The organism is Nonomuraea sp. bgisy101 (assembly GCF_057708945.1).
Map to the genome: position 1 here is coordinate 1 of NZ_JBYITD010000008.1, position 230686 is coordinate 230686.

General features: G+C 69.8%; 201 protein-coding genes and 3 pseudogenes (1 of these 204 cut by a window edge). 93 read left to right on the forward strand and 111 right to left on the reverse strand.

Annotated elements, in window-relative coordinates:
* Positions 1–330: 330 nt before the first annotated feature.
* Positions 331–558: pseudogene (locus tag AC3EO4_RS16535) on the reverse strand (helix-turn-helix domain-containing protein); the annotation flags it as partial.
* A 357-nt stretch (positions 559–915) separates the two neighbouring features.
* Between AC3EO4_RS16535 and AC3EO4_RS16540 the strand changes: the two are divergent.
* Positions 916–1500 (forward strand): DUF4240 domain-containing protein, encoded by a 585-nt coding sequence (locus AC3EO4_RS16540; RefSeq protein WP_379576338.1) that lies wholly within the window; start codon positions 916–918, stop codon positions 1498–1500.
* A 43-nt stretch (positions 1501–1543) separates the two neighbouring features.
* On the opposite strand, the gene AC3EO4_RS16545 is transcribed toward AC3EO4_RS16540, so the two are convergent.
* The 4 genes from AC3EO4_RS16545 to AC3EO4_RS16560 all read right to left on the reverse strand — a co-directional run bounded on the left by AC3EO4_RS16545 (position 1544) and on the right by AC3EO4_RS16560 (position 5139).
* On the reverse strand, positions 1544–2074 hold the full coding sequence (locus tag AC3EO4_RS16545; protein ID WP_379576340.1) for a CbrC family protein: 531 nt from the start codon (positions 2072–2074) through the stop codon (positions 1544–1546).
* A 437-nt stretch (positions 2075–2511) separates the two neighbouring features.
* Entirely contained in the window at positions 2512–3111 is a 600-nt protein-coding gene (locus tag AC3EO4_RS16550) for a hypothetical protein (RefSeq protein WP_379576342.1), read from the reverse strand.
* A gap of 305 nt (positions 3112–3416) precedes the next feature.
* The gene (locus AC3EO4_RS16555) at positions 3417–4379 is read right to left on the reverse strand and encodes an ankyrin repeat domain-containing protein (protein WP_379576344.1); all 963 of its coding nucleotides are present in this window, start codon (positions 4377–4379) and stop codon (positions 3417–3419) included.
* Positions 4380–4710: 331 nt separating this feature from the next.
* A complete protein-coding gene (locus AC3EO4_RS16560; protein WP_431896376.1) occupies positions 4711–5139 on the reverse strand; it encodes a hypothetical protein in 429 nt (142 codons plus the stop codon).
* Positions 5140–5759: 620 nt separating this feature from the next.
* Between AC3EO4_RS16560 and AC3EO4_RS16565 the strand changes: the two genes are divergently transcribed.
* Both AC3EO4_RS16565 and AC3EO4_RS16570 read left to right on the forward strand, forming a co-directional pair.
* A complete protein-coding gene (locus tag AC3EO4_RS16565; protein WP_431896378.1) occupies positions 5760–8765 on the forward strand; it encodes an NACHT domain-containing protein in 3006 nt (1001 codons plus the stop codon).
* Positions 8766–8829: 64 nt separating this feature from the next.
* A pseudogene (locus AC3EO4_RS16570) lies at positions 8830–9102 on the forward strand (transposase); the annotation flags it as partial.
* Between the two features lie 226 nt (positions 9103–9328).
* Here the strand turns inward: AC3EO4_RS16570 and AC3EO4_RS16575 are convergent.
* Both AC3EO4_RS16575 and AC3EO4_RS16580 read right to left on the reverse strand, forming a co-directional pair.
* Positions 9329–9946 (reverse strand): DUF4240 domain-containing protein, encoded by a 618-nt coding sequence (locus AC3EO4_RS16575; protein WP_431896379.1) that lies wholly within the window; start codon positions 9944–9946, stop codon positions 9329–9331.
* 57 nt (positions 9947–10003) lie between these two features.
* Complete coding sequence (locus AC3EO4_RS16580) at positions 10004–10678, reverse strand: GIY-YIG nuclease family protein (protein WP_431896381.1); 675 nt, start codon at positions 10676–10678, stop codon at positions 10004–10006.
* Positions 10679–11075: 397 nt separating this feature from the next.
* Here AC3EO4_RS16580 and AC3EO4_RS16585 point away from each other — a divergent pair, with 397 nt between their 5' ends.
* The gene (locus tag AC3EO4_RS16585) at positions 11076–11786 is read left to right on the forward strand and encodes a ubiquinone/menaquinone biosynthesis methyltransferase (RefSeq protein WP_379576350.1); all 711 of its coding nucleotides are present in this window, start codon (positions 11076–11078) and stop codon (positions 11784–11786) included.
* Between the two features lie 130 nt (positions 11787–11916).
* On the opposite strand, the gene AC3EO4_RS16590 is transcribed toward AC3EO4_RS16585, so the two are convergent.
* Positions 11917–13296, reverse strand: coding sequence for an aspartate aminotransferase family protein (locus AC3EO4_RS16590; protein WP_431896384.1), 1380 nt, complete (start codon positions 13294–13296; stop codon positions 11917–11919).
* Here AC3EO4_RS16590 and AC3EO4_RS16595 point away from each other — a divergent pair.
* Positions 13274–14263 (forward strand): LysR family transcriptional regulator, encoded by a 990-nt coding sequence (locus AC3EO4_RS16595; RefSeq protein ID WP_379576353.1) that lies wholly within the window; start codon positions 13274–13276, stop codon positions 14261–14263. The genes AC3EO4_RS16590 and AC3EO4_RS16595 overlap by 23 nt on opposite strands.
* Positions 14264–14410: 147 nt before the next feature.
* Here AC3EO4_RS16595 and AC3EO4_RS16600 read toward each other — a convergent pair whose 3' ends face one another.
* Positions 14411–14947: a hypothetical protein gene (locus AC3EO4_RS16600; RefSeq protein WP_431896385.1), complete on the reverse strand. Its 537-nt coding sequence runs from the start codon at positions 14945–14947 to the stop codon at positions 14411–14413.
* A gap of 244 nt (positions 14948–15191) precedes the next feature.
* On the opposite strand from AC3EO4_RS16600, the gene AC3EO4_RS16605 reads away from it, so the two are divergent.
* From AC3EO4_RS16605 to AC3EO4_RS16620, 4 genes are all read left to right on the forward strand, one after another.
* Positions 15192–16580, forward strand: a complete 1389-nt coding sequence (locus AC3EO4_RS16605; protein WP_431896387.1) for an MFS transporter — start codon at positions 15192–15194, stop codon at positions 16578–16580.
* A gap of 180 nt (positions 16581–16760) precedes the next feature.
* Positions 16761–16973: a heavy-metal-associated domain-containing protein gene (locus AC3EO4_RS16610; protein ID WP_431896389.1), complete on the forward strand. Its 213-nt coding sequence runs from the start codon at positions 16761–16763 to the stop codon at positions 16971–16973.
* Positions 16970–17968, forward strand: a complete 999-nt coding sequence (locus AC3EO4_RS16615; RefSeq protein ID WP_431896390.1) for a hypothetical protein — start codon at positions 16970–16972, stop codon at positions 17966–17968. Before AC3EO4_RS16610 ends, AC3EO4_RS16615 begins: the two co-directional genes overlap by 4 nt.
* 28 nt (positions 17969–17996) lie before the next feature.
* Complete coding sequence (locus AC3EO4_RS16620) at positions 17997–20234, forward strand: heavy metal translocating P-type ATPase (RefSeq protein ID WP_431896392.1); 2238 nt, start codon at positions 17997–17999, stop codon at positions 20232–20234.
* A 209-nt stretch (positions 20235–20443) separates the two neighbouring features.
* On the opposite strand, the gene AC3EO4_RS16625 is transcribed toward AC3EO4_RS16620, so the two are convergent.
* From AC3EO4_RS16625 to AC3EO4_RS16635, 3 genes are all read right to left on the reverse strand, one after another.
* Positions 20444–20650, reverse strand: coding sequence for a hypothetical protein (locus AC3EO4_RS16625; RefSeq protein ID WP_431896394.1), 207 nt, complete (start codon positions 20648–20650; stop codon positions 20444–20446).
* A gap of 251 nt (positions 20651–20901) precedes the next feature.
* Positions 20902–21762: a F510_1955 family glycosylhydrolase gene (locus AC3EO4_RS16630; protein ID WP_431896396.1), complete on the reverse strand. Its 861-nt coding sequence runs from the start codon at positions 21760–21762 to the stop codon at positions 20902–20904.
* 250 nt (positions 21763–22012) lie between these two features.
* Complete coding sequence (locus AC3EO4_RS16635; protein WP_379576368.1) at positions 22013–22222, reverse strand: heavy-metal-associated domain-containing protein; 210 nt, start codon at positions 22220–22222, stop codon at positions 22013–22015.
* 147 nt (positions 22223–22369) lie between these two features.
* Between AC3EO4_RS16635 and AC3EO4_RS16640 the strand changes: the two genes are divergently transcribed.
* The 3 genes from AC3EO4_RS16640 (at position 22370) to AC3EO4_RS16650 (ending at position 24722) form a co-directional block, all read left to right on the forward strand.
* Positions 22370–23551 (forward strand): NAD(P)/FAD-dependent oxidoreductase, encoded by a 1182-nt coding sequence (locus tag AC3EO4_RS16640; protein WP_431896398.1) that lies wholly within the window; start codon positions 22370–22372, stop codon positions 23549–23551.
* Between the two features lie 28 nt (positions 23552–23579).
* The gene (locus tag AC3EO4_RS16645) at positions 23580–23759 is read left to right on the forward strand and encodes a hypothetical protein (protein WP_431896400.1); all 180 of its coding nucleotides are present in this window, start codon (positions 23580–23582) and stop codon (positions 23757–23759) included.
* A 219-nt stretch (positions 23760–23978) separates the two neighbouring features.
* A complete protein-coding gene (locus AC3EO4_RS16650; protein WP_431896401.1) occupies positions 23979–24722 on the forward strand; it encodes a dienelactone hydrolase family protein in 744 nt (247 codons plus the stop codon).
* Between the two features lie 184 nt (positions 24723–24906).
* On the opposite strand, the gene AC3EO4_RS16655 is transcribed toward AC3EO4_RS16650, so the two are convergent.
* The gene (locus tag AC3EO4_RS16655; RefSeq protein WP_379576376.1) at positions 24907–25485 is read right to left on the reverse strand and encodes a TetR/AcrR family transcriptional regulator; all 579 of its coding nucleotides are present in this window, start codon (positions 25483–25485) and stop codon (positions 24907–24909) included.
* A 91-nt stretch (positions 25486–25576) separates the two neighbouring features.
* Here AC3EO4_RS16655 and AC3EO4_RS16660 point away from each other — a divergent pair, with 91 nt between their 5' ends.
* A complete protein-coding gene (locus AC3EO4_RS16660) occupies positions 25577–26983 on the forward strand; it encodes an MFS transporter (protein WP_431896403.1) in 1407 nt (468 codons plus the stop codon).
* Between the two features lie 251 nt (positions 26984–27234).
* On the opposite strand, the gene AC3EO4_RS16665 is transcribed toward AC3EO4_RS16660, so the two are convergent.
* The gene (locus tag AC3EO4_RS16665) at positions 27235–27717 is read right to left on the reverse strand and encodes a CHRD domain-containing protein (RefSeq protein WP_431896405.1); all 483 of its coding nucleotides are present in this window, start codon (positions 27715–27717) and stop codon (positions 27235–27237) included.
* A 407-nt stretch (positions 27718–28124) separates the two neighbouring features.
* On the opposite strand from AC3EO4_RS16665, the gene AC3EO4_RS16670 reads away from it, so the two are divergent.
* On the forward strand, positions 28125–29924 hold the full coding sequence (locus tag AC3EO4_RS16670) for a bifunctional metallophosphatase/5'-nucleotidase (RefSeq protein WP_431896407.1): 1800 nt from the start codon (positions 28125–28127) through the stop codon (positions 29922–29924).
* A gap of 121 nt (positions 29925–30045) precedes the next feature.
* Here the strand turns inward: AC3EO4_RS16670 and AC3EO4_RS16675 are convergent, their stop codons facing one another.
* From AC3EO4_RS16675 to AC3EO4_RS16685, 3 genes are all read right to left on the reverse strand, one after another.
* Entirely contained in the window at positions 30046–34635 is a 4590-nt protein-coding gene (locus AC3EO4_RS16675; protein WP_431896409.1) for a HEAT repeat domain-containing protein, read from the reverse strand.
* Between the two features lie 563 nt (positions 34636–35198).
* Entirely contained in the window at positions 35199–36479 is a 1281-nt protein-coding gene (locus tag AC3EO4_RS16680) for an MFS transporter (RefSeq protein WP_379576386.1), read from the reverse strand.
* Positions 36479–37480: an NAD(P)/FAD-dependent oxidoreductase gene (locus tag AC3EO4_RS16685; RefSeq protein ID WP_431896411.1), complete on the reverse strand. Its 1002-nt coding sequence runs from the start codon at positions 37478–37480 to the stop codon at positions 36479–36481. The genes AC3EO4_RS16680 and AC3EO4_RS16685 overlap by 1 nt, the downstream gene beginning before the upstream one ends.
* Before the next feature lie 91 nt (positions 37481–37571).
* Here AC3EO4_RS16685 and AC3EO4_RS16690 point away from each other — a divergent pair, with 91 nt between their 5' ends.
* The gene (locus AC3EO4_RS16690; protein ID WP_379576390.1) at positions 37572–38174 is read left to right on the forward strand and encodes a helix-turn-helix domain-containing protein; all 603 of its coding nucleotides are present in this window, start codon (positions 37572–37574) and stop codon (positions 38172–38174) included.
* A gap of 41 nt (positions 38175–38215) precedes the next feature.
* Here AC3EO4_RS16690 and AC3EO4_RS16695 read toward each other — a convergent pair whose 3' ends face one another.
* From AC3EO4_RS16695 to AC3EO4_RS16720, 6 genes are all read right to left on the reverse strand, one after another.
* Complete coding sequence (locus tag AC3EO4_RS16695; RefSeq protein WP_431896413.1) at positions 38216–38551, reverse strand: hypothetical protein; 336 nt, start codon at positions 38549–38551, stop codon at positions 38216–38218.
* A gap of 72 nt (positions 38552–38623) precedes the next feature.
* A complete protein-coding gene (locus AC3EO4_RS16700; protein ID WP_379576394.1) occupies positions 38624–40711 on the reverse strand; it encodes an iron ABC transporter permease in 2088 nt (695 codons plus the stop codon).
* Positions 40708–41694 (reverse strand): ABC transporter substrate-binding protein, encoded by a 987-nt coding sequence (locus AC3EO4_RS16705; protein ID WP_379576396.1) that lies wholly within the window; start codon positions 41692–41694, stop codon positions 40708–40710. Before AC3EO4_RS16705 ends, AC3EO4_RS16700 begins: the two co-directional genes overlap by 4 nt.
* An 11-nt stretch (positions 41695–41705) precedes the next feature.
* The gene (locus AC3EO4_RS16710; protein ID WP_431896414.1) at positions 41706–42524 is read right to left on the reverse strand and encodes an ABC transporter ATP-binding protein; all 819 of its coding nucleotides are present in this window, start codon (positions 42522–42524) and stop codon (positions 41706–41708) included.
* Positions 42525–42627: 103 nt separating this feature from the next.
* Positions 42628–43914: an NmrA family NAD(P)-binding protein gene (locus tag AC3EO4_RS16715; protein ID WP_431896416.1), complete on the reverse strand. Its 1287-nt coding sequence runs from the start codon at positions 43912–43914 to the stop codon at positions 42628–42630.
* A 57-nt stretch (positions 43915–43971) separates the two neighbouring features.
* Positions 43972–45255: an MFS transporter gene (locus tag AC3EO4_RS16720; protein WP_431896418.1), complete on the reverse strand. Its 1284-nt coding sequence runs from the start codon at positions 45253–45255 to the stop codon at positions 43972–43974.
* 79 nt (positions 45256–45334) lie between these two features.
* On the opposite strand from AC3EO4_RS16720, the gene AC3EO4_RS16725 reads away from it, so the two are divergent.
* The 3 genes from AC3EO4_RS16725 (at position 45335) to AC3EO4_RS16735 (ending at position 48253) form a co-directional block, all read left to right on the forward strand.
* Positions 45335–46210: a LysR family transcriptional regulator gene (locus tag AC3EO4_RS16725; RefSeq protein WP_431896420.1), complete on the forward strand. Its 876-nt coding sequence runs from the start codon at positions 45335–45337 to the stop codon at positions 46208–46210.
* Between the two features lie 208 nt (positions 46211–46418).
* Complete coding sequence (locus AC3EO4_RS16730; protein ID WP_431896422.1) at positions 46419–47246, forward strand: class I SAM-dependent methyltransferase; 828 nt, start codon at positions 46419–46421, stop codon at positions 47244–47246.
* A 215-nt stretch (positions 47247–47461) separates the two neighbouring features.
* Positions 47462–48253, forward strand: a complete 792-nt coding sequence (locus AC3EO4_RS16735) for an SDR family NAD(P)-dependent oxidoreductase (protein WP_431896423.1) — start codon at positions 47462–47464, stop codon at positions 48251–48253.
* A 31-nt stretch (positions 48254–48284) separates the two neighbouring features.
* Here the strand turns inward: AC3EO4_RS16735 and AC3EO4_RS16740 are convergent, their stop codons facing one another.
* A complete protein-coding gene (locus AC3EO4_RS16740) occupies positions 48285–51089 on the reverse strand; it encodes an ATP-binding protein (protein WP_431896424.1) in 2805 nt (934 codons plus the stop codon).
* 145 nt (positions 51090–51234) lie between these two features.
* Here AC3EO4_RS16740 and AC3EO4_RS16745 point away from each other — a divergent pair, with 145 nt between their 5' ends.
* Together AC3EO4_RS16745 and AC3EO4_RS16750 are read left to right on the forward strand one after the other, a co-directional pair.
* On the forward strand, positions 51235–52290 hold the full coding sequence (locus tag AC3EO4_RS16745) for a questin oxidase family protein (protein ID WP_379576412.1): 1056 nt from the start codon (positions 51235–51237) through the stop codon (positions 52288–52290).
* Between the two features lie 185 nt (positions 52291–52475).
* Complete coding sequence (locus tag AC3EO4_RS16750) at positions 52476–53084, forward strand: dihydrofolate reductase family protein (protein ID WP_379576414.1); 609 nt, start codon at positions 52476–52478, stop codon at positions 53082–53084.
* Between the two features lie 52 nt (positions 53085–53136).
* Here AC3EO4_RS16750 and AC3EO4_RS16755 read toward each other — a convergent pair whose 3' ends face one another.
* The 5 genes from AC3EO4_RS16755 to AC3EO4_RS16775 form a co-directional block, all read right to left on the reverse strand.
* Positions 53137–53865 carry a DUF2071 domain-containing protein gene (locus AC3EO4_RS16755; protein ID WP_379576416.1) on the reverse strand — a complete coding sequence of 243 codons (729 nt, stop codon included), beginning with the start codon at positions 53863–53865 and terminating at the stop codon, positions 53137–53139.
* 240 nt (positions 53866–54105) lie between these two features.
* Entirely contained in the window at positions 54106–54900 is a 795-nt protein-coding gene (locus tag AC3EO4_RS16760; protein WP_431896425.1) for an SDR family oxidoreductase, read from the reverse strand.
* A gap of 131 nt (positions 54901–55031) precedes the next feature.
* Positions 55032–55538 carry an inorganic diphosphatase gene (locus AC3EO4_RS16765; protein WP_379576420.1) on the reverse strand — a complete coding sequence of 169 codons (507 nt, stop codon included), beginning with the start codon at positions 55536–55538 and terminating at the stop codon, positions 55032–55034.
* A gap of 174 nt (positions 55539–55712) precedes the next feature.
* Positions 55713–56084 carry a hypothetical protein gene (locus AC3EO4_RS16770; RefSeq protein ID WP_431896427.1) on the reverse strand — a complete coding sequence of 124 codons (372 nt, stop codon included), beginning with the start codon at positions 56082–56084 and terminating at the stop codon, positions 55713–55715.
* A 284-nt stretch (positions 56085–56368) separates the two neighbouring features.
* Positions 56369–56854 carry a GNAT family N-acetyltransferase gene (locus tag AC3EO4_RS16775; protein WP_379576424.1) on the reverse strand — a complete coding sequence of 162 codons (486 nt, stop codon included), beginning with the start codon at positions 56852–56854 and terminating at the stop codon, positions 56369–56371.
* Positions 56855–57032: 178 nt separating this feature from the next.
* Here AC3EO4_RS16775 and AC3EO4_RS16780 point away from each other — a divergent pair, with 178 nt between their 5' ends.
* Both AC3EO4_RS16780 and AC3EO4_RS16785 read left to right on the forward strand, forming a co-directional pair.
* Positions 57033–58091, forward strand: a complete 1059-nt coding sequence (locus AC3EO4_RS16780; RefSeq protein ID WP_379576426.1) for a Glu/Leu/Phe/Val dehydrogenase dimerization domain-containing protein — start codon at positions 57033–57035, stop codon at positions 58089–58091.
* A 117-nt stretch (positions 58092–58208) separates the two neighbouring features.
* Positions 58209–58703, forward strand: coding sequence for an anthrone oxygenase family protein (locus AC3EO4_RS16785; protein ID WP_431896429.1), 495 nt, complete (start codon positions 58209–58211; stop codon positions 58701–58703).
* A gap of 22 nt (positions 58704–58725) precedes the next feature.
* Here AC3EO4_RS16785 and kstD read toward each other — a convergent pair whose 3' ends face one another.
* Both kstD and AC3EO4_RS16795 read right to left on the reverse strand, forming a co-directional pair.
* Positions 58726–60507, reverse strand: a complete 1782-nt coding sequence (kstD, locus tag AC3EO4_RS16790) for a 3-oxosteroid 1-dehydrogenase (protein WP_431896431.1) — start codon at positions 60505–60507, stop codon at positions 58726–58728.
* Between the two features lie 87 nt (positions 60508–60594).
* The gene (locus AC3EO4_RS16795; protein WP_431896433.1) at positions 60595–61827 is read right to left on the reverse strand and encodes an amidohydrolase family protein; all 1233 of its coding nucleotides are present in this window, start codon (positions 61825–61827) and stop codon (positions 60595–60597) included.
* A 53-nt stretch (positions 61828–61880) separates the two neighbouring features.
* On the opposite strand from AC3EO4_RS16795, the gene AC3EO4_RS16800 reads away from it, so the two are divergent.
* The gene (locus AC3EO4_RS16800) at positions 61881–62291 is read left to right on the forward strand and encodes a DUF4259 domain-containing protein (RefSeq protein WP_379576434.1); all 411 of its coding nucleotides are present in this window, start codon (positions 61881–61883) and stop codon (positions 62289–62291) included.
* Here AC3EO4_RS16800 and AC3EO4_RS16805 read toward each other — a convergent pair.
* Positions 62281–62940, reverse strand: a complete 660-nt coding sequence (locus AC3EO4_RS16805; RefSeq protein WP_431896435.1) for a hypothetical protein — start codon at positions 62938–62940, stop codon at positions 62281–62283. The two genes, AC3EO4_RS16800 and AC3EO4_RS16805, sit on opposite strands and share 11 nt — an antisense overlap.
* A gap of 104 nt (positions 62941–63044) precedes the next feature.
* On the opposite strand from AC3EO4_RS16805, the gene AC3EO4_RS16810 reads away from it, so the two are divergent.
* On the forward strand, positions 63045–63449 hold the full coding sequence (locus AC3EO4_RS16810) for a hypothetical protein (RefSeq protein WP_379576438.1): 405 nt from the start codon (positions 63045–63047) through the stop codon (positions 63447–63449).
* Here the strand turns inward: AC3EO4_RS16810 and AC3EO4_RS16815 are convergent.
* Positions 63446–64348 carry a hypothetical protein gene (locus tag AC3EO4_RS16815; protein ID WP_379576440.1) on the reverse strand — a complete coding sequence of 301 codons (903 nt, stop codon included), beginning with the start codon at positions 64346–64348 and terminating at the stop codon, positions 63446–63448. The two genes, AC3EO4_RS16810 and AC3EO4_RS16815, sit on opposite strands and share 4 nt — an antisense overlap.
* 72 nt (positions 64349–64420) lie before the next feature.
* Positions 64421–65278 (reverse strand): aminotransferase class III-fold pyridoxal phosphate-dependent enzyme, encoded by an 858-nt coding sequence (locus tag AC3EO4_RS16820; protein ID WP_431896437.1) that lies wholly within the window; start codon positions 65276–65278, stop codon positions 64421–64423.
* Between the two features lie 282 nt (positions 65279–65560).
* Between AC3EO4_RS16820 and AC3EO4_RS16825 the strand changes: the two genes are divergently transcribed.
* Positions 65561–65776: a tautomerase family protein gene (locus AC3EO4_RS16825; RefSeq protein WP_379576444.1), complete on the forward strand. Its 216-nt coding sequence runs from the start codon at positions 65561–65563 to the stop codon at positions 65774–65776.
* A 149-nt stretch (positions 65777–65925) separates the two neighbouring features.
* Here AC3EO4_RS16825 and araA read toward each other — a convergent pair whose 3' ends face one another.
* The 7 genes from araA to chvE form a co-directional block, all read right to left on the reverse strand.
* Complete coding sequence (gene araA, locus AC3EO4_RS16830; RefSeq protein ID WP_379576446.1) at positions 65926–67383, reverse strand: L-arabinose isomerase; 1458 nt, start codon at positions 67381–67383, stop codon at positions 65926–65928.
* Positions 67380–68027: an L-ribulose-5-phosphate 4-epimerase gene (locus AC3EO4_RS16835; protein WP_431896438.1), complete on the reverse strand. Its 648-nt coding sequence runs from the start codon at positions 68025–68027 to the stop codon at positions 67380–67382. The genes araA and AC3EO4_RS16835 overlap by 4 nt, the downstream gene beginning before the upstream one ends.
* The gene (gene araB / locus AC3EO4_RS16840; RefSeq protein WP_431896439.1) at positions 68024–69727 is read right to left on the reverse strand and encodes a ribulokinase; all 1704 of its coding nucleotides are present in this window, start codon (positions 69725–69727) and stop codon (positions 68024–68026) included. Before araB ends, AC3EO4_RS16835 begins: the two co-directional genes overlap by 4 nt.
* Positions 69728–69755: 28 nt before the next feature.
* The gene (locus AC3EO4_RS16845) at positions 69756–70742 is read right to left on the reverse strand and encodes a LacI family DNA-binding transcriptional regulator (protein ID WP_431896666.1); all 987 of its coding nucleotides are present in this window, start codon (positions 70740–70742) and stop codon (positions 69756–69758) included.
* Positions 70743–70811: 69 nt separating this feature from the next.
* Complete coding sequence (gene mmsB, locus AC3EO4_RS16850) at positions 70812–72029, reverse strand: multiple monosaccharide ABC transporter permease (protein WP_379576451.1); 1218 nt, start codon at positions 72027–72029, stop codon at positions 70812–70814.
* Entirely contained in the window at positions 72026–73519 is a 1494-nt protein-coding gene (mmsA, locus tag AC3EO4_RS16855) for a multiple monosaccharide ABC transporter ATP-binding protein (RefSeq protein ID WP_431896441.1), read from the reverse strand. Before mmsA ends, mmsB begins: the two co-directional genes overlap by 4 nt.
* A gap of 11 nt (positions 73520–73530) precedes the next feature.
* On the reverse strand, positions 73531–74652 hold the full coding sequence (chvE, locus tag AC3EO4_RS16860) for a multiple monosaccharide ABC transporter substrate-binding protein (protein ID WP_431896442.1): 1122 nt from the start codon (positions 74650–74652) through the stop codon (positions 73531–73533).
* Positions 74653–74766: 114 nt separating this feature from the next.
* Here chvE and AC3EO4_RS16865 point away from each other — a divergent pair, with 114 nt between their 5' ends.
* From AC3EO4_RS16865 to AC3EO4_RS16875, 3 genes are all read left to right on the forward strand, one after another.
* Complete coding sequence (locus AC3EO4_RS16865; protein WP_379576456.1) at positions 74767–75114, forward strand: nucleotide pyrophosphohydrolase; 348 nt, start codon at positions 74767–74769, stop codon at positions 75112–75114.
* 30 nt (positions 75115–75144) lie between these two features.
* On the forward strand, positions 75145–77265 hold the full coding sequence (gene recD2 / locus AC3EO4_RS16870; protein ID WP_431896444.1) for an SF1B family DNA helicase RecD2: 2121 nt from the start codon (positions 75145–75147) through the stop codon (positions 77263–77265).
* Positions 77266–77470: 205 nt separating this feature from the next.
* Positions 77471–78421 carry a 3-methyladenine DNA glycosylase gene (locus AC3EO4_RS16875; RefSeq protein WP_431896446.1) on the forward strand — a complete coding sequence of 317 codons (951 nt, stop codon included), beginning with the start codon at positions 77471–77473 and terminating at the stop codon, positions 78419–78421.
* Here AC3EO4_RS16875 and AC3EO4_RS16880 read toward each other — a convergent pair.
* The 10 genes from AC3EO4_RS16880 to AC3EO4_RS16925 form a co-directional block, all read right to left on the reverse strand.
* Positions 78372–80318 carry a heparinase II/III domain-containing protein gene (locus AC3EO4_RS16880; protein ID WP_431896448.1) on the reverse strand — a complete coding sequence of 649 codons (1947 nt, stop codon included), beginning with the start codon at positions 80316–80318 and terminating at the stop codon, positions 78372–78374. The two genes, AC3EO4_RS16875 and AC3EO4_RS16880, sit on opposite strands and share 50 nt — an antisense overlap.
* A 138-nt stretch (positions 80319–80456) precedes the next feature.
* Complete coding sequence (locus AC3EO4_RS16885) at positions 80457–81137, reverse strand: PepSY domain-containing protein (RefSeq protein ID WP_431896450.1); 681 nt, start codon at positions 81135–81137, stop codon at positions 80457–80459.
* Between the two features lie 57 nt (positions 81138–81194).
* The gene (locus AC3EO4_RS16890) at positions 81195–81380 is read right to left on the reverse strand and encodes a hypothetical protein (RefSeq protein WP_431896451.1); all 186 of its coding nucleotides are present in this window, start codon (positions 81378–81380) and stop codon (positions 81195–81197) included.
* 14 nt (positions 81381–81394) lie between these two features.
* Positions 81395–82153: a sugar isomerase domain-containing protein gene (locus AC3EO4_RS16895; protein WP_379576468.1), complete on the reverse strand. Its 759-nt coding sequence runs from the start codon at positions 82151–82153 to the stop codon at positions 81395–81397.
* A gap of 10 nt (positions 82154–82163) precedes the next feature.
* The gene (locus AC3EO4_RS16900; protein WP_379576907.1) at positions 82164–82892 is read right to left on the reverse strand and encodes a GntR family transcriptional regulator; all 729 of its coding nucleotides are present in this window, start codon (positions 82890–82892) and stop codon (positions 82164–82166) included.
* 2 nt (positions 82893–82894) lie between these two features.
* Complete coding sequence (locus tag AC3EO4_RS16905) at positions 82895–83746, reverse strand: ROK family protein (RefSeq protein WP_431896453.1); 852 nt, start codon at positions 83744–83746, stop codon at positions 82895–82897.
* Positions 83743–84558 (reverse strand): carbohydrate ABC transporter permease, encoded by an 816-nt coding sequence (locus tag AC3EO4_RS16910; RefSeq protein ID WP_431896455.1) that lies wholly within the window; start codon positions 84556–84558, stop codon positions 83743–83745. Before AC3EO4_RS16910 ends, AC3EO4_RS16905 begins: the two co-directional genes overlap by 4 nt.
* Positions 84555–85400 (reverse strand): carbohydrate ABC transporter permease, encoded by an 846-nt coding sequence (locus tag AC3EO4_RS16915; RefSeq protein WP_379576474.1) that lies wholly within the window; start codon positions 85398–85400, stop codon positions 84555–84557. The genes AC3EO4_RS16910 and AC3EO4_RS16915 overlap by 4 nt, the downstream gene beginning before the upstream one ends.
* Positions 85401–85417: 17 nt before the next feature.
* On the reverse strand, positions 85418–86719 hold the full coding sequence (locus AC3EO4_RS16920; protein ID WP_431896457.1) for an extracellular solute-binding protein: 1302 nt from the start codon (positions 86717–86719) through the stop codon (positions 85418–85420).
* Positions 86720–86754: 35 nt separating this feature from the next.
* On the reverse strand, positions 86755–87699 hold the full coding sequence (locus AC3EO4_RS16925) for a LysR family transcriptional regulator (RefSeq protein ID WP_379576909.1): 945 nt from the start codon (positions 87697–87699) through the stop codon (positions 86755–86757).
* 66 nt (positions 87700–87765) lie between these two features.
* Between AC3EO4_RS16925 and AC3EO4_RS16930 the strand changes: the two genes are divergently transcribed.
* Positions 87766–89019: an MFS transporter gene (locus AC3EO4_RS16930; protein WP_379576481.1), complete on the forward strand. Its 1254-nt coding sequence runs from the start codon at positions 87766–87768 to the stop codon at positions 89017–89019.
* Positions 88907–89632: a ThuA domain-containing protein gene (locus AC3EO4_RS16935; protein WP_379576483.1), complete on the forward strand. Its 726-nt coding sequence runs from the start codon at positions 88907–88909 to the stop codon at positions 89630–89632. The genes AC3EO4_RS16930 and AC3EO4_RS16935 overlap by 113 nt, the downstream gene beginning before the upstream one ends.
* A 177-nt stretch (positions 89633–89809) precedes the next feature.
* Here the strand turns inward: AC3EO4_RS16935 and AC3EO4_RS16940 are convergent, their stop codons facing one another.
* Complete coding sequence (locus AC3EO4_RS16940; RefSeq protein WP_431896459.1) at positions 89810–91006, reverse strand: RNA-guided endonuclease InsQ/TnpB family protein; 1197 nt, start codon at positions 91004–91006, stop codon at positions 89810–89812.
* A 121-nt stretch (positions 91007–91127) separates the two neighbouring features.
* On the opposite strand from AC3EO4_RS16940, the gene AC3EO4_RS16945 reads away from it, so the two are divergent.
* From AC3EO4_RS16945 to AC3EO4_RS17010, 14 genes are all read left to right on the forward strand, one after another.
* Positions 91128–91799, forward strand: coding sequence for a helix-turn-helix domain-containing protein (locus AC3EO4_RS16945; protein WP_431896460.1), 672 nt, complete (start codon positions 91128–91130; stop codon positions 91797–91799).
* Between the two features lie 205 nt (positions 91800–92004).
* Positions 92005–93756, forward strand: coding sequence for an ATP-binding protein (locus AC3EO4_RS16950; RefSeq protein WP_379576487.1), 1752 nt, complete (start codon positions 92005–92007; stop codon positions 93754–93756).
* A gap of 10 nt (positions 93757–93766) precedes the next feature.
* Positions 93767–94906, forward strand: a complete 1140-nt coding sequence (locus AC3EO4_RS16955) for an exonuclease SbcCD subunit D (RefSeq protein ID WP_379576489.1) — start codon at positions 93767–93769, stop codon at positions 94904–94906.
* Entirely contained in the window at positions 94906–97329 is a 2424-nt protein-coding gene (locus tag AC3EO4_RS16960) for an AAA family ATPase (RefSeq protein ID WP_431896461.1), read from the forward strand. Before AC3EO4_RS16955 ends, AC3EO4_RS16960 begins: the two co-directional genes overlap by 1 nt.
* A complete protein-coding gene (locus AC3EO4_RS16965; protein ID WP_431896463.1) occupies positions 97326–98282 on the forward strand; it encodes a hypothetical protein in 957 nt (318 codons plus the stop codon). Before AC3EO4_RS16960 ends, AC3EO4_RS16965 begins: the two co-directional genes overlap by 4 nt.
* 266 nt (positions 98283–98548) lie before the next feature.
* The gene (locus tag AC3EO4_RS16970) at positions 98549–99637 is read left to right on the forward strand and encodes a YcaO-like family protein (RefSeq protein ID WP_431896464.1); all 1089 of its coding nucleotides are present in this window, start codon (positions 98549–98551) and stop codon (positions 99635–99637) included.
* Between the two features lie 47 nt (positions 99638–99684).
* A complete protein-coding gene (locus AC3EO4_RS16975) occupies positions 99685–100818 on the forward strand; it encodes an MFS transporter (RefSeq protein ID WP_431896465.1) in 1134 nt (377 codons plus the stop codon).
* A 26-nt stretch (positions 100819–100844) separates the two neighbouring features.
* Complete coding sequence (locus tag AC3EO4_RS16980) at positions 100845–101633, forward strand: nucleotidyltransferase domain-containing protein (protein ID WP_431896467.1); 789 nt, start codon at positions 100845–100847, stop codon at positions 101631–101633.
* 50 nt (positions 101634–101683) lie between these two features.
* Complete coding sequence (locus AC3EO4_RS16985; RefSeq protein WP_431896469.1) at positions 101684–102439, forward strand: glutathione S-transferase C-terminal domain-containing protein; 756 nt, start codon at positions 101684–101686, stop codon at positions 102437–102439.
* Positions 102436–103746, forward strand: coding sequence for an NtaA/DmoA family FMN-dependent monooxygenase (locus AC3EO4_RS16990; protein WP_431896471.1), 1311 nt, complete (start codon positions 102436–102438; stop codon positions 103744–103746). Before AC3EO4_RS16985 ends, AC3EO4_RS16990 begins: the two co-directional genes overlap by 4 nt.
* Entirely contained in the window at positions 103743–104927 is a 1185-nt protein-coding gene (locus tag AC3EO4_RS16995; RefSeq protein WP_431896473.1) for an LLM class flavin-dependent oxidoreductase, read from the forward strand. Before AC3EO4_RS16990 ends, AC3EO4_RS16995 begins: the two co-directional genes overlap by 4 nt.
* Entirely contained in the window at positions 104924–105958 is a 1035-nt protein-coding gene (locus tag AC3EO4_RS17000) for an LLM class flavin-dependent oxidoreductase (protein ID WP_379576504.1), read from the forward strand. Before AC3EO4_RS16995 ends, AC3EO4_RS17000 begins: the two co-directional genes overlap by 4 nt.
* Positions 105955–107109, forward strand: coding sequence for an MsnO8 family LLM class oxidoreductase (locus AC3EO4_RS17005; protein ID WP_431896474.1), 1155 nt, complete (start codon positions 105955–105957; stop codon positions 107107–107109). Before AC3EO4_RS17000 ends, AC3EO4_RS17005 begins: the two co-directional genes overlap by 4 nt.
* A 98-nt stretch (positions 107110–107207) precedes the next feature.
* On the forward strand, positions 107208–108029 hold the full coding sequence (locus tag AC3EO4_RS17010) for a WXG100-like domain-containing protein (RefSeq protein ID WP_379576508.1): 822 nt from the start codon (positions 107208–107210) through the stop codon (positions 108027–108029).
* Here the strand turns inward: AC3EO4_RS17010 and AC3EO4_RS17015 are convergent.
* The 3 genes from AC3EO4_RS17015 to AC3EO4_RS17025 are packed head-to-tail and all read right to left on the reverse strand — an operon-like array spanning position 108026 to position 109684.
* On the reverse strand, positions 108026–108367 hold the full coding sequence (locus AC3EO4_RS17015; protein ID WP_379576510.1) for a YbaB/EbfC family nucleoid-associated protein: 342 nt from the start codon (positions 108365–108367) through the stop codon (positions 108026–108028). The two genes, AC3EO4_RS17010 and AC3EO4_RS17015, sit on opposite strands and share 4 nt — an antisense overlap.
* Before the next feature lie 11 nt (positions 108368–108378).
* Positions 108379–108759 (reverse strand): hypothetical protein, encoded by a 381-nt coding sequence (locus AC3EO4_RS17020; RefSeq protein WP_379576512.1) that lies wholly within the window; start codon positions 108757–108759, stop codon positions 108379–108381.
* Positions 108760–108781: 22 nt separating this feature from the next.
* The gene (locus tag AC3EO4_RS17025; RefSeq protein WP_431896477.1) at positions 108782–109684 is read right to left on the reverse strand and encodes a TauD/TfdA dioxygenase family protein; all 903 of its coding nucleotides are present in this window, start codon (positions 109682–109684) and stop codon (positions 108782–108784) included.
* Between the two features lie 91 nt (positions 109685–109775).
* Here AC3EO4_RS17025 and AC3EO4_RS17030 point away from each other — a divergent pair, with 91 nt between their 5' ends.
* Genes AC3EO4_RS17030 through AC3EO4_RS17045 form a run of 4 tightly spaced genes read left to right on the forward strand, consistent with a single transcriptional unit; the run spans position 109776 to position 114542 of the window.
* Positions 109776–111365, forward strand: a complete 1590-nt coding sequence (locus AC3EO4_RS17030) for an ABC transporter substrate-binding protein (RefSeq protein WP_431896479.1) — start codon at positions 109776–109778, stop codon at positions 111363–111365.
* Positions 111362–112267, forward strand: a complete 906-nt coding sequence (locus tag AC3EO4_RS17035) for an ABC transporter permease (protein ID WP_379576517.1) — start codon at positions 111362–111364, stop codon at positions 112265–112267. Before AC3EO4_RS17030 ends, AC3EO4_RS17035 begins: the two co-directional genes overlap by 4 nt.
* Positions 112267–113049: an ABC transporter permease gene (locus tag AC3EO4_RS17040; protein WP_431896481.1), complete on the forward strand. Its 783-nt coding sequence runs from the start codon at positions 112267–112269 to the stop codon at positions 113047–113049. Before AC3EO4_RS17035 ends, AC3EO4_RS17040 begins: the two co-directional genes overlap by 1 nt.
* The gene (locus AC3EO4_RS17045; protein ID WP_431896483.1) at positions 113046–114542 is read left to right on the forward strand and encodes a dipeptide ABC transporter ATP-binding protein; all 1497 of its coding nucleotides are present in this window, start codon (positions 113046–113048) and stop codon (positions 114540–114542) included. The genes AC3EO4_RS17040 and AC3EO4_RS17045 overlap by 4 nt, the downstream gene beginning before the upstream one ends.
* Here AC3EO4_RS17045 and AC3EO4_RS17050 read toward each other — a convergent pair.
* Both AC3EO4_RS17050 and AC3EO4_RS17055 read right to left on the reverse strand, forming a co-directional pair.
* Positions 114532–115752: an MFS transporter gene (locus AC3EO4_RS17050; RefSeq protein ID WP_431896485.1), complete on the reverse strand. Its 1221-nt coding sequence runs from the start codon at positions 115750–115752 to the stop codon at positions 114532–114534. The two genes, AC3EO4_RS17045 and AC3EO4_RS17050, sit on opposite strands and share 11 nt — an antisense overlap.
* A gap of 70 nt (positions 115753–115822) precedes the next feature.
* Positions 115823–116716 (reverse strand): sugar kinase, encoded by an 894-nt coding sequence (locus tag AC3EO4_RS17055; protein WP_379576525.1) that lies wholly within the window; start codon positions 116714–116716, stop codon positions 115823–115825.
* 197 nt (positions 116717–116913) lie between these two features.
* Here AC3EO4_RS17055 and AC3EO4_RS17060 point away from each other — a divergent pair, with 197 nt between their 5' ends.
* From AC3EO4_RS17060 to AC3EO4_RS17075, 4 genes are all read left to right on the forward strand, one after another.
* Complete coding sequence (locus AC3EO4_RS17060; protein ID WP_379576527.1) at positions 116914–117636, forward strand: hypothetical protein; 723 nt, start codon at positions 116914–116916, stop codon at positions 117634–117636.
* 133 nt (positions 117637–117769) lie between these two features.
* A complete protein-coding gene (locus AC3EO4_RS17065) occupies positions 117770–118360 on the forward strand; it encodes a DUF4344 domain-containing metallopeptidase (RefSeq protein ID WP_431896487.1) in 591 nt (196 codons plus the stop codon).
* Positions 118361–118409: 49 nt separating this feature from the next.
* A complete protein-coding gene (locus AC3EO4_RS17070) occupies positions 118410–119108 on the forward strand; it encodes a maleylpyruvate isomerase family mycothiol-dependent enzyme (RefSeq protein WP_431896489.1) in 699 nt (232 codons plus the stop codon).
* Positions 119105–119368 carry a DUF6343 family protein gene (locus AC3EO4_RS17075; RefSeq protein WP_379576533.1) on the forward strand — a complete coding sequence of 88 codons (264 nt, stop codon included), beginning with the start codon at positions 119105–119107 and terminating at the stop codon, positions 119366–119368. Before AC3EO4_RS17070 ends, AC3EO4_RS17075 begins: the two co-directional genes overlap by 4 nt.
* On the opposite strand, the gene AC3EO4_RS17080 is transcribed toward AC3EO4_RS17075, so the two are convergent.
* The 3 genes from AC3EO4_RS17080 to AC3EO4_RS17090 all read right to left on the reverse strand — a co-directional run bounded on the left by AC3EO4_RS17080 (position 119350) and on the right by AC3EO4_RS17090 (position 125442).
* Positions 119350–120891 (reverse strand): FAD-dependent monooxygenase, encoded by a 1542-nt coding sequence (locus tag AC3EO4_RS17080; RefSeq protein WP_431896491.1) that lies wholly within the window; start codon positions 120889–120891, stop codon positions 119350–119352. The genes AC3EO4_RS17075 and AC3EO4_RS17080 overlap by 19 nt on opposite strands.
* Positions 120870–121814 (reverse strand): MBL fold metallo-hydrolase, encoded by a 945-nt coding sequence (locus AC3EO4_RS17085; RefSeq protein ID WP_379576537.1) that lies wholly within the window; start codon positions 121812–121814, stop codon positions 120870–120872. Before AC3EO4_RS17085 ends, AC3EO4_RS17080 begins: the two co-directional genes overlap by 22 nt.
* A 97-nt stretch (positions 121815–121911) precedes the next feature.
* Positions 121912–125442, reverse strand: coding sequence for a discoidin domain-containing protein (locus AC3EO4_RS17090; protein WP_431896492.1), 3531 nt, complete (start codon positions 125440–125442; stop codon positions 121912–121914).
* A 228-nt stretch (positions 125443–125670) separates the two neighbouring features.
* Between AC3EO4_RS17090 and AC3EO4_RS17095 the strand changes: the two genes are divergently transcribed.
* Positions 125671–126657 carry a LacI family DNA-binding transcriptional regulator gene (locus AC3EO4_RS17095; protein WP_379576541.1) on the forward strand — a complete coding sequence of 329 codons (987 nt, stop codon included), beginning with the start codon at positions 125671–125673 and terminating at the stop codon, positions 126655–126657.
* A gap of 65 nt (positions 126658–126722) precedes the next feature.
* Here the strand turns inward: AC3EO4_RS17095 and AC3EO4_RS17100 are convergent, their stop codons facing one another.
* A complete protein-coding gene (locus tag AC3EO4_RS17100) occupies positions 126723–127334 on the reverse strand; it encodes an NADPH-dependent FMN reductase (protein ID WP_379576543.1) in 612 nt (203 codons plus the stop codon).
* A gap of 128 nt (positions 127335–127462) precedes the next feature.
* Here AC3EO4_RS17100 and AC3EO4_RS17105 point away from each other — a divergent pair, with 128 nt between their 5' ends.
* The 5 genes from AC3EO4_RS17105 (at position 127463) to AC3EO4_RS17125 (ending at position 133205) form a co-directional block, all read left to right on the forward strand.
* Entirely contained in the window at positions 127463–128104 is a 642-nt protein-coding gene (locus AC3EO4_RS17105) for a TetR/AcrR family transcriptional regulator (RefSeq protein ID WP_431896494.1), read from the forward strand.
* A gap of 261 nt (positions 128105–128365) precedes the next feature.
* Positions 128366–129739 carry an ABC transporter substrate-binding protein gene (locus AC3EO4_RS17110; RefSeq protein ID WP_431896495.1) on the forward strand — a complete coding sequence of 458 codons (1374 nt, stop codon included), beginning with the start codon at positions 128366–128368 and terminating at the stop codon, positions 129737–129739.
* Between the two features lie 160 nt (positions 129740–129899).
* A complete protein-coding gene (locus AC3EO4_RS17115; protein WP_431896497.1) occupies positions 129900–130754 on the forward strand; it encodes a carbohydrate ABC transporter permease in 855 nt (284 codons plus the stop codon).
* Positions 130751–131677: a carbohydrate ABC transporter permease gene (locus AC3EO4_RS17120; protein ID WP_431896499.1), complete on the forward strand. Its 927-nt coding sequence runs from the start codon at positions 130751–130753 to the stop codon at positions 131675–131677. The genes AC3EO4_RS17115 and AC3EO4_RS17120 overlap by 4 nt, the downstream gene beginning before the upstream one ends.
* Before the next feature lie 7 nt (positions 131678–131684).
* Positions 131685–133205 (forward strand): glycoside hydrolase family 13 protein, encoded by a 1521-nt coding sequence (locus tag AC3EO4_RS17125; RefSeq protein ID WP_431896500.1) that lies wholly within the window; start codon positions 131685–131687, stop codon positions 133203–133205.
* 67 nt (positions 133206–133272) lie between these two features.
* Here the strand turns inward: AC3EO4_RS17125 and AC3EO4_RS17130 are convergent, their stop codons facing one another.
* A complete protein-coding gene (locus tag AC3EO4_RS17130) occupies positions 133273–134832 on the reverse strand; it encodes a sigma factor-like helix-turn-helix DNA-binding protein (RefSeq protein ID WP_431896502.1) in 1560 nt (519 codons plus the stop codon).
* 24 nt (positions 134833–134856) lie between these two features.
* Positions 134857–135852 (reverse strand): LacI family DNA-binding transcriptional regulator, encoded by a 996-nt coding sequence (locus AC3EO4_RS17135; protein WP_431896504.1) that lies wholly within the window; start codon positions 135850–135852, stop codon positions 134857–134859.
* A gap of 119 nt (positions 135853–135971) precedes the next feature.
* Between AC3EO4_RS17135 and AC3EO4_RS17140 the strand changes: the two genes are divergently transcribed.
* Positions 135972–136466 carry a helix-turn-helix domain-containing protein gene (locus AC3EO4_RS17140; RefSeq protein WP_431896506.1) on the forward strand — a complete coding sequence of 165 codons (495 nt, stop codon included), beginning with the start codon at positions 135972–135974 and terminating at the stop codon, positions 136464–136466.
* Between the two features lie 122 nt (positions 136467–136588).
* Here the strand turns inward: AC3EO4_RS17140 and AC3EO4_RS17145 are convergent, their stop codons facing one another.
* From AC3EO4_RS17145 to AC3EO4_RS17185, 9 genes are all read right to left on the reverse strand, one after another.
* Positions 136589–137503, reverse strand: coding sequence for a carbohydrate ABC transporter permease (locus AC3EO4_RS17145; protein WP_379576559.1), 915 nt, complete (start codon positions 137501–137503; stop codon positions 136589–136591).
* Positions 137500–138471, reverse strand: a complete 972-nt coding sequence (locus AC3EO4_RS17150) for a carbohydrate ABC transporter permease (protein ID WP_379576911.1) — start codon at positions 138469–138471, stop codon at positions 137500–137502. The genes AC3EO4_RS17145 and AC3EO4_RS17150 overlap by 4 nt, the downstream gene beginning before the upstream one ends.
* 133 nt (positions 138472–138604) lie before the next feature.
* Entirely contained in the window at positions 138605–139942 is a 1338-nt protein-coding gene (locus tag AC3EO4_RS17155; protein WP_379576561.1) for an ABC transporter substrate-binding protein, read from the reverse strand.
* 74 nt (positions 139943–140016) lie between these two features.
* Entirely contained in the window at positions 140017–141441 is a 1425-nt protein-coding gene (locus AC3EO4_RS17160) for a GH1 family beta-glucosidase (protein WP_431896508.1), read from the reverse strand.
* A complete protein-coding gene (locus AC3EO4_RS17165; protein ID WP_431896510.1) occupies positions 141438–142247 on the reverse strand; it encodes a carbohydrate ABC transporter permease in 810 nt (269 codons plus the stop codon). Before AC3EO4_RS17165 ends, AC3EO4_RS17160 begins: the two co-directional genes overlap by 4 nt.
* Positions 142244–143200, reverse strand: a complete 957-nt coding sequence (locus tag AC3EO4_RS17170; RefSeq protein ID WP_379576567.1) for a carbohydrate ABC transporter permease — start codon at positions 143198–143200, stop codon at positions 142244–142246. The genes AC3EO4_RS17165 and AC3EO4_RS17170 overlap by 4 nt, the downstream gene beginning before the upstream one ends.
* 61 nt (positions 143201–143261) lie before the next feature.
* Positions 143262–144569, reverse strand: a complete 1308-nt coding sequence (locus tag AC3EO4_RS17175; protein WP_431896512.1) for an ABC transporter substrate-binding protein — start codon at positions 144567–144569, stop codon at positions 143262–143264.
* Positions 144570–144799: 230 nt separating this feature from the next.
* Positions 144800–145699, reverse strand: coding sequence for a serine/threonine-protein kinase (locus AC3EO4_RS17180; protein ID WP_379576572.1), 900 nt, complete (start codon positions 145697–145699; stop codon positions 144800–144802).
* Between the two features lie 334 nt (positions 145700–146033).
* Positions 146034–147248: an MFS transporter gene (locus AC3EO4_RS17185; protein WP_431896514.1), complete on the reverse strand. Its 1215-nt coding sequence runs from the start codon at positions 147246–147248 to the stop codon at positions 146034–146036.
* 65 nt (positions 147249–147313) lie between these two features.
* Here AC3EO4_RS17185 and AC3EO4_RS17190 point away from each other — a divergent pair, with 65 nt between their 5' ends.
* On the forward strand, positions 147314–147709 hold the full coding sequence (locus AC3EO4_RS17190) for a MerR family transcriptional regulator (RefSeq protein ID WP_379576576.1): 396 nt from the start codon (positions 147314–147316) through the stop codon (positions 147707–147709).
* A gap of 133 nt (positions 147710–147842) precedes the next feature.
* Here AC3EO4_RS17190 and AC3EO4_RS17195 read toward each other — a convergent pair whose 3' ends face one another.
* The 4 genes from AC3EO4_RS17195 to AC3EO4_RS17210 all read right to left on the reverse strand — a co-directional run bounded on the left by AC3EO4_RS17195 (position 147843) and on the right by AC3EO4_RS17210 (position 153943).
* A complete protein-coding gene (locus AC3EO4_RS17195; protein ID WP_379576578.1) occupies positions 147843–151181 on the reverse strand; it encodes a methylmalonyl-CoA mutase family protein in 3339 nt (1112 codons plus the stop codon).
* Positions 151182–151235: 54 nt separating this feature from the next.
* Entirely contained in the window at positions 151236–152480 is a 1245-nt protein-coding gene (locus AC3EO4_RS17200; RefSeq protein ID WP_431896669.1) for a CHAP domain-containing protein, read from the reverse strand.
* A gap of 128 nt (positions 152481–152608) precedes the next feature.
* The gene (locus AC3EO4_RS17205) at positions 152609–153100 is read right to left on the reverse strand and encodes a hypothetical protein (RefSeq protein ID WP_379576580.1); all 492 of its coding nucleotides are present in this window, start codon (positions 153098–153100) and stop codon (positions 152609–152611) included.
* A gap of 72 nt (positions 153101–153172) precedes the next feature.
* The gene (locus tag AC3EO4_RS17210) at positions 153173–153943 is read right to left on the reverse strand and encodes a PP2C family protein-serine/threonine phosphatase (protein WP_379576582.1); all 771 of its coding nucleotides are present in this window, start codon (positions 153941–153943) and stop codon (positions 153173–153175) included.
* A 76-nt stretch (positions 153944–154019) separates the two neighbouring features.
* Here AC3EO4_RS17210 and AC3EO4_RS17215 point away from each other — a divergent pair, with 76 nt between their 5' ends.
* A complete protein-coding gene (locus AC3EO4_RS17215) occupies positions 154020–155804 on the forward strand; it encodes an N-6 DNA methylase (protein ID WP_379576584.1) in 1785 nt (594 codons plus the stop codon).
* 8 nt (positions 155805–155812) lie between these two features.
* Here the strand turns inward: AC3EO4_RS17215 and AC3EO4_RS17220 are convergent, their stop codons facing one another.
* Complete coding sequence (locus tag AC3EO4_RS17220) at positions 155813–157162, reverse strand: LCP family protein (protein ID WP_379576586.1); 1350 nt, start codon at positions 157160–157162, stop codon at positions 155813–155815.
* Positions 157163–157363: 201 nt separating this feature from the next.
* On the opposite strand from AC3EO4_RS17220, the gene tpx reads away from it, so the two are divergent.
* Together tpx and AC3EO4_RS17230 are read left to right on the forward strand one after the other, a co-directional pair.
* A complete protein-coding gene (tpx, locus tag AC3EO4_RS17225; protein ID WP_431896517.1) occupies positions 157364–157864 on the forward strand; it encodes a thiol peroxidase in 501 nt (166 codons plus the stop codon).
* A gap of 59 nt (positions 157865–157923) precedes the next feature.
* Positions 157924–158667, forward strand: coding sequence for a helical backbone metal receptor (locus AC3EO4_RS17230; RefSeq protein ID WP_379576590.1), 744 nt, complete (start codon positions 157924–157926; stop codon positions 158665–158667).
* A gap of 26 nt (positions 158668–158693) precedes the next feature.
* On the opposite strand, the gene AC3EO4_RS17235 is transcribed toward AC3EO4_RS17230, so the two are convergent.
* From AC3EO4_RS17235 to AC3EO4_RS17250, 4 genes are read right to left on the reverse strand one after another with little or no spacing between them, the layout of a single operon-like run.
* Positions 158694–159830, reverse strand: a complete 1137-nt coding sequence (locus tag AC3EO4_RS17235; RefSeq protein WP_379576592.1) for an ROK family transcriptional regulator — start codon at positions 159828–159830, stop codon at positions 158694–158696.
* A 2-nt stretch (positions 159831–159832) separates the two neighbouring features.
* Complete coding sequence (locus AC3EO4_RS17240; protein ID WP_379576594.1) at positions 159833–160678, reverse strand: carbohydrate ABC transporter permease; 846 nt, start codon at positions 160676–160678, stop codon at positions 159833–159835.
* A complete protein-coding gene (locus tag AC3EO4_RS17245; RefSeq protein ID WP_379576596.1) occupies positions 160671–161564 on the reverse strand; it encodes a carbohydrate ABC transporter permease in 894 nt (297 codons plus the stop codon). The genes AC3EO4_RS17240 and AC3EO4_RS17245 overlap by 8 nt, the downstream gene beginning before the upstream one ends.
* The gene (locus AC3EO4_RS17250; protein ID WP_379576598.1) at positions 161561–162925 is read right to left on the reverse strand and encodes an ABC transporter substrate-binding protein; all 1365 of its coding nucleotides are present in this window, start codon (positions 162923–162925) and stop codon (positions 161561–161563) included. The genes AC3EO4_RS17245 and AC3EO4_RS17250 overlap by 4 nt, the downstream gene beginning before the upstream one ends.
* A 284-nt stretch (positions 162926–163209) precedes the next feature.
* Between AC3EO4_RS17250 and AC3EO4_RS17255 the strand changes: the two genes are divergently transcribed.
* The 3 genes and pseudogenes from AC3EO4_RS17255 to AC3EO4_RS17265 form a co-directional block, all read left to right on the forward strand.
* Positions 163210–164247 carry a zinc-binding dehydrogenase gene (locus AC3EO4_RS17255; RefSeq protein WP_431896520.1) on the forward strand — a complete coding sequence of 346 codons (1038 nt, stop codon included), beginning with the start codon at positions 163210–163212 and terminating at the stop codon, positions 164245–164247.
* Positions 164244–165029 (forward strand): sugar phosphate isomerase/epimerase family protein, encoded by a 786-nt coding sequence (locus AC3EO4_RS17260; RefSeq protein WP_379576602.1) that lies wholly within the window; start codon positions 164244–164246, stop codon positions 165027–165029. Before AC3EO4_RS17255 ends, AC3EO4_RS17260 begins: the two co-directional genes overlap by 4 nt.
* Positions 165026–166204: pseudogene (locus AC3EO4_RS17265) on the forward strand (MGH1-like glycoside hydrolase domain-containing protein); the annotation flags it as partial. The gene AC3EO4_RS17260 and the pseudogene AC3EO4_RS17265, both read left to right, overlap by 4 nt.
* A gap of 18 nt (positions 166205–166222) precedes the next feature.
* On the opposite strand, the gene AC3EO4_RS17270 reads toward AC3EO4_RS17265, so the two are convergent.
* A complete protein-coding gene (locus AC3EO4_RS17270; protein WP_379576604.1) occupies positions 166223–167314 on the reverse strand; it encodes a zinc-binding dehydrogenase in 1092 nt (363 codons plus the stop codon).
* The gene (locus tag AC3EO4_RS17275) at positions 167307–168257 is read right to left on the reverse strand and encodes a Gfo/Idh/MocA family protein (protein WP_431896522.1); all 951 of its coding nucleotides are present in this window, start codon (positions 168255–168257) and stop codon (positions 167307–167309) included. Before AC3EO4_RS17275 ends, AC3EO4_RS17270 begins: the two co-directional genes overlap by 8 nt.
* Before the next feature lie 105 nt (positions 168258–168362).
* Here AC3EO4_RS17275 and AC3EO4_RS17280 point away from each other — a divergent pair, with 105 nt between their 5' ends.
* Both AC3EO4_RS17280 and AC3EO4_RS17285 read left to right on the forward strand, forming a co-directional pair.
* Positions 168363–169268 (forward strand): glucosyl-3-phosphoglycerate synthase, encoded by a 906-nt coding sequence (locus tag AC3EO4_RS17280; protein ID WP_379576608.1) that lies wholly within the window; start codon positions 168363–168365, stop codon positions 169266–169268.
* Positions 169265–170410, forward strand: coding sequence for a glycosyltransferase (locus AC3EO4_RS17285; protein WP_431896524.1), 1146 nt, complete (start codon positions 169265–169267; stop codon positions 170408–170410). The genes AC3EO4_RS17280 and AC3EO4_RS17285 overlap by 4 nt, the downstream gene beginning before the upstream one ends.
* On the opposite strand, the gene AC3EO4_RS17290 is transcribed toward AC3EO4_RS17285, so the two are convergent.
* Entirely contained in the window at positions 170370–172709 is a 2340-nt protein-coding gene (locus AC3EO4_RS17290) for an ABC transporter permease (protein ID WP_431896671.1), read from the reverse strand. The genes AC3EO4_RS17285 and AC3EO4_RS17290 overlap by 41 nt on opposite strands.
* The gene (locus AC3EO4_RS17295; RefSeq protein ID WP_379576612.1) at positions 172709–173440 is read right to left on the reverse strand and encodes an ABC transporter ATP-binding protein; all 732 of its coding nucleotides are present in this window, start codon (positions 173438–173440) and stop codon (positions 172709–172711) included. The genes AC3EO4_RS17290 and AC3EO4_RS17295 overlap by 1 nt, the downstream gene beginning before the upstream one ends.
* A gap of 98 nt (positions 173441–173538) precedes the next feature.
* On the opposite strand from AC3EO4_RS17295, the gene AC3EO4_RS17300 reads away from it, so the two are divergent.
* A complete protein-coding gene (locus AC3EO4_RS17300; RefSeq protein ID WP_379576614.1) occupies positions 173539–174147 on the forward strand; it encodes a response regulator transcription factor in 609 nt (202 codons plus the stop codon).
* A 3-nt stretch (positions 174148–174150) separates the two neighbouring features.
* On the opposite strand, the gene AC3EO4_RS17305 is transcribed toward AC3EO4_RS17300, so the two are convergent.
* Together AC3EO4_RS17305 and AC3EO4_RS17310 are read right to left on the reverse strand one after the other, a co-directional pair.
* Positions 174151–176157: a sensor histidine kinase gene (locus AC3EO4_RS17305; protein WP_431896526.1), complete on the reverse strand. Its 2007-nt coding sequence runs from the start codon at positions 176155–176157 to the stop codon at positions 174151–174153.
* Positions 176158–176166: 9 nt separating this feature from the next.
* Positions 176167–176964, reverse strand: a complete 798-nt coding sequence (locus tag AC3EO4_RS17310; protein ID WP_379576617.1) for a universal stress protein — start codon at positions 176962–176964, stop codon at positions 176167–176169.
* Between the two features lie 73 nt (positions 176965–177037).
* Here AC3EO4_RS17310 and AC3EO4_RS17315 point away from each other — a divergent pair, with 73 nt between their 5' ends.
* Positions 177038–177355 carry a hypothetical protein gene (locus tag AC3EO4_RS17315; protein ID WP_379576619.1) on the forward strand — a complete coding sequence of 106 codons (318 nt, stop codon included), beginning with the start codon at positions 177038–177040 and terminating at the stop codon, positions 177353–177355.
* Between the two features lie 87 nt (positions 177356–177442).
* A complete protein-coding gene (locus AC3EO4_RS17320; protein ID WP_379576620.1) occupies positions 177443–178021 on the forward strand; it encodes a phosphatase PAP2 family protein in 579 nt (192 codons plus the stop codon).
* On the opposite strand, the gene pip is transcribed toward AC3EO4_RS17320, so the two are convergent.
* Positions 177945–178916, reverse strand: a complete 972-nt coding sequence (gene pip / locus AC3EO4_RS17325; RefSeq protein WP_431896529.1) for a prolyl aminopeptidase — start codon at positions 178914–178916, stop codon at positions 177945–177947. The two genes, AC3EO4_RS17320 and pip, sit on opposite strands and share 77 nt — an antisense overlap.
* 103 nt (positions 178917–179019) lie before the next feature.
* Between pip and AC3EO4_RS17330 the strand changes: the two genes are divergently transcribed.
* Complete coding sequence (locus AC3EO4_RS17330) at positions 179020–179916, forward strand: threonine ammonia-lyase (RefSeq protein WP_431896531.1); 897 nt, start codon at positions 179020–179022, stop codon at positions 179914–179916.
* Here the strand turns inward: AC3EO4_RS17330 and AC3EO4_RS17335 are convergent.
* The 5 genes from AC3EO4_RS17335 to AC3EO4_RS17355 form a co-directional block, all read right to left on the reverse strand.
* Positions 179913–180500 (reverse strand): hypothetical protein, encoded by a 588-nt coding sequence (locus tag AC3EO4_RS17335; protein WP_379576625.1) that lies wholly within the window; start codon positions 180498–180500, stop codon positions 179913–179915. The genes AC3EO4_RS17330 and AC3EO4_RS17335 overlap by 4 nt on opposite strands.
* A 31-nt stretch (positions 180501–180531) precedes the next feature.
* Positions 180532–180954 (reverse strand): large conductance mechanosensitive channel protein MscL, encoded by a 423-nt coding sequence (gene mscL / locus AC3EO4_RS17340; protein ID WP_379576627.1) that lies wholly within the window; start codon positions 180952–180954, stop codon positions 180532–180534.
* Positions 180955–180990: 36 nt separating this feature from the next.
* Positions 180991–181179 carry a DUF397 domain-containing protein gene (locus tag AC3EO4_RS17345; RefSeq protein ID WP_379576629.1) on the reverse strand — a complete coding sequence of 63 codons (189 nt, stop codon included), beginning with the start codon at positions 181177–181179 and terminating at the stop codon, positions 180991–180993.
* A 97-nt stretch (positions 181180–181276) separates the two neighbouring features.
* Positions 181277–181468 carry a DUF397 domain-containing protein gene (locus AC3EO4_RS17350; protein ID WP_379576631.1) on the reverse strand — a complete coding sequence of 64 codons (192 nt, stop codon included), beginning with the start codon at positions 181466–181468 and terminating at the stop codon, positions 181277–181279.
* A gap of 125 nt (positions 181469–181593) precedes the next feature.
* On the reverse strand, positions 181594–182448 hold the full coding sequence (locus tag AC3EO4_RS17355; RefSeq protein WP_379576633.1) for a helix-turn-helix domain-containing protein: 855 nt from the start codon (positions 182446–182448) through the stop codon (positions 181594–181596).
* 120 nt (positions 182449–182568) lie between these two features.
* Between AC3EO4_RS17355 and AC3EO4_RS17360 the strand changes: the two genes are divergently transcribed.
* The 8 genes from AC3EO4_RS17360 (at position 182569) to AC3EO4_RS17395 (ending at position 194429) form a co-directional block, all read left to right on the forward strand.
* Positions 182569–182847 (forward strand): hypothetical protein, encoded by a 279-nt coding sequence (locus AC3EO4_RS17360; protein WP_379576635.1) that lies wholly within the window; start codon positions 182569–182571, stop codon positions 182845–182847.
* A gap of 93 nt (positions 182848–182940) precedes the next feature.
* On the forward strand, positions 182941–184971 hold the full coding sequence (glgX, locus tag AC3EO4_RS17365) for a glycogen debranching protein GlgX (protein WP_379576637.1): 2031 nt from the start codon (positions 182941–182943) through the stop codon (positions 184969–184971).
* Positions 184964–187024: a malto-oligosyltrehalose synthase gene (gene treY / locus AC3EO4_RS17370; RefSeq protein WP_431896535.1), complete on the forward strand. Its 2061-nt coding sequence runs from the start codon at positions 184964–184966 to the stop codon at positions 187022–187024. The genes glgX and treY overlap by 8 nt, the downstream gene beginning before the upstream one ends.
* The gene (gene treZ / locus AC3EO4_RS17375) at positions 187014–188735 is read left to right on the forward strand and encodes a malto-oligosyltrehalose trehalohydrolase (protein ID WP_431896537.1); all 1722 of its coding nucleotides are present in this window, start codon (positions 187014–187016) and stop codon (positions 188733–188735) included. The genes treY and treZ overlap by 11 nt, the downstream gene beginning before the upstream one ends.
* A gap of 126 nt (positions 188736–188861) precedes the next feature.
* Positions 188862–189839 carry an ABC transporter permease gene (locus AC3EO4_RS17380; RefSeq protein ID WP_431896539.1) on the forward strand — a complete coding sequence of 326 codons (978 nt, stop codon included), beginning with the start codon at positions 188862–188864 and terminating at the stop codon, positions 189837–189839.
* 2 nt (positions 189840–189841) lie between these two features.
* Positions 189842–190684 carry an ABC transporter permease gene (locus AC3EO4_RS17385; RefSeq protein ID WP_379576645.1) on the forward strand — a complete coding sequence of 281 codons (843 nt, stop codon included), beginning with the start codon at positions 189842–189844 and terminating at the stop codon, positions 190682–190684.
* Positions 190681–192720 (forward strand): ABC transporter ATP-binding protein, encoded by a 2040-nt coding sequence (locus AC3EO4_RS17390; RefSeq protein ID WP_431896541.1) that lies wholly within the window; start codon positions 190681–190683, stop codon positions 192718–192720. The genes AC3EO4_RS17385 and AC3EO4_RS17390 overlap by 4 nt, the downstream gene beginning before the upstream one ends.
* Positions 192717–194429, forward strand: a complete 1713-nt coding sequence (locus AC3EO4_RS17395; protein ID WP_431896543.1) for an ABC transporter family substrate-binding protein — start codon at positions 192717–192719, stop codon at positions 194427–194429. Before AC3EO4_RS17390 ends, AC3EO4_RS17395 begins: the two co-directional genes overlap by 4 nt.
* Positions 194430–194596: 167 nt before the next feature.
* On the opposite strand, the gene AC3EO4_RS17400 is transcribed toward AC3EO4_RS17395, so the two are convergent.
* The 5 genes from AC3EO4_RS17400 to AC3EO4_RS17420 form a co-directional block, all read right to left on the reverse strand.
* Positions 194597–195589, reverse strand: coding sequence for an ABC transporter ATP-binding protein (locus tag AC3EO4_RS17400; RefSeq protein ID WP_379576651.1), 993 nt, complete (start codon positions 195587–195589; stop codon positions 194597–194599).
* Positions 195586–196659 (reverse strand): ABC transporter ATP-binding protein, encoded by a 1074-nt coding sequence (locus AC3EO4_RS17405; protein ID WP_379576653.1) that lies wholly within the window; start codon positions 196657–196659, stop codon positions 195586–195588. Before AC3EO4_RS17405 ends, AC3EO4_RS17400 begins: the two co-directional genes overlap by 4 nt.
* Positions 196659–197633, reverse strand: coding sequence for an ABC transporter permease (locus AC3EO4_RS17410; protein ID WP_431896546.1), 975 nt, complete (start codon positions 197631–197633; stop codon positions 196659–196661). The genes AC3EO4_RS17405 and AC3EO4_RS17410 overlap by 1 nt, the downstream gene beginning before the upstream one ends.
* Positions 197634–197647: 14 nt before the next feature.
* Positions 197648–199156 carry an ABC transporter permease gene (locus AC3EO4_RS17415; protein ID WP_379576657.1) on the reverse strand — a complete coding sequence of 503 codons (1509 nt, stop codon included), beginning with the start codon at positions 199154–199156 and terminating at the stop codon, positions 197648–197650.
* Between the two features lie 196 nt (positions 199157–199352).
* Entirely contained in the window at positions 199353–201101 is a 1749-nt protein-coding gene (locus AC3EO4_RS17420) for an ABC transporter family substrate-binding protein (protein ID WP_379576659.1), read from the reverse strand.
* A 1811-nt stretch (positions 201102–202912) separates the two neighbouring features.
* Between AC3EO4_RS17420 and AC3EO4_RS17425 the strand changes: the two genes are divergently transcribed.
* The 3 genes from AC3EO4_RS17425 to AC3EO4_RS17435 all read left to right on the forward strand — a co-directional run bounded on the left by AC3EO4_RS17425 (position 202913) and on the right by AC3EO4_RS17435 (position 205335).
* Complete coding sequence (locus AC3EO4_RS17425) at positions 202913–203101, forward strand: hypothetical protein (RefSeq protein WP_431896549.1); 189 nt, start codon at positions 202913–202915, stop codon at positions 203099–203101.
* Positions 203102–203504: 403 nt separating this feature from the next.
* Entirely contained in the window at positions 203505–204284 is a 780-nt protein-coding gene (locus tag AC3EO4_RS17430) for an enoyl-CoA hydratase/isomerase family protein (protein ID WP_431896551.1), read from the forward strand.
* Between the two features lie 106 nt (positions 204285–204390).
* The gene (locus tag AC3EO4_RS17435; RefSeq protein ID WP_431896553.1) at positions 204391–205335 is read left to right on the forward strand and encodes a hypothetical protein; all 945 of its coding nucleotides are present in this window, start codon (positions 204391–204393) and stop codon (positions 205333–205335) included.
* Between the two features lie 412 nt (positions 205336–205747).
* Here AC3EO4_RS17435 and AC3EO4_RS17440 read toward each other — a convergent pair whose 3' ends face one another.
* Positions 205748–206620 (reverse strand): winged helix-turn-helix transcriptional regulator, encoded by an 873-nt coding sequence (locus AC3EO4_RS17440; protein ID WP_431896555.1) that lies wholly within the window; start codon positions 206618–206620, stop codon positions 205748–205750.
* Between the two features lie 28 nt (positions 206621–206648).
* Positions 206649–208214, reverse strand: coding sequence for an FAD-dependent monooxygenase (locus AC3EO4_RS17445; RefSeq protein WP_431896557.1), 1566 nt, complete (start codon positions 208212–208214; stop codon positions 206649–206651).
* A gap of 118 nt (positions 208215–208332) precedes the next feature.
* Between AC3EO4_RS17445 and AC3EO4_RS17450 the strand changes: the two genes are divergently transcribed.
* Positions 208333–209229 (forward strand): zinc-binding dehydrogenase, encoded by an 897-nt coding sequence (locus AC3EO4_RS17450; protein WP_379576672.1) that lies wholly within the window; start codon positions 208333–208335, stop codon positions 209227–209229.
* 79 nt (positions 209230–209308) lie between these two features.
* Complete coding sequence (locus AC3EO4_RS17455; protein WP_379576674.1) at positions 209309–209662, forward strand: MerR family transcriptional regulator; 354 nt, start codon at positions 209309–209311, stop codon at positions 209660–209662.
* 131 nt (positions 209663–209793) lie between these two features.
* Here the strand turns inward: AC3EO4_RS17455 and AC3EO4_RS17460 are convergent, their stop codons facing one another.
* A complete protein-coding gene (locus AC3EO4_RS17460) occupies positions 209794–210087 on the reverse strand; it encodes an MTH1187 family thiamine-binding protein (RefSeq protein WP_379576676.1) in 294 nt (97 codons plus the stop codon).
* Positions 210088–210105: 18 nt separating this feature from the next.
* A complete protein-coding gene (locus tag AC3EO4_RS17465; RefSeq protein WP_379576678.1) occupies positions 210106–210531 on the reverse strand; it encodes a MarR family winged helix-turn-helix transcriptional regulator in 426 nt (141 codons plus the stop codon).
* A gap of 67 nt (positions 210532–210598) precedes the next feature.
* Here AC3EO4_RS17465 and AC3EO4_RS17470 point away from each other — a divergent pair, with 67 nt between their 5' ends.
* The gene (locus AC3EO4_RS17470) at positions 210599–211204 is read left to right on the forward strand and encodes an NmrA family NAD(P)-binding protein (protein ID WP_431896560.1); all 606 of its coding nucleotides are present in this window, start codon (positions 210599–210601) and stop codon (positions 211202–211204) included.
* A 38-nt stretch (positions 211205–211242) separates the two neighbouring features.
* On the opposite strand, the gene AC3EO4_RS17475 is transcribed toward AC3EO4_RS17470, so the two are convergent.
* The 7 genes from AC3EO4_RS17475 to AC3EO4_RS17505 form a co-directional block, all read right to left on the reverse strand.
* A complete protein-coding gene (locus AC3EO4_RS17475; protein WP_358131482.1) occupies positions 211243–211572 on the reverse strand; it encodes a hypothetical protein in 330 nt (109 codons plus the stop codon).
* Between the two features lie 11 nt (positions 211573–211583).
* On the reverse strand, positions 211584–212261 hold the full coding sequence (locus AC3EO4_RS17480) for a uracil-DNA glycosylase (protein WP_379576682.1): 678 nt from the start codon (positions 212259–212261) through the stop codon (positions 211584–211586).
* Positions 212262–212314: 53 nt separating this feature from the next.
* Positions 212315–213691, reverse strand: coding sequence for a M1 family metallopeptidase (locus tag AC3EO4_RS17485; protein WP_431896563.1), 1377 nt, complete (start codon positions 213689–213691; stop codon positions 212315–212317).
* A 70-nt stretch (positions 213692–213761) separates the two neighbouring features.
* A complete protein-coding gene (locus AC3EO4_RS17490; RefSeq protein WP_379576686.1) occupies positions 213762–214637 on the reverse strand; it encodes a carbohydrate ABC transporter permease in 876 nt (291 codons plus the stop codon).
* The gene (locus AC3EO4_RS17495) at positions 214637–216154 is read right to left on the reverse strand and encodes an ABC transporter permease (RefSeq protein WP_431896565.1); all 1518 of its coding nucleotides are present in this window, start codon (positions 216152–216154) and stop codon (positions 214637–214639) included. Before AC3EO4_RS17495 ends, AC3EO4_RS17490 begins: the two co-directional genes overlap by 1 nt.
* Before the next feature lie 12 nt (positions 216155–216166).
* Entirely contained in the window at positions 216167–217483 is a 1317-nt protein-coding gene (locus AC3EO4_RS17500; RefSeq protein WP_379576690.1) for an ABC transporter substrate-binding protein, read from the reverse strand.
* A gap of 16 nt (positions 217484–217499) precedes the next feature.
* Positions 217500–218696 carry an ABC transporter substrate-binding protein gene (locus AC3EO4_RS17505; protein ID WP_379576692.1) on the reverse strand — a complete coding sequence of 399 codons (1197 nt, stop codon included), beginning with the start codon at positions 218694–218696 and terminating at the stop codon, positions 217500–217502.
* Between the two features lie 144 nt (positions 218697–218840).
* Here AC3EO4_RS17505 and AC3EO4_RS17510 point away from each other — a divergent pair, with 144 nt between their 5' ends.
* The 3 genes from AC3EO4_RS17510 to AC3EO4_RS17520 are packed head-to-tail and all read left to right on the forward strand — an operon-like array spanning position 218841 to position 222336.
* Positions 218841–219347 (forward strand): PadR family transcriptional regulator, encoded by a 507-nt coding sequence (locus AC3EO4_RS17510; protein ID WP_379576694.1) that lies wholly within the window; start codon positions 218841–218843, stop codon positions 219345–219347.
* Positions 219344–220078 carry an ABC transporter ATP-binding protein gene (locus AC3EO4_RS17515; protein WP_431896568.1) on the forward strand — a complete coding sequence of 245 codons (735 nt, stop codon included), beginning with the start codon at positions 219344–219346 and terminating at the stop codon, positions 220076–220078. Before AC3EO4_RS17510 ends, AC3EO4_RS17515 begins: the two co-directional genes overlap by 4 nt.
* A complete protein-coding gene (locus AC3EO4_RS17520; protein WP_379576698.1) occupies positions 220075–222336 on the forward strand; it encodes an ABC transporter permease in 2262 nt (753 codons plus the stop codon). The genes AC3EO4_RS17515 and AC3EO4_RS17520 overlap by 4 nt, the downstream gene beginning before the upstream one ends.
* A gap of 55 nt (positions 222337–222391) precedes the next feature.
* On the opposite strand, the gene treS is transcribed toward AC3EO4_RS17520, so the two are convergent.
* A complete protein-coding gene (treS, locus tag AC3EO4_RS17525; RefSeq protein ID WP_379576700.1) occupies positions 222392–224068 on the reverse strand; it encodes a maltose alpha-D-glucosyltransferase in 1677 nt (558 codons plus the stop codon).
* Between the two features lie 343 nt (positions 224069–224411).
* Positions 224412–226055: an asparagine synthetase B family protein gene (locus tag AC3EO4_RS17530; protein WP_431896570.1), complete on the reverse strand. Its 1644-nt coding sequence runs from the start codon at positions 226053–226055 to the stop codon at positions 224412–224414.
* Positions 226056–226125: 70 nt separating this feature from the next.
* Between AC3EO4_RS17530 and AC3EO4_RS17535 the strand changes: the two genes are divergently transcribed.
* The 4 genes from AC3EO4_RS17535 to AC3EO4_RS17550 form a co-directional block, all read left to right on the forward strand.
* Entirely contained in the window at positions 226126–227970 is a 1845-nt protein-coding gene (locus AC3EO4_RS17535; protein ID WP_431896572.1) for a hypothetical protein, read from the forward strand.
* A gap of 47 nt (positions 227971–228017) precedes the next feature.
* The gene (locus AC3EO4_RS17540) at positions 228018–228641 is read left to right on the forward strand and encodes an anticodon-binding protein (protein WP_431896573.1); all 624 of its coding nucleotides are present in this window, start codon (positions 228018–228020) and stop codon (positions 228639–228641) included.
* A gap of 127 nt (positions 228642–228768) precedes the next feature.
* Positions 228769–230151, forward strand: a complete 1383-nt coding sequence (gene lysA, locus AC3EO4_RS17545) for a diaminopimelate decarboxylase (protein WP_431896575.1) — start codon at positions 228769–228771, stop codon at positions 230149–230151.
* Positions 230152–230213: 62 nt separating this feature from the next.
* Positions 230214–230686 carry the 5' portion of a homoserine dehydrogenase gene (locus AC3EO4_RS17550; RefSeq protein ID WP_379576710.1) on the forward strand. The gene runs 796 nt beyond the window's last position, so 473 of the gene's 1269 nt are visible here — the first part of the coding sequence; it begins with the start codon at positions 230214–230216; its stop codon lies beyond the right edge, outside the window.

Here is a 230686-nt window from a genome sequence, read left to right on the forward strand (position 1 = left end):
CCCCTCGGCACCAGCTCGCCCTGCTGCGCACGGCCTGCGATGAGGAGTCAGTGCTCCAGTTCGAGTCGAGACGTCAGCAGAGTGAACCAGCCGCTTCTGGTGTTCACCGAGAGGGCTTGGAAGTCATTAGGTTCGAATCCTGCAGGGGGCACACTCGATCTAGCTAGTGATACACGCACTGACCTGCAGAAATGCAGGTCTTTTGCGTTTCTGGGGTATGCCGCCGGACGCGGTAGATGGCAAGCATGTGCCCATGATCACGTACCAGCCGCGTACCGATCTTGGCCGCGATCTGATGGCCGTGGAGCAGCACGCCACCTCAGCGCCGTACCGACGCAACTCACACACAAGCGTCTCCACCTCCGCGCTCATCTGCGACGGAGACGACAAAGGGCGCCGCGAGCGATCCACCAACCCGGCCAGCCCTGCGACCCGATACCGAGACTCCCACCGCGACAATGTCTGCCGGGCCACCCCGACCTCGCCGGCGACCTGAGTCACCGACCCACCGGCCAGCACAGCCAGAACCGCCCGATACCGCTGCTCGACAACGGACATATCCACCAGGGCCAATCCCGGCCTCCTGACGCGCGACGCCCGCAGACGACGCACGAAAGATCGGCCGACAACGGCACCCGTCAAACATGTTCTGGGACTGACGCGTCAAGCATGTCCCGGGACAGGACACCCACCATGGATGAGAACTTTCTCCACGGTTTCAAGCCGCCGCCCGATGGGCAGCGGGCGGCCGGGCGGTCCGGGCGGGCGTGCGGCCTCTCCGGGCCGGTCCCGCCCGGCCACCCCGCCGCCTCAACGGACGCAAGCCTTGGTACGGGGTTGTCAGCCGCTCCGCTTCGCGGTGGTAGGTGACGTACGAGGTGGCTACCTCAGCCACGACATAGCTAGTCTCGCGGCGTGAATCAATACGAGTTCTGGCACTTGATCGAAACAGCCCAGATGGAATCGGAGTCATCGGAGGCATTCGCCGACCGATTGACCGAGATGATGATCGCGGTCTCCGCAGAGGAGATCCTGGACTTCTACGAGCACCTTTCCGACCTGTGCTCGTCCGCCTATCGGTGCGATCTGTGGGGCGCGGCCGCGCTCATCTATGAGGGCTACTGCGGCGACGACCCGTTCCTCTACTTCAGGTTGTGGCTGGTAGCGCAAGGAAAGGCGGTCTACGGAAGCGCCCTCGCCTCCCCGGATTCACTAGCAGAGCATCGCCCCATCCAGGTGATGGCGGCCAAACCGATGAGCGACTGGGATGAAGGCAGCGAGTGGCCCTGGTTGGAATCGCTGCTCTATGTCGCGCCCAATGCCTACGAGCATAAGACCGGCATGACCTTCGATGACGCCATCGACGCTCGGCGGCCCGATGTCCTGCGGAGTGTCTCCGAAGGCGACCCGGTCGGTGAAGCGTGGGACCTTTCGAACCGGGAGGAGATTCAACGCCGCGCTCCCCGGCTTGCTGCGCTCTTCTTGCACAAAGTGAAATGACGGCCGGGAACGGTGAGGTGTCGAACGACCTACGTAAAACGACCTACGTAAAGTCGGCGTACGCCAAGCGAGATCCGCACATGCGGCATCTGAACAGATAGGCTGTGGGATTTCCGTCCTTGTCCAGGGCCGCCAGAAACTCTTCCACCTGCTCGGGCGACGATCCGCCGGTGGAGTTCTCAAAGCGAAGCATTTCCCGCGCGTCCGGGAAAGCCGCCAACTCCGACGCCCCGACCGGCCCGAGGAATACAGCGCCGTCACCGCAGTGGAACAACCAGCGTTCCTGCTGCCATCCGGAGAAGCCAGGGGTTCTCCGACTGATGGTCTCAAGCGTGCCTTCCGGCACGTTGCCGGGAGCGTCGTAGACATCTACAAGTTCGGCATCGTAGCGAGCCGCCAGGCTCCCATCCGCGATGCACCAGGGACACGGTTCGCTCGCCAGCGTCTCCATGCAGTAGACCGGCCCGGTGTACACATAACCTCGCCGCTGATCACAACACCCGCACGCTGCATCGGAAGCTTTCACCGACCCTGTGCTGAGCGGATCCGGATGGTAGTGGAAGTCAGGCAGCATGGCGGCAGAATATGCGGTGGACCTGTCAAAAACGGATCGGGGTCGAGACGTCATCGTCTACGCCTGCGCATCCCACCCTTTCCAGGCTGAGAGGCAGGCTGATGCCGTGGCGATCGCTTGCTTCGGTAATCGCCGTAGGTGGCGGGGGCGATCGGCTGCCGCGGACCGACTTCGTCAGTCCTTGCCACCGGATGAGCGGGCTGGTCGAGTGTGCCGGGAGGCGGCGGGTGCAGGGCACGCGAGCCGACGCTCACAAGCCTCTCAGGCCGCGGAACCGTAGAGACGTGAGTGACGAACTGGGTGACAATCGAGGCGTACACGTGCGGACGTTTATGGACCTTGGCTGACTGTTCGTGCAGGTCATCTGGCCTTGTGTGCCGGATCGGGGTCACGTTCAAATGGCTTTGCATCGAAGGGGTCATGGCCTTGGCGTTCGCTTACTCCGTCATAGTGATCAGAAAGTATTGGTCGAGAGCTGAGATGAGCCTGTCGGCCAGCGCTGGGGTGGTGGCCGTCGCCCATTGCCGTGCGAGGTTGAGGAAACCAGCGAGGTGCTGTCGGGCGGTGGTGAGCAGGCTGGCGAGCTCGCCGCGGGAGATCTCGATGGATGAGTCCCCATCGTGCTGCCGGAGTTGGATGACATGACCCAGATGTGTGATGTGCGGCGTGGGGCCGTGGCCGAGCCAGGGTTCTTGCCCCCGAGTCACGTCCCACCAGTCCCGCCAGTTCTCCAAGCCGAAGCAGCAACCGGGCGCGATGCTGACGCCCGTGGTGGTGTCGCGGAAGCGCAGCCCGCCGGGAGCGATCAGGCCTTCCGCTTTGGCGAGATGCTGTTCCAGATGCGCGTCGGTCAGGTTGGCGGCGTGGGTGACAGGGATGCCGTTGTAGCTGAAGATGACGGCCATGGCCGTCCCTACCTCGGCGGGAGACAGCAGGCCGGAGAGGGCGAGAAGGCGGTCGTTCGACGGTTGCGCGATCGGCCAGGCCGTAAAGCCGTCCGCGTCGTAGGTCTCCAGGACGGCGTCGACGATGACCATAGCCGTCAGTATCCACGCATTGCTCGTGTGTGCGGTTGCTGAGGTGTGAGGGCTCGCCGGCAGGTTGGAAGGTCGAGGGAGTCAGCGAAAGTCAGCGGACTCGTTGGCACGGGAACGCAGCCGACCTCATCGGGCGTCATCCCCACAGCACTTGACGGCACCGGATGGTATCCGGTGATCAGGAGCAGTACGCCTCACCGGGGTTCGCATCGAAGGGTGTCACCGGTTCGAAAATGATCTGCTTCACATGTGGACAACGGCCCGATTTGTTGGATTCGGGTCTTGCCTCGCATCTACTTCATACATCAGGCCCAGTGGTCCCGCTCGGGCAGTCGTAGCCAGGCGCCAGGTGGGCCGGTGATCGGCTGGGCGTCGGCCACGCGCAGGTCTGCACCGGCGCAGCAAAACGCTGGAGGGTGGTTGCGGTAGAGGTAGGCGGCGAGGATCCTCTCAGCAGGGGCATCAGGGGGAGTCATGTAGGCGGTATGCGTCTCCCAAGCTAAGACCGTACCGTCTCGGGCGACGTGTCCGCTGACGCCGCCCTTGGGATTGGAGTACATGCTGTAGCAGACCGTGCCCGGCGAAACGCGCTTGCCGAGACCGGGAGTGTCGGGGGTGTATCCCCAGGGTTGGGTGATGACGCAGCCGCCGGGCACATCGGTGATACCGACGATCCGGTCGGCGTCCGGGACGTTATACCAGGCCTCGTACAGGGCGTCGATGTCCACGTCGTCAGCCGGTGTGGCTTCCAGATGCCCTGTCGCCTCGGCTGCGCTGACACTGGCCACGCAAGCCAGGCTCAGGCCGTCGTAATAGAAGTCTCCCAGCGCGGGGATCAGACGTTTGGCTTCCGCCGCGGCGGCGGCCTCAGCCTCGGAGAGACCGATCTCCGGTGAGGGGATGGGGAAGAGGTTGGGAGTAGGGCCGGCCAAGCTGAGACGGCCGGGGGACCAGCCGCCCATCATGAGGCGCCACGGGTCCGCTCCAGCGGCGACGAGGGCTCGGGCTTTGTCCGAATGGCCTTCGAAGACAGCCATCCAGAGCGCGGTGCGGCCTCGATGTTCGGCGTCGACATCGTCGACGCGTATGGCCAACTCGGCGACCACTTCAGGCGATCCCCGCTCAGCCGCCATATGCAGCGGCTTTTCAAAGATGTGTACGCCGGAGTTGGGATCAGCGCCCGCGGCGAGCCGGTCGCGGATCAGGTCGAGGCCTGTCCACTCGTCATAGCCGACGATCCACCATCCGACGTCATCGGTAGCAGCCATGGCAACTCCTTGGACAACGCAGGGACACATACGTTGCTGATCATGGTCTACAGGGCGGACATTTTGGTCGACACCTCGCGAGGCATCGGAGATCTGGCAGCTCAAACGGGCCCTGCCTCGGAAGCGTCCCGTGACCCAGACGTCGTGATCTTGCTAACGCTGATGCTAACAACGGCCGTGGACGATCGTGGACGCTCGTGGGTGGACCACCCCTTACGGTGACGCGCGAGCTGGGGTATCGGAGAGTCGTGGACGGCTGTGGATGATCTCGTTCTCACTCGTAATGAAGTGGTCTGAGATTCAAGCGGGAAGGTGTGTTGGGCTCCCCGTTCTACTTCGCGTGCACCGTCACGACTACTCGCGGCGCACGGAAGGCCAGACGCAACGTGAAGGTGTCCAACACGAACAGGTCGCTGCCGTCCCAGTCGAAGCAGCTGACCTGACCGTGAGGAGCATCCGGGTGGGTGGCCACGCAGTCATGCCCCTCCTGGTCCTCACACCACTCGACGAGGCGTACATCCTCGAACCGGAAGACCACGGCGGGCGTCCCCGACAGCTCGGGTGGAGTCCACTGCGGGTCGTAGACGAACTCCAGCTCCAGCACCGGCGGCCGGCCGGGTTGATAGGTCAGGCGTCTGAAGTCGGTGTCGTGGAGGTAGACGTGGGCGTCTTCTGCGGTCCAGAACTCGTACAGCCCTGTCCTGGGGGTGACACCACGATCTTGGTCCTCGGCCACGCCGGCGAACTCGGTCACTGACATGGGGACATGGTCCTACAGACTGGAACGTCCTCGGCAGGCTCCGGCGGGGCGGTGACAGCAGTGCTGACAGCAACGTCCCCACACGCGGGCTCACCTCGGCCGCCATCCCACCACCCTCTGACCACGGCGTCCGCCGCCCAATGAGGACGATCGCTCCGCCTGGAAAGCAGACGGTCATGCCGCTGCGGGGCTTTCGCTCCTCGAGGCCTAATAGCCCTACGTAATGACCGGTAGATCTTGGGTAGTGATGGTTCCAGGCGAGCATCGTCCCTCATGTGTCGGAGCCTCCATCCACGAGGTGCTTGCCGAACAGATCGGCGAAGAATCCCCGCAGCATCTCCACGGCGGCAGCCTCACCGTTAGTCATGTCGTATCGCCAAAGCGGTACATCTCGTACCCCTCAGCGCCCGATCTTCGGCGTCCACCTTCGAGTAGAGCCACGGGGACAAGGGACGGCGGCTCAAACCGTGAGTTGCTCAGGCGACCTGATCACATCGCACGGCCGTCTTACCAGGAGCACCAACAGCTCGGCTATTGCCAGTGGAAGGAATTCCCCTTCTGCAGCAGGATCATCATCATAGAGTTATGCGGCGCTCCAGCCCCTTCAAGAGGATGGATGCATGGATCTAGCTGTTCTTGTGACCGTGGGCGGGGCCTCTCTCCTAGTCATTGGCTGGCTCATCGACAAATTCTTCGGAGGACTCGTTGAGGAGATCGGCAAGCGTACTCTTGACCGTCTCCTGCACCGGCCGAGCAAGGGCCCGCTGAGCCGACGAGCCGTTCGAAAGTACGTCAGCGATGTGCGGCGGAACTACGCCACGCATACCGTGGGCTTCCGCCGGGACGATGCGGCCATCACCGTCGAAGAGGTCTACATCCCAGTCCAGTACGAGTCTGGCGGGCGCCGGTTGAACATCGAGCACGTGGTCGCGGGAAAGAGCCGGGTAATTATCGTGGGCGAACCCGGCGCGGGCAAGTCAATGCTGCTCAAGCACCTCATGCTGGCCTGGGCCCGTGATCCGGCGCGCGATCCGCATGTTCCAGTTCTCATCGACCTGCACCAGTACGGCTCCACCACGCTGAGGGAACTGCTGGCTAGGGCGCTCAGTCATGGCCGTCACCAATTCAGTGTTGAGCAATTGGACGACGCGCTAAATGCGGGGCGACTGCGGCTGTACTTCGACGGCTTGGACGAGGTGGCGCGGGACCACCTTCCGGCTGCCCTCAATGAGCTTCGGGAGCTGGCCAGACGAAACAGCGAATGCCCTATGGCCGTGACCTGTCGCGAGTCGGTATACAAGGGCATGCTGGCCGCCGAGTTCGGCGCGCCACTCGAGGTCGCCGAACTCGACGACGCCGCGCTGCGCCGACTGCTGCTGCACCTGATCAAGGATCGCAAGCGATGCGAGCTACTGGTTGCAGCGCTGCGCGCAAGCCGACACCTGCTGGAACTGGCCCGAAGCCCGATGCTGCTCACCATGATTTCGTATCTATACATGGATGGCCTCTTCGGCGAGCGGGCAGAGAGACTGCCCAAGTCCCGCTCAGAATTCTACGAGCAGGCCATCGCCTACCTATTACGCAGGGACGAGGCGCGTGGGCTGGACGGCCTGACCCGCCACGGGTCGGCGCTGAAGTTGGCGGTCCTGCGCAAGGTGGCGTTGTTGTTGATGAATAATCCGAACGGAAGGACAATCAGCCACCGCGACCTTCTGGCTGCGGTCCGGGCCGAGGCAGACGACTTCAACCTGGAGCCCCGCCAGGCGGCCGAGCTGATCGACGAGATCGTCGACCGCAGCCGGCTCCTGATCCGGCTCGCCGAGGCCGACCAAATCTACGCCTTCCGCCACCTCACTCTTCAGGAGTATCTGGCAGCGGTCGAGCTGTCCAAACGTGGTGACGACCTGCTCCGGCTCTACAGAGGCGACCCCGCCGCCTGGCAGGAGGTAGTGCGCATCTGGTGCGGGCAGGTCAGCGAGGACTGCACATGGCTACTGCGAGCAATATACGTAGATCCCAAAGCACGTCCGCTGGTGCTGCTCTGCCTTGCCGAGGCGACGAGAGTCGACTATGTCTTTGCAGAAGAAGTCATCGATGTCTTCATAGACAGGGTGCGTTGTGAAGAACACCTGCAGGAGCCTGTCGTCCGGGCCCTGGGCACGCTAGCGGGAGCAGGTGGGCCGCGCGGGCAGCGGGTGCTGTCCAGGCTACTGGAGATAGCCGATCCAGACGCGAACACTCCGGCACACGTTGCCTACCGAGTGCTGGCCGCCTCTGGACACCCGGAGGCCCTCCGGCGTCTCCTCGAGGCTGCGGAATCGAATCCCACGGCTCGTCAGGCCCTGCGAGCCATGGGCGACCTGGCGGTGCCCAGGCTTGCCAAAGAGTGGCGAACATGGGCCATCGACGAACTCGGCCTGCTGGGCACGCCTGCTGCCGCTGAGGCTTTGGTGGAGTTGCTTCCGGAGTTCTATAACTCTGAGCGGGTGGCCTGGTGGCTGGCGGCGCTGCTAAACAGCGACGATGTGCGGGCATCGCTCGGCGGCAACACGAGTGAGGGAAGCACCACCTGGATCACTAGGCCCTATCGCGGCGATTGGTCGCCTCGGCTCTGCTCCGTGGTCGAGGCGGTCGTTAAGACCCTGCGCGGTCCAGAGCTTTCACACTCGGTTGAGGGCCTGCGCTCCAAGGCTTCGCCTGATTCATCCTCGGTCGCGCTACCTCCCGATGGATTACCGCCGATCTTCCCGCCGGTCGCGTTGGCGTCCCTTGCCACTGATCCCAACCCCTTGGTTCGGCTCAACCGCACGCTTCCCGAACCGGCACGCGCTGCTGTGGAGGTGATCAAAAGCCGGACACGACTGTCGTCCAGCACGCTTGCACCTTCGGAGTCCGACCAGGTCTGGTCTGCCTTGTCAGCGATCTCCCCGAAACACGCGAGTGATGACAAACTCCGTGTGGCCGCTGACGAGTTGGCAGAGCTGGTCATCAGCCAAGCGGAAGTCGGCGAGGCGGTCAAAAATCTCCTGCGTGCGCTCGAATGGCCGATGCGGGCGGTTGTGGCAGGCGGACTCCGTAAGGGCTGGGGCGGCCGACAGGACTGGGCGTTGCTAGGGGAGACCAGAGCGGAACCCCGGTTTTTACGCCGGGCTTTCGCGGCTTCACTATGGCTGACAGCGCTCCTCGTTGCGGGTACCGGCGGCTATCGCTTTGTTTCCACAATCCGCGGCTCCGGGCCCTGGGGACCCACTTGGCTGGCATGGGTGACCACGGGGGGAGCATTCTTGCTGCTGGCGGCGGGCGTACTCGTTCTCCTCAAATCGCTCCTTCACATTGGCGAGACAGCCGGCATAGCTGCTGGGTGTGCGGTATCGCTGGGAGGTCTATTGAGTGCTGGGGGGCTGTCCGCATATGGCGTGGCGACGCTCACTGACTGGCGAGCCCCGCTCCTGGGTAGCTACGGGGTCTGGCTGCTGATCTCCGCCACGGGCATATGCACACTACTTGGGCTGAATTACCGCCAACGCCACCGCCGATGGGCTAATCCCTATCGCGGTCTCCTCATCCGCTACGCGCCGCAATGTCTACCCTCGGGAACAGCTCCAGCACACGACCAGGTCACCTAGTAGTGCTTTGTTAGGTCGGCGTGTCGTGGGGTTGTCGGGGCGATCCGGGTAGTTTCATGCTTCAGTGACCCCTGAGGAGCTTTCGGTTGTGCGGCAACGTCTTGAGGCGTTCGCTGCGGAGGTGTTCGCGCCCATGTCTCGCTCGGATCAGCGGGCCAAGGGCGAGACGTACCTGCGTGGGCTGCTGCTGGACGGGCGGCGCAAGTCGATGCAGCCGATGGCTGAGCGGCTCGGTGTGGATCATCAAGGACTGCAGCAGTTCGTCACCACCTCGACATGGGACACGCGGGCCGTGCGTGCGCGGCTGGCCCGCCGGGCGGTCGCCCAGCGCTATCCGGTTGGCGAGGTCGCGTCGTCCGGATGTCCCGGTGTCTCGATAGACGCCATTCGATGATCACCAAGTCTCCGTGTGACCGTCACATGTGCAGGTGAGTGCCTGGCTCTGTGGCTGTTCGGAGTGTCTCAAGCAGGTTGGTGTTCTTGACATGAAGGTCCCGTCAATACGAGCTTCGTGCGCCACGCAAGTAATGGAGGGCAAATAGGGCGTACTATTAAGCTCCCACTTAAGAAATCCCCAAACAATGCGCGGTCATCGGGAGCCGGCGCAAAAGCTCTCGACGATCATCGACATCCCATTGTTCGCCCCATACTCCTATACCGTATTGGCCAAGGTCCACCTTGGCATCGACTCTTTGTCGCAGGATATATATAACCTCTTCATAGCTAACAGACGACATCTCATCCTTTGATGCATATGCCCTATAAGCAACGGATGCCAGATCCTCAAATGAGGGATATTCGTCATCACTCCAAGTCACTTTACGTCTAGATCCGCGCCCACGGATGACAGCATCGCGAAAAACCCTCACCTGGTTCAATTCGGATAGTCGATCAGGACTTGCGACTATCATCTCAAACGATTCTCGTCCTTGGCCTATCGGCCAATATTGAAAACCAAAGAATGCGTCGCCGGATCCTTCGAAGAGGAGGTTACAGAATGCCGCATAAAGATCCCATTGCGAGGATCTCCGCTCCATTATTTCGATCCATACCTGAAAGTCGAGAATATCCTCGGCGCCAAGCTCGGATACCCGCCCTTGAAGCCAATCTATGCGCATCGCCTTGGTGCTTGTTTCGGCATGCGATTGTTCAATAAGTTGCCAGAATTGATCTATGTCCATTGCCGCCTTCGATTTTATCCGCTTCTACGGTTAGCGAATTACGCTATCCGCTAATGGCTACCTCATGCCTATTCTCCCCATTCCGGGCCCTCTGGAGAGCCCGCCAGTCTTAATCCAAGGCTCCGCGTGAATTGCTGCGTTCCCTCGCCCGTTGACAACAAGGCCGATTCCTATTCTTAGAAAGAATCGGAAGCCGATCTTCCGTGCGTCTAGTCTACGATCACGCGCGGCCTGGTCGCTCTCTGAATTTCCTTGAGGGTTCGCCATGCGCCCCTTATTCCACCGGTTACTCCTCGTGGCTCCCGACCTCTTAAGGGCATCATAAACTACATCCTCCACTCCTTTGCGAATATCGCCACTATTGCTCAGAAACAGCACCATGATTTTAGGTTGAAGCTCCTGAAGGCCTGGATACTTTTGCGGGCTATTGTAATCGCCTTGTCGTCTCTTGAAGTCGTTCGTTTCGCCGACTTTTATAACCCTTCCATTCTTGTCCATCAACAAGTACAACCCCTGGTCTCTCCTGCCCCACGGTTTTCCGTATCCGGTATCGCCGTTGGCGAGGAGCGTCATAAACCCGTGCCCTCCAATCGCAGCAAGTGCCGTCCGCAGCCCGAACTCCTGGCCGGAGCGAACTGCGTCCGCCTTCTTGCACATTGCAGGCTTTCGTGTGCATATGCCCTTCTCCAGGGCCGCCTCGGATTCATCCGCCCAAATGGCTCCGTTGGTCATGCACTCGGGCTTTATGCATACCTTGCCCTTATGAACTTGCTCCTCAAGGTACCGAACGGCTGCGTCCCACGATGGGAAAGTGATTTCCTGGTCATTCCACCAAACTTTGTGTGGGGTACCTTTTAGTGTTACGTCAGAAGGAATATCTGCTCCCCCGGACGCAACGGGTTTACCGGTAAGCGTTGCCCACGGCCCAGGCCATCGACGTCCTCAGGACCGCTCTGCACGGCGCGGATCAGCCGGAGTAGTCCCGGTGGACAGCCCCTGAGAGTCGGCGCGGGCGTCGTCGACCCCGCCCCGATCGCCGTCCACCCTGCCCGGTGATCTCCCCCATGCGAGGTGCGTGATCCCCCGTACGGGGGAGGAGGGCCGGCGATGTCCCCGGCAGGGTGGAAGGATGACTGAGGAGTCTCATGATCCGCCGCCGTCCAAGGGCCAGGACGTCCAGCGGACGTTCAACAAGATCACTGACTACTACGACCGGATGAATCGCCTCATGACGCTGGGGCGACATGCCGCCTGGTGCCGTGAGGTCGCAGTGAGTACGAAAGTCCCTCCGGGTGGAAACATGCTCGATGTCGCCACCGGAACCGGCGTCATCGCTCTTGCCGCACGGGAGAAGTATCCGAACTCAACCATCCATGCCGTCGATTTCTCGGAGCGGATGCTGGCGGAAGCGGCGAGCAAACCGGGGGCCTCCGCCATCATGTGGCAGCACGCGGATGCGAACGATCTGCCCTTCGGTGACGAGTCCTTCGACGCCGTCACGCATGGTTATCTCCTTCGCAATGTCGATGATGCCCAGCGCGTGCTCGAAGAGCAGTACCGGGTACTCAAACCCGGAGGTCGGGTCGTCATTCTGGAGACGTGCCCGCCACGAGGACCGCTCCGTTACCCAGTGGCTCTGGGCGTTCGCGTTGTGATTCCCCTTCTCGGCCGGCTGGTCGCCCGCGATCGTGAGTCATACGCATACCTGCAGGAATCCACACTCGGATTCATGACTCCAAAGGAGGTCGTCGCGATCCTTCGTCGGGTCGGCTTCGCCTCCATAGCGTGGAAGAAGAGGTTCTTCGGCACTCACATGATCATCTCGGCCCGGAAGCCGTAGCCTTGCGGAGCCGCGCTGATCTTCCGCTCGTCGCGAGGGCCGGGTGGGACCGGCGAGTCCGTCACATCTCGCGATCACTGTCGTGGTGTTCCTCGATCGGACCGAGCCAGGCGCGTCCAACGGATTCACATCACCTGGCGGCGGCGTCGAGCACGGCTTTCAGAGAGGCCTCGAGGATGTCCACGCCGGTGTGCAGTTCGTCGTCCCTGATCGTGAGAGGTGGGGCGATGCGGAAGATGCCGCCCATCTCAGGTAGCTGGACGATGTTCATGTGCAGGCCTCGTTCGAGACAGGCCGAGGTGATCGCGTTGCCCAGCGCGTCGGCGGGCGCCTTGCTCTTCTTGTCCTTGACGAGCTCGACGCCTTGGAGCAGGCCACGGCCTCGAACGTCACCGACGACTTCGTAGTTGTCGCGAAGCGCCAGCAGCCGGTCGGTGAGCTGATCGCCTAGCGTCGCGGCACGCTCTGTGAGGTTCTCGCGGTCGATGACGTCAAGGACCGTCAGCGCCACGGCAGCCGCCAAGGGGTCGGAGACGTGGGTGGTGTAGAAGAGGAACCCCCGGTCGTGGCAGACCTGCTCGATTTCGGCGGTCGTGACGACAGCCGCCACCGGCAGTCCGGCTCCCAAGGTCTTCGACAAGGTCAGGATGTCGGGTGTGACCCCGTCGCGCTCGAACGCGTACATCGTTCCGGTACGGCCGAGACCGGTCTGCGCCTCGTCCAGGATGAGCAGCATCCCGCGTTCGTCACACATCTCTTTGAGTCGACGCAGATACCCGGGCGGCAGGTCGATGATCCCGCCTGAGGACAGGATGGGCTCGATGAGGCAGGCGGCGAGACTTCCGGCGGATTGCCGGTCGACCAGGGCGAAGCCGTAGGCGAGCTCAGCCTCCCAGTCGTGTGACCCGTCGGAGGATCGGAACGGCGAACGATAGGAGTTCGGCGCGGGCAGCGCGAGGTTTCCCGGTGTCGGCGGACCGTAGCCGCGCCGCCCGGCGGAGAAGGTCGCGGCGGCGGCCCCTTGGGTCATGCCGTGCCAGGAGCGGTCGAAGGAGACGATCTCAAAGCGGCCGGTGGAGAGCTTGGCCATCTTGATCGCGGCCTCGTTCGCCTCGGCCCCTGTGGTGAGCAGCAGCATCTTGCCGAGCGTCGGGGGCAGGGTCGCGGTGAGCCTCTGGGCGAGCTCCAGCACGGGGGTGCTGAGCATGCCGCTGAAGAGGTGGTCCAGCGACGCAACGGCGGACGAAACCGTTGCCACGATATCGGGGTGTGCATGGCCGAGGATGGAACTCATCTGTCCTGAGGTGAAGTCGAGAATCGGCGTGCCCTGGCGATCGAAGACATACACACCAGAGGCACGTTCGATGACCCGCGGGGTGAAGCCGGCTCCGTAGCGGATCAGGAGGCGGTCCGCCTCGTCCCAAAACGTTGTGTCCATCGCCAACCCTTTCTGATCGCGTCCGAGCCGACGTCGAATCTTCCGCTCGATGCCATCTTCGATCGGTGACAAAACTCGTAACAAGCAAACAAATACAACGCATCATTCGGCATTGCCTTACTATCGATCCATGCTCAATCCGCAACGCCTCGCGATCCTGCGCGCCGTCCTGGCGGCCGGGTCGATCAACAAGGCGGCGCGGAACCTCAGCTACTCTCCCGCGACGATCAGCCAGCACATGACCACGCTGGCGAAGGAGACCGGGCTGGTCCTCTTCGAGAAGCAAGGACGCGGTATCAGCCCCACCGATGCCGCACGGCACCTGGCAGATCAAGCTCAGTCGCTCCTCGCCGACTTCGGGCGGCTTGAACGAGTCGTCGCGGACCTTCGGGGCGGTCAGGCGCAGCATCTGGCGATCGCCTGCTTCGCTTCCGCGGCCGAGCGGTGGATCCCAGAGGTCGTGCGGACCGTTCGCCGGCACCAACCGAACCTCACCGTCGAGATCAGCCTCAACGAGCCCGTCGACGGGCGCGGTCGCCGGCGGCCAGACCTCGACATCCGGACTGAGCCCGCGAATGGAGCCGAACTACAGCTTGACGGCTACCAGCGTCACGAACTCACCATCGAGGAACTCGTCGCCGTGCTCCCCGGTGCCCACCCCCTCGCCGATGCCCGCGAGATCGCTTTCTTGGACCTCGAAGGTGAGCCCTGGATCGACCACGACATCTACGACAGCCCGATCGGGCAGATCATCTTGACCGCTTGCAAGGCCGCCGGATTCACGCCGCGCCATGCCGCCCGCCTGGACGATCACCGGGCGGCGCTGCGACTGGTGGAGACGGGTATCGGCGTCACAGTCCTGCCGCGCCTGGCCGTCGCCGAGCTCCCTGACGGGGTCGTCGCCAGGCCCCTGGTTCGCCCCACCGTCTCGCGGCGCATCGTCGTCCACGCCCGCCAGGACCGACGCCGCGGCGACCTCATCGCCCGTGCGGTGGCCCAGCTTCGCGACAGCGCCTGCCAGGCCGTACCGGCCTGGTGAGCTGGTCCGGAGACCCTGTCGGCTCGTGCCGTGAGTCTCCTCAGCCACAGCGCCAGGCCGAGCACGAGGAACGTGAGCGCCGATTCGCCGCCGATGACGGCAGGGGGACATGCGCGGTCTGGGGCTGATCGCCAGTCGTGCCCGGGATCACTGCTCCAGCCCCTTCGGCCATACCGGACACGGCCGCTCAGCCACGGGCGCGGGCGTCGACACGCCTGCCGGCGCGTCGACCTCGGCCCGGATGGCGGCGAGCAACTGGCTGTCCTCGTCTGGAAACGGCAAGGTCGGGAAACCGGCATCGCCGGGCCTGTCGATGCCTGCCAACGATCCCTCGACCGCCCGCGCCAGCCGATGGGCTTCCTGCCGCACCCGGCAGCTGCCGAGCGCGACAACGCCTGACCAGGCCTTCAGGAAGACGGATTCAGCCTTCCGGTACTCCTTCTTCGCTTCGCTGTCGTCACCCTTGACGAAGATCAGGCGAGTCTTGGCCAGCTGAAGCTGAGACCACGCCTTGAGGAAGTCGATGTAGCTCGCCTGCCTGGCCTTCACGCGCTCGTCGTTGAGCTGAACCTGTAACCGCGCGAGCTCCGACGAGGCGCCGGCCTTGGTGGCGGCATAGGTCCCTACGCCGCCGACGACAGAACCCAACAGCGTGAGAAGTCCCGTGATGACCGCGATGCGCATCTGGCTTCCGCCCGCAGGTGCTTGATCCGTCATAAGGCTCCTTCGTCCGCCGTCCCGGCCTCGCCGTGATCGTCCCTTTCCGCCGATGACCGCGGCAGCGTCGTGTCCTGACTGTGACATCCCGCGTACACGCCTGGAGCTGGTCGAGCGCATTCCGTGGGCCAGCTTCGCAAACCCTATGGGGGTATGTTACGTTCCTCGGCGTTCACTGATACCCCCTGGGGGTATAAGGAAGGGAGTGGCCATGTCGCAGTCACGGAGGTGGTGGGCGCTCGTCGTGCTCGCCGCCGCGCAGTTCATGGTGATCATGGATACGTCGATCATCGGGGTCGCGCTGCCGGACATGCAGCAGGACCTCGGCTTCTCTCAGGGCGGCTTGCAGTGGGTGTTCAACGCCTACGTGGTCGCCTTCGGCGGTCTGCTGCTCCTTGGCGGACGCCTGTCCGATCTGTTCGGAGCTCGCAAGATCTTCTCGACGGGTTGGGCGATCCTGATCGCCGGCTCGGTCGTCGCGGCGGCGGCGAACAGCGCCTGGCTCGAGATTCTGGGCCGCGGCATCCAGGGAGTCGGCGGCGCGCTCATCGCGCCGGCGGCCATGACGCTGCTCATGATGCTTTTCAGCCACGACCCGCGTGAACTCGGCAGGGCCATGTCCCTGTACGGCGCGGCCGCTCCGGCGGGCGGTACGGCAGGCGTCTTCCTCGGTGGCGTCATCACCGAGTACCTGAGCTGGCCGTGGGTGTTCATCGTCTACATCCCGATCGGCCTGGCCACCCTGTTGGCCGTCCCCTCGCTCCTGCCCGCCACACCGGGCAGGCGTGGCTCGGTCGACGTCGTCGGTGGACTCTCCGCTACGGCCGGCATCGCCCTGGTCGTCTACGCCATCGTCGACCTCAACTGGATCGCCGCCGCCGGCGGCGCGGCGCTGCTCGCCCTCTTCCTCATCGTCCAGCGGACGGTGAAGGCGCCGCTGATGCCGCTGTCCATCTGGCGCACCCCAGGCCTTGCCGTCTCCAACCTGGCGATGACGCTGCTGGGCGCCGCCTGGATCCCGATGTGGTACTTCCTGAATCTCTACCTGCAGCAGGTGCTCGGTTATGGCGCCTTCCCCAGCGGCGCGGCCCTGCTTCCGATGACCATCGCCATCATGATCTTCATGATCGGCATCACCGCGCGACTGCTCGGCCGCTTCGGCGCCAAGCCGCTCATCGTTCTCGGCCTGCTCGTGCTGGCGGCGGGAGTCGTGGGACTGTCGTTCGCCCGGCCTGACGGGTCCTTTGTCGCTGACGTGCTCCCCGCGAGCCTGATCGCCGCAGTGGGCATGTCGCTGGCCTACATCCCGGCGATGATGTCGGCGATGTCGGGTGCGCGACCCGAGGACGCCGGTCTGGCCTCGGGCATCGTCAACACCACCTACAACGTGGGCTCGGCGCTGGGCCTGGCGGTCATGACCGCTGTCGCCACCTCGCGCGGAGCCGCTGACCTGGGGAACCTCACCAGGCTCACAGATGGATTCCAGGCGGCGTTCGTCGGGGCCGCCGTCGTGGCCGCGGCCGGCGCGGTGCTCTCCCTGGTGTTCATGCGCACGCCCGGGCGTGCCGTACAGGACCAGCCGGACCCGGCACGCGTTTGACGCGGAAATACCATAGGGGGGTATGGTGTTAGAGTGATCAGCGCCGAGTGACTCGAAGGGCACCTGGCCCCCACTGTGTCGCCGAGGCCACCGTCAAGGGCGGCCCCGAGATGCAGGCCACGATCAAAGAGGCCTCCGAGACCATCGCACGACTCGTCCGTTCCTGAAGGAGTTATCGATATGGCCACCACCACCTACACCGTCACGGGCATGACCTGCGGCCACTGCGTCAGCTCGGTCAAGGAAGAGGTCAGCGAAGTCACGGGAGTGACAGGCGTCGAGGTGGACCTGGCCACCGGGCTGCTGACGGTCCAGAGTGACAACCCCGTAGAGGCCGGCCAGATCGCCGCCGCCGTCGAGGCGGCCGGATACGAAGTGGCGAATCGGTCATGAACACTCCGGCCAAGCTCGGCGCTTACGTCCTGGGGCTCGCCGTCGTCTTCGGCGGCGCCCTGGGGGTGGGGAACGCGGTCGGCGAGGTCGGCGCGCCGCCCCAGGCGAACAGCCACAGCCAGAGCCACGCCCCGAGCAGCCAGCCGACAAGCGCACACGACAGCGGAACGCACACCACGAACGCCAAGCCCAGTGAGGCGGCGTCAGAAGATACCCCCGGGGGGCTCCAAGTGTCCGAGAACGGTTTCACGCTCAACCCGCTCACCAGCACGATCAAGCCCGGCGAGCCGACCGACTTCCAGTTCACGGTGACGGGTCCGAACGGCGGCCCCGTGACCGACTACCAGGTGCAGCACGACAAGAAGCTCCACTTCATCGTGGTGTCCAGGGATCTTGGCACCTTCCAGCACCTGCACCCGATAGAGGCCGGTGACGGCGTCTGGTCGGTGAAGCTGACGCTGCCCGAAGCGGGCGCGTACCGTGCTTTCGCCGACTTCGCCCCCACGGGCGGCAGCGCCTTGACGCTGGGCGCGGACCTGCTCGTGGCAGGCGAATACACGCCCAAGGCGCTTCCGGCCGCCAGCCGTACGGCAGACGTCGACGGCTACACCGTCACCCTTGACGGCGACCTGGTTCCCGGCCAGGCGAGCAAGCTCACCCTCACGGTGAGCAAGGACGGCAAGCCGATCACCGACCTGCAGCCCTACCTCGGCGCCTATGGCCACCTCGTCGCTCTGCGCGGCAGCGACCTGGCCTACCTCCATGTGCACCCCGACGGCGAGCCCGGCGACGGCAGGACCAAGCCCGGACCGGAGATCGTCTTCTACGCCGAGGTGCCCAGCAGAGGGGACTACCGCCTCTTCCTGGACTTCCAGCACGAAGGCAAGGTCCGCACCGCCGACTTCACACTCGACACCGGGCAGGCGGCGACCCCCGCACCGAAGCCCACGCCGAGCCCCGCGAAGTCGACCGGGCACGGCGACCACAAGCACTGACCCGCAGGACGCTGAGAAAGGAGAGGTGATGTCCCCCCTCACCGACGACAGGCCCCAAAGTGCCGTCGAACTATCGATCGGTGGCATGACCTGCGCGTCCTGCGCCAACAGGATCGAGCGGAAGCTGAACAAGCTTGAGGGCGTGACCGCGACGGTCAACTACGCGACGGAGAAGGCGAAGGTCACCTTTCCTGAAGGAGTGGACCCGCAGGAGCTGATCGCCACCGTGGAGTCGGCGGGCTACACCGCCGAGCTGCCCAAGCCGCCACAGGCGGAGGGCGAGCCGCAGGAGCCCGAGGACGAACTCAGGCCGCTGCGCAACCGGCTGATCACCTCCTTGGTGCTGGCCGTACCGGTGATCGCGATGGCGATGATCCCGCCGCTGCAGTTCACCAACTGGCAGTGGCTGTCGCTGACGCTGGCCGCGCCGGTCGTGGTCTATGCCGGCTGGCCGTTCCACAAGGCCGCGTGGACGAACCTGCGTCACGGCGCGGCGACCATGGACACGCTGGTCTCGCTGGGCACGTTGGCCGCTCTGGGTTGGTCCCTGTGGGCACTGTTCTTCGGTACGGCGGGCACCCCCGGCATGACGCACCCGTTCGAGTTCACGATCGCCAGGACCGACGGCTCGGGCAACATCTACCTCGAGGCCGCGGCGGGCGTGACCGCGTTCATCCTGGCCGGACGCTACTTCGAGGCCCGCTCCAAGCGCCGGGCGGGAGCCGCCCTGCGAGCGTTGTTGGAGCTGGGCGCCAAGGAAGTCGCGGTGCTCCGCGGTGGCACCGAGGTCCGCATCCCCACCGACCAGCTCGCCGTAGGCGACCGTTTCGTGGTACGGCCGGGCGAGAAGATCGCCACTGACGGAGTGGTGGAGGAGGGCGCCTCGGCCGTCGACGCCTCCATGTTGACCGGCGAGTCGATCCCGGTGGAGGTACGCCCGGGCGACGCCGTGACCGGCGCCACCGTGAACGCGGGCGGCCGCCTGGTCGTCCGCGCCACGCGGATCGGCTCCGACACCCAGCTCGCCCAGATGGCCAAGCTCGTGGAAGACGCCCAGACCGGCAAGGCCCAGGTGCAGCGCCTGGCCGACCGCATCTCCGGCATCTTCGTCCCCATCGTCATCGCGTTGGCTCTCGGCACCCTGGGCTTCTGGCTCGGAACCGGCGGCGGCGTGGGAGCGGCCTTCACCGCGGCGGTGGCCGTACTGATCATCGCCTGCCCGTGCGCGCTCGGCCTGGCCACCCCCACCGCCCTGTTGGTCGGCACCGGCAGGGGAGCCCAGCTGGGCATCCTGATCAAGGGGCCTGAGGTGTTGGAGTCCACTCGCAAGGTGGACACCGTGGTGCTGGACAAGACCGGCACCGTCACCGAGGGCAAGATGACGCTGGTCGAGACGCACGTGGCCGACGGCGAGGACGCCGACGAGGTGCTGCGCCTGGCAGGAGCCCTGGAGCACGCCTCCGAGCACCCCATCGCGCAGGCCATCGCCCGGGGCGCGGCCGAGCAGGTCGGCGCCCTGCCCACGCCCGAGGACTTCGCCAACGTCGAAGGGCTCGGTGTGCAGGGCATCGTCGACGGGCACGCCGTCCTCGTCGGCAGGCCCAAGCTGCTGGCCGAATGGTCCCAGCACCTGCCCGTCGATCTCGAACGTGCCTTGGCGGCGGCGCAGGCGGCCGGCCGTACGGCTGTGGCGGTCGGCCGGGACGGCAAGGCTCGCGGGGTCCTGGTGGTGGCCGACGTGGTCAAGCCCACTTCCGCCGAGGCCATCCTGCAGCTCCGTGCGCTGGGCCTGACCCCGGTGCTGCTCACCGGCGACAACGAGGCCGTCGCCAGGAGCGTGGCCGCCGAGGTCGGCATCGACGAGGTGATCGCCGAGGTGCTGCCCAAGGACAAGGTGGACGTCGTCAGGAAGCTGCAGTCCGAGGGCAGGACGGTGGCCATGGTCGGCGACGGTGTGAACGACGCGGCCGCGCTCGCCCAGGCTGACCTCGGCCTCGCCATGGGCACCGGCACCGACGCCGCGATCGAAGCCTCCGATCTCACCCTGGTCAGAGGCGACCTCCGGGTCGGCGCGGACGCGATCCGGCTGTCGCGCAGGACGCTGCGCACCATCAAGGGCAACCTGTTCTGGGCCTTCGCCTACAACGTGGCCGCCCTGCCGCTGGCCGCGATGGGGCTGCTCAACCCCATGATCGCCGGAGCAGCGATGGCGTTCTCCAGCGTTTTCGTGGTCAGCAACAGCCTCAGGCTGCGCGGCTTCAAATAGAGGAATTCCCGAGGTGGCCGGAGCCGATGGCGTCTCCGGCCACCTCGTGGTGTGTTCAGACCTTTATGGGGCGATGCGCGTGGCGACCGCGGTCTGGAATTCGGCGCAGACCGGCGATGTCCTCATGATCGCAGTTCGGCGCGCAGTCGATGAGGTGGCCAGTCCGAACCGCACGGCGACATCTCCGATGGTCATGGGCGCGCTTGACTTCATGTCGACGTTTCCTGGCCCCGGGCGGGCGCATCGTCCTCATCGGCCAGGACTGGGACACCTTCGTCATCGACTCCGACGACCCAGGGCTCACCAGGACCATCGTGCACGCGCGCGCCGACCTGACCGCCAACCCGCGCGCCGCCCGCCGCTATCACAACCTGCTGCTCGAAGCCGGATTCCGTGACGTCGAGGTCGAGGCACACGTAGGAATCTTCACCGACGGGGCGATGCTCGCGATGATCAGGGGAATCGCTGAGGCCGTCCTCGCCGCGGATCCGGCGGTGCGCCGCCGTACCGCGCGGGTCTCCGTCCTGGTGGCGGCCGGCATCGTCGCCGTCTTCGCCGTTCTCGGCAACCAGCTGCTGAGAACGCTCAAGGCCGACGCACGCCCGCCATGGGACTGCTCGCCGCCGCGATGGCCGTGGTGCGCCTGTGGTCGTCGGTACGGCCCGCGTCAGCCGTTCGCGGGCCGGAAGACCGTGGAGAAGGTCCGGCCGCCGTCCCTTGATTCCAGCACCGTCCCGTCATCGGTGGCGGCCAGCAGCCGCTGCGCGTCGACGGCGGTGAAGGCGCTGGCAGGGCCGGGGAGCTTGCCGTCGGCCTGCCAGGTCGTGCCGCCGTCACGGCTGGTGTGGATCCGGCCGTCCACTCCCGTGCCCGTCAGCGTGTCCTCGGCAGGGGATTCGACGTGGCTGAGCAGCGGCGCGTTCGCCACCCGATCGAAGTCCATGCCGCCGTTCCGGCTGACCTTCAGCCCATCTGGCGTGGTGGCGTAGACGGTGGTGAGGTCCGCCGCGAGGTCGATCATGGGTTCCTCCGCGCCTGGTGTCCAGCTCTGGCCGCCGTCGGCGCTGCGGCGCAACCGGCCGGACTGGGAGTCGAAGGCGTAGAGCGCATCGCCGGCCGGCTGTAGCGCGTGGAAGTCGGCGGTGCCCTCTTCCGACACGGTCGTCCATGTCCGGCCGGCGTCGGACGTGCGGATCAGGCCAAGGTGTGGAGAGGCCGCGGTGGACGTGTCACCGGGGTGGCCGCTGGCCAGGAACGTCCTCGGCCCGACAACGGTGAAACCCATGTGATCCTGGACGCGCCCCGCGACCCGCTCGGCGCTCTCCGCGTCCTTCACCCTGAACAGCCCGTAATGCCCCGCGATGTAGATCGCACCATCGGCTGGATCGACTCCCACGCCATGGACGTGGCCGATTCCCGGATCCTGGCCACTCGCCGTCGCCGGTGGCTGTGACTGGCCACAGGCCGCGGCAGTCAAGATCATCACCGCTGCCGCGGCTGTACGGAGCGGGACATGGCTTCCACTCATAGGGCGACCTCGCTAAAACTCGGACGGTCGCCACATTCTACTATGCACCGTCGTAGAAGGTCGCCGGGTGGCCGCCGACAGGTAACTGAAGCCGGGAACGAGGGCCGCCGGGGGCTGATGCGCGCACGCGCGTCGCAGGGGGGAGATGCCGGGTGAGACCGCGGACGCCGGATGCCTGCGGCAGGCACCCGGCGTTCGTCCGGAACGATGTGCGGGTCCACGTCGGCCTGAGGACCCGGCCTCCATGCGGCTAGACGAGGACCGCCTCGTATCCCGCCTCTTCGACCGCGTCCACAACGAGGACGTCGTCGACGTGTCCCTCGCTCGTCACCTTGACGTGACCCGTGCTGAGGTCCACGTCGACAGCGTTGACTCCCGCGACCTGGCTGATCTGAGTCTTCACCTTTCCCGCGCAACCGTTACACGTCATCCCGGTGACCTTGTATGTGCTGGTGCTCATGGTCAACACTCCTTCTATGTACCCCTGGTAGGTATTGCGACGAGGAAGTTACGCCAGGAACCGCTTCAAGGCAACCCTAACCCCCTATGGGTATATGAGACCTATGTCACGCCTCTTCTCATACCTGCTGGGGGTATGCTGCCGCTCATGAGAAAGCTGAACAGGGTCACCGTTGTCGGGGCGTCGCTCGCCGGTCTGCGCGCTGTCCAGGCGCTTCGTCGGGAGGGTTTCGAAGGAGAGCTCACGCTGATCGGCGCGGAGGCCCACACTCCTTACAATCGCCCGCCACTGTCCAAGAGCGTCCTCCAGGGTGACGACGACGTCTCGTTGCCTGGGGCCGAGGACCTCGGGGAGGACTGGCTCCGCGGCCGCCGGGCGGCGGGCCTTGATCCCATCGGCAAGGTGGTCACCATGGACGATGGCTCCACGGTGCACTACGACGGACTCGTCATCGCGACCGGTGCGCGGCCGAGGCGGCTGTCCGATCACCCCGAGGGCGTGCACACGCTGCGCACGATCGAGGACTCGCTCGCCGTGCGCGCCGAGCTGAACACAGGCCGCCGGCGCGTCGTGGTGATCGGTGGCGGTTTCATCGGCGGGGAGGTGGCCTCGACCGCGCAGGCGCTCGGTCACCACGTGACGTTGGTCGCCGGCGCGCCGTACCCCATGCTCGCCGCGTTCGGCACCGACACAGCCCGATGGCTGGCCCAGCACCACCAGAGCAACGGAGTGGAGCTCGTCTCCGGCATTCGCGTCGTCGGCTTCGAGGGTAGCCCTCGCGTGACGGAGGTACGGCTGAGCGACGGCCGGTCCATACCTGCGGATCTCGTGGTCGCGGGCATGGGAGTGACGCCCAACACGGAATGGCTCGAATCCAGCGGGCTCACGCTCGACGATGGCGTGGTTTGCGACGCGAATCTGTATGCGCGGGGAGCGTCCGACGTCGTGGCGGCGGGCGATGTGGTGCGCTGGCCGCACGGGTTGTACGGCGATTCCATGGTCCGGGTCGAGCATTGGTCCAACGCCAACGACCAGGGAGCCGCGGCCGCCCTCAACCTGCTCGCAGGACCGGAGAGCGCCAAGCCGTTCGCGGACCTTCCCTCGTTCGCCACGCACGTGCATGGTGCTCGAATCCAGAGCGCCGGTCTCCCTCACCTGGCCGACGAGGCCACGCTGGTGGCAGGTGCGTTCGAGGAAGGCCGCTTCGCCGTCGGGTTCGCCAAGAACGGTGTGCTGGTGGGCGCGGTGGCGGTCGATTCCCCCAAGGATCTGATCAGGCTCAAGCGTGGCATCGCCTCCGGCAGCTCACTCGGCGCGGTGTCGGCATGAAGTGAGCGCCGGCTATGAGGCGTAGTAGATGTTCGCGAGCGCATGTCCCGCGCCTGAGGCGCCGGCGACCAGGCGCGAACCGCTCGCGGAGGCGTCCCGCAACCTGTGGACGGACGGGGGACGGCTGCGCGGCTACCTCGACGCGCTCGACGACGCGCGCATCCCCTTCGACCCCGAGCTGGTGGTGGTCGGACGGAAGGGAGCGTGACGCAGGACGTCGCCCGCATGCTCCCCGTCGTGATCACGGGCTGCCCCTTCAGGTCCTTACTCGGAGGCCCTGCGAGGTTTCTGTGATAGGTTCAGCGCCGCTGTGCATCGCCGCGAACTGAGGAGGTGAGACCGATCAACGCTGTGACAGGTCGGGGCTCCCTCCCTCGCATGGCCTAGGGAGCGCCCGCAGAAGGCATCCCGAAAGGCTTGCAACGCTATGCGCTTCACCTCCCAGGCGTCGTTGGACGGCGTCGCCGAACAGATCTTCACCCTCCCCTTCACCTTCGGCGAGATACCGGGTGTGCTGTGGACCCCGGAAGATGCCATCGAGGCTCGCCCCCTGATCCTGATGGGCCACGGCGGCGGGCAGCACAAGAAGGCCCCAGGCATCCTGGCCCGCGCACACCGCTTCGTCGCCGAGGGCGGTTTCGCGGTCGCCGCGATCGACGCGCCCAATCACGGCAACCGGCCGAAGGACGAGGAGTTCGACCGGATCGCGGGCGAGCTGAGGGCTGGTATGGCCGCCGGCGAGGATCCGTCCGCCCTGGTCGCCGCCATGCACGGGCATCTGGCCAGGCAGACGGTCGCGGAATGGCAGGCGGTCATCACCGCGGTCCAGGAACTCGAGCACGTGGGCGTCGGCCCGGTCGGCTATTGGGGCATGTCGATGGGCTGCGGGCTCGGGCTTCCGCTGCTCGCCGCGGAACCCCGCATCCGCGCCGCGGTACTGGGGCTGCTTGGCGTACACGGGCTGGCCGAGACCGCCGCCGGAGTCACCGTCCCCGTGGAATTCCTGCTCCAGTGGGACGACAACCTCGTGCCGCGAGCCCAGGGCCTGGCGCTGTTCGACGCTCTTGCCTCAGCCGACAAGACGCTGCACGCCAACCCCGGCAAGCACGGGGAGATTCCTGAGTTCGAGACGGACAGTTCGCTGCGATTCTTCACCCGGCACCTTGGTTAGGGCCGCTGCGTGGTAGTTCGCGACGCGCCGGTCGGGCCTGGTTCCGGCCGGCGCGTTCGCGTCAGACTGTGGCCGAGCGGGTGCAGGCGATGGAGATCGACGCCGCCCTTCCGCGCGTAAAGCCCAGAGGAAACTGCGCGAAATTCGACCGATCTCAGATGTCCGTCAGACCGGATCAAGCCCACTAACCGGCCAGGACCGATTGGACGGACTTGGTCACCGCGTCGGCGGCGTCGTGTGCGGCCAGGCGTCCGGCGCGCATCTCGGCCGCCGCGCCGTGCAGGATGTAGTGGACGACGTTGACCAGCCAGACGATCGGCAAGTCGACGCGGAAGACGCCCTGCTCCTGGCCTCGGCGGATGAGTTCGGTCATGCGCCGGGCGGGCTCCTCGTGCAGCTCGCGCACACGTCCTGCAGGAAGGACACCCTCGGCGGCGGCCAGGAGGGCCGCGGACTCGGCCACGACCGTCCAACTCGACGCCAGCAGGCGGGTCATGGCCTCGCGGGCGTCTCCCGTCAGATCGACGGACGACAAGGTTTCCTCGCCGGTCCTCAGCGCGTCCATGAGCGCGGCTTCGACCAGGTCGGCCCGGGTGCGGAAGTGCCCGTACAGCGTCATCCGCCCCACGCCCGCCGCCAGGGCGATGTCGTCCGTGGTCGCGTTCGGGTCCGAACCCAGCAGCGCCCGCGCCGCGGACACGATGCGCACGATGCTGCGCTCGGCATCGGCGCGACGTCTGGGGCGGGCCGCTGGTGCATCCATGCCACCACTCTAACTCGTATGCGCGTATACGAGTTAGAGTAGGGTCAAAACTCGTATGTGAGAGTACGAGTTATTCGCATGGAGGGATCAGATGACCCGACCAGCAGTACGGCCGACATCGCCGCACGAGCCGCACCCCGCGCGGTGGCGCATCCTCGGCTTTCTCGGGGTGGCGCAGCTCATGTTGATCCTCGACGTCACCGTCGTCGCCATCGCGCTGCCCCACATCGAGACCGACCTCGCACTCGGCCGCGAAGCGCTGACCTGGACGGTCAGCGCCTACACGCTCACCTTCGGCGGGCTGATGCTGCTCGGCGGACGGATCACGGACCTGATGGGAGCCAAGCGGGTCATGCTCGCCGGGCTGCTCCTGTTCACCGCGGCGTCACTGGTCACCGGGCTGGCCGGGTCCGCGGGCATGCTGGTGGGCGGTCGTGTCGCGCAGGGGGTCGGGGCGGCGTTGCTGTCTCCCGCGGCACTGTCGCTGGTGGTGGCCCTGTTCGATGGGGAGGAGCGGAACAGGGCCCTGGGCGTCTGGTCCGCGCTCGGCGGTGGCGGCGCCGCCCTCGGCGTCCTTCTCGGCGGCCTGATCACCGCCGGTCCCGGGTGGTCGTGGGTCTTCCATGTCAACGTGCCCATCGGGCTGGTGATCGCCGCGGTGCTCGCCGTACTGCTGCCGGCGCGGCAGGCGTCGTCCGCCGGCCGGCCCCGCCTCGATGTCCTCGGCGCGATTCTGGTGACGTCCTCTTCCGCGTCGTTGATCTACGCGCTCATCGCCGCCGGTGAGCGGGGGTGGCTCACCGCGCTCACGGGGTGGCTCGTCATTGCGGCAGCCGTGGGCTACGTGGTGTTCGTGCTGTGGCAGAGGCGGGCTCGCTCACCCCTGATGGACGTCCGGTTGCTGGTTCGGCGGTCCGTGGCGACGGGCGCGTTCCTCATCCTGATGGCGACGGCGCTGATGATCGCGGTGTTCTTCCTCGGCACCTTCTATTTCCAGCAGGCTAGGGGATACGGCCCGTTGCAGACAGGGCTGCTGTTCCTGCCGGTGGCGCTGGCGACGATGCTCGGGGCCAATCTGACGGGCCGCGTGATCGGCCGGTGGGGTGGACGCGGGCCGGCCGTCGCGGGTCTGGCGGTCGCCGCGATCGGCATGGCCGTCCCGGCGGTGTCGATGCACCCGGTCAGCGTCGTGGTCGGTGTGGCCGTCGCGGCGGCGGGCACCGGCGCCATGTTCGTCATCGCCTCGGCGACCGCACTCGGCCAGGTGGCGCCCCACGAGGCGGGGATCGCCTCCGGGATCGTGAGCACCTTCCACGAGTTCGGCGCCTCCCTCGGCGCCGCGGTCGTCTCGAGCGTCGCGGCCGCGAGCCTGGTCGGGAACACCTTGAGCGGCTTCGCCGGAGGGTTCACCGTGGCCGCGGTCGCGGCAGCGGTCGGCGCTGTCGTCGCCGCCCTGCTGACACCGGGCCGCTCAAGGCGAGGGGAGGAAGCCCGTTAGCGGGTTGGTGTAGACCATCCGCGTGGGAGATGAGCGTCCACGGCGTCACGAGGGAACGGCCGGTCACCCCGCGCCGGAGTGGTCGGCGGGGGTGGGCGACCGCCCGGTTTCGACGCCGTCAGCCGCAAGGGACGCAGTACCGCGGAGCGGTGCGTCACGAGCTGAAGGGTCATCGTGCGGTCGCCCTGCGCGAGCGTATTGATCAGGATCTGGCTCCGCCGTCCGGTTCAACGGTCCAGAGGAGACGCCCTCTAGACGGCGTTGGCGAGTTGGCCGCGGATGGCGCCGTCCGGGAATTCCGCGTTGTGGACGTTGGCGTAGAACTGGCTCGGGTTGTGGACGATGGCCTGCAGCTCGTCTCGGGTCAGTGTGGTGTCGGCGTTTTCGGGCGTCTGCTCCCTCACGGCGCGGATGCAGTCGTTCGCGAAGCCTTCGCTGGGTGCCTTCAGGGTCACCACGATCGGGCCTGCGACTCCTGCCGGGCCCTGGTGGATGTGGGCCGCGGTGGCGGGGTCGATGTTGTGGGCGGTGATGATGTAGCAGAGCGACTTTCCGCTCACCCTCCAGGCGAAGATTCCCACCCCGTCCGGGTCGCCGGGGCCGGGAACCTCTTGGGCGCCGGTCATCTCGGTGAACTGGTAGGGCGAGGGGTCATGGCTTGGGGTCGCGTTGGCGACGCTGGGGAAGACGGCGATCGCCGCGGCGAGTGCCGGGAGGATCATTGACTTGATCACGGTAAGTCTCCTTGATGACTATTAGTAGTGATCCGTTACCGTGCGTAGTCTTTCCGGGGTCTGCTGGAGCGAAACCGCGCTGTCATCACCGGGATCGTCAAGGAGTCGGCACGACCGACCGGCGCCGGCCGGGCTGCCGTCCAAGCGGACGACCGGGCGCGCTCAGCGGATCGGAACGCATGAGCGCCACGTCGGCGGGTGACCGCGCCGATGATGACGCCGCGGTGGGGCGTCGTTCACCCCGTCTGCTCGCGAGGCCTGGAAGCCGGGATGCCCTGAAGGGTCACCGCACCAGGGTCGAGACGAAGCGTGGGTGATCGTTCGCCTGGGCTTTGGGGTGGCTTCACCTGGCGGCCGGAAGGGACGCGAAGGATCTAGCTCGCAATTACCGATAATAGGAGCATTGCGTGCGATTCCCCCTTCGTGGCGCGGTCGTCGCCGCGGCCATCGCCGTTCTCGGCGGCACCCAGGCGGTCGCCCAGGCCACGGTCGAGCCGACCCCCACGCCGACCACCGCACAGCCGGATGGCGCGCAGCGCGCAGACCGTCACGCCGTTGACGTGCAGCTGCTGTCCATCACCGACTTCCACGGCTACATCCGCCCCCACACCGACGCCGCCAACGGCACTATCAAGGACGCCCAGGGCAACAGCATCGTGGTGGGCGGCGCGCCGTACATCTCGACCCATCTCGAGAACCTGCGTCAGGGCAAGCGCAACACGGTCACCTTCACCACGGGAGACAGCTTCAGCGGCTGGCCGCCGGAGGTGGCCAGGCTGGCCGACGAGCCGACGATCGAGTTCCTGAACAAGATCGGCGTCGAGTTCTCCGCGGTGGGCAACCACGAGCTGGACATCTCACTGGAGTTCCTGCGCGACCACATGGGCAAGGGCCGGTGTTTCGGCGCGCGCGGCGTGGACAGCTGCTTCCCCGACTCCGACGGACGCCGTTTCAGGGGCGCGACGTTCGACTTCTCGGCGGCCAACGTCACCCGCAAGGGCAGCACCCGGCCGGTGCTCAAGCCGTATGTGATCAAGTACTTCGAGGGCGTGCCGGTCGGGTTCATCAACCTGACGACCACGACGACGGTGGAGGGCTCGACGTCGTTCCAGCCGTCGCTGGACAACCTGCCGCTGGTGGAGACGGCCGACAAGTACGTGGCCGAGCTCAAGCGCCGCGGCGTCGAGGCGATCGTGGCGAACGTCCACGAGGGCGGTACGGCAGGCGACGTCTACGACCGGTGCAACGCCAACCCCACCGGCCCGGTGATCGATTTCGCCCGGCAGGCCTCGGCCGAGATCGACGCGATCGTGACAGGGCACTGGCACGCGCCGTTCAACTGCTCGATCCCCGACCCGGAGGGCAACCCGCGCCCGGTCGTCGAGGCCGCCTTCCACGGCAAGCTGATCAACGAGCTCAACCTGAAGATCGACCGCCGTACCCGGGAGGTGATCAGGGAGGCGACGGTCTCCACGAACCACCCGGTCACCAGGGACGTGACCCCGGACCCCGCGATGGCCAAGCTGGTGGACCACTGGGTGGCGGCGGAGAAGCTCATCTCGGCCCGCCAGGTCGGCACCATCACCGGCGACCTGACCAGGACGCGTGACGCGGACGGCGAGAGCACGCTCGGCAACCTGATCGCCGACGTCGAGCGCGCGGACAGCGCCGACGCCGACCTGGCCATGGTGGCGGTGGCCCCGGTGAAGGGCTCCAACTCCCTGCGCGGCGACCTGCGCTTCGCAAAGGGCGCCGACCCTGCCAACAGCGACGGCGCGGTGCTGTTCGGCGAGGCGTGGAACGCCTGGGGCTACGCCAATCCAGTGGTCACGGTGAGCGTGAAGGGCAGCCAGATCGAGCAGGCGCTGGAGCAGCAGTGGCAGACGCAGCCGAACGGGACCGTGCGGTTCGCCCCGCTGGCCGTATCGGGAAACGTCCGCTTCTCCTATGACGCCGGCAAGTCGGTCGGCGACCGGATCGCGCCCGAGAACGTGCTCATAGACGGCAAGCCCCTCGACCCCGGCGCCACCTACCGCCTGGCAGCCCTCGCCTACACGCTGCTCGGCGCCGACGGCTACACCGCCTTCGCCGGATACACCGACGCGGTTCGCGGCAGCCGGGACTACGAGGCCTTCCGCGCCTACCTCGCCAAGGGCCCCCATTCCCCGCCCGCTCTGGACCGCGCCGTCGCCCTGACCGCCCCCTAGCCCGAAAGGCACGCCTGTACGGTCCGCCGTACCGCGGCCCCGCCGCTTCGTCGAGCCTCATCGCACCGGTCATCCGGTCGATGAGCCGGGCCTCGGGCGGTGGCGGTCGGCGTGCACTCGGTCACCCTGGTGGGCCGATGGGCTCCAGATCGGCGGTGACCGTGGACGTGATCTTCTCCAGCACGGAGGTGAAGAGGTGCCGCTTGTCCGGGCGGGCCTTGCCTGCGGCGTGCCTGAGGGCAGGGATCGTCGGCGCGCCGAGGAGGACGAGCCCGTCGGAGGCGGCCCTTCGGACGGCGGGGTGGGAGTGCGTGAGCAAGTCGACCAGTGCGGGGATGGCCGGCTTCCACGCCCCGTGGCACAAGGTCTTGACCGCCGAGCGCACGATGTCGGGTTGCCGGTCGTCCAGCAGTAGCGACGTCTGCTCCAGATAATCCCGGTGGTTCATCACCTTGCGGGAGATCCGGTGGGCGTGCAGCCGTACTCTCGCCTCGGGATGGCTGAGCGACTCGGCGAGCAGTTCCTTGAGTTCGGGATCGCGATCCGCCTGCCGGTCCGCGTCGGGTCGGCGCAGGCGGGCCGGGTCGTCGTCGTAACGCTCGGCGAGCAGGGTCAGCGCCCGGCGGATCTGCTCGGGGCCGCCGGTACGGGCCAGGTGGAGCAGTTCCGCCCGGGGCGGCCGTTGTTCCCGGGCGGCCGCACGCGGGACACGGGTTCGGCGGCGGAGTGCCGAGAGAGCGGCGGAGTCCTGCTGGGCCGCATGGGGATGGCGTAGCGGCCCTTCCACCAGCACGATCTTGTCCGCGAGGTCGTCGCGTCCTTCTTCGCGTAGCCGCCGGCACGCCCGCACCAGCGTGGGGGTAGGCAGCAACGCGACGCCGGAGACGAGATCGAGCAGGCCCCAGGCTCCGGCTTCGAGGCGGTCGGACAGGACCTCGGCCAGGACGTCGGGGGCCGCCTTGCGCAACGCCTGCTTGGCTGACACGTGAAGGGATGGCCCGCCGTGTTCCCACCATGTCAGCATCAGGGGGATGAGCCGTTCGACGTCCGGCGGGTCCAGATGGGCGGCGACGCGGGCGATCCGTTCGCGGGCCGCGTCGTCGCCGGAGTCATGCCCGCCGGCCTCGCGCAGTTCGGTCACGCTCATGAGGGTCAGGGCATGCGCGAGATCCGCGGTGACGGTGAGGCCAACCCGGCCGTCGAGGAAGGCACGCACCACCGCGAGCTGGAACCGGGGTTCGGGCCAGCTCCGCAAGGCCCGGGCCGCGGCTTCGCGGTGATCCCGCTTCGGATCGTCCAGCATTTCCAGCAGGCGGTCACACAGGACCGCTGAGCGGGGCTGGTCCCGATCAGCGGGACGAGGTGCGCGGGCGGTCGACGCGGACCGGCGGGCGTCCTCCGCGATGGTCCACGTTGGCGCGTCGAATGGCTGCAGCTCGATCATCCAGTCCAGAAGGACGTCGCGCGCCTCCGCGCCGGCCGCGGGGAAGACGCCGATCAGTGCGTTGAGCCGGTCGCGTGAATCCGCCGGCCGTCCGTCGCGGCCGGTACGGGCGCCGTGTCCGTGGGAGGCCTCGTCAGAGTCGTGGGAGTCGAGACCGCCCACGGGCCGATCGGCGGCGCGGAAACGCCGGAGGGCGTCGGGTGTGCGGGCGGCCGCGGTGAGGGCCTCCCGCCATCGGCGTACGGCGGGGCACTCGTGCGCCTCACCGTCGCCGCTCGACACGGCGGCGGTGGCCGGTCGCGGCAGCCCGAAGGCCTCCCGCAACACCTCCTCCTCGGCCGGCCACGGGTTCGCGCCCGCGCGGGCGGCGGCCAGCGCCCGCCCGAGGTCGGTGCGGGTCAGCACCGCGCCGCATCGGCTCAGCAGCACCAGCAAGGACCGGCTCCCCGCGGCCTCTGGCGGCAGCGCGCGAATCCGCGCGGCGACGTCGAACGACTCGGTGGGGGACAGCCGTACGACCGTCTCTTCGAGCAGCGCGAGGAGCCGGTCGCGGTGAGCGTCGCCGATGTCGGCCAGCCCGGCGACCAGCGTCCTTACCGACCGGGCGAAGGTCCCCGTCTCGCCGGCTGTCCACGGCGGGGGGCACAGCTGCAGCGTGAACCGCAGGACCCGGCCGCGATGTTCCGGCCCTTCGGCGGCCAGCTCCAGCCAACGTGCCAGCATCGGCCGGAGTCGGCTCAGCCGTTGGGCGGTCGGCTCGCCTGGGTCCCGGTCGTACCTTTCCGCGAGGCGCCGGGCGATCTCGGTGTTCCAGCCGCGGCTCGCCAGGGCGTCGAGATCGGCGTCCGGCCGGGCGTCCGGTGTGGCGGGCGGCGGGGTGATGCCGTGGGCCGCCATCCGGTCCGCCAGTTCCGCGGCCGTACCCGAACCAAGGGCGAGCCGGCCTGCGGCGACGAGCGCGAGCAAGGTGACCCCTGCCTGTGACCCCTGGTCGGCGAGCGCGCCGACGGCACGGGCGGACAGTGAGCCATCGAGTCCGGCCAGCAGCAGGTCACGGGTACGGTCATCGCCGGCGCGGTCGGCCGCGGCAATGACGGTGGCGGCGTAGGCGTCGCCGAGGATCGTCCGCGACGCCTCGACGAGCGCGGCACGCAGGCCCGGGTTGTCGTGCCGGCCGAGCCAGTACAGCAGCTTCGGCACAGCCACCGGGGTTCCGGCGTGGATCAGCGCGGTCGCGGCGGTCTTCTTGACGTTCATGTTGGGATGGTCGAGACAGGCCGCGACCGCCGCGGCGGCCCAGCCCGCGCGCGCGTGCCCGAGCGCGAGCAGCGCCTGCCGTACGGTCTGCACGTCGGGGGCGGTGGTGAGCGGAATCAGGCTTGCCGACAGCGCCTGTGCGTCCTCGCCGTCGGCGTCGCGGGCGAGTAGCGCGATGACGTGCTTGCGGACGTGGCGGTCACGGTGGCGTAGCAGCGGATGCACTCGTGACCGGATTGCGCGGTGGGAAGTCTGGAGGAGCAGGCTGAGCAGGATCGTTCGCTCAGCCGCCGTGAGCGCGGGGCGGTCCAGCAGATCGAGCGCGATGCTCGCCACGAGCGCGTCGCCGGCCTCCCGCGCGTCCGCCGCGTCCACAAGACAGCGCGGCCGGATCTTCCCTCTTTCGTGGAGGCGGCCACCGAGGTCACGGATGGCCGCGACGACTTCCGGCGGCACCGCAGGTTCGCCGCTGCCGCCGGACGCGCCCGGCGCCCAGGAGGCCGCGAGGTCGGACACGACCCGCAGCAGAAGGTCGGCGATGGCGGACACGGTCGTGGAGCTGCCGTTGCGTGCCAGCGTGCACAGGGCGGCCACGGGCTTGTCCGGGTCCAGACCCGCGCGGAGCAACGCCAGTTCCCGTTCGTCCGGCCCGCCGAGATCGGCGGCGATCCGACGAGGCAGATCCTGCGGGTCGAGCCGAACCAGGATCGCCCGTCGCCCGTCGGGGTCCTCGGTGAGATGCCACAGCACTTCCAGGGCCTGGCGGCGAACCGGTCGCAGGTAGGACACCACAGTGCCGACAGCGTCTCCGCCCTCTGACCCGTCAACGCCCAGCCCGTCTCGCAGCGCCGTGACCGTCCGGGCTCCGCCCACGGCTTCAAGCGCCTCCAGCGCCGCCGCCGGTGACCGCGGTAGCGCGGCGATGACGGCCTCCTCGGCGGCCGTATGGCGCAGCGCGCGGATCGCTCGCAGGAACGGTCGTGGATCGGACGCGACACGCAGCAGATCAGCGACCTTCTCACCCACCGGCAGGTCCCCGGTGCCCTGAGCGGCCAAGGCGACCAGGAGTTCCAGTCGCCGCGGCCAGTGCGGATCGTCCGCGGCCGCCGTCGCCAGCTCCTTGAGCGTCTCTCGTCGGCACGTGAACAAGACGGTGGCGACCTCGCCCGCAGGCACCGAGTGGTCGGCGATCGCCAAGCGCACGATCGCCGGCGCGTCGTCGCCTGCTGGGAAGTGTCCACGCCGGTGGAGGCCGCGCAGGCACCGGATGGCCGGCCCGGCGAGCAAGAGCGGGTCGATCGCGGCGATGCCCGCGAGGTCGCGGATGTCGTCGCGGCGCGCAAGGTCCCCGAGCAGTTCCAGCGCGCGCCGTCGGAGCACCGGAGGCCGGTTCCGGTCGGCGGCCACGTCGCGCAGCACGTCCTGGTGCCCGTGGTGTGCTGCGGCTTCGATCGCCGCGTCGGCCACCGCGGAGACGGCAGGGCCGGGTTCGGCCTTGAGGAGTCGGCAAAGGTGCTCCCGCGGCAACGGATCCGACGCGGCCCAGGGCTCCGACAGCTCACGCAGCGCGGCCGCGGCGAGGTCGGCCGCGGCAGCGTCCGTGCGGGGCTCGCCGGCGATCGATCCGACGAGTTCCGCCACGAGCCTCCGAGCTCGTGCCGGTGCCAGCAGGCCGGCGTGTACGGCCTCGCGAGTGACCCGCAGAGCCTCCGCCCGCAACACAGGATCGAGCCGGCCCGACAACTCCCGGGCCAGACTCTCCGGTTCGTCCACATCAACAGCGCCGATCCCACGCACGGCCTGGTAGAGCAGTTCTCCCTCGGGTTCGTTCCGCAGGGTCTCAGGCCGGTCGGTGATCTCGGCGCTCAGCCAGGCGATCTGGACCCGGGCCGGCAGATCCGCCCCGCGCCACTGCGGCCAGGGCCGGGGACGGACGTAGGCCCGCAGCCTGCGATAAAGGTGTGCCAGAGCCAGCGCCGCCTCCGGCGGACCATCCAGCGAGTCAGGCAACGACGCCGCGAATCCTGCCTGCTCGCAACGGTCTTCATCTCGTCCCGCAGCAAGGCGTTCGGCAAGGCCTACCAGGCCCGATCCTCGCAGTCGTGGATCCTCATGCCTGATGAGAAGCCGCAGGACGGCCGGCGGACACCTCAACGGATCAAGACTGGCAGAAAGCAGGTCCGCATCGGCGAGGCGTATGGCGGCAAGGACCGTATCGTCGACCGACGTCATGCGCTATCAACTCCAGCCGGACCAGCAAATAGCGCTCAGCGTAGCGAAACGCCCTCCACACCTGACGAGCCGAAAGGGCCCGAGAAGCTTCCCCGCTCACCCGGACACTCGAGCTGAACTGCACGAATGCCTCGGGTTGAAGACGGTTCGGCATGACCGCCACGAAGGCCAAGGCGACCGGGAGGGTCGTTCGCAAACCGATCGGGGACTCCGCCAGGTGCACGGGCTGGGACCTGGAGGAGAACCCGTATGGCGAGTGCCGGGTGGGGACGTCCATCTCCAAGAAGCACGGCGTGGCCATGATCGTCTGCACGCGCACGATAGCGGGCGTTCGGACAGCGTCACTGCTGGTTCCTCTCGCGCTCCACCCGGGCCGTGGCGACCTCGTCGTGAGCCGAACGGAGGGCCGTCGTGTGTCGCGTTGCGCGGGCCCGTCGCGCCCGGTCCAGGAGGATGAGGGGTACGGCAGCCGCGGCGAGGATGGCCCCGATCAAGCACACCGATGTGAGAGCGGCCCCTTGTGTGAGGGAGACGGCTGCCAGGACGGGGGTGATGCTGATGCCCAGCTGGAAGGCCGACACGGTGGTGGCGCCGGCGAGGGTCGGCGCGTCGGCCGCGATGGCGAAGACGCGTCCGTAGAGGGCGGGGTTCAGCACGAAAGCGGCGATACCGATCACGAAGACCGTGGGCACCACCGCCCAGACCTGCTGGATCGCGACAGCCATCACGAGCGACAGGATCACGATCGCCGACGCGCCGGACAGGAGTGCGAGGTGAGGGCGCTGATCGGAGACACGGCCGCCGATGGACAGGCCGACGAAGGCTCCGACTCCGAAGAGCGCGAGGATCGCCGGGATCCAGACCTCGGGGATGGCGGTGATGCCGGCGAGCATGGCCGCCAGGTAGTTGAACGTGATCATGTACGCCGCGGTGGTCAGGATCGTGATCGCGTAGATGCCCCACAGCATCGGTTTGCGCATCGTGGCGAGCTCCCGCGAAACACTCGGCCCGGTGGGCCTGCCGACGTCTGAGCCGGCGGCGGGGAGTCCGAGGAGGCAACCGATGATCCCCACGACCGTCAGGGCCACGACGGCCCAGAAGCCGCCGCGCCACTCGATGAAGTGGCTGAGCAGCGTGCCCGCGGGACCGCCGACGACCATTGCCACGCTGAGCCCGCTGACCACCACTCCGGAGGCGCGGGCGTTGCGGTCCGGCGTCACCAGGCTGATCGCGGTCACCGACGCGACAGCGAAGAAGCCCGCGTAGGCGATGCCCGAAACCACTCTCGTCAGCAGCAGCACCTGGTAGTCGCCCAGCAGCCCGACGGCGATGCTGGCCGCGAAGACGGCCTGGGTCGCCACCAGCGCGGTACGGCGAGGCCAGCGCAGACTGAGCACGGCGAACGGCGGGCCGCCGATCACGACACCCAACGCGAACGCGGTGATCAGGAACCCGGCTGAGGAGAGCGTGACGTCCAGATCGGCGGCCACCGCCGGCAGTACGCCGGCCAGCAGGAACTCTGCGCTTCCCATGGCGAACAGGCTGAAACCGAGCAGGTACACGCCGGCTGGCAACCTCCGGGCGGGAGTGGCCCTGGACGTCTCCGCGGTGATCCCGGCCATCAGAGCGCACCCCCGACGCCGCGCCCGTCAGCCGGGACGGCAGCGGACAGCTCCCGTTCGAGCAGCCAGCCGGTCATGTTGATGGCGGCGGTGGAGCCCGCGCCCGCGGCGGCGACGACCTGCGCCCGGGGGTTGACCACGTTCCCGGCCGCCCAGACACCTGGGACGTTCGTGGCACCGTGGGAATCGACGGCGACGAGTCCGCTCACCGGGTCCCTGCCGGCGCCGAGCGTGGTCAGGATCGCGTCGTGGGGCACTGGGCGAGGTGCCACGAAGACGGCCTCACACGCGACCGTCTCGCCGTTGTCGAGCTCGATGGCGACAGGGTCACCGCCCGCGGTGCCGGCACTCGTCGCGACCCGTGTGACGCGCGCGTCGATCAGGCGCACGCCGTACGCCGTGAGGCGCTGCCGCTGGGCGGTGTCGACCTCGGCGCCGTTGACGCAGAACGTCACCGAGGAGCTGTAGCGGCGCATCAGCGCGGCCAGATGTGTCGATACCGCCGCCATCGTGCTGCCGATCACGGCGATGGCACGCCCCCGTACTTCGTAGCCATGGCAGTGGGGGCAGTGGTGCACCTCGGACGCCCAGCGCTCGGACAGCCCCGGGATGGCGGGGAGTTCGTCGGTCAGCCCGGTCGCGACCAGCACCGACCGAGCGCGCAGGGCGCGGTTGTCGTCGAGCCGCAGCTCGAACGTGCCGTCCGAGGCGCGCCGCGCGTCGATCACCGACGCCCGCACGAGTGTCCCGCCGAAACGGGTGAACTCGTCCTGCCCGGTCGCGACGAACTCTCTCGGCGCCATGCCGTCCCTGGTCAGGTACCCGTGCATGTGATCGGCCGGCCCGTTCCTCGGCGCACCGCCGTCGACGACCAGCGTCGCGAACCGTGCTCTCGCGAGCACGACCCCGGCCGACAGGCCGGCGGCCCCACCGCCGATGATGACGGTGTCCCACAGCACCTCTGACACCGATCCGCTCGCTGCATCCGTTGTCGCGTTCATTCGGATCACCTCCACTGAGAGGATCGGGAGAAGCTCCCGGAATCAACAAACTTCGTTGCCGATTCCGGGACACATTGATTGACTGCGTCCCATGGACGAGCAACCGAGCGTCGGCGCCGTGATAGAGCAGATCGCTCCTCGGCTGCGACGCGCCCGCGAGAAGAAGGGCATCAGCCTGGCCGACCTCGCGCGTGCCACTGGCATCTCGACCAGCACGCTGTCCCGGCTGGAATCAGCTCAGCGCAAGCCGAGCCTCGAACTGCTCCTGCCGATCACCGCGGCGCTGGGCATCGCCCTCGACGAGATCGTCGCCGCACCCCGGATACTCGATCCGCGCGTGCCGCAGCGGCCCACCGGAAAGGACGGCCGCGTGCTGATCCCGTTGTCGCGGCATCAGGGAGAACCGCGCGCGTACAAGATGACCATTCCAGCGCACGACGAACAGCCCCACCTGCGGACCCACGCGGGCTACGAATGGCTGTACGTGCTCCGCGGCCGGCTCCGCGTGAAACTGGGTGACCACGACTTCATCATGGGAGCCGGCGAGGCGGCCGAGTTCGACTGCCAGATTCCGCACTGGTTCGGCGCCGCCGGACGCGGCAGCGTCGAAGTACTCAGCCTCTTCGGAAAGCAGGGCGAACGCATCCACCTGCGCACCCGCGGCGCTGACGCGGAAGCACGTGCCCGCCCGTGAAGCCCTGACGGCACGGCGCCGGCCATCGCGTGGTCACCGCACTAGCCGGAGAACCTCTTCGCGAGGTCCCGGGCCCACTGCGCGGCTTTGGCCGCCTCATCGCCGGTGACGGGCGCGCCGGGCATCCGGCTCAGGCGCTCCACCTGGTCGGCGAAGCGCAGGTGCTCCAGATGAGCGTGTTCCCTGCAGGCGAGGCAGGTGACGCTTTCGGGACGAGGCGAGGTCATCGCATAGGGCACCTGGAGCCCGCAACCGGTGGCGACGACACTCGGTGCGTCGGGCGCGAGCCCCAACGACGACACGATCATGTTGCGGTAGGCGGCACCCGCCTGCATCACCTTCTGCTCGACATGGATGTGCGGATCGGTCTCGCTCATCTGCGTCCGCGCCTCCGTCCGAGTCGTCGCAGAATCAGACTAAGCCCGATCCGATCGTCGCCGCACGCCCGCTCAGCGGTGCGCCTGCGTGCGGGAGCGCCACAACAGCCAGACGAAGTACGGCGTGCCGAGCAGGGCGGTGACGATCCCGGCGGGTACCTGAGCCGGGGCGATGACGGTGCGTCCGAGCGTGTCGGCCAGGCTGACCAGGAGGGCGCCGAGGAGCGCGGCCACCGGAAGAGCGCGGGCATGCCGGGCGCCGACCAGGGCGCGGGCGGCGTGCGGGGCGATCAGGCCGACGAAGCCGACCACGCCGACCGCCGAGACCGCGGTGGCGGTCAGCAGGACGGCGCCGGCCAGCGCGGCCAGCCGTACCGGCTCAAGAGGGACGCCGAGGACCCGCGGGCTGTCCTCGTCCAGGGCGAGCAGGTCCAGATCGCGACGCAGCCAGGCGATCAGCGGAGTCGCCAGGAGGAGCGCCAGCGCGACCGGGATGAGCTGGACGGGGACGCGGCCGTAGGTGGAGCCGGACAGCCAGGTCAGGGCCATGGCGGTGTTCCACGGGTCGGCCCTCACGATGATCATCACAGTGAGGGCGGTGCACGCCGCCTGCATCCCGACACCGATCAGCACCAGCCGGTCAGAGCTGAGCCCGCCGCGCCACGACAGCAGGTAGACCGCGGCGGAGGCGGCCAGCGCCCCGGCCATGGCCACGGCCGACATGGACCAGATCCCGGCGAGCGGCACGACGGCGAGCAGCGAGATCGCGCCAACGCCCGCGCCCGCGGTCACGCCCAGCACGCCGGGCTCGGCCAGCGGGTTACGGCACACGGCCTGAACCGCGGTGCCCGCGACGGCCAGCGCTGCGCCGGCGAGCACGGCGGCGAGCACGCGGGGATACCGCTGGTCGAGCACGTAGGTGAGGCCACGTCCCGTCCGGCCGTTCAGCCAGTTGGCCAGGTCGCCGCCCAGGACCCAGGTGTCGCCGCCGAGCATGCCGAGGAAGATCGCGCCGGCGAGCGACAGGGCGCAGGCCGTCACGACGATCAGGAAGGCGGCGCGCGAGCGTGTGGCGCGGATGCGCACGATCGGCGGCTGGCGGGTCGGCCCCGCGTCCCGGTAGCGGCGGGCCAGCCACACCATCACGGCGGCGCCGAGCAGCGTGGTCACCACACCCGGCGGCACGTCCACGCCTGCCTGCCCGCCCAGGACGGCCCGCAGCGCGATGTCCGAGCCGAGCACGATGAGCACGCCCACGAGGCCCGCCAGCGGCAGCATCGTGCGATGGCGGTGCACGCCGGGAAGCGAGGCCGGGAGCAGCCTGACGATCACCGGCGCGCAGAGTCCCACGAATCCGATGGGGCCCGCGATGGTCACCGCGGCGGAGGCCAGCACGACGGACAGCAGCGTGACCCACAGGCGCAGCCGCCTGACGTTGATGCCGAGCACGGTGGCGGTGTCGTCGCCCAGGCCGAGGATGTCGAGCCTGTGTCCGGCCAGGATCGCGGCGGCCAGCGTCAGCAGAATCAGCGGGCCCACCTGGACGACGGCGTTCAGGTCGCTCTGCACGAGCGAGCCGCTGCCCCAGGCGAACAGCCCGGTTGTCTCCTCCTCGAAGAGGATCATCAGCAGGTTGGTGAGCGAGCTGAGCGCCAACGCGGTGGCCGAGCCCGCCAGGATCAGCCTGGTGGTGCCGATCCGGCCGCCGGCGGCCAGCGCCAGCACCAGGGCGGCGGCGGCCAGGCCGCCGAGCAGGGCGAGCAGACCAGACAGGGGGAGCGGCAACGTCAGGCCGAACGCCGCCGCCGCGGCGACCGCGAAGTACGCGCCGGAACTGACCGCCAGCGTGTCGGGCGACGCCATCGGGTTGCGGGAGATCGACTGCAGCAAGGTTCCCGACACGCCCAGGGCGAGGCCGACGGCGACCCCGGCCAGCAGCCGGGGCAGCCGGGAGGCGATCAGGACGCGGGCGGCCTCGTCGTCCCCGCCGTCGAACGGCAGGCGCAGCAGGTCGAGCGCACCGATCGACGACGTGCCCTGCGTCACGTGAACCGCGGCGACCAGGACGACCGCCGCCAGCGTCAGCAGAACGACCCCGACGCTGCCCAGCCACCGCAGGGGCGTGGCCGGCTCCGCCGGGGCCTGGACCTGGATGCTCAAGCGATGAAGGCCTTCACGACGGTCTCGGCGTACTGCTTGCACGACAGCGGCCCTCCGAAGGTCCATATGCCGTCGGGCAGCTTGGTGACCTGGCCCTTCTCGACGAGCGGCAGCTTCTCCCAGATGGCGTTGGAGGCCAGTCCGTCGGCGAAGACGTCCTGGCCGTCGGAGGCGTTGTAGAAGAAGCGCGTGTCGGGGTCCTTCAGCGCGGTCAGGCCCTCGACGTCGGTGGTGCCCAGACCCCACTGCGGGTCGACCTCGCCGGTCCAGGCGTTGGTCAGGCCGAGCCGGGTGGCGAGGTCGGAGACCAGCGAGCCCTTGCCGAACATGCGGATGGAGATCTTGCTGCCGTCCTTCCAGCCGTCGGCCATGACGAACGGCTTGCCGGCGGCGCCCGCGGCGGCGAGCCTGGCCTTGCCGTCGGCCAGCGTGGTGTCGAGGTCGGCCAGGAGTTTGTCCGCCTCGGCGGTCCTGCCCACCGCGGTGGCGATCATCTTGAGGTCGGCGCGCATGCGGCCCAGGTTGTCGCTCGCGTCGCTTCCCTTGGCGACCATGACGGGGACGAACTTCTCCAGCTGCGGCACCAGCGCGGAGTCCCGTTCGGCCTCCATGACGACCAGGTCAGGCTGGAGGGCGGCGATGGAGTCGACGCTCGGCTCCTGGCGGGTGCCGACGTCCTTGACAGAGGGGTCGAGCTTGGCCGCCGTCACCCAGGTGCCGTAACCCTTGACGTCGGCCACGCCGACCGGCATGACGCCGAGGCTGACCACCATCTCGGCCTCTCCCCACTCCAGAGCGACCACCTTGGTGGCGGGACGGTCGAGAGTGACCTGCTTGCCGCGGCCGTCGGTCACGGTGATGGGGGCGGCGGAGGCCGTGCCGCCGGAAGCCGCCGGTTCCGGGGCGGCTGTCTCGGTGGTGCCGCAGGCGCCGAGCACGGCGACGGCGGCGACGGCCACGAGGACGTTGCGCAGGGGGATCATGGGTGTTCCTGTCAGGTTGTTGCGGGGACGCTTCTGGTGTGCCGGCCGACCGGCCGGGTGGTCACCGTCCCCGTCCTTGGGTCGTGCGTGACCTCGATGCGGATGCCGTACACCTCGGTGAGCAGCTGCTCGGTGAGGACCTCGGCGGGCGGACCGTCCGCGCGGACACGGCCCCGGTGCAGGAGGACGACGTGGTCGGCCAGTGCGGCGGCCTGGTTCAGGTCGTGGAGGACGACCCCGATGGCCACACCGTGCTCGTCGGCCAGATCGCGCACCAGATCCAGCAACTCGACCTGGTAGCGCAGATCCAGGAAGGTCGTCGGCTCGTCCAGAAGCAGGACGCCGGTGTCCTGCGCCAGGCAGGTGGCCAGCCACACGCGCTGCAGCTCGCCGCCTGACAACTCGTCCGCCGGACGGTCGGCCATCGCGGTGACGCCGGTGAGCTCCATCGCCCGCCCGACGGCGGCGTCCCCGTCGGGGTCGCCCGCCCGCCACCGCCCTCGGTGGGGATGCCTGCCATAGCCGACCACGTCGCGAACCCGGACACCGGACGGCGTGGGACGACTCTGAGCGAGCAGGGTGACCCGCCGCGCGAAGTCACGGATCGGCAGGTCCGTCGCGGACGCGCCGTCGGCCAGCGTGATCGTGCCAGCGTCCGGCCTGTGGAGCCGGGCGAGCGCCCGCAGCAGGGTCGACTTGCCGCTGCCGTTCGGGCCCACCAGGGCCGTCACGGTCCCGGGGCGGACAGCGATGTGGCCGTTCTCGACGGCCGTGGTGCCGTGGTAGCTGAGACACAGGTCGGCTCCACGGAGCGAGATCTCCTCGGTCACGGGACTTAGGTTAGCCTTACCTAGCTACATGTCAACCGTCGTCCGACGCCGCCGGGTTCTCCGCGGGTGCGCCTGGCCACGCACAGGTCCTGGAGGGCGTGCCTCAGGGGCGCGGGATGGCGACGGCGTTGTACGGCGTGCGCGGAGTCTGCTTCGTGGTGAAGCGGGCGTTGGGAAGGTACAGCCGGGGCCCGAAGGCGGCCACGGTCGCCGGTATGTCGAACCGGGGATCGCTCACCCGCCGCACGACCCGGCCGTCGGTCCCCGTCGCGTTCAGCCGCAGGACGGTCACGGCGCTGCGCCCGTTCTGGACCCCGTTCTCCACCGCGAACAGCGTCCGGCCGCGTAGCAACAGGCCGTCGCCGTCCGGCAGCGACTCGCCGTGCAGGTTCACCCGGCGGGTCCGGCCGGACAGGTCGACGCGGAACAGCCCGCCGGTATTCGACTGCACGATGATCAGGCCCTGGCCGTCCGGAGTAGGCGTGATGCCGTTGGCGTTGAAGCCGGCGCCGTACACCAGATCCCCGGTGAGCGGGATCCGCTGCGCGGCGGCGGGCAGCCGTCCGCCGCGCAGCGGCAGCTTGTAGAGCACCGGGTTGGTGGAGTCGGTGAACCAGGCGGCGCCCTGGGTGAGGATGACGTCGTTGACGAAGGCCGCGCCGGTGGTCAGCCGGTAGGAGGCCAGCACCCGGCCGGTGCGGGAGTCGATGACGCGCGCGTCACCGCCCGTGCCGCCCGCCACGAACAGCCGTCCGCGCGGATCGGTCTTCATCCCGAGTGACGGTGTGCCGGGCCCGCGGCTGACGATCGCGCCGCGTCCGGTGCGCAGGTCGGCCCGGTAGATGGAGCCGTCGGCCATGGAGCCGATGAAGGCGAACGGGCCGGGGCCGATGGCGATGCCCTCGGGCCGGAAGCCGTCGGGCAACGAGATCGATGTCGGAGATGTCCCGGCCCGCGGGTCCGATGCCGCTCCGGCGGAACCGCCGACGGTGACGGCCAAGGTGAGTGCGGCGAGAACCGCACCAAGGCGCCTGACTGATCGCATCATCTGATGCCCTCTTTCCAGTTCTGTGAGCCCCGTCGAGTGCCGCTGCTTCTTGTCGAGTGACGGCAGGCGCGCGGCCCACACGGCGTTCATGCTGTGCTCCGAAGCACGCGGGCCGTTCGGGGTGAGCAGCCACACGTCCTGCACGCCCTCGAAGGCGGGCGGCAGCGACCGGGCGTCATCGAGGTCTCCGACGAAGACCTCGGCGCCCTGCTCGTGCGGGCCGTCCGCTCGGGACTCCTCATGGATGAGAGCGCGAAGATCCACATCGGCACCGTCCAGCGCGTGCATCAGTGCGGTGGAGACGGTTCCGGTGGCTCCGGTGATCAGCACGGTGCGCGACACGCTCATGCTCCCTTTCCCCTCGTTCCAGCCGTTCCGGACACGGTGATGCGCATGGCTTCAGCTCCTGAGGTCGGTCGGTCGGGGCGGCCGGTGCCCCGTCGTGGCCATGGTGAGTTCTTGGTCGACCGAGGTCTGCGGAGGCTTCCCCGCCGCCCGGCCGGCGGTGACGCGCTCCAGGACCCACAACGCGACGGTCCCGGCCGAGAGGGCGGCGCCCAGGAGGCACACGCCGGTCCAGCCGCCGTGCACCCAGACCGCCGAAGTCAGCGCGGAGCCCACGGCGCCGCCGATGAACAAGGAGGTCATGAAGGCGGAGTTGATCCGGTTGCGAGCCTCGGGCCGGAGCGCGTAGAGGACGTTCTGGCTGCTGTTGAGCACCGCCTGATGCGCCAGGTCCAGCACGATCACGCCGACGAGCAGCCAGACCAGCGAGCGTGCTCCCGTCGCGATCGCCAGCCAGGACGCCACCAGCAGGACCGTCCCCGCGCCGGTCACGGTCTGGACGTGCCCGCGGTCGGCCAGCCGCCCCGCCACCGTGGCGGTCAGCGCACCCGCGGCGCCGACCAGGCCGAACAGGCCGATGGCCGACTCCGACCAGCTGTACGGCGGCCGCACCAGCAGAAAGGTCAGCGCCGTCCACAGCACGCTGAACGAAGCGAGGCTCAAGGCGGCGATTCCTGCCCGCCACCGCAGCAGCGGCTCGTACCGATACATCGCGACCGTCGAGCGCAACAGCTTCGGGTAGGACAGGCGTCTGTCGTCCCCGCCGAGCCGCGGCAGGAAGACGCGCAGCAGTACGGCCATCAGGGCCATCAGGACCGCGTTGACCCAGTAGACCGTCCGCCAGCCGCCCAGGTCCGACAGCGCTCCGGACGCGGTGCGTGCCAGCAGCAGGCCGAGCATCAGCCCGGTCATCACCGTGCCGACCACCCGGCCGCGCTCGGCCGGGGCCGCCAGCGTCACCGCGAACGGCACCACGACCTGCGCTCCCACCGAGGTCAGCCCGGTCAGGGCCGTACTGGCCAAGAGCACTGTGCCGTTGGCCGCGGTGGCCGACATCAGCAGGAACACCGCGGTCGCCGCATAGAGGGACACGGCGAGCAGCCGCCGCTCCACCAGGTCGCCGAGCGGCACCAGCAGGATCAGCCCCAGCGCGTACCCGGCCTGCGCGGCCGTCACCACCAGCGCCGCCAGCGAAGGTCCAAGCCCCAGTTCCCGGCCGATCAGATCAAGCAGCGGCTGCGCGAAGTAGTTGCCCGCGGCCGCCAGCCCGGTCGCCACCGACATGAGCAGGAGCAGCCCGCGCGACAGGCCGCTGTCCTGAAGTCTCGCCGTCGTCATACGTCCAGCCTCGACGATGGACGATCAATGAGTCCAACGCATGTTTGTCATCGAAGCGATCGTGTACCACGATTGATTCGTGGAGCTTCAGCAGATGCGCTACGTCGTCGCCGTCGCGGAGACGAGCAACTTCACCCGCGCCGCCGAGCAGTGCCAGGTCGTCCAGTCCGCGCTGAGTCACCAGATCGCCCGGCTGGAACGTGAGCTGGGCGCCAAGCTCTTCGAGCGCACCAGCCGCCGTGTCCGGTTGACCTCGGCCGGCGAGGCGTTTCTCCCCGCGGCCCGCCAGGCTCTGGACGCCGCCGAGCGGGCCAGGGCCGAGGTGGCGGCCGCCGCAGGCGAGATCCGCGGCCGGCTCGCCATCGGCGCCATCCCCACCGTCGTCGCGGTCGATCTGCCGGCCGAGCTGAAACAGTTCCACCTGCGGCATCGGGAGGTGCGGATCAGCCTGCGTTCGGGCGGGAGCGAGGAACTGATCGAACGGGTGCAGCAGGGCACTCTGGACGTCGCCTTCCTGGGACTTCCCCTGGGCGTACGGCCCAAGGGCGTCCGTGGCCGCGAACTGGCCCGCGGCGACCTCGTCGCCATCGTGGCGCCCGGCCACCCGCTGGCGGACAGGGAACACGTGGACCTGCATCAGCTGTCGGACGAGCCGTTCGTCGACTTCCCCCCACGCACCGCCGCGCGGGCCCAGACGGACGAGGCCTTCGCAGCGGCAGGAGCCCGGCGCGAGGTCGCCTTCGAAGTGACGACCGTGGACTTCATGGCCCGCCTGATCCGACAGGGCCTGGGCGTCGGGATGCTGCCGGCCGCCTTCGTCCCCGACGTCCCCGACCTGCCGGTCCTCCGGCTTCGCGATGCTCCCGCCCGGATGGAGCACCTCATCTGGAGTCGCTTCCCGCCATCCCCTGCCGCCGCTGCGTTCCTGTCCGGCCTCGGTATCTCGGCGGCGTGACCCGCACGATCGCCGGGCTCGTGACGTCGGGTGCGCGGTGAGACGGCAGCCGGCCGAGCCGGGCCGGCCCGCGCCCCCGGCGTGGAGCCGGCGCGGGTCGCGGTGACGCGGGTTCCGGTGGCCTCCGCACACCCCCTCCGACGGTCGGTCAGGACGCCATCAGGCATGATGACTCTGAGTGGGGATTCGCGTGCGGAAGGTGATCGTTGTGGGCGATGAGGTGCGGGCCGGATCCGTGATGCTCACCAGCGACTGGATGGCCGTGATCCGGTCCAGGGAGCGCGACCAGGCGGACGCCTATCTGGACGATCCCTGCGCCGCCGCGTTCGTCACTGCTGAGTCCGAGGCGAGCTACGACGAGATCCGCAGCAAGGGGCTGCCGTCGGAGGTGGTGCCGATCAGAGGGCGGCTCGGCGACCAGACGCTCATCGAGTCAGGCGTACGGCAGGCGGTGTGCCTGGGCTCGGGCACCGATTCCCGCGCCTACCGGCTGCCGCTCGACCAGGGCTTCAGCTACTTCGAAGTCGACCTTCCCGGCCAGCTCGCAGGGAAGTCGGAACTGCTCGGCGCGGCCGGGTTCGCCGCCAGATGCCGGGTCGAGGTCGTGGAGGCGGACCTGCGCGACGACGGCTGGACGGCCGCGCTGCTCGCCGCGGGCTTCGACCCTGAGCAGCCGGTGCACTGGATCGCGGAGGGGCTGTTCTACTACCTCACGAAGCCGCAGGCCCGGGCGCTGGCCGAGGCCATGAGCGAGATGTCGGCGACGGGCTCGTGCTTCACGTTCGACGGGCCGCACGACCGGTTCCTCACCGATCCCGCCCGGCAGGACTTCCTGCGGAGGATGGGCGAGCTCGGCTCGCCGTTCGTCGGCTCGTTCCACGACCCGGTGGAGTGGCTGGCGCCCTACGGCTGGCAGGCGCAGGCGACGCTGCACGGCGACATCGCCGAGGGTCGCTGTGACTGGCTGCCGCCGCTGCCCGACCGGTTGCGGGCCATCATCCAGGACGTCTGGTTCGTCCGCGCCCGTCAGGCCTGACGTCATTCGGGGCGGCAGGCGGGTTCTCGCCCGCTTCAGCGGGGCGCCTCGCCCTCTTCCAGGTCTGGCCGGCTGGGTCAGGGTCCGCCGCCGCCCGGCCTGGTCACGCAGGCCCGCCGGAGGTTCGTCGGTCGACTCCGCGAGTCGCCGCCCGTTGCGGAAGGCTCCTCGCGCGCGGCAGCGTGGAGGGAACGGTGCCGCACAGGGGAGGTCTCGTGGAACTCGGGCTGAGAGACAAGGTCGCCGTCATCACCGGCGGCAGCGCGGGCATCGGCCTCGCCGTGGCGCGAGGCCTGGCCGCCGAGGGCGCGCATCTCGTTCTCGCGGCACGCGCCGCCGACCGCCTCGAGGAGGAGGCGCGCGGCATCCGCGAAACCTACGGGGTACGGGCCGTGCCCGTCGCGTGTGACGTGGCGACGCGGGACGGCACCACCGCCCTGGCCGCGGCCGCCGAGGAGGCCTTCGCCGGCGCGGACATCCTCGTCAACAACGCGGGCGCGGGGTCGAACGAGACCATCCTCGACGCTCCGGACGAGAAGTGGCAGGCCTACTGGGACCTGCACGTCATGGCGGCCGTACGGCTGGCCCGCGGCCTGGTCCCCGGCATGCGGCGGCGGGGCGGCGGAGTCATCCTCCACAACGCGTCGATCTGCGCGGTGCAGCCGCTGTGGTACGAGCCGATCTACAACGTGACCAAGGCCGCGCTCATGATGTTCTCCAAGACGCTGGCCGCCGAGCTGATCGGCGACGACATCCGCGTCAACTGTGTCAACCCCGGCCTGGTCCTCACCCCGGACTGGGTGAAGACGGCGAAGGAGCTCACGGCGGACAGCGGCGGGGACTGGCAGGGCCACCTCGACGAGGTCGCCAGAGAGCACGCCCCCATCAAACGCTTCGCCACACCCGAGGAGGTCGCCGACTTCATCGTCTTCCTGTGCTCGGATCGGGCCGGCTACTCGGTGGGCTCCACCTACTTCGTCGACGGCGGGATGCTCAAGACGGTGTGACACCGTGCCCCCGTCCGGGCGGGCTCGCCGGTCAGGTCGCGAGCAGGCGCGAGGTGCGCTCGCTCTCGAACCGCGCGCCGATGCGGCTCCACCGGCCCAGCGACTCCTCGAAGGCGGCCGCGCCGTACAGATGGCCGCGGGCGCGCGCCAGGCAGGCGGCGGCCCACTCGTTCTCACCGGCCGACTCGGCGGCGGCGGCCAGGCGGCGGTCCGCGTCGGGCAGGCCGGCGAGGACGGCCAGCTCGGCCCCCGCGGCGCGGGCGTAGGCGGCCGACCAGCCCGTGGAGGTGCCGGTGAAGGCCCGGCAGACCAGGGCCGCCGCGTCCTCGACGGTGCCCGTGTTCACGGCGACGCGGGCGTCCACGAAAGCGGCGAAGACCATGGGGCCTGGGGCGGCCTCGCCCGTGTCCAGGGCGCGCTCGGCGCGGGCCCGCCAGAGCCGGTACGCGCCGTGCTCGCCGCGCAGGCCGTGGGCGAGCGCGATGGCCGAGGCGGCGGGGGAGAGCCAGGCGGCGATCGGCATGCCGGAGCGCCGCCAGGCCTCCCACATGGGCTGGGCGTGTTCCAGCGCCTCGTCGAAGCGACCGAGCAGCACCAGCGGCGGGATCAGCTTGCCGGCGGAGCGGTACGGGTGAGCGCCGAGCAGGTCGTCGCGGGTGATCTGCTCGGCCGTGGACAGCGCCGCCTGGAGGTCGCCGGTGGCGAACGCGCAGAGCCAGGCGTTGTGGAAGGAGTCGAGGATCTCGGCCGCGGAGGCCGGGTGGCGGCGGTCCATCAGCTCCACCAGCGCCAGCCGTTCCCGTGCGATGCGGTACGCCCGGCGGAACCGGCCCGCGCGGATCGCCAGCGTGCCGGGCGCGTCCAGGGCCGCGCTGATGAGGATGGGGTCGCCTGCGGCGCGCGCCGCCGCCACGGCGGCCTGGGCGAGGGATGGTTCGGGCGGTGTGTCGGGGGAGTCCTCGCGTGACGGAGCAGGAGAGGTCTCGGGGGAGGTCTCGGACAGCGTCTCGGGCCAGGGAGGGCACCAGGCGTCGGCGGCGGCCAGGTGGGCGGTCACCACGGGATCGCCGGGCTCGCCCGCCATGGCCGCCTCGTCCAGCAGCTCGCGCAACCGCCGGCGGGGGACCGGTTCGGGGAAGCCCGAGGTGAACCTGCCGGCCGTGACGACGGCGTCGGCGAGCGCGATCGTGCGGGCGTTGCCGTCGTCCGCGGCCTCCGCCTGAGCGGCGGACTCCACGAGCAGGTCGAACGCCCCGCGGGCGAGCCCCACCGCGAAAACGACCTGCGCGGCGGTGCGCAGATCCGCGGCGGAGTCCGAGGCGGTGGGGGCGCGGCGGGCCGCCTCCTTGAAGTGCTCCAGCGATTCGCTGACCAGGCGGCGGGCGTAGGCGAGGTGGCCGAGCGAGCGCGCGAGGCGGTGCGGAAGCACGCCGGGGCCCGGTGGGGCGTTCCGCAGCGCCGCCCGCAGGTCGTCGCACACGGCGTCGAAGCGCTCCCGCCACTGCTCGCCCTGGTGCTCCGCCAGCGCGTACGCGGTCTCGGCCGCCCACCGCAGGTGCAGGTCCCTGACCTCGTCCAGGTCGCCGCTCGCCGCCAGCCGGTCGAGACCGTACGCGCGAACGGTCTCGAGCAGCAGCCAGGAGCCCGCCTCCCGGCCTCGGACGACCAGGCTCTTGTCGACCAGCCTGCCCAGGACGTCGGTGACGGCGCTCAGGGAGTCGAAGGGGCCGACACCACGGGTGGCGTAGGGGGCGACGCTTCGGGAGTCGAAGGGGCCGACACCACGGGTGGCGTAGGGGGCCACGCTATGGGCGGCGTCGAGGTCGAACGCGCCGGCGAAGACGGCCAGCCGGGGGAAGAGGGCCCGTTCGTCGTCGGCGAGCAGGTCGTGACTCCAGCCGATCACCGCGCGCAGGGAGCGGTGCCGCTCGTCGGGGTGGCGGCTGCCCGCCAGGAGTCGCAGCGTGTCGTCCAGCGCGGCCAGCAGGCCGTCCGCCCCCAGCGAGGCGCAGCGGGCGGCGGCCAGCTCGATCGCGAGCGGCATGCCGTCCAGCCGGGCGCAGATCTCGGCGACGACCGCAGGTTCCGCCGTGAAGCCAGGATCGACCGCGGCGGCCCGGTCCGCGAACAGCGCTTCGGCGTCGGAGGCCAATGGCAGCGGCGAGATCGGCATCACGTGCTCGCCCGGCACGCCGAGCCGTTCGCGGCTCGTGGCCAGGACGGCGACGTCAGGGCACTGGGACAGCACCCGGTCGGCGAGAGTGGCCGCGCTGTCGAGCACGTGCTCGCAGTTGTCCAGGATCAGCAGCCGCCGCTGCCCGCCGAGCGCGCACGCCACGGCGTCCTCCAGCGACCGGCCTGGTGACTCGCTCACCCCGAGCGCCCTGGCCACGGCCCCCGCGACCTGCCCTTCTCGCACCGGGACGAGGTCCACGAACGCCCCGCCCAGCGGGAAGTCCTGCGCGGCGGCCTCGGCGACGACCGCGGCCAGCCGCGTCTTGCCGACCCCGCCCGGTCCGGCCAGGGTCACCAGCCGCCGGGGCCGCAAGAGAGCCAGGACGGCGTCGCGTTCGTGCGCTCGTCCGGTGAAACCGGTGCGCCAGGTGGGCGTGCCCGCGATCCGGCCGAGGGGAGAAGGGGCGTCCGGTGCCCGCCCGGCGATGGCGGCCAGCGCCCGCCGGTCGGCGACGCCGTACTTGCGCAGGAGCGAGGACACGTGATTCTCGACGGTGCGCACGGAAAGGTGCAGGCGGCCCGCGATCTGGGCGTTCGACAGGTGCTCGTGGAGGAGGGCCAGCACCTCTGCCTCGCGCCGCGACACCGATTCCGGGCTCACCTGACATATCTGACCACCATCCCAGGGGTTTTGAGTAGGTGGGCTCTGCGTGGTCGATGCGTGGCCGGCACGGATGTCCTCCTCCGGCGTTCCGGCGCAGACTGGTCCCCTTCGGCCACCTGGCGATGCGAATGGGGTGACGTCTGTGAGCGGCGGCGTGCTGAACGAGGCCTACGAACGGTTCCACCGCACCGGTCCCGAATGGGGGGAGGACCAGCTGACCAACCACGGCCCGATGGCCGTGGAGGTGCTGGTACGCCGGGGGCGGGCCGACCACGTGGACCGCTGGGTGCAGGCGTACCTGGACCGGCTCGACGAGATGCCCTCCCGCACCGCCGACATCACCGACGCGGACTGGGCCGAGGCGCTCGGAGACGGACGGCGGGTCGGCGACTGGACCACGTACTTCGGCCGGGCGCTGGAGGAACGACCGTGGCGCGAGGTGCTGGCCACCTGGTGGGCGCGGCTGCTGCCGGGGATCGTGGCGGGCACCACGCACGGCGTCATCAGGGTCGGGCACGTGGTGCGCGCGCTGCTCGCCGGCGCCGAGAACCCTGCCACCCTCGGCGAGCTCGCCCACGGGCTGGCGTTCTGGGCGGCCAGGTCCCGGCCCGTGCCGGCCGCGGGCCCACCCGCGGGGCGACTCAGCCCGCTCGCGGCGCTGGATGGCATCCCCCGGATCCCCGACCAGCGCGGCAACGTGGCCGGCCGGTTCGGCCAACTGCCGCACCTGGCCGGCTGGGAGGCGGCGGTGGCCGGGCTGGCCCCCGCCACGACACCGGACGAGGTGCCCGGCCGGCTGGCGGACCTGGTTGCAGCGGCCACGCTGCGCTACCTGGCCCATGGGCACGGGCAACCCGTCCTGCTGGTGCACACCGCCACCGCGCCCAACGCGGTGCTTCACGCCCTGCCGGCCCTGCCCCGCGAGCTATGGGCGCCGAGCCTGACCGCGATCTGGACGACCACCGCGGCGATCTACTCCGCCTACGCCCCGCCCGACGGCGCGCCGCGCACGGCGCTGCCCGTCCCGCCGTCCGGCTCCGGGGCCGTCGCCGAGGTGCTGGACAGGGCGATCGCCCACGCCGACGAGCACGTCATCAAGTTCACCGACACCGCGGCCGAGGTCTACACCCGCACCGGCCACCCTGACGCGCTGGCCGCCGCCCTGCGCGCCGCCGACCTCATCCACCCCACGCTCTAGGCGGCCTTCCGCCGTCACCACCGCAGCCCGCCCGCGACATCGCGGGCGGCCTGCGACATCGCGGCCCGCCGCGCGTCAGAGGGAAGCCTTAAGGAATCCGTAAGCGGACTCCGCCAGGCTGAAGGCAGATCGAGAACAGGGAGCCGGACAGGCCGGCTCTTCGCACCGCGACAAAGGAGTGGCAGATGGCGAGCAGGCTGGTTGTTTCGACCTTCGTGTCGTTGGACGGCGTCATGCAGGCCCCCGGCGGGCCTGGCGAGGACGACTCCAACGGTTTCCAGCACGGCGGATGGCTGGCGCCGCACGTGGACGAGGGGTTCGGCCGCATCATGGACGAGCAGTTCGACCGCGCGGACGCCATGCTCCTGGGACGCAGGTCGTACGAGATCCTCGCCTCGCACTGGCCTGGCGTGCCCGACGAGGAAGGCGGCGCGAAGATCAACAGCATGCGGAAGTACGTCACCACGAGTACACCGATGAACGCCGAGTGGCGCAACACGGAGGTCCTGGTGGGCGAGGCCGCGCAGACGGTCGCCGACCTCAAGCGGCGCACCGACGGCGAGATCATCGTCCAGGGCAGCAGCGACCTCATTCGCACGCTTCAGGAGGCCGAACTGGTCGACGAATACCGGCTGCTGGTCTTCCCCGTCGTCCTCGGCGAGGGAAAGCGGCTGTTCGCCGAGGGAACCACTCCGGCCGGGCTGAAGCTCACCGGGACGTCCAGCACCGACGCCGGCGTCGTCTACATGACCTACGAGTGGGTGGGCAAGCCCGTGTACGGCTCCGTCGCCTAGCGCAGGCTCTGGTCGTAGGGTCGCGCGAGGTCACCGACCGCGCTCAGGTGCCTCAGCGGGCGCCGGCCATGGCAGGCAGGGAGCGCCAGACCACGGGGACGTCGCGCATGACGAGGGCGCAGTCGAGGGTGGCGCTGCCCGCGGGGAAGCGGCGGGTGTCGTCGAAGAAGGAGGACTCCGCGGAGTCGATACGGCAGGCCTCCAGGCGCCAGGCGTCGGTGCCCAGTTCCATGCCGTCGAGGTGCCGGCCGGATCGGGTCGCGGAGAAGCCCCTGGAGCCGTCCTGGAAGAAGGCCGAGGCCTCCGCCAGGTCGGCGAAGAGCTCGCTGCCCCGCAGCTCGTCGGTCACCTCGACGGTGACGTCCACCCGGGTGCCGCCTCCTCTGGTGGCGTACGCGACGTGCAGGCGGTCCCTGGTCTCGTGGATGTCGAAGTCGGCGCGGCCGTGTTCGCCGGGGAAGACGCGGCCGCCGGCCCAGACCGTGAGGCGCGAGGCGGTGTCGCGGCGCGGAATGTAGACGCCGGTCTCGACCCCGGCGGGGCCGTCCCATTCGACGGCGATCCGGTGCGCGGCGTTCTCGGTGCGCAGCCCGAGCGCCTTCGGGGCCCAGACGGGCCGGACCCCGCCCAGCCGCAGCAGGCAGATGCCGGCGACGGCGTGGCCGTTGACCAGGTGGGGGCGCAGCGGCTCGGGCAGGAGATCCGCCGCGGCCTCGGGGGCGACCCGGTAGTTCACCAGCAGTCGCCGTTCGACGACGCTGGACAGACGTGTCTGCCTCATGACCGCTCGCTTTCCGGTACGGGACGCCACCTGGGGCGGCGCAACGCGATCTGCTCGGGACAGACGGCGCTGAGGAACCTGCCGACGCGGGTGGCCGGTCGCGCCTCGGCCGGCGTGGAGAAGATCCAGTGTATGGAAGGAGCGGTTGCCCTCGCGGCGCTCGGTGACGAGCCCCGCTCCCTTGAGCACGCCGAGACGCCGGGAGATCGACGGGCCGCTGATGGCGAACAGGCCGGGGTGTCATCGGTCCTGACGTAGCCGCTCGGCCAGGAAGTCCTCCCAGGTACGGTGGCCCACGGCCCGCTCCGGAGCGAGGTTGGCACCTTTCCGGTACGCCGCGGCGGCCTTGCCCGGCGTTCTCACCTGCATGACCAACCGGCGCTTGCCGCTGGCCCGCAGATAGCCGCGGGCGAGCTCCTTCATCCCGTACACCCGCGGCCCCGCGATGTCAGGCACCAGACCGGCCGGCTCACCCAACGCCAGCTCCACCAGCCGCGCCGCCACCTCACCGGCGTCGACCGGCTGGAACCGCATGCCACCCCACAACGGCATCACCGGAATCCTGGCCATCTGCCGCAACGTCATCAGAACCCAGTCATGGAACTGGGTCGCACGCAGCGTGGTCCACGGCACCCCCGACTCCGCCACGATCCGCTCGGCCTCCCGCTTGGCCGCGAAGTACCCGAACATGGCCCGATCCAGGCTGCTGACCACCGGTACCCGGTCGACCCCGACGACCGAGATGTAGACCAGGTGCCGCACCCCCGCCGCGGACGCCGCCCGCACCAGGTTCCTGGCCTTGTCCTCGTCACCCTTGGCGCTGCCGGCGCAGTGCATCACCGTCTCGACCCCCTCCAGCGCGGCATCGAGCCCCTCGCCGGTGGACACGTCACCGGTCACGAACTCGACCCCGTCCACCGACGGACGCGCACTCCGGCTGAGCACCCGCACATCACGGCCCGCGTCGCGCAGCAGCGGGACGACCAGGCGCCCGAGCGTGCCAGTGCCGCCGGTGACCAAGATTGGTGATGTCATGACTTCTCCACATTCATTCCGGCCTGGGGTGTTGTCCCCTCTACGGGTACGACCCCTGGCGAGGAAGGAATGTGACACGACGACCGGACACGACGAGCGGGACAGGTGAAGCGCACCACCGCGGCGCCGGGTCAGGCCCGAGAGTCCGAGCCCTCAGCCTGCCGTGCGAAACGAGCGACGGCCTCCTCGACCAGGCGCTCCGCGCACTCGCGCGGCTCCCACTCCCTGGCGTCGGCGGTCTTGCCCGGCTCCAGATCCTTGTAGACGGCGAAGAAGTGCCCGATCTCGCCCCGTACGTAGATCGGCACGTCCTCCATGTCCTGGTACCGGTCGAAGCGAGGATCGTCCGCCGGCACGCACAGGATCTTGGCGTCCGGGCCCTGCTCGTCGCGCATCCAGAACACCGCGACGGGGCGGGACCGGATCACGCACCCGGGGAACGTCGGCACCTCGCCCAGCACCAGGGCGTCCAGGGGGTCACCGTCCTCGGCCAGGGTGCCGGGCAGGAAGCCGTAGTCGTAGGGGTAGGCGGTGGAGGTGAACAGCAACCGGTCCAGACGGATCCGCCGCAGGTCGGCGTCCATCTCGTACTTGTTCCGGGAGCCCCGCGGTGTCTCCACGATGATGTCGAAGCGCATGTCGCCATCACCCCCTGCGGACCCATGCTCGCAGCGGAGAGGGGTAAACGGGCATCCCTCTCGGTCTCCGGGAAGCGGGGTGTGGTGTGGGGCTCAAGCCCTTCCCCGGCTGTCCAGGGGACCGGGGCCGGGGAGGGCCGTTCTGTAAGGGCGTTCGACGCCGCTGCTCCAGCGTCAGTCGTCGACGCCGCCACCTTCGGGACGCGTGATGTTGTCGTCGCCGAGTTCGTCGTCACCGCCGCCGCGCTGTTCCCGGCACTTCTGCGGGTTCTTGTGCCTGGCGCAGGGGTCGGCCGCCGAAGAGAGAACGGGAGCGGTCGCGACAGCGGTCCCGGCCACGGGTTCCGCGCTGGCGAGTTGTGCCGGCATCGTCACTGGGACGATGAGGGCCGAGGCTCCCATCGCCCCGGCTGCGAGCGCGTACCTGATTTTGATCATGACAGATGACTCCAGGGTGAAATCAGTTGCGCCCCGGGCGGTGCCCGGGCTGACGGAAAGCCGAATCGGCATCGCCTTCGCCGATTCGACGTAAGAACGGAATTCCACGCTAATGAGCGAAAAGTCCGGCGGTCACCTGGGGAAAGACAAAGCCTGGAACCGGTCGGATTACCCTGCCGTCATGGAGAGTGACGGAAATATCGCATACTGTGACAGATCGCCACGCCATGACGTCGGGAACCCCTGTGCCCACTAGGGAAGGCCTCGCCTGCGCGGATGGCAATGTCTTGGCAAGTCGCCGCGCGAACAGCCCTTCTCCGGGCCGGAACGCAGCGGTTCGGCCCGAGAAGAGGTCACCTCGACGGTCCGCGACGCCGGTGGTCGAGGGAAGGTCAGCCGGTGAGGTCGCGGGTGTAGCGGATGCCTGGGCGGTCGTCCAGCGTCATCTCGCCGGTGGGGACGAATCCGGTGCGGGTCAGTACGGTTCGCGACGCGGCGTTGTCCAGCGTGGTCTCCGCCCGCAGCGTGGTCAGGCCGTATTCGGTGGCGGCCAGGGCGCACACCTGGCGGACGGCGCTCGTGGCGAGGCCCTGTCCTGAGGCGCTCTTGGCGATGCGGTAGCCGAGCTCGGCCGATCCGTCCGCCACGTCGATCAGGTTGACGCGCCCCAGCACGCTGCCGTCGTCGCCCACCAGGACGTGGAAGTGGTGGAGTCCGGCGGCCTGCTCGGCGACCAGGGCGGTCAGCCGTGCGTCGAACTCGGCGAAGTAGTCGTCGCCGCGGTCCGGGATCGAGGCGGCGAAGTAGGCGCGGTTCTCCTGCTCGAACGTCAGGAGGGCGGGGCCGTGGCCGAGTCGGAGACGCTGGAGGTCGGGCATGGGAGAACGCTATCGCGCAGCGGACGATCTCCGGCGCGCGAGCGTACGGACCCTGGAAGCCCCGCGCGGGCGCACGAGCGGGCCCCGGCAGCTTCGTCGTATTCGACGAAGAGGCGTGCCTTCGCGGTCCTTACTGTCGGACCCACCCCCAGGCGGCAGGACGGAACGAGGAGCGCGAGTGAAGATCGTGGAGCTGGGCTCGGTCGATGGGTTCATCGCCTTCGACCTGGACTGCCCGATGAGTGCGGGAGGCACGCGGCTGGCTCCGGACGTCACCCGCGGGGAGGCCGAGCTGCTGGCCCGGGCGATGACCTACAAGTTCGCCGTGCTCGGCGAGCGGATCGGCGGAGCGAAGGCGGTGCTGCGGGCCGACCCGGAGCATCGCGCCGCCGCGGTGGCCCGGTACTGCGAGGAGATCACGCCGCTCGTGCGGAGCGGGCTGTTCTTCACCTCGTCCGATCTGGGCACCAGGACCCAGGATTTCGTGACGCTGCCCGACTATCGGACCGACTCGGTCATGCACCAGGACGTCGGCGGCGAGCTGGTGGACACGATCGTGACGGGGCTCGGCGTGGTCGCCGCGGCCGACACCGCGCTCGACGGGCTCGCGGGGCGGACGCTCGCGGTCGAGGGGTTCGGCAAGGTGGGCGGCGGCGTGGTGCGCGAGGCGGCCAGGCGGGAGGGGCGCGTCACCGCGCTGTCGACCGCGCACGGCTGCGTGGTGGACGAGGCAGGACTGGACGTGGCCCGGCTGTTCGAGCTGCGGTCCCTGTACGGCGACGCCTGCGTCGGCCGGCTGGGCCTGCCCGTCCGCCCTCCCGCCGCGCTGTACGACGTGGCCGCCGACGTCCTGGTGCCCGGCGCGCGGACCGGGGTGCTGGACGGGGACAGGGCGGCCAGGGTGCGGGCGCGGGTGATCGCGCCGGCGGCCAACGTCCCGTACACGCGCAGCGGGCTGCGCGCGCTTCGGCAGCGCGGCGTCGTGCCGCTCGCCGACTTCGTGTGCGGCGCGGGAGCCTCGATCGGATACCTCGCGGATCGGGCGGGGAAGGTGGGCGACGCGGAGTCGGCGGGGGCGCTGGTGAACGAGACGATCGGCCGGATCACCGCGGCGAGCCTGGCCCATCCCGACGGCCCGTTCGCCGGTGCGTGCGCCATGGCGCAGGAGTTCCTCGGCGGGTGGCGCGCTCCCTCCGAGCTGCCCGACGGCCCGCCGCTCGCGCCCGAGCCCGTGTAGGGGCGTCCGAGGCGTGGAACCGACAAATCGGTAGCTTTTCTACAGGCGCGCGGCAGGGTCGGTCCGCTACGGTCGTCCGGGGTGGACCCGCCCCCCACCTTTCGCTGGGAGCGCACGATGGATGTACTGCGGACACTGGCCCTGATCGCCGCGACGCTTTCGATGGGAATGGTGTCCAGCGTGTTCGCGCTCTACGCGCACACCATCATGCCCGGCCTCAAACGGACGGACGATCGCACCTTCGTCGGCGCTTTCCAGTCGATCGACAGAGCGATCATCAATCCGTGGTTCCTCGGCGGCGGTTTCCTCGGCGCCCTGCTGTTCGGCGTCGCCGCCGCGCTCACGCAGCTGGGCAGGCCCGCCCTGCCCTGGATCGTCGTCGCGCTCGTGCTGTACGTCGTCACGTTCGTCATCACGATCGCGATCAACGTGCCGCGCAACGACGCGATCAAGGCGGCGGGGCACCCTGACCAGATCGACGTGGCCGCGGTCCGTCAGCGGTTCGACGAGGCCAGGTGGGCCACGTTCAACATGGTCAGGGTGCTCACCAGCGTCCCCGCGTTCGCGCTGCTGATCTGGGCGCTCGTCCTGCACGGCCGGTCGTCGGTCTGACGGGCCCTGCGCGGGCCGGATGTCAGGTCGCGTCGGCGAGGTCGTCGGCGGCGACGTAGCCGAACGTCATCGCGGGGCCGAGCGTCGAGCCCGCCCCCGCGTAACTGTGCCCCATCACCGCTCCGCTGGCGTTGCCCGCGGCGTACAGGCCCGGAATGACCGATCCGTCCGCGCGGAGCACGCGGGCCCGCGCGTCCGTGCGCATCCCTCCCTTGGTCCCCAGATCGCCTGGGACGATCTTGATGGCGTAGTACGGCGGCAGCCACAGCGGCGCCAGGCAGGAGTTCGGCCTGATGGCGGGGTCGGTGTAGTAGTGGTCGTAGACGCTGTCGCCGCGGTGGAAGTCCAGGTCCTTGCCCGTCAGCGCGAAGCCGTTGAACCTGGTGACCGTCTGGCGGAGCGCCGAGGAGGGCACGCCGATCTTCGTCGCCAGGTCCCCGACCGTCCACGCCTTGTGGACGGCGCCCGCGGCGTACCAGGAGTCGGGGAACGGCAGGGTCGGCGCGATGTCCTTGAACAGATACCTGTTGCGGTAGTTCTGGTCGATGATCAACCAGGACGGGATGTGCGGCCCGCCCGCGTTGCGGTCGTACATGACGTGCACGACGTCGCTGTACGGGGCGCCCTCGTTGACGAACCGCACGCCGTCCCCGTTGACCAGGATGCAGCCGGGCAGGGTGCGCTCGGCCAGGCAGAAGTACGGTTCGTCGGGCAGCGGGATGGCCGGCCCCCACCACGCGTCGTCCATCAGGTCGAGGGCCGCGCCCGCCCGGCGGCCCGCCCTGATGCCGTCGCCGGTGTTCTCCTGGGCGCCGACCGTCCAGTCCGTTCCGATGGGCTGCCGCTGGAACTCCGTGCGCATGGCCAGGTTGTGCTCGAAGCCGCCCGAGCCGACGATGACCCCGCGAGCCGCCCTGACCAGCGTCTGCCCGCCGTTCTGCGCCACGACCACGCCCACGGCCCTGCCGTTCGCGTCGAACTGCAGGTCCAGCAGCGGGGTGTCGAGCCACACCGGCACGCCGGCGGCGAGCAGTCCCGCGCGCAGGCCGCCGGCCAGCGCCTGGCCCATCGTGAGGGGGATCTCGCCGCGCAGCGCGGCGGCGGTGTACCTGGCCACGCACTCGGCGGAGACGGCCGCGCCCTTGAGGCTGACGGCGGCGAGCGTGAGCCATTTGTAGTCGGCGCTGAACACGATCAGCCCGGCGGGCGTGGGGATGTAGGAGGGGTTGAGGTGGGCGAGCTCGGCGCCGAGAACCCTGCCGTCCAGCTGGTCGGGTTCGATGGACCGGCCGTTCGGCATCCCGCCCTGCAGCTCGGGATAGTAGTCGGAGTAGCCCTCCATCCAGCGGAAACGCAGCGGGCTGTTCCGCATGACGAAGGAGATCATGGCGGGCCCGTTGGCCAGGAACGCGGCCTGCCGGTCGGCGGGCGCCCCGCCGCCCACGACGGCGGCGAGGTAGGCGGCGGCCTTGGCGGGCGTGTCGGGGACGCCGGCGGCGAGGATGACCTCGTTGTTCGGGATCCAGATGCCCGCTCCCGAGCGGGCGGCCGAGCCGCCGAACGTGGGCGCCTTCTCGATCACCACGGTGCGCAGCCCGCGCTTGGCCGCCCGCAGGGCCGCCGTCATGCCCGCCGCGCCCGAGCCGACCACGACGACGTCGAAGTCGGCGACGGCGGAGTAGGCGGTGCCGCCGAGGCCGCCCAGGACGCCGGTGGTGAGGACGGCTCCGGCCGCGCCGCGTAACACCTGCCGCCTGGTGTGGCGTGGCGGGGGCGTCGGCTGGGGGTTCTGGTCCGCGGGCATGGCGCATCCCTTCGACGTGAGGCTGACCTTTGACCGGCACCTCGCGCCCGGCGCCCGAACGAAGCATGCGCTTGGTTGGTATGGCTGTCAACGGCGCGGCGGGGCGAACTCCGTGCTCGTGCTCGTGCTCGCGACCACCCGCCCGCCGACGACGACGTGCCGCGGCGGGGCGTGCAGCGTGAGGCACTCCCTGACCGTCCGCCCCTCCAGGACCACCAGATCGGCGGGCGCCCCTGGAACGAGGCGGTGATCGCGGCGGCCCAGCACGCGGGCGGCGTCCACCGTCACCATGTCGTACAGCCGGTCGAGATCGGCGTCGGCGCGGGCGTCCAGCAGGTGCGCGGCCAGGAACGCGACCTCCAGCAGGTTGTGCCGGCCGAAAGGGTAGTAGGCGTCCTCGATGTCGTCCTGCCCCAGAGCCAGCGGCAGCCCCGCGCCGGCGAGGGTGAAGACCGGCAGGTGCAGCGGCCCCGTGTGCGGGTCGCTGACGAACCCCAGGCCCGCGGCGCGGCACAGCTCGATGAGCCTGCGCAGGTAGGGCTCGGGGTAGAGCGCCATCGCACGGGCGTGCTGCGCGCTGCCGCGCACGCCCGAGGCCAGCAGCGCGGAGGCGAGCATCTCGGTGGTGCGCAGGCCGGGGTCGCCGGCGTCGTCGACCAGCATGGCCACCCGCCTGCCCGTACGGCGGGCGAGCTCGACCATCCGGCGCACGTGCTCGGCGGCGTCGGCGTCGGTGTACTCGATCCACGGGATGCCGCCCACGACGTCGGCGCCCAGCCGGATCGCCTCGGCGACCAGTTCCTCGGTGCCTGGACGGCGCAGCAGCCCGTCCTGGGGGAAGGCGACGACGCGCACCTCGACCCGGTCGCGGAACTCCTCCCTCAGCGCCAGCAGCGCCTCCACCCCGGTGAGCCCGGCGTCCGGGTCCACGTCGGCGAACGCCTGGACGGCACGGACGCCGTGCCGTACCGACTCCGTCAGCGCCCGCCTGGCGCGCTCCAGGACGGCCGCGGCGCTCTGGTCGCGTTTGACGGCGGCGGCGGTCTCGATCGCGTCCATGGCCGCGCCCATCGTGCCCTCGGTGTAGGCCTCGAGCGCCCGAGGGCCGGCCAGATCGAGCGTGTGCACCTTGCACAGGTGCAGATGGGCGTCGACGAACGGCTCGGTGACCAGCCGCCCGCCCGCGTCGATCACCAGGGTCGCGGCACCGGCCGCGTCGCGGTCCTCCGGGGCCACCGCGGTCAGGACGCCGTCGGCGGCGGCGAGCATCCAGGTGCCCGGCCGGCCTCGCAGGGTCGCGTCGCGGATGAGCAGATCCACACTGCCGACCCTACGGCCCCAGGATTGTCGGTGGGGTTCGCTACAACGTCCTCATGGGTGCGTGGGATGTGGGGCCGTTCGACAACGACACGGCCGCCGACTGGTGTGGTGACCTGCAGGACGCCGACGCTTCGCAGCGGCCGGTGCTGATCAGGCGGGCGTTGGCCACCGTCGTCGACGAGCAGGGCTACCTCGACAGCGACCTCGCCTGCGAGGCGATCGCGGCGGCGGCGATCGTCGCCGCGCAGCGGGGCGGGCCGCCGATCACGTCGGCCTACGCGCCGGAGTTCCTCAGGGCGGGCGGCGGGGTCGAGGTGCCCGACGACGTGGTGGCGCTGGCGGTTCGCGCGCTGGATCGGGTCGCGGGAGACGACTCGGAATGGCGGGAGCTGTGGGAGGAGGCCGACGCGGACGGCCGAGCGGCGGCGGCGTTCGCGCCCATCAGGGACGCCCTCACCCGGTAGTCGCCGTCCAGGCGTCGTGGAGGGCTCGGATCTCTTCGGGCGTGCTCTCTCGGGCGATGTACGGGATGTCCAGGATGTGGCGGCTGTCGGGCAGCCTCTCGCGGACGACGCCGGCGTCCTTGAGGATCTGGGCGTACAGCGAGGCGCCGTCCATGCAGAACACGTCGATGACCGCGACGCGCCCGTCGAGGGCCAGCCGCACGTTGCCGGTGTTCAGGTCGATGCCGTCCCACCAGGGCATCCGCGCTCGATACTCGGTGTCGACGGCCGCGGCGGCCTGCCGTACCTCGTCGAGCGCCGGGTCGGCGGCCCCCTCTCGCCACTGGCGGGCGACCTGCTCGGCCCGCGCGGGTTCGAGCGGGGCGAGGAACTCCAGCACGGCCAGGGTGCCGCCGCCGTCCAGCGGCGTGTCGAAGGCGACGCGTGGCAGGTAGGGGTTGTCGGGCCTGCGGCGGCACAGATCGAGGAAGGCGGCGTAGGCCGGGTCGAACGGGCACACCCTGGCGACCCACAGCCCGTCGGGGGAGCGCAGCCCCGTCGCCCAGTCGCCGACGCCGCACGGGGTCCAGCCCGCCAGCACCAGCTCCGCCGTCGCCTCACGATGGGTGATCGAGGGCCACAGCAGGTCGAGGAGAGCGTCGCTGAGCACCCGCGCAGCTTACGAGAGCCGGCCGGCCGGGCGCACGCGGGTTTCCTGCGGGTGCAACGGAGTTCCAAGCCGGACACAAGCGGGCGCGGGTAGATCTTGACCTCGTGAACACATTCCTCGGCGTGACCGCCGCCGCCGTCATCGTCCTCGCCGGTGCCACCCCCGCCGGCGCCGATCCCACCGTCTGGAAGTGGGGGCCGGTCCACTCCACCGACGGCCACGCCGAGGCCAGGGGCACGGTGGCCGTCGGCCAGTCGGGCTTCGTCGTGTCCGGCAGGCTCGTCGACACCAGGGGCGCGGGCTGCTCGTGGGTGCAGATCAGGGCGATGAGCAGCGAGAACGGCCGTTGGCGCACGGCCCGGTCCGCCAATTGCGTCCCTGGCGCGAGAGCCTTCCGCAAGGACGTCGGCAGTGCGCTGCAGGTCAGGGTCAGGGTGTGCAGAGGCACCGCCGCCAAGGCGACCGGGCGGTGCTCCAGCTGGAAGACCGTCTACACCCAGGGAGGCTAGCGGCCGCACGCCGTGCAGGGCGGGCGGGTGATCCGGTAGTAGGAGAACGAGGCGACGGCGAGGCCGAGGCCCCAGACGACGTAGGCAGGGACGGCCACCCACATGAACGCGGGCTCCTCAAGGGTGCCGTCGATGGTCTCGCCCACCATCTGCCCGACGCCGGTGCCGAAGTAGGCCAGCATCGCGCCCGCGATCCCGAAGCCGGGGCCGACGACCAGCCAGCGCGGCACCCTGCGCCCCGCCAGCGGCAGCACCCACCGGGGCCAGACCCTGCCCCAGCCGTGCACCAGCGCGAGCGGCAGCAGGACGCCCGCGAGCAGGAAGCCGAACTCGAAGACCAGCAGCGAGGGGCTGGTGGCGTAGGGGACGCTGACACCCATGGTCAGCTGCGCGACGATCCTGGTCAGGCAGCCCGCCACCGCCGCGTAGGCCGCGATGTGGCCCCAGCGGGGGGTCGCGTCGAGACGAGGGACGCCGACGCACCGCAGGCAGTCCGCCGTACGGCGGCGCTGCCACGCCAGGGCCGTGGCCCCCGCGAGCAGGCCGACGGCCGCGCAGCTCGCCCTGCTGAGGAAGGCGGCGGGGTCACGCGGGATGCCCAGGCCGGGCAGGATGCCGCCGACGACGTCGAGCAGGAGCATCGCCGAGGCCGACAGCAGGCTCATGCCCAGCGCGTACGCCGCGAGCACCAGCGGCAGCCGGCCCCTGCTGACCTGCAGTCCCGCGACCACGAGCGCGACGCCGGCGCACAGGGAGATCACCACCCAGGAGGGGAACATCACGTCGGAGCCGAGCACCCAGGCGGGCGCGCGGCCTGCCGCCCAGTAGGCCTGCACGGCCCCGTAGGCCACGGCGCCGACCAGGGCGGCCCACGGGGTCCACGTCATCCATCGCGTCATGCTCACACGCTCGCGCACGGCGGCGGCGTGGCCCTCACCTGGGAGGGTGAACCGGCTCCCCCGTCAGAGGGATCACCGGCCCACGAGCTCCTCCACCGCCTCGCGGAACAGCACGCCGTGCCTGTCGACGTCGGCGCGGACGGTGTCGGGGCACATGAGCGCCATGTTGTGGAAGGGCGTCAGCAGGATGCCGCGGTTGGCCAGGTACAGGTGGAGGTAGTCGTCGAGCTCCTCGTCCGAGGTGGCGCGGGAGGCGGTGCCGTTGACCGGTGCGGGGGCGGCGAAGCGGTACTCGGCGCGGGCGCCCAGCCGCTGGACGCTCCACGGCAGGCCCGTGTCGGCGATGACGGCGCGCACGTCCTCGGTGAAGACCTCGGCCAGCGCCGTCATGTGCGCGAACGCCTCGTCGGTGAGCACCTCGCCGAGCGTCGCGCGGACGGCGGCCATCGACATGGCGTTGCCCGCGAGCGTGCCGCCGACGCCGCCCATGTCGACGAGGTCCAGGTCGGTGCGGGCCAGCACGCGGTCGGCGAGCTCGGCCGACATGCCGTACGCGCCCGCGGGCACGCCCCCGCCGATCGCCTTGCCGATGGTCAGCATGTCGGGCTCCAGACCCCACAGCGCGGTGGCGCCGCCTGGGCCGGCGGAGAAGGTGTGGGTCTCGTCGTTGATGAGCAGCGTGCCGTAGGCGCGGGTCAGCTCGCGGACCTTGTCCAGGTAGCCGGGCTCGGGGAGCACGATCCCGATGTTCGTCAGCGCGGGCTCCATGAGGACGGCCGCCACGTCGCCGTGCGCGAGCTGCCGCTCCAGACCTTCCACGTCGTTGAACTCGGCCACCCTGCTGGTCGCCGTCACATCGTAGGGGGCGCCGACGTTGCCCTCGCGGCTGACCCCCTGCCACTGCCGCCCGATCGCGTGGCCGCCGCTCACCCATCAGGTGGCCGTCAACCCCCTGAAGAGGGCGATGACCTCCTCGTTCACCTATGCCCCACGTATGCCCCACGGTGTGGCATCCGGTCATTCTCGTGTGAGACTGGCCGTGTCCGCATCAGTGGAAGGGGGAGCGCCATGGCCGAACTCCCGCCCGACGTCCGCGCGCTGTTCGAGGGCCCTGCGGCACGGTCGCCGAGCGGCTGACGTTCACCTGAAGGTCAGGCGCCCCGCCACGCGGTTGTGTCGCACCGTAGAGGCACGAATCACGGGGGAGAGAACATGCCACTCATCAACGTCAAGATCATCGAGGACGTCTTCACCGAAGCGCAGAAGGCCGAGATGGTCGAGAAGCTCACGGACGCCATGGTCAGCATCGAGGGCGAGAACATGCGCTCGGTGACATGGGTCGTCGTCGAGGAGGTCAAGAGCGGTGACTGGGGCATCGGAGGCAAGACGCTGACCACCGCTGACGTCAAGGCCCTGGCAGGAGGCTGACGCGCGGAGCGGTGATGCGGTGCCGGCGATCCGGTAGCCGGGACCGCCGGCGATCGAGGGGGCGAACCGGGGGCACCGTCCCGCCGGGGGAGAGACCGGCGACGAACCGGCCTTCCGTGGGGTGCGGCCGCCCGGGAAGGCCGGGACGGTCAGAGGCCCCTGGCGAGGCGGTAGTAGGCCTGGTTCCAGCGCAGCTCCTTCGCGAACCGCCTGGTCGTGGTGTCGGAGTCGATCATCAGCAGCTCGACCTCCAGCATCTCGGCCAGGTCGGTCAGCTCCTCCGCGCCCACGGCCGTGGAGAGCACCGTGTGGTGCGGCGCGCCCGCGGTCAGCCAGGCCTCGGCCGACGTGGCGAGGCTCGGGCGGGGCCGCCAGACCGCGCGGGCGACGGGCAGGCGGGGCAGCGGCTCCAGCGGGGCGACCAGGTCGATCTCGTTGGCCACCAGACGGAAGCGGTCACCGAGATCCGCCAGCCCCACCACCAGGCCGGGACCGGGCGCGGCGTCGAAGACCAGCCGGACCGGGTCCTCCCTGCCGCCGATCGACAGCGGATGGATCTCGCATGACGGGGTCCCCTCCGCGATGGACGGGCAGACCTCCAGCATGTGAGCGCCCAGGATGAGCTCCTGGCCGGGGGCCAGGTGGTAGGTGTAGTCCTCCATGAAGGACGTGCCCCCGCCCGGCGCCATCGCCTTCAGCGTGCGCAGCAGCACCGAGGTCTTCCAGTCGCCCTCGCCGCCGAAGCCGTACCCGTCGGCCATGAGCCGCTGCACGGCGAGGCCGGGCAGCTGGCGCAACCCGCCGAGATCCTCGAAGTTGGTGGTGAAGGCCTTGAACCCGCCCGCTTCCAGGAAGGACCGCAGTCCCAGCTCGATGCGGGCCGCGTAGCGCAGCGAGTCGTGGCGCTCGCCCAGCAGCACAGGCGCGATCTTGTACAGGTCCTGGTACGTGGCGACCAGCGCGCTGACGTCGGCGTCCGACGCCGCGTCGACGGCCTCGACGAGCTCGTTGACGCCGTAGGTGTTGACCGAGACGCCGAAGCGCAGCTGGGCCTCCACCTTGTCGCCCTCGGTGACCGCCACGTCGCGCATGTTGTCGCCGAACCTGGCCAGCTTCAGCGTGCGCAGCTCCCGCAGCCCTGCCGCGGCGCGCGACCACGCCAGAACGCGACCGGCGACGCCGGGGTCGCCGACGTACCCGGCGACGGTCTTGCGGGGCACGCCGAGCCTGGTCTGCACGAACCCGAACTCGCGGTCGCCGTGCGCCGCCTGGTTGAGGTTCATGAAGTCCATGTCGATGGAGCTCCACGGCAGGTCACGATTGGCCTGCGTGTGCAGGTGCAGCAGCGGCTTGCGCAGCGCGTCCAGCCCGGCGATCCACATCTTGGCGGGGGAGAAGGTGTGCATCCAGGCGATCACCCCCGCGCAGTCGTCGTCGGCGTTGGCCTCCAGCATCACCCGGCGGATGGCGGCGGCGTCGGTCAGCACCGGCTTCCACTCCACCTCGACGGGCAACCGGGCGGCGATCTCCCTTGACTGCTCGGCCACCTGCAGCAGCGTGTCCTCGCCGTACAGGCCCTGACTGCCGGTGAGAAACCAGATGCTCAACGGGTGCTCCTCTGTCCATAGACGTTCTGGTAGCGGTCGTACAAACGGTCGATGTCGGCCTGCGGGATCGGCAGCGGCTCGCCGAGCTGGCGGGCGATGTGGACGGTGCGGGCGACGTCCTCGCACATGACGGCCGCCTTCACCGCCGCCTTCGGGTCCTTGCCGATGGTGAAGACCCCGTGGTTCCGCATCAGTACGGCAGGCGAGCGCGCACCGCTGAGCGTCTCGACGATGCCCTGCCCGATCGAGTCGTCACCGATGAGCGCGAAAGGACCGACGGGGATCTGGCCGCCGAACTCGTCGGCCATCGCGGTCAGCACGCACGGGATGGGCTCGTTGCGGGAGGCCCAGGCCGAGGCGTACGTCGAGTGGGTGTGGACCACACCGCCGACCTCGGGAAGGTGGCGGTAGACGTAGGCGTGGGCGGCGGTGTCGCTGGACGGGGCGTGGTCGCCCTCGACCAGGTTGCCGTCGAGGTCGCAGACGACCATCGCCTCAGGGGTGAGCTCGTCGTAGGAGACTCCGGACGGTTTGATGACGAACAGGTCCTCGCCGGGGATCCGGCCGGAGACGTTGCCCGCGGTCCAGGCGACCAGGTTGTTCCTGACCAGTTCGGCGTGCAGGTCGCACACGGTCTTCCTCATGCCCCCGCCTCCCTTCCGGCGGTGTCCGTGGCCTCGGTCTGAGGGGCGATGGCCTGGTCGCGGATGTGGCGGAGGGTGTGCAGCAGGGCGCCGTCCGCGAAAAGATCATGGAGTTTGCGGTATTCGGCATACAGAAGGTCGTAGGCGGCGGCGTTCTTCTCGTCGGGGACGTAGGCCGCGACGGTGCGCTTGCCCATCGCGGCCGCGGCCCGGCCGATGTCCTCGTAGGCCCCGGCGGCCACCGCGGCGTGGATGGCCGAGCCGAGGGCGGGTCCCTGCTCGGATCCGATCAGCGAGAGCGGGCGGCGCAGCACGTCGGCGTACACCTGCATGAGGAAGCGGTTCCTCATGAGCCCGCCCGCCACCACGAACTCCTCCACGGGCACGCCCGACCGCTCGAAGGTCTCCACGATCAGCCGCGCGCCGAAGGCGGTCGCCTCGATCAGCGCCCGGTAGACGTCCTCCGGCCGGGTGGCCAGCGTCTGCCCGACGATCACGCCGGACAGGTGGTGGTCGACGAGGATCGACCTGTTGCCGTTGTGCCAGTCGAGCGCCACCAGGCCGTGCTCGCCGACGGCCTGCGCCGCGGCCAGCTCGGTGAGGTACTCGTGCGTCGACAGCCCGCTCGCCGCGGCCTGCGAGGTGTGGGAGGCGGGTACCCCGTTGTCGACGAACCAGGCGAAGATGTCGCCGACTCCCGACTGCCCCGCCTCGTATCCCCACAGGCCTGGCACGATCCCGTCGCGCACCACTCCGCACATGCCGGGCACCTCGGCCAGCTGGTCGGAGGGCATGACGTGGCAGGTGGAGGTCCCCATGATGGCGACCATCTGGCCCGGCCGCACGGCGTCGGCGGCCGCGGCGGTGACGTGCGCGTCGACGTTGCCGACCGCGACGGCGATGCCCTCGGGCAGGCCGGTCCACGCGGCGGCCCGTTCGGTCAGCCGGCCCGCGAGCCCGCCGAGCGGCGCCACGGGAGCGGTGGCGAGCTTGTCGGGGAAGGAGGCGAAGTCGGGGTTCAGCGCGTCGAGGTAGTCAGCCGAGGGATAGGTCCCGTCCTGGAATATCCCTTTGTATCCGGCGGTGCAGACGTTGCGGGTCTCCACTCCTGCCAGCTGCCACACGATCCAGTCGGCCGCCTCGATCCAGCGCTCCGCACGGGCGTAGACGCCGGGGTCCTCCTCCAGGACCTGCAGCGCCTTGGCGAACTCCCACTCCGAGGAGATCTTCCCGCCGTACCTGCGCAACCACGGCTCGCCGCGAGCCGCCGCCACCGCGTTGATCCGGTCGGCGTGCGACTGCGCGGCGTGGTGCTTCCACAGTTTCGGCCACGCGTGCGGCAGCGCCGGCGTCTCCACGCAGAGCGGCGTGCCGTCGGCGGTCGTGGGCAGCACGGTGCAGGCGGTGAAGTCGGTCCCGATGCCGATCACCTGCTCGGGCGGGATCCCGGCGGCGGCGATCGCCTCGGGTACGGCGACGCGCAGCACATCGAGCCAGTCCTGCGGTGACTGCAGCGCCCAGTCGGGGCCGAGACGCACGTCCGTGCCCGGAAGCGCGGTCTCGATGACGCCGTGCGCGTACTCGTGCACGGCGCTGCCCAGTTCGGCGCCGTCGGAGACCCGCACGACGACGGCGCGCCCCGACAGCGTGCCGAAGTCGACGCCGACCACGTACTTGTTAGCGTTCACAAACTGCTCCATGCGAAACGAGTGAAAGAGGACGGACGGCTCAGCCGGCGGGGGCCGTACTGGACCTGATCATGAACCCCGGCGGCACGACCAGGCGTTCGACATCGACGGGGCCGGACGCGTCGATCTGGCGCAGCAGCAGCTCGATGCTGTGCCTGCCGACGGCGCCGAAGTCCTGCCTGACCGTGGTCAGAGGCGGTGAGAAGAACTCCGACTCGGGGATGTCGTCGAAGCCGACGATGCTGATCTGCTCCGGCACCCTGACCCCGGCCTCGGTGAAGGCGCGCAGCACGCCGAGCGCCATCTGGTCGTTGGCGGCGAACACCGCGCTCACCCCGTCGATCGCGGCCAGCCGCTGGCCCGCGACGTAACCGGAGCGCGGGCTCCAGTCGCCGGGCAGCGGCTCGGGCACGGGGCGGCCCTCCTCGCGCAGCACCGCGCGCCAGCCCTCCAGCCTGCCCTCGGCCTCCAGCCAGTCCGGCGGGCCGCTGACGTGCCAGACCGTGTGGTGTCCGAGGTCGAGCAGGTGCCGGGTGGCGAGCCTGGCGCCTTCGACCTGGTCGATGCACACCGCCGAGACGGGCGAGCGGTGGGCGCCTTCGACGGCCACGGCGGGCATGCCCGCGGGCAGGCTGTCCAGCGCGCGAGCCGCCGAGCGCTGCGGGGCCACCACGACGACGCCGTCGACGCCCTGCTCGGCCAGGTAGTCGATGGCCTCGCCGACGCTGGAGGCGTCCAGCGACTTCAGGCTGACGATGCTGACGAAGTAGCCGGCGGTCCTGGCCGCCTGCTCGATGCCGTAGATCGTGCTGGCCGGCCCGTACAGGGTGGTGTCGAAGCTGACCACCCCGAGGGTGCGCGAGCGGCTGGTGACCAGCGCGCGGGCGACGAGGTTGCGCCGGTAGCCCAGCTGGTCGATCGCCTGCAGGACCCGCGCCCGGGTCTGCTCGCGGACGTTGGGGTGGTCGTTGAGGACCCGCGAGACCGTCTGGTGTGACACGCCGGCGAGCTTGGCCACATCAGACATCACGGGGGAGCGAGGCCTGCTCACGGTGACTCCTTTCGCTGACATGTCAGACTAGATCAATGTGCCGGATCAGCGGGCGGCGCCCGAACGCCGCTTGGTCCACACGTCGAAGGCGACCGCCGCCAGCAGCACGGCGCCCTTGACGAGCATGACGCGCTCGCTCGGGGAGCCGATCAGCGACATCCCGTTGTTGATCACCGCCATGATGAGGCCGCCGGTGATCGCGCCGGCCACCTTGCCCACACCGCCCTGCACGGCGGCGCCGCCGATGAAGGCCGCGGCGATGGCGTCGAGCTCGAAGCTGTTGCCCGCGGTCGGGCCCGCCTGGTTGAGCCGTCCGGCGAAGATGATGCCGGCGATCGCCGACAGCACGCCCATGTTGACGAAGATCCAGAAGACGACCTGCTTGACCTTGACACCGGACAGGACCGCGGCCTGCAGGTTGCCGCCGATGGCGTAGATGCGGCGGCCGAAGACGGTGCGGTTGGCCATCACCGAGTAGCCGAGCACCAGCAGCGCGAGCAGTACCAGCACCCAGGGCAGGTTCTTGAACCTGGCCAGCTGCACCACCAGGAAGAGGATGAGCGCGGCGGCCGCGGCCAGCTTGGCCACGAACAGCGGCAGCGGCTCGATCGCCTGGCCGTAGCCTGCGCGGGCGGTGCGGGTGCGCCACTGGGCGGCGGCCATGCCGCCGACCGCCAGCAGAGCGACGATCAGGCTGAACAGGTCGGCGCCGCCGAGCGGGCCAAGACCGATGTTGCCCAGGTAGCCGTCGGTGAAGCCGTTGGCCAGGGTGCGGACCGCGTCGGGGAACGGGCCGATGCCCTGGTTGCCGAGCACGGTCAGGGTCAGCGCGCGGAACAGCAGCATCCCCGCGAGAGTCACGATGAAGGCGGGGATGCCGAAGTAGGCGATCCAGTAGCCCTGCCAGGCGCCGATCAGGCCGCCGGCCGCGATCGTGACCAGCAGCGCGAGCGGCCACGGCATGCCCATGTTCACCATGAGCACCGCCGACAGGGCGCCGGTGACCGCCACCACCGAGCCCACCGACAGGTCGATGTGCCCGGCGATGATGATCAGGATCATGCCGATGGCCAGGATCAGCACGTAGGAGTTCTGGACGATGATGTTCGAGATGTTCTGCGGGGTGAGCAGCGCCCCGTCGGTCAGCACCGAGAACAGCGCGACGATCAGCGCGAAGGCCACGTAGATGCCGCCGGCGCGCACGTTGAGCTTCAGCCCGGCAGGCTTCTGCTCGGTCTGCGGCCGGGCCTGCGTCATGGTCATCGTGGGTTTCCCTTGGTCATCAGATGCATGAGGCTCTCCTGGGTGGCCTCGCCCCGGGGCAGCTCCCCTGTGACGCGGCCCTCGGAGAGGGTGTAGATGCGGTCGCACAGGCCCAGCAGCTCCGGAAGCTCCGACGAGATCACCAGCACCGCCTTGCCCTCGTCGGCCAGCCGGTTGATGATCGTGTAGATCTCGTACTTGGCGCCCACGTCGATGCCCCTGGTCGGCTCGTCCAGGATCAGCACGTCAGGCCCGGTCAGGATCCACTTCGACAGCACGACCTTCTGCTGGTTGCCGCCGCTGAGCTTGCCCACCACGCTGGAGACGCCGGGCGCCTTGATGTTCATGCTGCGGTGGAACTCCTCGGCCAGGAGATACTCGCGCCGCTCGTCGACCCACCACCCCTTCAGCGCGGCGGCGGAGATGTTGCGCTTGATGTCGTCGATCAGGTTGAGGCCGTAACGCTTGCGGTCCTCGGTGGCGTAGGCCAGGCCGTGCCTGATCGCGTCACGGACGTCGCGGATCTCGATCGGCCGGCCGTCCTTGACGATCCGGCCCGAGATGTCGACGCCGTAGGCGCGTCCGAACACGCTCATCGCCAGCTCGGTACGGCCCGCGCCCATCAACCCGGCCAGCCCGACGATCTCGCCGCGCCGCAGGGACAGGCTCGCTCCGTCGACCACCTTGCGGCCGGGCTGGCTCGGGCTGTGCACCGTCCAGTCCTCGATCCGCAGCACCTCCTCCCCGATGGCCGGCTCGTGCGGGGGGAACCGGTTGTCCAGCGCCCTGCCCACCATCCCGGCGATGATCCGGTCCTCGGTGACCCCCGCGGCGGCCAGCGTCTCGATCGTCCGGCCGTCCCGCAGGATCGTGACGGTGTCCGCGATCGCGATCACCTCGTTCAGCTTGTGCGAGATGATCACGCACGTGATGCCCTCGTCCCGCAGCCCGCGCAGCAGGTCCAGCAGATGAGCGGAGTCGTCGTCGTTGAGCGCGGCGGTCGGCTCGTCCAGGATGAGCAGCTTCACCTGCTTCGACAACGCCTTGGCGATCTCGACCAGCTGCTGCTTGCCCACCCCGAGGTCCGACACCGGCGTGACCGGGTTGTCGGCCAGGCCCACCCGCTTCATCAGCTCGCCGGCCTCGAAGTTGGTGCGGTTCCAGTCGATCAGGCCGCGCCGGGCGCGCTCGTTGCCCAGGAAGATGTTCTCGGCGATCGACAGCTGCGGGCTGAGCGCCAGCTCCTGGTGGATGATGACGATCCCGGCCCGCTCGCTGTCGCGGATGCCCTTGAACGCGCACAGCTCGCCGTCGAACTCGATCGAGCCTTCGTAGTCGCCGTGCGGGTAGACCCCTGACAGCACCTTCATCAGCGTGGACTTGCCCGCGCCGTTCTCGCCGCAGATCGCGTGGATCTCGCCCCGCCGCACGGTGAGGTCGACCTCGTGCAGCGCCTTGACGCCCGGGAAGCTCTTGCTGATCCCGCTCATCGTCAGGATGCTCACTTGAGCTGGTCCGCCGTGTAGTAGTTGCCGCCGATGATGATCTGCTCGTAGTTGGCCTTGTCGACGATCACCGGGTCGAGCAGGTACGACGGGACGACCTTGGTGCCGTTGTCGTAGTCCTTGGTGTTGTTCACCTCGGGCTTGCCGCCCTTGAGCACCGCGTCGGCCATCTTCACCGTGGTCTCGGCCAGCTTGCGGGTGTCCTTGAAGATCGTGGAGTACTGCTCGCCCGCGACGATCGACTTCACGGAGGCCAGCTCGGCGTCCTGCCCGGTCACGATCGGGTACGGCTGGCCGCCGGTGCCGTAGCCGTTGCTCTTGAGCGCCGACAGGATGCCGATCGAGAGCCCGTCGTACGGCGACAGCACGCCGTCCACCTTCTCGCCGCCGCTGTAGGTCTTGGTGAGGATGTCCTCCATCCGCTTCTGCGCGGTGGCCGGGTCCCAGCGCAGGATGGCCGCGGTCTTGAAGTCGGTCTGTCCGCTCTTGACCTTCAGCGTCCCGCTGTCGATCTGCGGCTGCAGCACGGACATGGCGCCGTTCCAGAAGAAGGTGGCGTTGTTGTCGTCGGGCGAGCCGCCGAACAGCTCGACGTTGAACGGCCCCTTCTCACCCTTGTCGACGCCCAGCCCGGCCAGGAGGGAGGTGGCCTGCTGCACGCCGACCTTGAAGTTGTCGAAGGTGGCGTAGTAGTCGACGTTCGGGCTGTTGCGGATCAGCCGGTCGTAGGCGATGACCGGGATCTTGTTGTCGGCGGCCTGCTGGAGCTGCGAGGTGATCGCGGTGCCGTCGATCGAGGCGACGATCAGGAGCTTGGCGCCCTTGGTGATCTGGTTCTCGATCTGGTTGGCCTGGGTGGGGATGTCGTTCTCCGCGTACTGGAGGTCGACCTGGTAGCCGAGCTTCTCCAGCTGGGACTTGACGTTGTCGCCGTCGTGGATCCAGCGCTCGGACGACTTGGTCGGCATGGTGACGCCGATCAGCGCTCCGGCGCCGGCGGCCGCGCCGCCGGTGGGGGAGGCCTGCGCGTCGACGGTCTTCTGGCTGGAGCCGCAGGCCGTCATCGTCGCGGCCAGGGCGAGCGCGGAGACCACGCCCCAGATTCGTCCCATCCTCATGGTGGTGGCTCCCTCAGGAAAGTGGTGGATTGCGCCGATTGTTATCGTTAACATAATCGCCTGTCAACGGTCGCGATGAAATCTGCCGGTAACACAGGGGTAGTGTCACCAGCCATGACGTCCCCGTTGGAGGAGCTGGCGGTACGGCTGCGCGGGTTCGCGCAAGCGCGTGACTGGGAGCGGTTCCACACCCCGAAGAACCTCGCGATGGCGCTGGCGGGCGAGGTCGGCGAACTCGTGGCGGAGTTCCAGTGGCTCGCCGACGCCGAGCGACTGGACGACGAGGCGATGGCGCGGGTGCGGGCCGAGCTCGGAGACGTGACGGGCTACCTGGTACGGCTCGCCGACGTGCTCGGCGTGGACCTGGTGCGGGCGGCGAACGACAAGCTGGACGAGAGCGAACGCCGCTACGACCCCGAGCTCTACCGGGGCTCGGCCCGCAAGGCGCCGCCGCTCCGCTGAATGTCGGCGGCGCGTGGTTGGATCCTGTGCGTGGAGGCATCCGTCGAGCAGCTCGTGTACGTCAGGGAGGACGCGTACACCGTCGCCCGCATGAGCAGCGAGAGCGGGGCCGCCGGCTTCGTCGCCTCGGGCAGGGCGCTGGCGGGCGCGCAGCCCGGCGAGACGCTGCGCCTGGAGGGCGGCTGGGAGGAGCACGCCACCTACGGCAAGCGCTTCGCGGTCACCGCGTGCGAACGCGTCGTCCCCTCGACGGTCCACGCCATCCAGCTCTACCTCGGCTCAGGGCTGATCCGCGGCATCGGCTCGCGCCTGGCCCAGGCGATCGTCGGCCACTTCGGCGAGTCCACGCTCACCGTGATCGACACCGCGCCCGAGCGGCTCGTCGAGGTGATCAACATCGGCCCCGCCCGCCAGGCGCAGATCGTCGAGGCGTGGAAGGAGCAGAAGGCCGTCGCCGCGCTCATGGTGGTGCTGCAGGGATTCGGGGTCAGCCCGCTGCTGGCAGCCAAGATCTTCCAGGTGTACGGCCAGGCCTCGGCCGAGATCCTCGCCTCCGACCCCTACCAGCTCATCGGCCGCGTCAGGGGCATCGCGTTCGCCACGGCCGACAGGATCGCGTTGCGTTCGGGCGTCCCCGAGCGCAGCCCGCAGCGGATCAAGGCGGCCATCGTCGACAGGCTGGAGGCGGCGGCCGCCCGCGACGGCCACTGCTTCCTGCCGCTTCCCGCGCTGATCGCCCGCACCGCCGAGCGGCTGGAGCTGGAGGAGGAGCTCGTCAGCCGGATGGTCGACGCGCTGCTGGCCGAGCGCCGCGTCGTCGTCGAGGAGACCGACGACGACCTGGTCGTCTACTCCAAGGAACACCACAGCCGCGAGCTCAAGCTGGCCGCGGAGCTGGCCAGGCTGTTCGGCGCCCGCTCGACGCTGCCGCTGCGCGCCTTCAGCGACGACCCAGGCCTGCACGAGGATCAGCTGGCCGCCGTGACCATGGCGCTGACCAGCACGGTCTCGGTCCTCACCGGCGGCCCGGGCTGCGGCAAGAGCCACACGGTGAAGGTGATCGCCTCGACCGTGCGCGCGATGGGCGGCGCCGTCACCCTGTGCGCGCCGACCGGCAAGGCGGCCAAGCGGCTGACGGAGCTGACGGGGCTGCCGGCGACGACTGTGCACAGGATGCTGGCCGTCCAGCCCGATCCCGACAAGCTCTTCGACCAGACGCCCGCGCAGGCCGACCTCATCGTGGTCGACGAGGCCTCCATGCTCGACCTCCACCTGGCCACGCGGCTGTGCTCCGCGATCCCGGCGGGAAGCCACCTGCTGCTGGTGGGCGACAGCGACCAGCTGCCGAGCATCGGGCCGGGCAGCGTGCTGTCCGACCTGCTACGGGTCGAGACGATCCCCAGGATGCGGCTGACGCACGTCTTCCGGCAGGCCGAGGGCAGCGGCATCGTCCAGGCCGCCCACCAGATCAGGGCGGGGGCGGTGCCGTACACGCCCGGCGGGGGCGGGTTCTGGTTCGAGGAGCTCGACGACCCTTCGGCGGTGGCGGCGCGGGTCGTGCACCTGGCGACCGAGGCGATCCCCGCCAAGCAGGGCGTCAGGCCCGACCAGGTGCAGGTGCTCTGCCCCATGCGCAAGGGCGACGCCGGCACGGCGGAGATCGGGCGGCTCATCCAGGAGCGGCTCAACCCCGCCCGTGACGGCACGCCCGAACACTGGTCGGGCGCGTCGGTCTACCGGGTCGGCGACCGGGTGATGCCCATCCGCAACAACTACGACAAGGGCGTCTTCAACGGCGAGACGGGCACGGTCGTCGCGCTCGACATGGACGAGCGCGTCGTGGAGGTGCGCATCGACGAGGGCGACGTGGTGCCCTACCGGTTCGACGAGCTCGACGACCTCACCCACGCCTACGCGATCAGCGTGCACCGCTCGCAGGGCAGCGAGTACCCGTTCGTGGTCGCGCCGCTGGTGGTGGAGGCGGGCGGTGTGATGCTGCGCCGGCGGCTGCTCTACACGCTGGTCACCAGGGCCAAGGCCTGGGTCGTGCTGGTCGGGCAGCGGGAGGCGCTCGAGCTCGCCGTCCACCGGCTCGGCCTGCGCCGCAACACCGGCCTGACGCGCCGCCTCGCCCTGATGCTCACCTCGTGACGGCGGCCTGCCGCCGGGCGTTGAGCAACCCCGTGACGGCCGCCACCCGCGGGGGCTGAGCAACCCGCGACGGCGGTCACCCGCGGGACTGAGCTCGCCCCGTGAACGCGGGCCCGCCGGGCCGTCGTCTCGCGCCGATGTCCATCCCGGTGACCGGCGGCGCCCGGCGGCCACGGCAGTGGGCCGGGGTTCCTACGATGAAACGGTGAGGATCCTCGACAAGCGGGAGTGGCAGGCGCGGGCCGAGGCGCATCAGCGGCGGGTCGACGCCTGGGTCGGGCCGCACCTGAGCCGCCGCAGGGAGGGTCAGGCCCACCCGGTCGAAGACTTCCTGTTCGACTACTACGGCTACCGTCCGGGGCGGCTGCGCAGGTGGCACCCGGGCGCGGGCGTCGTGCTGGCGGAGGCGCAGGGCTACGGGGCCGACTACCTCGACACCGACGAGGGCGCCACCGTCGACGCCGACCGGCTGCTGGCCAAGCGCAGGGCCATGGTCGAGTGGACGGCCGCGCTGCTGTCGGCGACCGCGTCGCGGCAGGGGCAGTTCGGCTGCTTCGGCATGCACGAGTGGGCGATGGTCTACAAGCAGCCCGCCGACGAGGTACGGCACGCCGCCCAGCCGCTGCGCATGCCGCCCGAGGAGATCGCCGCCGTCGTCGAGCGCAGGGGCGCGCGGTGCAGCCACTTCGACGCGTTCAGGTTCTTCACCGAAGCCGCCAGACCGCTCAACACCCTGCGGCCGACCCGCGAACGCCAGGTGGAGCTGGAACAGCCCGGCTGCCTGCACGCCAACATGGACCTGTACAAGTGGGCCTACAAGCTGTCGCCCCTCGTGCCGAGCGAGCTGGTCGCCGACTGCTTCGAGCTCGCCCGCGACATCAGGACGCTCGACATGCGCGCCAGCCCCTACGACCTCAGCGCGCTCGGCTACGAGCCGGTCCCGATCGAGACGCCCGAGGGGCGGCTCGCCTACGCGGCCGCCCAGCGGGGCTTCGCCGAGCGGGCCGCGCCGCTGCGCCGCACGCTCGCCGACCTGTGCCAGAGCCTGCTCCTCAACACGCCCGCTCGCGGGGAGAGTCCAGACGCAGGTGTTCCGCGAGGGGAGCTCAGCGTGGATGCTCCCGGCGGGAGTCTCGGCGCGGGCGTTCCGAGCTGAGCTCGAAGGTCGCGTGGAAGCGGGCGTGGTCACCATGCCCGCGCAGGAGGATCACGCCGAGCGGACGCCCGTTCGGGTTGCCCGTCGCCGTCGCCGTGTAGGCCTCGAACCCTTCCGGCACGGCCAGCGCCAGGCGGGGCGCGCCGTCGACGTCCCAGGTGCCGCGCAGGACACGGTCGGGCGGCACGAGGAGCGTACGGACGTCGCACAACGCCGTCTCGTCCGGGGCCGGCGCGCCGGCCCGCTCGGCGGTGGTGAAACGGACGTCGCGCAAGGCCGTCTCGTCCGGGGCGGGTGCGCCTGCCCGCTCGGCGGCGGCGAAGCGGCCGTCGCCGTGGAAGACCCACTCGATATGGCCTGGCGCCGCCAGCGTGACCGTGAACTCGTCGGTCCACCCGCCGTCGGTCACCTCGACGGAGCGGCGCAGGACGGTCCCCTCCCACGCCGACTCCGCCACGAGGTGGCGCGCGGACGACTCCAGCAGGCGTCCGGTGTGCACGGGCTGCCGGGCACCGTCGACGATCACCAGGTTGTGCGCGTGGGGTGAGCGCGTCCACGCCGTGAAGTCCGAGCCGTAGCCGCTGGTTCCGAGGTCGAGGCTGGACCAGCCCGTGGCGGTCTCCACGTCGACGTTGAGCTTGTCGCGGTGGTCGTGCCAGCCGCCGTCGGGGCCGAACCGCATCGCCAGCCGTACCGAGGCCGAGCGCAGCAGTCCGATCCCCGTGCACGGCCACACGAACGAGGCGCGGTCGCCGGAGCCCGCGGGCACGTCGTCGGGACCGAAGACCAGGGCGGCGACCGACGAGCGGCCCTGGATCTCCGCGCAGCCCGGCAGGGTGGCAGGGTTGCCGAACCAGGGACGCACCGGGCCGGGCCGCGGGCGCTCGTAGTAGGGAGCCAGGTCGACCGGCGCCTCGGGTACGACCGCGCAGGCGGCCTCGGCCTGGGAGGCGAAGTCGCCGACGTGGCAGTCGGCCCAGCCGTCGCCGTAGGCGGGAAGGCGGGTGTCGGCGTAGGCGAGGGAGGGCGGGGCGGCGATGGCGCGCGACAGCCGCAGCGCCGCCCGCGCGGACAGCCCCGCGGGCCCCGCGGCCTCGCGGTAGGACAGGAGCGCGGCGACCGCGTAGTAGTGGTAGTGAGCGTTGACCTCGTACCAGAGGCCCTCGGGCCGGAAACCCTCGATGACCTGGGTCTCCGCGCCGAAGGGGGAATCGCGGCACCACGCCATCAGCTCGTCGTCGCCCAGCCGGGCGGCGCACTCGGCCAGCGCGGCCAGCAGCCAGCAGTGGATGTTGTGGATCATGCCGACCTGCGGGCGCAGCAGCTCTACGATCGCCCGCGCCATGGCGTCGACCGCCAGGCAGGTGGCGGGACTGAGCGCGTCGCCCGCCCAGCGCAGCGCGCGCAGCATGCCGACGGCCCAGACCGCCTCGTCGAGCGACTGCGGCAGGACCCTGCCCGTGCCCGCGTTGACACCGTGGGGCTCGTAGGCGAGGTAGTCGCGCGCGTAGACGGCCGCGATGCGTTCGAGCTCCGCGCGTGGCTCCTGGCCGTTCGACAGGCGGACCAGCAGGGCGGCGCGCTGTGCCTGGACGGCGGCGGCGTTGTGCATCGTGGTGCGCCACGCGCCGTCCCACGGTTCGCCGAGGTAGACCCTGCCGCACAGGGAGCACGCGTGGCGCGCGGGAGTGGCGGCGTCGAACACCAGCGGCGCGCCGTCGCCGTCGCAGAAGTAGTGGTGACTCCACGCCGACGGGCGTTCGGGGCCCGGGATGACCAGCTCGCGCGTCCAGCGGGTGAAGTCGGCCCTGATGGCGGCCAGGATCGTGGCGGCCCACGGTCTGGTCTCGACCCTGCGCAGGATCGCGGGCCAGCGGGGCGTGTACGCGGCGCTCATGTCACCATCGTGACGCGAGCGCCCAGGTCGCGATCGTGGTGCGGTGTCATGTCACCATCGTGACGCGGCATGCCGCGATCGTGGCTCATGTCGCCTCATGGCGCGGCGGTCGCGTCACGCCACGGGATCGACCCGATGTCAGCTCGTCGAGCCTTCCTTGGAGACGGTGCCGTCCTTGGCGTCGACGTAGACCTCGTGCTTGGTCCCGTCAGGGGTGAGGAGGTCGGCTTCCCACGCCACCTTGCCCTCGTGCCGGTCCAGGTACAGCTCGGCGATCCTGCCTCCGGGCACCGACTCGGTGGCCTTCTGCGCCGCCTCCTTGTAGGTGAGAACGGCGCTCTTGACCATGTCCATGAGCTTGGCCTTCTCCGCCGCGTCGTCCTGCTCGGCCGTGGGTCCCGAGACCACGTTGCCCGACTCGGCGTCGATGTCCATGCTGTGCTCGGTGCCGTCCGTCCCGACGACGTGGACCTCCCAGGTCCGGCCGTTGTCCCTGGCCTCGATCGCGATGAGCGTGGAGCCCTCGACGGCCTCCACCGCCGCCATGCCCGCCTTCTCGAGGCTCTCCACGTCGCCCGCGCCCATGCTGGGCGCGCCGCTGGGCTCCATGGTCGGGTAGCCGCTGGGTTCCATGCTCGGGGCTCCGGTGGGCATCCCGGTGGGAGACGGGAGGGCTGCGACGGCGCCTCCGGCGGGCACCTGCTTGGCCACGGCGGTGCCGGACTCGGTGCCGTCGGTCCCGCAGGACGCCACCCCGAGCAGAACCGATCCGGCGAAGATTGTGCCGATGATGGTCTTTGTCCGTTTTCCACCATTCATACTGGTGACGCTGCCCGGAACGTCGTAAAGGCACGCCCAGCGATCAGGCAATACGGTTCAGGCCGGAGAACCGACCACTGCCTGGTCCACCGTCCCTTTCGCGGCCTGCTCGCCCAACGTGAGGCCGAGCCCCGGCCGCGCGTACCGGCCGGGGCCACCGGCCCGCCTGGCGTAGCCGCAGCCGACGCCCTGGTGGCCCTGCTCGGCGCCGATCTCGGCGAACAGCACGGCCACCTCCCTCATCGGCCGCGGGACGCCTAGTCTCGCGCCCTGCCCTCGGCGGCGTGCAGGCGACGCCGGTGCTCGTCGAAGACCTCGTCGTTCGACGACACCGAGGCGCCGGGCACGGTCGGCGAGACGAACGTCGGGACGACCACGCCCCTGCCCGCCAGCACGGCGGCCGTCCTGGTGACGATCTCGTGGCTGACCACGCAGGCCACGACGGTCGACGCGCCGCCGACGGGACGGTCCCATCCGTCGACGTCGACGATCGCGTCCTGTACGGGCACGCCCGTGTCGATGGTGACGTCGCACACCTCGGCGATGCGCCTGCCGCTGGAGTGCTCGGCGGGACGCTCCAGGTTGGCGACGGAGGTGACGGCCACGGTGAACAGGCCGCGCTTGGCGCCGTACATGGCCGCCTCGACGGGAGCGGCGTTGCGCCCGCCGTGCGAGTAGACGACCAGCACGTCACCAGCGCTGAGCGGCTCGTGGTCGAGGTACTGCTCGACGTAGCCCTCGGTCCGCTCCAGCCACAGCAGCTCCCGCACCCCGCCGGGGCCGAGCACGTTGTGCCACATCAGGCGGGGATCGGTCAGCGGGTGCAGCCCGGCGAAGCTGCCGTAACGCGGGAAGGCGTCCATGGTGGGGATCACCGAGTGGCCGCTGCCGTACAGGTGGATGAGGCCGCCGTTCTGCACGGCGTCGGCGCAGCGCTCGGCGACGGCGTCGAGGGCGGCGCCCTGGGTGGAGTCGAGGCGGTCGAGCAGATCGATCATGAGACGGGTGTAGGTCACGAGATTCCTCTCATCGCAGGGCCAAGCGGATCTGGTAGCGGTCGCCGCGCATCACGCTGCGGACGTACTCGAAGGGGCCGTGGGCGTCGAAGGTGAGGCGCTCGACGTAGAAGGCGTGCGCGCCGGGCGCCACGCCGAGCGTGGGGGCGTCCTCGTCCAGCACGCCGCCGACGGTGAAGGTCTCGATCGCCTCGCGCGGCACGAGGCCGTAGTGCTCGCGCAGCGTCTCGTACAGCGAGCGGTCGGTGAAGTCGAGCCGATCCAGGCCGGGGAAGCGCTCCAGCGGCAGCAGCGCCGTCTGAACACCGACGGGGCGGGCGGTGTCGGTCCTGAGCCTGCGCAACCGCAACAGCAGGTCGCCGGGTCCCAGGCCCATCTCCTTCGGCAGGTCGCAGTCGACGGCGGGCACCACGCCCTGCTCCAGGACCCTGGCGCCCGACGGGTGCCCGAGCCCCGCCAGTTCCGCGGTGAACGAGGTGACGCCGCGCGCGCCCGCCGTCAGGCTGGTGTCGCGGACGAACGTCCCCCTGCCCTGCTCGCGCACCAGCACCCCGCGGTCGACGAGCCTGGCCAGCGCCTGACGGATGGTGACCCTGCTGACGCCGTAGGCCTTTCCCAGCTCGTCCTCCGTGGGCAGCTGGGCGCCCGGCACCCACTCCTCGGCGTCGATGCGTTGCCGCAGCGACCGCTCCACCTGCAGGTACAGCGGCACGCCCGAGGTCGGGTCGAGCCCTTTCATGTTCACCAGTCCTCCCCGATCCTGGCCGCGAGCAGCGCGCCCACGGCTCCAGCGCTCGACCCGAGGCCCGCCGCGACCACCGGCACCCGCCGCCCGTCGGGCGAGGCGAGCCGCTCGATGTGAACGGCGAGCATGGGTCCCAGCACGTCCATCGCGTCGGCCATGCCGCCGCCCACCACGACGACCTCGGGGTCGAGCGTGCTGGCCAGCGCGGCGATGCCCCGCGCCAGCCGTCGAGCGTAGGCGTCGAGTTCGGGCGGCATGCGGCCGGCGCGGGCGGCCGCGACCAGCTCAGGCCCCCGCCCGCCGAGCGCCGCCCCCGAGGCGGCCCCCTCGAACCCGCCCGTGTCAAACCCGCCCGTGTCAGGCCCGCCCGTGTCAGGCCCCGTGTCGGAGCCGGCGGGGAGCCAGCCCCACGAGCCCGCGCTGCCGTGCGCGCCGCGCCAGATCCTGCCGTCGACGAGCAGCGCGCCGCCGATCCCCGTGCCGACGGCGACCAGCACGGCCGAGCGCCGTCCCTTGGCCGCGCCCTCCACCGACTCTGCCAGCAGGGTGAGGTGGCCGTCGAGGCCCAGCCGTACCGGGGCGCCGAGCCGTTCCGCCAGGTCGTCGGCCAGCGGACGGTTCTGCAGCCACGGCAGCGCGGGCACGAACACCGGGCTCCCGCCCGCCGACGTGCCGGGCAGCCCGACCCTCACCGCATGGGCCCCCGGCCCCGCGAGCTCGGCGACCAGGCCGACCAGCTCGTCGTAGGAGCGGGGCACCGTGTGCCTGGCGACGGCGCCGCGCACGCCGTCGCTTTCGACCAGCACCCGCAGCAGGGTGCCCCCCACGTCGACGCCGACGTACCTCATCCCTTCACCCCCGTCCTGGACAGCGAGGCCACGAACACCCGCTGTGCCAGCAGGAACACCACGATCGTCGGCAGGGAGGCGATCAGCGCCCCGGCCATGACCACGTTCTGGTACTGCACGGAGGTGCTGTAGTTGAGCAGCCGGCTCAGCGCCAGCACCACGGGGAACTTCGCGTCGTCCTGCAGGATCGACAGGGGCCAGATGAAGTTGTTCCAGTAGAAGACGAACGAGAAGATCGCCAGGCTCACCACCGCGGGCCGCAGCAGCGGCGTGACCACCCGCCACACGATGCGCAGCTCGCCCGCGCCGTCGATGCGGGCCGCGTCGAGCAGCTCGTCGGGCACGTCGGCGACGAACTGCCGCATCAGGAAGACGCCGAAGGCGTTGGCCAGCCACGGCAGCAGCACGCCCAGGTAGCTGTCGGCCAGGTCCATGGACGACACCAGCCAGTAGAGCGGCACGAGCGTCACGACAGGCGGCAGGAACATGGTCGCCACCACCCCCCAGAACAGCGCCTCACGACCCCTGAAGTGGTGCTTGGCGAACACGTACCCGGCCAGCACGCTCGTGACCAGCACCGACACCGTCGCCACCCCGGCCAGCAGCAGGCTGTTGACGAACGCCGTGCCGAACGGCACCGCCTCGAACACCTCCGCGAACGCGCCGAACGACGGCTCGCGCGGCCACCAGGTCGGCGGGATCGCCTGCAGTTCCTCGGGCCCCTTGAGGCTGGAGATCACCATCCAGTACAGGGGGAACAGTGCGGGCAGCATGACCAGCGCGATCGCCACCGCGGCCGCCGCACGCCTCATGACCGCCTCCTGACCGCGGCGAGGAACACGCCGCCGAGCGCCACCAGGAGCACCAGCAGGGTGAACGCCATCGCGCTGGCCTGCCCCGCCATGCCGTGCTGGAAGGCGGCCCGCTGGATCGCGAACGACAGCACGCTCGTGCTCTCAGCGGGACCGCCCTGCGTGAGGATGTAGACGGGGTCGAACACCTGGATCGCGTTGATGATCGCCACCAGCCCGATGAAGACCGTCGTACGGCGCAGCAGCGGAAGCGTGACGTGCGCCGTCTGCCGCCAGAACCCGGCGCCGTCGATGCGCGCCGCCTCGTACAGGTCGGCGGGGATCTGGGTGAGCCCCGCGACCACCAGCACCGTGTAGTAGCCGGTCATCTGCCAGATGTGGAAGATCACCAGCGACACCAGCGCGGTGTCGGGCGAGCTCAACCAGGTCGGGTCCCATGCGTCGAACAGCCGCGACAGCGGCCCGTAGTCGGGGGCGTAGAGCCCGCCCCAGACGATCGAGATCGCCACCGTGGGGATCACGTACGTCGAGAACAGCACCGCCCTGGCCGCCCCCTTGCCCATGACGCGGGGGAAGTACAGGAGCATGCCGAGCGCCAGGGACAGCGGCAACGTCACCACGACCACCAGCGCCACGTACAGCGCGGTGTTGCCGAGGGCGGTGAAGAAGCCGTCGTCGCCGAGCAGGTCGGTGTAGTTGCCGAGTCCCCGCCACGACATCTCGCTCAGCGGGGTGTACATCGACCACTCGTGCAGGCTGATCCAGAACGTCAGCCCGATCGGCACCACCGTGAACAGGCCGATGACGAGCATGGCGGGTGACAGGAACGCCACGGCCGCCATGCTGCGACGATGCCGCGTCACGTGCCTGCCTTGGTGAGGATGTCGGCGACCTCCCGCTGGGCCGCGCTCATCGCCGCCTCCGGCGTCTCCTTGCCGAAGACGACGTTCTCCACGTGCTTCTGCACGGCCTGGCTCATCGCCTCGCCGCCCAGCACCGCGGGGAACGGGACGGCGTTGGCCAGTTCGGCGACGTAGGCGGACAGGAACGGGTCGGACAGCTCCGCCCGGTGCGCCTCGAGGTCGCCGGTGCGGCTCGGCAGGATGCCCATCGACGTCAGGATGTCGCCCATCGCCGAGGAGCCGTTCTTGCCGCTGTCCTTGCCGTTGAGGTAGGTGAGGAACTTCCACGCGGCCTGCTGCCTGGCCTGGTCGGCCTTGCCGTTCACGATGGTCAGCCAGGAATAGGACACCGGGGCGCTGCCGCCGCCGTCCGGTCCGACGGGGACGGGGGCGACGCCCACATCCTGGTAGCGCTCGCCCATGGCCTCCTTGAGCGCGCCCTGCCACCAGTTCGCCATGATGATCATCCCGGTCCTACCGTTGACGAAGTTGTCCAGGTAGGGGCCGGTGGTGTTGGCGTTGGCGTTGCTCATCTTCGGCTGTGTCGCGCCGGACTTCACGAGCCTGGCGTAGAGCTGGGCGGCGGCGACGGTCTTGGGGTCGTCGAGCTTGGGGACAGCGCCGTCGAGGAGCCTGCCGCCGTTGGAGTTGACCAGCGAGAGCCAGGGGTGCACGACGCCGGCGGGCCAGCTGGTGATCACGCCGAAACCCTGCCTGCCGTCCTTGGACAGCTTCGCGGCCGCCTCCTCCAGCTCCGCCCACGTCTTGGGCGGGGCGGCGACGCCGGCCTCCTTGAGGAGCTTCTTGTTGTAGTTGAGCGCGTAGAGGTCGACCTCGTTGGGGTAGCCGCGCGGGCCGCCCTGCTTGGTGACGCCCTCGATCAGGTTCTTCGGCCAGTTGGCCGCGAGCTCGGTTTCGGCGTCGGCGGGCATGTTCCCTGCCAGGCCGTCGCGGACCAGCTCGGGCAGCCACAGGTCGTAGACGCTCGCGATGGTCGGCCCGTTGGGGCTGGCGCCCTGGGTGCGCAGCGTGGACAGCAGGTTCCCGAACGGGACGGCGCGGATGTCGACGGTGATGCCCGGGTTCTGTTTCTGGAACGCCTGGGCGGCCGCTTCCAGGGCCTTGACCTGGTCGGGGCCCCAGTGTGTGAGGAACGAGATCTTCGTGGTCTTCGGGCCCTCGGCGCCGCCGCCGCACCCTGCCGCCATCACCGCCACGGCCGCGCTCACCGCGGCCACCCGCATCGTCGAGGTCTTCATTGGGGGGCCTCCTGATTCATCAGGTCGTTAGGTTGTTATAACGAATTTTCGCCCCCGTGGGAAGACCTCTTGTTCTCCGCGGGCGGGCTGAACTCGGGTCCGAAGTCCCGCGTTCGCGACACCACGTGCGCGTGGAAGGCCCGCACCACGGGCGTGAGCTGGGCGGGTCTGACGACGCCGATCGTGCGGAACACCGCGGGGGAGAGCGGGATCTCGACCACCCCCTGCAGCGGCGCGGTCGCTTCTCCGGGCAGCAGCGCCACCCCGAGGCCGGCGGTGACCAGCCCGCGCACGGTGTCCGACTCCTGGCCCTCGAACGTGATGCGGGGCCTGAACCCGGCGGCGGCGCACAGGTCGTCGGTGATCTGGCGCACGCCGTACCCCTTTTCCAGGGTGACGAAATCCTCGTCGGCCAGTTCCGCGGCGCGCACCCGCCTGCGCCCTGCCAGCCGGTGCGCGGCAGGGACGGTGAGCATCAGCTCCTGCCTGGCCAGCGGCGTGCCGGTCAGGTCGGGGTCGTCCGAGGGGAGTGGGGCGACGAAGGCCAGGTCGATCTCGCCCTCGCGCAGCCGCCGCAGTATCACCTCGCGCGAGCCCTGGACCAGGCTGAACCGCACCCCCGGGTGCCGCTCGCGGAAGCCGCCCACGAGCGCGGGCACGAGCGAGCGGCCGAGCAGGTGCAGGAAGCCGAGCACGATCCGCCCGCTGCCAGGATCGATCTCCTCGCGCACCTCGCGGACGCCCGTCGCCATCACCGCCAGCGCGCGGACCGCCGCGTCGGCGAGCGTGCGGCCGGCCCTGGTCAGCCTGACGCCCCTGCCGTGCGGGACGACGAGCGGGGTGCCGACCGCTTCGGACAGCGCGGCGAGCCGCCTGCTCACCGTGGGCTGGGGCACGCCGAGCAGCTCGGCCGCCCTGGTCACGTGCTCGGTCTCCCTGATCGCGGCCAGGAGTTCCAAGTTGGGAGCCAATTCATGCATCACGGTATGAATTTTCGCATATTGCGGTATTGGACGTATTTATTAGCTTTGCTTAGTTTCTTTGGCGTGGCTATCGCTCCTCGGGTGACTGCCGGCGTCGCGGCCGCGGGCATCTCCTCCTTCGCCCTCCTCTACGCCCCGCAGTCGGTGCTGCCCCAGCTCGCGACGGACTTCCGGCTCGACCCCGGCGGCGCCTCCCTCGCCGTGGGAGTGGCGACGGGCGCACTCGCCGTCGCCGTGCTGCCGGTCGCCGCGCTGTCGGAGGTCGTGGGCAGGAGGCGGGTCATCCTCATCTCCGTCGTCGCCTCGGCCGTGCTCGGCCTGCTGCTGCCGCTCGCGCCGAACTTCGAGACGCTCCTGGTCCTCAGAGCCCTGCAGGGCATCGCCATCGCCGGCTTCCCCGGAGTCGCCGCGGCCTACCTGATGGAACTGCTGGGCGGGGCGGGAGTCGCCGCCGCCGTCGGCGCGATGATCGCTGGCAACTCGGTCGGCGGCATGGCGGGCCGCCTGGCTGCCGGGCTGGTCGCCGAACCCCTCGGCTGGCACGGCGCGCTCGCCGCCGTCGCGGGCGTGTCCGCGCTGTGCGCGGTGGTCACCGTTCTGACGCTGCCGCCCTCGCCCCCGCGCGCCAAGACCAGGCACGGGGGCGGCATGCGGGCGGCCTTCAGCCGCCCTGTGCTCCTCGCGCAGTACGGCGTGGCCGCGGCGGGCGTGGGCTCCTTCGTCGCCGTCTACAACGCCGCCGGATTCAGGCTCATCCACGACCTCGGCCTCGCCCCAGCCATAGCCTCGCTGGTCTTCCTCGCCTACGCCATGGGCACCCTCTCCTCGGGCGCGGCGGGCAGGCTCGTCGGCAGGTACGGCAAGCGCCCGGTGCTCGTCGGCGCCCTCCTGATCACCGTCCTCGGCACGCTGCTGACCATCCCCGACTCCCTGACGCTGGTCGTCACCGGGCTGGTCGTGCTCACCGGGGGCTTCTTCGCCGCGCACGCCGTCGCCAACGGCTGGGCCGCCGCCGAGGCCCCCGAGGGAGCCCGCGGCCACGTGTCCGGCATGTACACGCTCTTCTTCTACGTAGGCAGCAGTGTCGGCGGAACGCTGGGCAGCATGGTGTACGGCAGGGCAGGGTGGAACTGGCTGGTCGTCTTCACCGCCGCCTGGCTGCTGGCGGCGGTGGCGGGAGTGCTGACCGAAGGGAGAAGGCGGCGTGACCATCAACGTCACGGTGTGGGGCGAGAACGTGCACGAACGGCAGGAGGAGGACGTCAGGCGGCGCTATCCGGAGGGCCTGCACGGCGCGATAGCGGCAGGGCTGCGTGAACGCCTGGGCGGGAACGTCACGGTCAGGACCGCGACCATGGACGAGCCCTCCCACGGCCTCACCGAGAAGGTCCTGGCCGAGACCGACGTCATGACCTGGTGGGGGCACGCCGCCCACGAGGACGTCTCGGACGACGTCGTCGCCCGCGTCCACGAGCGCGTGCTGGGCGGTATGGGCCTGCTGGTGCTCCACTCGGGCCACTACTCGAAGGTCTTCCGCTCGCTGATGGGCACCACCTGCACGCTGACCTGGCGTGACGCGGGAGAGCGCGAGCTGGTCTGGACGATCGACCCCGCGCACCCGATCGCCGCGGGGGTGCCCAACCCGCTCGTCATCGAGCAGCACGAGACCTACGGTGAGCCGTTCGGCATCCCGACTCCCGACGAGCTCGTCTTCATCAGCTCCTTCACCGGGGGCGAGGTCTTCCGCGCCGGCTGCTGCTACCGCAGGGGCAAGGGACGCGTCTTCTACTTCAGCCCAGGAGACCAGAAATACCCGATCTTCCACCATGAGGGCGTCCAGCGGGTGCTGGCCAACGCCGTCCTCTGGGCGGCGCCTCCGGGTGGCGCGGGCGAGCCGCTGCGCAACGTCCACACCCCGATCACCTGGTAGGCGAGCGCATGGCCTTCGACACCATCACCGAGGGCAGGCGCTGCGCGCCGGTGGTCCGTCGCAGGAAGGCTTGACAACGTCGCCATGATCACCTCGCCCAAATCGGCGATCAGGGGGCCGAGGCGATAAAGTCCCATCCTTGTGACTCCTCCGCTCCGTGAAAGGAGCAGCTTCTCGCTAAGCCGCTCCCGCAGCCTCACGAAGGGCAAGCCCTGCCCTCAAGATGTTGATCGCTGCGTTCACGTCGGCGTGGGCGGTGTGCCCGCATGCCACACAGACGAACTCGGCTTGGGTGACGCGGTTCTCTCTTGCGCTGTGCCCGCATCGGGCGCAGGTGCGGGAGGTGCTGGAGGGGTTCACCGCAATCAGCTCGCGACCGGCGCTTTCAGCCTTGTGCGCGAGGACCGTCAGGAACACTCCCCAACCCGCGTCCAGGATCGATCTGTTCAGACCGGACTTGGCCGATGCGCCATTGGCCAGGTAGCCGCCCTGGCCGTCAGGCTCAGGCGCCGCCCGTTTGGTCATGTTCGCGATCCGAAGGGCCTCATGCGCGATCATGTCGTAGTCGCGGACCAGCGTCAGCGCGGCCTTGTGCGCGCAGTCCAGGCGTTGACGGCGCACCTTGGCGTGCAAGGCGGCGACCCGAGCGACAGCCCGACCGCGACGAGAAGAGCCTCGCTTCTTGTGAGCCAAGTCCCTCTGCGCCGCCGCGAGCCGGTCTGCCGACGTTACGAGATGGCGCGGATTGGTGACGTGCCCGCCATCGCTCGTGGTCACCAGCCAGGCCACACCCAGGTCGATCCCGGCCACCGCGCCGGCAGCGGGCAGTGGCTCGGCGGGCACGCTGTCGCAGGAAAGGATCACATACCAGCGGGAACCCTCCCGCTTCGCACTGATCGTCTTCACTCGGCCTTTCACCGACCGGTGATGGTGGACCTTCACATGTCCGATGCCCTGAAGCCGGACGAACGTAGTCGTCGGATGTCCTGGCTGGGAGTCCCATCGGCACCCGTCGCCGTCCTTCGGCCACTCCACCGTGTCGAACCAGCCCCACCCCTTGAAACGGGGGAAACCCGGCGTGCGGCCCTCGCGGACCCGCATGAAGAACGCGGAGAACGCCTTGTCCAGACGGCGCAGCGTCGCCTGCTGGGAGGAGAACGACCAGCGGCCCTGCCCCTCGGCGTCGTCGGCACGAATGTTCTTCAACTCCGCCGACTGGTCGCCGTAGCGGACGCTCACGCCCGCCTTGCGGTAGGCGGTGCGGCGATGCTCGAGAGCGGCGTTGTAGAGCTGGCGATGATCTTCCAGGCATTGCGCGAGTGCGGCGGCCTGCTTGCTGGTGGGACGTAGCAGGAACCTGAACGACCTGCGCACACCCACCCCCCTCACGATCAACCCGGCGGATCAACGGTACCGGCGGGCTCCGACAAAACGAAGGGAGGGAGCGCGGATTCACCCGTCGGCCTACGCAGGTGGTTCCCTCCGCGCTACCACGATGGAGCTGATTGACAAGGTTCGCGAACTGCGCGGCCAGGGCAAGTCGCCCAAGGAGATCGCCCGCGCGCTGGGCGTGCCGCCGTCAAGGGTGGCGCCGCTGGTCCGGGCGATCGCGGCCGAGTCTCCCGTCGACGAGGCGGGAGAGGTCGTCGGAAGCTGGGTGAACACCGGCTGGAGCGTCGGCCTCACCGCGGACGGCTGGGCCGACGAGGCGCCGGCAGAGGACGGCACCAACGGCACCGTCTGCGTGCTCGTCGCCCGCAAGCACGGCTGGGACAAGTTCCTGGTCTGCGGCTACCTGATCGACACCTACTGCCTGGGCGTCAAGAACACCGTCGGCCCCGACACCATGGACGAGCGCGAGCTGCGCCGCTTCCGCGACTACTTCTTCTCCGACTTCCCCGGCTGGCAGGAAGCGCCGTTCGAGCTGGCCAGGGAGCTGGTCCTGGGTTCCGTCGAGTACGCCAGGGGCCTCGGCTTCGAGCCGCACGAGGACTTCGCGCCCGCCGAGGGCCACCTGGGCGAGGGGAAGATCGCCGGGACCGTCTCCTTCGGCAGGGACGGCAGGCCGTTCTACGTCGCGGGCCCGAACGACGACCCGCGCAAGGTACTCCGCCAGCTCGAACGCGCCGTCGGCAAGCCGCCCGCCTTCGGCTACGTCATCGTCTGACCCGCTCCGCCGGCGCGGTGCCGTCTTGTCCGGTCGTGAAGATCGCTCTTGAATGAGCGCACGCGGGGGCTAAGGTCTTTCTGGGGCGGAGTCGGAGCGCCGTGGTTCGCGAGGCGAAACCCACCGGACCCGGGGAAGATGCCGAACCCACACCCCCAACGCCATTACGCTGCGGTTGAGGGCGTTATGGGGGCGGAGGGGCTGAGTGATCGAGAACGGAGTGGCGGGCCGTACGGCGACGCCTGGGGCGGGCGTGTCCGGTGAGGCGGTCGGCAGGGTGCTCGGCACGCAGGCCGCATCCCCCCTCTCCTTCTGGATCGGACTGGAGCCGGGCAGGGTCGTCCAGCTCGACGACGTCGTGGTCACCCGCAGAGAGGTGCCCGGCTACGGTCAGGTGCTGGTCGCGGGTGTGGTCGCGGCGGTCGAGGCCAGGCATGAGGGCGCCGCCTACGACTCTGACGTCTTCCTCATCGCCGACGGCGCGCTGCCGGCCGCCGTCGTGGAGGTGGCCGAGGTGCGGGTCACGAGGGTGGAGCCGGAGGTGTTCGTGCCGCCGCTGCCCGGAGAGGTGGTCTACCGGGCGGGTTCGGGCGACCGCGACCAGGCGCTCTACTTCGACGTGATGGACCGCCGCATCCCGATGGGCACGGGCCGCGACGGCCAGCCCCTCTACGTCAACTTCGACTTCCTCGACGGCACGCGCGGCGCGCATGTCTCCATCTCGGGTGTCTCGGGCGTGGCGACGAAGACCTCGTTCGCCACCTTCCTCCTGTATTCGATCTTCAACTCGGGGGTCCTCCAGAGCGAGGCCGCCAACACCAAGGCGCTGATCTTCTCGGTGAAGGGCGAGGACCTGCTCTTCCTCGACCACCCGAACAGCCGCCTCGACGCCGCCGCGACCGCCGCGTACGAACGTCTCGGCCTGCCCGCCAAGCCGTTCGGGAGCGTGCACGTCTTCGCCCCGCCGCGCCCGAACGACCCGAACGCCGTCCCGCACGTCTCGGCCCGCACCCACGGCGTCAGCGCCTTCTACTGGACGCTCGCCGAGTTCTGCACGGAGGAGTTGCTGCGCTTCGTCTTCGCGGACGCCGACGACGAGCGGGCGGGCTACTCGCTGCTCGTCGGCCAGGTCGCGGCGCGGCTGGCGGCGTGGGCGGTGCCGGTGGAGGGCGGCGCGGTCAAGCTGCCGGAGGGCGGGGTGTGCCGCACCTTCCCCGACCTGGTCGACCTGCTGAGCGACCAGCTCATGGACGAGGGGAGCAGGGTGACGTGGACCGGCGCCCAGACCCCGCTCGGCACGGTCAACGCGTTCCTGCGCCGGCTGCGCAGCGCGGTCAGGGCGCTGTCGCCGATCATCAGGGGCGACGTGGCGGGCGGGCGCCCCCACTCGATCCGCACGTCCGACGCGCAGGTCTCCATCGTCGACCTGCACAACCTGCCCGAGCGCGCCCAGCGGTTCGTGGTCGGCGTGGTCCTGCGGGGCGAGTTCGCCAGGAAGGAGAGTTCGGGCACGGCCAGACCGCTGCTGTTCGTCGTGCTGGACGAGCTCAACAAGTACGCGCCGCGCGAGGGCGACTCCCCGATCAAGGAGATCCTGCTCGACGTGGCCGAGCGCGGCCGTTCGCTTGGCGTGATCCTCATCGGCGCCCAGCAGACCGCCTCCGAGGTGGAGCGCCGCATCGTCTCCAACAGCGCCGTGCGCGTGGCGGGCCGTCTCGACCCGGCCGAGGCCGGCAGGTCCGAGTACGGCTGGTTGCCCCCTGCCGTCAGGGACAGGGCCACGATCGCCAAGCCGGGCACCATGTTCGTCGCCCAGCCCGAGATCCCCGTGCCGCTCGCCGTCGCCTTCCCCTTCCCCGCGTGGGCCACCAGGCCGTCGGAGGCGGTGCCGATCAAACAGGCCAGCCAGGACCCGTTCCAAGGACTGGTCGAAGAAGAGGACATCCCGCCGTTCTGATCGGAGCCCGATGAAGATCCTGCACACCGCCGACTGGCATGTCGGCAAGGTGCTCAAAGGCCGCTCCCGCATCGACGAGCACCGCGCGGTGCTGAGGGAGCTGGTCGCGACCGCCCGCGAGCAGAACGTGGACGCGGTCATCGTCGCGGGCGACGTCTTCGACACCTCCGCCCCCACGCCCGAGGCCCAGGCGCTGGTCATGCCCGCGCTGATGGCGCTGCGCGAGGACGGGCGCGACGTGGTGGTGCTGGCGGGCAACCACGACAACCCGCACCTGTTCGAGGTCTACCGCCCGGTGCTCGGCGCGCTCGGCATCCAGGTCGTCGGCGCGTTCCGCCGTCCCGACAAGGGCGGCACGCTGTCCTTCACCGCGAGGACGGGCGAGCCCGTACGGCTGGCCGTCCTGCCGTTCCTGTCCCACAGGTACGTGGTGCGCGCGGCCGAGGTCTTGACGGGGACCGCGGCCGAGCACAACCGCGACTACGCCGCCAGGGTCGGCGAGCTGCTCGGCGCGCTGACCGCCCCCTTCCAGGCCGACACCGTCAACATCGTGACCACGCACGGCACGCTGCCCGGCGGGGCGTTCGGCGGTGGCGAGAGGGAGGCGCAGTCGATCTTCTCGTACTACTTCGAGGCGACCGCGTTCCCCTCCTCCACGCAGTACGCCGCGCTCGGCCACCTGCACCGCAGGCAGCAGATCCCGGGGCCGTGCCCCATCTGGTACAGCGGCTCGCCCGTCGCCGTCGACTTCGGCGAGGAGGCCAACACGCCAGGCGCGCTCCTGATCGACGTCTCGCCAGGACGGCCCGCGGTGGTGCGCGAGGTGCTGTTCGAGCAGGCCCGCACCCTGCGGACGGTCTCCGGCACCCTCGAACAGCTCGAGGCCATGGACGTCGGCGAGGCGTGGCTGAAGGTGATCGTGGAGGAGAAGCCCCGCCCTGGGCTGGCCGACACGGTGAGGGAGTTGCTGCCGGGCGCGCTCGACGTGACGCTCGACGAGCGGTTCAGGCCGGTGCGTGCCGTACCGAAGGCGTCGAGCGCGTCGCGCAGCCCGCGCGAGCTGTTCCGCGACTACCTCACCAGCAGTGGGCGGCACGACGACCAGGTGGCGGGGCTGTTCGACCGGCTGTACGACGAGGTGACCGGCTGATGCGACCCCTTCTGCTGCATCTGGAGAACTTCGGCAGCTTCCGCGCACCCGTCACGATCGACTTCTCCGACATCGACTACTTCGCGCTGATCGGCCCGACCGGGGCGGGCAAGAGCACGGTGATCGACGCGATCTGCTTCGCGCTGTACGGCACGGTGCCACGCTGGGGCAAGGAGAACGTGATCGCCCACGCGCTCGCCCCCTCGGCCGCCGCGGGCAAGGTCGCGCTGGTCTTCGAGGGCGGGGGCCGCCGCCACGGCGTGGTCCGTGCGCTCCAGCGCGACACCAAGGGCACGGTCCGCACCAAGGAGGCCAGGCTCGACGAGCTCGACCCCGCCGTCCACGGGGACCTGACCCAGGTGCTGGAGGCGGTGCTGCGGCCCGTCGCCGAAGGCGACGCCGTCACTCCCGAGGTGCAGCGGGTGACGGGGCTGGAGTACAAGTTCTTCACCCAGTGCGTGGTGTTGCCGCAGGGCCGCTTCGCCGAGTTCCTGCACGCCGCGCCGCGCGAACGGCAGGACCTGCTGGTGCAGCTCCTCGACGCGGACGTCTACGAGCGGATCCGGCAGCGTGCCGTGCGCGAGGAGGAGGCGAGCAAGCAGGCCGCCTCGTTCGCCCGCGACCAGCTCGGCAAGCTCGCGGGCGCCGACGCCGCCGCCGAGCAGGCGGCGGGCGAACAGGTCGCCAGGCTGCGCGCGCTGGCCGAGCGGATCGATCTCGACCTGCTGCGGGCCCGCGAGGAGGAGATCCGCAGGGCGATGGCCGACCGCGAGGCGGTCGCCGTCCGGGTCAAGGCGCTGCAGTCGCTGCTGATGCCCGCAGAGGTGCCGACGCTCGCCGAGACCGCCAGGCAGGCCGTGGCCGCCGTGACGTCCGTCGCCGAGGAGGTGGCGGCGCTGGAGGCCGACGAACACCGTGCGCACGACGAGCTGGCCGCGCTCGGCGACCGCCAGACGCTCGCGCAGCGCCTGGCCGCCCTCGACGAGCACGAGCGCGTGACCGCTGCCGCCACCGCCGCCAGGAACGCCGCGGCGCAGGCCCGTGACGCGCTGCCGCGCCTGAGCCAGGCCGCGCGGAACGCCGATGAGGCGCTGGCCGCGGCCGAGCGCGAGCGCGACCGGCTCCGCAACGCCCACACCGCCGCCGAGCTGGCCGCCCGCCTGTCGGTCGGCGAGCCGTGCCCCACGTGCCTGCGCCCCCTCACCGAGCTGCCGCACCACCCCGCCCTGTCCGACGTCGGTACGGCCGAGCGCGCCCTGTCCGCCGCCAGGGCCGAGGCCGAGCGCGCCAGGACCAGGTTCGGCAAGGCCGAGACCGAGGCGGCCATGCTCGACTCGCAGGTCGCGGCGTTCGCCGCCAGGCTGGCCGAGCTGCCGCCGCCCGGTGAGCGGACCGCGCTGGAGGAGCGCATGGCCGCCGTGCGGAAGGCCGACGCGGTCGTGGCAGAGGCGCGCAAGGCCGTCCGTGAGGGCAGGGCCAGGCTCGAGAAGGCGCGGCGCGCGGCCGAGAGCGCCGGGCACAGGTCGGAGCAGGCGTGGCGCGAGCTCGAGCTGGCCCGCGACCGCGTCCTCAGCCTCGGCGCCCACCCCGGAGGCAGCGCCCCTCCTCCCGTCGATCGGGAGGACCTGCACAGGGCGTGGACGGCCCTGATCGGCTGGCGGGACGAGGCGGGGCGAGCGGCTCGCGCGGTGCTGACCGAGCGGGAGGCCGAGCTGGCGAGGGTGGAGGCGGGCCGTACCCAGGAGCGGGCCAGGCTCGTCAGGCTGCTGGCCGACCACGAGATCGCCGTCCCTGCGCAGGCCGCGCCCGACCAGCTCGGCGCGGCCGTCGCCACCGCCGTCGCCCGCGCCGAGGGCAGGCTCGAACGGGTCAGGGAGGACCGCGAGCGCGCGAGGGGCCTGGAGGCGCTGGCCGCCGAGAAGGAGCAGGAGACCAGGGTCGCGCACGAACTGACCCTGCTGCTGCGCGCCAACGCCTTCGAGCGGTGGCTGTGCGCGGAGGCGCTCGAACTCCTGGTCGCCACGGCCTCCGACACGCTGCGCGAGCTGTCCGACGGGCAGTACGAGCTGACGCTCGGCGGCAAGGGCGACATCGAGGTCATCGACCACGCGGAGGCGGGCATGCGGCGCAGCGCCCGCACGCTGTCAGGCGGAGAGACCTTCCAGGCCGCCCTCGCCCTGGCCCTCGCGCTGTCGGGCACCGTCGCGCGCAGCCTCGACTCGATCTTCCTCGACGAGGGGTTCGGCACGCTCGACCCCGCCACCCTCGACACGGTCGCCGCGACCCTCGAACGCCTGGCGGCGGGGCAGGACCGCATGGTCGGCGTCGTCACGCACGTTCCCGCGCTGGCCGACAGGGTGCCCGTGCGGTTCGAGATCGGCCGCGACGCCAAGGGGTCGCACCTACGGAGGGCGGGGACATGACGGCGTCCGTGACCGAGTTCACCGTCGATCCATGGGATCCGGGCTACGCGGCGGCGCTGTCCGTCGAGGCGCTGGCCGAGCTGGGCCCGACCAGCGCCGAGCTGGTCCTGGACGTCGAGAGGGACGCGGCCGACTGGAAGCCGGTCGACCCGCCGCCCGGCACGGTCGCGCCCGAGGCGCTGCTGATCGCCGACGGGGTCCGCAGGATCGACGCGCGCGTGTGGGTGCACGATCCCTCCTCGCCGATGCCGATCCCGGGCATCGCCGCCTCCTACGCGGCGGGAATCGTCGAATGCGGTCCTTCGGGGGCGAGGCTCGCCGCGCTCGAGGTGGGCAGGTCGCTGTTCAGCGCCTCGCCGTACACGCCGGAGGTCAAGACCGCGCACGCCACCTACCGTGCCGAGCGGGCCTCGGGCCCGAGCATGGACGAGCTGTCGCTGGCGCTGCAGCGCCAGGTCACGCAGCTGGAGGTGGACCTGGCGGTCAAGTATCGCTCCCTGGCCGACGACCTGCTGCTCGTCGACGGGCCCCTGCGCGGGCGCACCCACCTGCCGCGCACCGTGGGGTACATCAAGACCCACCACACGGCCTACCTGCCGGGGCCGCAGAGCGCGGTCGTCTCGGCGCTCGCGCCGGGGCAGCGCACCCCCGTCTTCCTCATGGGCACGAGCTGGCGGCGGCACGCCTGGTACGTACGCCTGCCGGTCCGCTCGTCCGCGCCGTGGGCGGGGATCGCCAGGTGCGAGGCGGGCGCGGACCTGTCCGTCGACGAGGTCGTACGGCTGGCCGACACGCTGACGCTCGTGCTGCCCTCGCTGGCCGGGGTGGACTACAAGGATCCGCGCGCGCCGCAGAACCTCGTGCCCATCGGCGGCCTGGAGAAGCTGCTGCGCCATCGCCTCGGCGACCCCGCGCTCCTCTACCGGGCACTGCGCACCGCCGCCCATTCTTGACCGTTTTCCTTTCTCGTGTTTCGGTGGTGATCGACACGAGAAAGGGGCGTCATGGGAAACAGCAACTCTGATGGTGTGACCCTGCTCAAGCCAGGTACTTCGGTCCTGGAAGACGAATTCTCGCTCACGCTCTCGGAAATGGTTCTGCTGGACGAGTCGTTCACGGTCCGCTGACCGTGGAGTCCCGCGCCCGGAGAGAGCGCGAGGTCGGTCTCGCCGATTCGCTCGGCATCATCGAGTCCTTATTCAGGGATTCGGGATTATCGGTGGAGTTCGTGTCCTCCGGTACCGCGGAGTTTCCCGTCCACCGTTGTTCTGTCGTCGCCCCCTCCGGCGAACTGGTGGCCGAGTCGCTCGGCAAGGGGCGCGGCGAGCAGAGCAGGGCGAGTGCTCTCTTCGAGGCGTGGCAGCATCTCCAGCACGAGCGTGGCCAGGCCGCCCTTCCCTCCGATACCTCACGCGTGCGGGTGCTGCCGGTGGCGGCGGTTCTCGCCCAGCGGGGCATCGAGGGCGACGAGATGCTCGCCAGGCTCGGCCGTGACTTCCCGTCCGCCGCGCCGGCGTGCCTGCTGCTGGAGCCGCTGGCGGAAGGCGGCGAACCGCTGTGGTACCCGGCCTTCACCCGGTCGCCCGCCTGCAGGGATCACCCGATTCCCGGCGACGACCTGCGCGGGTACGAGCCCTACCTGCGCTACGCCTACGACAGCGGCACGGCGACGGGCGTGACGGAGAACGAGGCGGTGCTGCACGGGTTGCTGGAGGTCGTCGAGAGGGACGCGCTCTCGCACGCCCTGCTCGACTGGTACCTCGGGGAGGCGCCGGTCGCCGCCGTGCCCGACGAGGCGGCCCTCCTCCTCGACATCACCTCCGACCTGGGCATTCCCGCCTACTGCGCGCTGCCGTTCGAGGCCGGCGACTACCCCGGCGTGCTGGGTTCGGGCGCGTCGCTCGACCCCGCCTACGCGGTCGAGCGGGCGTTCACCGAGCTCGGGCAGTCGCGGTTCAACCTGTCGCTCGGCGTCGACCGGACGCTGGCGCGCAGGCTGGAATCGCTGCGGCCGTGGCCGCTGCTCGACAGGTGCGCGCGCGTGGACCCCGCGCCCCTGCTGGACCGGCTGACCCCCACCGAGCTCAGAGCCGGCGGTTCGGGGGAGGCCTCCGTCGAGGGGCAGATCGGTACCGTCCTCGACGCACTGGCCGCCGCCGGACTGTCGGCCTATCTTTTCCGGTGGAATCCCCGCGGCCCCGGCTGCCCCGTCGTGACGGTCGTCGTTCCAGGAATGGACACCTTCTCCATGGTGCACAACGCGATTCCCGTGCTGCCTACGGGCCGGGCCATGCGCCGGTTGACTTGATGCGTGCCGTACTCGGCCGCCGGGATTTCCGGACGGTGTTTTTCGGTATGGCCGCGAGTTTGCTCGGAGACGCTTCTCTGCTGCTGATCCCGTCGATTCTGGCGAAGAAGATGACGGGGTCCGACGGGGCCGCGGGACTGGCGTTGTTCTTCTTCACCGCGCCGATGTGTTTCGCGCCGCTTTTCGGCATGGTGATCGACCGGGTCGACCGGCGGCGCTTTCTCGTGGTCGCCTGCCTGTGCTCCGCCGTCGCGCTGCTGCCGCTCGTCCTGGTGACGGGCATGGAGACCTACTGGCTGGTCTATCCGGTGTCCGCGGCGATGGGCTGCTCCTACACGGTGATCTTCAGCGCGCTGAGCGGCCTGCTGAAGAGCATGCTGCCCGGGGAACTGCTCGCCCACGCCAACAACGCCCTCCAGACCACCCGCCATGGGGCCAGGCTGCTGGGCCCGTTGCTCGGTGTCGCCGTCTACACGGGCGCGGGACTGTGGGCCGTCGTCGCCTTCGACATGTTCACCTTCGCCCTCGCGGCGTGCGCGTTCGCGCTGCTGCCCGCTCCCGTTCCCGTCGCCCGCCGTCCCTTCGGCCGGTGGCGCGAGGAGTTCACCGCGGGGCTGCGGCACATCAGGGACGAGCGCGCCATCCGTCCCGCTGTCACCGCGTTCGTGCTGATGTTCCTGGCGGCCGGGCTGTCCGAGTCGCTCATCTTCGCCGTCATCGAGGGGCTGGGCCGCCCGCCCGAGTTCACCGCCGTCACCTCCACCGCCATGGGCGTCGGGGCCATCGCGAGTGGCTTCGTCGTGGCCCGACTGGTGGACAGGCTCGGGGAGTTGCGCATGGTCGGCGCGGGCATCGCCGTCTACGGCATGGCGATCGGGATGTGGCTCGTGCCGGCGGAGAGCGCGATGGTCGTCTCGATGGCGCTGGCGGGGGTCAGCCTCACTCTCGCCAGTGTCGCCGTCCGCACCCTGCTGCAGCGCCGCAGCCCCGACGAGGTCGTGGGGCGCGTGTCCACGGCCTTCGAGGCGTTGAGCGGCGGGAGCCAGCTGCTGTCGGTCGCCGTCGGCGTCGTCCTCGTGACCCTGATCGACCACCACCTGCTGCTCGTGCTGGTGGTCGCCGGCGTCGTCCTGTCCGGCCTGCACGCCGTCCGCGTCTCCGTGAGGGTTTCCGTCGGCTGATCCTCGCTGTGCTCCAATGGCCCGTCATGGGTGACATGCGATTGCGGGAGCTGGCCGGACGTCTCGCCGGGGTCCCAGGGGTGGTCGGCGTGGTGCTCGGGGGCAGCAGGGCTCGTGGGACGCACAGGCCGGACTCCGACATCGATCTCGGCCTGTACTACAGGGGCTCGCTGGACGTGGAGGTGCTGCGGGCACTCGCCCTGGAGGTGAGCGGGCAGAGCGTGGAGGTGACGGCGCCCGGCGGATGGGGGCCGTGGGTCGACGGCGGCGGCTGGCTGACGGTCGAGGGGTGGCGGGTCGACTGGATCTACCGCGACCTGGACAGGGTGCGCGCCGTCTGGGCCGACTGCCTGCGGGGCCGGTACGAGGTGGGTGTCCAGGCGGGGCATCCGCTCGGCTTCTACTCCCACGCCTACGCCGGTGAGGTGGCGATGTGCAAGGTCTTCGCCGATCCCACCGGCGAGATCGGGGAGCTGAAGGCGGCCACGCAGGGCTATCCGGAGCCGCTGGGACGCACGCTGGTCGAAGGGCTGTGGGAGGCCGACTTCGCCGTGCAGTTGGCGCGCTACGGAGTGAAGGGCGACGACCCCGCGTACACGGCGGGGTGCCTGTTCAGGGCGGTGGGGGTCGCCTGCCACGCGCTGCACGGCAGGGCGGGGCGGTGGCTGATCAACGAGAAGGGCATGGTCGCCTCGGCGGCACGGCTGGAGATCGCCCCGGACGGGTTCGCGGAGCGGGTGGCGGCGGTCTTCGCGCAGGGTTCGGTCGACGGGGCCGCCGAGCTGGTCGGGGAGGTGCGGGCATTGACAGGATAACCCTCTTTTCCTACTTTTTATGTAGGCAATGCGGAGAAGAGGAGTCTGTCGTGACCGCTCCCACCGATACACCGGCCTACGCGAGCCCTGCCGACCTGGACGCCTACGGGCCGTACGGGCCTGGCCGGGCGCACACCTCAGCCGGATGGAACCGCCCGATCTATCCCTTCCAGGGACGAATCGGGTCGCGCGAGCATCCGGCGGAGGCGGGGCGCTACCACCTCTACGTCTCGTGGGTGTGCCCCTACGCCCACCGCGCGGTGATCGTCCGCAGGCTGAAGGGCCTGGAGGACGTGATCTCGCTCGCCTACGTCGACGACGAGCGCGACGGGCGCGGGTGGGCGTTCAGGGAGCGGCGAGGACCCGACCCGGTCAACGGGTTCACCTTCCTGGAACAGGCCTACGAGGCCACCGAGAAGGGCTATCTCGGGCACATCTCCGTCCCCGTGCTCTGGGACAGGACGCTCGGCAGGATCGTCAGCAACCACTACCCGGACATCACCATCGACCTGGCCACCCAGTGGTCGTCGGGCGTCGACCTCTACCCGTCCGACCTGCGGCCCGAGATCGACGCGATCAACTCGGGCCTCGACCGCCGGCCCGCCCCCGAGACGCTGGAGCGGCTCGACCGGAGGCTCGGCGACCGCCGCCACCTCTTCGGCGACGTGATCACCGAGTCGGACGTGCGGCTGTGGGTCCACCTGGTCAGGCTCGCGGACCTGTCCGCCTACCCGAACCTGTCCGCCTACGCCCGTGACCTCCACCAGCACCCCGCCTTCGCCGACACCTTCGAGGACGGCCGGTGAGCGGGAAGCGGGTCCACCTGGCCGCCCACTTCCCCGGCGTCAACAACACCACCGTCTGGACCGACCCCCGCTCGCGCAGCCAGATCGACTTCGCCTCCTTCGAACACCTCGCCCGTACGGCCGAGCGCGGCAGGTTCGACTTCTTCTTCCTCGCCGAAGGCCTGCGCCTGCGCGAGCACAAGGGCCGCATCCACGACCTCGACGTCGTCGGCCGCCCCGAATCGCTCACGGTGCTCAGCGCGCTGGCCGCCGTCACCGACAGGCTCGGCCTGGCCGGCACCGTCAACGCCACCTTCAACGAGCCGTACGAACTGGCCAGGCGGCTGTCCACGCTCGACCACCTGAGCGAAGGCCGGGCGGCGTGGAACGTGGTCACCACCTCCGACGCCTTCACGGGGGAGAACTTCAGGCGCGGCGGCTACCTCGACCACGCCGACCGCTACACCAGGGCCGCCGAGTTCGTCGGGCTCGCGCGCGCCCTGTGGGACTCGTGGGCCCCTGGCGAGACTCCCAGGGGGCATGCCATCAGGCCCGGCGCCATCGGCACCGTTCGCCACAGCGGACGGCACTTCACCGTGGAAGGGCGGTTCACGCTGCCGCGCAGCCCGCAGGGGCGTCCGGTCATCATCCAGGCGGGCGACTCCGACAGCGGCAGGGAGTTCGCAGCGGAGACCGCCGACGTCATCTTCAGCAGGCACGGGTCCCTGACCGACGGCAAGGCCTTCTACACCGACGTGAAGCGCAGGCTCCAGCGGTACGGGCGGGAGCCGGACGAGCTGAAGATCATGCCGGCGGCCACGTTCGCGCTCGGCGACACCGACGAGGAGGCGGCGGAGAGGGCCGCCGAGATCCGCAGGCAGCAGGTGGGGCCGCAGACGGCCGTCGCCTTCGTCGAGCAGGTATGGGGCAGGGACCTGTCGGACCACGACCCCGACGGGCCGCTTCCCGATCTGGAAGTGGGGGAGGGCGTGACGCAGGGGCGGGTGCCCATCGGCGACAGGGCGGCGGTGGCCGCCAAGTGGCGGGCACTGGCCGAGGAGAAGCACCTGTCGATCCGCGAGCTGGTCATCGAGGTGACCGGCAGGCAGACGTTCGTCGGCACGCCGGAGAGCGTGGCAGGACAGATCGACCAGCACGTGCAGCAGGACGCGGCCGACGGGTTCGTCCTGGTGCCGCACCTGACGCCCGGCGGGCTCGACGAGTTCGTCGACAGGGTGGTGCCGCTGCTGCAGGAACGGGGCGTGTTCCGCACCGAGTACACCGGCAGGACGCTGCGCGACCACCTCGGCATCGGAGGTCCCCGATGATCCATCTGGCTGCCGCGCTCGACGGCGCGGGCTGGCATCCCGCCGCGTGGCGCGAGCCGACCGCCAGGCCGAACGCGCTGCTGTCCGCCCGGTACTGGGCGGGGCTCGTCGCCGAGGCCGAGCGGGGACTGCTCGACTTCGTGACGATCGAGGACGCGTTCAGCCTGCAGTCGACGCTGCTCGACGGGCCGGACGAGCGGACCGACCAGGTGCGTGGGCGGCTCGACGCCGTCCTGCTCGCGGCCAGGCTCGCGCCGCTGACCAGCAGGATCGGCCTGGTTCCCACGGCGACGACCACGCACACCGAGCCCTTCCACGTGGCCGTCGGCATCGCCACGCTCGATCACGTGAGCAGGGGCAGGGCGGGCTGGCGGGCGCAGATCTCGGCCCGCGCCACCGAGGCCCGGCACTTCGGGCGCAGGGAGCTGCCCTCGCTCGGCGAGGGCCCGCTGCGCGACTTCGCGGGCCTGGAGGGGGACGACAGGGTCAGGGCCCTGCGGGAGGAGACCGTCAGAGATCTGTTCGAGGAGGCGGGCGACGCGGTCGAGGTGGCCAGGCGGCTGTGGGACAGCTGGGAGGACGACGCGGAGATCCGCGATCCGGCCACCGGGCGGTTCATCGATCGCGACAAGCTGCACTACATCGACTTCGAGGGGCGCTTCTTCGCGGTGAAGGGACCGTCCATCACGCCCCGCCCGCCGCAGGGCCAGCCGGTGGTGACGGCGCTGGCGCACTCGGCCATCCCGTACGCGTTCGCGGCTGAGCACGCCGACGTCGTCTACGTGACGCCGCACTCGCGGCAGGACGCGGCCGACATCGTCGCCGAACTGCCCGCCAGGGTGAAGGTCTTCGCCGACCTCGTGGTCTTCCTCGGCAGGGACGCGGCCGAGCGCAAGCAGCGGCTCGACGAGCTCGACGGCGGCGAGCTGGTCTCCGACGCCAAGATCTTCACCGGCACTCCCGAGGAGCTGGCCGACCTGCTGCTGTATTGGCACGAGGCGGGCATCCAGGGCTTCAGGCTGCGGCCTGGAGCGCTGCCGTACGACCTGAAGGCGATCACGCGGGGGCTGACCTCGGCGTTGCGGCGAAGGGGCGCGTTCAGGGACCGGTACGAGGCGGACACGCTGCGCGGGCTGCTCGGCCTCCCTCGCCCCACCAGCCGCTACGGGAAGGCATCATGAAATTTCTTGCCATCACGTTGATTGTTCACAATGACGAGCGATCGCCCACCGAACGTTTCAGGGAGGTCGTCGACAACGCGGTGCTCGCCGAGGAACTGGGCTTCGACGGGTTCGGCGTGGGGGAGCGGCACGAGCGGCCGTTCATCTCCTCGTCCCCGCCGGTGGTGCTCAGCCACATCGCCGCCCGCACCACGCGCATCAGGCTGTTCACCGCCGTCACCACGCTCAGCCTGCTCGACCCCGTCCGCGCGTACGAGGACTACGCCACCCTCGACCACCTGTCGGGCGGCAGGCTCGAACTGATCATCGGCAAGGGCAACGGGGCCGCACAGGCCCAGCTCTTCCACGTCACGCCCGACGACCAGTGGGAACGCAACCGCGAGGGCTACGAGCTCTTCCGCCGGCTCTGGCGCGAGGACAAGGTCACGTGGGAGGGCAGGTTCCGTCCCTCGCTGACCGACGCGGAGACCTGGCCGCGCCCGCTCCAGCGGCCGATCAGGATCTGGCACGGCAGTGCCACCAGCAAGGAGTCGGTCGACCTCGCGGCCTTCTACGGCGACCCGCTCTTCTCCGCGAACGTCACCAACCCCGTCGAACCCTACGCCGAGCTGATCGAGCACTACCGCGAGCGCTGGGCCGCCTACGGCCACGACCCCGCCGACGCCCTCGTCGGAGCCGGTACGGCGGGCTACTACGCGGCCCGCACCTCCCAGGAGGCGCTCGAGACCTACCGGCCGATCTTCGAGGCGAGGATCGCGCTGTTCAGGAAGGTGGGCGTGGACCCCGTCTTCCACACCCTCGAAGACGCCGTCGAGCGCGGCTCCATCCTCGTGGGCAGCCCGCAGCAGATCGTCGACAAGGTCCTGCGCTATCACGAGCGCTTCGGCCACGAGGTCATGCACCTGCACGCCGACGCCGACGGGCTCACCTCCGCGCAGCATCGCGCCGCGCTGGAGCTGTTCCAGTCGGAGATCGCGCCCGTGCTGCGCAAGGAGATCCCCAGTCGCCCGTTCCCGGAGGTGGCCGTATGACGTCGCTGTCCATCCTCGACCTCGCGCCCATCTCCTCCGGCGGTACGGCGGGCCAGGCGCTGCGCAACACCATCGACCTGGCGGTGCGCGCCGAGCAGTACGGCTACCGCAGGTACTGGCTGGCCGAGCACCACTTCGCGGCGGGAGTGGCCAGCTCGGCGCCCGCCGTGCTGATCGCGCTGGTGGCGGCGGCGACGTCGCGGATCAGGGTGGGGTCTGGCGCCGTGCAACTCGGGCACCAGACGCCGCTGTCGGTGGTGGAGCAGTTCGGCCTGATCGACGCGCTGTACCCGGGACGGATCGACCTGGGCATCGGCCGGTCCGGTCAGCGCAGGGCCGAGCTCGCCACCGCAGGGGCGCACCCCACCCCCGCCGCCGGCGCCGTTCAGGAGCCCGGTGATGCCGGGGGGCCGGCAGGCGCGTCCGGCGGGGCGAGGGTGGTCGACGGATTGCTCATCCCCGAGCCGTTCGACTGGTCGGTGCTGGCCAGGCATCCTCAGCTCGCCCTCCAGGCCGCTCTCCTGCAGCAGCCCGGCGCCACCACGCCCGACTTCGCCGAGCAGATCGACCAGGTGCTGGCCTTCCTGCGCGGGACCCACAGGGCGCGAGCCGTACCGGGGACGGGGGCCGAGGTGGAGCTGTGGATCCTCGGCAGCAGCGGCGGCCAGAGCGCGCGGGTGGCGGGCGAGCGCGGCCTGCCGTTCGCCGCGAACTACCACGTGAGCCCCAGTTCGGTGCTGGAGGCGGTCGAGGGCTACAGGAAGGCGTTCCGGCCGTCCGAGGTGCTCGACGAGCCCTACGTGATCGTGTCGGCGGACGCCGTGGTCGCGGAGGACGCGACGACGGCGAGGGAGCTGGCCGGGCCGTACGGGCTGTGGGTGCGCAGCATCCGGACGGGCCAGGGCGCGATCCCCTATCCGAGCCCAGCGGAGGCGGACGCGCACGTCTGGACGGACAGTGACAGGGCCCTGGTCCAGGACAGGATCGACACGCAGTTCGTCGGCGACCCCGACACCGTGGCGGAACGCCTGAGGACCTTGCAGCGGGTGACCGCCGCCGACGAGCTCTTGGTCACGACCATCACCCACGCCCACGCCGACCGGGTGCGCTCCTACGAGCTGCTGGCGAAGGCATGGGCCGATCTCGCCTGATCAACCGACATAAGCTATAAATTCCCTTCTTAAGCCGTCTGAAAAATCTGGAGACGCCCGTGCCCCTCAGCCGCCTGACGGTCTATCCCCTGGGCAGCATGAGCATCACGACCTTCGTCGGGATCATGCTGCTCGTCCAGTGGCCCGAGGGAGACCCGGACAAGGCGCGCGAGGTGGCGGCCGTGTGGCGGCGCATCGCCACACGGGTGGACTCCAGCCTGCGCGACCTGGACGAGGTCGCCGAAGCGGTGTGGAAGACGAACTCGGGCGCCGGCGTCGACGCGTTCGAGGACTACTGGAAGGACCGGCTCAAGCCGTACCCTCCGCAGGTCTCCGCGTACGTGCGCGGCCTGGCCAAGGTGTGCGACGACTACGCCGACGTGCTGGACGACACCCAGCGCAAGATCCTGCAGATGGCGATCATCTCCTACCTGGAGATGCTGATGTTCATGGCGTGGCCGGAGATCGGCGCCATGACCAACTGGATCGCGCGCAGGGCCATGCGCAGGGTGCAGGCCAAGCTCCTGCTCAGGCTGGGCGAGTACGTCTCGGGCAGCCTCTTCTACGCGATCGCCGACCAGGTGATCGTGGACGGCGTCAAGCTCAGCTTCGGCGACGACATCGGCTCGCTGTCGGACAACCTCACCGCCATGGGCAAGAACTTCGCCGCGGCCCTGGTCTTCTACAGCGTGGATCCCGCCAACTTCAAGCGCGTGGAGAAGATCCTTCCCAAGAACGCGGACCTCAACAAGTACGTGGTGTTCCTGGCCGGATCCAGTGTCTTCACCGTGACGGCGAACGCTCTGAACCGGCCGGGCGACATCCTCGACGACCCGGCCAGCCTGCTGCCGACCTGGCAGCAGATGATCAGCAAGCTCCTGGTCGGCGCGGGGCAGCTGGGCAAGGGCTGGAGCCGTTAGAGGCTGTCGTAGAAGCGTCTGGCGTCCTCGAGATACGGGGTCATGGTCTCGCCGACCGTCTCCGACAGCCTGGTGGCGGCGTCGGCCGCGGCGGTGCTCGCGGCTTCGAGGACCGCCTCGGCCAGCGCCTCCGAGCCCAGCTTCATGGCGCGGGGATCGATGGTCAGCCCCGACAGGGCGCCGCCCGGTCTGACCTCCGCGCGGACCATCCCTTCGGCGGCCTCCCCGTGGCCGCGGACGTCTGCCATGCGCTCGCGCGCCTCCTGCAGGGGGCGCATCTCCTCGGCGAAGTCGGCCAGCAGCCTGCGAACCTCGGCGTCGATGGTGGGTTCGGACAAGGGATCTCCGATCAGGGCTTGTAGGTGGGCGGGGCTGGGATCTTGGGCGTGGCCTGGATCGTGGCCCACGTCGCCATGTCGAGTGCCGCCGTCGTCAGGCGCAGGCGGGCGGAGATCTCGGGATAGGCCGCTCGCAGCGCCTCGATGTAGGTGGCGGCGTCGGCGGCGTGCTTGACGTAGTCGTTCTTGAACTTCACCCCCCTTTCGTCGTCGCCCGCGAAATCGCCGATGGCGGCCATGTCGGCGAGGGCGGCCGCGAGGTCGGTGCCGAAGAGCCGGTGCTCGTCGTCGAACGCCTTGGCGGCGGTGCCGAAGGACGAGGTGTGGGCGTCGGTGGTGGGCGGCTGTCCCCCAGGCCGCGGCCCGGGGGAGTCGGGGTCCTTCGGAGGCATGTGAGCCTTTCTCGATCAGCGGTCAGGCGGCGGTGGGCGTGTAGGCGGAGGCGTCGCCTGAGACGACCGTACTGGGACGTCCGTCCACGCCGATGGGCACCTCCCCCGCGATCGTGACCCTGTGCAGCCGGCGGCGCTGGCCGCCGAAGTCGTGCACCACCCTGTGCTGGGTCGCCCTGTTGTCCCAGACGGCCACGTCGCCCGGCGACCAGCGCCAGCGCACGGTGTTCTCCACCTGCGTCACCCGGTCCTGGATGAGCGCGATCACCGAGGCGGAGACGTCCCGCGGCAGCCCCACGAGGTGCTTGGCGAAGTCGCCGAGCAGGATCGAGCGCTCGCCCGTCTCGGGGTGCACGCGGACCACGGGGTGCTCGCTCTCGTAGACGGTGGAGGCGAACACCTCGGCGTACTTCCTGGCCTTCGACGGGTCGTCGGCGGTCGCGATGCGCACGTAGTCGTGGACGTTGGTGTGGACCGCCCGCAGCCCGTTCAGCAGCGTCCTGAGGTCGGAGGGCAGGTTCTCGTAGGCGGCGACCGTGTTGGCCCACAGGGTGTCGCCGCCCGCCGCGGGCACGTCGACGGCACGCAGCACCGAGGCCGTCGGCGGCCGGTCGATGAAGGTCACGTCGGTGTGCCAGCGGTCGACCTTGTGGCCGTTGCTGTAGTCGAGATCCAGGATGTTGCCGTGCCCGTTGAGCGAGGGCACGGTCGGGTGGGCGGTGGTGAGCGGGCCCAGCAGGGCGGCGAAGGCCACCTGGGCGGCCTCGTCGAGGTGGTGCTGGCCGCGGAAGAAGATCACCTTGTGCGCCAGCAGGGCGAGCCTGAGCTCGGCGACGAGATCGGCGGCGAGGTCGCCGCCGAGCCGTACGCCGGAGACCTCGGCGCCGATGGTCCCTGAGACGCGGGTGATGACCGGTGCGGGCATGTCGTGATCCTCCCGTTGACAGCAATTCCTGTATTACCTACTTTTTTAATAGGTTAATCGCTCGGTGACAAGCCATCGCGAAAGGACATCGTTGAACCTTCTCAAGGGCGCGTTGCCCCTCCTCGCCGCCGCCGCCCTTGCCGCGTGCGGATCGACCCAGCAGACCACCACTCCAACGCAAGCCGACGGCGGCACCCTGACCTGGGCGATCGAGACCCAGCCGATCACGTTCAACCCGCACCGGTGGGCGCAGAACAAGGTCAGGCTCCTGGTCTTCAACCAGTTCGACCCGCTGATCACGCGCGACGGATCGGGGAAGTTCGTGCCGTGGCTCGCCAAGGCATGGAAGGCGGACGGGCTCACCTACACCTTCGACCTGCGTGACGACGTGACCTTCCACGACGGCACCCCCTTCGACGCCGCCGCGGTCAAGGCCAACCTCGACCAGTTCGCCGAGCCCGGCTACAACCCGGCCGTCAAGGCCATCCAGCTGCGCGCCTTCGACAGGGCGGAGGTGGTCTCACCCCACACCGTGAAGATCACCCTGAAGGAGCCCGACGCGCTCTTCCTCGACTTCCTCGCCTCGCCCTACGGCGGGCAGGTCTCGCCCGCCTCGCTCAAGGCGGCCAAGGACCTCAAGGCCGGCGGCCCCGACCTGGTCGGAACCGGCCCCTTCATCCTCGACAGGTTCACCCCTGGACAGGAGATCCACTACCGACGCAACCCCGCCTACTTCAAGGGCGCGGCGAGCCTGCGCGAGGTGACCTACCGCATCCTGCCCGAGGCCGCCGTCAGAGTGGGCGCGCTCACCTCGGGACAGGTACAGGTCATCGAAGGCGTGCCCGCCACCGAGCTCAACCTGATCAAGCAGGATCCCGGGCTGACCGTGCGGACGGCCCTCAACTCCGGCACCGCCTTCTCCTACTACTTCAACACCTCGCACGCCCCCTTCGACGACCAGCGCGTACGGCAGGCCTTCCGCGAAGCCGTGAACCTGGACGCCGTCCTGACCTCCGTCTACCAGGGCACCGCCACCAGGGCGTGGAGCATCGTCGGCAGGACGAGCCCGTTCTACGACGCCAGCCTGGAGAAGACCTACGGCGGCGACGCCGCCAAGGCCAACGCCCTGCTCGACGAGGCGGGCTGGAAGCAGCGGGACGCCGAAGGATTCAGGGTGAAGGACGGCAGGCGGCTCACCGTGCGGACCGTCGCCGCCGCCCCCTTCGTCAGGGATCGCCGCGACATCCTGGCGCAGGCCGTACAGGCGCAGGTCAAGCAGACCGCGGGCATCGACTTCCAGGTCAGGATCGTCGACCAGGGGAGCGCGCAGAAGGCCGTCGACGAGGACCAGTACGAGGTCTTCGAGAACTCCCGCGGCGACTCCGACGCTGGCGCCGCGCTCAACCTCATCCTGCCGGCCAAGGGCGCGATCAACCGCACCCGCTACTCCGATCCCGAGGTGGACGCGTGGCTGGCCAAGGCCTCGGCCACCTCCGACCAGGCCGAGCGCGCCGCGCTGTACGCCAAGGTGCAGCAGCGGGTGGTCGCGGAGAAGGCGATCGTCTTCCCGATCTACGTGCCTGCCGACCAGATCGCCGCGAGCAAGGGCGTGACAGGGCTCGGCTTCGATCCGGTCTCCGGCACCCCGAAGAGCGCCTACGACGTGCGGATCGGCACGTGAGACGGCTGCTCAGCGGCCTGGCCGTGCTCTGGGCCGCGGCGACCGCCGCCTACCTGGCGCTGCTGGTGGCACCCGGCGACGTCGTGGACATCCTGGTCGGCGACGGCGCCGACACCCCGCAGATCAGGGCCGAGATCAGCCGCGAGTGGGGGCTCGACCGGCCCGAGATCGTGCAGTACGTCGCCTACCTCGGCAGGCTCGTCCAGGGCGATCTCGGCCGCTCCTACCTGCTCCACCGAGACGTCGGCGCGGTCCTGGCCGACCAGCTGGGGCCGACCGTGGAGCTGATGCTCGCCGCGGGCGGCGTGGGCGTGACGCTCGCCGTGCTCGTCGCCGTCGCCACCGCCGGCAGGGGCAGGTGGATCCGCTCGGCCGTCGCCGCCTTCCAGCTGGTGTCGGTGTCGGTGCCGCCGTTCCTCATCGGCATCCTGCTGCTGTTCGTCTTCTCCTTCTCCCTCGGCTGGTTCCCCGTGTCGGGCGCGAAGGACGCCTCCGCGCTCGTGCTGCCCGCGCTCACGCTCGGCCTGCCGATCGCGGGAGTGCTCGGCCAGGTGCTGAGAGAGGGCCTCGAACGGGCGCTGGAGCAGCCGTTCGCGGTGACCGCGAGAGCGCGGGGCCTGACCGAGCGGGCGCTGGTCGTCAGGCACGCGCTCAGGCACGCGCTGCTCCCCGCCGTCACGCTCGCCGGCTGGCTCACCGGCGGGCTGCTCGGCGGCGCGATCATCACCGAGGCGCTGTACGGCAGGCCGGGCCTCGGCCAGGTCACGCTGAACGCCGTCACCGGACAGGACCTGCCCGTCGTCATGGCGGTCGTCGTGCTCTCAGCCGCCGTCTACGTCGCGATCAGCACGCTGCTCGACCTGGCCTACCGGCTGATCGACCCCAGGCTGAGGAGCGCGTGATGGCCAGAGCGTTCCTCGTGCTGCTCGCGGTGGCCGTCGCCGTGCCGGGCCTGCTGGCCGGCGCGGACCCGCTGACCGCCGACCCGCTGAACGCCCTGACCCCACCAGGCGCCGGGCACTGGTTCGGCAGCGACCACCTCGGGAGGGACATCCTGTCCAGGGTCGTGTACGGCGCGCGCCACTCCCTCAGCATCGGCGTCGCCGCCACGGGCATCGCGGTGGCGGCGGGCGTGCTGCTCGGCCTGACGGCCGGCCTGTCGCCCCGGTGGGCCGACGAGACGCTCGCCCGCTCCTTCGATGTGCTGTCCACGCTCCCCGAGCTGCTGTTCGCCCTGCTCATCATCGCGATCATCGGCCCGGGGACCGGCAACGTGATCTTCGCGATCGCCGTCGCCCAGATCCCGAACTACGCCCGCGTCATCCGCGCGCAGACCTTCGTCGTCAGGCGCGCCGGCTACGTCGAGCAGGCCGTCACCTTCGGCAGGCCCCGCCTGGCGATCGTCGCAGGGCACGTGCTGCCCAACGTGCTCGCGCCCATCCCCGTGCTGGCCACCATCGGCCTCGGCACGGCCGTCATCGCCGCCTCCGGGCTCAGCTTCCTCGGCATGGGGCCCCAGCCGCCCGCCGCCGAGTGGGGCGCGATGCTGTCCGAGGCCCGCAACTACCTGCGCGTCGCCTGGTGGGAGGCGTTCTTCCCCGGAGCGGCGATCACCCTGACCGTCGTCTGCCTGACCGTGATCGGCCGGCGCCTGCAGCGCCGCTTCGAAGGGAGGACCCCGTGAGCCTGGTCAACGTCAAAGGCCTGCGCGTCAGCTTCGACGGCGACGAGGTCGTGCACGACGTCTCGCTGTCGATCGCGCCCGGCGAGTGCGTGGCCATCGTGGGCGAGTCGGGCTCGGGCAAGAGCGTCACCGCGCGGTCGCTGCTGGGACTGGCCGGCCCCGGCGCCACGGTCGAGGCCGACCTCTTCGAGATCGGCGGCAGGGACGCGCTCGCGTTCGGCCCCCGGGAGTGGCGGCGGCTGCGCGGCCGCTTCGCCGGGCTCGTGCTGCAGGACGCGCTCGTCTCGCTCGACCCGCTGCGCACGGTCGGGGCGGAGGTGGCCGAGGTGCTCAGGGTCCACGACGTCGTGCCGCGCGCCCGCCGTAGCGAGCGGGTGCTGGACCTGCTGGAGCGGGTCGGCGTCCCCGACCCTGCCGCGAGGATCGGGCAGCGCCCGCACCAGCTGTCGGGCGGGCTGCGCCAGCGGGTGCTGATCGCCTCCGCCATCGCCGCCGAACCCGCTCTGATCATCGCCGACGAGCCGACCACCGCGCTCGACGTCACCGTCCAGGCGCAGATCCTGCGCCTGCTCGCCGAGCGCAAGGCCGCGGGCACCGCGCTGCTGCTCATCAGCCACGACCTGGCCGTCGTCTCCTCCATCGCCGACCGTGTCCTGGTCATGAAGGACGGTCGCCTGGCCGGCGAAGGGGCCGACCTCGCCCCGTCCCCGCACACCGTCAGCCGTCCCGCCCCCGACTACGCCACCCCCGTCCTGACCGCCTCGAACCTGTCCCTGCGGTACGGCTCCCGCCAGGCTCTCGACGACGTCTCCCTCACCCTGCACAGGGGCGAGACCCTCGGCGTCGTCGGCGAGTCGGGCTCGGGCAAGACCACGCTCGCCAGGCTCCTGCTCGGCCTGGCCGAACCCGCAACCGGGCGGATCGACCTGCACGGGCGGCAGTGGAGCCACCTGCCCGAACGCGTGAGACGTCCGTGGCGCTCGATGATCCAGATCGTCTCCCAGAGCCCCCTCGACTCCTTCGACCCCCGCCACACCGTCGGAAGGCTCGTGGCCGAACCCCTCGCGAACTCGCCCAGGCCCGTGCGCAGGGCCAGGGCGCTCGAGCTGCTGGAGCGCGTCGGCCTGCCCGCCTCGGCCGCCGACCGGCACCCCCGGCAGCTGTCCGGCGGCCAGCGGCAGCGGGTCGCCATCGCGAGGGCACTGGCGGGCCGGCCCGACGTGCTCGTCTGCGACGAACCGGTCAGCGCCCTCGACGTCTCCATCCAGGCCCAGGTGCTCGACCTGCTCGCCGGCCTGCAGACCGAGTACGGCACCGCGATGGTCTTCATCTCCCACGACCTCGGCGTGGTCCACCGGCTGGCCGACAGGGTCATGGTCATGAAGGAAGGACAGGTGGTGGAGGAGGGAGAGGCCGACGCCGTGTTCCTCAGGTCGCGGCACCCCTACACCGAGGAACTGGTCGCGGCCGTGCCCGGACTGGCTATCGGCTGAACGCCGCGGCGCGGACGCCACGCCGTACGAGTGCGGGAAGGCACAGCGCGGTGCCGAACGCGCCGATCCACACCGCGGCCGACAGCCCGGCCAGCGCCGTGACGGCGGCGGCCAGCAGAGCGCCGAGCGACATCGCGCCCCAGATCAGGAAGCGGTGCACCGAGCCGACCCTGCCGAGCAGCTCGGCGGGGGCGGCCGTGTGCCGCACCGTCAGCGAGGTCGGGCCGAACGCCCCCTCGCCCACGCAGTGCACGATGCTGCCCGCCACCAGCCCGACGGCGCCCACCTGCGCGCCCAGGACCGGCATCGACAGCAGTCCCGCCACTGACAACGCCGCCGCGCCTACCAGCGTGCGCGGCGCCCCGAACCTGCGCACCAGCCGCGCCGAGGCGAGGTTGCCGATCGGGAAGCCGGCCGCGGCCGCGCCGAGCACCACGCCGATCCACTGCGGCGACAGGCCCAGCACGTCACGGCAGTAGAGCACCAGGCTCGTCTCCACCATCGACAGGAACAGCACGTAGGTCGTGCCGCACGAGATGATCGGCTCCAGCAGCGGGTGCCCGGCCACGAAGCGCAGGCCCTCCACGATGTCCCTGCGTAGCCAGCCGCGTTCACGGGCGGCCGCCTGCCGTACCGGCTCCCTGTGCCTGATCAGCGTCAGCGACAGCACCGAGGCGAGGAAACTGACCACGTTGGCGGCGATCGCGCCGACCACCCCGAGCGCGTGAATGAGCGGGCCCGCGACCATCGGGCCCACCGCGTTCGCCGCGGACTCCGACAGCGACAGGCGGGCGTTGCCGATGTGCAGGCGCTCGCGGTCGTGGATCAGGGTGGGCAGATAGGAGGAGTAGGCCACCTGGAAGAACACCACGGCGCACCCGCTCAGCAGCACCAGCCCGAGCAGCAGCGGAAAGGTCAGCAGTCCGGCGGCGAGCAGCACCCACACCGCGCCGAACGCGACCGCCTGCACGCCGTCGCACACCAGCATCACCGTACGGCGCGGCAACCGGTCGACGATCGCCCCCGCGGGCAGGCCGAGCGGAAGGAAGGGAAGGAACAAGGCGAAAGGCAACAGAGCCGCCTGCGCGGGCGAGACCCCCAGCGCGGTCACGGCGACCAGCGGAAGCGCCAGCTTCATGAACTGGTCGCCGAACAAGGACAGCGACTGCCCGGCCCAGAGCAGGCCGAAGTCGCGGCGGACGTCATCCATACGTAGAAGCACGACGTCGTAGCCTGCTGCCCCGGTGGGCGGCCCGGCTGGCGGGATTCGGACGACGCGTTTACGAGGTCCGGAACCCGCTACCGAGCTCGGCCCTCGTGGGCAGGCCCTGCCAGTCGCTCGCGCTGGTCACCGCGGCGGCGCCGAGCATGGTGCCCCTGGCCAGCCGCTCCTGCGCAGTGAGCCCTTCGAGCACGGCGCTGAGGTAACCGGCGACGAACGCCTCTCCCGCGCCCATGGTGTCGACGACGGGCACGGACAGCGCGGGCGCGTCGTAGCGCACCCCGCCCGAGCGCACGCTGGCCCCCTTGGCGCCGCGCGTGACGACGACCTGCCTGTCGGCGGTGAGGGCGGGTTTGACCAGGTCGAGCTCGTCCTGCCTGACGAAGAGGATCGAACTCTTCCTGGCCAGCTCGCCCAGCACCTCCTCGGCCTCGCTCAGCGAAGGCCACAGGGCGGGCAGGTAGTCGACCGCCATCGACACGGGCACGCCCGCGGTCATGGCGGCGCCGACGGCGGTCTCGACGGCCTCGCGCGGGTCGAGGCCGAGCGCCGGGGTGACACCTGTGACATGCAGCAGTCGACAGGCGGCGATCCTGTCGATGGGAACGTTCCCCGGCGACAGCCGCGAGCCCGCCGACCTGGTGCGGTAATGGGTGAGGCGCGGGTCGTGACCGACTCTCGACTCCTTCAGCAGCAGCCCCGTGGGCGCGGTGCCGTCCTCGCGCATGTCCGTGACGTCGACGCCCTCGCCGCGCAGGACCGTGGTGATCCTGGCGCCCAGCTCGTCGGCCCCCACCTTGCCCAGGAAACTCACCTGATGACCCAGCCTGGCCAGCGCGATCGCCAGGGTGAGCTCCGGCCCTCCCACGTCGAGTCCGGCCTCGCTGTCGTGACGAACCCTGCCACTGGACACCACGCCGAGGGCTTCGCCCATCGTGTAGACGTCGATCATGTGACGAACACTACAGAGTTATGAATTTTCACATCAGAACCGCAGGTCGCAGCGATGCCTCTTTTATGATCAAAACTTTTTCCCCTCTTGAGCCAACCTTTTCCGATCCGGCCGCCTCTAAGTAAAGAGAGGGGGTCGGGCAATCCCGAGCTTGACCCCATCGACACATCGATACGGGGAGAGGAATCAGCACCCTCATGAAGAAGATCGCAGCAGGCCTCATCGCCGCCACCATGGGTGGCGCTCTGCTTGTCACCGGCGGTACCGCCGCCCAGGCTCGTACGGCCCTGGACGTTCAGATCCAGGACATCCAGCCTGACCCCGTCGTCGTCGCCAAGGGCGGCGAGACGACGGCCACGTTCTTCGTCGAGGCCACGAAGGGCGCCAAGGTCGAGCTCAGGGTCGAGCCCGTCGGCAACATGCGCACGTTCGCCGCCAAGAACGTCAGCGTCATCCCCAACGGCGACAACTGGAAGTTCACGGTCCCCTTCACCTCCGGTGACGAGGGCAACTGGCGCGCCATCGCCACGGCCTCCAAGGACAACGAGACCGACCGCGACAAGTCGACCTTCGAGGTCACCGTCAAGGGCGGCAAGGCCGACACCCGCATCACCAGCTTCAGGGCCAACCCTGACCCGGTGAAGAAGGGCCGCACCATCTGGTTCTCCGGCCGCCTGCAGGTGGACGACGAGGGCTGGGACGGCCTGCGCGGCGGCGAGGTCGAGATCTACTTCCGCGCCAGCGGCTCCAGCGGCTGGAAGTACGTCACCAGCACCGACAGCCGGTGGGGCGGCAAGTTCTCCGCCAAGACCCGCGCGTGGAAGAGCGGCACGTTCAAGGCCGTCTACGACGGTGACGACGACACCAACGGTTCGGAGAGCCGCACCGACTGGGTCCGCGTCTACAGCTGGCACCACTGAGCATCACTGAGCACCACCGGTGAGCACCACTGAGAAAGCCGGTTCGCGTTCGCGCGGACCGGCTTTTTCGCGTCGTCGATGTTTGTCGATCTCCGAACCGCGCATGGTCATGGACCACACAAAGGAGATCACCATGCTGTTCGACGTCCCCCCGGTCCATTTCGAGCGGTCCGCCCATCCGGCGGCGGAGCGGATGCTGCGCGAGGTCATCCCCTCCAGGCTGCCGGGCGGGCTCGCCCTCGTGGCCAAGGACTGCGGAAAGCCCGAGGCGCGCTGGGACCACGAGCGGCGCCGCATCGTCTACTGCTACGAACTGGCCACCACGACGGACGCGACGATGAAGGGCATCGCCGAGACCGAGGAGTCGGGCGACCCGGCCGCCACCACCGCAGGCGCGCTGACGGCCGTCCTGCACCAGCAGATGGGCCACGCCCTGATCGCGCTGAACGGGCTGGAGGCCTCCGACGCGCTGGCGGACCGCTTCGCCGCGCTGACCCTGGCCTCCGCCGCGCCCCGGCGGGTGGTCGCGGCGGCCCACGGCCACTACCTGACGGTGGCGGGACGGCCGGAGCGGAGCTTCGACTTCGAATGCCTGCTGTACGGCGCCGACCCGAAGGCGCACGCCCGCATCGCGTCCGCCGGATGGGTGCCCGCCGAGCGCGCCCCCGGATGCGTCCGCGAGTACGGACAGGCCAGGGAGAGCCTGGGCTCCTACCTGCGGTGAGTGTCCGCAGGGATGAGTGACCGCCGGGTGCGGGGGTACCGCCCACAGTATGGAGCAGTTGAAGGAGTTCGACCCTTTCGACATCTTCGACGCGGAGGCGGCCAGGCTCGACGGCTTGTTCGCCTCGCTCGACGAGGAAGGGTGGAGCCGGCCGACCCGTTGTGAGGGCTGGTCGGCGCGCGACGTGCTCGCGCATCTGGCGGGCGAGGAGCTGTACAACCACGCCTGCCTCGACGGCGACCTGGACGGATTCTTCGCCATGGTCGAGCAGGAGGGCGTCAAGGGATTCGACCAGTTCAACGAGTGGTGCGTGCGTCAACGCCGCGACCTGCCCGTGGAACAGGTGCTGGAGGAGTGGCGGACCAAGAACGGGGAGACGCGCGAGCGGATGCGCGCGCTCGGGCGCGAGGGCGTCCTGCAGACGTCGGCGGGGCCCTACCCGGTGGATCTGCAGACCTTCCACTACGACTCCGAGTTCGCCACGCACGCCGACGACGTCGGCGCGCCCGTCTCCGAGGAGGAGCTCGACCAGCGGATCTGGTGGCGGCTGCAACTGGCCAGGCAGGTCCTGGCCGAGCAGGGCGCGAAGGTGCAGGTGGAGGTGATGGCCGATCACGTGTGGGTGTACGCCGGAGGCGCCAGCGCCAGCATGTCGTTCCCCGCGTTCGTCGAGGCCACGGTGGGCAGGACGACCCCCGACGACGAGCTCGACCCGGAGATCGCCAGGGCGCTGCGTTGCCTGGCGTGAGAGGAGCAGTAGAGGAGGCGGCCATGTGGCAGCGGCACCCTGATGGCACCGAGCCCGTCAGCGCGCGCAGCCCGCTACGGGCCAGAAAGATCATGTCTTCGATCGCGCTGCCGATCGCCCTCATGGGGACGATCGTCTTCGCGGTTCTCGCGGTGCGTTCCGGCCGGGAGGTCTGGTGGTGGGAGACCGCCATCGCCGCGGCGGTGACGCTGTTCGCCGCCATCGACCTGGGCGTGCTGCACTACCGGACGCGGCGCTGACCGTCCGGTTCACCTCCCGTCGCCCTGCCGAGGGCGGCGGCCAGTTCGGCGGCGGAGAAGGCGGGGAGCACGGCGGCCAGATGCCCGTCCGGCCTGACCAGATGGACGCTGTCGGCTTCCCCGCCGAGCACCGCCGGGTCCACGCCCAGGTCGGCCAGCGCGACCACCTCGACGGGCGCCACTCCCGCCACTTCCGCCGCGGCCGACACCCCGGCCGCCACCCTGTCCTTCCGCGCCACCAGCACGACGAAGCCCGCACCGAAGCGCTGCCGCAGCCGCCCACCCGCCACGCGCGCGTCCGGGCAGATCACGCCGGGCACCGGCGGCCGGGCGGCCCCCGGCTCGGCCGGCACCGGCACAGGGGAACGGGTGGTCAGCGGCGAGTCCACATACCAGTACGGCTCCGCCAGCTTCCCCGAGTCGATCGATCGGCGCGCCTCCGGATCGCCGACCGCCCGCTCCAGCACGCGCCTGCGCCACTCCCACTGCTCGGGGGTCTGCGGGACCAGGAACTCCATGGTCTTTCCTGTCACCGCCAGGTTGACCAGTGCGGCGGCCCGCCGTTCCAGCTCGTAGGAGTCCAGCAGCGCGGCGGGCGCGCCCCGCCGGACAAGGGCCAGCTTCCACGCGAGGTTCTCCGCGTCCTGCAGCCCGGAGTTCAGGCCGCGGGCCCCGAAAGGCGCGAACAGGTGCGCGGCGTCGCCCGCCACGAACACCCGCCCCCGCCCGAACGCCGACGCCACCCGCGAGTGGAAGCGATAGACGGTCAACCAGACGATCTCGTACGGCAGGCTGCCCGTGATCCGTCTGATCATCGCGTCGAGGTCGGCCGTACCCGGGTCGAAGCCCGGCGGCACCTGCCAGTCGATCCGCCACACCGAGTCGGGACACTGGTGGACGAGCACCTGCCGTCCCGGGTTCCACGGCGGGTCGAAGTAGAAGCGCCGCTCGCTGGGGAACGGCAGCGACGCCTTGATGTCGCAGATCAGGAACAGGTCGGCGAACGACCGTCCAGGAAAGTCGATTCCCGCCAGCCTGCGCACGGCACTGCGCGGGCCGTCCGCCCCCACCAGGTGCGTGCCGCGGACGGGACCGTCGCGGGTGAGGACCTCCACGCCGTCCCCGTCCTCGCGGTAGCCGATCACCGCGCTGCCGTACCTGAGGTCGACGAGCGGCTCGGCGGCGACGCGCGCGCACAGCAGCTCCTCCACCCGCGCCTGCGAGATGTTGATCCACGGCGGCACCGCCGCCCTGGGGAAGGTCACGGAGAACAGCTCGTGCTCGCGGAAGTAGGTCCGCCCGGTGGTCCAGGTGACGCCCTCGGCGACCATCGGGGCCGCGACCCCCACCCTGTCGAGGATGTCGAGCACGTCGCGCTGGAAGCAGATCGCCTTCGACCCCGACGGGTCACGGCGCGCCGCCGCCTCCAGCACCACCGTCGGCACCCGCCATCCGGCCAGCAGCAGCGCCGTGGCCAGCCCGACGGGGCCGGCCCCCGCGATCACGACTGGAGCTGGTCCCATACCGCCCTGTCCCGTTCCGCCGTCCAGATGATGGGCCGTTCGACGCCGTCCAGCTCGTCCCAGAGCCTGGAGACGTTGAACGGCAGGCAGTGCTCGAAGATCGGCCACCCGCCGTAGCGCGGCTCCAGCGCGGCGTGGGCGGCCTCGAAGGCCTCCTTCAGCGTGCCCGTCCTCCGGTGGACCGCGCCGACCTCGCGCAGCATCACCTCCAGGAAGTCGCGGCTCTGCCCGATCGCCGCCCCGACCTCTCTCGTGACCGCCCCCCGACCGCCGATCAGCGTCTGCGCGCCGAGGGCGGCCACCCGGTCGAGCGTGGTCGTCGACCACTCGCGGTGAAAGGCGTCGCCGGTGTAGAGGGCCGCCTTCGCCTCGACCAGGTCGCCGGCGAACAGGATCCGCTCGTGCGGCAGCCACGCCACGATGTCGCCCTCGGTGTGGCCCCTGCCCAGATGCCGCAGCTCGAGGAACCTGCCGCGGCCCAGGTCGATCCTGAGCTCGTCGGTGAACGTGAGCGTCGGCCTGGTCAGGCCGGGGATCGAGCCTGGATCGGTGAACAGGCGCGGCATCCTGCCGTACTCCGACTCCCAGTCCTGCATGCCGCGCTCCTCGATGAGGAGCCTGGTGTTCTCGTGCGCGACGATCACGTCGGCGGCGAACGCCGACGCGCCCAGCACCCTCACCGCGTGGTAGTGCGACAGGACCAGGTACCGGATCGGCTTGTCGGTGAGCTCGCGCAGCCGTTCCAGCCAGCGAAGGGCGGCGGTCGGGGTGGCCATGGCCTCGAAGCAGACCAGGAAGTCGTCGGCCTCTATCGCGCCGACGTTCGGGTCGCCCTCGGCGGTGAGCGCGTAGACGCCGTCGCCGACGGTCTCCAGGGTCTGGGTCTTCTCGGTCAGGTCGGCGGATGAGGCGAACGCGCGCATACCCGGATCTCTACCCGCGTTCTGCCGTACGGCACGCACGGAACGCGCCCGCCTCCTCCCCAGAGGACGGGCGCCGCCCGGGCCCCGCACCGCCTCGCTAGTTGATGTTGATCGTGAACGTCGAGGTCGTGTTCCTGATGTCGGTGTGGTTGCCGCTGAACCGCAGCCCGTTGAACGTCACCGACCCCACCGCGGGCCCCTGGTCGGGCTCGGGCAGCTCGTTCGCCCACAGCCCGAACCCTGACTTGGCGTCGAACGCGTCCCCGCTCTTGCGCGCTCCCGAGATCGAGATGTTCGTCAGCACCGTGTCCGTGATCGGGTTGACCGGCCGGCCGCCGATGTACTGGGTCTGGAACATGATCCCGGAGTACGTGGGATCCACGATGTCCACGTTGCTGATCCTGATCCCCTGGAACACCTTGGAAGCGGAGAACAGCCAGATCGCCGGGAACGTCTGGTTGCCCCAGAAGTGGCCGCCCGATCTGACGATCGAGATGTTCTCCAGCCGCGTCGGCGTGGTGCCGAAGCCGCGCATCGCGATGCCGAAGTCGAGCGAGCTGATCGTGGCTCCGGAGTAGGTGAGCATGTCGGCGATGTAGATGTTCCTGAAGACGTTGTCCGATCCGCCGTACACCGCGATGCCCGCGGCCCGCCAGGTGAGCGTGGCCGTCAGGTTCTCGTACACGTTGCCGGTCGTGTCGGCGTTGTGGATGTCGATCGCGTTGAACATCGCGAAGCTGTCATCGCCCGTGGTGCGCGCCTCGACGTTCCTGACCGTGTTGCCGGTGCTGCCGTTCGTCAGGTTGACGCCGTCGGCGAACGTGTCGCGGATTCGCGAGTTCGTGACGGTGACGTTGTGGATGTTGGTGCCCCACAGCATGCACATCTGGTGCTCCACCCAGATGCCGTCCATGGTGATGTTGGAGACGCCGGTCAGGTTGAAGACCTTGCCGGGCCCGTCGTTGCGTGAGGTGTAGTTGCCGAAGGAGGCGAACCCGCTGAAGGAGGAGCCGTTGGCCGAGCTCTGCACGTCGAATCCGACGTCGGTGTTCTCCTGCCCTGTGGGCGACAGGAACCTGGTGAACCAGGGCCCCGCGCCGGCGACCTTCACGGCCTTGCCGTACACCTGGAACTTCTGCGCCGTCGCGTAGTCGCCAGCGGGCAGGTACACGCCGACGAGGTTGGCGTCCTGGCGCACCTTGTCGAGCGCGTTCTGCACGTCCTGGTGGCTGAATCCCGCGGGTACGGCGTAGCGCGCCGGGTCGGGGTTGACGACGGGGACGGCCTGCTCCAGGTTGATGAAGTCGATCGCGAACGTGCCGCCGTTGGCCGCGTCCTTCTGCAGTTTGATCTTGCTGTTGGCCGCGACGGTCGTGCCGAGCAGGATGTTGGCCTCGTCGTAGATGTGGCGCGGCGGGCCCGCGCCCGGCGAGTTGCTCGGGCTCGCCTCGGCGCCGTACAGCCACGCGTACTTCGAGGTCAGGTTGATCGCCTTGAGGAAGGTGTTGTCGACGTAGATGTTCAGGGTCGAGCTGGTGCCGTCCGGGATGGAGAAGCGGGTGACCAGCGTGTTGGCCGTCGCCTTGGTGGTGAACTCGACCGACGAGCCGGTCGAGTTGAGCGTGACCGCCCTACGGCCCGACGCCTCGCCGGCCAGGTCGCCGATCGTCCTGTTCGGGCCGACGATCTGCGCGCCGCCGCCGAGCGTGCCGTCCTCCGCCTCGTACATGTCGTACGGCAGGCTCGCGCCGCGCCCCACGAACAGCGGCTCCGTCGTGGTGTTGTTGGCCCGCTTGACCGGCAGCTCGTTGGCGTCGTCGGCGATGACGGTCCTGACCGTGTACTTGCCGTCGGCCGCCGTCCACGTGCCCAGGTTCACCGGGGCGGTCGTGGCGCCGGGGTTGATGACGCCGTTGTGGGCGCCGATGAGCGTCCGCACCACGGTGCCCGCCTCGTTGGCGACGGTCAGCGTGATGCCGTGGGCGCCCGAGGCGGAGGCCTGGTTGCCCTGGTTCTTGATCGCGACGGTGAAGGTCACGGTGTCGCCCCTGGCGGGGTTGCCGGGGGTCCAGCCGACGGGCGCGGCCACCAGGTCGGCGCTGTCCACGGGTCTGACGGTCAGCGAGGTGGGGTGGTTGTGGACGTTGTTGGTCTCGTCCTGCTCGATGACCGTGTCGGCCTCGTCGACCTTGGCCGACAGGGCGTACGTGCCTGCCGTACGGGTGCCGATGTTCGCCGAGACCGTGGCGGAGGCGTTCGCGGCGAGCGCGCCGACGGCTGCGGTGCCGACCTTGGTGGTGCCCAGGTACATGGTGACGTTCGTGGCGACCGACGACTGGGTGCCGGCGTTCTTGACGGTGGCCGACAGCGTGATGGCGTCGCTCTCCACAGGGGAGGCGGGGGAGATCGTCATGCCGGTGATCGTCAGGTCGGGGTTGGGCGCGGGGACGCCGATGACCTGGAACTCGGCGACCTGGCCGTTCGGCGCGCCGGTGTTGGAGGTGATGGACAGCCGCACGTCGGCGGCCCTGCCGCTGACGGGGATCGTCACCGTGTTGCCGCTGGACGGGTTGAACGTGTACGTCGCCGACGACACCAGGTTCGTGAAGGACGAGCCGCCCTGGTCCCGGCCGAGCACCTGGATCGTCTGGGTGCGCGTGCCCCACGCGCTGTCAGGGTTGAGCTTGAGCACGATCGAGCTGAGGTCGGCGTTCGAGCCGAGCTGCACGGTCAGCGTGTTCGGGTAGCCGCCGCCGCCTTCCCAGTAGGTGGTGAGGCTGCCGTCGTTGGCGTTGGCCGGCGCGTAGATCCAGGTGGAGCCCGAGGCGGTGATCGGTTTGCCCTGGGCGAGGTTGCCGCCACCGCCGCCTGAGCCCGTGCGGGTCACGGTGTTGCCGGCGGCGGACTGGTTGCCTGCGGCGTCCTTGGCCTTGACGTAGTAGGAGACGGTGGCGCTCGCTGGCTGGTTATCCGTATAAGTCAGGACATTCCCTGTGACGCTGCCGCGAAGAGCGTTGTTGGCGTAGATGTCATAGCCGGTCACGCCCACGTTGTCGGTCGACGCCTGCCAGGTGAGCCTGATCTGCCCGGACGACGGTTCGGTGTAGGCCAGGTCGCCCGGCGCGGTCGGGGCCTGCGTGTCGGGACCCGTGACGGGGCCGTACACCTCGAACTCGCTCAGCTGCCCCGCCGGCCAGCCGGTGTTCGCGGTGAACGTCACCCGCACGTACCGGGTGCTGGTCTGCGGGACGTCGATGGTGGCCGTCGGGTTGAACGTGCGCGCCGCGGACGCGGCGAGCGTGGTGAAGCTCGAGCCGTTCGTGCTGCCCTGCACCGTCAGTGTCTGAGTACGGCTCGGCCAGCCGTTCGGCAGCTTGAGCACGACCTGGTCGACGGCGACCGCCGAGCCCAGGTCGACCTGGATCCACTGCGGGAAGGCGTTGTTCGCGCTCTCCCAGTAGGTCGCCTGATCGCCGTCGTTGGCGTTGCCCGCGGGATACACGTCGGTGTGGCTGCTCTCGGACATCTGCTTGCCCGCGGCCAGGTTGGGCCCCGCGGACCAGGCAGGGGTCGCGAGGCCGAGGACCGCCAGCGACAAGGCGGCGAGTAACGCGAGGGTGCGTCTCATAGGGCGGCCTTTCGTCATGGGGGGAGTGGCTGCACCATAAGATGACGAGCAGCTTCCTGCAATATTTCGACTGCATTTCGCAAAAGGACGACTCGCTTATGGGATCGGTCCCACGGGATGTCCGTGCTGATAGGCATGGATGGCGGAGGGTTCAGATCTCTTCATGGGAACGCAAGCGAAGCTGCAAGCACTTGCAATGACTTACACGGATCGGCGTATAGTTTGCGCATGACGCGACGACTGGCAGAGGTGGCCAAGAAGGTCGGGGTGAGCGAGGCCACCGTGAGCCGGGTGCTGAACGGCAAGCCCGGGGTCTCGGAGGCGACCCGCGAAGCCGTGCTGACCGCACTCGACGTGCTCGGCTACGAGCGTCCCACCCAGCTGCGCGGCGACCGCGCACGCCTGGTCGGCCTGGTCCTGCCCGAGCTGCAGAACCCCATCTTCCCCGCGTTCGCCGAGGTCGTCGGCGGCGCGCTGGCCCAGCAGGGTTTCACCAGCGTCCTGTGCACCAGGACCGTCGGCGGCGTCTCCGAGGCCGACTACGTCGACCTGCTGCTGCAACAGCAGGTGTCCGGCGTCGTCTTCGCCGGAGGTCTGTACGCCCAGGCCGACGCCTCGCACGAGCACTACGAGCTCATCCTCGAACGCAAACTCCCGACCGTGCTGGTCAACGCCGCCGTCGAGCACCTGGGCTTCCCCCAGGTCTCCTCCGACGACGCCGTCGCCGCCGAGATGGCGCTCGGCCATCTGCGCGCGCTCGGCCACGAACGCATCGGCATGGTGCTCGGGCCCAAGGACCACATGCCGTCCAGGCGCAAGCTCGAAGCGTTCCTGTCGCGGGGCGGCGACTACGACCTCGTCGAGTTCACGATGTTCTCGCTGGAGGGCGGCCACGCGGCCGCGACCAGGCTGGTGCGCAAGGGGGTCACGGGTGTCATCTGCGCCAGCGACCTGCTCGCGCTCGGCACGATCAGGGCGGCCAGGCGGGCGGGGCGCGACGTGCCCTCCGACCTGTCGGTGATCGGCTACGACGACTCGGCCCTGATGACCTGCACCGACCCGCCGCTCACCACGGTCCGCCAGCCGATCGACGCGATGGGCAGGGCCGCCGTCGACCTGCTCGTGGCGTTGATCGACAAGGCGGTGGTCCCGGCGGACGAGTTGCTGTTCGAACCCGAGCTGGTCGTGCGGGCCTCCACGGCCCGCGTCCAGTGACCCGGCCGACACCTCGTACACGCGCGGCCCGTCCGGCAGCCGTCAGCGCGTGATCACATCCGTCGTCAGGCCGGCACCGGGTGGGCTCCTGCCGTCCGCAGCGGCCTGAGCGCACGGGACCAGGCGATCACCTCGTCGAGCAGCTCGACCAGGGTCGGCTCCTGATGGGGGCCGGGGGCGAAGACTCCTGGCTGCGTCGGGTCGGTGATCTCGAAATCGGCGAACACCGAGAGCGCGACCTGGGTGCGCACGCTTGCGACCTTGAGCTCGGCCATGGTCAGGCGCAGGTGTTCGACCGCCCTGGTGCCGCCGTGGACGCCGTAACTGACGAATCCCGCCGACTTGTCGTGCCATTCGGCGAACAGGAAGTCGATCGCGTTCTTCAGTGAGGCGGGGACGGAGTGGTTGTACTCGGGCGTGACGAAGACGAACCCGTCGAAGGAGCCGATGGTCTCGGCCCACCTCGCGGTGTGCGCGTTGGCGTACTCGCCGAACAGCGCGGGCACCGGCTCGTCCAGCAGGGGCAGGCCGTACTCGGCCAGGTCGACCACCTCGAAACGCACGCCTTCGCGCGCGGTGGCGGCGTGCCTCTCGGCGATCTCGGCGACCCATCGGGCCACGGCCGCGCCCCTGCGGCGGGGGCGGGTGCTGCCGATGATGATGGCAATGCGGATCATCGTGTTGCTCCTCACGGCGCGGGTCATCGTGGACGGCCTCGGCGGCCCGTCCTGTGCGACACCAGGTAAAGTACAACGTGTATGGCAACAAGTAAAACGATGACTGCAAGAAAAGCGAGGAGACTCCAGTGACCAGGAACGACGCGGTGAAGGGACGGCCACGCGGCGGCCTTGCGGACAAGCGGCGCGCGATCCTCGCAGGCGCGCTGGCGGTGTTCGCGCGCGACGGCTACACCCGCGCGAGCATCGACGCGATCTCCGCGACGGCGGGCGTCTCCACGCGCACGATCTACAACCACTTCACCGACAAGGCCCAGCTGTTCCAGAGCGTCATCCAGGAGAGCGCCACTCTGGCCGCCGAGGCGCAGATCGCGATCATCGACCGCCATCTGGGCAAGGTCACCGATCTGGAGTCCGACCTGGTGGAGTTCGGGCGGGCCTTCGCCGCGCCGATGGCGGGCGAGCACGCCGAGCACTTCGCGCTGGTCCGCCAGATCCACGCGGAGGCCGGCCACATCCCGCCGGCCGCGATCGAGGCGTGGCAGGAGACGGGCCCGCGCAGGGTCCGCCACGCACTCGCGGACCGCATGCGGCACCTGTCCGAACGGGGGTTGCTCAGGGCCGGTGATCCGGAGCGCGCCGCCCTCCACCTCATGGTGCTGATCTCGGCCGCGGGCACGTTCCGGGGGGTCACGGCACCGACGGAGGAGGAGGTCGCCGAGACGGTCGCCTCCGGTGTCCACGCCTTCCTCCACGGCTACCACCCCTGACGGAACGCCCCCTTCGTCCAGGACGCCGAACACCGCGGGCCGGCCGAGCCGGCCCGGCTTGGCACCAAGACCGGCATCTCGCGGTCAATCGAGGGCTTCGCTCGATCTTTCCTGTTCAGTACGGCCGCTGCCCCACGCCGCACCATCACGGACGGCGTCATTCAGTCGTTATATTTCATTCTACTGTCAAAATATTGCAAGAATGTGTCGCTGCTGCTTATCGTGTGGACCTCCCCATCCCCATCAGAAGGGTCCAGACCGATGAGCAGCTCCCGCAGAGCACTCGGCCTGCTGATCGTCACCGGCCTCGGCCTGTCGGTCGCGGCCTGCGGTTCCACGGCCGAAAAGCCGGCGCCCGCGGCAAGCGGGGCGCCCCAGGCCGCGCCCGTCACGATCTCCGTCGGCTGCCAGCCGCCCAAGACCAACCCCCTGCAGCGCAAGGACTGGGACGACGACGTCGCCGCCTTCCAGAAGCTGCACCCGAACATCACGATCGACAGCAAGGACGGCTTCCCCTGCCACGACGTGAAGACCTACGACGCCAAGCTGGCGGGCGGCCAGATGGAGGACGTCTTCTACGGCTACTTCGGCGACGTGCAGACCGCGATCAGGGCGGGCCAGGCGGCTGACATCACCGCCTACGCCGACACGATCTCCACGCTCAAGGACATCGACCCCAGCGTGATGGCGGCATACACGGTCGACGGCAAGATTTACGGTGTTCCCCGCGGAAATTACAAGGTCGGTCTCGTCTACAACCGCAAGCTCTTCACGCAGGCAGGTCTCGACCCCAACACGCCACCCAAGACCTGGGCGGAGATCCGCGAGGCGGCCAAGAAGATCACCGCGCTCGGCCCCGGCTACATCGGCTACGGGGAGTACAGCGCGGGCAACACCGGCGGCTGGCACTTCACCCAGTCCATCTACGGCAGGGGCGGCTCCGTCGTCGACGAGACGGGCAAGAAGGCGGCCTTCAACACCCCTGAGGGCAAGGCGGTCCTGCAGAACCTCAAGGACATGCGCTGGACCGACAACAGCATGGGGACCAAGCAGCTCTACCAGTGGGACGACCTCATGCGCCTGATGGGCGCGGGCAAGATGGGCATGATCCTCGGCGCGCCCGACGTCATCACCGAACTGCACGACAACCGCAAGGCCGCATACGAGGACTTCGGGCTCGCGGCCTTCCCCGAGGCCACGGCCACACTGGGCGGTGGCGACGGCTACATGTTCAACCCCAAGGCCACTCCTGAGCAGATCAAGGCGGGTCTGCTGTGGCTGGACTACTACGTGCTGGCTCCCGGCAGGGGCCAGTTCGACTACGCGCGCCAGAAGGCGACGGGCAGGGCGGTCGGCCTTCCCGACAACAACGTCTGGGGTGACAGCCCGACCGGTCAGAAGCTGCTGGAGCTGCGCAAGACGAACGCCACGCTGCCGCTGGAGAACTTCTCCGCCTACGTGGACGGGATGGCGAAGGTGCCGCTCAAGCTCGAGCCGCCCATGAACCAGCAGATCTACCAGATCCTCGACACCCCGATGTCGGCCGTGCTCACCCGGCAGGACGCGGACATCGACAAGCTGCTCGCCGAGGCGGAGACCAAGGTCAACGACGTTCTGAGCAAGTCCACCAGCTGACCCCCGCCTCGCCCGTCCCGACCGCTCGCGCGGTCCGGGCAGGGCCAGGGTCCCCGCCGCCGTCACCGCCGGCGGGGACCCAGCAGCCATGATCCACAGGAGTGACCCCTTGAACGTAGCAAGCATGGGACGAAGGCCCCCGTCCAGAACGGGCCGGGCGGTGAAACGCAACCTCACCGCCTACGGCTTCCTGAGCGCCGCCCTGATCTGCTTCGCCGTCTTCTCGTGGTGGCCGATGATCCGCGAGGTTCTCCTGAGCCTCCAGGAGAACAACTTCGTCGACCCCCCGACGTGGGTCGGCCTCGACAACTTCGCGACGGTCATCGAGGACCCCGCCTTCGCCCAGGCCTGGATCAACACCGCCGCCTTCACCGGCCTGGCGCTGCTGATCGGCTACATCGTCCCCTTCACCGCGGCGATCGTCCTCAACGAGCTCCGCCACGCCAAGGCCTACCTGCGGTTCGTGGTCTACCTCCCGGTGATGCTGCCCCCGGCCGTGTCCGTGCTGCTGTTCAAGTGGTTCTACGACCCGGGCCCCGGCCTGTTCAACCAGATCCTCGGCTTCTTCCACCTGCCGCCGCTCGCGTGGCTCGACTCGACCGACACCGCGCTCATCTCCCTGGTCATCGTCTCCACCTGGATGAACCTCGGCAGCGGCACGCTCATCTACCTGGCGGCCCTGCAGACGATCCCGAGCGAGCTGTACGAGGCGGCGGAACTCGACGGCGCGGGCCTGTTCAAGCGCATCTGGCACGTCACCATTCCCCAGACCAAACTGATCCTCCTGGTGATGCTGCTGCTGCAGGTCATCGCGACCATGCAGGTGTTCATCGAGCCGTTCATGCTCACCGGCGGCGGGCCCGAGAACGCCACCGTGACCGTCGCGTACCTGATGTACCAGTACGCGTTCAACTTCGGGAACTTCGGCGGCGGTGGCGCGATGGGCCTGATGCTCATGATCGTGCTCATCGTCTTCTCCGCCGTGTACCTGCGCGTTTCGCGGGAGACCTCATGATCGCCACCGCCGTACGGCACCGCAGGCCGAAGCCGCGCAGGCTCGCCCAGCGCCGCATCGAGACGCGGTTCCGCACCCTGGTGTCGCCGCACCAGCTCAACACCCGCAAAGGCCGGACGATCTACTGGATCGTGCTGGTGGCGATGGTCGCCGGCTTCACCGCGGTCTTCATGTTCCCGCTCTACTGGATGGTGACCGGCGGGCTCAAGACCCCGGAGGAACTCGACCAGATCCCGCCCACGCTGATCCCGCGGAACCCCAGCTTCGACGCCTACATTGAAGCGTGGAACCTGCTCGACCTCGGACTGCTGCTGAAGAACACCGCCCTCTACGCGGCGGGCGCCTGGCTGTTCACGCTGGCCGTCGACGTGGCCGCCGCCTACGCGCTGTCGAAGCTGCGCCCGATGTTCGGCAAGCTGATCACCGGCCTGATGCTGGCCACGCTGATGATCCCGCCGATGGTCCTGATCCTGCCCCTGTACGTGACTGTCGTCGACCTGGACCTGCTCAACACCCCGTGGGCGATCTGGCTGCCCGCGGCGGCCAACGGCTTCAACATCTTCCTGCTCAAGCGCTTCTTCGACTCCATCCCGAGAGAGCTCATCGAGGCGGCCGAGATGGACGGCGCGTCGCCCGTGCGGATCCTGTGGTCCATCGTGCTGCCGGTCTCGCGGCCCATCCTGGGCGTCGTGTCGATCTTCACCGTGGTCAACGTGTGGCGGGACTTCGTCTACCCGCTGCTCGTGCTGCCCGACACCGACCGCATGACGGTGAGCGTCGCCATCAACTCGCTGTCGCAGACCATGCCGACCAACGCGCTCACCGCGGCCCTGGTGATCGCCAGCATCCCGACGATCGTCATCTTCCTGTTCTTCCAACGGCACATCATGGCGGGCCTCACCGCCGGAAGTCTCAAGGGTTAGGAGCGCAATGTCCGACACGTGGTGGCGGGGCGCCGCGATCTACCAGGTCTACCTGCGCAGTTTCGCCGACGGGAACGGCGACGGCGTCGGCGACCTGGCCGGGCTGCGGGACCGCCTGCCGTACCTGAAGGACCTGGGGGTGAACGCGGTCTGGCTCAACCCCTGGTACCCGTCGCCCATGGCCGACGGCGGCTACGACGTGGCCGACTACCGCGACATCGAGCCGGTGTTCGGGACGCTGGGAGAGGCGGAGCGGTTCATCAGGGAGGCCCACGACCTGGGCATCAAGGTCATCATCGACGTCGTGCCGAACCACAGCTCCACCGCCAGCGCCTGGTTCCAGGAGGCCCTGCGGGACCGGTCGAAGCGCGACCGCTTCTGGTTCGGCGACGAGCCGAACGACTGGCGGTCGATCTTCGGCGGGCCCGCGTGGACCCAGGTGGAAGACGGCCAGTGGTACCTGCACCTGTTCGACCCCGGGCAGCCCGACTTCAACTGGGACAGCCCCGAGGTGCACCAGGAGTTCCACGACGTGCTGCGCTTCTGGTTCGACAGGGGCGTGGACGGCATCCGCATCGACTCCGCCGCGCTGCTGGTCAAGTCGGCGACCGCCTACGAGGACCTCGATGGCGTCCACGACATCTACCGCGGCTGGCGGCAGGTGGCCGACGAGTACGACGACCGGATCCTCGTCGGCGAGGTGTGGCTGCCCGACCAGGAGCGGTTCGCCCGCTACCTGCGGCCCGACGAGCTGCACACCGCGTTCAACTTCGACTTCCTCTCGTGCCCGTGGGAGCCGGCGGAGCTGCGGGCCAGCATCGCGCTGACGCTGTCGACCCACGCCACCGTGGGCGCGCCGCCGACGTGGGTGCTGTCCAACCACGACGTCGCCCGCGTCGTCACCAGGTACGGCAGGACCGACACCTCGTGGGACCACGCGGCCCGCAGGGACGGCGCCCCCGCGGACCTGGACCTCGGCTACCGCAGGGCCAGGGCGGCCGCGCTGCTGGCGATGGCCCTGCCCGGCGGCGTCTACGTCTACCAGGGCGAGGAACTGGGCCTGCCCGAGGTCGACGACATCCCCGACCAGCTGCGTCAGGACCCCATATGGACCAGATCGGGGCACACCGTTCCAGGGCGGGACGGCTGCCGCGTGCCGCTGCCGTGGTCGGGTGACGCGCCGCCGTTCGGGTTCGGCCCCGGCGCGGGGGAGCCGTGGCTGCCGCAGCCGCCCGAGTGGAAGGAGCTCACGGCCGAGGCCCAGGCGGGCGACCCCGGGTCCATGTTCACCCTCTACCGCACCGCCCTCCACCTGCGCCGCGACCGGCTCGGCGACGGATCGCTGACGTGGCTGGACCTGGGGGACCATGTGCTGGCGTTCGCGCGGGACTCGGGGGTGGTGTGCGTGGTGAACCTGGGCCCCGACCCGGTACGGCTCCCGCCGCACTCGGCGATCCTTCTGGCCAGCGGCCCCACGTGTCACGACGGCCTGCTCCCTCGTGACACGGCGGTCTGGCTGGAGCCCTGACCCGAGGGCCCCACCCGGAGGACCGGCCCCTCCCTCCGGGTGGGGCCGGGGCTCCGGAAAGGCGAGGTCAGCGCACGGCCTTCAGATTGAGGATCCAGAGGTCGCGGCCGTCGGAGTCGCTCCACGCCAGCATCGTCCCCGGGTCGTTCTTGTCACCCAGGCTGACCGCCATCGACGGGTCGGCGGGGTCGAAAGTCGCCAGCGTCCCCGCCCGCAGATCCTTGATCACCTGTAGCCCGGCCCGCAAACGCAGCACCACGAACCGGTTCAGCACCGGCCCGTCCGACGTCGACCCGGGCAGTTCGACCGTCCCCGACCCGTCCGTCCTGCGCGCCAGCGTCATCCGCGAGATCGCGTTCCGTTCCACGCACCAGTCGGGCGAGCACTGCGCCACCCCCTGGCCGCCGGTCACGAACAGCCTCGACCGGCCCGTCTCCAGATCCGTCAGCGTCCCCTTCGCCAGGTCGGCGGCCCACGGCCACTCCAGCAGCCGCAGCCCGTCGCGCACCTTCTCCCTGCCCCCCTTGCCCGACAGCGGCCGCCGATAGATCGCCTTGTCGGTGTTCCAGAGCAGATGCCCGCCGCCCACCTGGAAGTGGATCTCCGGAGGCGCCTGCCTGTCACCCTCCGCGGCGGTCGTCACGAGCCGGGGCTTGCCGCCCCTGACCGGCACCCGCCAGAACTGCGTCTCGACCGTGTCGTCCGCGCGCAGCCCGAGGGCGCTCCACACCACGAACCGCCCGTCGGTGGCGAACCACCGCACCTCGTCCCCCGTCGCCAGCTTGGCGAACCTGCCGATCCTGCCGGTGACGGCGTCGTAGACGTCCAGCCGTACGTCGTCGTAGCCGAGCCGTTCCTGCGCCAGCAGCACCACGCGGTGGTCGTCGATCGCGATCGCGGGCTGGTACACCAGCCCGTCGGCCGAGCGGGCGGGCAGCCGGGAGACGGCGCGCGGCCACACCTCCTGGGCCGCCATGGCGCGCCCGACTCTCGACGGCGCGGGACGGGCGGTGGCCGCGACGTGGTCGGCGGGCGCCGCCACCGTGGGCCTGACCAGCACGACCAGCCCGGTCACCGCGGCCAGCGCGAGGCCCGCGGCCGCCGCCGACCGCAGCCGCTTCGCCGTACGGCGGCGCCGCAGCCGCGACAGCCCCGACAGCAGGTCAGCGGGCTGGGCCGTCGCGGCCGCCGCTTCGAGGGTTCTGACCAGGTCGTCCTGCCTGAAGGCGACGGCCTGGTCGCGCACCCTGGACGACGGCAGGTCGAGGACGTGCGCGATCTCCTCGTTGGACAGCCCGCCATAGGAGCGGAGCACGATCACCGCTCTGGTCAGCGCGGGAAGCTCCGCCAGCTGCCGCCAGATGTCCGGGTCGCCGCCCTGCCTGGCGACGTCGGCCTCGGGGACGCCCTGCCCATGGCGGCGGCGCCGTCCCGTCACGAACAGGCGGGCCATCGTCGTGCCGACATAGGTGTCGGGATTTCCGGTCTTCGCGGCGTTCAGCCCTGCCAGCGCCTCCTGGGCCAGCGAGACGCCTTCGCGCTGATCGCCGGTGAGCACGAGGCCGTAACGCACGAACCCCATGCCCTTGATGAGGACGAAATCGGTGACGTCGCCCGGAGGACCCATCCAGCCACCTCCGTGGCCAGCATCTCAGGCGGATTCGCGGATGACCAGTTCGGTCGGCAGGATGACCGGATCGGCGGGGCCGCCCTCGAACAGCCCGAGCAGCAGCCTCGTCATGGCCGCGGCCTGCTCGAAGATGTGATGGCGGACCGTCGTCAGCGGCGGGTCGGTGTACTTGGCGGCCTCGATGTCGTCGAACCCGACCACGGCCACGTCGTCGGGCACCCTGCGCCCCGCGTGGCGCAGCGCCTGCAACGCGCCCACGGCCATGAGGTCGTTGCCGCAGAAGACGGCGTCGAGGCCGGGGTCGTCCTCCAGCAGCTGCCGCATCGCGATCGCGCCGGACTCGCGGGTGAAGTCGCCGATCGCGACGATCGAGCGCCGGTCGGAGTCGCGCAGCACGTTCCGGTAGCCGGCCAGCCGGTCCAGCCCCGCGATCATGTCCTGCGGGCCCGCGATGGTGGCGATCCTGCGCCTGCCCGAGTCCACCAGATGCCGTACGGCATCGGCCGCCCCGCCCACGTTGTCGTTGTCCACGAACGGGATGTCGATGGGGACGGCGGGCCTGCCGTAGGAGACGACAGGCACCCGCATGCGCGCGATCGCGGCGGGCAGCGGGTCGCCGCCGTGCATCGAGATGAGCATGACGCCGTCGACGTGGCCGCTGGCGATGTACCGCTCGATCCGCGCGTGGCTCTTGGCCGAGCTGGTCAGCATGAGCACGACCTGCTTGTCGGCCGCCTCCAGCTCCACACTGGCCGACCTGATGACGGTGGAGAACATCGGGTCCTCGGAGAACACCCTGGTCGGCGGCTCGGAGAAGACGAGGGCGATCGAGTCGGTCCGCTGCGTGACGAGGCTGCGCGCCGCCGAGTTGGGCACGTATCCGAGCTCGTCGACCGCGCGCAGCACCACGTCGCGGATGTGCGGGGCGACCGTCGCCTGCCCGTTGACCACCCGCGAGACCGTGGCACGCGACACTCCCGCCCTGGCGGCGACCGCCTCCAGCGTGGGGCGCTTCATCAAGACTCCTTGAGTGTGGAGATGCCCGTCTTCAGGCAGGGGAGGAAACGCGGCTGGATGCCGCATGCTGTGTACCGAACACCTGCGCGAGTGCTCACTGATCGTGCACGATGTGAGGCGTGGCGCAGACGGTGAAGCGGGCGTTCAAGTTCCGCTTCTATCCGACCCCCGGGCAGGCCGAGGAGCTTGCCCGGACGTTCGGCTGTGTCCGGCTGGTCTACAACAAGGCGCTGGCAGAGCGGACTCGCGCCTACAGGCAGGAGGGTCGGCGCGTCTCCTACGCGGAGTCCTCGGCCGCGTTGACGGAGTGGAAGCGCTCGGAGGGGCTGACGTTTCTCGCGGAGGTGTCGTGTGTGCCGTTGCAGCAGGCGTTGCGGCATCTGCAGGCGGCGTTCGCGAACTTCCTCGCCAAACGGGCCGGGTATCCGGTGTTCAAGTCGCGTAAGCGGTCGCGGTTGAGCGCTGAGTACACGCGTTCGGCCTTTGCCTGTGGGGCGAGCCAGCGGTCGATGCCGTTGACCGTGCGGGAGTGGGAGTGCGCGTGTGGCGTGATCCATGACCGGGACGTGAACGCGGCAAGAAACATCCTCGCCGCCGGGCTGGCGGAGAGGTGAAACGCCTGTGGAGCTGGTGTAAGACCTCAAAGGGAGCTCTTTCCTGGCGGGGCGGCCGGCGGTGAAGCAGGAACCCTCACGGGTGACCGTGGGAATCGCCCTCGTTGACGAGGGAGAGGATGTCAACCTTTGACGCTTCCGGCCAGGAGCCCGCGGACGAAGTAGCGCTGCATCGACACAAAGACCACGAGAGGAATGATGACAGACACGAACGCCCCGGCGGTGAGGCGCTGCCACTCGTTGCCCTTGGTCCCGGCCATCTGGGCCAGCCGTACGGTCATCGGCGCGCTCTCCGCCGTGCCGCCTCCGAAGATCAGTCCCACGAGCAGGTCGTTCCACACCCACAGGAACTGGAAGATCGCGAAGGTGGCTAGCGCGGGCGCCACCAGCGGCAGCACGATCCTGCGGAAGATCGTGCCGTGGGTGGCGCCGTCGACCCTCGCCGCCTCCATGAGCTCGTGCGGCAGCTCGGACATGAAGTTGTGCAGCAGGAAGATGCCGAGCGGCAGCGCGAAGCAGGTGTGGGCGAACCACACCTGGACGAACCTGCCCGTGCCCTCCAGGTTCCACGCGGGCGTGAGCTGCACGCCGAACACCTCGACGCCCTCGGAGAAGAACGACAGCAGCGGCACCAGCGCCATCTGCAGCGGCACGACCTGGAGGGCGAAGATCCCGATGTAGATCCAGTCGCGGCCTCTGAACGGCAGCCAGGCCAGCGCGTAGGCCGCGAAGGAGGCGAAGGCCAGCGGGAACAGCACGGAGGGCACCGTGATGACGATCGAGTTGAGCAGGAAGCTCGCCAGCTGCCCCGAGGAGGAGGACGTGCCGAACAGCACCTCCTGGTAGTTCTCCAGCGTCAGGGTGGGCGCGGAGAAGAACGTCCACCACCCGGACGTCTTGATCTGGTCCTCGGGCCTGAAGGACGACAGCAGCAGGCCGAAGGTCGGCGTCGTCCAGAGCAGCGCGATCAGCAGCGCGACGAGGGAGGCCGTCCTGCTGGACAGGCCGGCGCGGACCCTGGCGGTCGGGGTCGTCATCGGATGGCCCTCCTGCTGCGGATCTGGTAGACGACGATCGGCGTGACCAGTACGAACAGGAACACCGCTAACGCGGCGCCCTTGCCGGTCTCGCCGTACCTGAAGGCCTGGTTGTACATCTCGTTGGCGATGACGCTGGTGTCGAACTGGCCGCCGGTCATGGTACGCACGATGTCGAACAGCTTCAGCGTGCCTATCGACTGGGTGACCAGGACGACGATCACGGCGGGCCTGATCGACGGCAGCGTCACCCTGAAGAACATCTGCGCCGGGCCCGCGCCGTCGAGCTTGGCCGCCTCCACGATGTCGGAGGGGATGCCCTTGATCGCGGCCGACAGCACGACGGTGGCGAAGCCGGCCTGGATCCAGACCATCACCACGATGAGGAAGAGCGTGTTGAGCGGCGGGTCGAGCAGCCACTGCCTCGGCTCGCCACCGAGCCAGACCACGACCTGGTTGAGCAGGCCGATCTGGTCGACGCCCTCGGGCCGGTAGGCGTAGACGAACTTCCAGATGATGCCCGCGCCGACGAACGAGATGGCCATCGGCAGGAAGACGAGCGACTTGGCCAGCGACTCGAACCTGCTGCGGTCGACGAGCACCGCGTAGACCAGGCCGATCGCGGTCACCAGGAGCGGGACGAGCACCACCCAGATGAGGGTGTTGCGCAGCACCGTCACCGCCTCGGGCTGGGTGAACATCCACGCGTAGTTGTCCAGGCCGACGAAGGCGGTGCCGTCGCCGCTCATGAACGACAGCAGGGTGGTGCGGACGCCGGGGACGACCAGGCCGACGGCCAGCAGGACGAGAGCGGGGGCCAGCAGGATCGCGGCGTGCAGGCGGGCCTTCTGCCGCATCGGCGCCCTGTCGAGCAGGAGCAGGACCAGGCCGACGACCGCCAGGAACGCGACGACGCCGACGACCAGCTGGGTGAGTTTGGGCGACTCGGCAGCCAGATCGAAGTCCAGGTCCAAGGGTCCTCCTGGGGTTCCCCGCGCCGGGTGGGGCGTCGTCGGGGGGCGTGCGGGGCGACTCAGGGAGCGCGGGGCGGCCGTCCTCCCTGGAGGTACGGCGGGCGGCCGCCCGCCGTACCGGGGCAGATCAGGACTTGGGCCAGGAGGCGTCGATGAAGTCGAGCACCGTCTTGGTGTCCTTGCCGTTGATCCAGTCGGTCATGCCCTTCCAGAAGGTGCCCGACCCGACGGCGGCCGGCATGAGGTCCGAGCCGTCGAACCTGAACACGGTCGCCTCGTCACGCAGCATCTCCATCGACAGCTTGTCGATGGGGTTCTGCGCGTTGGCCAGGTCGACGCCCTTGTTCGCCGACACGTAGGTGCCCAGCTTCATCCTGGAGTTGGCGTGGTCGGGCGTGGCCAGGTAGCGCTGGAACGCCTGGACCTCGGGCCGGTCGGCGAAGGCCGCCACGAACTCGCCCGCGCCGAGCACCGGCTTCTTGGCGGGGTCGTTGCCCGGGAGGTAGAAGGCGAAGACGTCGCCGTCCTCCGCCACCTTGGTGCCCTCCGGCCAGAAGTTGGCGTAGAAGGAGGCCTGGCGGTGCATCGCGCACTTGCCCGTCGTGATCGGCACGCCTCCCTCCTGGAAGGCGGTGCTGGCGATCGACTTGACCGGGCCGTAGCCGCCGTTGACGTACTTGTCGTTCTTGAGGATCGCGCCGACCTTGTCGACCGCCGCGACGACCTTGGGATCGTTGAACTTCAGCTCGTGCGCGACCCACCTGTCGTACTCCTCGGGTCCGAGCTCGCGCAGGATGACGTCCTCGATCCAGTCGGTCGCCGGCCAGCCCGTCGCCTCACCCGACTCGATGCCCGCGCACCACGGCTTGACGCCGGTGGCCGCGATGGTGTCGCTGAGCTTCATCAGCTCGTCCCACGTCTTGGGGACCTGCCAGCCCTTCTCCTGGAAGGTCTTGGGGGAGTACCAGACGAACGACTTCACGCTGGCGCCCAGCGGAGCGGCGTAGAAGGTGCCGTCGACGGTGCCGTAGTTGATCCAGTCCTTGGACCAGCCCTGGTCGGCCAGCGTCTTGACCTCGGCGGGAGCGGCCTTCAGCTTGCCCGCCTTCGCGAAGCGCGCCAGCAGGCCTGGTTGGGGGAAGAATGCCAGGTCAGGCGGGTTACCGCCGTCCGAGCGCACTTGGATCTGCGCTTCGAACTCGCCCGTGCCCTCGTAGGTGATCTTCATGCCCGTGCACTTCTCGAACGTCTTCCAGTTCTGCTGGAAGAGGTCGGCCTCGGCGTCTCTGATGGGGGAGTAGACCGTGACCTTCTTGCCGTCGTGCTTGCCGTACTGCTGGTAGGCGGCGCAGTCGGCCGCGGGGGCCGCCTGGCCGGTGGAGGACCCGGACCCGGTGGAGCCGCAGCCGGTGGCGACGAGCGCCAGCGCCGCGGCTCCGACAAGAAGTCGAGGGGCGGTCGTCATGTGCATCCTCCTGTGCCGGTGAGAGCGTTCTCTGAGAATTGATGGCGCACATGACGAGGTCAATATCGGTGGTATTACGGTTTGTTGGGGGACCAGGAAAACCCGTTGTTGCCGATCACGTCCCGGTACCAGAGGGCGCTGTCCTTGGGGGTGCGGACCTGGGTGGTGTAGTCGACGTGGACGACGCCGAACCTGTGGCTGTAGCCCTCGGCCCACTCGAAGTTGTCCAGCAGCGACCACACCAGGTAGCCGCGCAGGTCGGCGCCCGCCGCGATGGCCTCGTGCGCCGCGCGCAGGTGTCCTTCGAGGTAGGCGAGCCTGCCGCCGTCGTGCACCCTGCCGTCCTCGACCACATCGTCGAAGGCCGCGCCGTTCTCGGTGACCATGAGGCCGACCTGCGGGTAGTCCTGCGAGAGCCGTACCAGGAGGCGGGACAGGCCGCTGGGCACGATCGGCCAGCCCATCGCGGTGACGGGGGCGTCGGCCGGGGCGAAGCGCACGCCCTCCGAGCCTGGCCATGCCGGGTCGGCGCCGAGGCCGGGCCCGTCCTCCACCACGCAGGGGTTGTAGTAGTTGATCCCCACCAGGTCGATCGGCGCGTTGATGATCTCAAGGTCGCCGTCGAGGATGTGCGCGGTGCCGCCGTTGCGCCCTGCGGCGGCCAGCACCTCCTCGGGGTAGGAGCCGAACAGGGCCGGGTCCAGGAACTGCCTGGTGAGCAGCGTGTGGATGCGGTGGACGGCCGCCGCGTCGGCCTCCGAAACCGCCGCGTCCGGGTCGTTCACCTGGGCGGGCGTCAGCACGGGTGCCGAGTTGACCACCAGCATGATCTCCTCGGCGCCGGCCGAGCGCAGCGTCCGCGCCGCGAGCCCGTGGCCGAGCAGCAGGTGGTGCGCGGCCTTGAGCGCGTCGTGCGGAGAGGTACGGCCCGGCGCGTGCACGCCGCTGCCGTAGCCGAGGAAGGCCGAGACCCACGGCTCGTTGAGCGTGGTCCAGTGGCTCACCCTGTCACCGAGCCGGCCGTACATGATCGCGGCATACTCGGCGAAGTGGTAGGCCGTCTCGCGGGAGGTCCAGCCGCCGAGGTCCTCGAGCGCCTGCGGCAGATCCCAGTGATAGAGCGTGACGTAGGGCGTGATGCCCGCCTCGAGCAGCGTGTCGACGAGCCTGTCGTAGAAGCCGAGCCCCGCGGGGCTGGCGGGCCCCGTGCCCGTGGCCTGGATCCTGGGCCAGGCGACGGAGAACCGGTAGGCGTTGAGGCTCAGCTCCTTCATCAGGGCCACGTCGTCGCGGTAGCGGTGGTAGTGGTCGCAGGCGACCTCGCCGGTGTCGCCGTCGCGCACCTTCCCCGGCGTGGCGGAGAAGGTGTCCCAGATCGAAGGGCCCCGGCCGTCCTTCTTCGCGGCCCCCTCGATCTGGTAGGACGCGGTCGCCGCGCCCCAGACGAAGTTCTCAGGGAAGACCACGGTCCCCCGCGTCTCCATGGTCGTGATCGTCATCCCTTGACCGCTCCTTGCATGATTCCTCCGATGATCTGTTTGCCGAGCAGGATGAAGACGAGGATCAGCGGCAGGGTTCCCACCGCTGTCCCCGACAGTCCGAGGACGTAGTCGTTGACGTAACCGCTGGCCAGCGTCGAGAGCGCCACCTGCACCGTCGGGTTCTCCGGCGTCAGCACCACCAGCGGCCAGAAGTAGTCGTTCCACGCGGTCATGAACGTCAGCATCCCGAGCACCGCCGCGGCCGGTCGTGCGGCGGGCAGGACGACGTGCCAGAACAGGCCCCACGTGGTGGCGCCGTCGACCCTGCCCGCCTCCAGCAGCTCGGTGGGCAGCGCGCGGGACAGGTACTGCGTCATGAAGAACACCCCGAAGGCGTTCACCAGCGCGGGCACCACCAGCGCGTACATCGAGCCGGTCCACTCGATCTTCACCATGAGCATGTAGAGCGGGATGATGCCGAGCTGGGTGGGGACCATCATGGTCGCCACCGTGATCAGCAGCAGGATGTTCTTGCCCCTGAAGCTCAGCTTGGCGAAGGCGAACCCGGCCAGCGTCGAGAAGAACATCACCGCGACCGCGATCGACCCCGCCACCAGGAAGGAGTTGAGCAGCGCCATGGCGAAGGGCACCGTGTCGAAGACGCGTGCCACGTTGGCGAAGAAATTGCCTCCGGGTACCAGCGGCGGCGGCACCTCGGCCAGCGCCGAGTTGTGCCGCGAGGCCACGACCACGCTGTAGTACAGCGGGAAGACCGAGAAGAACGCCACCGCCAGCAGCGTCAGGTAGGTGAGGCGTCGTCTCACTTGAAAGCCCCTCCGATCCGGCGGGTCAGCAGGTAGTTGACGCCCGCCGCGACCACCACGAACAGGAACATCACCCACGAGGCCGCCGAGGCGTAGCCGAAGTCGAACTTGTTGAAGCCCAGGTCGTAGACGTAGAGCGCGAGCGTCTGGAACTGGTGGTCGGGGCCGCCGCTGGTGATGCCGCCCGCCCCGCTTCCCGCCCCGAACAGCAGGGGCTCGGCGAGGATCTGCATCGCGCCGATCGTCGAGACCGTGACCACGAAGATGATCGTGGGTCTGATCATCGGGATGGTGATCTTCTTGAGCTGGGTCAGGTGCGACGCGCCGTCGATCGTCGCCGCCTCGTACAGCTCCCTGGGCACGGCCTGCATGGCGGCCAGGAAGATCAGCGCGTTGTAGCCCGTCCACCTCCACATGATCATCGCGGAGATGGCCACGTGTGAGGTGGCGGTGCCCTCCGCCCACGCGACGCCGTCGATCCCGAACCACGACAGCATCCAGTTGACCAGCCCGTAGTCGCGCCCGAAGAGCTGGCTGAAGATCACCACGACCGCGACCACGCTCGTCACGTTCGGCACCAGCAGCGTGATGCGGAAGAACGTCTGCGCCCGCAGCGGGCGGTTGAGCAGGTGTGCCAGCCAGATGGCCAGCACGAGCTGCGGCACGGTCGAGACGACCCCGATGGAGAAGGTGTTGAACGTGGCGTTCCAGAAGTAGCCGTCGGCGAGCAGCGTGCCGAAGTTCTCCACGCCGATGAAGGTGTGCACGTCGGAGGTGAGAGTCCACTCGTGCAGGCTCACCCACGCGGTGAAGATCAGCGGGAAGACGCCGAACGCGCAGAACAGCAGGAAGAACGGGGCCACGTAGGCGTAGGGCGAGAGCTTGAGGTCGAGCGTGTGCCTGACGAGACGGCGGTGCCTCCTGGGCGCCGCCGCGGCTGGCAGGGTGGCCATGCGGAAGTCCTCTGGTTCGATGCGGTACGGCGGGGCGCGCGCCGCCCCGCCGTACCGGCTGCTACTTGATCTTCTGGACGTCCGCGACGACCTGCGCCCACGCCTCGTCCGGCGTCTGCTTGCCCTGCTCGACCCTGCCGAGCCCGTCGCCGATGGCTACGCGCACGTCGCCCTCCTTGGGGCCGAGGTGCTGGGGCTTGAGGTTGCGCGCCGCGTCGGAGTAGATCTTGCCGATCGGCGCGTCACCGAAGAACGGCTTGGTGAAGCTCTGGATCGAGGGGTCGTCGTAGAGCGCGGGGATCGAGGGGAAGGTGCCCTCCTCCTTGAACACGCGGGCCTGGTTGTCCTTCGATGTGAGGAAGTCGATCAGCTCGGCCGCCTCCTTGGGGTGCTTGCCCTGCTTGGGGAGCAGCAGGTGGGAGCCGCCGCTGTTGCCCGAGCCGCCGGGAACCTTCGCGATGTCCCACTTGCCCGTCGCGTCCTTGGCCTGCTCCTGGATGTAACCGGTCATCCAGGCGGGGCAGATGATCGTGGCGAACGAGCCCTTGGCGAATCCGGTGTTCCACGGCGGGGAGAAGGCGGCCAGTTTGGCGCTCAGGTCGTTCTGGGTGATCTGGTTGGACAGGTCCCAGGCCTTCTTCACCTCGGGGTTGGACGCGACGACGATCTGGTCCTGCGCGTCGTAGAGGCCGACGGGCGCCTGGTTGACGATCGCGCGGAAGATCTCGCCGGGGGAGTCGACGAACTTGGCGTCCTTGACGCTTCCCGCGAACTTCTTGCCGGTCTCGATGTACTGCTCCCACGTCGGCCAGAGCTCGGCCACCTTCTCCCGGTCGGTCGGCAGCCCCGCCTTCTCGAACAGGTCCTTGCGGTAGCACATGGCCAGGCCGCCGACGTCGGTGCCGAGGCCGAGCAGCTTGGTGCCGTCCTTCGACAGGCCCTGCTGCCACTTCCAGTCCAGGTAGTCGCCCTGCCGCTTGTCCAGGCCGTACTGCTTGAGGTCGTGGAACTTGTCGGGCTGCGAGGTGAAGGAGCTGATGTAGCCCACCTCCACCGCCTCGACGTCGGCCGTGCCCGCGTTCGTGGCCAGCCGCTTGACCAGGTTGTTGTGGTGGTCGTTGAACTGCGTCACCCGCTCGACGATCTCCACGTTGGGATGCGTCTTCTTGAACTCCGCGTACAGCGGCTTGAAGCCGAAGTCGCCGAAGAGGGCGACGCTGAGCGTCACCTTCTCGTCGCCGCCGCCCGTGGCGGCGGGCTGCTGCGAGCCGCCGCCACAGGCGGCGAGAGCGAGGGCGAGCGCGGAAGCGGTGAGCACCGGTACGGCGAGCCGCCCGAAGCGGCGGGCCTGGGAGTACGGCATGGCCATGGAACCCTCCCTGAGGGCGGTGTGGGGTTGAGTCGTTGAGAGAGCGCTCTCTGAGAAGGTTGGGGCCAGGCCGGGACCGTGTCAACGGAGCGTTTCGCCACCCTGCGAGAGAGCGCTCTCTCCAGATTGGAGCTGTTTTCGCAGCTAGCGGGATGGATTCACGCGCAATGGGAGCGCTCCCAAAGTGATGGGCCGTTTCCAGAGTGTTACCTGCGCGGGAGAGCGTTCTCTCAGCCGAGAACGCGGCCGAGCACCTTGGCGTACATCCTGCCGGGACTCGGCGCCGACGGAGGGGTCAGGAACCCCGGCAGCATCGGCAGGTCGACCGCGAACGGCTGCAGCCGTTCGTACAGCAGATTCGCGTCGCCTGGACGCGCCTCCACCGCCTTCTCCAGCAGGTCGGACAGCACCTTCCCGAGCGCGGCGGGCAGCCCAGGGACCGAAGGCGGCCGTTCCTTCACCTGCTTCTCGAACACCACGTACTCGGTCGGCCCCGTGAACAACTGCCGCCCCGTCAGCATCTCGTGCAGCACGCACCCGAGCGAGTAGAGATCGCTGCGCGGCTCGGCGACACCCCGCTGGATCTGCTCCGGTGCCATGTAGGCCGGAGTGCCGAGAATCTGGCCGATCCTCGTGAACTGCGTGCCGTTCGACTCCCGCAACATCGCGAGCCCGAAGTCCAGCACCTTGATGCTGCCGTCAGGGCAGAGCATGAGGTTGGTCGGCTTCAGATCCCGATGGCAGATCTCCAGCGCGTGCGCCGCCGACAACACCGCGCATGCCTGCGCCGTGATCGCCACCGCCCACGGCACCGGCAGCGGGCCGTGCTCGCTCAGCAGGTCGGCGACCGTGACCCCGTCGATGAACTGCATCACCTGGAACAGCCGCTGCTCGTGCGTGCCGAAGTCGTACAGGACCGGAGCGCCGGGATGCTCCAGGCGGGCCAGGATGCGCGCCTCCCTGATGAAACGCCGCTCCAGTTCCTCGTCGGCGTCCTTGCCGGGCAGCGGGTACAGCAGCTTGACGGCCACCCGCCGATCCAGGTGCCGGTCGTGGCCCCGGTAGACGGCACCCATGCCACCCCGGCCCAGGGGCAGGTCGTCGAGCTCATAGCGGTCACCGATGACCATCCGCCCCTCCCTGCTCCCCTCGGGACAAGCCAGCACGAGACCCTCCGGGGAATCTACAGCAACCCGGTGGATCTTGATCGCTTACCGCGAAGGCGCACGCCCCTTTCTGGACGCGCTTCGATGCGAGGCCCGTCCCCCGGGGAGGCCGGAACGCATGGACCTCGGTGACCGGCCGGTCGCCACGGAACGCCGCCATCGCGCTGTGGGCGGCGCTCCACGGGTTCGCGTCACCGCGCGCGAGCGTTCCCGCGTTTCGCTGGCCCGATCGTCGGGAGATGCCCGACACGCTGCTGGACCTCGTCGGCCAGGTTCGACGCCATGCCTGTGCGGGTGTTCACGAGGTCGCGCGAACGGCGGGGAAGCCGTGCGCGCGTGCGGCGAGCACGCCGGCGAGCACCGGGGCCAGGAGCGCGAGCACGCTCCACGGGAAGGAGGCCGAGCCGAGCAGGCCGAGCAGGATCCCGCCGACGACGCCACCGCCGGCCATGGCCACGTTCCACAGCGTGACGAGCATGGCCTGGGCGGCGTCGGCCGACTCGCCGCCCGCGTCGCCCACGGCGGTCTGCAGCAGCGTGGGGACGCCGCCCCACCCGAGGCCCCACAGGGCCGCCGCGCCGTACACCAGGGCGGGGTTGCCGGTGGTCAGCGCCAGGATGGCGGCCGCGGCGGCGACCAGGAGGGTGCCGGCGATGGTGAGGGCGCGCAGCCGGCGGTGGATGTGGGCGCCCACGTACCAGATGCTCACCAGCGAGGCGGCGCCGAACGCCAGCAGCACGAGGTCGGTGGAGTCGCCCATGCCGAGCCGGTCGAGGAAGGGGGCGATGTAGGTGTAGAGGATCGTGTGCGCCAGCACGAAGACCAGGGTGACGAACAGGACCGGTGCCACGCCGGGAACGCGGAGGGCCCGCAGCATCGGTGTCCCGCCCTGCCGCTGCCGGCCGGGGTGGTCCGGGACCGTCGCGACGATCCATGCGATCACCAGGAGAGTGAGCCCGGTCATGATCAGGAACGACACCTGCCAGCCGAGCGCCTTGCCCAGGAAGGTTCCCGCGGGCACCCCCAGCGACAGCGCGATCGGAATGCCGGTCATCACGATCGCGATGGCCTTGCCCTGCAGGTGGACAGGCGCCATACGACGGGCGTACCCGGCCAGCAGCGCCCAGGCCAGGCCCGCGGCCACCCCGGCGACGAACCGGGCCACCATGGTCAGCGGAAAGCTCGCCGAGACCGCCGTGACGGTGTTGGCGACGGCGAAGGCCGCCATCGCCGTCAGCAGCAGCCGCTTGCGCCGCCACCCCGCCGTGGCCGCGGTCAGGGGGAGTGCCGTCAAAGCGGTCCCGATCGCGTAGATCGTGACCGACTGTCCCATCGCGGACTCACCCACGCCGAGGTCGGCGCTCATCGCGGGCAGCACGCCCGCCGGGAGCGTCTCGGTCAGGCTGGTGATGAAGACGGCCGTGGCCAAGGCCAGCAGCGCAGGCAGGGGGAGTCGCTGATCCTCGATCCCGGTGCGGGAATCGGCAGGTGCATCTGTGGTGTCTTTACTCATGCCTCGTATGCTCAAACCATCACATACATGTGAGGGTCAACGTGTCCTGGTGTGAGGTGGAGCACATGCGTATCGGAGAACTGTCGGACCGCACCGGCACGCCGCGCCGTCTGCTGCGCTACTACGAGGAGCAGGGCCTGATCAACCCCAGCCGCTGCCAGAACGGCTATCGCGCCTACGACGAGAGCCTGGTGGACCGGGTCATGCAGATCAGGGGGCTGCTCGACGCGGGATTGCCGACCCGGCTCATCAAGCAGATCCTCCCGTGCCTCGACAAGCCCCGGATCATCCACTTCTCCGACGCGACCCCGGAGATGCTCGCCACGCTCGAACACGAACGCGACCGCATGACCGAGCGGATCAGGTGCCTGACCCGCAACAGGGACGCCATCGCCGAGTATCTGGACGTGGTGCGCGACAACCCCGGCGCCGCCACCCCAGAGGCGGCTCCGGCACCCTGACCCCGCGCGGCCCGGGACACCGGGTAGGCGACGATCGCCCACCCGGCACCAGCCCGGACGTGCTCAGCACCTCGCGCGTGACCGCGCAGGCCTCAAGCTCTCGCCCCGGGGTTCGTGGCGGTGGAGGGCCCGGTCAGACGTTGCGGCGGTACTGGCCGCCCGCCTCGAAGAGCGCTTCGGTGATCTGGCCGAGCGAGCACACGCGGGCCGCGTCCATCAGCACCTCGAACGCGTTCTCCTCCGACATGGCGACCTCCCGCAGCCGCCGCAGCGCCGCCGCCGACTCCGAGCGGTTCCTGGCGTGGAAGCCGTGCAGCCGGTCCAGCTGGGAACGCTTCTCCTCCTCCGTCCCGCGGGCCAGCTCGAGCGGCCCGTGCTCCACCTCGCCGCGCGGGTTGCGGAAGGTGTTCACCCCGATGATCGGCAGCGACCCGTCGTGCTTGCGGGTCTCGTAGAGCATCGACTCGTCCTGGATCTTGCCGCGCTGGTAGCCGGTCTCCATCGCGCCGAGCACGCCGCCCCTGTCCGACAGCCGCTCGAACTCGCTGAGCACCGCCTCCTCGACCAGGTCGGTCAGCTCGTCGATGATGAACGAGCCCTGGAGCGGGTTCTCGTTCCTGGCCAGGCCCCATTCGCGGTTGATGATGAGCTGGATCGCCATGGCCCGCCGTACGGACTCGGCCGAGGGGGTGGTGACGGCCTCGTCGAAGGCGTTGGTGTGCAGGCTGTTGCAGTTGTCGTAGATCGCGATGAGCGCCTGCAGGGTGGTGCGGATGTCGTTGAAGTCCATTTCCTGGGCGTGCAGCGACCGGCCCGAGGTCTGGATGTGGTACTTCAGCTTCTGCGAGCGCTCGGCCGCGCCGTACCGCTCCCTCATGGAGACGGCCCAGATGCGGCGGGCGACGCGGCCCAGCACCGAGTACTCCGGGTCCATGCCGTTGGAGAAGAAGAACGACAGGTTGGGCGCGAAGTCGTCGATGTTCATGCCGCGGGCGAGGTATGCCTCGACGTAGGTGAAGCCGTTGGCGAGGGTAAAGGCGAGCTGGCTGATGGGGTTCGCGCCCGCCTCGGCGATGTGGTAGCCGGAGATGGACACCGAGTAGAAGTTGCGCACCTGGTTGCGGATGAACCATTCCTGGATGTCGGCCATCATCCGCAGGGAGAACTCCGTGGAGAAGATGCAGGTGTTCTGCCCCTGGTCCTCTTTGAGAATGTCGGCCTGTACGGTGCCCCGCACGGTGGCGAGCGTCTTCGCGCGCAGCTGGGCCGCCTCCTGCGCGGACGGCGCGCGGCCCTCGGCCGACTCGAAGCGTTCGATGGCCTGGTCGATGGCGGCGTTGAGGAAGAAGGCCAGGATCGTGGGGGCAGGGCCGTTGATGGTCATGGAGACGGAGGTGTTCGGTGCGGACAGGTCGAAGCCGTCGTAGAGCACCTTCATGTCGTCGAGCGTCGCGATCGACACGCCAGAAGTCCCGACTTTTCCGTAGATGTCGGGCCGTAGGTCGGGGTCGTTGCCGTACAGCGTCACCGAATCGAACGCGGTGGACAGCCGCGTCGCCGGCTGTCCCTCGGACAGCAGCTTGAATCGGCGGTTCGTCCTGAACGGATCGCCTTCGCCGGCGAACATCCTGGTCGGGTCCTCGTCGTCCCGCTTGAAGGGGAACACGCCCGCGGTGAACGGGAAACGGCCGGGGAGGTTCTCCGAGCGCAGGAAACGCAGGAGCTCGCCGTGGTCGTCGTAGCGGGGGAGCGCGACGCGCGGAATCCTGTTGCCGGACAGGGTCTCGCGCCACAGCGGGGTGTGGATCTCCCTGTCGCGGACCCGCACGACGAGCTCGTCGGCGGTGTACTGCTCCTTCAGCGCCGGCCACTCGGCCAGCAGGCTCCTGCTCTCGTCGGACAGCTCGCGCTCGGCCCGCGCCGCCAGCTCCGCCAGCCGCGCGTCCGTCGCAGCGCCCGGCCCGGCGCCGGGTGTGCCGGTCGTGGTCGGCTCGCCGGTCATGGTGGGGGTGCCGGTCGTGGTGGGCTCGCTCGCCGGGCCCGCGGCGGCGGTCTCGTCGAGGAGGGCCCGGACGGCCATCAGCTGCTGGCGGCGCCGTGCCACCGCCACCTGGGTCAGGGTCTCGGCGTGATAGCCACGGACGGTCTCGGCGATCTCAGCGAGATAGCGGACCCTCGCGGGCGGCACGACCGCCGCCGCCGTCTTGGAGGTGCGCCCCTGCACCAGGGGGAGCAGCCCAGGGCCGGATGGCAGGCCGCGCTCGCCGAGCACCTCGCGCAGGTGGTGATACAGCGCCGTCACACCCGCGTCGTTGTAGCGGGCCGCGATCGTCCCGAACACCGGCATGTCGTCGGGCGAAACCCCGAAGGCCGCCCTGTTGCGCACCATCTGCCTGCGCACGTCGCGCAGCGCGTCCTCGGCCCCGCGGCGCTCGTACTTGTTGATCACGACGGCCTCGGCGAAGTCGAGCATGTCGATCTTCTCCAGCTGGGAGGCCGCGCCGAACTCCGGCGTCATCACGTAGATCGGCACGTCCACGTGGGGGACGATCCCCGCGTCGCCCTGCCCGATGCCGGGCGTCTCGACGATGACGAGGTCGTACCCGGCCGCGCGGCAGGTGGCGATCACGTCGTCGAGGCAGGCGGGCACCTCGCTGGAGGCGCCGCGCGTGGCGAGGGAGCGGAAGTAGGTCTGGCCGCCGAGGCTGTTCATCCTGATGCGGTCGCCGAGGAGGGCGCCGCCGCCCCGCCGCCTGGTGGGGTCGATGGCGATGACCGCGATGCGCAGCTTGTCGTCGTTGTCGACCCGGATCCTGCGCAGGAGCTCGTCGGTCAGCGACGACTTGCCCGACCCGCCGGTGCCGGTGATACCAAGGACGGGCGCCCGGCGCACCGCCGTCTCCTCTGGCTCGGCGGTCGCGCCGCCGAGCGCGCGCAGGCCCGCGAGGAGTTCGTCGGGCGCGCGTCCCGACTCGATCAGCGTGATCGCCCTGGCCAGCGCCGCATTGTCGCCCGAGGCGACGGCCTCGACCGACGGCGGGTCACCGAGCTCGACGTCGCATTCCTCGATCAGCTTGTTGATCATCCCGGGCAGGCCGAGCCGCTGCCCGTCCTCGGGGGAGAAGATCCTCGCCACGCCCCTGGAGTGCAGCAGCTCGATCTCCTCGGGGACGATCACGCCGCCGCCTCCGCCGTACACCCTGACGTGCCCGGCGCCCCGCTCGCGCAGCAACTCGACGAGGTAGCTGAAGAACTCGACGTGCCCGCCCTGGTAGGAGCTGATCGCGACGCCCTGGACGTCCTCCTGGATGGCGGCGGTGACGATCTCGTCGACGGATCTGTTGTGCCCGAGATGCACGACCTCGGCCCCTTGGGACTGCAGAATCCGCCGCATGATGTTGATCGCGGCATCGTGGCCGTCGAACAGCGCCGCCGCGGTCACGAATCGGACGGGATGGACCGGTGCGTGCACGCCTGATCACTCCTTTGTGAGGGGCCTCCCTTCCGAAGATACTAGGACGTCCTACTATTTCCCAGTCGTCGCCTCATACGGCTTGCGTCGCCTGCCCGTACCCGGGGAGGTCTGCGGGGCGGCCGGATGCGGATTTCCCGAGGTACGGCCTGCCTGGGCACGCTCGCCGGAACGCTCCAACGGCCCGCGAGCCCGCTCCGCCTGAGCCTGCGCCCTGGCACGCGGCGCGGCATCACCGGCCGGCACCCGGGGTCGGGGCGTGGAGCTGTCGGACACGCGGCTGCGGGGCGTGGCGGTGTCGGCCGGCATGCGAGGGCGGGGCGTGGCGCTCTCGGGCACGCGGGTGCGCGAGTCGCTGGGCCGGAGGGTCGGCGGGCCGCCCGTACGGGTCGCGGAACCCCTCGCCGCGCTCTCGCTCCCCGACCTGCGCGCTTCCGGAGAAGGCGAGGAGGCGGCACCCGAAGCCGGCCCCCGTGCCGTGGACGTGGCGCGGACCTGGGGTGCGGTGCCCGGGGAGGTCGCGCTCGAAGCCGGTCCGCGCGCTGGGGGAGTGGCGCGAGCCGGCGTGGGCGAGCCCGTCGGACGCGCGCCCGCACCGGAGGTGGCGGTCGAGGTGATCCACGGGAAGAGTCCCCTGCGGTGTCGGCCGGAGCCGCGGGAGCGTCCCGCCATCCTGAACGAGACGATCACGGTGGTCAGCACCATCGCCGCGAGTAGCGCCTGGGGTGTGCCCAGCAGGTCGAACGGCGAGTCTCCCGCCCGCGCCACGGGCGCGTCCGCCTGGACGGTGAAGGGCTGGAGCGGCTTGTCCGAGGGGCGTACCTCGATCAGCGTGGGACGCTCCTTGACCATGCGGGGCAGGCCGTACCCGACGACCTTGTCGGTGTCGCGGACCTTGCGCTTGAGCCAGACCCTGTCGACGTTCGCCTCGATTGTGTGGATCTTCGATCCGGCGACCTTCTCGACGATGCCGACGTGGTCGATGCCCTTGTAGCTCTTCCCGCCCTTCCAGTCGTAGAAGACGAGGGCGCCGGGCTCGGGGGTCTGTGACCAGGCGCCCCGCTGGATGAACCAGGCCGCGTGGGAGGGTGTCCAGGCGAACTGTCCGACGAAGTCCTGTACGCCCGCCTTCTGCGCCGCCCATGCGATGAACATGTCGCACCATGGCGCGTCGCGGTACTGGGGGTCCTGGACGAGGTTCGCGTACCACGTGCCGAACTTCGTGTGCTGGCCGCCCTTCTCCCGGTATCCGAGTTCGGGGCGCGCCGCCTTCAGCAGTCCTTCAGCGATCGGGTCCAGGACGACTCCTCCCCAGAAGACCGGCGACTAACGAGGGACTGTAGTAGCGCCATCGTGATCGCGTGCCGGACATCCGGAAAGTGTCTAGATATGAGGTGAAATATGCGTTCTGTGACTGCTGTGACTTACTACTTCAGGTAGGAGTAGAGGTTCTTCCAGCTTCCCGAGTAGTAGCAGTTGAGCGACGGCTCCTTGGCCTTGCCCTCGTTGCACACCTTGACCTCGACCAGCACGACGCGGTGGTCGGTGAAGGAGAACTCCTTGGGCGTGCCCTTGGAGCAGTCGAGGTAGGAGCGGTGCTTGAACGGCACGCTGCCGTCACTCTTCAGGTAGGAGATCCGGAAGACCGTCCAGCCGCAGCCCTTGCTGCTGGTCAAGTCGGTGATCTTGCCCTTGACCCGGACCGTGGCGGTCACGGGGATGGTGTTCTCGTCCCGGCTGACCACGGTGAGGGTCCCGCGCGTGACGGCCTTGTCGCCCTGGGCGAACAGCGGACCCCATGAGCCGGCCGAGACGGCAGGACCGGCCGGAGCGCCGGTGGAGGCGGAGACGATGGTGGCGGGGGCCGCCGTCAGGAGCCCCGCGGTCGCGGCGATCAGGATGGTACGGCTGGTCCTCATGGAGTTTCCCCTCTCTTTGCCGAGAGTGTGTGCTCCTGCGCTTTCACGCTGCTTGAGAACCGCCGTACCTTTTCATGACCCGACGCCCACCCGGTACATCGAGGTGCCGCCCTCCCCCGACGGCACGACGTCGGCCACGATGACGGTCACGTTGTCGGGCCCTCCGCCCTCGTTGGCCAGCTCGATGAGCTTGCGCACGGCGGCGTCCGGCTCGCCGTACGAGGTCAGGATCTCGTGGAGGGTCTCAGGGCCGAGAACGTCGGTCAGCCCGTCGGAGCACAACATGTAGCGGTCGCCGACCTCCGCCTCGCGCAGCGACATGTCCGGCTCGGACCTGCCCTCGCTGCCGAGCACGCGCAACACCATCGACCTGCGCGGGTGCACCGCCGCCTGGTCCTCCGTTATGCGACCCTCGTCCACCATCGACTGCACCAGCGTGTGGTCCTTGGTGATCTGGTAGAGCGCGCCGTCGCGCAGCAGGTACGCCCTGGAATCGCCAAGATGAGCCAAAGCGAACCTCGTGCCGTCCCACAACATGGCGGTCACCGTGGTGCCCATGCCCCTGCGAGCAGGGTCGATCTCGACCAGCTCGGCAAGCCTGCGCCCCGCCTCCAGAACGGCCGCCTCCAGGGCGGTTTCGAGATCGGCGCCTGCCTCTGGCAAGCTTGCGTCGAGCTCGCGCAGCACCGCGATCGTGGCGGAGCTGGCCAGCTCGCCGGCCGCGTGGCCGCCCATCCCGTCCGCGATCGCCAGCATGCGGGCGCTCACGTAGCCCGAATCCTCGTTCTGCTCCCTTCGTCGGCCCACGTCCGACCCGGCGGCATAGCGGATGTTGTGCGTCATAGTATGCAGTAAATCATTGGTTGAAACACTTCACAAGCAGATGCGCTGAAGAGTGTTGTGAACTAATGTGGCCTCCATGAGCCACGACCCGACCGTGAACGCCGGCGACATCGCTCGGCTCGCCGGTGTCGGGCGGGCCGCGGTGAGCAACTGGCGCCGCCGCCACGACGACTTCCCCAAACCCGTCGACGGAACCGCCGCGCAGCCGCTTTTCGCGCTGCGCGAGGTCGAGGCATGGCTGAGTCGCTATGGGAAGTCCTACCAGGTCTCGCTGGCAGATCGCGCGTGGCAACGCCTGAAAGCCTCGGGAGATCTTCAGCTTGGCGAGCTCGTGGCCGCCGCTGGGGACTTTCTCGCCAGTCCCGACGGCGGCGATCACGGGCTCGACGCGGGTCTGGTCACCGTGCTGCGCGAACTGGCCGCCGAGCGCGGCGAGCTGGCCGCCTACGAGTTCCTCTGCGCCCGCTACTTCGAGGCCCACTCCCGCAAACTCTCCGTCACCCGCGAGGACGTCGCGGCCCTGATGGTACGGCTGGCCGCGCCCCGGGGCGGCATCGTCCTCGACCCCGCCTGTGGTGTCGGCACCCTCCTGCTGCCGCTGTCGCCCTCTGGCCGGGCGAAGGCAGGACCCGACGGTGCCAGGGCGCTCGGCCAGGAGCTCGAAGGCAGCTCCGCCCGCATCGCCGCCGCCAGGCTGGCACTGCGCGGTGTCGAGGCCGAGATCGTCCACGGCGACGCGCTCAGGCGCGACGCCTTCCCCGGCCCTCGCGCCGACGCGGTGGTCTGCGACCCGCCGTTCAACGAGCGGTCGTGGGGCTACGACGAGCTCACCGGAGACCCCCGCTGGGAGCACGGCCTGCCGCCGCGAGGCGAGTCCGAGCTCGCCTGGGTGCAGCACTGCCTCACCCACGTCAGGCCAGGCGGCCTGGTCGCCATCCTCATGCCGGCCGCCGCCGCCAGCCGCAGGGCGGGCCGCCGCATCAGAGGCAACCTGCTGCGCGCAGGCGCCCTGCGGGCCGTGGTGACGCTCTGGCAGGGCGGCCCCGACCTGTGGCTGCTGCGCAGGCCCGAGAGCGGCGAGCGCCCGCCCTCCGAGATCGTCATCGTGGACGCCGAGGGCGACCTGGCCAGGGTCGAGCCCGCCCTGCGGGACGGCGCGCACCAGGTCCGCATCATCGACCTGCTCGACGACGAGGTCGACCTCAGCCCCTCCCGCCACGCCCCCCGCGCGGGGGCCGACCTCGGCAGGGCCTTCGCCGACGCGCGCGAACGCTTCCTGGCCGCCTCCGTCGACGCGCCCGACCTGCTGGTCCTCGACCAGCCGCTGGACCAGCCCGCCACCACGATCGGCGAGCTGGTCAAGGCGGGCCTGGTCACCATCCTGCAGGCCCCGCCGAGGATGGCGGCCGACGGCGGCGACCTGCCCGTGCTGACGGCCGACGACGTGGAGCGCGGAACCACCCCGTCGGGCGCCACGACCGCCGAGCCCGGCCTGGTCAGGATCCAGCCGGGAGACGTCGTGGCCACCTACGCCACGGCCAGGGTCGTCAGCCAGGACGGCGCCGTCCTCGGCCCCCAGCTGACTCTCTACCGCGTCGACCAGCATCGGGTGGACCCCCACTTCCTGGCCGGGTTCCTGCGCTCGGCAGGTGCCCGGGTGCCCGCGGGCTCCAGCAGGGTCGACGCGCGCCGTACCCGCCTGCCCAGGCTGTCACTGGCCGAGCAGCGCGCCTACGGCGACGCCTTCCGCCGGCTCGCCAGCATGGAGGACGCCCTGCGCGAGGCGACCGCGCTCGGCGAGACCCTCATCAGGCTCGGCCACGAGGGCCTGGCCGACGGCAGGCTCCAGCCTCCGTCCTGACCCCGGTGTCACGCCGCGCACGTGTCGTGGGTGGCGTCGAACCCCTTCAGCGCCTCCGAGTCCCCCGCCTGCAGGGGCTTCAGCCCTTTCCAGTCGTCGCCGATCGTGAGCACCAGCCGCGGCGTGGTCGCCCCCGCCACGAGCCGCGGCGTGCCGGACAGCAGGTCGCGGGTGATCGTGGGCACGCGGGTCTCCCCGTTCGGCGAGTACAGGAGCAGGGTCGTCGGGTACGGCTTGTGCGGCGCGTCACTGATCTTGGTGATGTGATAGCCGCGCTGTTCGAGCCCCACCGCCACCTGTCCTGCCAGACCGGAGCGAAGGGTGCCGTTGCGCACCTCCACATTGATCCTCGACCGGGGGATCTTCGCCTGCCCGCCCCTGATCCCCGCCACGCTCCTGTCCTTCGCCACCATCTGGAACAGCGTCCTGGCCTGCGGCTGCACCCACTCCACCCGCCCAGGGCTGGTGACGGAGTAGTGCCACGGCGTCGTGATGAAGCGGATCTGTCCTGCGGTCATGCCCTGCGCGCTCTCGGCCAGGTCCTTCATGACGCCGGGGGTCAGGCCCGGGTCGGTGGTGACGGCCTTGGTGGCCGCGTCGAGGAAGCCGAGGAGCCTGGCGGGATCGGTGAGCGTCTGCCCACTCATGACCTTCTTGAGCATGGAGGCGATGAACATCTGCTGCCGCTGGATGCGCCCGATGTCGGAGCCGTCGCCCATGCTGTAGCGGGCGCGGACGTAGCCGAGCGCCTGTTCGCCGCTGAGGGACTGCCGCCCCGCGTCGAGGTGGAGCAGCGCCTTCGTGTCGTCGATGCGTTCGGGCAGGCACACCTCGACGCCGCCGACGGCGTCGACCATGCTCTTGAAGCCGGTGAAGTCGACCTTGACGAAGTGGTCGATGCGGATGCCGGTCAGCGACTCGATCGTCTTCCACGTGCAGCCGATGCCACCGGAGTTGAACGACTCGTTGATCATGCCGATGTGGGGCTGCTGGCCTGGCAGCGTGCCCTTGGCGCGGCACGCGGGCAACTGCACCAGGGAGTCGCGGGGGAAGCTGATCACCATGGCGTCGTCGCGCCTGGACGACAGGTGGGCCAGCATGATCGTGTCGGTGCGCTCACCCTCGATGGTGCGGCCGTATCTGGCGTTCTTGCCGTCACGCTGGTCGGAGCCGACGATTAGCACGTTGAGCGCGGTGGTGGCGGCCTTGGGCGGCCGGGTGGCGCCCAGGTCGCCGGTCACGTCGATGTGCTGCACGTTGCCGGTCAGCTTCACGTAGACGCCGATCAACCCGCCGACGACGGCGAGCACCACTGTCATCGTCACCGCGACGACCCAGCGCAGCCATCGCCTCCGCACCCGCGGAGGCGGCCCTGGAGGGGGCAAAGGCGAAGAAGGGGCGTCAACGAGCCCACTGCTCACATGTCACTCCAGTGGAGGGCCAGTCGAACTCGCCGAGTGTACTGAGTCCCATGGTCCCTGGTGCGCCGGAACCGCGAGCAAGGCGAGGCCATAGGATCGAGCTCTTGGCTTTTGACACCTTTTCGCCGGGAGGCGTTCATGTCCGATGTCACCTTCAAGGGCAACCCGATCACGGTCGGCGGCACCTTCCCCCAGCCGGGCGACGCGGCCCCCGCGTTCAGCCTCGTGGGCAAGGATCTGTCCGACATGACGCTCGCTGCGTTCGGCGACAAGACCAAGGTGCTCAACATCTTCCCCAGCATCGACACGGGGACCTGCGCGGCCTCGGTCCGCCGCTTCAACGAGCTGGCAGCCCAGCACCCCGAGGTGGCCGTGCTGTGCGTCTCGGCCGACCTGCCGTTCGCCCAGTCCCGCTTCTGCGGCGCCGAGGGCCTCGACAACGTGGTGACGCTGTCGCTGATGCGCGGCAGGGAGTTCCTGACCGCGTACGGCGTCGCCCAGGAGTCGGGCCCGCTGGCCGGTCTGGCCGCCCGCGCCGTCGTGGTGCTCGACGGCGACAACAACGTCGTCTACTCCGAGCTGGTCCCCGAGATCACCCAGGAGCCCGACTACGAGGGCGCGCTCAAGGCCCTGGCGTAACCCTCCCGCGGCGGGTCCTCCCTCGTGGAGGATCCGCCGCCAGGCCTGTTGGAGAAGCCGTGGCCTTCGATGACACGGGCGCCGAGGTGCGGGTGCCCTCGACGGTCGACCGCGTGGTGTCCCTCGTGCCGTCGCTCACCGAGTCGGTGGCGGCCACGGGCAAGCTGGTCGGCGCCACCGACTGGTGCAGCCATCCGGCAGACCTCGACGTGGTCAGGGTGCGCGGCACCAAGAACCCCGACATCGAGCGGATCGTGGCGCTCAGGCCCGACGTGGTGCTGGCCAACGCCGAGGAGAACAGGGAGCCCGACCTCGAGGCGCTGAGGCGGGCGGGCCTCGCGGTGTGGGTGACGCGGATCGAGACGGTCGCCGCCGCGTTCACCTCGCTGGCCAGGATGTTCGAGCACGCCTGCCGCGGCCCCGAGCCCGCCTGGCTGGAGCGTGCGCGGGAGGCGTGGGACCTGCCGGAGCCCGAGGCCAGGCGCACCGCGATCATCCCGATCTGGCGGCGGCCGTGGATGGTGGTCGGCCGTGACACCTTCACCGGCGACGTGCTGAGGCGGCTGGGCGTCGACAACCTCTACGGGGACCATCCCGAGCGCTATCCCAAGATCCCCCTCGACGAGCTCGTCGCGAAGAACGCGGACCTGGTGGTGTTGCCGGACGAGCCGTACGCCTTCAACGAGAACGACGGCCCCGAGTGCTTCGGCAGGAGCGCGCTGGTGAGCGGGCGGTTGCTGACCTGGTACGGGCCCTCGATGGTGGAGGCGCCCGCCACGCTACGCGAAAGCCTCGCCCGCTAGCCCCGTCTCCCGGCCCGCCACGGGGCTCACCCCAGCGCGGCGTCGACGCTCGCGGGCGACAGCACGTGCTCGATCACCATCACGGCCGTCCCGATGATGCCCGCCCTGGCGCCCAGCACGCTGGTCACGATCTCCAGGTTCCTGGTCGTGTACGGCAGGCTGCGCCGGTAGACGCTCTCCCTGATGCCGGTCAGGTAGTGCTCCCTCGTCTCGGCCATGTCGCCCGCCAGCACGAGCACGCCGGGGTTGAGCAGGCTGACCGCGGTGGCCAGCACCAGCCCGAGCGTGCGCCCCGCCTCCTGGGTGCGGGCGATCGCCTCGGGGTCTCCGGCCTGCACCAGGCGGACCACGTCGCGGCTGCTCTCCTGCCCGAGGTCCTCGGCCACGGCGTGACCGCTGGCCAGCGAGGCCACGCAGCCCTTCGAGCCGCAGGTGCAGACCCTGACGTCGCTCTCGCTCAGCCGTACGTGGCCGATGTTGCCCGCGGCCTCCTCCACGCCCCTGTAGATGCTCCCGTCGAGCACGATGCCCGCGCCGATGCCGGTGGAGACCTTCACCAGCAGCAGGGAGGGCGAGTGCCGGTAGGAGGCCCACCACTCGCCGAGCGCCATCGCCTTGGCGTCGTTCTCCACCAGGATCGGCACGTCGAACCCGCCGCCGAAGGCCGCCTTGATCGGCAGGTCGTCCCATCCGGGCATCAGGAAGGACCGCAGGACCTTGCCCGAGGTGTGGTCGACCGAGCCTGGCAGGTCGAGGCCGATGCCGCACACCTGGTCACGGGGGCGTCCCGTGCGGTCGAGCAGGCGATCGAAGGCCTGCCGTACCCAGGTCAGGACCTCTTCGGGGCCGCGGTCGATGCGCATGCTCGCGCACTCCTCGGCCTGCGGACGCGCGGTCAGATCGGTCAGCGCCACCCGCGCGTGGCTGGCGCCGAGGTCGGCGACGAGCACCACCCTGCTGGTGGAGTCGAGGGCGAGGACCGAAGGCGGGCGCCCGCCCCCTGACGCCCCCTTGTCGGCCTCGCGGATGTAGCCGGCCTCGATCAGCCGGTCCACCCTGTCGGTGATCGTGGACCTGGACAGGCCGGTGCGCTCGATCAGCTCCTTGCGGGTACGGCACGTGCCCTGCCTGATCAACTGGAGGAGGTGTCCCGCCGTCAGCATCTCTAGCCCTTCTCCGCGCCGGCCGTGAGGCCCTCCGTCAACAGCCGTTCGCTGGCGAAGAACACCAACACGATGGGTAGCGTCAGGACTACCGATCCTGCCATGAGAACGGTCGTCGGGATCTCGATACTGCCCGCCAGTTGGGACAGTCCGAGGGAGACCGTCCAGCTCTCCCTGCGCTCGACGAGGAAGAGCAGGGCGAAGAGGAACTCGTTCCAAGCGATCATGAAGGCGTAGAGCCCGGTGGCCATGAGCGCGGGCTTCGACAGCGGCAGCACCACCCGCCAGATCGTCTCGATCCTGCCGCAGCCGTCGATGGCGGCCGCCTCCTCCACGCTCTGCGGCACGGTCTCGAAGTAGTTGCGCAGCATGTAGACGACGACCGGCACGGTCTGGGCGATGTAGACGAGGATCAGCCCGGCCAGCGACCCGCGCAGCCCGATCATGGTGAACAGCACGAACAGCGGGATCGCCAGCACGATCGCGGGGAAGAGGTAGACGGCCAGGAACAGGAAGTGCACCTGGCGGCGGCCGAGGAAGCGCAGCCTGGCCACCGCGTAGGCGCCGGGGATGGAGATCAGCAGCGTCACCGTGACCGAGGCGACGGCGACGATCGCGCTGTTGCGCATGAAGGTCAGGAAGCCCTGCCTGCCCAGCACGTCCTGGTAGGGGGCCAGGGTGAAGTGCCGTGGCCACAGCGATCCTGGGTCGAGGATCAGCTCCTGGATGTCGCGGACCGACAGCATCACCATGTAGAGGAAGGGGAAGGCGGTGATCAGGGTGAGGAACGCGATCACCAGCGGCCTGAGCACCCTGAACAGTGCGCGTTCGAAGCGGTCCCTACTCATGCTCGCCCCCGAAGAACCTCAGGTACACCGCCAGGAAGGCCACCAGCACGACGGCCAGCACGATGGCCTGGGCCGCCGAGGCGCCGATGTCGTCACGCGCGGTGAGAAAGGTATAGACCCTCACGCTGATCACCTCTGTGCCCGCGCCGCCCCCCGTGAGGAGGTAGACGTCGTCGAACTTGGTGAAGGTGAACACGAACCGCAGCACCGAAAGCAGCGCCACCACCCGCCAGAGCTGCGGCATGATCACGTGGCGGAAGCGCTGGGTCGGCGTCGCGCCGTCCACGACGGCCGCCTCGTCGAGCTCGCGTGGCAGCGCCTGGAGTCTGGCGAGGATGAACAGGAACGCGAAGGGGAAGTAACGCCAGGCCTCGAAGGCGATGACGGTGAGCAGCGCCACCGGCACCCGCAGGCCGAGTAAGGTACCGCCGGCCTGGGTGAGGAAGGCGATCGGCTCGTCGAGCCAGGTGTTGACGATGCCGAACTGCGGGTTCAGCATCACCTCCCACAGGAAGGCGACCGCCACGACGGGGGCGATGTAGGGGGTCAGGATGGAGGCCCTGACCAGGGTGCGTCCCTTGAAGGCGTCCTTCAACGCCAGGGCGGCGACCAGGCCGATCGCGATCGACAGCGCGGTGCCCGCCACGGTGTATATCAGCGTGTTGGCCAGGGAGGTCCAGAATCCCGGCTCGGAGATGACGTAGCTGAAGTTCTCCAGCGTGTAGTTGCCGAAGACCCCCGTCCGCCTGACGTTGATCAGGCGGACGTCCTGGAAGGCGAGCATGATCGCCCACAGCAGTGGCACGACCACCACGACCAGGGTGATGACCAGCGTGGGGGAGATGAGCAGCAGGCCCGCCCTCGCCTCCCGTTGACGCAGGGTCATTGCCTGATCCCGCGCTTGATCGCCTCGACGTCCGCCTTGGCCTGGGTGGCCGCGGCCTGCGGGGTCAGCGAGCCGGCAACCACGGCGCTGAGCGCCTTGGGCACGGGCAGCTCGCCCATGGTGGCCCCGACCAGCTTGCCTTGCCCCTGCGGGATGCCCCACCTGGCGAAGGTGTCGGGGCTGCTGCGCAGCGCGTCGAGCACGTCGTCCGGGTAGATCTCCGCCAGCGGCTTCTTGGCGTCGACGCCCGCGGGCAGCGCGGTCCACTTGGCCTCGAAGCCCTTGCGGGTGGGGAACTTGCCCTCCGGCGCCATCCCGATCCAGCGCTCGTAGCCCTCGTTCATCATGAAGCCGACGAACCGCTGGGCGGCCGTGGCGTTGGCGTCCCTGGTCACCGCCCACGAGACGATCTCGCCGTACTGGGCGGGCGTGCCGCTCCCAGGTCCCTTCAGCGCGGTGACCACGGCGGTGTTCCTGGCCAGCCACCCCTTGTCCTTCCTGCACTCGGCGCAGGACGGGAGCGCGTCGTTCCTGAGCCCGGCCAGCTCGTCGAGGATGTAGGACGACCAGATGGTCATGGCGGCCTTGCCGGCGAAGTAGGTGGCTCTGGTCGAGTCGACGTCCTGCTCACCCTTCACCGAGTACCGCGAGGCCAGGCGCGCGTAGAAGTCGAGGGCCTGCACGCACGGAGGGGAGTCGAGGAGGACGTTGCCGCCGTTGTCCACCAGCTGGCAGCCGTTGGCCAGCGCCACGTGCTCGAAGCTCTGCGCGGTGAAGGAGTCCTTGGGCGCGTTGGCCAGGGTGATGCCCGCGACCCCTCCGGTGTTGAGCTTCTTGGCCGCCGCCTCCAGCCGCTCGTAGGTGTCGGGCGGCTGGAGGCCCGCCTTCTCGAACAGGTCCTTGCGGTAGAGGATCAGCTGCGCCCACCCGTCGCTGGGCACGGCCAGCAGCTTGCCGGAGGCCGTGTCGAGCTCCAGCGCCCTTGCCGAGAAGGTGTCGCGGCCGAGCTGGTCCACCACCTTCTTCGGCGTCTCGGTGTCGAGCAGGTCGTTGGCCTCCAGCTCGCGCACCGCCGCCAGCGGGAGCGCGCCGATGACGTCCGGCAGTCGTCCGGCCGCCGCGGCCGCGGTGACGATCTGGCTGAACTGGTCCTCCGCCACGCCGACCAGATTGACCTTGATACCGGTTCTTTCGGTGAAATCGGCGATGATGCGGCGTTGCACGGCTATGCGGTCGGCGAGTGCTTCCTCGGTCCATACGGTGATCGCGTCGGCGGGCCGATCTTCCGCGCCACCGCCGCACGCGGCCGTGGTGAGGGCCAGCAGCGCGGCGGAGAGGACGGCGGTTACCTTGTACGGCATGACTCGCTCCTCCTGAGGTGTTGTGCCTGGAGTACCCCTTGAACAGGTCGAGCAACGCACTGTGCAATTTCCGGCATCCGTTGAGAAACTCGGCGGGCCGTCGTGCCTGGTCAGCCCCCACACGATTGATCATGGGAAAGGTTGCTTTCCGGAAACGGCTCCTCAAATTCACGGCAATGCTCGGCTAAAGACGTAGACTTAAGTGTGATTTGAGCGCAGCTATGGTTTGCAATCATGCGCCAAATCAGCCACTTCTGTTTGATCAAAAAGCGTAAGTGTGGGTAATGCACGTCATCACGATCGAAGAGCCGGGTCTTGTACGCGTCACGCATGAGGAGCCCGGCGAACTGGCGCCCGGTACCGTGCGCGTGCGCACGCTGTACTCAGGCGTCTCGGCGGGCACGGAACTGACCGCCTACAGAGGAACCAACCCCTACCTCAACCGCCGCTGGGACACCGAGCGCCGGCTGTTCGTCGAGGGCCAGAGCCACTCCTATCCCCTCGCGGGCTGGGGCTACCAGGAGGTCGGCGAGGTCGTCGAAGCCGCGCCGGACGTCGCCGACCCGCCCGTCGGGTCGCTGGTGTGGGGCATCTGGGGCCACCGCGACGAGGCGGTCGTGCCGGCCGAGAAGCTCGTCGGGCACATGATCCCCCCCGGCGTCGATCCCCTCATCGGCGTCTTCGCCAGAGTGGGCGCGATCGCGCTCAACGCGGTCCACGCCTCCGACATCCACCTCGGTGACCAGGTGACCGTGTTCGGGCAGGGCGTGATCGGGCTCCTGGCCACCCGCCTCGCCGTGCTCAACGGCGCCAGGGTGGTCGCCGCCGACGCGCTGCCCGCCCGCCTCGACCTGGCCAAGGAGTTCGGCGCGGCCGAGGCCTTCGACATCCAGACGGGTTCGGTGGCCGAGTTCGTGCGCAAGCGCATCGAGGGCGCCGACACCGCCATCGAGCTGAGCGGCAGCCACCTGGGCCTGCAGGAGGCCATCAGGACCGTCCGCAAGGGCGGCAGGGTCGTGGCGGCCGGCTTCTACCAGGGCGAGGCGCTCGGGCTGCGACTCGGCGAGGAGTTCCACCACAACCAGGTGCAGCTCGTCTCCTCCCAGATCGGCGGCGTGGCCTCGTGGCTGTCGCACCGATGGGACGTCGAACGGCTGCAGCGCACGTTCATGGAGCTGGTCTACCGCGGCGAGGTCGACGCCGGACGGCTGATCAGCCACGTCATGCCCGTCGAGTCCGCCGCCGAGGCCTTCGACCTGCTCGACCACCATCCGGCGGACGTTCTGCAACTCGTCTTCGCCTTCGAAGGAAGCACAGTATGAAGCTGGCCGTACAGGAGCAGTTGCTGCCTGGTCGCACGCTGCAGGAGAAGTTCGCGTTCGCCGTCGACGCCGGGTTCGACGCGATCGAGCTGCGCGGCAAGGGCGACTTCCAGTTCGCCACCAGGCTGACCGAGCTCAAGCGCGCGCTGGCCGACGGGGTGGTCATGCCCACCGTCTGCGTCGACATGCCGCACTTCATCGGCGACTTCGACCCCGCCAAACGCAAGGACGCCATCCAGCAGCTGCGCTCCCAGCTCACGGTGATCGCCGAGCTGGGCGGCATCGGCGTGATGACGCCCGCCTCGTGGGGGCAGTTCTCCAGGCGGCTGCCGCCCTTCGAGCCGCCGCGCGGCCCCGAGGAGGACCGCGAGGTGCTGGCCGAGGCGCTCGGCCTGCTGGGCGAGCACGCGCAGCGCAACGGTGTGAAGATCATGCTGGAGCCCCTCAACAGGTACGAGAACCACATGGTCAACACGCTGGCCGAGGCGGTCTCGTACTGCTCCATGGACTCCGTCAAGGTCGTCGGCGACACCTACCACATGAACATCGAGGAGGACGACCCCTGCCGCTCGCTGGTGGAGGCCGCGCCGTACCTCGCCCACATGCAGATCAGCGAGTCGAACCGCAACCAGCCGGGCACCGGGCACCTGGACTGGGGCGCGCAGCTGGCCACCCTCGACGCGATCGGTTACGACGGCTACCTCGCGCTGGAGTGCCGCCTGCGCGGCGAACCCGAGATCGTGCTTCCGCAGACGGCCGCCTTCGTCAGGAAGTTCCTATGATCGCACGCGACGCCGTGCGCGTCCTGGTCGCCAACTGGGACGGCAGCTACACCGTCCCCTCGCGGCGGCTCTACCCCCACCAGTGGAGCTGGGACTCCGCGTTCATCGCGATCGGCAACGCGCGGTGGTCGCCGCGCAGGGCCCGATCGGAGCTGCTGTCGCTGTTCGGCGCGCAGTGGCGCGACGGGAGGGTGCCGCACATCGTCTTCAACCCCAACGTGCCCGAGGGCGCCTACTTCCCCGGACCGGAGTTCTGGGACGTCCGCGCCCCCTCGGGCAGTGCCACCTCGGGGATCGTGCAACCTCCCGTGCACGCCATCGCGGCGTGGCAGGTGCACCTGGCCGAGCCCGACACCACCTTCCTGAGACGCCTGTACCCGCGCCTGGTCGCCCAGCAACGATTCCTCCGTACGGCCAGGCAGTCGGCCGAGGGTCTGATGTCGATCGTCCACCCGTGGGAGTCGGGCATGGACAACAGCCCCGCGTGGGACATCCCCCTGGCCGCGGTCGCCCCTGGCCCCACGGGCATCGTGCGCCGCGACCTCACCCACGTCAGCGCCGACGAGCGGCCCACCGACCGCGACTACGAGGCCTACGCCGCGCTCGCCCGCGCCTACCGCGACACCGGCTACCGCAGGGCGGGCGCCTTCGCCGTGGAGGACCCGCTGTTCAACGCCGCGTACGGCGCGTCGGAGTCCGCCCTGGCGAAGATCGCCGCCGCCTGCGGTCTCGACCCGTCGCCGCACCACGCGGAGGCGGCCAGGATCACCACCGCGATGGTCGAGCACCTCTACGACGACGGCCTGTTCCACAGCCGCGACACCGCCAGCGGCATCCTGCTGCGCTCCCACAGCGCGGCGGGCCTGGTGCCGCTGATCCTGCCCGACCTGCCGCGCGAGATCGTCACCGCGCTCATCGGCACGGCGCTCGACAGGTTCGAGATCAAGCTGGGGCTGCTGCCCAGCTTCGCGCCCGGCACGCCGGAGTTCGACCCGGTCCGCTACTGGAGGGGGCCGAGCTGGATCAACCTGACCTGGCTGGTCTGGCACGGCCTGCGCCACCGCAGGGCCGACCTGGCCGAACTGCTGGCCGATGGGATGATCAGGGCGGTGAGCACCTCGGGGTTCAGGGAGTACTTCGACCCGTTCACCGCCGAGGGGCACGGCTGCGCGGACTTCAGCTGGTCGGCGGCGCTAGTCCTCGACGTCCTGGCTCAGCACGGCCTGGATGGCGTGCCGGCGTCCCTGCGCCAGGTCGGCGAGGAGCTGGGGAGCCTGGTCGAATCCGACGACGTCGGTCACCGCGTGCTCACGTAGCCCCGTCCTGTTCCTGAGCAGCTCGACCGTCTCGTGGGAGAGCCGCTCCCTGTCCCACGCGTGGGCGAGGCCGCGCGGCACCCTGCCGATCTGGGCGCACCTGATCGACAGCCCGTTGTGGTGGAACTCCTCGCCCAGGCGCACCTCGTCGGCGCCCTGGGGATAGAAGGCCAGGTCGATCACCGTTCCCTGGGGCCTGAGCAGCTTCAACGCCAGCGCCAGGTAGCGGGCCTGCCCCCTGCATTGGAACACCACGTCGGCGCCCCTGTCACCGGGGCCGTGCCGCCATCGCTCCTTCAACGTGACGGCCGGGTCCTCGCTGACGGTCATGGCGCCGAGCGCCTCGGCGACGCGCAGCCGCTCGGGCGTCTCGTCCACCACGACGACCTCGGCCGCGCCGTGCCTGAGCGCGAAGCAGGCGGTCAGCAGGCCGACCACGCCCGCGCCCGTGATCGCGACCCTGCGACCGCGCACGCCGTCGCCCAGGCTGTGGAAGGCGGGGCCGTACAGGTCGGCGGCGGCGTGCAGCAGGCCGTTGGCGCAGATGGGGCCCATGTGCGCGACGTAGATGCCCAGCAGCGGATCGAGGTCGTCGGGCAGCTCGACGAAGCGGTCCTTGAGCGGGTCGGCCACGTAGCCGGTGCGGTGACCGTAGGCCATGGCCAGCAGCGAGCCCTCCCGCACCGCCCTGGTCCTGGTCTCGGTGACCATGCCGACCTGCATGTAGCCGATCCCGCGCACCGGGTACCCGATCGACGGCACGCCCTCGATGAACAGCCCGAGCACGGGATCCCACGTGGCGTTCAGGTAGGGGTTGGTGCCCTTCACGTAGGTCAGCTCGGTGCCCGCGGAGATGCCGCTGTAGACGGTCTCGACGCGGAACGCGCCGTCCTCCAGCGAGCTCGTCTTCTCCTCGACGAAGGTGATCTCGCCCGGCGCCTCGATGCTCAGCGTGCGGATCTCATCCATGCAGCGTCACGGGAACCCTCTCGCCCGCCGAGCGCGCGACCGCGTGCGCCAGCCTGTGGGTGCGCAGCGCCTCCTCGTACGGCGCGCGCACGTCGCTCGTCCTTCCCTGGACCGCGTTCACGAACTCCCTGTCCACCCTCGTCTTGGCCCTGCCCGGGTCCTCCATGATGCTCCGCCCGTCGGTGACGAGCCGGGTTTCGCTGATATCCAGCGACACTCCCTCCGCGCACACCTCGAGTCCCACCCGGCCCTTGGAGGTCAGCATGCAGGTGACCGCCAGCAGGCCCGCGGCCCCCGACTCGAACCGCAGCACGGCCGCGGTGGCCCTGTCGACCTCCCCTTCCCCCGGCGTCCCTCCTGGCACGGCGTGCACCATCGTCACCTCGCCCACCAGCGCTCTGGCCAGGTCGAGGACGTGCACGGCCTGTTCGAGCACCTGGCCGCCGGACAGCTCGCGCCTGATCCACCACGGCACCGGCGGCACCTTGTCCAGCCAGTGGCCGATCGCGAGCTGGATCGGGCGCTCTTCGAGCAGTTCTCTCGCCCTGTCGATGATGTCCAGGTATCGCCAGTGGTGTCCGACCGCCGATGGCAGACTTTTACGTTGGATCTCCGCGCCGATCCTTTCGGCCGTTTCGAGGTCCAGCGCGAGCGGTTTTTCAACAAATATCGGTAGATCGGACTCCAAACAGTCAAGCTCTGGCGTACCGTGCGCGAAAGGAGGAACACACACGTAAACCGCGTCAAGTCTGCCGGCAGCCAGCAGGTCGGCATGGTCGCCGTAGGCGGGGGAGCCATGCCGTGAGGCCAACGCCTCGGCCTTGTGGGGTTCTGTGTCGGCGATTCCAGCAATCGTCACGTCGGGGAATGTGGAGAGGACGTCAGCGTGGCGTGCGGCGACATTTCCCGCTCCGATGATGCCGATTCGGGTGAGTGAGGTCACGGAATGGCATATGCCTCATCTGCGGTCGAGCAAACAACGACGTTCGAATCGCTATGAAAAGGGCAGTTCTGCCATTCATGACGTCATCAGATCGGGGCAGACTGCATGGAACCAGGTACCAGCACCGCCGCCGACTGGCCGCTTGACGCGTTGCGTCTGGCCAAGGGCGGCACGACCGTCAGTGTGGTGCTTCCCGCGCGAGACGAGGAGCGCACGGTCGGCGCGATCGTCTCGGCGATCCGCGACGACCTGTCCGGACTGGTCGACGAGATCCTTGTCGTCGACTCCCGCTCCACCGACGCCACGGCCGCCCGCGCGGCCAAGGCGGGAGCCAGGGTCGTCCGCCAGGACGACGTGTTGCCCCAGCTGCCGCCGCTGTCGGGCAAGGGGGAGGCGCTGTGGAAGGGCCTGGCCGCCAGCCATGGCGACCTGGTCGTCTACATCGATTCCGACCTGCGCAACTTCGGCTCCCACTTCGTCTCGGGGCTGCTCGGGCCGCTGCTGGCCGACCCAGGGACGCAGTTCGTGAAGGGCGCCTACGAACGGCCCCTGCGCGGACGTCGGGGCGAGGGAGGGCGGGTCACCGAACTGGTGGCGCGGCCGCTGCTCAACCTGTTCTGGCCCGAGCTGGCCGGGTTCGCCCAGCCGCTCGGCGGCGAGTACGCCGCCAGAAGGTCGGTGCTGGAGCGGGTGCCGTTCGTCACCGAGTACGGCGTCGAGTTCGGCCTGCTCGTCGATCTCCTCGAGCTGATCGGCATGGACGCCATGGCCCAGGTGGACCTCGGCTCTCGTGAGCACTCCCATCAGAGCACGGCCGCCCTCGGCAGGATGGCGGGGCAGATCCTGCTCACCGCCTGGTCGCGGCTGGAGCGCCAGGGCAGGATCGTCGCCTCGGAGCCGCCTGCGACACTCCTGCGCCAGTTCAATCCCGACACCGTCACCGACGTGTCCGTCGCCGAGCGGCCACCGCTCGCGTCCCTGATCAAGGTCATGGAGGAGGACGTGGCATGAAGATCCTGGTGAACGCAGGACCGTGGTTGCCGATCCCGCCCTCGGGCTACGGCGGGATCGAGAACGTGGTCGCCACTCTCGTGCCCGCCCTCCGCTCGCGCGGCGTGCACGTCGTACTCGCCTCGGTGGGTTCCAGCGGCATCGAGGCCGACGAGCTGATCTGGACGTTCCCCGACGGGCAGTTCGGGGATCTGCAGAAGCCGTACAACCAGGTCATGGGCCTGGCCCACGCGCACCAGGCGCGCGTGCTCGACGAGTTGCGCGGCCGCGACGACATCGACCTGGTCCACGACCACCTGGAGGTCGTGGGTCCCGCGACGCTGTCGGCCTTCGGCGGCCCGCCCGTCCTGCACACCCTGCACTGGGACCTGCGCAAGCATCCGGCCTTCTACGGCGCCTTCCCGCCGGGGATCGCGGTCAACGGGGTCTCCGGCTCGCAGCTGGCCCGCGCGCCCTCCGCCCTGCGCGCGGCCTCGCTCGGCGCGGTCCACCTGGCCACGCCGCTGGCCGATGAGGAGCCGGCCGGGGGAGGCGGCGAGCAGGTCGTGGTCATGGGCAGGGTGTGCGCGCTCAAGGGCCAGCACCTGGCGGCGCGGGTGTGCCAGAAGCTCGGCCTGCCGCTGGTGATGGCGGGCCCGGTGAGCGGCCTGAACACCCCCGCCGAGCTGGAGGCCGTCCTGCAGGACCCCGACCATCCGCTGCACGGCCACCCCGACGTCCGCTACCACCACGACCAGGTCGCCCCCTACCTGGACGGCGACCTGGTCCGCTGGATCGGCGGCGTCGGCGGGAGCGACAGGGACGAGCTCTACGCCTCGGCGAAGGCCGCCCTGTTCCCCATCCAGTGGGACGAGCCCGGCGGCACCGCCGTGGTCGAGGCCCTCGCCCTCGGCGTGCCACCGGTCGGCCTGCGGCGCGGCTGCATGCCCGAGCTCGTCGACCACGGCCGCACCGGCTGGCTCGCCGACACCGAGGAGGAACTGGCCGAGCTGCTGCTGCGGGTCGACGAGATCGATCCGGAGGAGTGCCGCCGCGAGGCCCGCGTGCGCTTCTCCCCGTCGGTCATGGCCGAGCGCTACCTGGAGCTGTACGGCCAGGCTGTCACTCGCGGGCGCCGATCGCCTCGGCGGGCGGCCGGCTGAGGGCGAACCTCGCGGGGATCGCGGTGGCCAGCAGCGCGAGCGTCGCGGCCGCGGCGATCACCGCCAGGTAGGTCAGCGGCGGCACGGACGGCATCGCCGATCCCGTCATCCCCGTGCTGAAGGCCGTCAGGGTGATCAGCGCAGCGGCGCTGCCGAGGACCGTCGACACGAGCACGGCGGCCAGGCTCTCCGCCCGCAGCATGCGCAGGACCTGCCGCCTGGTGGTGCCGACCAGGCGCAGCAGCGCCAGCTCGCGGGTGCGGGCCGCGGTCGACATGGCCAGCGTGTTGACCACGGCGATCGCGCAGAAGGCGACGATCAGGCCCATGGCGACGTAGGCCACCGCCGGGTTGGAGCCGCTCACCTCGGCGGGCAGCCGGGCGCCGAACCGCTCCAGCGTGGCCGGGTCGCCTCCGGCGACCAGGATGCGGCCGCGCGGATCGTCGACGTGTCCCGCGACGAGGGCGTGGGAGAGGGTGAGGTCGCCGAAGCCAAGACCCCTGCCGTAGACGGCGGCGACGGTCAGCTCGGCCGGGGTGCCGTCGCCGAGCGTGAGGGCGAGAACGGAGCCCACCGAGAGGCCTAGGCGCCCGGCGGCCGTCGTGCTGACCGCGACCGACCTCTCGTCCAGCTTCTGGAGCGAGCCGGCCACGACGCCCAGGTCCATGGTCTTCTCCAGGCCCTCGGTGGTGACGGCCTGCGCGGTGTACCTGTCCAGGTCGATCCTGACCGAGGTGCGCAGCACCTCGGTGACGGCCACGACGCCGGGCAGCTCGCTGACGGCGGCGGCGGAGATGCCGGACCCGAGCACGTGGCCGGCCCTGACGCCCGCCGCGGCCTGCTCGCGGGCGGCGTTCTCCATGGTGGTCTGGCTGAACAGGATCGTGCAGGTCATCGCGATCAGCAGGCTCAGCGGGGTGACGACGGCGGCCATGCGCCTGGTGTTCGCGCGCAGGTTCGCCGCGGACAGGAACCCGCCCGCGCCGGGGGCGCGCAGGGGAAGCGCGGTCACGAACCTGGCGATCACCGGGCCGAGCAGCGCGATGGCGATCGTCCACACCAGAGCGGTGAGCTGGGTGACAGGGGCCGAGGCCGACTCGGTGTCGAGGGCCGAGACCAGGATCGTCAGCACCACGCCGCCTGCCAGGGCGAGCACGCCCGCCACCACGCGCGCCATGGGCAGCCCGCCGCTCTGCAAGGCCGCCTCGCCGAGCGCCTCCACCGGCCTGATCCTGGCCGTGCGGCGGGCCGAGACCAGCGCCGCCGCCCACGCCGCGCCCACGGTGGCCGCCATCGCGGCGAGGGGCGGGAACGGGCTGACGACGAGCTGCAGATTGGCGGGCATCGCCCCCGTCGCGACGAACCTGGTGCGCAGCCAGAGGCCGAGCAGGACGCCCACGCCCGAGCCGAGCACGCCCGCGCCCGCGCTGACGAGCAGCGCCTCGCCGCCGAGCAGCTTGCGGATCTGCCGGGGGGTGGCCGCGATCGCCCTCAGCATGGCCAGCTCGCGCTGGCGCTGCTGGACAGACAGCGCGAGGGTGCCGACCACGACGAGCACCGACACCAGCAGCGAGGTGCCGCCGAGCGCGCCGCCCAGGCTGACCAGCGTCGTCCGGGCCTTCTCCGCCCCGAGGAACTCCACCGCGCCGCGCTCGTCGCCGGTGTAGGCGAACGCGCCCTTCACCTGGCCGCCGAAGGAGGGGAAGACGCCGATCGCGCTCACCATCCCCTTCCTGCCGGCCAGGCGCCGCGCCTCGGCGGTGGTGAAGAAGACGGTGTCCTGGCTGGGCAGGGCCTGCGCGGTGACGCCGACCACGCGGTAGGCCCGCCCGGAGGCCTCCAGCGTGGCTCCGGCGAAGCGCGCGTCCACGACGACCTCGTCGTCGGCCCTGGGCGCACGCCCCTTGGCGAGCGTGAACGGCGTGAGCGCCGCCGACTCCCATCCGTGCCCGAGCGCGTGCCCGACGGGGAAGGTCACCTCGGTCACGACCTTCTCGACGCCGGGCGCCCTCTTCAGCTCGGCGGCGATGGAGGCGGGGATCCAGCGCCGCTCGGACAGCGGCTTGGCCTTGGTCTTGACATCGCCGTCGTCGTCACGGGTGGTCTGACGGTCGAACCGGTCACCGGCGACGATCACCGGCGCGCCCGCGTACCGCTCGGCCGCGACCCCGCCCCGAAGGCCGGTCTCCAGCAGCATCCCGCAGGCGGTCACCAGCGCCGCCGCGCAGAGCAGGGCCACGAACGCGCCCGCGAACCCCGCCTTGCGGTGCCGCAACGTCCTGATCGCGAAGGAGATCATCACTTCCACGCCCCCAGCCTGGTCATCCGCTCGGCCACCTTGTCGGCGGTCGGGGCGGCCATCGAGTCCACGATCCTGCCGTCGGCCAGGAACAGCACGGTGTCGGCGTAGGAGGCGGCCACCGGGTCGTGGGTGACCATCACCACGGTCTGCCCCAGAGAGGAGACCACCTCGCGCAGCAGCGTCAGCACGTCACGGGCGGTCATGGTGTCGAGCGCGCCCGTCGGCTCGTCGCCGAACACCACCTCCGGTCTGGTCACCAGCGCCCTGGCGATGGCCACGCGCTGCTGCTGACCGCCCGACAGCTGGGCGGGCCGGTGTCCCGTCCGGCCCTCGAGGCCGACCCGGCGCACGATCTCGGCGAGCCACGCCTGATCCGCCTTCACCCCCGCCAGGCGCAGCGGCAGCGTGATGTTCTCGATCACCGTGAGCGCCGAGACCAGGTTGAAGGACTGGAAGACGAAGCCGACGCGCTGCCTGCGCAGTTCGGTCAGCGCCGTCTCGTTCATGCGGGCCAGCTCGGTGTCGCCGAGCCGTACCGAACCGGAGGAGGGCACGTCCAGGCCCGCCGCGCAGTGCAGGAACGTGCTCTTGCCCGAGCCCGACGGGCCCATCACGGCGGTGAAGGTGCCGCGCGGGATGCCCACCGACACCTCGCGCAGGGCCGCCACCGCTCCTTGCCCCCTGCCGTAGATCTTGCTCACCGCGTCCAACCGCACCACGTCTGTCATGGGGAACAGCCTGCTGACCTGAGGATTCATCGGCCAGAGACGCCGTCATGAGCCGGGTATGACGTCGTCATGATCCGGACACTGGTAGACATATCCCTGTGATTCGTGTGCTTTTGGCCGAGGACCAGCACGTCATCAGGGGCGCCCTGGTCGCGCTGCTCGGCCTCGAAGAGGACATCGAGGTCGTCGCCGCCGTCGAGTCGGGCGACGCCGTCCTCGCCGCCGCGCTGGCGCACCGGCCGGACGTCGCGGTCCTCGACATCGACATGCCCGGCACGATCGACGGCCTGGAGGCGGCGGGCGAGCTGCGCGCCAAGCTCCCCGCCTGCCGCACGCTCATGCTCACCGCGTACGGCAAGCCCGGCCACCTGCGGCGCGCGCTGGGCGCGCAGGTCGACGGGTTCGTGCTGAAGACCGCGCCGCCCGAGGAGCTGACCGCGGCGATCCGCAAGGTGGCAGGGGGACAGCGGGTGCTGGATCCCTCTCTCGCGGTCACCGCGTGGGACCTGGCCGACAACCCGCTCACCCCGCGCGAGGCCGACGTGCTGCGCATGGCGGCCGGCGGGGCGGAGGCGCCGGAGATCGCGGCCCAGCTGTACCTGAGCGCGGGAACCGTGCGCAACTACCTGACCACGATCGTCGCCAAGCTCAACGCCCGCAACCGCACCGACGCCGCGCGCATCGCCAGGGAGTCGGGCTGGATCTGACGGTCAGCCGGCCCTGACGGGAACCCACGCCAGGGTGGGCGCCTGCGCGACCAGCTCGAACCAGTCGTCCTCGTGGCAGGTGGTGAGGCGTCCGTCCAGCGCGGCCAGCCTCGTGGTGAGGTTGCCGAGCCCTGACGAGCCGCGCCGCCGCTCCGGCGACGCGGTCCGCACGCCGTCGTTGCGGACGCGCAGCCGCACGACGCCGTCCTCGTGGGCGGTCTCGATCAGGCACCGGCGGGCCGAGCTGTGCCTGAGCACGTTCGTCACCGACTCCCTGAGCGCGGTGCTCAGCACGGTCTCCACCTGCTCGCCGAGGTCGCCGTGGTCCAGGTCGAGGGTGACCTCGATGGCGGCGGCGGCCAGCACCGAGCGCGCCGACTCCGCCTCGGCCGCCAGCGACATCGTCAGGTCACCGCCGGAGACCGCCCGCAGGTCGGCCTCTGCCCGCTCGACCATCGTCAGCACGTCGTCGAGCTCGGCCCTGGCCCGCTCGGGGTCCAGACGGCGGGCCAGCTCGCACTTGAGCAGGATCGCCGCCAGGTTGTGGCCGAGCAGGTCGTGCAGGTCGCGGGCGGCCCTGAGGCGTTCCTCGACCACCGCGGCACGCGCCAGGCCGTGGCGCGAGTCCTGCAGCTCCTTGATCACCTGCGCCAGCCTGACCAGGCCGTAGACGACCAGGCCGGTGACCACCGTGCTCACCGCGTAGTTGACGGTCAGCGCCACGGGCAGGGCCAGCAGCACGCCCGCGACCGCGACGCTCGCCACCACGGCGGCCACCAGCGGCAGCGCCAGCGCCCACGGGAAGGCGAGCAGGACAGGCCCCGCGAGGAACCCGGCGACTCCCAGCCACGCCCTGCCGAAGAAGGGGATGGGCGCGTACGTCAGCAGCGCCATGACCCCGAGGGCGACCATGTGGCGGCCGGTCACCGAGCGCAGCTGCATGACGAAGATCACGGCGAGGATCGCGGCCGCCGCCCACACCGGCTCCGCCAGCAACAGCGCCTTCAGCGAGAACCCCGCGAGGACGGTGGCCAGCAGCGCGACGGACAGCGCGTACGCCCCCCTGTCGTGCTCCGGCTCGGCGGAAGGGCGCGTGTCCGGCAGCACGGCCTCGACGGTCAGCCTGCCTTCGGCGGTCAGCTCCGCGGTGAGCGTGCCGCCCGCCGTCTCCACCTGCGGCAGCAACGCGCCCATGCTCTCGTCGTCGGCGGTGCGTGCGCCGTCGTTGGTGACGCGCAGCCGTATCCTGCCCTCCTCGGCGGAGGTCTCGATGAGGCAGATGGTGGCGGCGCGCCGCCGGACGACCTCGGTCACGGCCTCGCGGAGCAGCGCCGCCAGCAGGGCGCCCGCGGGACCGAGCGGCTCGGTGTGCCCCATGCGGACCTCGACCGCCACTCCCTCCGCGGCCAGCATCGCCCTGGCGGTGGTGATCTCGGGCGTCAGCGACATCGCCCGGTAGCCGGACGCGGCCGACCTGGCGTCGGCCAGCGCCTTCCGTGCCGTGGCGACGTCGGGGCTGCCCGTGCGTGCGCCCGCGGCGATCACCGTCAGCGCCTTGCCCAGCCCCTCGTTCAGCTCGGCGGCGATGCGCAGCCGCTCCTCGGCGGTCGCGGACATCGCGAGGGCGAGCCTGGTGGCGTGGACCTCGTCGACCCGCTCGGTCAGCCGGGTCAGGCCGTAGATGACCAGCGAGATCAGCACCGCGCTGATCGTGGCGTCCGCCGTGCCGAGCGCGGCGGCGCTCACCGCGACACCGGCCGCCAGCGGCCACAGCGGCGTGAGCAGCAGCGAGCCGCCCACGAAGCCGAGGATGCCGACCGAGCTGCCCGCGACCAGCACCGAGGCGTAGGCCGCGACCGTCACGACGACCGGCTGCCACCACCCGCGCCGGACCGTGAAAAGCGCCTGCGCGCCGAACACCACCAGCGCCAGCGGGGAGCCGGCCACCAGGTAGATGCTCGCGAAGCTCCCGAGCACCACGAAGACGATCACTCGGGCTCTGTGCGGCACGCCAGCAGCTTAGGAGAAGCCCCTCGGCAGCACGGCGACGGGGCAGGCCGACGCCTTCAGCGCCTTCATCGCCACCTCGCCGAGGAACACCCTGTGCGGCTGGGCGTCCTCGCTGGCCGCGCAGATCAGGAGGTCGCCCGGCGGCCACTCCACGCTGGCCAGCGCGGCGGCCACATCGTGCCCCTCCGCCGTCTCGGCCTCCGCCTCGATGCCGGTGCTCTCCCATGCCAGCCGTACGGCCAGCGCCAGGTCGTCACGCAGCCGCCCCGCGTCCTCGGTGCGCAGGTCGAAGGTGATGAGCCGCATGGGCACGCCGAGCCGCAGCGCGGCCTGCGCCACCCGCTCGACCGCCTCGTCGGCCTGCGGCCTGTGCACGTAGGCCAGCGTCAGGCGGCTCGGCGCCTCCGGCGGCTCGTAGCCCGCGGGCGCGAGCATGACCGCCTCGGGCGCCAGGTGCAGGAGGTGGTCTCCCGTGCTGCCGATCGCGATGCGGCCGCGCTGCCCGCCCTGGGCCGAGCCCACCACGATCAGGTCCGCCCTGATCCTGCTGGCCAGCACCGACAGGCCCCTGCCCGAACCGCGGCTCTCGAAGGCCAGGTACTCGGCGGGGACCTCGCCGAGCGCCTCCGCCGCGTGCGCGAGATTGGCCTGGGCCTCGACGGCGAGCCCGGGACTGCCAGGGGGATAGATCGTGGCCACGGTCAGCTCCCCGCCGGTGACCCGCGTGATGGCGGCCCCGAGCGCGAGAGCGTCATGTCCACCCGGGTCGTTCGTGTATCCGACGACGACGTGCTCTCCGATCACCATGCGCCCGTACCCCGCTTGACCTGGGAATATTCGTGTTACGCCGGGGGTTGTGGGTAAGGGGGCTACTGAGAAGGTGAGGACGACGAAGATCACGCTTGACACCTGTTTCAACGGCGCTCTCGGCCCGGTCACGCTACGCGAGGCGGTGCGCAGGCTGAGAGCGAGAGAGCTGGCCTGCACCGTCGAACCCGAACTGGTCGAAGGCAAGGTCAACGTGTTCTGCGACTGCGTCGAGCGCGGTTTCACGCCGCTCCGCAGCGAGATCATGGCCGCCTACTACGTGGCGGAACGCGACGCGACGATCGAGGCCTACGACCGAGGCCTCATCACCGAAGGCGAGCTCAGGCAGAAATACCTCGATCTCGACCGTTTGGTGCTGACACGGGCCTGAGATCGACCGAAAGGTCGAGGCGAACCGGTCGTGATCCCTCTACGGTGACATGTTCATCGATCCTTCACCGATTGGACATGACGCCACGTGTACGGGGACATCGTCGGCTTCGCCATGAGCACGCCCGCATGGGTGCACGCCCTCGCCGAGACCGGCACGGACGCAGGTCTCCTGCTGTTCGCCGCGCTCTTCGCCCTGTCCGTCTGGCGGTCGAGAGCGGCTTCCGATCGCGACCTGGCCCTCACACTCGCGGGCCCCGTCGCGGTGGTCGGCGCCTACGCCCTCAGCGAGGGCGTCAAGCTCCTCATCAGGGAGGAACGGCCGTGCAGGGGAGGGATCGCCACCATCGCGGCATGCCCGCCTGTCGGTGACTGGTCCTTCCCCAGCAACCACTCCGTGATCGCCGCCGCCTCGGCGGGCGCGCTGGTCCTGGCCTGGCGGCGGCTGGCCTGGCTGGTGCTGCCGCTGGCCGCGTTGATGGCCTTCTCCCGGGTGTTCGTGGGGGTCCACTACCCCCACGACGTCGCGATCGGCTACCTGTTCGGCGTGCTCATGGCACCCCTCCTGGCGTTGATGACGGTCGGCGCCTTCACTCCTGTCGTACGGCGGGCCCGCGAAAGGAGTCCGTGGTTTCGACCAGCCGAGCCGCGATCCCGGGCTCGGTGAAGGCGTGTCCCGCGTCGTCGACGACGTGGAAGTCCGCCTCGGGCCACGCCTTGTGCAGGTCCCACGCGGTAGCCATCGGCGTGCAGGCGTCGTAGCGGCCCTGCACGATGACCGCGGGGATGTGCCTGATCTTGTCCACGTCGCGGATGAGCTGGCCCGGCTCGAAGAATCCGCCGTTGACGAAGTAGTGGTTCTCGATCCTGGCGAAGGAGACGGCCTTGGCCGGCTCCTCGAACTCGGCGACGTGCTCGGGATCGGGCAGCAGCGTGATCGTGGCCGCCTCCCACTGCGCCCAGGCGCGGGCGGCGGCCACCCGCACCTCGTCGTCGGCGCTGCCGAGCCGCCGCGAGAACGCGGCGATCAGGTCGCCACGCTCCTCCTCGGGAATGGGCGCCAGGTACGACTCCCACAGGTCGGGGAAGAGGAACGACGCGCCCTCCTGGTAGAACCAGCGCAGCTCGTGCTCCCTGAGCGTGAAGATGCCGCGCAGGATCAGCTCGCTCACCCTGTCGGGGTGGGTCTGCGCGTAGGCGAGCGCGAGCGCGCTGCCCCACGACCCGCCGAACACCTGCCAGACATCGATCCCGAGATGCTCGCGCAGCCGTTCGATGTCGCGCACGAGGTTCCAGGTGGTGTTGGCCGCCAGTGACACGCCGGGGTCGCTCGCGTGCGGCCTGCTGCGGCCGCAGTTGCGCTGGTCGAACAGCACGATCCGGTACGCCTCGGGGTCCCACTGGCGGCGGTGCTTGGCCGAGCAGCCGCTGCCGGGCCCGCCGTGGAGCATGACCGCGGGCTTGCCTTCGGGATTGCCGCAGACCTCCCAGTAGATCTCGTCGCCGTGGCCGACGTCGAGCATTCCGGAGTCGTAGGGCTCAATGGCTGGATAGAGGCTCATGGACTCCTGTCTTACCGGAACCGGCCGGTCGCGGCGAACGACCGCGTGATCTCGCCGCCGTCGCCGGGCGTCCCCTGGCGCGCGCGGCGAGGACAATGGGCTCATGGAGCTCGTCTCGATCGATGACATCCGAGCCGCCGCCGACCGCGTCGCGCCCCATGTGCTGCGCACCCCGCTCATCCAGGCCGACGACCTCTGGGTCAAGCCGGAGAGCCTCCAGCGCGTGGGCTCCTTCAAGATCCGGGGAGCGACCAACGCGGTCGCCGTCCTCGACCCCCAGGGCGTGGTCACCCACTCCTCCGGCAACCACGGGCAGGCCCTCGCCTACGCCGCCCGGCTCAAGGGCATCCCGTGCGTCGTGGTCGTCCCCGAGGGCGCCCCGGAGGTCAAGACCGACGCGATCAGGGCGTGGGGAGCCGAGCTGGTCGTCGTCCCCCCGGCACAGCGGGTGGTCGCGGCGGAGAAGCTCGCCGCCGAGCGCGGGCTGACGCTGGTCCCGCCGTACGACCATCCGGCGGTCATCGCGGGCCAGGGCACCATCGGGCTGGAGGTCATGGCGGACCTGCCCGGCGTCGAGGTCGTCCTCGTCCCGGTGAGCGGGGGCGGCCTGATCTCGGGGATCGCGTCGGCGGTCAAGGCCCTCGACCCCTCCGTGCGGGTGATCGGCGTCGAACCCGAGCTCGCCGCCGACGCGGCGGAGAGCGTGGCCGCGGGGCGGCGCGTCACGTGGGAGCCGGAGCGGACCTTTCGCACCATCGCCGACGGGCTTCGCGCGGACCTGTCCGAGCTGACGTTCGCGCACGTCAGGGCGCGGGTGGACGCCATCGTGACCGTCACGGAGGACGAGATCCGCGACGCGATGCGCTATCTGGCCGCCCGCGCGCGGCTGGTGGCCGAGCCGAGCGGGGCGGTCGCGACCGCGGCCTACCTGGCGGGCAGGACGGCACCCGGCCGTACGGTGGCCATCCTGTCGGGCGGCAACCTCGATCCGTCGGCCTAGTCGGAGGTCCACTCGAAGCGGTCGAGGAAGCCGCGCTCGCCCCTGGCGTACTCGTCGAAGGCCCGCCGCACCTCTTCCAGGCGGGTCACGAGCGTCGTGCGGAGCGTGCCCTCCTTGTACTCCAGCTCGTAACCCGGCGAGACCTGGATGAAGTGGTGGCCGAAGGTCACCAGGACGGCGAAGGGGTTCTGCGGGGACAGCGTGCCGAGCACGTCACGCACGAGCCCCAGGTCGGGGTTGACGACCATCATGCCGTCGCCGGTGTGCAGCTGGGTCGCGGGGTCGACGCCGAGCGGCGACAGGTTGTGCACGAGGTCGCGCTGGGGGTCGTAGCAGACCAGGCCGTGCTGCCTGGCCAGGGCGAACGCGGCGTTGGACACCTCGTCGAGCTCCTCGGGCGCCATGGTGATCAACGCGTGTCCCGGATAGGAGACGGCGTGGCCCGGCAACTCCTTGACCAGGGCCGCGACCTCGGCCACCTCGGACTCGGCGGGACGGTCGGCACGGGCCGCCCGGTAGGCGGCCGCGGCCTGCTCCCTGGTGATCGGCTCGCTCTCGCGCCAGACCATCAACTCCACGCTCATGCCCCTATCTTGCAGGGCCCGCCCGGCCGGCTCAGACCTGGGGCTTCTCGGAGTCGGGGACGAGCTCGACCGTGCAGTGCGCGCACCGCCTGGCCTCGGCGGGGATCTCGCTGAGGCATTCGGGGCACTGCTTCACCGTGGCCGCCTTGTCGCCCTCGAACAGGCCGATCAGCCTGGTCATCGGCATCACGATCAGCCAGTAGACCACCGCCGCGATGATCAGGAAGCTGATCAGGTGGTTGAGGAAGTCGCCGTACTTGAACTCGCTGCCGTTGACGGTGAAGGAGTACTGCGCGAAGTCGGGTTCCCTGCCGCCGGTGACGGCCCCGATCAACGGCGTGACGAGGTCGGCGACCAGCGCCTGCACGAGCCCGCTGAACGTCGCGCCGACGATGACGGCGACGGCGAGCTCGACGATGTTGCCCCGCAGTAAGAACTTCTTGAATCCACCCATGGCGGACGCACATTGCCATGGGGGAGCGACGCAAACCTAGATGCCGTCGAAACGGCCCTGTTTCACGGCGTCGCGGAAGCTCTCCCACTCCTGGAGCGAGAATCGCAGAACGGCCCCGTCGGCATCCTTGCCGTCGCGAATGAGGACCCTGTCGGCGTGCTTGGCCACCTGAACGCATTGACCGTTGTTGCAGGAATGCCAGGACAGATTCTGGGGGGAGCTCATGCGCTACCTCTCAGCGGTTGCCTGCAGGATGTCGTGCGCAGGGCAATCGTAACCCGGAGGTATCTCGCGAAGGGCGCGAGAGACGCACGTGTGGCGCTCAGTCGCGCTTGACGCGAATGACGAACTCGTGCCATTCCTGTGCGGAGAACCGCAGGACAGGGCCGTCGGCCTGCTTGTTGTCGCGCACGCCTATCTGCGCCCCGGGCAACGCGGCGACCTCGACGCAACTGCCGTTGTTGCAGTGCGGGGAGGACTTCCACCGGGGCTCGGCCTGGCGCGGTGACGTCATCTTGTCTCTCCTGGAGACTCGAAGTGGGACGGGTGAACCATCCGTCGTCACCTGCCAGGTGCGCGGTGTGGTTCCCGAATCGTAACTCGCTCTGGCACTTGCCGAAGGTAATTTCCGGCCCTAATTCATGGAGTGAAGTACCGAATGCCATCCTCTATCCGGATGGCGGAGTCCTGAGGGCTCAGTGCCACGGCGCGCAGATAGTTGAGGACCTCCCGGAACCGGTCGAGCTGGGCGGGCTTCTCGATGTAGAAGGTGCCGGCGAGCGTCTCCATGTAGACGGTGTCGCGGATCTCGGTGTCGTTGGCGAACTCCATGAGCCTGAAGGCGGCGTCGAATCCCATGTGCGCGCCCGCGCTGTACGGGATCACCTGGACCGTGAGGTTGGGCAGGTCGGCCCGCTCTCTCAGCCGGACCAGCTGTCCGCGCATGACCTCGCGCCCGCCCACGTGGCGGTGCAGGGCCGACTCGTCGAGCAGCACCCAGTAGCGGGGGGCCTGGGCCTTCGACAGGATCTCCTGGCGCTTCATCCTGACCCGAAGGCGCTCCTCCAGCACCTCGGGATCGATGAGCGGAAGGTAGCCGCGGATGACGGCGCGCGTGTAGTCGGGGGTCTGCAGCAGGCCGGGGACGGTCGTCGTCTCGTACTCGGAGATCGCGACGGCCTCGCTCTCCAGCCCGACCAGCGGGCGGAAGTCGACGTCCTCGGCCTTCAGCCACCACTCGTCCTGCCTGGACTCCCTGGCCAGGACCATGAGCCGCTCGACCTCGCCGGCGTCGGTCAGGCCGTACATGGCGCACAGGTCGCGCACGTCCCGCAGGCTCGCCCTGCGGCGCGCGGTCTCCAGCCTGCTGATCTTCGCAGGGGAGCAGAGCAGGCGCTCGGCGACGTCGGCGATGCTCAACCCCGACTCCTGGCGCAGCTCCCGCAGGCGCTTGGCCAGCTGCCGCTGGCGGAGGGTGGAGTTGGCGCTCTCCATGCGGTGATCGTACCTCCCGAGGAAGATTGCCGGAGGCACGTGAGATAGGTAAACGTCACCGGCATATTCCTTTGGCAATTGCCAAAGCGGGTAAATCCGTGACAAAGAACGGAGTGCCCGATGGAGATCAGCGATCTGAACCTCAGGGCGGCGATGACCTCGCCGTTCAGGAACCTGTTCGAACTGCTCGACATCTGGACGTTCGCCCGGTGGGACAGGAGGGCCGAGGCGCAGGGATGGACGGTGGTCAAGCCCCAGCCGCTGGTCCACGTCTACCGCCACTCCGGCTTCGCCTCCATGGTCACGTGCGGCGGCTGCGGCGGGGAAGGAGTCACCAGAAAGGGCGCGTGCCACACCTGCCTGGGTTCGGGCAGGCAGCGGCCCGAACCCGATCGATGACGGGCGCGGGGTTATCGGTGGCTTCTGAGCGGGCATCTAGGCAGCCGCTGCCTCCTGGGCGAACATGGGGGCCAGAGCGTAAGGGGAGCCTCGATGATCGAGATCTGGCCGGGAGACCCGTATCCTCTCGGTGCCACCTACGACGGCGCGGGCACCAACTTCGCGCTGTTCACCGAGGCGGCGGATCGCGTCGAGCTCTGCCTGTTCGACGAGGACGGCAAGGAGTCCAGGGTCCCCTTCACCGAATGCGAGGGGTTCATCTGGCACGGCTACCTGCCCGGCGTAGGTCCCGGCCAGCGGTACGGCTACCGCGTGCACGGACCCTACGACCCCGCGCGCGGCCTTCGCTGCAACCCCCACAAGCTCCTGCTCGACCCGTACGCCAAGGCGATCGAGGGCGGCGTCACCTGGAACAAGGCGCTCTACGACGGCGACATGCCCAACCTCGAGGACTCCGCCCCCTTCATGCCGCGCTCGATCGTCATCAACCCGTTCTTCGGCTGGGGGCACGACAGGCCGCCCGCCACGCCGTACCACGACACGGTGATCTACGAGGCGCACGTGCGCGGGCTGACGATCGCCAACCCCAAGATCCCTGAGCGCATTCGCGGCAGCTACGCCGCGCTCGGCCACCCGGAGATCATCGACCACCTCACCAAGCTCGGCGTGACCGCGCTGGAGCTGATGCCCGTCCACCAGTTCGTCACCGACCAGCACCTGGAGGAGAAGGGGCTGACCAACTACTGGGGCTACAACACCAGCGGCTACTTCGCCCCGCACAACCGCTACTCCAGCCAGGGGCAGCGAGGCGGGCAGGTGCTGGAGTTCAAGGCGATGGTCAGGAACCTGCACGAGGCGGGCATCGAGGTCATCCTCGACGTCGTCTACAACCACACCGCCGAGGGCAACCACCTGGGGCCGACGCTGGGCCTGAAGGGCATCGACAACCCGACCTACTACCGCCTGGTCGACGGCGACCCCCAGCACTACATGGACACCACGGGCACCGGCAACAGCCTGTTCATGCGCAGCCCCCAGGTCCTCCAGATGATCATGGACTCGCTGCGCTACTGGGTCATGGAGATGCACGTCGACGGCTTCCGCTTCGACCTGGCCGCCACCCTGGCTCGCGAGCTGCACGAGGTCGACCGGCTGTCGGCCTTCTTCGACCTGGTGCAGCAGGACCCCGTGCTGTCGCAGGTCAAGCTGATCGCCGAGCCGTGGGACGTCGGCCCCGGCGGTTACCAGGTCGGCAACTTCCCCGCCAGGTGGACCGAGTGGAACGGCAAGTACCGCGACACGATCAGGGACCTCTGGCGTGGCGAACCGGCCACGCTGCCCGAGTTCGGCTCCCGCTTCACCGGCTCGGGCGACCTCTACCAGAGCGACAGCCGCCGCCCCGTCGCCTCCGTCAACTTCGTGACCTGCCACGACGGCTTCACCCTGCACGACCTGGTCTCCTACAACGAGAAACACAACGAGGCCAACGGCGAGGACAACAGGGACGGCACCGACGACAACCGCTCGTGGGACGCGGGAACGGAGGCGCTGCGGGAGCAGCAGAAACGCAACTTCCTGACCACGCTCTTCCTGTCGCAGGGCGTGCCCATGCTCTCCCACGGCGACGAACTCGGCCGCACCCAGCAGGGCAACAACAACGGCTACTGCCAGGACAACGAGCTGACCTGGGTCGACTGGTCCGACGTGCGCAACAAGTGGCTGCTGCTGGAGTTCACGCAGCGGCTGGCCAAGCTGCGTCGCGAGCACCCCGTCTTCCGCCGCAGGCGCTTCAACTACGACATGGCATGGCTCACCCCCTCGGGCGAGGAGATGACCGTCGCCGACTGGAACGTGGGCTACGCCAAGTCGCTGGCCGTCTACCTCAACGGCAAGGCGATCACCGAACCGGACAGGAGGGGCAGGCCCATCGTCGACGACTCCTTTCTCGTGCTGTTCAACGCCCACCACGACACCATCAGGTTCACGATCCCGAAGGACTACGGCGAGATGTGGCTGACCGAGATCGACACCGCGATGCCGATCATGCTCGACACCAGGGTCAAGAGAGCAGGGGAGCGGTTGCAGGTGCCGGGACGCTCGATGAGGGTGTTGCGCGGTGTCTAGACCCGTCTCGACCTACCGCGTCCAGCTGACACCCGGCTTCGGTTTCGCCGAGGTCGCCGGCATCGCGCCCTACCTGCGCGACCTGGGCGTCAGCCACGTCTACCTGTCACCCGTCCTGCAGGCGGTGCCCGATTCGCTGCACGGCTACGACGTCATCGACCACTCCAGGATCAGGGAGGAGTTCGGCGGGGCCAAGGGGTTCCGCGAGATGGCGGAGGTGCTGGCCTCCCACGACCTGGCCATCGTGATCGACATCGTGCCCAACCACATGAACACGGCCAACGAGCAGTTCAGGTCCGTGCTCAGCGAGGGCCTGGACTCGCCTTACGCGCACTGGTTCGACATCGAGTGGCGCGATGGCAGGGTGGCGGTGCACTCCTTCGCCGAGGACCTGCCCGCGTCGGAGTACTACCACATCATCGACTGGCGAGAGGGGCCGGGCTACCGGCGCTTCTTCGACGTCTCCTCGCTGATCGGGCTGCGCGTGGAGGAGCCCTCCGTCCTGTTCGCCACGCACGAGGTGATCTTCTGGCTGCTCGACGAGGGTCTCGTGGAGGGCCTGCGGATCGACCATCCCGACGGGCTCGCCGACCCGCGCGACTACCTGGACAAGCTGCGCGCCAGGACCGGCGGGGTGTGGACGGTCGTCGAGAAGATCCTCATCGGCGACGAGCGGCTGCCCGAGGACTGGGCCTGCGACGGCACCACCGGCTACGACGTGCTCAACCGCGTCAACGGCCTGTTCGTCGACCCCGAGGGCAAGGCGCCGCTGGTCGAGCTGTTCACCCGCATGACCGGGCAGGACGCCCACTACCCGAGCGTGATGACGCGCGCCAAGCGCGAGGTCGTCGAGCTGTTCTTCGGCGGCGAGGTGGACCGGCTGTCCCGCGTCACCGGCGTGTCTCCGGCCGACCTCACCGAGCTGCTGGTCGCCATGCCGGTCTACCGGGCCTACGTCACCCCAGGCGAGCCGGTCGAGCCGCCGGCCAGGCAGATCGTGGAAGCCGCCGCGCCCGACCCCGAGACCGCCCGAGCGGTCCTGGAGGGCACGCCGGAGGCGATCGTCCGCTTCCAGCAGACCTGCGGCCCCGTCATGGCCAAGGGCGTGGAGGACACCGCGCTCTACAGGTGGTTCCCGCTGGCCTGCCTGAACGAGGTGGGCGGCGAGCCGGACCACTTCGGGACGTCCGTCGAGGACTTCCACGCCTACTGCGGGCAGATGCGGCCCTTCACGATGACCACGCTGTCCACGCACGACACCAAGCGCTCCGAGGACGTCCGCGCCCGCCTTCAGGTGCTGTCGGAGCTGCCCACGGAGTGGGAGCGGGCCGTGGACGGCTGGGCGGGACAGCTCGCCTTCGACCCCGGCCTCGACTACCTGGCGTGGCAGACCCTGATGGCCGCCTGGCCGATCTCGGCCGACAGGTTCACCGACTACCTGCTCAAGGCCGCCCGCGAGGCCAAGACCGCCACCTCGTGGATCGCCCCCGACCCCGCGTACGAGGAGGGGCTGCGCGCCTTCGCCCGCAAGGCGGTCGAACTGCCGATCGGCGACTTCACCGCGCAGGTCGACCGCTACGCCGTCGCCAACTCGCTAGGCCAGAAGCTGGTGCAGCTCATGATGCCGGGCGTGCCCGACGTCTACCAGGGCAACGAGCGCACCGACTTCTCCCTCGTCGACCCCGACAACCGGCGGCCCGTCACCTTCCCGTGCGCCGCCGAGTCGGCGTGGGACGCGGCCAAGCTGCTGGTCACCACCCAGGCACTGCGCCTGCGTCGAAGGCTCGGGCCTGCCGCGCCGTACGAGCCGATGGCCGCGTCAGGGGAGGCCGCCGGGCACGCGGTCGTCTTCGGCAGGGGACGCGCCGTCGCGGTCGCGACCCGCCTGCCCGTACGGCTGGCCAGGCGCGGCGGCTGGGGCGCGACCTCGATCACGCTGCCCCAGGGGCGCTGGCGCGACCTGCTCACCCGCCAGCTGTACACCGGCCGCACTCCTGTCGGCCACCTGCTCAGCCGCTATCCCGTCGCACTCCTGGAGAGACATGATCTTTGAGGTGTGGGCACCGCAGGCGACCTCTGTCGAGATCGAGACCATGGGCGGGCGGCAGCCGCTGCGGCCGGACTCGTCGAGCGGATGGTGGTCGGTGGACGTGCCGGCGGCCGGGCACGGCACCGACTACCGCTACCTCGTCGACGGTGCGGGGCCCTACCCCGACCCGCGCTCCCGCAGGCAGCCCGAGGGCATCTTCGGGCCGAGCAGGGTCTACGACCACGCCCGCTTCACCTGGAGCGATCACGAATGGAAGGGCCGCGACCTGCGCGGCTCGGTCATCTACGAGCTCCACATCGGCACCTTCACGACCGAGGGCACGTTCACGGCCGCGCTCGAACGGCTGGACCACCTCGTCGAGCTCGGCGTCGACTTCGTGGAGGTCATGCCGGTCGCTCCCGTGCCCGGCGGGCGCAACTGGGGCTACGACGGGGTCGACCTCTACGCCGTGAACGAGACCTACGGGGGACCCGACGGGCTGAAGGAGTTCGTCGACGGCTGCCACCGGGCGGGCCTCGGCGTGCTGCTCGACGTCGTCTACAACCATCTCGGCCCCTCGGGCAACTTCCTGCATCCCTTCGGCCCCTACTTCGCCGGCTACAGCGGCAGCTTCTGGGGCGAGGCGGTCAACCTCGACGGCCCCGGCTCCGACGAGGTGAGGCGCTACTTCGTCGACAACGCGCTGCAGTGGCTGCGCGACTTCCACATCGACGGGCTGCGGCTCGACGCCGTCCACGCCCTGCACGACAGGCGGGCCACCCACCTGCTGGCCGAACTGGCCCAGGAGGTGGACGCGCTGGCCTGCTCCGTGGGCAGGCCGCTGACGCTGATCGCCGAGTCCGACCTCAACGACCCGCGCATGATCACGCCGCTGGAGGCGGGCGGTCTCGGCATGACCGCCCAGTGGAACGATGACGTCCACCACGCGCTGCACACCGCGGTGTCGGGCGAACGGCATGGCTACTACGAGGACTTCGCCTCGATGCGGTCCCTCGCGAAGGCCATGACGTCCGGGTTCGTCCATGACGGCGGCTACTCGAGCTTCCGCGGGCGCTCGCACGGCGCACCGCTGGCCGGCGTGCCCGGCTACCGGCTGGTGTGCTGCCTGCAGAACCACGACCAGATCGGCAACCGGCCCGCGGGCGACCGCCTGACCGCGACCGCGCTCAAGCTGGGCGCCGGACTGCTGCTCACCTCGCCCTTCACGCCCATGCTGTTCATGGGTGAGGAGTGGGGGGCCCGCACGCCGTTCCTGTTCTTCACCGACCACGTCGAGCCCGCGCTCCGCGAGGGAGAGGGCGAGCGCAGGGCCCGCGAGTTCGAGGGGTTCGGCTACGAATGGGTGGCGCCCGATCCCTCGGCCGAGGACACCTTCCAGCGCAGCAAGCTCGACTGGAGCGAGATCAAGGAGGAGGAGCACTGGTCGGTGCTGTGCTGGTACCGCGACCTGATCGCGTTGCGCAAGGCGCTGCCGGAGCTGACCGACCCCCGCCTGGATCGGGTCGAGGCCGAGTACGACGAGCAGGCCAAATGGCTGATGGTCAAGCGTTCGTCACTGAGCGTCATGGTAAATTTTTGTCCGGATCCTGTGACGTTGCCCATGTCGGTGGGGTCCGTTCTGCTGTCCTCTGAGGAGGGTGTTTTCGCTGCTCGTGGCGGGCTCACGGTCCCCGGGCAGACCCTCGTGATCTATCGGTCCGATGTGAATCCGTAATACGGACAGCCCGATAACCTGCGACGAGCCGTCAAGTCCCTGTCAAGGGATGGTCACGGCCTTCTCGTCGCGGGGGCGACCCTGGAGCTCAGGCTGCACGGCCCCCGTTCGTCCGAACGGAGGGCAATGGGCAAGTACCTGCTGCGCAGGCTGCTGTCGAGCGTCATCCTGGTCGCCATCGCCGCGAGCCTCGCGTACCTGCTGGCGGCCAGCAGCCTCAACCCTCGTGCCAACTACGAGGGACGCCAGCCGCCCATCCCCGCAGGGGTCGTCGACAGCACGCTGAACGAGTACAACCTCAACGACAAGACGCCCCTGCTCGAGCGGTACGGCACCTGGGTGTCCGGCCTGGTCAAAGGCGACTTCGGCAAGACATGGGACGGCGGCTCGGTCAACGACCAGATGGTCCGGCGGATCGGCGTCAGCCTCCGCCTGCTGCTGATCGGCACCATCCTCGGCTCCGCCCTCGGCGTCGCCGTCGGCGCGTTCGCCGCGATCAGGCAGTACCGCTTCAGCGACAGGGCGATAGGCGTCGCCTCGTTCGTCATCATGGCCGTGCCCGTCTTCGTCCTGGCCACCCTGCTGACGATGGGCGCCACGGGGATCAACACCGCGCTCGGGCACACGCTCATCGAGTACACCGGCGAGTACAACCCCGCGCTCAGCGGCACCGACCAGCTCCTCAACAGGCTCAACCACCTGATCCTGCCGACACTGTCGCTGTGCCTGGGCCAGATCGCCTTCTACAGCCGCATCCAGCGCAACATGATGCTCGACGTGCTCGGCCAGGACTTCGTCCGTACGGCACAGGCCAAGGGACTGTCCCGCAGGACCGCGCTCTACAAGCACGCCCTGCGCACCGCGCTCATCCCCGCGGCGACCTACTTCGCCTTCGCCTTCGGCACCATGCTGACCGGCGCCACCTTCACCGAGAAGATCTTCGGCTGGCACGGCATGGGCGCGTGGCTGGTGGAGTCGATCCAGCACAACGACACCAACTCCGTCGCCGCCGTCGCCCTGTTCGCCGCCGTCTGCGTCCTGGTCGCGGGACTGCTGTCCGACCTGCTCGTCGCGGCGCTCGACCCGAGAGTGCGGGTGAGCTAGAGATGCGTTCCAAGGTCGTCCTGCGCAGGGTCATCGCCAAACCGCAGGTCATCTTCGGCCTGGCGGGAGTCATCCTGCTGCTCGTGCTGGCCTACCTCGGGCCGCTGGTCTCGCCGTACGGGTTCGAGGACAAGGACTTCACCGCCTTCAGGACCCCGCCCGGCGCCGACCACTGGTGGGGAACCACCCAGATCGGCCAGGACGTGTTCGCGGTGACGCTGCGCGCCATGCAGAAGTCGATCCTCATCGGCTTCCTCGTCGCGCTCATCTCCACCGGCGTGGCCGCCGTCGTCGGCGCGTTCGCCGGCTACTTCGGCGGCTGGCTGGACAAGGCCCTGATGTGGGGCGCCGACCTGCTGCTGGTGCTGCCCAGCTTCCTGATCATCGCGGTCCTGTCGCCGCGGCTGAAGGGCGCCACCTGGCTGTGGTTCGTTGTGCTGCTCGCGGCCTTCTCCTGGATGATCACCTCCAGGGTGGTCAGGAGCATGACACTCTCCCTGCGCGAGCGGGAGTACGTCCTGGCCGCCCGCTACATGGGCATCAGCGACTGGAAGATCATCTTCCGGCACATCGTGCCCAACCTGTCGTCGCTGCTCATCATCGACGCCACCATGAACGTCAGCGGCGCCATCATCGGCGAGACCGCGCTGTCCTACTTCGGGTTCGGCGTGCAGCCGCCGGACGTCTCACTCGGCACGCTCATCTCCGCCGCGGGCGGCAGCGAGGCGATCAGCTACCCGTGGCTGTTCCTGTTCCCCGCCGGCCTGCTCATCCTGCTCGTCCTGTGCATCAACCTCATCGGCGACGGACTGCGCGACGCCCTCGACCCGGGGAGCCACTCATGACGATCCTCGAGGTGACCGACCTCAACGTGACCTTCCGCGGCGGCGTCCAAGCCGTCAGAGGCGTCTCCTACCAGGTCGGCAGGGGAGAGGTGCTCGGCATCGTCGGCGAGTCCGGCTCCGGCAAGTCCGTGACGTCGCTGGCCGTCATGGGCCTGCTGCCCCCCGGCGCCCAGGTGAGCGGCTCGGTCAAACTGCACGGCCACGAGCTGCTCGGCATGCGCGAGCAGGAGATCCTCAAGCGCCGCGGCAAGTCGATCAGCATGATCTTCCAGGACCCGCTGTCGGCCTTCACGCCCGTCTACACCATCGGCGACCAGATCGCCGAGGCGGTCCGCGTCCACCAGAAGGTCACCAAGGAGCGGGCCGCCAAGCAGGCCGTCGAACTGCTCGACCTCGTCGGCATCCCGCACCCCGACGTGCGAGCCAAGGCCTTCCCCCACGAGTTCTCCGGCGGCATGCGGCAGCGCGCGATGATCGCGATGGCCATCGCCAACGACCCCGACGTGCTGATCTGCGACGAACCCACGACCGCGCTCGACGTCACCATCCAGGCCCAGGTCCTCGAAGTGCTGAAGGCCGCGCAGAAGGAGACCGGCGCCGGTATCGTCATGATCACCCACGACCTGGGGGTGGTCGCGGGGCTCGCCGACAGGGTGCTGGTGATGTACGCCGGCAAGCCGGTCGAGCAGGGCACCGTCGAAGAGATCTACTACGAGCCTCGCATGCCGTACACGATGGGGTTGCTCGCCTCCATTCCCCGGCTGGACCAGGACAACCAGCGTCTGGTGCCGATCGTGGGCACGCCGCCCTCGCCCGCCGCGCTGCCGCCCGGCTGCCCCTTCGCGCCCCGCTGCCCGCTCAAGGTGGCCGCGTGCGACGACGCCGAGCCCGATCTCGTCCAGGTCGGCGAGCGCAAGGTCGCCTGCATCCGCTCCCATGAGATCGAGCTGAAGAAGCTCAGGGGCGCCGACGTCTTCCCCGCACCCGAGGCCGTCGACGAGCCCGCCGCCCTGCGGACGCCACGCGGCCTGCGCGACAAGGTGCTCGAACTCGACGACCTCGTCAGGCACTACCCGCTGATGAAGGGCGCCGTCTTCAAGCGCCGCGTCGGCACCGTGCACGCGGTCGACGGCATCAGCCTCGACATCGCCTCGGGCGAGACCCTCGCCCTGGTCGGCGAGTCAGGCTGCGGCAAGACCACCACCCTCCAGCAGATCATGCAGCTGGAGGCCGCCCAGGGCGGCAAGGTCGTGGTCTTCGGCAAGGACAGCGCCGCGCTGACCAAGAGCGAGCGCAGGACGCTCCGCCGCGACCTGCAGATCGTCTTCCAGGACCCGATGGCCGCGCTCGACCCGCGCATGCCGGTCGGCGACATCCTCGCCGAACCGCTGCGCGCCCACGGCCACAAGGACATCGGCAAGCGCGTGGCCGAGCTGCTCGACCTCGTCGGCCTCGACCCGTCCTACGCCGAGCGCTACCCGCAGCACTTCTCCGGCGGGCAGCGCCAGCGCATCGGCATCGCCCGCGCGCTGGCCCTGGAGCCCAAACTGATCGTCCTCGACGAGCCCGTCTCCGCGCTCGACGTGTCCATCCAGGCCGGCGTCATCAACCTGCTGGAGGACCTCAAGGCCAGGCTCGGCCTGTCCTACCTGTTCGTGGCCCACGACCTGTCCGTCGTCCGCCACCTGGCCGACCGCGTCGCGGTCATGTACCTCGGCAAGATCGTAGAGATCGGCACCGTCACCGAGGTGTACGGCACGCCCGCCCACCCCTACACCAGGGCGCTCATGTCGGCCATCCCGCTACCCGACCCCGCGCTGGAGCGATCGCGCAAGAGGATCATCCTCGAAGGCGACCTGCCCAGCCCCGCGCAGCCCCCGACCGGCTGCCGCTTCCACACCCGCTGCCCCAAGCGCGCCCTGCTCCCCGAGCCCGAGCGCGCGCGGTGTGTGTCCGATGAACCCCCTGTTGTACGGCTCGCGCACGCCGACGATCACGGCGCCGCCTGCCACTATCCCGAAGTGAGGAACTCGTGAAGGTCGCTGGCTACAAGGCCGCCGCTGGCGCGGCGCTGCTGGCTCTCGCCCTCGCCGCCTGCGGTGGCGGCGCCGACAAGCCCGCCACAGGTTCGAAGGAGGCGGTCAAGCAGGCACAGGAGCAGGCCGCCGCGCTGCCCGGCAGCTCCATCAACCCTGTCGCCTACGAGCAGGTCAAGGACGGCGGGACCATCACCCTCGCGCTGACCCAGTGGCAGCAGCAGTGGAACTACAACCAGGTGAACGGCACCCACGCGACCGTCTCCGACGTCTACGACGCCAGCATGCCCAGCATGGGCAAGGCTGACGACAAGGCCGAGCTGGTCAACAACCCCGACTACGTCACCGAGTGGAAGATGGAGCTGAAGGGCGACAAGCAGGTCGTCACCTACAAGCTCAACGACAAGGCCAAGTGGTCCGACGGCGAGCCGATCACCTACAAGGACTTCGTCGCCCAGTGGAAGGCGCTCAACGGCACCGAGAAGAAGTATCAGGTCAGCTCCACCGACGGCTACGACCGCGTCTCCTCGGTGGAGAAGGGCGCGACCGACTACGACGTCGTCGTCACCTTCTCCAAGCAGTACCCCGACTGGAAGGGCATGTTCTCCCCGCTCCTTCCCGCGGCCACCAACTCCGACCCCGCCGCGTTCAACAAGGGCTGGATCGACAAGATCCCCGTGACGGCGGGCCCGTTCAAGGTCGACTCGCTCGACCAGACCGGCAAGACCGTCACCCTCGTGCGTGACGACAACTGGTGGGGTCGCAAGGCCAAGCTCGACAAGGTCATCTTCCGCGCCCTCGACTCCGGCGCCACCGTCAACGCCTTCGCCAACGGCGAGCTCGACGTGATGGAGGTCAACCCCATCGCCGCCGACCTCAAGCGCGCCAAGGACGTCCCGAACGTCGACATCCGCAAGGCCGCGGCCCCCAACTGGCGCCACATCACCGTCAACGGCTCCGCGCCCAACCTCACCGACAAGTCGGTCCGGCAGGCCGTCCAGCTCGGCATCAACCGCGAGGCCATCACCCAGTCCGACCTCAAGGACCTCGACTGGCCCGTGCAGGTGCTCAACAACCACCTGTACATGAACACCCACAAGGGTTACGTCGACAACTCCGGCGAGCTCGGCACGTACAACCCCGAGAAGGCCAAGCAGCTGCTCGACGCGGCCGGCTGGAAGATGGAGGGCGAGTACCGCAAGAAGGACGGCAAGGAGCTCGAGCTGCGCTTCATCGTCCCGGCCGCCTACCCGCTGGCCAAGCAGGAGGGCGAGCTGACCCAGGCGATGCTCAAGGACGTCGGCGTCAAGATCAAGGTCGAGCCGGTTCCCGACGACAAGTTCTTCGACGACTACATCATCCCCGGCAACTTCGACCTGGTGCCGTTCTCGTGGCTCGGCACGCCCTTCCCGAACGGGGCGCTGCCGCAGATCTACAAGCAGCCCACCGGCAAGGACAACTTCGGCAGCAACTTCCCGCGCATCGGGTCGGCGGAACTGGACACGCTGATCGAGAAGGCGGCAGGGGAGATGGACCCCGCCAAGTACATCGAGTACGGCAACCAGGCCGACAAGCTGATCTGGGACGAGGTGCACACGATCCCGCTGTACCAGCGGCCCAGCATCTTCGCGGCGAAGAAGACCGTGGCGAACTACGGGGCGTTCGGCTTCGCGACCAAGGACTGGTCGTCGATCGGCTTCACCCAGTAACCCCGCCTACCAGGGCCCCCGCTGTCTCCTTCCGGCGGGGGCCTTCCCATTCCCGCGTCTCCTGTTCCCGCGCCCCTGTTCCCGCGGCCCCGCTTCCGCGGTCCCGGACAGGCCCCGGACAGCGGACAGGCCCCCGCCCACCAGAGCGGGGGCCTGCCGACAAAGGGTCAGACGACCTTGGTGTTCACCTCAGCGAAGTGGCACGCCACCGGATGCCCGTTCCCACGGTCCACCAGCGCCGGCTCCTCGGTCGCGCAGATCTCCTGCGCCTTCCAGCACCGCGTCCTGAACCGGCACCCGCTGGGCGGGTCCATCGGCGAAGGCACGTCACCCGTCAGGATGATCCGCTCCCTGCGCCGCTCCTCCTCCGGGTTCGCCGTCGGAGCCGCCGACAGCAGCGCCTGCGTGTAGGGGTGCGCGGGCCGGTCGTACAGGTCGTCCCTGGGCCCGGTCTCCACGACCTTCCCCAGGTACATCACCGCCACCCGGTCGGAGATGTGCCGCACCACCGACAGGTCGTGCGCGATGAACATGTACGCGAGCCCCAGCGAGTCCTGCAGGTCCTCCAGCAGATTCACCACGCCCGCCTGGACCGACACGTCCAGCGCCGACACCGGCTCGTCCAGGATCAGCAGCTTCGGCTCCAGCGCCAGCGCCCGCGCGATGCCGACGCGCTGCCGCTGACCGCCGGAGAACTCGTGCGGGTAGCGGTTGCCGTGTTCCGGCGACAGGCCCACCAGCGACAGCAGCTCCGCCACCCGCTTGGGCCCGTTCTTGTCCCACCGGCCGTGCACCTTCAGCGGCTCGGCGATGATGTCGTTGACCGGCATCTTGGGGTTCAGCGACGCGTAGGGGTCCTGGAAGACGATCTGCATGTCCTGCCGTACGGCCTGCATCTGCCGGTTCGGCAGCCCCGTCAGCTCCTTGCCGCCGAACTTCACCGAGCCGGCGGTCGGCTTGTGCAGCTGCAGGATGGCGCGGCCCGTCGTCGACTTGCCGCAGCCGGACTCACCCACCACGCCCAGCGTCTCGCCCTTGTCGACGTGCAGGGACACGCCGCTGACCGCCTGTACCTGCGCGACGACGCGGCGCATGAGGCCGGTTCCCCTGACGGGGAAGTTCATGACGAGGTCGGTCACCTCGAGCAGTTTCTCGGTCATGACGTGGTCTCGCTGTTCGTGCGGAAGATGGCGGTCGGATCTGCCTTTTCAGCAAGTTGAGGCCAGTGGTGGCAGGCGGCGTAGTGCGCGCCGCCGTCCGTCTCCTCCAGCGAGGGCTCCGTGGTGGTGCACTCGGGGGTGGCCATGGGGCACCGCGGCGAGAACGGGCAGCCCACGGGCAGGTTGATCAGGGACGGCGGGGTGCCCTTGATCGGCCGCAGCCTGTTGCCCGAGGTCTCGAGCGACGGGATGGAGCCGAGCAGGCCCGCCGTGTACGGCATGCGCGGCGTGTTGAACACCGTGTCGACGTCGCCGATCTCGACCGGCTTGCCCGCGTACATGACCAGCACCCTGTGCGCCATGCCCGCGATGACGCCCAGGTCGTGCGTGATGAGCACGACCGCGGCGTCGACCGCGTCCTTCACCTCGAGCAGCTTCTCCAGGATCTGCGCCTGCACGGTCACGTCGAGCGCCGTCGTCGGCTCGTCGGCGATGATGACGTCGGGGTTGTTGATGATCGCCATGGCGATCATCGCGCGCTGCCGCATGCCGCCGGAGAACTCGTGCGGGTAGGACTTGAGCCTGGCCGCCGCCTGCGGGATGCCGACCAGGTCGAGCATCTCCTTGGCGCGGGCCTGGGCCTGCTTGTACGGCACGAGCTCGTGCGCCAGCACGGCCTCGGCCAGCTGGTCGCCGATGGTGTGGACGGGGTTGAGCGCCGTCATCGGGTCCTGGAAGACCATCGCGATCTTCCTGCCCCGCAGGCTCCGCCGCTTGCGCTCGGACATCTTGAGCATGTCGTCGCCGCGGTAGGAGATGCTGCCGGTGATCCTGGCGCTCTTGGGCAGCAGGCCCATGACCGCCATCGAGGAGACCGACTTGCCCGAGCCCGACTCGCCGACGATGCCGAGCACCTCGCGCTCGTGCACCGTGTAGGACACGCCGCGCACGGCCTGGACCACGCCGTCGTCGGTGGGGAAGTTGACCTGAAGGTTCTCGACCTTGAGCACCTCGGTGGTGCCGGGACGCGTCGCCTCGGACAGGCGCTTGGCGATGTGTACGGAGCTCATCAGTCGCGCACCCTGTTCTGTCGAGGGTCGAAGGCGTCTCTCAGGCCGTCACCGATGAAGTTGACCGACAGCGCGATCGCGATGATGAACAGGCCTGGCCACCAGAACAACCACGGCCGGGTGATCATCGCGCTCTTGTAGTCGCTGATCAGCAGGCCGAGCGAGGTGTCAGGGCTCTTGACACCGAAGCCGAGGAAGGACAGGGCGGTCTCCAGCAGGATGCCCGAGGAGATGGCCAGCGTGGCGGAGACGATGATCACGCCCAGCGTGTTCGGCAGGATGTGCCGGAAGATGGTCCGGAAGGAGGAGGTGCCGATCGCCCTCGCCGCCTCGACGAACTCCTTCTCACGGAGCGAGAGGAACTCGCCGCGCACCAGGCGCGTGACACTGGTCCAGGTGGTGAGTCCCAGGAACAGGGCCATGAAGTAGGGGCCCATGTTGCCCGTCGCGCTGCCGACCACCGCGGCGATCACCAGCACCGGGATGGTGATCATGATGTCGGTGAAGCGCATGATGACCGACTCCACCTTGCCGCGGAAGAACCCGGCGGCGGCGCCGAGCACGGTGCCGACGGCGGTGGAGACCAGGCCGATGGTCAGCGCGACGATGATGGAGATCTGCGCGCCCCGCATGGTGAGCGCGAAGTAGTCCTTGCCGATGTTGTCCTGGCCGAAGGGGTGCTCGCCCAGGTGGACGCCCGAGCCGCCGAGGAACTCGGGGATGACGCTGAGCGTCGGGCGGCCCCTGTCCACGACGGTGCCCGAACCCGTCCACGGCTGGTGCCACCAGCCGGGGATCGGGCCGAAACCGATCGAGCTGAAGGCCAGCACGAAGACGATCGCGAACAGGATCATGCCGACGAGCGCGCCGCGGTGCCGGAAGAACCTGCGCCTGACGAGCTGGCCCTGGGTACGGGCGACGATCGTCATGCCCTGCGCGGCGCTGGACGTGGTCTCGTCCGTCTTGATGGTCATCTCGGTCTTCTCCGTCATGACAGCCTGATCCGCGGGTCGAGGTAGGCGTAGGCGATGTCGGCGAGCATGTTCCACACGACGATCGAGGTGCCGGTGATCAGGAAGAAGCCCATGACCGGCATGGGGTCGACCTCTCTCAGCGCGATGCTGAACATCGCGCCCATACCCTTCCACCCGAAGACGGCCTCGGTGATGACCGCGCCGCTGAACACGCCGGCGAAGTCGAGGGCCAGGATCGTGGTGATCGGGATCATGCCGTTGCGGAAGGCGTGCTTGATGATGACCGTCCGCTCGGGCAGGCCCTTGGCGCGTGCCGTACGGACGTAGTCCTGGTTCATCACCTCGAGCATGCTGGCGCGGCTGTAGCGGGAGTGGCCCGCGAGGCCGACGAGGATCAGCGCCAGCGTGGGCAGCAGCAGGTGCATGCCGGAGTCGAGGGTGTTCTGCCAGAAGTTGCCGATGAAGTTCGGGGTCTCGGAGCCGATGGTGGCGACGGGGCGGCCCCTGAGCGCTCGCGCGTAGCCGTCCCATGCCTCGAGCAGGCGGTCCATGAACATCATCGCGGCGACGAACAGGCCGCTGAAGACCGCCAGCGGGATCGCCTGGCGGCGCAGCAGCCCGCCGAACTGCCAGCCGATCGCCGCGCTGACCAGGCCCGCGACCACGAACAGGCCGAGCAGGGTCAGGAGCGAGGGGGAGACCAGCATCGGCTGGAGCGGGTAGTAGAGCAGCGCGCCGACGCCCGCGGCGCCCAGCGCGGCGTACATCGGCTGCAGGTGGTCGACGCCCGCGATCAGCGCCGAGACGCCCGCGGCGGTGGCCAGGCCCACGACCAGGATGAACGGGAAGCCCAGACCCGGGTCTGCGAACCAGCGGCTCGCCGACAGCGCGAACAGGATCACGGCGGTCACGGCGACGCCGATGCCGAAGGCGATCAGCTTGCCCTTCCTGTCGCCGTTGTAGACCGAGGCCCACACCAGGCCGGCGAACACCGCGACGATCAAGATGACCGGAAGCGGGATGAAGGGGTCGCGCAGCCAGTTGTTGAACTCGATCGCGACGAACTGCTTCAGCAGCGTGGCGATCCAGAAAATCGGTAGCGAGAAGCAGATGAAGGCTGCGAAAGTGATCCCGTGATCGAAGCTGCTGTACTGGCGCAGCGCGGAGATGATGCCGATCGTGATACCGATCACCGCGCCCAGCACGGTGGCCACGACCACCAGCTTGAGCGTCGACTCCATGGCCGCGCCGGTCAACGAGGAGACCGTGGTGCCCGCCTTGTTGACGCCCAGGTCGCCCTGGAAGATACCGGCCAGCCAGGACAGGTAACGGACGGGGATCGGCTCGTTCAGATGCATGGCCGCGATGCGCGCCTCCATCAACCTGGGAGCCTCTGGCGCTGAGCTCTCGCGCAGGTCGGCGAGAGGGTCTCCCGACAGCGCCACCAGGAAGAACATGATGAAAGTGGCGCCGAGCAGCGTCAGACTCGAGATCGCGAGCCTACGCGCGATGAATACAAGCAATTCCCCGACCTCCTGCAGGTGACGGCTTCCGGGGCCACAGCGGGGGGTGGCCGGGCTCAGGGCCGGAAACCGGGCCCGCCACGGTGCCTCGTGAGCGCGGCTTCGGCGGGCTGATGGTGTTGACGACTTGGGTTGTACAGCTCTGACGCGGGGTCGGTCTGGTGACCGGCCCCGCGTCAGTGACGGCTAGGCCGTTCTACTGGGCAGCCCACTGGTGCATGTTCCAGGTGATGGAGGCCTGGCTCGGGTTGGGCTGAATGTTCTGGAGGCTCGAGCTCCAGGCGGACAGCGCCGGCTGCGAGTACAGCGGGATCGTCGCCAGGTCGTCCCAGAGGATCTTCTCGACCTGCTGGATCAGCGGGCCGACCTTGGTCTGGTCGGTCTCGCCGAGGATCTGGTCGGCGAGCTTGTCGTACTCCTTGTTGGAGTAGCAGCCCTTGTTGTTGCCCTTGGCCGACGGGGTGCACTTCGTGGGCGTCTTGTAGGTGGAGGTCCAGCCGCTGTTCAGCGACGAACCGGCCCAACCGAACAGGGCGATGTCGAAGTTGCCGTTGGCCAGGTCGCCGGCGTCGTCGAAGAACTTCTCGCTGCCGGTGTCGGTGATCTCGAAGCCCACCGGGTCACAGGAGGCCTTGATCAGCTCCACGACCTGGGTACGACGCGGGTTCGGCTGGTTGTAGCCGATGTTGACCTTGATCGGGGTCTTGACGCCCGAGTCGGCCACCAGCTTCTTGGCGCCCTCGATGTCGACCTTGTTGTACTTGTCGGAACCCGCGAAGGTGACGGCCTCGGCGTAGCCCGGCTGGAACGGCGCGATGTTGCGGACGTTCATCGGGGCGGCGTTCGGGTTCTGCGGCTTGATCAGGTTGTCGACGATCTGCTGACGCGGAGCGCAGAGCGCGATGGCCTGACGCAGCTTGGCGTCCTTGAACGGGCCCTTGTTGAAGTTGAAGTCCAGGTGGTCGTAGAGGAACTGCTCACCGGTTTTGACGGTGACGTCCTGCAGCGCCTGCACCTGGGCGAGCACGTCCGGGTTCGACTGCGGCTCGATGATGTTCGTCTCGCCGTTCTGCAGCGCCTGGACCTGCTGGTCCTGGGCGATGAAGCGGATGACGACCTTCTCGGCCTTGGCCTTCTCGCCCCAGAACTTCTCGTTGCGGGCCAGGGTGATCGACTGGCCGGGCGAGAAGGAGTCGAGCACGTACTGACCGGACGACGGGATGAGCGCCTTGTCCGGGAGCTTGCCGTTGAAGATCCAGCCCTTGCTGAAGAACTCGGCGGCCTTCTTGAGCTTGGCGTGGTCGCCCGCCTTGATGGCGTCGAACATCTCCTGGTCGCTGAGCCCGCCCTGCTGCGCGACGATGTGCGCCGGCAGCTGGATGACGGAGGTGGCCGCCCAGTCACCGTACGACTTGGTGTAGTTGAGCGTCACATCCTTGTCGCCGATCGCGCAGTCGGGCATCTTGATCTTGTCCCACGTGTCCGTGCTGATGTAGCTGAACTCGGGGAACTTGCCGGACGCGACGGCGTAGGTGAGCATCACGTCGTCACAGGCGATCGCGTTGCCGTCAGACCAGACCGCGTTCGGGTTGATGGTGTACTTCACCGTCAGCGGGTCGTCAGAGGTCTTCTCATACGTGCCCATGTCCTTGTCCGGCTGGACGGAGCCGTCCGCGCCGAAGTACCAGAAGTCCGTCAGGACCCGGTTGAGGACGATGTGGTTCTTCGAGGAGTACTCCTCGGCCGTCTGGGCGTTGTACGAGCTGATCTCCTGCTCGAACGTGTGCGTGATCGTCGACGCGTTCGCGCCGCCGCTGGCCGGGGCGGAGGGCGCGGTCGACGGGTCCGCGGCGGGCGCGTTGTCAGTAGCGCCGCAGGCCGTCAGCAGGATCGCTGCTCCCGTCGCCGCTGCCAGGAACCTGCCGGCCCTGCGTGCAGATGACACGGACATACTCCTTGGGGGTTGAAACTTAACAAGCCACTCTTGCGAAGAAATGAAGCATTACTTCGCAGTAAGAGGTAAGGGGTCACAGCAGAGTGTTGCAGACCTGATGCCGTCAACGGCATGTTCCGTAACAAAGACGGGGCGAATAGGTGCAAATCACCACATAAGCGTTACCCAGTGTGATCGGGTGCCAGAGAGCGTTCTCCGGTTGTCCACAGCGTCGCTGACCCGTCCACAGAATCCGGTTCGCCGTAGCTCGTCAAGCCTGTCATTCCCCATCCTGAGATCCCCGACCCCCGCCGCTGGAGGATCCCGATGGAGCATTCCCCACCTGTCACTCCGGTACACGGCCGTTCCGGACCGGCTGTCGACCCCTCCCGAGGGGCGAGCCGGACAAGACGGACAGGCGAGGCGATGGGGAGCGGTCGACCGGACGGCACCCGGCGCCGCCCCCCGAGCGATGCGCCGCCCCCGGCACCGTGGCGTCGCCCGGTCCCGGCCCGCCTCGCGGTGGTTCGGAGGAATCGGGTCGTTGGCGTGCCGCCTCATCCGGTTCGTGTCCGGCTTGCGGTGGTTCGGAGAAGTCGGGTCGTTGGTGCGCCGCCTCATCCGGTTCGTGTCCGGCTTGCGGTGGTTCGGAGGAATCGGGTCGTTGGCGCGCCACCCCATCCGGTTCGTGTCCGCCTCGCGGTGGTTCGGAGGAATCGGGTCGTTGGCGTGCCGCCTCATCCGGTTCGTGTCCGCCTCGCGGTGGTTCGGAGAAGTCGGGTCGTTGGTGCGCCGCCTCATCCGGTTCGTGTCCGGCTCGCGACGACCTGGGAGCGGGATGGCCGGGCGAGTAACCCGCGAGCCGCGGCGCTCGGGAAGGATCGACCAGGCGAAGGGCGAGGCCCGGTGGCCCGGGGCGGCCGAACGGGAGATGCACGGCTCGCGGTGATCTGGACGAAACGCGCCGGCGGAGCCCTCCCCGCCGTCATCTGGACCAGACGCCCGCTGTCACCCCCGAGAACGCGCGCGTCGCTCAGTGCCGAGCGCTCCGCGACCGCCGGAACGAGGCGACCTTCCAACGCGTCATGTGGCCTGATGCACGCCCGTCCGCTGCCTGCCGGCTCGGCCGGGGCGATGTGGGCCCGCCGCGTGCCTGACGTCTCGCGTGGCGTGAGGTTGACCCGGCGGCTGCCCGTCACACAGACCGTGCGCCTGGCCGGCACGTCGCGTGCGAGTCGGACCGGCAGGCTTAGGGGAGCATCACCTGGTGAGACCCGGACGGGGCGCCCCGATGGCGCGCCTGCGCGTGGGCCCGCTGCGCTGCGCCTGGCGGAGGGTGTCCATCGGGCGGAGGGTGTTCGCCTGGCGGAGCGTGGCCATCGGGCGGAGGGTGTTCGCCGGGCGGCGGCTGTCTCCGTCGGTGAGGTGGTCATCCCCTTCCCTGCCCGGGCGGCGGACGCCCTGCGGAGGTCGCAGGAACCCGACGGCTTCCCGCCCACCCCCGCCGGAGCCAAGCCGAGGCCCTTTCTGCGGGCAGTGGCCACCCACGCGTGGGCGCACCCGGAAGCCGAACGGCTGGCCGCATGAATCCCCGTCAAATCAGGCGATATGCGGATGTTACGGGCTGGTACGCTGGCCGCGCGGACGTCGATGATCCCTTGTCGCGCGAGGGATCCTCACCCGGCGAGGGAGGTACGCGATGCGGCGGCGATTCGTTCACCGGCACGCGTGCCCGGTCACCCGTCAGTACGCGATGCCCCAGGCCAGCGCCTTCGCGTGGATTCCGGCGGAAGAACAGGAAACAGCCGGCAGGCGGGCAGGGGGTGAGCGAGAACGCTCCCCAGGGCATTGATGGAACCATGCGCGATGTCGCGCGAATGCATGACGACATGCTCGGCGGCAAGCAAGGTATTTCCTCGAGCACGCTCGTCTCGATTCGCGCCGCCATCTCTGCGTTGCGCTTGTCCGGCCGATCCAGCATGATCGTCGCGATCTCACCGTCCACCTCGTAGCGCAGTCCGCCTCTTCGAAGGGGACGCTGCGAACCTTGGCCCTGCGAGCGGGCCGTACGGCACCTCGCAGCTGACCTTCAACGGGTCGCCGGCAAACCGTCACCGCCATCTCCTCAACGCCGGCACCCTCGGCGGCGCTACCGCTCGTCACGACCCGCTGACCCGGCCGGGGCACTCTTCTCCCGAACGTGACCCGTGACCCCAGACATCCGAGCACGTTGTGGTGTCAATCGGCGGATGCTGGACGAGGTGGAAACGCGACGAAGGCGGCCCTGTGTGATGATGGTGCAGGTGTTCTGATCTTGCTGGTGCGGGAGGCTGGCGTGGTTGAAACGGCCGGCACGGAGGAGGCCGCCCCGCCCGTCCGCGGGTTGGATCGAGCCGAAGCGCTGGAGGGAACGCGGTGATCGAGGTCGACGTGGTGGACGGCATCGCGGTCGTACGGCTGGCCCACGGCAAGGTCAACGCCCTGGACCTGGAGCTGTGCCGGGCGATCGAGCGGACGATGCGGGATCTGGACAGCAGGGAGGGACTCGTTCGGGCCGTGGTGGTGACCGGAGCCGGACGGGCGTTCTCGGCGGGTGTCGACCTCAAGCGTGTCGTGGACGGTGGCGCCGCGTACGTGGCGGAGTTCCTGCCCGCGCTCAGCGGCGCCTTCCGATCCGTCTTCGACCTAGGCAAGCCGGTGGTCGCCGCGGTCAACGGGCACGCGATCGCCGGTGGCTGTGTGCTCGCCGCGGCCTGCGACCATCGGATCATGGCCTCGGGGACCGGCAGGATCGGGGTTCCGGAGTTGCGGGTCGGGGTGCCGTTCCCGTACACGGCGTTGGAGATCATGCGGTTCGCGCTGGGACCCGTCGGCGCCCGCCACGCGATCTTCGACGGTGCCAACCACGAACCGGAGGCGGCCCTGGCACTGGGGCTGATCGACGAGCTGAGCGACCCGGAAACCCTGCTGGACCAAGCGGTGGCCGTCGCCCGCAGAATGGCCACCGATATCGCGGCCGACGCCTTCCGCTACACCAAGGCGCAGCTCCGGCATGAGGTGAACGAGCGGCTCGACCGTGTCGCCGAGCCGGAAACCGTGCGCCTGTGGACGACGGCGGCGACCGACGGTCGGATCCGGGCCTTCATGGACCGGACGGTAGGTTCCGGAGCGCCGACCCAGCCCGAAGCTCCCTAGCTCGGCTTCCGCCGACGCCCTGGTGGTCCCCGTGAGCACGGCTTCAGTGGATGGGCGGGGTCGGGTGGAGGGGAACGATCGTGGGTGTGGCTTCGTCGTAGCCGTTATGACGGATTTCGCGGGTATCGACGAGCAACTCCGAGTGGCGAAGGAGCGGGTACGGCGCTTCGACCAGCTGACCCGGCAGCGGGGCGCGGTCACACGTCAGCTTGGTCCGGTGCGTCAGGCGGTGGCCGCCCTCCAGGAACAGCTGGCCGACGAGGAAGGCGACGTGACGCGGCTGGAGAGCGGTTTCGCCGGATTCGTCGCCAAGCTACTGGGGTCGAAGGAGGAGCGCCTGACGCAGGAGCGGGCAGAGGTGGAGGCCGCGCGGCAGCGGCTGGACGGCCAGCGCACCCGGGTGGCGTCGCTGGAGGGCGACATCACGGGCATCGACGGTGAGCTGGCGCGGCTCGGACCGGTTCGCGAGGAGTACGCGACGCTGCTCGCCGAGAAGGAACGGATGCTGATCGAGCTGGCCGACCCCCGGGGGAGGGAACTGGCCGACCTGGCGGAACGTCTCGGCGATCTGGCCGCCGATCTGCGCGAGCACGACGAGGCGCACAGGGCGGGCGTCGCCGCTGGGCGCGAGCTCGACCTCGTGCTCGACCGGCTGAACGCCGCGAGCGGGGCGTCGACGTGGGACGTGCTCGGCGGCGGTTACGTCGCCGACTCGGTCGAGCGCACGCGGTTGGAGGAGGCCGACCAGGCCGCGTGGCGGGCGCAGCGGCAACTTGACGTGTTCTCGCGGGAACTGGCGGACGTCGGGGTGGCGGCCGGACCCCAGCTGCCCGAGGTGGACACGCGGTGGTTCGTGGACACCTTCTTCGACAACATCGTCACTGACGTGTTGAAGCACCAGCGGATCAGCGGCACGCGCGACGCGGTCGCGGAGGTGGCGCGGTGGGCCGGAACGACGGTCGCGGCCGTCGCGCGGCGGAGCGCCGAGCTGGCGGCTGAGCGCGCCGCTCTGCTGGCCCGCCGAGACGAACTGCTCACGCCCCACCCCTGACCGGCCACCCTGCGTATGGCCGGGAGGGCGTCGCCGGCCGTCCTGCCGTATGGCTGGGAGACTGTTGCCGACCGGCTGTCCTGCCGTAGGGCGAGGGGTGTTGCCGGCCGGTCGTCCGCACAGCAAGGAGCGAGGGCGTCGCTGCTGATCAGTCGTCCTGGCGCGGGGATGTGGAGGGAGCCCGCTCCCTGTCGGCTCTCCAGAGCGATGACCCAAGGGGTGGGCGGCCCTGGTCGGTCACCCAGTCGGGCGGCCACGACGGGAGGGCGGTCCTTACTGGTCAGCCGGGCGCGCGGGGGTCTCGGGTGCGAGGGCGGTCCTTGCTGGTCAGCCGGGCGCGCGGGGGTCTCGGGTGCGAGGGCGGTCCTTGCTGGTCAGCCGGGGCGCGCTGGGGTCTCGGGTGCGAGGGCGGTCAGGAGGGGGTCAGGGCGCGGGCGAGTTCGTGAGCCTCGGTGACGCCGGCGGGGATGTCCAGCACGGGGAAGATCGCGTGCCGGACCACCCGCAGTTCGTCCACCACCAGGATCGAGCGCTTGAGCCGTACCAGCTGCCCCGATCGGAACGTCGGCAGTCGAAGCGCCGCCGCCAGCCGTAGCTCGGTGTCCGAGAGGAGCGGAAACGGGATCCCCTCCATCTCGGCGAAGACCGCCTGCTCGTCGGGACGCTGCGTGCTCACCCCGCGTATCGCGATCCCGTCGCCGGTGAACGCCGGCTCCATCTCCTTGAACAGCCTGTTCTCCAGCGTGCAGCCTTTCGCGCCGGGGACCTCGCTCCACCCGGGTGGCAGCGGCGAAGGGACTCCGGTGGCCGGGTAGGTGAAGAGCACCGTGGGCCCATCGACCACGTCGACGAGCCCGGTCGAGCTCTCGAGCTGCAGCGGCGCGGGGATCGGCGTTCCGACGAGGGCGTGGACCCTGCGCGCCTCGGCGGTGCCGGGCATGGCGATTCCTGTCAGGGTTCCGTCGCCGGCGAGCCACCGGTCGCCCCAGTCCTGCATCGAGATCAGTACCGGCGCCAGCGCCCACCCCACGTCGGTGAGCGCGTATTCGTGGCGGACCGGCCCCGACTGGTACGGCCTGCGCTCCAGCACTCCGTGCCCGACCAGGTGCCTGAGCCGTTCGGTCAGGATCTTGCGGGAGATGCCCAGCTCTCTGAGCAGTTCTTCGAAACGCCGGTGCCCCCGAGCGGTCTCGCGCACGATCAGCAGGCTCCACCAGTCGCCGATCACGGACGCGGCCTGCGCGATGGCGCACTGGACGTCGCGTTCGCGTGCCTCTCTCGTCATGTCATACGACTGTACACCTGCTAAGTCTCTAAAGGAGACTGAGGATGCGCACCAGTGCGTTCTCCAGCGTGCCCGCCGCGTCGAGGTCGGCGCCGGTGCTGCGCCAGGCGACGTACCCGTCGGGCCGCACGAGGACCGCGCCGCTCTTGCCCACGCCGTACCGCTCCGGCCAGACCCCCTCGACGTCCAGCAGTTCGCCGCCGATGCGGTGCGGCGCGAGCCGCACGCCGAGCTGGTCGCGGACCGCACGGCCCGCGTCCACCCAGCTCTGCCCGTACGGCCCGGCGAGCAGCACGAACCCCGACCCGAACAGGTCCAGCGTCGAGATCGTGCGCCCGTCCCAGTTGAGCACCACGTGCGGGGCGCGGCTGCCGGGCCGTCCTGTGGGCACGCGGGGGTCCTCCAGCGGCGAGCCGTCGTCGTCCGGCTCGGACAGGATCGCGGCGGAGCGGTACCGGATGCCGAGGATGGCGGCGAAGGGGTCCTCGATCGGCTCTGGGTAGTCCATGCGCTCGGCGGGCGGCATGCGGAAGCCGAGGTTGGCGAGCTGGGCGTCGGCGACGAGTTCGCCGACGGGACGGCGTTCGGCGTCGTAGGAGTCGAGGAAGGAGGGGTCGGCCTGGCCCGAGACGACCAGCCACAGCCGCCACGCGATGTCACAGCCGTCCTGCAGCGCCGTGCTCCCGCCCTGACCGCCGGTCGGCGGCATGGTGTGGGCGGCGTCGCCGGCCAGGAAGACCCGTCCCACCCGGTAGGTGTCGGCCAGGACGTGCGCCGTGGTGAAGGTGGTGGTGTCGAGGATGGTGACGTCGAGGTCGGGCACGCCCACGCCGTGCCGTACCATCTCGACGGCGTCGAAGTCGGGCGACCCACCGTCGTAGTTGACGCCGAGCACGTGCGCGCCGACCCCGGTCCCGGTGACGAAGACGCCGGTGAACGTGTCGTTCTGCAGGTACCAGAGAGTGACCTCGCGCTCGTTGACCAGGCCGCTGAGATCGGCGTCGAACATGATCGCGTACAGCTGGCTCAGCACGCCCTTGCCGGAGGTCGGGATCTTCAGCGCGTCCCTGATCGGGCTGCGGTAGCCGTCGGCGGCGATGACGTAGTCGGCGCGGACGGTCGATTCGACGCCGTCGGCGCGGATCAGCGCGGTCACGCCCTCGTCGTCCTGCTCCAGCGAGACGAGTTCGGTGGAGAAGCGCAGGTCGGCGCCCAGTTCCTCGGCCTTGCGGCGCAGGACCCGCTCCACCTCCGACTGGGGTGCGCCCAGGTCGGGGGCGGGGGACAGGTGGGTGGGGAAGGGCGCGGTGCTGGTGTCGAAGAGGATTTCGGGCTCGGGGTCGGTGAGGCTGGACGCGATCGCGATGCGCATGTTCTCGCCGATGCCCTGCCAGATGCCGTCCAGCTCTTCCTCGAGGCCGGGCACGGGACGCAGCAGCTCGACGGCGCGCGTGTTGACGCCGAACGCCTTGGGCTGGATGGAGGTGCTCGCGTGCCGTTCGACCAGCATGACGTCGACGCCGCGCCAGGCCAGCAGAGCCGCGGCGCTGAGCCCGGCGTAGCCGCCGCCGACGATCAGAACGGGTACTCTCATCGTTCGCTCCTTCGAGACATATCGCGTTTGTGAGAGTTAAGATATGACTCGATTGCTCGATGGTCAAGATATATCTCGATTTGCGCTTCACGTATACGTCAACACCTACGGTGCCGCCATGAGAGAAGTACGGCTCGCCGCTCCACTCGCCATCGTCGACGCCCCCCTCCAGCAGCCAGGCCCCGGCCAGGTCCTGATCCGCAACCGCCACCTCGCCCTCCGCGCCGCCATGGGCCTGCTGATGACGGGACGCGACGACCTGCCCATGCCCGCCTACCGGCACGGCGAGGTGATGTGGGGGCCGGCCGTCGGCGAGGTCGTCGCCGGAGACCTGCCGCCCGGCACGCTCGTCGCCCACCACCTCGGCTGGCGGGAGTACGCGCTGCTCGACGCCACCGCCGTCACGCCGATCAGCGGAGACCCCCTCGCCCACCTCGCCCAGGCCGAGACCGCTTACGTCGGGCTCGTCGCCGCAGCCGAGCTCAGGGAGGGCGACACCGTCCTCGTCTCCAGCGCGGCCGGATCGATCGGCACGATGGCGGGACAGATCGCCAGGCTGAAGGGCGCGAAGCGGGTGATCGGCAGTGTCGGTTCGCCGGCCAAGGCCGCATGGCTCGTCGACGAGCTCGGCTTCGACGCCGCCTACGACTATCACGAGGAGGCGGTCGAAGAGGGCATCGATGTCTACTTCGACAGCGTCGGCGGCACGCAGCTCGCCACGGCCGTCGAAGTCGCCAACCCCGGTGCCAGGTTCGCGCTGTGCGGGGCGCTGTCCGGGCAGACCGTCGCGCTCGACACGATGACCGTCATCGGCAGGCGGATCTCGCTGCGCGGCTTCACCGCCGCCGACCATCCAGGTGTGGTGGCGCGGGCACGCGAGGAGATCGTCGCGTGGAGGCGAGAGGGGCTGCTCGCCGTACCGGTGACCAGGTACGACGGTCTCGACCAGGCGCCGGGAGCGCTGGCCGACCTGCTGGCCGGACGGCTCACGGGTACCGTGATCGTGGACCTGTGACGGGAGGCGCGATGAGGATCAGAAGAGCCGCCGCCGCTCGCGTGCTGCATCACGGCGAGGGACGGGGGCGGCTGCCGGTATGAGGATCGGCGAGGCGGCGGCCGCCGCGGGGACCACCACCCGCGCGCTGCGCTACTACGAGGAGCAGGGGCTGCTGTCGGCGGCGCGGACGGCGCGGGGCCACCGCGACTACGACCAGCGGGCGGTACGGCGGGTGCGCAACATCCGCGAACTGCTGGCCGTCGGATTCACCGTGGAGGACGTGCGCGCTTTCGCCGACCTGCTGGACAGGGACCTGCCCGACCGGTTCGCCGTCATCGACGACCGGTGTGTGGTCGCGATGCGGGTCGCCCTCGACCGGCTGCAGCTGCTGGACGAGCGCATCGCCCGTCTCACCGACCTCCGCGCCCGGCTCTCCGCCCGGCTGCGGTGACCCGTCCCCTCCGTACGGCCGGCACCCGGGAAGACACCCCCGGTCACGGGTGGGGGACGCCCCTCGCAGGCCCGGCGTGAGCGGGGACGCCTCACAGCCGCCCCTTCAGGGACCCCGGAAGCCGGGCGGCGTCAGTCGCGCAGGTGCTCCTCCAGCCGTTCGACCTTGCTCGTCATGGCGTCGGTGACGCCTGGCCGTACATCCGCCTTGAGCACCAGGCTCACCCGGGGAGCGACCTCGCCCACGGCCTCCACCGCCCGCTTGACCACGTCCATCACCTCGTCCCACTCGCCCTCGACGGTGGTGAACATGGCGTCGGTGTGGTTGGGCAGCCCGCTCTCGCGCACCACCTTCACCGCGCGCGCGACAGGTTCGGACACGCCCTCGCCGACACCGAGCGGCGTGATGGAGAATGCGACGATCATGCGTTCGATCCTAGACGCCTAGCACTGCCCCGCCTCGCCGAGGAACTTCTCCAGCAGGTGGGCGAGCTGGCGCTGCTCCTCGCGGGTGAGGTTGGCGAAGAGGTCCGCGCTGATCTCGGCCTGGAGCATCTTCATCCGGTCGACCGAGCGGTGCCCTGACTCGGTGAAGCGCAGCATCACCTCGCGCCTGTCCTCCTGGCTGTGCTCGCGTTCGACCAGGCCGTCGTTCTCCAGTCCGTCGGCGAGCGAGGTCACCGCGCGCCGGGTCACGCCGAGCTCGTCGGCGGCCGTGCTCATGGTGGGCCGGCGGTACATGTCGATGATCCGCATGAGCCTGACCCGGGCGGGCGTGTAGCCGTGCTCGCCGAAGGCGGCCATTCCGCGCTGGGAGAAATGCCTGGATGCGGCCATGAGGAGCTCGCCCAGCCTGATTGGTTCCGTCATGAATCGCTCGCTTCCGGGGTAGTTTGAGGGAAAGATAGTGAACTATGTAATTATCACAAGCCACATAATGGCCATCAGGCAGGAACGAAGGAGCCCCCACCACAAGGGGGAGGTCGTCCAGGGCACCACGCTCGCCGACGCGGCTGTGCGGGCAGGGGTGCGGCACCTCGTCTACACCAGCGTGGGCGGCGTCGAGCGGGTGCGCGGCATCCCGCACTTCGACACCAAGTGGGAGATCGAACAGCACGTCAGACGCGTCGGCCTGCCGTACACCTTCCTGCGCCCCACCACCTTCACCGACGTGTTCACGGCCAAGGGGGCCGCCCTCGGGCTGGGGATGATGGGCGCGGTGCTCGGTAGGGACAAGCCGCTGCAGATGGTGGCGGTCCGCGACATCGGCGTGTTCGCCCGCATGGCGTTCGCGGATCCCGGGCGTTACCTCGGCAAGGAGATCGAGCTGGCCGGCGACGAGCTGACCGTGCCGGAGATCGCCGAGCTGCTGGGGATGCGGCGGTATCCCAAGGTGCCGAAGGCGGTGCTGCGCCTGTTCGGGAAGGAGAGCAGGATGCTGTTCTGGTTCGGGGAGTCGGGCTACCGGGCCGATGTGGAAGCCCTTCGCGCGCTCCACCCTGGGCTGCTCACGCTGAAGGAATGGCTGGCGCTGAGCCGGTGAAGCGGTGGGTGGGAGCGGTGGCTCCCACCCACGGAGCCTCAGTGGTCGTGACCGGCGTGGTCGTCGTCCTCGTCCTCGTCGCTGGGGCCCTCGGAAGGCTCGACGCCCAGAACGGCCTCGCGAGGCTCGACCTCCTGGACGTGCTCGATCAGCGAGAGCACGTGGTCGGGCTCGATGAGCCACTGCAGCGCGGTCGCGCCGGTCTCGTCGGAGCTGACCAGCTCCGCCTGCTCCTTGCGCTCGTCCTCGTCGAGGTCGGCTTCAGGGTGCCGGATCTCGGCGAGGGCGGCCGCCTGCAGGGCGGCGACGTCCAGCACCTCGACGGTCAGCTCGACCGTGAGGCGAAGGAACTTTTCTTCATCACTCATGGCAGAAGAGCCTATGGCAGCTTCCACTCCACAGGGGTCGCGCCTTGCTGGACGAGCAGCTCGTTGGCGCGGCTGAAGGGGCGCGAGCCGAAGAAGCCGCTGCGCGCCGACAGGGGGGAGGGGTGGGCGGACTCGATGCGGGGCACCCGGCCGAGCATGGGGGCGAGGTTGCGGGCGTCGCGGCCCCACAGGATCGCCACCATGGGCGTGTCGCGGGCGACCAGGGCATGGATGGCCTGCTCGGTGACCTCTTCCCAGCCCTTGCCGCGGTGGGAGGCCGGCTTGCCCGGCATGACGGTCAGCACCCTGTTGAGGAGCAGGACGCCCTGGTCGGCCCACGGGGTCAGATCGCCGTTGGACGGCATCGGCAGGCCGAGGTCGGTCTCCATCTCCTTGTAGATGTTGCGCAGACTGCCCGGGAGCGGGCGCACGTCGGGGGCCACGGAGAAGGACAGCCCGACGGGGTGCCCAGGCGTGGGATAGGGGTCCTGGCCCACGATCAGCACCTTGACCTCGTCGAAGGGCTGGTTGAAGGCACGCAGGACATTGGATCCCGAGGGGAGGTACTGCCTGCCCTCGGTGATCTCGTTGCGGAGGAACTCGCCCATCTCCGAGATCCGTTCGGAGACGGGCTCGAGGGCGCTAGCCCATCCTGATTCGACTACTTCGTGTAGGGGACGACCGGCCATGGTCATGAACCTTATCCACCCGGAAGACCAGGGCGCATGCCGTACAGAAAAGATCACAAAGCGGGTTTGCCCGGCTTGACCAGCCAGGCGTCGAAGAGGGCGTCGAGCGGCTTGCCGGAGATCTTCTTCGACAGGGCGACGAAGTCGGCGGTGGAGGCGTTGCCGTACTTGTGGTGGGCGACCCAGGTGCGCAGGATCGTGAAGAACGCCTTGTCGCCGACCTCCTTGCGCAGGACGTGGAGGGTCATGGCGCCGCGGACGTAGACGGCGTCCTTGAAGAGCTGCTTCGCGTTGCCGGGGTCGGCGGGCGGAATCTGCCAGAACCGGTCGTCCGCGGTCCTCGCGTAAGCCCGGGAGAAGGCCGTCGACAGGGGGGTGGCGCCGCGCTTGTCGGCCCACATCCACTCGGCGTAGGTGGCGAAGCCCTCGTTGAGCCAGATGTCCTTCCAGCGCTCGGGGGTGACCGCGTCGCCGAACCACTGGTGGGCCAGCTCGTGCGAGAGCAGGACCTCATCGGGGACCTTCGGGTAGATCGGCCTGGTCTGCGACTCCAACGCGTAGCCCACGCCTGGCGCGTTGTCGACGATCGCGCCGGTGGTGGAGAACGGGTAGGGGCCGAACAGTCCGCTGAAGTAGGCGAGGACGGGACCGTGCCGCTGGGCCAGGTTCTTGGCCGCCGCGGCGTGCTCGGGGTCGACGGCGACGATCGTGCGCAGGCCGCCGACCGTGGTGTCGGTGAGCGTGAAGTCGCCGATGGAGACGGTCGTCAGGTAGCTGGCCATCGGCTCCTTGGCGACCCAGACGTAGGTCGTCCTGCCCATGGCGGTGTTCTGCGAGACGAGCGAGCCGTTGGCCACCGCGACGCGGTCGCTCGGCACCGTCACCGTGAACCGGTAGCCGGCCTTGTCGGTCAGGTGGTGGTTGCCGGGGTACCAGCTCTTGGCGCCCTCCGGCTCGTTGGCGTTGAACACGCCGTCGGGGGTGCGGATCCAGCCCTCTTTCGAGCCGTCGGGGTCGACGATGTGGGTGGGCTTGCCGGCGTAGGCCACCGCGACGGTGAACGGCTTCCCCGCTGCGATCGCGGAGGCGGGGGAGACGGCCAGTTCGTCGCCCTCGTGCGTGAACCGCGCGGCCGTGCCGTCGACGGTGACGGACGCGACGGTCAGGGTCTTGGACAGGTCGAGGTTGAAGCGGCTGAGCGCCTGGGTGCTGCGCGCGCTGATGGTCGCCGTGCCCTTCAGCACGCGGGTGCCGGGGTCGTAGTCGAGCGTCAGGTCGTAGTGGCGGGCGTCGTAGCCGCCGTTGCCCTGCAACGGGAAGTACGGATCGCCCGCGCCCTGGGAGCCGGGGGAGTCGGGGGAGTCGGCGGCGGCGGGGGTGAACGGAAGGGCGATCGCGATGGCGGTGGTCAGCGCGAGAAGACGCTTCATAGGCCGATTCTCGCGCAACCCCGCAGGCGCCCGCCCGGCTGCCCCTGGAAGCCGGGCGGGCGCCCGTGGATCACTTCACCGAGCCGGCCATCATGCCCTGAACGAAGTACCGCTGGAAGGCGAAGAACAGCACCAGCGGAATGATCAGTGACAGGAAGGCGCCAGGCGCGATGATGTCGACGTTGGTCCCGAACTGCCGCATCTGCGACTGCAGGGCCTTGGTCATCGGCTGCGACGCGGTGTCGGCGAAGACCAGCGCGATGAGCAGGTCGTTCCACACCCACAGGAACTGGAAGATCCCCAGCGAGGCGATCGCGGGCTTGCCCAGCGGGAACACCACGGTCGCGAAGATCTTCCACTCCGACGCGCCGTCCATCCTGGCCGCCTCCAGCAGCGAGGCAGGGATGCCGACGAAGAAGTTGCGCAGCAGGAAGATCGCGAAGGGGAGTCCGAACGCGACGTGGAACAGGACCACGCCGGGGATCGTGCCGAAGATGCCCACCTGGCCGTACAGCGTGGCGATCGGGATCAGCGCGATCTGGATCGGCACGATCAGCAGGCCGACGACGACCAGGAAGAGCGTGTCACGCCCGCGGAACTCCATCCACGCGAAGGCGTAGGCGGCCATCGCGGCGATGCCGATCACCAGCAGCGTGGTCGGCACCGTGATGAGCACGGTGTTCCAGAACGACGCGGTGAAGCCGGTGGCCAGCAGGTTGGAGTAGCTGCTGATCGTCAGCTCGGCGGGCTTGGTGAAGATCGTCCACCAGCCCTCGGAGTTGTTGACCGTCTCGTCGCGCAGTGACACGACGAGCAGGCCGAGGGTCGGGACCAGCCAGAACAGCCCGATGAGGATCATCACGACCTGGACGGCGCCGCCGCCGAGGCGGTCGACGATCCTGGCGACGGGACCTCGCCGTACGGCTCCCGCCTGAACGTGAGCCATCACTGCTCCCTCCTGAACCGGCGGATGTTCATGACCATGAACGGCAGGACCAGGACGAGCAGGAAGATCGCGAGCGCGCTGCCCAGTCCCTGGTTGTTGCCGCCGCCGAAGGAGACTCGCCACATCTCCAGCGCGATCACGTTCGCGTTCGGCTGCACCGAGCCTGGCGCGATGATGAAGACGAGGTCGAAGACCTTGAGTGTATTGATGATCATCGTGACGAACACGACGAGCAGCACGGGCGACAGCAGCGGCACGGTGATCTTCCTGAACACCTGCCACTCGGTGGCGCCGTCGATGCGCGCGGCCTCGAGCGCGTCACGCGGGATCCCCGCCAGGCCCGCCGCGATCAGCACCATCGCGAAGCCTGCCCACACCCAGACGAACGCGCCGATGATGGCGGGCGTGATCAGGGTCGGGCCGAGCCAGGTCAGGCCGTTGAAGGGCGCCTCGAAGTTCGACTGCGGCAGCCGCACGGTGTAGGAGCCGGGGGCGAGGCCCTCGAAGCGGAAGGTGCCGTCGGGGCCCGTCGTGGTGGTGGCCGCGACGTCGCCGCCGCTGACCGCCTCGACTGTCACGCCGGGCAGGCCCTTCTCCGAGCCGTCGACCTCGCCGGCCTTGCCGCCGCCTCCTGGCGTGAAGTCCAGCCAGATGGTGCCGGTCAGGCCCTGTCCGGTGGCCGCCACGGCCGGCTTGGCGTCGGCGGGAACGGCCTCGGGCTTGAGTCCGACCAGCGGGATCAGCACCGGCTGACCGGCCTGGGCGGGCTGCTTGGTGACGACGGCGCCGCCCTGCTCGGCGACCGGCGAGGTGTCGTTCTCCCTCGGCCGGGCCCCCTCCAGGCCGCCACCGCTGGAGAACACGCCCGAGACCGTCGACATGAGCGCGTTGGCCACGCCGCGGTCCGGAGCCTCCTCGTAGACCAGGCGGAAGATGACTCCGGCGGCCATCAGCGAGACGGCCATCGGCATGAACACGATCAGCTTGAACGCGGTGGACCATCTGATCCGCTCGGTCAGCACGGCGAAGATCAGGCCGAGCGTGGTGACCACGATCGGGGCCACGACCACCCAGATCAGGTTGTTCCTGATGGTGGTGAGCGTGCCGGAGTCGGTGAAGATCGTGCCGTAGTTCTGCAGGCCGACGAACTGGCTGCCGGTCGCGTCGTAGAGGCTGCGGAAGATCGAGTAGATGATCGGGTAGATGACCCAGATCCCCAGCAGGAGCATGGCGGGGAGGACGAAGAACCAGGCCACGACGGCCGAGGGGCCCAGCCTGCCGCGGCTGGGCTTCGCGGGGGTCACCGTCGCGGTCGGTGCGGTGCTGGCCGCGCTCTCCGCCGTGGCGGCGGCCGGGGAGGCCTCGCCGTCGCCGGAGACGCGGGGGTGGGCGGGGTCGGGGTTCTCAGCGGTCGAGGTGCCCGGCTGCGCCTTCTGGGGGGTGGGGTCCGGCCCGGGGGTGGACCCGCGCGACGAGGTGTCGCGCGGGTCGGTCGGGCCGTTCAACCTGTCGGTCACGGCCTCGCCCCTTTACTTCCAGGCCTTGGCGGCCTCGGTCTCAAGGGCCTTGGCAGCCGCCTTGGCGTCCGCGGGGTTGCGCAGGAAGTCCTGCAGCACCTTCCACTCGCCCTTGCCGTCGGTCCCGCCGAAGGCGCTCGGCGCGAGGTCGGACATGTCGTACCGGACGCTCTCACCAGCGGAGATGATCGTCTGCGCGAGCTGCTTGGTCAGGTCGCTCGGGTAGTTGTCGGGGGAGACGTTGCGGTTCGGCGACAGGTAGCCGGGCAGCTTCGCCCACACCTCGCCGCCTTCCTTGGAGGCCAGGTACTCCAGCAGCGCCATGGCGCCGGGGGACTCCTTCAGCGCCACCGCGATGTCACCGCCGAGCACGACCGGCGCGGTCTCGCCGACCTTCGGGAAGGGGAACACCTTGGCGGACTCGCCGATCTTGGCGCCGGACTGGGTGGCCGAGGCGGCCACGAAGTCGGCCTCGATGACCATCGCACCCTTGTCCTGGCCGTACACCTGGGTGACGCAGGTCGGGAAGTCGGTCTGCAGGGCGCCGGTGTTGCCGCCGACCATGTAGTCCTTCTTGCCGAAGATGCCGGCCATCTTCTCCAGAGCGGTCACGACGGAGGCGTCGGTCCACGGGATCTCGTGCTTGGCGAGCTGGTCGTACTTCTCGGGACCGGCGCTCGAGAGGTAGACGTTCTCGAACAGGTCGGTGAGCGTCCAGCCGGAGGCGCCGCACAGCGAGAACGGCGGGGTGCCGGAGTCGGAGACCGCCTGGGCGGTCTTCAGCAGCTCGTCCCACGTGGTCGGGGCCTGCACACCGGCGTCGGTGAACGCGGCGTCGCGGTACCAGATGATCGACTTGTGCGCGGCCTTGACGAGCACGCCGTACACCTGGCCGTCCGCGGAGCCGAGCTCCTTCCAGTACGGGGTGTAGTTGTCGTCGATCTGCTTCTGGACCTCGGCGCTGAGGGGCTTGAGCGCCTTCTGGTCGGCGTACTGCTTCACCAGACCCGGCTGCGGGAGGACCGCGATGTCGGGCGGGCTGCCGCCCTGGATGCGCGGGCCGAGGTAGGCGCCGGTGTCCTCACCCGTGGAGGCGTAGGTGACCTTGGCGCCGGTCTTGTCCTGGAAGGCCTTCAGCACGGCCTCGAAGTTGGCCTGCTCCTCACCGGTCCACTTGGCGGCGATCTCGATGTTCACCCCCTCGAGCGGCTTGGCGGCGGCGGCCGGCGCGGAGCTGGCCGCTCCGGACTGCTGGGGGGTCGTTGTTGGGGCGTTGCCGCAGGCGGCGACGGCTACCGCGAGCCCCGCCAGAACAACTGCTTTGCGCATGATGCCTGACCTCGAATCACTGGGTTGCGATGATCTCTGCTAGCTCTGCCTTCATGGAGGCAGCCACGTCATCGGTTGGTTGGTCGTACGGAGGGCTGAACGCCTTGGAGACCGCGCTGGCGATCACCAGGCTCAGCTGGTTGTAGTTCGCGCTGACCGGTCGCGGCTTGGCCGCGAGGATGCTCTCCTTCAGCACGGGCAGATAGGGGAAGCGCTTGATCAGCGACGGGTCGTCATAGAGCTCGGCCCAGACCGGGGGGAAGGAACCCTCTGTCAGGACACGCCGCTCGTTCTCCAGACTGGTGAAGTACTTGATGAACTCCTGCGCGGTGTTCTGCCGCTTGGAGTAGGCGCTGATGGCCAGGTTGGCACCGCCGAGCGAGCTCGATCCGGGCCCTTCGGGTCCGGGGAGCCTGGTCACCGCGAACTTTCCCGCCACCTTCGACTGGGTGGCGGGGCCGTACGCGTGGGGCCAGTTGCGGGCGAAGACCAGCTGGCCGTTCTGGAAGGCCAGCCTGGACTCCTCCTCCTTGTAGTTCAGCGCCTGCGGAGGGATCCATCCCTCGCGCAGGCCCCGGGTGAAGAAGTCGAGCGCCTGCTTCGCCTTGGCCTGGTCCAGGTCGAGCAGGGTCCCGCCCGCTGACTGGACCGCCTCGGCGAAGTTGACCGTCAGTCCCTCATAGGCGGCGAGCTGTCCCGCGTAGCCGCCGATGTCGTGTTTTCTGGTGATGGCAAGGGCCTGTGCTCGAAGGGAAGCCCAGGTCGTGGGCGGCTTCTTGACCAGGTCCTTGCGGTAGTAGAGGAGCCCGGCGTTGCTCGTGTACGGCACCGCCCAGAGCTTGCCCCTGTAGACCGCGGTGTCCACGACGGGCGGCAGGAACCTGTCGAGCGGGAAGAGCCCGCGCTCCAGGGGGATGATCCAGCCGTTGTCGGCGAACTCCGCCGTCCACACCACATCGAGTCCGAGCACGTCGTAGCGATCGCTCCTGGCCTGCAGGTTCGACACCAGTTGTGCGCGCTGCTCGTCGGCCGCCTCCGGCAGTTCGAGCAGCGTCACCTTCTGCGCGGGGTGCGCCTTGTTCCACCGGTCCAGCAGGGGTTGCAGATAGCCGGTGGTGTCGCGTCCCGTGGCGAAGGTGATCGGGCCGTTGGGGTCTTCCCCGCCCTCTTCCGTCGCCGCCGCGCATCCGGCCACCAGGAGCGCGATCAGCATCACGGAAAGGGGACGGAACACGCATGACCTCCAAATTTCGACCGGATTACATTCGTGTTAGGTAGATGCATTCATGTTATGCACAGCGCTAATCTGAACGTCAACGGATATGTCCGTAACGAGCGCGTAACGAGGAGGTGGGGCGTGCGGTTGCACCTGCTGGCGCTCCTCGCGAAGGAACCCGCACACGGGTACGAGCTCAAGCAGGCTCTGGAGCAAACCTTCGGCACTGCGTACCCCTCACCCAACATCGGCCAGATATACGTCACACTAGGCCGCCTGGAGAAGGATGGCCTGGTCAGGGCCGTTGATGTCGAGCAGTCCAACCGACCCAACAAGAAGGTCTACTACCTGACGGCCAAGGGCCGCGACGCGCTCACCGACTGGGTGGACGAGCCGACGGAGGGCCCGCGGGTGCGTGACGAGTTCTTCATGAAGCTCGTGCTCGCCCCGTTGACCGGCATCGCCGACCGCATGGCGTTGATCAACCGGCAGCGCCGCCACTACCTTGCGTTGATGCGCGATCTCAACGAGCTGGCCGAGCGGACCGACCAGGGGAACCAGGTCGCGCTCCTGCTGATCGAGGGCGCCATGCTGCACCTGCAGGCCGATCTCGACTGGCTCGAACGCTGCCAGGAGGACCTGACGTGACAGTGCTCAAGACCGTCAACCTGGTGAAGATCTACCAGAACAAACACGTGCCCGTGCCGGCGGTGCGCGGCGTGGATCTGCAGGTGGACGAGGGTGAGTTCGTCGCGATCATGGGCCCTTCCGGCTCGGGCAAGTCGACGCTCGTGCACATGCTCGGCGGACTCGACACCCGCACGAGCGGCGAGATCTGGCTGGACGGCAAGCGCGCCGACACGCTCTCCGAGAGCGCGTGGGCGCTGCTGCGCCGCAAGAAGATCGGGTTCGTCTTCCAGTTCTTCAACCTGGTCGCCAGCATGACCGTGGCCGACAACGTGGAGCTTCCCGCCCTGCTGGCGGGAGCCTCGCCCAAGGTGGCGCGCGAGCGCAGGGAATACCTCCTCGACGCGCTCGGCCTCACCGAGCGGGTCGAGGCCGCGCCCGCCCAGCTGTCGGGCGGTGAGCAGCAGCGGGTGGCGCTGGCCCGCGCGCTGGCCAACAAGCCGAGCCTGCTGCTGGCCGACGAGCCCACGGGCAACCTCGACAGCCGCAACACCCGCGACGTGCTGCGCCTGCTGGGCGAGGTGCACCGCGACGGGCAGACGATCGTCCTGGTCACCCACGACGCCAGGGTGGCCAGCCTCGCCGACAGGGTCGTCTCGCTGCTCGACGGGCAGATCGTCGACGACGGCAAGATCGCCCGCAGGCGTCCCGGCAGAGGCGGCGGCGCGGGAGAGGTCATCGACCTTCGATGAGAGCCGGCGCCCGATGGATCAAGGCGGACCTGCGCGCCAGGCGCGGCCAGGCCGTACTGACCGTGCTGACGATCGCGGGGATCGTGGCCGCGCTGATCACCGCGGCCACCCTGCTCGAGGACGGCACCAACCCATGGCGCGGCCTGTTCGCCCAGACCAACGGCGCCCACCTGTGGATCCACACCAAGGACAGGCCGCAGGTCGTCGCGCTCAAGGCCATCGACGGAGTGACGCAGGCGTCGGGGCCGTACCGCACGGCGCCCGTGACCGTGCTGCAGGAGCGCAGGAAGGCCCCCGCCGCGCTGCGCGCCATGCCGGTCGCCGCGCCCGAGGTGGCGCGGCCCGTGGTCGCCGACGGCGGCTGGCTCAACCCCGCCCAGCCCGACGGCGTCGTCGTCGAACGTTCCTTCGCCAGGACGCTGGGGCTGCGCCTGGGCAGCGCGGTCACCGTGACCGCGCTGAGCGGCGCCCGCCACGTGCTCTATGTGCGCGGCATCGCCGACTCCGCCGACCAGGGCTTCTACCCCGAATGGACACCCGGCCTGATCTGGGTGCTGCCGGAGAAGCTCGACAGGGTCGAGCCCGAGCTCGGGCGCAGCGAGTGGGTGACGGGCCTGCGCCTCGACGACCCCGAGGCCACGCAGTTCGTCTCCCAGCGCGTGGTGGTGATGCTGGACGAGGAGGTCCAGCGCGTCTACACCTGGCGTGAGGTGCGCGCCGCGATGGAGCTCGACAACCGCCTGCTCGGCACGCTGCTCGCGCTGTTCGGCATCGTCGGCCTGGTGGCCGCCGTGCTCGCGCTGGCCAACGCCGCGGGCGGGCGCGTGCTGTCCCAGCTGCGCGACCTGGCGACGCTGAAGTCCATGGGTTTCACCAGGGGCCAGCTCGCGAGCCTGCTGCTGGTCGAGCACGGCGCGCTCGGCCTGCTCGGCATCGCGCTCGGCGTGCTGCCCGGCTGGCTGGTGACCTGGCTGGTGCTCGACACGAGCTCCGTCGCGCTCGTGCCGCTCCTGGCCATCGTCGCGGGCACCGCGCTGGTCGTGCTGGTGGCCGTGGGCGTGCCCGCGTGGCGCGGCAGCCGTACCCCGCCCATCCCCGCCGCGCCCTCGGCGCCGCCGCGCGGCCGCCTGTCACGGCTGGCCAGGCTCGCCCTCCTGGTACGGCTGCCGCCCGCGCTCGTGCTGGGCGCCCGCGACGCCTTCAGCCGGCGGGTGCCCGCCTTCCTGACGATGTTCGGCCTCGCCGTGCCGATGATGATGATCACCATCGGGCTCGGTGTCTGGGCCACGCTCGACGACTTCCTCGCCCACCCCGAGCAGGTGGGCCAGCACGCCCGGCTGCTGGTGCGCCCGGACAAGCTGACCTCCGAGGAGGCCAAGGGCCTCGCCCAGCGCGACCCCGCCGTCCAGCAGGTCTACCCGGGCGCCGAGGTCGACGCGCTGGTGCCAGGCGAGGCCAGGTCGATCAGGGTGCGCGCGATCGGCGGCTCCGCCTCGCCGTACCCCTTCCCCGTGGTCGAGGGCCGCATGTACGCCGACAGGGGCGAGGCCGTCGCCGGGCAGGGGCTGCTCGACCTGCTGCGGGTCAAGATCGGCGACAGGGTGTGGCTGTCGGTCGGCGGTACCCCGCTGATCGTCCGGATCGTCGGCAGGACCGTCGAACCCGACCTCGACGGACAGGTGCTCTCGCTCGGCGTGGACAGCCTGGCGGCCAAGGACGTGGTGCCGCCCGAGTTCTGGGGCCTGGCGCTGAAGAAGGGGGCCGACCCCGCGGAGGTGCGCGACAGGCTGCTGGTGGCATCGGGAGAGGGCCTGGAGATCCAGCGCGTGGTCAACCCCGCCGAACGGCTGGCGGTCATCCGCGTGGTCATCGTGGCGCTCGTCGGCGTGCTCGCGCTGATCGGCCTTGCCAACCTGCTGACGGCCAGCGCGCTCGGCCTGCGCGACCACGCCTACGATCTGGCGGTGCTGAAGGCGATGGGGCTCACCCCGCGGCAGGTCATGGCCACGCTGGTGATGGGGACGGGGCTGCTGGTCGTCCTCGGCGTCGTCGTGGGCACGGCCGCGGGCTCGTTCGTCGTGAAGGGGCTGATCGACCTTCAGGGCCACACCAGCGGCGTGGGCGCGGGCATCGCCCGTCCACCCTCGCCCTTCATGCTGGTCGTGGCCGTCCTGGCGGCCGTGGGGGCGGCGCTGGCCGTCGCGCTGATCCCCGCCCGCCGCGCCGCCCGCGCGCAGGTGCCCGTCACCGCCAGGTGAGCGCCGAAAGGGTGCCTGCCGTCGGCAGACACCCTCGGGGACTCTCGGGTCGGAGCTATTCGGCCTTCAGGGCGAACCAGAAGAAGCCGTGCCCCGGCAGCGACAGCATGTACGGCGACTCGCCGATCCTGGGGAAGCGGACGCCACCCCTGGCCTCGACGGGCACCATGCCCTCGAAGCGCCGCAGGTCGAGCTCGACGGGCTGCGGGAACTTCGACAGGTTGTTGACGCACAGCATCAGGTCGTCGCCCTCCTCGCGCATGAACGTGAGGACCGACGGGTTCGACGACCACATCTCGGTGTAGGCGCCGGTGCCGAAGACCGGGTGCTGGCGGCGGATCTGCAGCATCTTGCGGGTGAAGTGCAGCAGCGAGGACTCGGTCTTCTGCTGCGCCTCCACGTTGACCGCCTGGAAGCCGTAGATCGGGTCCATGACCGTCGGCAGGTAGAGCCTGCCGGGGTCGGCCGTCGAGAAGCCCGCGTTGCGGTCGGGGCTCCACTGCATCGGCGTGCGGACCGAGTCGCGGTCCTCCAGCCAGATGTTGTCGCCCATGCCGATCTCGTCGCCGTAGTACATCACCGGGGAGCCGGGGAGGCTGAGCAGCAGCGCCGTGAACAGCTCGATCAGGTCGCGGTTGTTGTCGAGCAGCGGCGCCAGGCGCCGCCTGATGCCGAGGTAGGCCCGCATGCGCGGGTCCTTGGCGTACTCGGCGTGCATGTAGTCGCGCTCTTCCTCGGTCACCGTCTCGAGCGTCAGCTCGTCGTGGTTGCGGAGGAAGATGCCCCACTGGGCGTTGTCGGGGAGCTTGGGGGTGCGCGACATGATCTCCGAGATCGGCTCGCGCGTCTCCTTCTTCACCGCCATGTAGATGCGCGGCATCAGCGGGAAGTGGAAGGCCATGTGGCACTCGTCGCCGCCCGTGGTGGGGTCGCCGAAGTACTCGACCACGTCCTCCGGCCAGCCGTTCGCCTCGGCCAGCAGCACCCTGTCGGGGTAGAGGCGGTCGACCTCCGCACGCACCTTCCTCAGGTACGCGTGGGTCTCGGGCAGCCCGCTGCAGTCGGTGCCCTCCCTCTCGAACAGGTACGGCACGGCGTCCAGCCTGAACCCGTCGATCCCGAGGTCCAGCCAGAACCTCAGAACCTCCAGCATCGCCTCCTGGACGGCCGGGTTGTCGTAGTTGAGGTCGGGCTGGTGGTGGAAGAAGCGGTGCCAGTAGTACTGCTTGCGCACCGGGTCATAGGTCCAGTTGGACTCCTCGGCGCCGATGAAGATGATCGGCGCGTCGGGGAACCCGGTCGGCTCGTCCGCCCACACGTAGAAGTCGCCATAGGGCCCCTCGGGGTCATGGCGCGAAGCCTGGAACCACGGGTGCTTGTCGCTCGTGTGGTTCATCACCAGGTCGGTGATGATACGGATCCCGCGCGCGTGCGCGGACTCGATGAGCTGCACGAAGTCACCGAGGTCACCGAAGTCGGGGAGGATCTTCCCGTAGTCGGAGATGTCGTAGCCGCCATCGCGCAGCGGCGACTCGTACAGCGGCAGCAGCCACAGGCAGTCGACGCCGAGCCATTGAAGGTAGTCGAGCTTCTCGATGAGACCACGCAGGTCTCCGGTCCCGTCGCCGTTGGAGTCCTTGAACCCCCGGACGAGCACCTCGTAGAACACCGCCCGCTTGTACCATCGTGGATCGGCCGAGACGAAGGTCTCGGAGACCGATGGGTTGTTCATATGACGCTCACAGAAGGAGATGTGGGCAGGACGAAGTCACCGGTTTCCCCGGCGTGTTTTGTGGTGACCGCGCCGCCTGGAGTCGTCATCCCTGCGAACCCCATGCCCTGCCGGGCCCAGATTTGTGATCTGGTGCCCGGTATCTTGCGGCGCTTCCCCATCAAGATCGTGCAGCGGGGACGCCCTTAAGGGGCGATTTTGCGCACGTTCTTCATGGGTACGGGCCGAACACTACCAGCCCTTCGGCCCTCCGGAACCCGCTTTGTTGTGCCGCTTGTAATACCCGCGAGATCCGTATGTAACCACGCTGTTACCCTCCGTTCTCTCGCGGAAGATCCGCAGCTCAGAAGGGGGGCGTCAGCTCGGCGAGGTCGTTCTCGTAGTCGGTCAGCCAGGCGCCGAACAGCACCAGGCCGCGCACCCAGAACCGGTCGTTCCATCCGCTGAACCGGGTGAGCGCGTCGGGCCCCGAGCCGATCACCTCGTGCAGCCCGTCGGACAGCAGGCTCGGCACCCTGTCGGCCACCTTCACCAGCATCCGGTGGGAGTAGTCGCGGGCGGGAGCGGCGGTCGAGCGCAGCGGCACCCGCTGGAGTGGCTGCTTGACCACGTTCGTCGACGGCAGCGCCGCCACCCTGGGGTTGGCGGCGTGCAGCAGCTCGCGGTAGAAGCGGCCCTTGTCCTTGCGCGCCACGCCGACCGACAGGGCGGCGTCGAAGAAGGCGGGATGGATGAACGGGCCCGCGAACGACGCCTCAGGCCCGACCAGGTTGACCGCCGAGCGGGCGATGCCGCGCACGGTGCGGGTGTGCAGCACCGACAGCGGCAGCTCCGCCCGGTGCCCGTGGAGCATGGAGGTGGAGGCGTCGAACTGCTCGCGCACGACCTCGCCGATCCACGCCTGCGCCGCCTCCGAGAGGAAGGGCGCAGAGGGGGCGCCGAGCGACAGGGAGCTGAGCACGGCCGCCGAGCGCTCGGCCTGCGTCCTCGCCTCCAGTGCCGCGCCGCTGACCATGAAGTTCTTCAGCAGCGGGCCGCCGGCGAGACCGTCGATGAGCACCCGGCCCGAGCCGTGCACCTCCTTGGCGAAGGGCGCGTACCAGGCGTGGTGCGGGGTCATGAACTCCAGCCGCCGCGCCACCTCGAGCGCGTCGCCAGGGTAGGCGGCGGCGTCCTGGGTGATGACGCGGTGCCGCACGCCGAGCTCGCGGGTGATCGCGCGGGCGAACGCGATGTCGGTGTCGGTGCCGTCGTCGGGGCTGGTCGTCCACGACTCGACGTCGGCGCCCCTGGCCACCGCGACCGAGCACAGCAGCCGCGAGTCGTAGCCGCCGCTGACGGGCACCAGCAGCGGCCTGCCCTCGAAGTCGTCGTAGACCCCGTGCAGGACCTCCAGCAGCTCGCCCGCGCTGCGCCACGCCTCGTACGGCTCCTGCCGCAGCCAGCGCGGCAGCCGCCGCTCGGTCGACAGCCTCCCGTGGGCGTGGACCAGCGCGCTGGAGCCCGGCAGCCGCCTGATCCCCTGGTACGGCGTGGCGTCCCCGAGCGGGAAGGTCACCTGGATGATCGACGCCCAGGCCGCCCAGTCGATGCCGACGGGCACCAGCTCGAGCAGCGGCTTCAGCAGCGAGGAGAAGTAGATCGCCTCGCCCACGCGCACGTAGTAGACGTCGACCAGGCCGAGCGCGCCCGCGTGCAGCACCGTACGGGTGCCGTCGCTGATCAGCCCTGGCGTCTCGTAGGTCTCGGCGACCGTGATCCAGTCGGCGGCGCGCTCGGGCCTGCGCTCCCCCCACGAGAACGCGAACGTCTCGGCGGTGCGATGGTAGGGCGGCAGCGGCTGCGAGCTGAACAGCGCCGCCTCGGGCGTCTGCAGGGCGGGACGGACCTTCGGCCCCGATCCCGCGAGCTTTTCGAGCAGGCCCGTGTCGAGCCGGCCGAGGGCGCCGCACACGTACGGCCTCACATTGAACGCCGGCCACTGCACGCGATCTCACTCCTCAACGCCGATTCCAAGCGAAAGAGTATCCTTTGCCGGGCCAAGAGACGGAGGGCCTGTGAGTACTGAGCTGGAGAGCACGCGCCGCGCGCTGCGCGACGCCATCGCCGAGGCGGAGCACGCGGCGGAGCTGGCCAGGCTGCTGGACGCCGCCCAGGCCAGGCTCGCGGAGGCCGAGCGGGCCACCGAGGAGCTCAGGACGATGAACGAGCGCCTCACCGAGGCCGAGGCCGAGCTGGAGAGCGAGCGCACCGCGGCGGAGAAGCTGCGCAAGGAGCTGGCCGAGCAGCGCTACCAGGCCGAGGTCGCGCAGTGGAAGCTGTCCTCCATCAAGGTCGCCAGGTGGAACCGCATCGGTGATGCCATCAAGACGGGCAAGAGCAACCCCGTCCGCCTCGCCAAGGGGTTGAAGGGCGCGGCCAAGCCGGTCAAGCGGCCTGTGGCGCCCAAGCGCAAGCCCGTCGCCGTCGCCGCGCAGAAGGACGAGCGCCCTGGAGCGGCCTTCCAGGCCACCAGCACGACCAGGACGGTCGAGGGCAAGTCGGTGCGGCTCAAGCCGTACCGGATCCCGACCGGTCCCAACACCCGCCCGCACCTGACGGCGGCCGTGATCGCCGACCCGCACGCGGAGGCGCTGCTGCGTTACGAGTGGCGGCAGACGACCGGGTTCACGCCCCGTGACTTCGCCCGTGTCCTGGCCGGTGAGGTGCCGCACCTGCTGGTCGTCGAGTCGGTCACGCAGGGCCCGTGGGCCGCGGAGATCACCGGCGAGCCCGGCGAGGGGCTGCGCGAGCTGCTGGCCTGGTGCGCCGCCCGTGGCATCCGCACCGTCTTCTGGCACACGCAGGGCAGCGTGGCCGACTACGCGGCCGCGGCCGAGCTGTTCGACCACCGCTTCACGACCGATCTGGCCGCGGGCTGGCCGCGCCTGCCGTTCGCGATCCAGCCGCGCGTCCACAACCCGCTGCCGCTGTCGGGCGGGCGCTACGGCCGCGTGCTCACGCTCGACCAGCTCCTGCCCTCCCACCTCGGCTATCCCGACGTCCTCACCTCCTACCGCTGGCCCATCGCCGTCGAATGCCCGCCCGGCACTCCGCAGTGGCGGCTGGCCGAGCTGGCCGCCTGCGGCACCTCCATCGGTCCCGAGGGCGACTCCAGGCGCGCGCACGCCGCGCTGCGCAGGGCCTACAACATGGGCACCATGACCGAGCGCGTCGACGACCTGCTGGAGGCCATCGGGCTGCCGAGCGCCCGCGCGACGCTCGATGTCTCGGTCATCCTTCCTGTCTTCGACCCTTCGACGCTGGAGCACGGCCTGGCCCAGGTCGCCAGGCAGGCGGGCGTCACCCAGGTGGTCGTCTTCGGGCCCGAGGAGGCCGAGGAGCGGGCGCGCGAGGTGCTCGAGCCGCGCGAGGTCGTCTTCAGGGAGCTCGACCCCGCCCTGAGCACGGGCGCACTGCTCAACAGGGCGCTCGACCTGTGCGAGGCCGACCTGGTCGCGATCATGGACCCGCGCGACGTGTACGGCTCGCACTACCTGGCCGACCTCAGCCGCGCCTTTCTGTTCAGCACCGCGGACATCGTCGGGAAGGCCTCCTACTACGCCCACCTGCGCGGCGCGCACGCGACCCTGCTGAAGCAGCCGGAGGCGGAGTACACCTACACGCCGGAGGTCAACGGGGCGACGCTGCTCGCCAGAAGGAACGCGCTGCGGGCGATCGGGTTCGCGGATCTCACCGAGGGGTGGGACGAGGTGCTGATGCGGCAGTGCCGTACGGACGGGATCAAGGTGTTCTCGGCGGACAGGTTCGGATACGTGCGGGTGCGCGACGAGGACCGGTGGCTGCTGGGCGCCGCCCATCTCGTCGAGTACGGCTCGGCCGAACCCCACGCGCTCATCTGAGCTCCACGGGGAGGGGCGCGGACCCCTGACCGGGATACGCTCGGGTCGTGCGACCCCGTCGGCTGGCCGAGGTGCTCGGCGACCCGCCGGCGCCCGAGGGCACATGGGAACACCGGGCGGTCTACCTCTCCACCGCCGCCCTGCGCAGGGGGATCCCTCCTGAGCGGCTGGCGGCCGACGTCGGCGCCCTGCCTGGCGTGAGCGCGGTGTCGGTCACCGGCAGGGGGTTCCTGCACATCACCGTCGACACCCCGGGCGAGCTGCTCGACGAGCCGTTCGCGCGGGTCCCCTTCGAGGATCCGTGGCCCGACCTGCCCAGGACCTGGGACAACCCGGGCTTCGTCGTGAGATACGCCCATGCGAGGGCCGCGGCGGTCATCAGGTGGGCGGGTGAGCTCGACGTGCCGGGCGACGGCTTCAGGCCGGAGACGCTGACCGATCCGCGCGACAGGGCGGTGCTCAGACTGCTCGCCGAACTGCCCGGCCGCGAGGCGAGCCGCGACCCCGGGTGGCAGGCCTACCTGCCCAGGCTCGCCCTCGCCTACCACGAGGCCCACGAGAACGCGCCCGCCGTGCCCCGGGGGGACGAGAGACCCTCTCCCGTGCACACGGCCCGGGTACGGCTGGCGGCTGCCGTGCGAGCGGTGCTCCCCGGCCCCGAGCGAATCTGAAAATATCCAGATATATGGCGATTTTGGGCAAAGATTTCCTCTTGTTGCCACGATTTGTGGGCGCGTCACGTCTCGATACGTGGGCAGGCGTCCCATCGGCTGCATCACGTCCGATAGCCTCGATCGGGTGAGTCGATTCGCCCATCCAGCCGGGGACAGGCACGCTGAGATGCTGCCCCACGAGCGCCCGCCGCTGGCGCCCGCCGACCTCAACCGGATCAACCCCGCGATCTGGCCGCGAACGTCGACGCGAACGGATGGCGCGCTCACGATCGGCGGCGTCGACGTGCGCGACCTCGCCCAGGAGTACGGCACGCCGCTCTACGTCGTCGACGAGGACGACGTCCGCTCCCGCATGCGCGACTACGCCACCGCCTTCGCCGGGTCCGACGTGCACTACGCCGGCAAGGCGTTCCTGTGCAAGGAGATCGTGCGCTGGCTGATGGACGAGGACCTGGGCCTGGACGTGGCCAGCGGCGGCGAGCTCGCGGTCGCGCTCAGCGTCGGCTTCCCTGCCTCGCGCATCACGCTCCACGGCAACAACAAGTCGGCGGCGGAGCTGTCGCGCGCGCTCGAGGTGGGCGTCGGCCACATCGTCGTCGACTCCTACGAGGAGATCGCCCGCCTCGGCTATCTCGCCGAGCAGATGGAGGTCAGGCCCCGCGTGATGGTCCGCGTGACCACCGGCGTCGAGGCGCACACCCACGAGTTCATCGCCACGGCGCACGACGACCAGAAGTTCGGCCTGTCGCTCAACACGGGCGCCGCGGCCGAGGCCGTACGCCGCATCCTGGCCCTGCCGCAGCTCGAACTCGTCGGACTGCACTCCCACATCGGCTCCCAGATCGTCGACACCGCGGGCTTCGAGGTGGCCGCCACGCGCCTGGCCACCCTGCTGGTGCAGATCAAGGACGAGCACGGCGTCGTGCTGCCCGAGCTCGACCTCGGCGGCGGCTACGGCATCGCCTACGTCGACGAGGACGTCGCCCCCGACATCAAGGTGATCGCCGACGCCCTCCGCGAGATCGTCGTCAAGGTCTGCACGAGCGCCGGGCTGCCCGTGCCGCGGCTGACGGTCGAGCCGGGCAGGGCCATCGTCGGCCCTGGGGGAATCACCCTGTACGAGGTCGGCACCGTCAAGGACGTCGAGGGGCTGCGCGCCTACGTCAGCGTCGACGGCGGCATGAGCGACAACGCGCGCACCGCCCTCTACGGCGCCGAATACACCACGGTGCTCGCCTCCCGCGCCTCCGACGCGGCGCCCATGCTGTCGCGCGTGGTCGGCAAGCACTGTGAGAGCGGCGACATCGTGGTCCGCGACCACTACCTGCCCGCCGACCTCGCGCCAGGCGACCTGCTCGCCGTCGCCGCGACGGGCGCCTACTGCAGGTCGCTGGCCAGCAATTACAACTATCTGCCCAAGCCCGCCGTCGTGGCCGTCTCGGCCGGCAGGGCACGCGTCATCGTGCGGGGCGAGACCGAGGACGACCTGTTGAGGGGGCAGCTCTAGTGGCCGAGCGAAGCGAGGACACCAGGAAACACAGCGGCCTGGCGTCGACGAAGCCGGAGCCCTTGAAAGTCGCGCTGCTGGGGTGCGGCGTGGTCGGTTCCCAGGTCATCAAGCTCATGGAGGAGCAGGCCGGCGACCTGGCCGCCCGCATCGGCGCCCCGCTCGAACTGGCGGGTGTCGCGGTCAGGAAGCCGGGCCGCAAACGCGACGTGGCCTTCGACCCCGCGCTGCTGACCAACGACGCCGAGGGCCTGGTCACCCGCGACGACGTCGACATCGTCGTCGAGGTGATCGGCGGCATCGAGCCCGCCCGCTCGCTCATCCTGGCCGCCATGGCCAGCGGCAAGTCGGTCGTCACCGCCAACAAGGCCCTGCTGGCCGAAGACGGCGCCACCATCCACGCGGGCGGCGGCGACCTCTACTACGAGGCCAGCGTCGCCGGCGCCATCCCGCTGCTGCGCCCGCTGCGCGAGTCGCTCGCCGGCGACCACGTCAAGCGGGTGCTCGGCATCGTCAACGGCACCACCAACTACAT

Coding starts and splice junctions, on each gene's coding strand:
- AC3EO4_RS16545 (WP_379576340.1), bottom strand. CDS start 2,074: ATGCTGCCTGACTTCCACTACCATCCGGATCCGCTCAGCACAGGGTCG.
- AC3EO4_RS16550 (WP_379576342.1), bottom strand. CDS start 3,111: ATGGTCATCGTCGACGCCGTCCTGGAGACCTACGACGCGGACGGCTTT.
- AC3EO4_RS16555 (WP_379576344.1), bottom strand. CDS start 4,379: ATGGCTGCTACCGATGACGTCGGATGGTGGATCGTCGGCTATGACGAG.
- AC3EO4_RS16560 (WP_431896376.1), bottom strand. CDS start 5,139: ATGTCAGTGACCGAGTTCGCCGGCGTGGCCGAGGACCAAGATCGTGGT.
- AC3EO4_RS16565 (WP_431896378.1), top strand. CDS start 5,760: ATGGATCTAGCTGTTCTTGTGACCGTGGGCGGGGCCTCTCTCCTAGTC.
- AC3EO4_RS16575 (WP_431896379.1), bottom strand. CDS start 9,946: ATGGACATAGATCAATTCTGGCAACTTATTGAACAATCGCATGCCGAA.
- AC3EO4_RS16580 (WP_431896381.1), bottom strand. CDS start 10,678: ATGACCAACGGAGCCATTTGGGCGGATGAATCCGAGGCGGCCCTGGAG.
- AC3EO4_RS16585 (WP_379576350.1), top strand. CDS start 11,076: ATGACTGAGGAGTCTCATGATCCGCCGCCGTCCAAGGGCCAGGACGTC.
- AC3EO4_RS16595 (WP_379576353.1), top strand. CDS start 13,274: ATGCCATCTTCGATCGGTGACAAAACTCGTAACAAGCAAACAAATACA.
- AC3EO4_RS16600 (WP_431896385.1), bottom strand. CDS start 14,947: ATGCGCATCGCGGTCATCACGGGACTTCTCACGCTGTTGGGTTCTGTC.
- AC3EO4_RS16605 (WP_431896387.1), top strand. CDS start 15,192: ATGTCGCAGTCACGGAGGTGGTGGGCGCTCGTCGTGCTCGCCGCCGCG.
- AC3EO4_RS16610 (WP_431896389.1), top strand. CDS start 16,761: ATGGCCACCACCACCTACACCGTCACGGGCATGACCTGCGGCCACTGC.
- AC3EO4_RS16615 (WP_431896390.1), top strand. CDS start 16,970: ATGAACACTCCGGCCAAGCTCGGCGCTTACGTCCTGGGGCTCGCCGTC.
- AC3EO4_RS16620 (WP_431896392.1), top strand. CDS start 17,997: ATGTCCCCCCTCACCGACGACAGGCCCCAAAGTGCCGTCGAACTATCG.
- AC3EO4_RS16630 (WP_431896396.1), bottom strand. CDS start 21,762: ATGAGTGGAAGCCATGTCCCGCTCCGTACAGCCGCGGCAGCGGTGATG.
- AC3EO4_RS16635 (WP_379576368.1), bottom strand. CDS start 22,222: ATGAGCACCAGCACATACAAGGTCACCGGGATGACGTGTAACGGTTGC.
- AC3EO4_RS16640 (WP_431896398.1), top strand. CDS start 22,370: ATGAGAAAGCTGAACAGGGTCACCGTTGTCGGGGCGTCGCTCGCCGGT.
- AC3EO4_RS16645 (WP_431896400.1), top strand. CDS start 23,580: ATGTTCGCGAGCGCATGTCCCGCGCCTGAGGCGCCGGCGACCAGGCGC.
- AC3EO4_RS16650 (WP_431896401.1), top strand. CDS start 23,979: ATGCGCTTCACCTCCCAGGCGTCGTTGGACGGCGTCGCCGAACAGATC.
- AC3EO4_RS16655 (WP_379576376.1), bottom strand. CDS start 25,485: ATGGATGCACCAGCGGCCCGCCCCAGACGTCGCGCCGATGCCGAGCGC.
- AC3EO4_RS16660 (WP_431896403.1), top strand. CDS start 25,577: ATGACCCGACCAGCAGTACGGCCGACATCGCCGCACGAGCCGCACCCC.
- AC3EO4_RS16680 (WP_379576386.1), bottom strand. CDS start 36,479: ATGGCCGGGATCACCGCGGAGACGTCCAGGGCCACTCCCGCCCGGAGG.
- AC3EO4_RS16685 (WP_431896411.1), bottom strand. CDS start 37,480: ATGAACGCGACAACGGATGCAGCGAGCGGATCGGTGTCAGAGGTGCTG.
- AC3EO4_RS16690 (WP_379576390.1), top strand. CDS start 37,572: ATGGACGAGCAACCGAGCGTCGGCGCCGTGATAGAGCAGATCGCTCCT.
- AC3EO4_RS16695 (WP_431896413.1), bottom strand. CDS start 38,551: ATGAGCGAGACCGATCCGCACATCCATGTCGAGCAGAAGGTGATGCAG.
- AC3EO4_RS16705 (WP_379576396.1), bottom strand. CDS start 41,694: ATGATCCCCCTGCGCAACGTCCTCGTGGCCGTCGCCGCCGTCGCCGTG.
- AC3EO4_RS16720 (WP_431896418.1), bottom strand. CDS start 45,255: ATGACGACGGCGAGACTTCAGGACAGCGGCCTGTCGCGCGGGCTGCTC.
- AC3EO4_RS16750 (WP_379576414.1), top strand. CDS start 52,476: ATGGCGAGCAGGCTGGTTGTTTCGACCTTCGTGTCGTTGGACGGCGTC.
- AC3EO4_RS16755 (WP_379576416.1), bottom strand. CDS start 53,865: ATGAGGCAGACACGTCTGTCCAGCGTCGTCGAACGGCGACTGCTGGTG.
- AC3EO4_RS16760 (WP_431896425.1), bottom strand. CDS start 54,900: ATGACATCACCAATCTTGGTCACCGGCGGCACTGGCACGCTCGGGCGC.
- AC3EO4_RS16765 (WP_379576420.1), bottom strand. CDS start 55,538: ATGCGCTTCGACATCATCGTGGAGACACCGCGGGGCTCCCGGAACAAG.
- AC3EO4_RS16775 (WP_379576424.1), bottom strand. CDS start 56,854: ATGCCCGACCTCCAGCGTCTCCGACTCGGCCACGGCCCCGCCCTCCTG.
- AC3EO4_RS16785 (WP_431896429.1), top strand. CDS start 58,209: ATGGATGTACTGCGGACACTGGCCCTGATCGCCGCGACGCTTTCGATG.
- kstD (WP_431896431.1), bottom strand. CDS start 60,507: ATGCCCGCGGACCAGAACCCCCAGCCGACGCCCCCGCCACGCCACACC.
- AC3EO4_RS16800 (WP_379576434.1), top strand. CDS start 61,881: ATGGGTGCGTGGGATGTGGGGCCGTTCGACAACGACACGGCCGCCGAC.
- AC3EO4_RS16815 (WP_379576440.1), bottom strand. CDS start 64,348: ATGACGCGATGGATGACGTGGACCCCGTGGGCCGCCCTGGTCGGCGCC.
- AC3EO4_RS16825 (WP_379576444.1), top strand. CDS start 65,561: ATGCCACTCATCAACGTCAAGATCATCGAGGACGTCTTCACCGAAGCG.
- AC3EO4_RS16835 (WP_431896438.1), bottom strand. CDS start 68,027: ATGAGGAAGACCGTGTGCGACCTGCACGCCGAACTGGTCAGGAACAAC.
- araB (WP_431896439.1), bottom strand. CDS start 69,727: ATGGAGCAGTTTGTGAACGCTAACAAGTACGTGGTCGGCGTCGACTTC.
- AC3EO4_RS16845 (WP_431896666.1), bottom strand. CDS start 70,742: ATGTCTGATGTGGCCAAGCTCGCCGGCGTGTCACACCAGACGGTCTCG.
- mmsB (WP_379576451.1), bottom strand. CDS start 72,029: ATGACCATGACGCAGGCCCGGCCGCAGACCGAGCAGAAGCCTGCCGGG.
- mmsA (WP_431896441.1), bottom strand. CDS start 73,519: ATGAGCGGGATCAGCAAGAGCTTCCCGGGCGTCAAGGCGCTGCACGAG.
- chvE (WP_431896442.1), bottom strand. CDS start 74,652: ATGAGGATGGGACGAATCTGGGGCGTGGTCTCCGCGCTCGCCCTGGCC.
- AC3EO4_RS16865 (WP_379576456.1), top strand. CDS start 74,767: ATGACGTCCCCGTTGGAGGAGCTGGCGGTACGGCTGCGCGGGTTCGCG.
- AC3EO4_RS16880 (WP_431896448.1), bottom strand. CDS start 80,318: ATGAGCGCCGCGTACACGCCCCGCTGGCCCGCGATCCTGCGCAGGGTC.
- AC3EO4_RS16885 (WP_431896450.1), bottom strand. CDS start 81,137: ATGAATGGTGGAAAACGGACAAAGACCATCATCGGCACAATCTTCGCC.
- AC3EO4_RS16890 (WP_431896451.1), bottom strand. CDS start 81,380: ATGAGGGAGGTGGCCGTGCTGTTCGCCGAGATCGGCGCCGAGCAGGGC.
- AC3EO4_RS16900 (WP_379576907.1), bottom strand. CDS start 82,892: ATGAAAGGGCTCGACCCGACCTCGGGCGTGCCGCTGTACCTGCAGGTG.
- AC3EO4_RS16905 (WP_431896453.1), bottom strand. CDS start 83,746: ATGAGGTACGTCGGCGTCGACGTGGGGGGCACCCTGCTGCGGGTGCTG.
- AC3EO4_RS16910 (WP_431896455.1), bottom strand. CDS start 84,558: ATGAGGCGTGCGGCGGCCGCGGTGGCGATCGCGCTGGTCATGCTGCCC.
- AC3EO4_RS16915 (WP_379576474.1), bottom strand. CDS start 85,400: ATGGCGGCCGTGGCGTTCCTGTCACCCGCCATGCTCGTCATCGGCCTG.
- AC3EO4_RS16920 (WP_431896457.1), bottom strand. CDS start 86,719: ATGAAGACCTCGACGATGCGGGTGGCCGCGGTGAGCGCGGCCGTGGCG.
- AC3EO4_RS16925 (WP_379576909.1), bottom strand. CDS start 87,699: ATGCATGAATTGGCTCCCAACTTGGAACTCCTGGCCGCGATCAGGGAG.
- AC3EO4_RS16945 (WP_431896460.1), top strand. CDS start 91,128: ATGGAGCTGATTGACAAGGTTCGCGAACTGCGCGGCCAGGGCAAGTCG.
- AC3EO4_RS16955 (WP_379576489.1), top strand. CDS start 93,767: ATGAAGATCCTGCACACCGCCGACTGGCATGTCGGCAAGGTGCTCAAA.
- AC3EO4_RS16960 (WP_431896461.1), top strand. CDS start 94,906: ATGCGACCCCTTCTGCTGCATCTGGAGAACTTCGGCAGCTTCCGCGCA.
- AC3EO4_RS16965 (WP_431896463.1), top strand. CDS start 97,326: ATGACGGCGTCCGTGACCGAGTTCACCGTCGATCCATGGGATCCGGGC.
- AC3EO4_RS16975 (WP_431896465.1), top strand. CDS start 99,685: ATGGCCGCGAGTTTGCTCGGAGACGCTTCTCTGCTGCTGATCCCGTCG.
- AC3EO4_RS16980 (WP_431896467.1), top strand. CDS start 100,845: ATGGGTGACATGCGATTGCGGGAGCTGGCCGGACGTCTCGCCGGGGTC.
- AC3EO4_RS16995 (WP_431896473.1), top strand. CDS start 103,743: ATGATCCATCTGGCTGCCGCGCTCGACGGCGCGGGCTGGCATCCCGCC.
- AC3EO4_RS17000 (WP_379576504.1), top strand. CDS start 104,924: ATGAAATTTCTTGCCATCACGTTGATTGTTCACAATGACGAGCGATCG.
- AC3EO4_RS17005 (WP_431896474.1), top strand. CDS start 105,955: ATGACGTCGCTGTCCATCCTCGACCTCGCGCCCATCTCCTCCGGCGGT.
- AC3EO4_RS17010 (WP_379576508.1), top strand. CDS start 107,208: ATGAGCATCACGACCTTCGTCGGGATCATGCTGCTCGTCCAGTGGCCC.
- AC3EO4_RS17020 (WP_379576512.1), bottom strand. CDS start 108,759: ATGCCTCCGAAGGACCCCGACTCCCCCGGGCCGCGGCCTGGGGGACAG.
- AC3EO4_RS17025 (WP_431896477.1), bottom strand. CDS start 109,684: ATGCCCGCACCGGTCATCACCCGCGTCTCAGGGACCATCGGCGCCGAG.
- AC3EO4_RS17040 (WP_431896481.1), top strand. CDS start 112,267: ATGGCCAGAGCGTTCCTCGTGCTGCTCGCGGTGGCCGTCGCCGTGCCG.
- AC3EO4_RS17050 (WP_431896485.1), bottom strand. CDS start 115,752: ATGGATGACGTCCGCCGCGACTTCGGCCTGCTCTGGGCCGGGCAGTCG.
- AC3EO4_RS17055 (WP_379576525.1), bottom strand. CDS start 116,716: ATGATCGACGTCTACACGATGGGCGAAGCCCTCGGCGTGGTGTCCAGT.
- AC3EO4_RS17060 (WP_379576527.1), top strand. CDS start 116,914: ATGAAGAAGATCGCAGCAGGCCTCATCGCCGCCACCATGGGTGGCGCT.
- AC3EO4_RS17065 (WP_431896487.1), top strand. CDS start 117,770: ATGCTGTTCGACGTCCCCCCGGTCCATTTCGAGCGGTCCGCCCATCCG.
- AC3EO4_RS17070 (WP_431896489.1), top strand. CDS start 118,410: ATGGAGCAGTTGAAGGAGTTCGACCCTTTCGACATCTTCGACGCGGAG.
- AC3EO4_RS17080 (WP_431896491.1), bottom strand. CDS start 120,891: ATGGGACCAGCTCCAGTCGTGATCGCGGGGGCCGGCCCCGTCGGGCTG.
- AC3EO4_RS17085 (WP_379576537.1), bottom strand. CDS start 121,814: ATGCGCGCGTTCGCCTCATCCGCCGACCTGACCGAGAAGACCCAGACC.
- AC3EO4_RS17090 (WP_431896492.1), bottom strand. CDS start 125,442: ATGAGACGCACCCTCGCGTTACTCGCCGCCTTGTCGCTGGCGGTCCTC.
- AC3EO4_RS17095 (WP_379576541.1), top strand. CDS start 125,671: ATGACGCGACGACTGGCAGAGGTGGCCAAGAAGGTCGGGGTGAGCGAG.
- AC3EO4_RS17100 (WP_379576543.1), bottom strand. CDS start 127,334: ATGATCCGCATTGCCATCATCATCGGCAGCACCCGCCCCCGCCGCAGG.
- AC3EO4_RS17110 (WP_431896495.1), top strand. CDS start 128,366: ATGAGCAGCTCCCGCAGAGCACTCGGCCTGCTGATCGTCACCGGCCTC.
- AC3EO4_RS17120 (WP_431896499.1), top strand. CDS start 130,751: ATGATCGCCACCGCCGTACGGCACCGCAGGCCGAAGCCGCGCAGGCTC.
- AC3EO4_RS17125 (WP_431896500.1), top strand. CDS start 131,685: ATGTCCGACACGTGGTGGCGGGGCGCCGCGATCTACCAGGTCTACCTG.
- AC3EO4_RS17130 (WP_431896502.1), bottom strand. CDS start 134,832: ATGGGTCCTCCGGGCGACGTCACCGATTTCGTCCTCATCAAGGGCATG.
- AC3EO4_RS17135 (WP_431896504.1), bottom strand. CDS start 135,852: ATGAAGCGCCCCACGCTGGAGGCGGTCGCCGCCAGGGCGGGAGTGTCG.
- AC3EO4_RS17145 (WP_379576559.1), bottom strand. CDS start 137,503: ATGACGACCCCGACCGCCAGGGTCCGCGCCGGCCTGTCCAGCAGGACG.
- AC3EO4_RS17155 (WP_379576561.1), bottom strand. CDS start 139,942: ATGACGACCGCCCCTCGACTTCTTGTCGGAGCCGCGGCGCTGGCGCTC.
- AC3EO4_RS17160 (WP_431896508.1), bottom strand. CDS start 141,441: ATGACGATCACGACCATGGAGACGCGGGGGACCGTGGTCTTCCCTGAG.
- AC3EO4_RS17170 (WP_379576567.1), bottom strand. CDS start 143,200: ATGGCCACCCTGCCAGCCGCGGCGGCGCCCAGGAGGCACCGCCGTCTC.
- AC3EO4_RS17175 (WP_431896512.1), bottom strand. CDS start 144,569: ATGGCCATGCCGTACTCCCAGGCCCGCCGCTTCGGGCGGCTCGCCGTA.
- AC3EO4_RS17180 (WP_379576572.1), bottom strand. CDS start 145,699: ATGGTCATCGGTGACCGCTATGAGCTCGACGACCTGCCCCTGGGCCGG.
- AC3EO4_RS17185 (WP_431896514.1), bottom strand. CDS start 147,248: ATGAGTAAAGACACCACAGATGCACCTGCCGATTCCCGCACCGGGATC.
- AC3EO4_RS17190 (WP_379576576.1), top strand. CDS start 147,314: ATGCGTATCGGAGAACTGTCGGACCGCACCGGCACGCCGCGCCGTCTG.
- AC3EO4_RS17205 (WP_379576580.1), bottom strand. CDS start 153,100: ATGAGGACCAGCCGTACCATCCTGATCGCCGCGACCGCGGGGCTCCTG.
- AC3EO4_RS17210 (WP_379576582.1), bottom strand. CDS start 153,943: ATGACGCACAACATCCGCTATGCCGCCGGGTCGGACGTGGGCCGACGA.
- AC3EO4_RS17215 (WP_379576584.1), top strand. CDS start 154,020: ATGAGCCACGACCCGACCGTGAACGCCGGCGACATCGCTCGGCTCGCC.
- tpx (WP_431896517.1), top strand. CDS start 157,364: ATGTCCGATGTCACCTTCAAGGGCAACCCGATCACGGTCGGCGGCACC.
- AC3EO4_RS17235 (WP_379576592.1), bottom strand. CDS start 159,830: ATGCTGACGGCGGGACACCTCCTCCAGTTGATCAGGCAGGGCACGTGC.
- AC3EO4_RS17240 (WP_379576594.1), bottom strand. CDS start 160,678: ATGAGTAGGGACCGCTTCGAACGCGCACTGTTCAGGGTGCTCAGGCCG.
- AC3EO4_RS17245 (WP_379576596.1), bottom strand. CDS start 161,564: ATGACCCTGCGTCAACGGGAGGCGAGGGCGGGCCTGCTGCTCATCTCC.
- AC3EO4_RS17250 (WP_379576598.1), bottom strand. CDS start 162,925: ATGCCGTACAAGGTAACCGCCGTCCTCTCCGCCGCGCTGCTGGCCCTC.
- AC3EO4_RS17255 (WP_431896520.1), top strand. CDS start 163,210: ATGCACGTCATCACGATCGAAGAGCCGGGTCTTGTACGCGTCACGCAT.
- AC3EO4_RS17260 (WP_379576602.1), top strand. CDS start 164,244: ATGAAGCTGGCCGTACAGGAGCAGTTGCTGCCTGGTCGCACGCTGCAG.
- AC3EO4_RS17270 (WP_379576604.1), bottom strand. CDS start 167,314: ATGGATGAGATCCGCACGCTGAGCATCGAGGCGCCGGGCGAGATCACC.
- AC3EO4_RS17280 (WP_379576608.1), top strand. CDS start 168,363: ATGGAACCAGGTACCAGCACCGCCGCCGACTGGCCGCTTGACGCGTTG.
- AC3EO4_RS17285 (WP_431896524.1), top strand. CDS start 169,265: ATGAAGATCCTGGTGAACGCAGGACCGTGGTTGCCGATCCCGCCCTCG.
- AC3EO4_RS17290 (WP_431896671.1), bottom strand. CDS start 172,709: ATGATCTCCTTCGCGATCAGGACGTTGCGGCACCGCAAGGCGGGGTTC.
- AC3EO4_RS17295 (WP_379576612.1), bottom strand. CDS start 173,440: ATGACAGACGTGGTGCGGTTGGACGCGGTGAGCAAGATCTACGGCAGG.
- AC3EO4_RS17310 (WP_379576617.1), bottom strand. CDS start 176,964: ATGGTGATCGGAGAGCACGTCGTCGTCGGATACACGAACGACCCGGGT.
- pip (WP_431896529.1), bottom strand. CDS start 178,916: ATGAGCCTCTATCCAGCCATTGAGCCCTACGACTCCGGAATGCTCGAC.
- AC3EO4_RS17330 (WP_431896531.1), top strand. CDS start 179,020: ATGGAGCTCGTCTCGATCGATGACATCCGAGCCGCCGCCGACCGCGTC.
- AC3EO4_RS17335 (WP_379576625.1), bottom strand. CDS start 180,500: ATGAGCGTGGAGTTGATGGTCTGGCGCGAGAGCGAGCCGATCACCAGG.
- mscL (WP_379576627.1), bottom strand. CDS start 180,954: ATGGGTGGATTCAAGAAGTTCTTACTGCGGGGCAACATCGTCGAGCTC.
- AC3EO4_RS17345 (WP_379576629.1), bottom strand. CDS start 181,179: ATGAGCTCCCCCCAGAATCTGTCCTGGCATTCCTGCAACAACGGTCAA.
- AC3EO4_RS17350 (WP_379576631.1), bottom strand. CDS start 181,468: ATGACGTCACCGCGCCAGGCCGAGCCCCGGTGGAAGTCCTCCCCGCAC.
- AC3EO4_RS17355 (WP_379576633.1), bottom strand. CDS start 182,448: ATGGAGAGCGCCAACTCCACCCTCCGCCAGCGGCAGCTGGCCAAGCGC.
- AC3EO4_RS17360 (WP_379576635.1), top strand. CDS start 182,569: ATGGAGATCAGCGATCTGAACCTCAGGGCGGCGATGACCTCGCCGTTC.
- glgX (WP_379576637.1), top strand. CDS start 182,941: ATGATCGAGATCTGGCCGGGAGACCCGTATCCTCTCGGTGCCACCTAC.
- treZ (WP_431896537.1), top strand. CDS start 187,014: ATGATCTTTGAGGTGTGGGCACCGCAGGCGACCTCTGTCGAGATCGAG.
- AC3EO4_RS17380 (WP_431896539.1), top strand. CDS start 188,862: ATGGGCAAGTACCTGCTGCGCAGGCTGCTGTCGAGCGTCATCCTGGTC.
- AC3EO4_RS17385 (WP_379576645.1), top strand. CDS start 189,842: ATGCGTTCCAAGGTCGTCCTGCGCAGGGTCATCGCCAAACCGCAGGTC.
- AC3EO4_RS17390 (WP_431896541.1), top strand. CDS start 190,681: ATGACGATCCTCGAGGTGACCGACCTCAACGTGACCTTCCGCGGCGGC.
- AC3EO4_RS17400 (WP_379576651.1), bottom strand. CDS start 195,589: ATGACCGAGAAACTGCTCGAGGTGACCGACCTCGTCATGAACTTCCCC.
- AC3EO4_RS17405 (WP_379576653.1), bottom strand. CDS start 196,659: ATGAGCTCCGTACACATCGCCAAGCGCCTGTCCGAGGCGACGCGTCCC.
- AC3EO4_RS17410 (WP_431896546.1), bottom strand. CDS start 197,633: ATGACCATCAAGACGGACGAGACCACGTCCAGCGCCGCGCAGGGCATG.
- AC3EO4_RS17435 (WP_431896553.1), top strand. CDS start 204,391: ATGACGGATTTCGCGGGTATCGACGAGCAACTCCGAGTGGCGAAGGAG.
- AC3EO4_RS17440 (WP_431896555.1), bottom strand. CDS start 206,620: ATGACGAGAGAGGCACGCGAACGCGACGTCCAGTGCGCCATCGCGCAG.
- AC3EO4_RS17445 (WP_431896557.1), bottom strand. CDS start 208,214: ATGAGAGTACCCGTTCTGATCGTCGGCGGCGGCTACGCCGGGCTCAGC.
- AC3EO4_RS17450 (WP_379576672.1), top strand. CDS start 208,333: ATGAGAGAAGTACGGCTCGCCGCTCCACTCGCCATCGTCGACGCCCCC.
- AC3EO4_RS17455 (WP_379576674.1), top strand. CDS start 209,309: ATGAGGATCGGCGAGGCGGCGGCCGCCGCGGGGACCACCACCCGCGCG.
- AC3EO4_RS17460 (WP_379576676.1), bottom strand. CDS start 210,087: ATGATCGTCGCATTCTCCATCACGCCGCTCGGTGTCGGCGAGGGCGTG.
- AC3EO4_RS17465 (WP_379576678.1), bottom strand. CDS start 210,531: ATGACGGAACCAATCAGGCTGGGCGAGCTCCTCATGGCCGCATCCAGG.
- AC3EO4_RS17470 (WP_431896560.1), top strand. CDS start 210,599: ATGGCCATCAGGCAGGAACGAAGGAGCCCCCACCACAAGGGGGAGGTC.
- AC3EO4_RS17475 (WP_358131482.1), bottom strand. CDS start 211,572: ATGAGTGATGAAGAAAAGTTCCTTCGCCTCACGGTCGAGCTGACCGTC.
- AC3EO4_RS17480 (WP_379576682.1), bottom strand. CDS start 212,261: ATGGCCGGTCGTCCCCTACACGAAGTAGTCGAATCAGGATGGGCTAGC.
- AC3EO4_RS17485 (WP_431896563.1), bottom strand. CDS start 213,691: ATGAAGCGTCTTCTCGCGCTGACCACCGCCATCGCGATCGCCCTTCCG.
- AC3EO4_RS17490 (WP_379576686.1), bottom strand. CDS start 214,637: ATGGCTCACGTTCAGGCGGGAGCCGTACGGCGAGGTCCCGTCGCCAGG.
- AC3EO4_RS17500 (WP_379576690.1), bottom strand. CDS start 217,483: ATGCGCAAAGCAGTTGTTCTGGCGGGGCTCGCGGTAGCCGTCGCCGCC.
- AC3EO4_RS17505 (WP_379576692.1), bottom strand. CDS start 218,696: ATGCTGATCGCGCTCCTGGTGGCCGGATGCGCGGCGGCGACGGAAGAG.
- AC3EO4_RS17520 (WP_379576698.1), top strand. CDS start 220,075: ATGAGAGCCGGCGCCCGATGGATCAAGGCGGACCTGCGCGCCAGGCGC.
- treS (WP_379576700.1), bottom strand. CDS start 224,068: ATGAACAACCCATCGGTCTCCGAGACCTTCGTCTCGGCCGATCCACGA.